At 72.9% G+C, this 230,686-nt stretch carries 164 protein-coding genes, 5 tRNA genes and 3 pseudogenes (2 of these 172 cut by a window edge); 118 read left to right on the forward strand and 54 right to left on the reverse strand.

The window, feature by feature from the left end; all coding sequences use genetic code 11:
* From SYYSPA8_RS04905 to SYYSPA8_RS04985, 17 genes are all read left to right on the forward strand, one after another.
* Window positions 1-626: the 3' portion of a thiamine pyrophosphate-binding protein gene (locus SYYSPA8_RS04905; protein ID WP_323445698.1), read on the forward strand. It extends 1,057 nt beyond the left edge of the window; only the last 626 of its 1,683 coding nucleotides appear in the window; the start codon falls outside the window, past its left edge; its stop codon occupies window positions 624-626.
* Window positions 627-846: 220 nt separating this feature from the next.
* Complete coding sequence (locus SYYSPA8_RS04910; RefSeq protein WP_323445699.1) at window positions 847-1,674, forward strand: helix-turn-helix domain-containing protein; 828 nt, start codon at window positions 847-849, stop codon at window positions 1,672-1,674.
* A complete protein-coding gene (locus tag SYYSPA8_RS04915; RefSeq protein WP_323445700.1) occupies window positions 1,671-1,880 on the forward strand; it encodes a DUF397 domain-containing protein in 210 nt (69 codons plus the stop codon). Before SYYSPA8_RS04910 ends, SYYSPA8_RS04915 begins: the two co-directional genes overlap by 4 nt.
* Window positions 1,877-2,074 carry a DUF397 domain-containing protein gene (locus SYYSPA8_RS04920; protein WP_323445701.1) on the forward strand — a complete coding sequence of 66 codons (198 nt, stop codon included), beginning with the start codon at window positions 1,877-1,879 and terminating at the stop codon, window positions 2,072-2,074. Before SYYSPA8_RS04915 ends, SYYSPA8_RS04920 begins: the two co-directional genes overlap by 4 nt.
* On the forward strand, window positions 2,071-2,265 hold the full coding sequence (locus SYYSPA8_RS04925; protein WP_323445702.1) for a DUF397 domain-containing protein: 195 nt from the start codon (window positions 2,071-2,073) through the stop codon (window positions 2,263-2,265). Before SYYSPA8_RS04920 ends, SYYSPA8_RS04925 begins: the two co-directional genes overlap by 4 nt.
* 212 nt (window positions 2,266-2,477) lie before the next feature.
* Window positions 2,478-2,747, forward strand: coding sequence for a hypothetical protein (locus SYYSPA8_RS04930; protein WP_323445703.1), 270 nt, complete (start codon window positions 2,478-2,480; stop codon window positions 2,745-2,747).
* Window positions 2,748-2,841: 94 nt separating this feature from the next.
* A complete protein-coding gene (gene eccD / locus SYYSPA8_RS04935) occupies window positions 2,842-4,197 on the forward strand; it encodes a type VII secretion integral membrane protein EccD (RefSeq protein ID WP_323445704.1) in 1,356 nt (451 codons plus the stop codon).
* Between the two features lie 87 nt (window positions 4,198-4,284).
* Entirely contained in the window at window positions 4,285-5,418 is a 1,134-nt protein-coding gene (locus tag SYYSPA8_RS04940) for a MinD/ParA family ATP-binding protein (RefSeq protein ID WP_323445705.1), read from the forward strand.
* 116 nt (window positions 5,419-5,534) lie between these two features.
* A complete protein-coding gene (gene eccCa, locus SYYSPA8_RS04945) occupies window positions 5,535-9,524 on the forward strand; it encodes a type VII secretion protein EccCa (RefSeq protein ID WP_323445706.1) in 3,990 nt (1,329 codons plus the stop codon).
* Window positions 9,525-9,588: 64 nt separating this feature from the next.
* Window positions 9,589-11,028 carry a DUF6177 family protein gene (locus tag SYYSPA8_RS04950; protein WP_323445707.1) on the forward strand — a complete coding sequence of 480 codons (1,440 nt, stop codon included), beginning with the start codon at window positions 9,589-9,591 and terminating at the stop codon, window positions 11,026-11,028.
* A 169-nt stretch (window positions 11,029-11,197) separates the two neighbouring features.
* On the forward strand, window positions 11,198-11,530 hold the full coding sequence (locus SYYSPA8_RS04955) for a hypothetical protein (RefSeq protein WP_323445708.1): 333 nt from the start codon (window positions 11,198-11,200) through the stop codon (window positions 11,528-11,530).
* 17 nt (window positions 11,531-11,547) lie between these two features.
* A complete protein-coding gene (locus tag SYYSPA8_RS04960; protein ID WP_323445709.1) occupies window positions 11,548-11,859 on the forward strand; it encodes a pore-forming ESAT-6 family protein in 312 nt (103 codons plus the stop codon).
* A 53-nt stretch (window positions 11,860-11,912) separates the two neighbouring features.
* Complete coding sequence (locus SYYSPA8_RS04965; RefSeq protein ID WP_323445710.1) at window positions 11,913-12,350, forward strand: DUF6507 family protein; 438 nt, start codon at window positions 11,913-11,915, stop codon at window positions 12,348-12,350.
* On the forward strand, window positions 12,347-15,022 hold the full coding sequence (locus SYYSPA8_RS04970; RefSeq protein ID WP_323445711.1) for a hypothetical protein: 2,676 nt from the start codon (window positions 12,347-12,349) through the stop codon (window positions 15,020-15,022). Before SYYSPA8_RS04965 ends, SYYSPA8_RS04970 begins: the two co-directional genes overlap by 4 nt.
* Complete coding sequence (locus SYYSPA8_RS04975; protein WP_323445712.1) at window positions 15,019-15,987, forward strand: hypothetical protein; 969 nt, start codon at window positions 15,019-15,021, stop codon at window positions 15,985-15,987. Before SYYSPA8_RS04970 ends, SYYSPA8_RS04975 begins: the two co-directional genes overlap by 4 nt.
* Before the next feature lie 194 nt (window positions 15,988-16,181).
* Window positions 16,182-17,174, forward strand: coding sequence for a serine hydrolase (locus tag SYYSPA8_RS04980; RefSeq protein WP_323445713.1), 993 nt, complete (start codon window positions 16,182-16,184; stop codon window positions 17,172-17,174).
* A 116-nt stretch (window positions 17,175-17,290) separates the two neighbouring features.
* Window positions 17,291-21,085 carry an ABC transporter ATP-binding protein gene (locus SYYSPA8_RS04985; RefSeq protein WP_323445714.1) on the forward strand — a complete coding sequence of 1,265 codons (3,795 nt, stop codon included), beginning with the start codon at window positions 17,291-17,293 and terminating at the stop codon, window positions 21,083-21,085.
* A gap of 83 nt (window positions 21,086-21,168) precedes the next feature.
* Here the strand turns inward: SYYSPA8_RS04985 and SYYSPA8_RS04990 are convergent, their stop codons facing one another.
* On the reverse strand, window positions 21,169-23,505 hold the full coding sequence (locus SYYSPA8_RS04990; protein ID WP_323445715.1) for an FG-GAP repeat domain-containing protein: 2,337 nt from the start codon (window positions 23,503-23,505) through the stop codon (window positions 21,169-21,171).
* Between the two features lie 738 nt (window positions 23,506-24,243).
* On the opposite strand from SYYSPA8_RS04990, the gene SYYSPA8_RS04995 reads away from it, so the two are divergent.
* Entirely contained in the window at window positions 24,244-24,615 is a 372-nt protein-coding gene (locus SYYSPA8_RS04995) for a hypothetical protein (RefSeq protein WP_323445716.1), read from the forward strand.
* Between the two features lie 137 nt (window positions 24,616-24,752).
* Complete coding sequence (locus SYYSPA8_RS05000; protein ID WP_323445717.1) at window positions 24,753-26,228, forward strand: S28 family serine protease; 1,476 nt, start codon at window positions 24,753-24,755, stop codon at window positions 26,226-26,228.
* Between the two features lie 164 nt (window positions 26,229-26,392).
* Here SYYSPA8_RS05000 and SYYSPA8_RS05005 read toward each other — a convergent pair whose 3' ends face one another.
* From SYYSPA8_RS05005 to SYYSPA8_RS05015, 3 genes are all read right to left on the reverse strand, one after another.
* Window positions 26,393-28,237, reverse strand: a complete 1,845-nt coding sequence (locus tag SYYSPA8_RS05005) for a glycoside hydrolase family 3 protein (RefSeq protein ID WP_323445718.1) — start codon at window positions 28,235-28,237, stop codon at window positions 26,393-26,395.
* Between the two features lie 756 nt (window positions 28,238-28,993).
* A complete protein-coding gene (locus SYYSPA8_RS05010; protein ID WP_323446306.1) occupies window positions 28,994-29,899 on the reverse strand; it encodes a sugar phosphate isomerase/epimerase family protein in 906 nt (301 codons plus the stop codon).
* Between the two features lie 210 nt (window positions 29,900-30,109).
* Window positions 30,110-31,180 carry a LacI family DNA-binding transcriptional regulator gene (locus SYYSPA8_RS05015; RefSeq protein WP_323445719.1) on the reverse strand — a complete coding sequence of 357 codons (1,071 nt, stop codon included), beginning with the start codon at window positions 31,178-31,180 and terminating at the stop codon, window positions 30,110-30,112.
* A gap of 385 nt (window positions 31,181-31,565) precedes the next feature.
* On the opposite strand from SYYSPA8_RS05015, the gene SYYSPA8_RS05020 reads away from it, so the two are divergent.
* The 7 genes from SYYSPA8_RS05020 (at window position 31,566) to SYYSPA8_RS05050 (ending at window position 40,457) form a co-directional block, all read left to right on the forward strand.
* Window positions 31,566-32,732, forward strand: coding sequence for a Gfo/Idh/MocA family protein (locus tag SYYSPA8_RS05020; RefSeq protein ID WP_323445720.1), 1,167 nt, complete (start codon window positions 31,566-31,568; stop codon window positions 32,730-32,732).
* Window positions 32,729-33,916 carry a DUF993 family protein gene (locus SYYSPA8_RS05025; RefSeq protein WP_323445721.1) on the forward strand — a complete coding sequence of 396 codons (1,188 nt, stop codon included), beginning with the start codon at window positions 32,729-32,731 and terminating at the stop codon, window positions 33,914-33,916. Before SYYSPA8_RS05020 ends, SYYSPA8_RS05025 begins: the two co-directional genes overlap by 4 nt.
* Window positions 33,913-34,755 carry a sugar phosphate isomerase/epimerase family protein gene (locus tag SYYSPA8_RS05030; protein ID WP_323445722.1) on the forward strand — a complete coding sequence of 281 codons (843 nt, stop codon included), beginning with the start codon at window positions 33,913-33,915 and terminating at the stop codon, window positions 34,753-34,755. The genes SYYSPA8_RS05025 and SYYSPA8_RS05030 overlap by 4 nt, the downstream gene beginning before the upstream one ends.
* Before the next feature lie 234 nt (window positions 34,756-34,989).
* A complete protein-coding gene (locus tag SYYSPA8_RS05035; protein WP_323445723.1) occupies window positions 34,990-35,547 on the forward strand; it encodes a SigE family RNA polymerase sigma factor in 558 nt (185 codons plus the stop codon).
* Window positions 35,544-36,362 (forward strand): hypothetical protein, encoded by an 819-nt coding sequence (locus SYYSPA8_RS05040; protein ID WP_323445724.1) that lies wholly within the window; start codon window positions 35,544-35,546, stop codon window positions 36,360-36,362. Before SYYSPA8_RS05035 ends, SYYSPA8_RS05040 begins: the two co-directional genes overlap by 4 nt.
* Window positions 36,363-36,733: 371 nt before the next feature.
* Window positions 36,734-38,941, forward strand: coding sequence for an SF1B family DNA helicase RecD2 (recD2, locus tag SYYSPA8_RS05045; RefSeq protein ID WP_323445725.1), 2,208 nt, complete (start codon window positions 36,734-36,736; stop codon window positions 38,939-38,941).
* A 226-nt stretch (window positions 38,942-39,167) separates the two neighbouring features.
* Window positions 39,168-40,457, forward strand: a complete 1,290-nt coding sequence (locus SYYSPA8_RS05050) for a citrate synthase (protein WP_323445726.1) — start codon at window positions 39,168-39,170, stop codon at window positions 40,455-40,457.
* Window positions 40,458-41,289: 832 nt separating this feature from the next.
* On the opposite strand, the gene SYYSPA8_RS05055 is transcribed toward SYYSPA8_RS05050, so the two are convergent.
* The 3 genes from SYYSPA8_RS05055 to SYYSPA8_RS05065 form a co-directional block, all read right to left on the reverse strand.
* Window positions 41,290-41,631: a heavy-metal-associated domain-containing protein gene (locus SYYSPA8_RS05055; protein ID WP_323445727.1), complete on the reverse strand. Its 342-nt coding sequence runs from the start codon at window positions 41,629-41,631 to the stop codon at window positions 41,290-41,292.
* A 231-nt stretch (window positions 41,632-41,862) separates the two neighbouring features.
* A complete protein-coding gene (locus SYYSPA8_RS05060; RefSeq protein WP_323445728.1) occupies window positions 41,863-42,060 on the reverse strand; it encodes a helix-turn-helix transcriptional regulator in 198 nt (65 codons plus the stop codon).
* 383 nt (window positions 42,061-42,443) lie between these two features.
* Window positions 42,444-43,355, reverse strand: a complete 912-nt coding sequence (locus SYYSPA8_RS05065; RefSeq protein ID WP_323445729.1) for a sugar phosphate isomerase/epimerase family protein — start codon at window positions 43,353-43,355, stop codon at window positions 42,444-42,446.
* A 307-nt stretch (window positions 43,356-43,662) separates the two neighbouring features.
* Between SYYSPA8_RS05065 and iolC the strand changes: the two genes are divergently transcribed.
* The 5 genes from iolC to SYYSPA8_RS05090 all read left to right on the forward strand — a co-directional run bounded on the left by iolC (window position 43,663) and on the right by SYYSPA8_RS05090 (window position 50,621).
* Complete coding sequence (iolC, locus tag SYYSPA8_RS05070; protein ID WP_323446307.1) at window positions 43,663-44,769, forward strand: 5-dehydro-2-deoxygluconokinase; 1,107 nt, start codon at window positions 43,663-43,665, stop codon at window positions 44,767-44,769.
* Window positions 44,766-45,650 (forward strand): Cgl0159 family (beta/alpha)8-fold protein, encoded by an 885-nt coding sequence (locus SYYSPA8_RS05075; protein WP_323445730.1) that lies wholly within the window; start codon window positions 44,766-44,768, stop codon window positions 45,648-45,650. Before iolC ends, SYYSPA8_RS05075 begins: the two co-directional genes overlap by 4 nt.
* 146 nt (window positions 45,651-45,796) lie before the next feature.
* The gene (gene iolB, locus SYYSPA8_RS05080) at window positions 45,797-46,837 is read left to right on the forward strand and encodes a 5-deoxy-glucuronate isomerase (protein WP_323445731.1); all 1,041 of its coding nucleotides are present in this window, start codon (window positions 45,797-45,799) and stop codon (window positions 46,835-46,837) included.
* Window positions 46,834-48,939, forward strand: a complete 2,106-nt coding sequence (locus SYYSPA8_RS05085; protein ID WP_323445732.1) for a 3D-(3,5/4)-trihydroxycyclohexane-1,2-dione acylhydrolase (decyclizing) — start codon at window positions 46,834-46,836, stop codon at window positions 48,937-48,939. The genes iolB and SYYSPA8_RS05085 overlap by 4 nt, the downstream gene beginning before the upstream one ends.
* Window positions 48,940-49,106: 167 nt before the next feature.
* Window positions 49,107-50,621: a CoA-acylating methylmalonate-semialdehyde dehydrogenase gene (locus tag SYYSPA8_RS05090; protein ID WP_323445733.1), complete on the forward strand. Its 1,515-nt coding sequence runs from the start codon at window positions 49,107-49,109 to the stop codon at window positions 50,619-50,621.
* A 64-nt stretch (window positions 50,622-50,685) separates the two neighbouring features.
* On the opposite strand, the gene SYYSPA8_RS05095 is transcribed toward SYYSPA8_RS05090, so the two are convergent.
* Together SYYSPA8_RS05095 and SYYSPA8_RS05100 are read right to left on the reverse strand one after the other, a co-directional pair.
* The gene (locus SYYSPA8_RS05095) at window positions 50,686-50,898 is read right to left on the reverse strand and encodes a DUF4287 domain-containing protein (protein ID WP_323445734.1); all 213 of its coding nucleotides are present in this window, start codon (window positions 50,896-50,898) and stop codon (window positions 50,686-50,688) included.
* 200 nt (window positions 50,899-51,098) lie between these two features.
* Entirely contained in the window at window positions 51,099-52,301 is a 1,203-nt protein-coding gene (locus SYYSPA8_RS05100; protein ID WP_407705899.1) for a S8 family peptidase, read from the reverse strand.
* Window positions 52,302-52,965: 664 nt separating this feature from the next.
* On the opposite strand from SYYSPA8_RS05100, the gene SYYSPA8_RS05105 reads away from it, so the two are divergent.
* Both SYYSPA8_RS05105 and SYYSPA8_RS05110 read left to right on the forward strand, forming a co-directional pair.
* Window positions 52,966-55,695 carry a CocE/NonD family hydrolase gene (locus SYYSPA8_RS05105; protein WP_323445736.1) on the forward strand — a complete coding sequence of 910 codons (2,730 nt, stop codon included), beginning with the start codon at window positions 52,966-52,968 and terminating at the stop codon, window positions 55,693-55,695.
* The gene (locus tag SYYSPA8_RS05110; RefSeq protein ID WP_323445737.1) at window positions 55,692-56,552 is read left to right on the forward strand and encodes an ABC transporter permease; all 861 of its coding nucleotides are present in this window, start codon (window positions 55,692-55,694) and stop codon (window positions 56,550-56,552) included. The genes SYYSPA8_RS05105 and SYYSPA8_RS05110 overlap by 4 nt, the downstream gene beginning before the upstream one ends.
* Window positions 56,553-57,153: 601 nt before the next feature.
* Here SYYSPA8_RS05110 and SYYSPA8_RS05115 read toward each other — a convergent pair.
* Entirely contained in the window at window positions 57,154-58,074 is a 921-nt protein-coding gene (locus SYYSPA8_RS05115; protein WP_323445738.1) for an AurF N-oxygenase family protein, read from the reverse strand.
* 196 nt (window positions 58,075-58,270) lie between these two features.
* Between SYYSPA8_RS05115 and SYYSPA8_RS05120 the strand changes: the two genes are divergently transcribed.
* The 8 genes from SYYSPA8_RS05120 to SYYSPA8_RS05155 all read left to right on the forward strand — a co-directional run bounded on the left by SYYSPA8_RS05120 (window position 58,271) and on the right by SYYSPA8_RS05155 (window position 68,983).
* Window positions 58,271-60,121, forward strand: coding sequence for an acyl-CoA dehydrogenase family protein (locus tag SYYSPA8_RS05120; RefSeq protein WP_323445739.1), 1,851 nt, complete (start codon window positions 58,271-58,273; stop codon window positions 60,119-60,121).
* A 143-nt stretch (window positions 60,122-60,264) separates the two neighbouring features.
* A complete protein-coding gene (locus SYYSPA8_RS05125) occupies window positions 60,265-61,323 on the forward strand; it encodes an NAD(P)-dependent alcohol dehydrogenase (RefSeq protein WP_323445740.1) in 1,059 nt (352 codons plus the stop codon).
* Between the two features lie 156 nt (window positions 61,324-61,479).
* Entirely contained in the window at window positions 61,480-62,322 is an 843-nt protein-coding gene (locus SYYSPA8_RS05130) for a nucleotidyltransferase domain-containing protein (protein WP_323445741.1), read from the forward strand.
* Between the two features lie 167 nt (window positions 62,323-62,489).
* Window positions 62,490-62,849 carry a hypothetical protein gene (locus SYYSPA8_RS05135; protein WP_407705900.1) on the forward strand — a complete coding sequence of 120 codons (360 nt, stop codon included), beginning with the start codon at window positions 62,490-62,492 and terminating at the stop codon, window positions 62,847-62,849.
* 220 nt (window positions 62,850-63,069) lie between these two features.
* Window positions 63,070-65,916, forward strand: a complete 2,847-nt coding sequence (locus tag SYYSPA8_RS05140) for a TIR domain-containing protein (RefSeq protein WP_323445742.1) — start codon at window positions 63,070-63,072, stop codon at window positions 65,914-65,916.
* Window positions 65,913-67,205, forward strand: coding sequence for a hypothetical protein (locus SYYSPA8_RS05145; protein ID WP_323445743.1), 1,293 nt, complete (start codon window positions 65,913-65,915; stop codon window positions 67,203-67,205). Before SYYSPA8_RS05140 ends, SYYSPA8_RS05145 begins: the two co-directional genes overlap by 4 nt.
* Before the next feature lie 178 nt (window positions 67,206-67,383).
* Window positions 67,384-68,190: an NshR/TsnR family 23S rRNA methyltransferase gene (gene nshR / locus SYYSPA8_RS05150; RefSeq protein ID WP_323445744.1), complete on the forward strand. Its 807-nt coding sequence runs from the start codon at window positions 67,384-67,386 to the stop codon at window positions 68,188-68,190.
* Window positions 68,191-68,236: 46 nt separating this feature from the next.
* The gene (locus SYYSPA8_RS05155) at window positions 68,237-68,983 is read left to right on the forward strand and encodes a phosphotransferase family protein (protein WP_323445745.1); all 747 of its coding nucleotides are present in this window, start codon (window positions 68,237-68,239) and stop codon (window positions 68,981-68,983) included.
* A 97-nt stretch (window positions 68,984-69,080) separates the two neighbouring features.
* Here the strand turns inward: SYYSPA8_RS05155 and SYYSPA8_RS05160 are convergent, their stop codons facing one another.
* Window positions 69,081-70,295, reverse strand: a complete 1,215-nt coding sequence (locus SYYSPA8_RS05160) for a right-handed parallel beta-helix repeat-containing protein (RefSeq protein ID WP_323445746.1) — start codon at window positions 70,293-70,295, stop codon at window positions 69,081-69,083.
* Between the two features lie 502 nt (window positions 70,296-70,797).
* Window positions 70,798-70,870 (reverse strand) — tRNA-Arg (locus SYYSPA8_RS05165).
* A gap of 308 nt (window positions 70,871-71,178) precedes the next feature.
* Between SYYSPA8_RS05165 and SYYSPA8_RS05170 the strand changes: the two genes are divergently transcribed.
* The 8 genes from SYYSPA8_RS05170 to solA all read left to right on the forward strand — a co-directional run bounded on the left by SYYSPA8_RS05170 (window position 71,179) and on the right by solA (window position 82,100).
* On the forward strand, window positions 71,179-72,792 hold the full coding sequence (locus SYYSPA8_RS05170) for a dynamin family protein (RefSeq protein WP_323446308.1): 1,614 nt from the start codon (window positions 71,179-71,181) through the stop codon (window positions 72,790-72,792).
* The gene (locus SYYSPA8_RS05175; protein WP_323445747.1) at window positions 72,789-74,678 is read left to right on the forward strand and encodes a YfjP family GTPase; all 1,890 of its coding nucleotides are present in this window, start codon (window positions 72,789-72,791) and stop codon (window positions 74,676-74,678) included. Before SYYSPA8_RS05170 ends, SYYSPA8_RS05175 begins: the two co-directional genes overlap by 4 nt.
* 220 nt (window positions 74,679-74,898) lie before the next feature.
* Window positions 74,899-75,633 carry a single-stranded DNA-binding protein gene (locus SYYSPA8_RS05180; RefSeq protein ID WP_407705901.1) on the forward strand — a complete coding sequence of 245 codons (735 nt, stop codon included), beginning with the start codon at window positions 74,899-74,901 and terminating at the stop codon, window positions 75,631-75,633.
* A 444-nt stretch (window positions 75,634-76,077) separates the two neighbouring features.
* On the forward strand, window positions 76,078-77,877 hold the full coding sequence (locus SYYSPA8_RS05185; protein ID WP_323445748.1) for a thioester domain-containing protein: 1,800 nt from the start codon (window positions 76,078-76,080) through the stop codon (window positions 77,875-77,877).
* Window positions 77,878-78,001: 124 nt separating this feature from the next.
* On the forward strand, window positions 78,002-79,666 hold the full coding sequence (ettA, locus tag SYYSPA8_RS05190) for an energy-dependent translational throttle protein EttA (protein ID WP_323445749.1): 1,665 nt from the start codon (window positions 78,002-78,004) through the stop codon (window positions 79,664-79,666).
* Between the two features lie 20 nt (window positions 79,667-79,686).
* Window positions 79,687-80,136: an acyl-CoA thioesterase gene (locus SYYSPA8_RS05195; protein WP_323445750.1), complete on the forward strand. Its 450-nt coding sequence runs from the start codon at window positions 79,687-79,689 to the stop codon at window positions 80,134-80,136.
* Window positions 80,133-80,837 (forward strand): hypothetical protein, encoded by a 705-nt coding sequence (locus SYYSPA8_RS05200; protein WP_323445751.1) that lies wholly within the window; start codon window positions 80,133-80,135, stop codon window positions 80,835-80,837. Before SYYSPA8_RS05195 ends, SYYSPA8_RS05200 begins: the two co-directional genes overlap by 4 nt.
* Window positions 80,838-80,945: 108 nt before the next feature.
* Window positions 80,946-82,100: an N-methyl-L-tryptophan oxidase gene (gene solA, locus SYYSPA8_RS05205; RefSeq protein ID WP_323445752.1), complete on the forward strand. Its 1,155-nt coding sequence runs from the start codon at window positions 80,946-80,948 to the stop codon at window positions 82,098-82,100.
* 16 nt (window positions 82,101-82,116) lie between these two features.
* Here the strand turns inward: solA and SYYSPA8_RS05210 are convergent, their stop codons facing one another.
* Window positions 82,117-82,521 (reverse strand): globin, encoded by a 405-nt coding sequence (locus SYYSPA8_RS05210; RefSeq protein ID WP_323445753.1) that lies wholly within the window; start codon window positions 82,519-82,521, stop codon window positions 82,117-82,119.
* A gap of 154 nt (window positions 82,522-82,675) precedes the next feature.
* On the opposite strand from SYYSPA8_RS05210, the gene SYYSPA8_RS05215 reads away from it, so the two are divergent.
* Window positions 82,676-83,701: a methyltransferase domain-containing protein gene (locus SYYSPA8_RS05215; protein ID WP_323445754.1), complete on the forward strand. Its 1,026-nt coding sequence runs from the start codon at window positions 82,676-82,678 to the stop codon at window positions 83,699-83,701.
* An 80-nt stretch (window positions 83,702-83,781) separates the two neighbouring features.
* Here SYYSPA8_RS05215 and SYYSPA8_RS05220 read toward each other — a convergent pair whose 3' ends face one another.
* From SYYSPA8_RS05220 to SYYSPA8_RS05280, 13 genes are all read right to left on the reverse strand, one after another.
* The gene (locus tag SYYSPA8_RS05220) at window positions 83,782-85,251 is read right to left on the reverse strand and encodes an FHA domain-containing protein (RefSeq protein WP_323445755.1); all 1,470 of its coding nucleotides are present in this window, start codon (window positions 85,249-85,251) and stop codon (window positions 83,782-83,784) included.
* 106 nt (window positions 85,252-85,357) lie between these two features.
* The gene (locus SYYSPA8_RS05225; protein WP_323445756.1) at window positions 85,358-86,701 is read right to left on the reverse strand and encodes a vWA domain-containing protein; all 1,344 of its coding nucleotides are present in this window, start codon (window positions 86,699-86,701) and stop codon (window positions 85,358-85,360) included.
* A gap of 249 nt (window positions 86,702-86,950) precedes the next feature.
* On the reverse strand, window positions 86,951-88,306 hold the full coding sequence (locus SYYSPA8_RS05230; RefSeq protein ID WP_323445757.1) for a PP2C family protein-serine/threonine phosphatase: 1,356 nt from the start codon (window positions 88,304-88,306) through the stop codon (window positions 86,951-86,953).
* A 786-nt stretch (window positions 88,307-89,092) separates the two neighbouring features.
* A complete protein-coding gene (locus SYYSPA8_RS05235) occupies window positions 89,093-91,801 on the reverse strand; it encodes a serine/threonine-protein kinase (protein WP_323445758.1) in 2,709 nt (902 codons plus the stop codon).
* Complete coding sequence (locus SYYSPA8_RS05240; protein WP_323445759.1) at window positions 91,798-93,129, reverse strand: hypothetical protein; 1,332 nt, start codon at window positions 93,127-93,129, stop codon at window positions 91,798-91,800. Before SYYSPA8_RS05240 ends, SYYSPA8_RS05235 begins: the two co-directional genes overlap by 4 nt.
* 3 nt (window positions 93,130-93,132) lie before the next feature.
* On the reverse strand, window positions 93,133-94,209 hold the full coding sequence (locus SYYSPA8_RS05245) for a glutamate ABC transporter substrate-binding protein (RefSeq protein ID WP_407705902.1): 1,077 nt from the start codon (window positions 94,207-94,209) through the stop codon (window positions 93,133-93,135).
* Window positions 94,210-94,277: 68 nt separating this feature from the next.
* A complete protein-coding gene (locus tag SYYSPA8_RS05250; RefSeq protein WP_323446311.1) occupies window positions 94,278-95,543 on the reverse strand; it encodes a hypothetical protein in 1,266 nt (421 codons plus the stop codon).
* Window positions 95,544-96,272: 729 nt separating this feature from the next.
* Window positions 96,273-97,259 (reverse strand): N-acetylglucosamine kinase, encoded by a 987-nt coding sequence (locus SYYSPA8_RS05255; protein WP_323445760.1) that lies wholly within the window; start codon window positions 97,257-97,259, stop codon window positions 96,273-96,275.
* Entirely contained in the window at window positions 97,250-98,515 is a 1,266-nt protein-coding gene (locus tag SYYSPA8_RS05260) for a 6-phospho-beta-glucosidase (protein ID WP_323445761.1), read from the reverse strand. Before SYYSPA8_RS05260 ends, SYYSPA8_RS05255 begins: the two co-directional genes overlap by 10 nt.
* A gap of 10 nt (window positions 98,516-98,525) precedes the next feature.
* On the reverse strand, window positions 98,526-99,449 hold the full coding sequence (locus SYYSPA8_RS05265) for a carbohydrate ABC transporter permease (protein ID WP_323445762.1): 924 nt from the start codon (window positions 99,447-99,449) through the stop codon (window positions 98,526-98,528).
* A 4-nt stretch (window positions 99,450-99,453) separates the two neighbouring features.
* Window positions 99,454-100,395 carry a carbohydrate ABC transporter permease gene (locus SYYSPA8_RS05270; RefSeq protein ID WP_323445763.1) on the reverse strand — a complete coding sequence of 314 codons (942 nt, stop codon included), beginning with the start codon at window positions 100,393-100,395 and terminating at the stop codon, window positions 99,454-99,456.
* A 13-nt stretch (window positions 100,396-100,408) separates the two neighbouring features.
* A complete protein-coding gene (locus tag SYYSPA8_RS05275) occupies window positions 100,409-101,746 on the reverse strand; it encodes an ABC transporter substrate-binding protein (protein ID WP_323445764.1) in 1,338 nt (445 codons plus the stop codon).
* A 209-nt stretch (window positions 101,747-101,955) separates the two neighbouring features.
* Window positions 101,956-103,191: an ROK family transcriptional regulator gene (locus tag SYYSPA8_RS05280; RefSeq protein ID WP_323445765.1), complete on the reverse strand. Its 1,236-nt coding sequence runs from the start codon at window positions 103,189-103,191 to the stop codon at window positions 101,956-101,958.
* Window positions 103,192-103,494: 303 nt separating this feature from the next.
* On the opposite strand from SYYSPA8_RS05280, the gene SYYSPA8_RS05285 reads away from it, so the two are divergent.
* Window positions 103,495-104,088: a Uma2 family endonuclease gene (locus SYYSPA8_RS05285; RefSeq protein ID WP_323446312.1), complete on the forward strand. Its 594-nt coding sequence runs from the start codon at window positions 103,495-103,497 to the stop codon at window positions 104,086-104,088.
* A gap of 20 nt (window positions 104,089-104,108) precedes the next feature.
* On the opposite strand, the gene SYYSPA8_RS05290 is transcribed toward SYYSPA8_RS05285, so the two are convergent.
* Window positions 104,109-105,206: a mechanosensitive ion channel family protein gene (locus SYYSPA8_RS05290; RefSeq protein ID WP_407705903.1), complete on the reverse strand. Its 1,098-nt coding sequence runs from the start codon at window positions 105,204-105,206 to the stop codon at window positions 104,109-104,111.
* A gap of 266 nt (window positions 105,207-105,472) precedes the next feature.
* Here SYYSPA8_RS05290 and SYYSPA8_RS05295 point away from each other — a divergent pair, with 266 nt between their 5' ends.
* Window positions 105,473-106,009, forward strand: coding sequence for an HNH endonuclease (locus SYYSPA8_RS05295; protein WP_323445766.1), 537 nt, complete (start codon window positions 105,473-105,475; stop codon window positions 106,007-106,009).
* On the opposite strand, the pseudogene SYYSPA8_RS38310 reads toward SYYSPA8_RS05295, so the two are convergent.
* Window positions 105,912-106,199: pseudogene (locus SYYSPA8_RS38310) on the reverse strand (hypothetical protein); the annotation flags it as partial. The gene SYYSPA8_RS05295 and the pseudogene SYYSPA8_RS38310 sit on opposite strands and share 98 nt — an antisense overlap.
* A gap of 174 nt (window positions 106,200-106,373) precedes the next feature.
* Between SYYSPA8_RS38310 and SYYSPA8_RS05300 the strand changes: the two are divergent.
* The 3 genes from SYYSPA8_RS05300 (at window position 106,374) to SYYSPA8_RS05310 (ending at window position 109,159) form a co-directional block, all read left to right on the forward strand.
* Complete coding sequence (locus SYYSPA8_RS05300; protein WP_323445767.1) at window positions 106,374-106,688, forward strand: hypothetical protein; 315 nt, start codon at window positions 106,374-106,376, stop codon at window positions 106,686-106,688.
* Between the two features lie 90 nt (window positions 106,689-106,778).
* A complete protein-coding gene (malQ, locus tag SYYSPA8_RS05305) occupies window positions 106,779-108,827 on the forward strand; it encodes a 4-alpha-glucanotransferase (protein WP_323445768.1) in 2,049 nt (682 codons plus the stop codon).
* Between the two features lie 95 nt (window positions 108,828-108,922).
* Window positions 108,923-109,159, forward strand: coding sequence for a hypothetical protein (locus tag SYYSPA8_RS05310; protein ID WP_323445769.1), 237 nt, complete (start codon window positions 108,923-108,925; stop codon window positions 109,157-109,159).
* 130 nt (window positions 109,160-109,289) lie between these two features.
* On the opposite strand, the gene SYYSPA8_RS05315 is transcribed toward SYYSPA8_RS05310, so the two are convergent.
* Complete coding sequence (locus tag SYYSPA8_RS05315) at window positions 109,290-109,766, reverse strand: MarR family winged helix-turn-helix transcriptional regulator (RefSeq protein WP_323446314.1); 477 nt, start codon at window positions 109,764-109,766, stop codon at window positions 109,290-109,292.
* A gap of 204 nt (window positions 109,767-109,970) precedes the next feature.
* On the opposite strand from SYYSPA8_RS05315, the gene SYYSPA8_RS05320 reads away from it, so the two are divergent.
* The gene (locus SYYSPA8_RS05320) at window positions 109,971-110,888 is read left to right on the forward strand and encodes an EamA family transporter (RefSeq protein ID WP_323445770.1); all 918 of its coding nucleotides are present in this window, start codon (window positions 109,971-109,973) and stop codon (window positions 110,886-110,888) included.
* Between the two features lie 38 nt (window positions 110,889-110,926).
* Here the strand turns inward: SYYSPA8_RS05320 and SYYSPA8_RS05325 are convergent, their stop codons facing one another.
* The 8 genes from SYYSPA8_RS05325 to pepN (SYYSPA8_RS05360) all read right to left on the reverse strand — a co-directional run bounded on the left by SYYSPA8_RS05325 (window position 110,927) and on the right by pepN (SYYSPA8_RS05360) (window position 125,256).
* On the reverse strand, window positions 110,927-111,535 hold the full coding sequence (locus tag SYYSPA8_RS05325; RefSeq protein WP_323445771.1) for a GTP-binding protein: 609 nt from the start codon (window positions 111,533-111,535) through the stop codon (window positions 110,927-110,929).
* Complete coding sequence (locus SYYSPA8_RS05330) at window positions 111,516-111,872, reverse strand: DUF742 domain-containing protein (protein ID WP_323445772.1); 357 nt, start codon at window positions 111,870-111,872, stop codon at window positions 111,516-111,518. The genes SYYSPA8_RS05325 and SYYSPA8_RS05330 overlap by 20 nt, the downstream gene beginning before the upstream one ends.
* The gene (locus SYYSPA8_RS05335) at window positions 111,869-112,285 is read right to left on the reverse strand and encodes a roadblock/LC7 domain-containing protein (protein WP_323445773.1); all 417 of its coding nucleotides are present in this window, start codon (window positions 112,283-112,285) and stop codon (window positions 111,869-111,871) included. The genes SYYSPA8_RS05330 and SYYSPA8_RS05335 overlap by 4 nt, the downstream gene beginning before the upstream one ends.
* Window positions 112,282-113,751: a sensor histidine kinase gene (locus SYYSPA8_RS05340; RefSeq protein ID WP_323446315.1), complete on the reverse strand. Its 1,470-nt coding sequence runs from the start codon at window positions 113,749-113,751 to the stop codon at window positions 112,282-112,284. Before SYYSPA8_RS05340 ends, SYYSPA8_RS05335 begins: the two co-directional genes overlap by 4 nt.
* Window positions 113,752-114,279: 528 nt before the next feature.
* Window positions 114,280-116,856: an aminopeptidase N gene (gene pepN / locus SYYSPA8_RS05345; RefSeq protein ID WP_323445774.1), complete on the reverse strand. Its 2,577-nt coding sequence runs from the start codon at window positions 116,854-116,856 to the stop codon at window positions 114,280-114,282.
* 258 nt (window positions 116,857-117,114) lie between these two features.
* Window positions 117,115-118,149, reverse strand: coding sequence for an aspartate-semialdehyde dehydrogenase (locus tag SYYSPA8_RS05350; protein WP_323445775.1), 1,035 nt, complete (start codon window positions 118,147-118,149; stop codon window positions 117,115-117,117).
* Window positions 118,150-118,352: 203 nt separating this feature from the next.
* Complete coding sequence (locus SYYSPA8_RS05355) at window positions 118,353-121,664, reverse strand: S8 family serine peptidase (protein ID WP_323445776.1); 3,312 nt, start codon at window positions 121,662-121,664, stop codon at window positions 118,353-118,355.
* A 1,021-nt stretch (window positions 121,665-122,685) separates the two neighbouring features.
* Window positions 122,686-125,256, reverse strand: coding sequence for an aminopeptidase N (gene pepN / locus SYYSPA8_RS05360; RefSeq protein ID WP_323445777.1), 2,571 nt, complete (start codon window positions 125,254-125,256; stop codon window positions 122,686-122,688).
* A 194-nt stretch (window positions 125,257-125,450) separates the two neighbouring features.
* Between pepN (SYYSPA8_RS05360) and SYYSPA8_RS05365 the strand changes: the two genes are divergently transcribed.
* Complete coding sequence (locus SYYSPA8_RS05365; protein WP_323445778.1) at window positions 125,451-126,098, forward strand: mycothiol-dependent nitroreductase Rv2466c family protein; 648 nt, start codon at window positions 125,451-125,453, stop codon at window positions 126,096-126,098.
* A gap of 159 nt (window positions 126,099-126,257) precedes the next feature.
* On the opposite strand, the gene SYYSPA8_RS05370 is transcribed toward SYYSPA8_RS05365, so the two are convergent.
* The 3 genes from SYYSPA8_RS05370 to SYYSPA8_RS05380 form a co-directional block, all read right to left on the reverse strand.
* Entirely contained in the window at window positions 126,258-126,893 is a 636-nt protein-coding gene (locus tag SYYSPA8_RS05370; RefSeq protein ID WP_323445779.1) for a superoxide dismutase, read from the reverse strand.
* Between the two features lie 198 nt (window positions 126,894-127,091).
* Window positions 127,092-128,522 carry an FGGY-family carbohydrate kinase gene (locus SYYSPA8_RS05375; protein ID WP_323445780.1) on the reverse strand — a complete coding sequence of 477 codons (1,431 nt, stop codon included), beginning with the start codon at window positions 128,520-128,522 and terminating at the stop codon, window positions 127,092-127,094.
* Between the two features lie 96 nt (window positions 128,523-128,618).
* Window positions 128,619-129,632 (reverse strand): NAD(P)-dependent oxidoreductase, encoded by a 1,014-nt coding sequence (locus SYYSPA8_RS05380; protein ID WP_323445781.1) that lies wholly within the window; start codon window positions 129,630-129,632, stop codon window positions 128,619-128,621.
* Between the two features lie 387 nt (window positions 129,633-130,019).
* Between SYYSPA8_RS05380 and SYYSPA8_RS05385 the strand changes: the two genes are divergently transcribed.
* Both SYYSPA8_RS05385 and SYYSPA8_RS05390 read left to right on the forward strand, forming a co-directional pair.
* Entirely contained in the window at window positions 130,020-131,387 is a 1,368-nt protein-coding gene (locus SYYSPA8_RS05385) for an FGGY-family carbohydrate kinase (protein WP_323445782.1), read from the forward strand.
* A complete protein-coding gene (locus tag SYYSPA8_RS05390) occupies window positions 131,384-132,037 on the forward strand; it encodes a histidine phosphatase family protein (protein ID WP_323445783.1) in 654 nt (217 codons plus the stop codon). The genes SYYSPA8_RS05385 and SYYSPA8_RS05390 overlap by 4 nt, the downstream gene beginning before the upstream one ends.
* A gap of 109 nt (window positions 132,038-132,146) precedes the next feature.
* Here SYYSPA8_RS05390 and SYYSPA8_RS05395 read toward each other — a convergent pair whose 3' ends face one another.
* The gene (locus SYYSPA8_RS05395; RefSeq protein ID WP_323445784.1) at window positions 132,147-133,580 is read right to left on the reverse strand and encodes an amino acid permease; all 1,434 of its coding nucleotides are present in this window, start codon (window positions 133,578-133,580) and stop codon (window positions 132,147-132,149) included.
* A gap of 408 nt (window positions 133,581-133,988) precedes the next feature.
* On the opposite strand from SYYSPA8_RS05395, the gene SYYSPA8_RS05400 reads away from it, so the two are divergent.
* Entirely contained in the window at window positions 133,989-134,573 is a 585-nt protein-coding gene (locus tag SYYSPA8_RS05400; RefSeq protein WP_323445785.1) for a biotin transporter BioY, read from the forward strand.
* A 128-nt stretch (window positions 134,574-134,701) separates the two neighbouring features.
* Here the strand turns inward: SYYSPA8_RS05400 and SYYSPA8_RS05405 are convergent, their stop codons facing one another.
* Window positions 134,702-136,153, reverse strand: a complete 1,452-nt coding sequence (locus SYYSPA8_RS05405) for an amino acid permease (protein WP_323445786.1) — start codon at window positions 136,151-136,153, stop codon at window positions 134,702-134,704.
* Between the two features lie 126 nt (window positions 136,154-136,279).
* Here SYYSPA8_RS05405 and SYYSPA8_RS05410 point away from each other — a divergent pair, with 126 nt between their 5' ends.
* Together SYYSPA8_RS05410 and SYYSPA8_RS05415 are read left to right on the forward strand one after the other, a co-directional pair.
* A complete protein-coding gene (locus SYYSPA8_RS05410; RefSeq protein WP_323445787.1) occupies window positions 136,280-136,765 on the forward strand; it encodes a ribose-5-phosphate isomerase in 486 nt (161 codons plus the stop codon).
* Between the two features lie 100 nt (window positions 136,766-136,865).
* The gene (locus SYYSPA8_RS05415; RefSeq protein WP_323445788.1) at window positions 136,866-137,675 is read left to right on the forward strand and encodes an Fpg/Nei family DNA glycosylase; all 810 of its coding nucleotides are present in this window, start codon (window positions 136,866-136,868) and stop codon (window positions 137,673-137,675) included.
* A 159-nt stretch (window positions 137,676-137,834) separates the two neighbouring features.
* On the opposite strand, the gene SYYSPA8_RS05420 is transcribed toward SYYSPA8_RS05415, so the two are convergent.
* Window positions 137,835-139,067: a GNAT family N-acetyltransferase gene (locus SYYSPA8_RS05420; RefSeq protein WP_323445789.1), complete on the reverse strand. Its 1,233-nt coding sequence runs from the start codon at window positions 139,065-139,067 to the stop codon at window positions 137,835-137,837.
* Between the two features lie 75 nt (window positions 139,068-139,142).
* Window positions 139,143-140,429 (reverse strand): GNAT family N-acetyltransferase, encoded by a 1,287-nt coding sequence (locus SYYSPA8_RS05425; protein ID WP_323445790.1) that lies wholly within the window; start codon window positions 140,427-140,429, stop codon window positions 139,143-139,145.
* Between the two features lie 108 nt (window positions 140,430-140,537).
* On the opposite strand from SYYSPA8_RS05425, the gene SYYSPA8_RS05430 reads away from it, so the two are divergent.
* Window positions 140,538-141,680, forward strand: coding sequence for a PP2C family protein-serine/threonine phosphatase (locus SYYSPA8_RS05430; RefSeq protein WP_323445791.1), 1,143 nt, complete (start codon window positions 140,538-140,540; stop codon window positions 141,678-141,680).
* A gap of 370 nt (window positions 141,681-142,050) precedes the next feature.
* Here SYYSPA8_RS05430 and SYYSPA8_RS05435 read toward each other — a convergent pair whose 3' ends face one another.
* Together SYYSPA8_RS05435 and SYYSPA8_RS05440 are read right to left on the reverse strand one after the other, a co-directional pair.
* Window positions 142,051-144,510: an FtsX-like permease family protein gene (locus SYYSPA8_RS05435; protein WP_323445792.1), complete on the reverse strand. Its 2,460-nt coding sequence runs from the start codon at window positions 144,508-144,510 to the stop codon at window positions 142,051-142,053.
* Entirely contained in the window at window positions 144,510-145,316 is an 807-nt protein-coding gene (locus tag SYYSPA8_RS05440; protein ID WP_323445793.1) for an ABC transporter ATP-binding protein, read from the reverse strand. Before SYYSPA8_RS05440 ends, SYYSPA8_RS05435 begins: the two co-directional genes overlap by 1 nt.
* A 365-nt stretch (window positions 145,317-145,681) precedes the next feature.
* Between SYYSPA8_RS05440 and SYYSPA8_RS05445 the strand changes: the two genes are divergently transcribed.
* The 4 genes from SYYSPA8_RS05445 to SYYSPA8_RS05460 all read left to right on the forward strand — a co-directional run bounded on the left by SYYSPA8_RS05445 (window position 145,682) and on the right by SYYSPA8_RS05460 (window position 148,480).
* On the forward strand, window positions 145,682-146,842 hold the full coding sequence (locus SYYSPA8_RS05445; protein ID WP_323446316.1) for a cation:proton antiporter: 1,161 nt from the start codon (window positions 145,682-145,684) through the stop codon (window positions 146,840-146,842).
* A 72-nt stretch (window positions 146,843-146,914) separates the two neighbouring features.
* The gene (locus SYYSPA8_RS05450; RefSeq protein ID WP_323445794.1) at window positions 146,915-147,409 is read left to right on the forward strand and encodes a GNAT family N-acetyltransferase; all 495 of its coding nucleotides are present in this window, start codon (window positions 146,915-146,917) and stop codon (window positions 147,407-147,409) included.
* A 174-nt stretch (window positions 147,410-147,583) separates the two neighbouring features.
* Complete coding sequence (locus tag SYYSPA8_RS05455) at window positions 147,584-147,955, forward strand: peptidase inhibitor family I36 protein (RefSeq protein WP_323445795.1); 372 nt, start codon at window positions 147,584-147,586, stop codon at window positions 147,953-147,955.
* A gap of 81 nt (window positions 147,956-148,036) precedes the next feature.
* Window positions 148,037-148,480, forward strand: a complete 444-nt coding sequence (locus SYYSPA8_RS05460; RefSeq protein ID WP_323445796.1) for an HD domain-containing protein — start codon at window positions 148,037-148,039, stop codon at window positions 148,478-148,480.
* Here SYYSPA8_RS05460 and SYYSPA8_RS05465 read toward each other — a convergent pair.
* Complete coding sequence (locus tag SYYSPA8_RS05465; protein WP_323445797.1) at window positions 148,437-149,657, reverse strand: acyltransferase family protein; 1,221 nt, start codon at window positions 149,655-149,657, stop codon at window positions 148,437-148,439. The genes SYYSPA8_RS05460 and SYYSPA8_RS05465 overlap by 44 nt on opposite strands.
* Window positions 149,658-150,142: 485 nt before the next feature.
* Here SYYSPA8_RS05465 and SYYSPA8_RS05470 point away from each other — a divergent pair, with 485 nt between their 5' ends.
* Window positions 150,143-150,337 (forward strand): hypothetical protein, encoded by a 195-nt coding sequence (locus tag SYYSPA8_RS05470; protein WP_323445798.1) that lies wholly within the window; start codon window positions 150,143-150,145, stop codon window positions 150,335-150,337.
* A 184-nt stretch (window positions 150,338-150,521) separates the two neighbouring features.
* Here the strand turns inward: SYYSPA8_RS05470 and SYYSPA8_RS05475 are convergent.
* A tRNA-Gly gene (locus SYYSPA8_RS05475) sits at window positions 150,522-150,595 on the reverse strand.
* Between the two features lie 223 nt (window positions 150,596-150,818).
* Here SYYSPA8_RS05475 and SYYSPA8_RS05480 point away from each other — a divergent pair.
* The 5 genes from SYYSPA8_RS05480 (at window position 150,819) to clpX (ending at window position 155,674) form a co-directional block, all read left to right on the forward strand.
* Window positions 150,819-150,895, forward strand: a tRNA-Pro gene (locus SYYSPA8_RS05480).
* Between the two features lie 202 nt (window positions 150,896-151,097).
* Entirely contained in the window at window positions 151,098-152,501 is a 1,404-nt protein-coding gene (tig, locus tag SYYSPA8_RS05485) for a trigger factor (RefSeq protein WP_323445799.1), read from the forward strand.
* Window positions 152,502-152,889: 388 nt separating this feature from the next.
* Window positions 152,890-153,492, forward strand: coding sequence for an ATP-dependent Clp protease proteolytic subunit (locus tag SYYSPA8_RS05490; protein WP_323446317.1), 603 nt, complete (start codon window positions 152,890-152,892; stop codon window positions 153,490-153,492).
* A 93-nt stretch (window positions 153,493-153,585) separates the two neighbouring features.
* Window positions 153,586-154,245, forward strand: a complete 660-nt coding sequence (locus SYYSPA8_RS05495) for an ATP-dependent Clp protease proteolytic subunit (RefSeq protein WP_323445800.1) — start codon at window positions 153,586-153,588, stop codon at window positions 154,243-154,245.
* 145 nt (window positions 154,246-154,390) lie between these two features.
* Complete coding sequence (gene clpX / locus SYYSPA8_RS05500; RefSeq protein ID WP_323445801.1) at window positions 154,391-155,674, forward strand: ATP-dependent Clp protease ATP-binding subunit ClpX; 1,284 nt, start codon at window positions 154,391-154,393, stop codon at window positions 155,672-155,674.
* Between the two features lie 84 nt (window positions 155,675-155,758).
* On the opposite strand, the gene SYYSPA8_RS05505 is transcribed toward clpX, so the two are convergent.
* Window positions 155,759-156,949: a topoisomerase II gene (locus SYYSPA8_RS05505; RefSeq protein ID WP_407705906.1), complete on the reverse strand. Its 1,191-nt coding sequence runs from the start codon at window positions 156,947-156,949 to the stop codon at window positions 155,759-155,761.
* A gap of 136 nt (window positions 156,950-157,085) precedes the next feature.
* Here SYYSPA8_RS05505 and SYYSPA8_RS05515 point away from each other — a divergent pair, with 136 nt between their 5' ends.
* The 20 genes and pseudogenes from SYYSPA8_RS05515 to SYYSPA8_RS05610 all read left to right on the forward strand — a co-directional run bounded on the left by SYYSPA8_RS05515 (window position 157,086) and on the right by SYYSPA8_RS05610 (window position 192,388).
* Window positions 157,086-159,707: a valine--tRNA ligase gene (locus SYYSPA8_RS05515; RefSeq protein ID WP_323445804.1), complete on the forward strand. Its 2,622-nt coding sequence runs from the start codon at window positions 157,086-157,088 to the stop codon at window positions 159,705-159,707.
* A 103-nt stretch (window positions 159,708-159,810) separates the two neighbouring features.
* The gene (locus tag SYYSPA8_RS05520; RefSeq protein ID WP_323445805.1) at window positions 159,811-160,998 is read left to right on the forward strand and encodes a sensor histidine kinase; all 1,188 of its coding nucleotides are present in this window, start codon (window positions 159,811-159,813) and stop codon (window positions 160,996-160,998) included.
* Window positions 160,999-161,078: 80 nt separating this feature from the next.
* Window positions 161,079-162,575 (forward strand): bifunctional tetrahydrofolate synthase/dihydrofolate synthase, encoded by a 1,497-nt coding sequence (gene folC / locus SYYSPA8_RS05525; RefSeq protein WP_323445806.1) that lies wholly within the window; start codon window positions 161,079-161,081, stop codon window positions 162,573-162,575.
* A gap of 8 nt (window positions 162,576-162,583) precedes the next feature.
* Window positions 162,584-162,946: a DUF4233 domain-containing protein gene (locus SYYSPA8_RS05530; RefSeq protein WP_323445807.1), complete on the forward strand. Its 363-nt coding sequence runs from the start codon at window positions 162,584-162,586 to the stop codon at window positions 162,944-162,946.
* A gap of 57 nt (window positions 162,947-163,003) precedes the next feature.
* Entirely contained in the window at window positions 163,004-163,417 is a 414-nt protein-coding gene (ndk, locus tag SYYSPA8_RS05535) for a nucleoside-diphosphate kinase (protein ID WP_323445808.1), read from the forward strand.
* Window positions 163,418-163,667: 250 nt separating this feature from the next.
* The gene (locus SYYSPA8_RS05540) at window positions 163,668-164,687 is read left to right on the forward strand and encodes a rod shape-determining protein (protein ID WP_323445809.1); all 1,020 of its coding nucleotides are present in this window, start codon (window positions 163,668-163,670) and stop codon (window positions 164,685-164,687) included.
* 176 nt (window positions 164,688-164,863) lie between these two features.
* A complete protein-coding gene (gene mreC, locus SYYSPA8_RS05545; RefSeq protein WP_323445810.1) occupies window positions 164,864-165,985 on the forward strand; it encodes a rod shape-determining protein MreC in 1,122 nt (373 codons plus the stop codon).
* Window positions 165,986-165,998: 13 nt separating this feature from the next.
* Entirely contained in the window at window positions 165,999-166,658 is a 660-nt protein-coding gene (gene mreD, locus SYYSPA8_RS05550; protein WP_323445811.1) for a rod shape-determining protein MreD, read from the forward strand.
* Window positions 166,655-168,904 carry a penicillin-binding protein 2 gene (gene mrdA / locus SYYSPA8_RS05555; RefSeq protein WP_323445812.1) on the forward strand — a complete coding sequence of 750 codons (2,250 nt, stop codon included), beginning with the start codon at window positions 166,655-166,657 and terminating at the stop codon, window positions 168,902-168,904. Before mreD ends, mrdA begins: the two co-directional genes overlap by 4 nt.
* A gap of 3 nt (window positions 168,905-168,907) precedes the next feature.
* Window positions 168,908-170,116, forward strand: a complete 1,209-nt coding sequence (rodA, locus tag SYYSPA8_RS05560) for a rod shape-determining protein RodA (RefSeq protein ID WP_323445813.1) — start codon at window positions 168,908-168,910, stop codon at window positions 170,114-170,116.
* Between the two features lie 401 nt (window positions 170,117-170,517).
* Window positions 170,518-173,847, forward strand: a complete 3,330-nt coding sequence (locus tag SYYSPA8_RS05565; RefSeq protein ID WP_323445814.1) for a S8 family peptidase — start codon at window positions 170,518-170,520, stop codon at window positions 173,845-173,847.
* Between the two features lie 246 nt (window positions 173,848-174,093).
* Window positions 174,094-175,626, forward strand: coding sequence for a CYTH and CHAD domain-containing protein (locus SYYSPA8_RS05570; protein WP_323445815.1), 1,533 nt, complete (start codon window positions 174,094-174,096; stop codon window positions 175,624-175,626).
* A 96-nt stretch (window positions 175,627-175,722) separates the two neighbouring features.
* Window positions 175,723-177,675: a TIGR03960 family B12-binding radical SAM protein gene (locus SYYSPA8_RS05575; protein WP_323445816.1), complete on the forward strand. Its 1,953-nt coding sequence runs from the start codon at window positions 175,723-175,725 to the stop codon at window positions 177,673-177,675.
* Window positions 177,676-178,060: 385 nt separating this feature from the next.
* Window positions 178,061-178,816 carry a TIGR03936 family radical SAM-associated protein gene (locus tag SYYSPA8_RS05580; protein ID WP_323445817.1) on the forward strand — a complete coding sequence of 252 codons (756 nt, stop codon included), beginning with the start codon at window positions 178,061-178,063 and terminating at the stop codon, window positions 178,814-178,816.
* Between the two features lie 281 nt (window positions 178,817-179,097).
* Window positions 179,098-183,183, forward strand: a complete 4,086-nt coding sequence (locus SYYSPA8_RS05585; protein WP_323445818.1) for an Rne/Rng family ribonuclease — start codon at window positions 179,098-179,100, stop codon at window positions 183,181-183,183.
* A 1,013-nt stretch (window positions 183,184-184,196) separates the two neighbouring features.
* Window positions 184,197-185,336 (forward strand): annotated as a pseudogene (locus SYYSPA8_RS05590) (DegT/DnrJ/EryC1/StrS family aminotransferase); the annotation flags it as partial.
* 221 nt (window positions 185,337-185,557) lie between these two features.
* On the forward strand, window positions 185,558-186,526 hold the full coding sequence (locus tag SYYSPA8_RS05595; protein WP_323446318.1) for a Gfo/Idh/MocA family protein: 969 nt from the start codon (window positions 185,558-185,560) through the stop codon (window positions 186,524-186,526).
* A gap of 62 nt (window positions 186,527-186,588) precedes the next feature.
* Window positions 186,589-188,328, forward strand: a complete 1,740-nt coding sequence (locus SYYSPA8_RS05600; RefSeq protein ID WP_407705934.1) for a glycosyltransferase family 2 protein — start codon at window positions 186,589-186,591, stop codon at window positions 188,326-188,328.
* Between the two features lie 3 nt (window positions 188,329-188,331).
* Entirely contained in the window at window positions 188,332-189,615 is a 1,284-nt protein-coding gene (locus SYYSPA8_RS05605; protein ID WP_323445819.1) for a nucleotide sugar dehydrogenase, read from the forward strand.
* A 55-nt stretch (window positions 189,616-189,670) separates the two neighbouring features.
* A complete protein-coding gene (locus SYYSPA8_RS05610; protein ID WP_323445820.1) occupies window positions 189,671-192,388 on the forward strand; it encodes a glycosyltransferase in 2,718 nt (905 codons plus the stop codon).
* Here the strand turns inward: SYYSPA8_RS05610 and wecB are convergent.
* Window positions 192,385-193,485 (reverse strand): non-hydrolyzing UDP-N-acetylglucosamine 2-epimerase, encoded by a 1,101-nt coding sequence (gene wecB, locus SYYSPA8_RS05615; protein WP_323445821.1) that lies wholly within the window; start codon window positions 193,483-193,485, stop codon window positions 192,385-192,387. The genes SYYSPA8_RS05610 and wecB overlap by 4 nt on opposite strands.
* Before the next feature lie 249 nt (window positions 193,486-193,734).
* On the opposite strand from wecB, the gene SYYSPA8_RS05620 reads away from it, so the two are divergent.
* Complete coding sequence (locus SYYSPA8_RS05620; RefSeq protein ID WP_323445822.1) at window positions 193,735-195,351, forward strand: glycosyltransferase family 4 protein; 1,617 nt, start codon at window positions 193,735-193,737, stop codon at window positions 195,349-195,351.
* Window positions 195,352-195,370: 19 nt separating this feature from the next.
* Here the strand turns inward: SYYSPA8_RS05620 and SYYSPA8_RS05625 are convergent, their stop codons facing one another.
* Window positions 195,371-195,970: an acyltransferase gene (locus SYYSPA8_RS05625; RefSeq protein WP_323445823.1), complete on the reverse strand. Its 600-nt coding sequence runs from the start codon at window positions 195,968-195,970 to the stop codon at window positions 195,371-195,373.
* A 304-nt stretch (window positions 195,971-196,274) separates the two neighbouring features.
* Here SYYSPA8_RS05625 and rplU point away from each other — a divergent pair, with 304 nt between their 5' ends.
* The 11 genes from rplU (at window position 196,275) to SYYSPA8_RS05680 (ending at window position 210,985) form a co-directional block, all read left to right on the forward strand.
* The gene (gene rplU, locus SYYSPA8_RS05630; protein ID WP_323445824.1) at window positions 196,275-196,595 is read left to right on the forward strand and encodes a 50S ribosomal protein L21; all 321 of its coding nucleotides are present in this window, start codon (window positions 196,275-196,277) and stop codon (window positions 196,593-196,595) included.
* A gap of 14 nt (window positions 196,596-196,609) precedes the next feature.
* Window positions 196,610-196,867: a 50S ribosomal protein L27 gene (gene rpmA, locus SYYSPA8_RS05635; RefSeq protein WP_003957557.1), complete on the forward strand. Its 258-nt coding sequence runs from the start codon at window positions 196,610-196,612 to the stop codon at window positions 196,865-196,867.
* A gap of 267 nt (window positions 196,868-197,134) precedes the next feature.
* Window positions 197,135-198,574 (forward strand): GTPase ObgE, encoded by a 1,440-nt coding sequence (obgE, locus tag SYYSPA8_RS05640; RefSeq protein WP_323445825.1) that lies wholly within the window; start codon window positions 197,135-197,137, stop codon window positions 198,572-198,574.
* Window positions 198,575-198,740: 166 nt separating this feature from the next.
* Complete coding sequence (locus SYYSPA8_RS05645) at window positions 198,741-200,816, forward strand: glycosyltransferase family 4 protein (protein ID WP_323445826.1); 2,076 nt, start codon at window positions 198,741-198,743, stop codon at window positions 200,814-200,816.
* A 235-nt stretch (window positions 200,817-201,051) separates the two neighbouring features.
* Window positions 201,052-202,551, forward strand: a complete 1,500-nt coding sequence (locus SYYSPA8_RS05650) for a bifunctional cytidylyltransferase/SDR family oxidoreductase (RefSeq protein ID WP_323445827.1) — start codon at window positions 201,052-201,054, stop codon at window positions 202,549-202,551.
* 206 nt (window positions 202,552-202,757) lie between these two features.
* On the forward strand, window positions 202,758-204,896 hold the full coding sequence (locus SYYSPA8_RS05655) for a hypothetical protein (RefSeq protein ID WP_323445828.1): 2,139 nt from the start codon (window positions 202,758-202,760) through the stop codon (window positions 204,894-204,896).
* Window positions 204,897-205,122: 226 nt separating this feature from the next.
* Window positions 205,123-206,250 (forward strand): glutamate 5-kinase, encoded by a 1,128-nt coding sequence (proB, locus tag SYYSPA8_RS05660; protein ID WP_323445829.1) that lies wholly within the window; start codon window positions 205,123-205,125, stop codon window positions 206,248-206,250.
* Window positions 206,251-206,656: 406 nt separating this feature from the next.
* Window positions 206,657-207,139, forward strand: coding sequence for a hypothetical protein (locus SYYSPA8_RS05665; RefSeq protein ID WP_407705935.1), 483 nt, complete (start codon window positions 206,657-206,659; stop codon window positions 207,137-207,139).
* A 558-nt stretch (window positions 207,140-207,697) separates the two neighbouring features.
* Window positions 207,698-208,990, forward strand: a complete 1,293-nt coding sequence (locus tag SYYSPA8_RS05670; RefSeq protein ID WP_323445830.1) for a glutamate-5-semialdehyde dehydrogenase — start codon at window positions 207,698-207,700, stop codon at window positions 208,988-208,990.
* A gap of 67 nt (window positions 208,991-209,057) precedes the next feature.
* Window positions 209,058-209,648 (forward strand): SCO2584 family spore wall biosynthesis protein, encoded by a 591-nt coding sequence (locus tag SYYSPA8_RS05675; protein ID WP_323445831.1) that lies wholly within the window; start codon window positions 209,058-209,060, stop codon window positions 209,646-209,648.
* 83 nt (window positions 209,649-209,731) lie between these two features.
* On the forward strand, window positions 209,732-210,985 hold the full coding sequence (locus tag SYYSPA8_RS05680; protein ID WP_323445832.1) for an SCO2583 family membrane protein: 1,254 nt from the start codon (window positions 209,732-209,734) through the stop codon (window positions 210,983-210,985).
* A gap of 107 nt (window positions 210,986-211,092) precedes the next feature.
* Here the strand turns inward: SYYSPA8_RS05680 and SYYSPA8_RS05685 are convergent, their stop codons facing one another.
* The gene (locus tag SYYSPA8_RS05685; RefSeq protein ID WP_323445833.1) at window positions 211,093-212,184 is read right to left on the reverse strand and encodes a M48 family metallopeptidase; all 1,092 of its coding nucleotides are present in this window, start codon (window positions 212,182-212,184) and stop codon (window positions 211,093-211,095) included.
* Between the two features lie 432 nt (window positions 212,185-212,616).
* Between SYYSPA8_RS05685 and SYYSPA8_RS05690 the strand changes: the two genes are divergently transcribed.
* The 8 genes from SYYSPA8_RS05690 to SYYSPA8_RS05725 all read left to right on the forward strand — a co-directional run bounded on the left by SYYSPA8_RS05690 (window position 212,617) and on the right by SYYSPA8_RS05725 (window position 217,478).
* The gene (locus SYYSPA8_RS05690; protein WP_323445834.1) at window positions 212,617-212,775 is read left to right on the forward strand and encodes a hypothetical protein; all 159 of its coding nucleotides are present in this window, start codon (window positions 212,617-212,619) and stop codon (window positions 212,773-212,775) included.
* Between the two features lie 49 nt (window positions 212,776-212,824).
* Window positions 212,825-213,448 (forward strand): nicotinate-nucleotide adenylyltransferase, encoded by a 624-nt coding sequence (gene nadD, locus SYYSPA8_RS05695; protein WP_323445835.1) that lies wholly within the window; start codon window positions 212,825-212,827, stop codon window positions 213,446-213,448.
* Window positions 213,449-213,467: 19 nt separating this feature from the next.
* Entirely contained in the window at window positions 213,468-215,189 is a 1,722-nt protein-coding gene (locus SYYSPA8_RS05700; protein WP_323445836.1) for an LCP family protein, read from the forward strand.
* A gap of 162 nt (window positions 215,190-215,351) precedes the next feature.
* Complete coding sequence (rsfS, locus tag SYYSPA8_RS05705; RefSeq protein WP_323445837.1) at window positions 215,352-215,786, forward strand: ribosome silencing factor; 435 nt, start codon at window positions 215,352-215,354, stop codon at window positions 215,784-215,786.
* Window positions 215,783-216,439 (forward strand): histidine phosphatase family protein, encoded by a 657-nt coding sequence (locus tag SYYSPA8_RS05710; RefSeq protein ID WP_323446321.1) that lies wholly within the window; start codon window positions 215,783-215,785, stop codon window positions 216,437-216,439. The genes rsfS and SYYSPA8_RS05710 overlap by 4 nt, the downstream gene beginning before the upstream one ends.
* 156 nt (window positions 216,440-216,595) lie before the next feature.
* Window positions 216,596-216,668 (forward strand) — tRNA-Ala (locus SYYSPA8_RS05715).
* Window positions 216,669-216,937: 269 nt separating this feature from the next.
* Window positions 216,938-217,171, forward strand: a complete 234-nt coding sequence (locus SYYSPA8_RS05720; protein WP_040916346.1) for a hypothetical protein — start codon at window positions 216,938-216,940, stop codon at window positions 217,169-217,171.
* A 234-nt stretch (window positions 217,172-217,405) separates the two neighbouring features.
* Window positions 217,406-217,478: transfer RNA gene (locus tag SYYSPA8_RS05725), tRNA-Ala, on the forward strand.
* 109 nt (window positions 217,479-217,587) lie between these two features.
* Here the strand turns inward: SYYSPA8_RS05725 and SYYSPA8_RS05730 are convergent.
* Together SYYSPA8_RS05730 and SYYSPA8_RS05735 are read right to left on the reverse strand one after the other, a co-directional pair.
* The gene (locus SYYSPA8_RS05730; RefSeq protein WP_323445838.1) at window positions 217,588-219,186 is read right to left on the reverse strand and encodes a ferredoxin; all 1,599 of its coding nucleotides are present in this window, start codon (window positions 219,184-219,186) and stop codon (window positions 217,588-217,590) included.
* Window positions 219,183-220,550 (reverse strand): hypothetical protein, encoded by a 1,368-nt coding sequence (locus tag SYYSPA8_RS05735; RefSeq protein ID WP_323445839.1) that lies wholly within the window; start codon window positions 220,548-220,550, stop codon window positions 219,183-219,185. The genes SYYSPA8_RS05730 and SYYSPA8_RS05735 overlap by 4 nt, the downstream gene beginning before the upstream one ends.
* Before the next feature lie 598 nt (window positions 220,551-221,148).
* Between SYYSPA8_RS05735 and leuS the strand changes: the two genes are divergently transcribed.
* The 5 genes and pseudogenes from leuS to SYYSPA8_RS05760 form a co-directional block, all read left to right on the forward strand.
* The gene (gene leuS, locus SYYSPA8_RS05740; RefSeq protein ID WP_323445840.1) at window positions 221,149-224,019 is read left to right on the forward strand and encodes a leucine--tRNA ligase; all 2,871 of its coding nucleotides are present in this window, start codon (window positions 221,149-221,151) and stop codon (window positions 224,017-224,019) included.
* Window positions 224,020-224,280: 261 nt separating this feature from the next.
* Window positions 224,281-225,036, forward strand: coding sequence for a hypothetical protein (locus SYYSPA8_RS05745; protein ID WP_323445841.1), 756 nt, complete (start codon window positions 224,281-224,283; stop codon window positions 225,034-225,036).
* A gap of 208 nt (window positions 225,037-225,244) precedes the next feature.
* Window positions 225,245-226,090 (forward strand): DegV family protein, encoded by an 846-nt coding sequence (locus SYYSPA8_RS05750; protein ID WP_323445842.1) that lies wholly within the window; start codon window positions 225,245-225,247, stop codon window positions 226,088-226,090.
* A gap of 676 nt (window positions 226,091-226,766) precedes the next feature.
* Window positions 226,767-227,393 (forward strand): ComEA family DNA-binding protein, encoded by a 627-nt coding sequence (locus tag SYYSPA8_RS05755; protein WP_323446322.1) that lies wholly within the window; start codon window positions 226,767-226,769, stop codon window positions 227,391-227,393.
* 1,016 nt (window positions 227,394-228,409) lie between these two features.
* Window positions 228,410-230,686 (forward strand): annotated as a pseudogene (locus SYYSPA8_RS05760) (ComEC/Rec2 family competence protein); its annotated part runs 60 nt beyond the window's last position; the annotation flags it as partial.

Genomic DNA, 230,686 nt, shown 5'->3' on the forward strand with positions numbered 1-230,686 from the left:
CGGAGCGCCGCGACCCCCAGGCGCCGAAGCGGGTACGGGCCGTACTCGACCGGGTCCGCGAACGGATCGACGGACAGGGGCACGGGCTTGAGCAAGGGCTGCTCGCCGCCGTCCGGGAGGCCCTGCCCGACGACGCGCCCCACTTCTGGGACATGACGATCCTCGCCTACTGGGCCTGGTCCGCCTTCGACGCCCGCCGCCCCAACACCATGCACTCCGCCCAGGGCGCCGGCGGCCTCGGCTACGCCTTCCCCGCCGCCCTCGGCGCCGCCGCCGCCGACCCGGACCGCCCGGTCCTGGCCGTCTCCGGCGACGGCGGAGCGATGTACTCCATCGCGGAGCTGGCCACCGCCCGGCAGTACGGCCTCCCCGTCACCTGGCTGATCGTGGACGACGGCGGATACGGGATCCTCCGCGAGTACATGACGGACGCCTTCGGCGAGGCCACGGGCACCGAACTGGCCCGCCCGGACTTCGTCGCCCTGGCGGAGTCCTTCGGCGTCCCCGCCGTGCGCACGTCGCCCCAGACCCTGGCCGCCGACCTGGCGAAGGCGCTGGCCGCGCCCGGCCCGTCGGTGGTGGTCCTCCCGGCGCTGCTGCGGATGTTCGCGCCGACACACCTGTAGCGGCGTACGTACGCGAGGACCGGGCCCGCACCCCGGGTCCGGTCCGGCTCGTGGATTTGTCCTCATGGCCGACTGTCGTATCCTCTGCGTGCCGCTTTCGTTTCCCTGCGTGACCAGATGAGCACAAGGAGCCCCGGGCTCGTGGTGCGCGAGGCGCCGCCCTCAAGTCCACGTGTTCCGGCCGGCCTTGTGCTCCCACGCGAGAGGGAGGTCGGAGACGGTGAGCGAAGAGAAGGCACCCGACGGCTTGAGTCCGCTTGAATCCTTCGGATTCGACGTCAGGGGGTTGCGCCGGGAACGGCGGTTGACCCTGAAGGGGTTGGGCCGGGCGACGGGTTACTCCGAGAGCTATGTCAGCAAGGTCGAGACGGGACAGACCCCGGCGAGCATCAAGTTCGCGATCGGGTGCGACCGGGTGTTCGGTACGGGGGGACTGCTGGCCCGGCAGCTCCAGCAGGCGCTGGACGGCGAGCACCCGACGTGGTTCATGCCGTACATCCAGCTGGAGCGGCGGGCGAGCAGGATTCTTGACTACTCGACGCTGTTCCCACAGGGGTTGTTCCAGACGGAGGAGTACGCCCACGCCGTGCTCCGCGCGCGGATGCCACGGGCGACGGCGGCCGAGGTCGCCGCGAAAGTCGCGGCGCGGATGCAGCGCCACGAGATCCTGGAACGGGAGGCCCCCACACCACCGCTGGTGTGGACGGTGCTCCATGAATCCTGTCTGCGGACCGTCGTCGGGGGACGCCAGGTAATGGCCCGCCAGCTGGCTCATCTGACGCAGCTGGCAGAGCTGCCTCACTTCACGCTCCAGCTCTTCGAAGCGGGCAGCGGAGCCCCGGCCACGGGAAACGCCTTCGCCCTGCTGTTCTTCAACAAAGGGCTTCCGGTTCTCCAGATCGAAGGGCCGCACGGTGGCAGGCCACTTGAGGCTCCGAAGGTGGTTTCCGCCGCGACGGATGCCTACGATCGACTGAGGGCAGACGCCTTGGGCCCCGATGCGTCGGTGGCCCGCATCCACGAGATCGCCAAGGAGTACGCGCCATGAGCGGATATCAGAACCGTGGCTGGGTCAAGTCCTCCCACTCTGGCCCCGAGGGTGGGAGCTGCGTGGAGTGGGCCCCCGGGTATGCGGCAGAACACGGCACGGTCCCTGTGCGGGACAGCAAGTTTTCCAGTGGCCCGGTGCTGATGCTCACGCCCGGGGCTTTCGAGGGGCTCGTCACCCTCGCCCGTGGGGAGTGCACGTCATGACGGAGGGGTGGGTCAAGTCGTCCCACTCCGGCCCCGAGGGCGGAGAGTGCCTGGAATGGGCGCCGGGCCGTGTGGCCGCCCAAGGTGTGGTCCCCGTCCGGGACAGCAAGTGCCCCGGCGGCCCGATCCTGCTGCTCGCCCCGGGTGCCTTCGTTGGTCTCGTGGCGCTCGCCCGTGGGGAGGGCGCGTCGTGACCGGCGGCTGGGTCAAGTCGTCGTACAGCGGCCCCGAGGGCGGGGACTGTGTCGAGTGGGCCCCTGGGCACGTGGCGGAGCGCGGCGTGGTCCCCGTCCGGGACAGCAAATGCCCCGGCGGCCCCGTGCTGATGCTCACCCCCGGTGCCTTCGCGGGCCTGGTCGCTCTCGCCCGTACGGCGAAGAACTAGGCACCCGGCGTCGAAAGGTCCCGCCCGGTATCCACCGGGCGGGACCTGCCCGTACACGAGGCCGTACCCGTCCCCGCCCCGGCCGTCCCGCAGGCAGGCTGCGCCGCCGCCCCCGGGCTGCGTAAGGTGCTGCGTAAGGTACTGACCGGAACACAGACGCGCCCTGTGTCCGATTGTGTGCGGGGGCAAAGCGGGGGAGGCGGCGGCAACGCATGGCACGGGACTACGACAGCCAACTGCTGGAGTCGGTGGCGGTACGCCGCCGGCGGCTGCGCGACGCCCTGCTGTTCGGCCCGCAGCGCGTCCGCCGCACCGCCGACGAGCGGCTCGGGAAGCTCTTCGCGGGCATCGCCATCGCCGCCGTCCTCTGCGCGGGCTGCGTCGGCTGGTCCTTCATCCAGCACACCCTGGACAAGCAGAAGGCCGAGAAGCAGAAGCAGGAACAGCGCTTCCAGCAGACCGTGCCGACTCCGAAGTCATGACCCGAGCCATGACCCGAGCCCTGACCCGAGCCCTGAGCCAGAGCCACGACCCGAGCCGGAGGGCCGACGAAACCGCGATGATAGGTTCCCGCACGTGGTAGCCGCAGCACCGACTTCCCGGACGCAACTGAGCAGGGTCACCCTGGTCGGCGAGCACCGCCGGGCCGACATCGTCCTGCCCGCCGACACACCGATCGGCCGGCTGCTCCCGGACATCCTCCAACTTCTGGACGACCGGGCCGCCGCCCGGCCGCTGACCCGTCAGCTGACCACATCCGACGGCTCGGTGCTGCCCCAGGACAGCACCCTCGCCTCCGCCGGGGTCGCCGACGGGGCGGTGCTCCGGCTGGTACGGACCCACTCCGCGCCGCCCGCGCCCGTCGTCCACGACGTCACCGACCTCGTCGCCGACGATCTCGATCTGCGGTCCTGGCGCTGGCGGCCCGCCGCCCGCCGCACCAGCGCCGGGGTCGCCACCGTCGGGTTCGCGGTCGCCGCCGCGCTGCTGGCCCGCCGCGAGTTCGCGCTCGACGCCCTCGCCGGGCTGCTCGGCGTCCTCACCCTGCTGCTGATGGCGGGTGGCGCGGTCGCCGCCCGGGTCGGCGCCGGCAACCGGGGGCTGGCCACCGCGCTGCTGCTGGCCTCCGGCGGCCTCGGGGTGCTGACCGCGTGGACCGCCGCCGACGCCCACGACTGGTCCGGCCCGGTACGGCTCGCCGCCGTCGCGGGCGCGCTGGTGCTGACGCTGCTGCTGCTCGGTCTCTTCTCCCCGCTGGGCCGGGGCGGACTGCTGGGCGCCGGGGCCGTCGCCGCGCTGACCGCCGTATGGGAGGTGGTGGCCGCCGTCCAGGACGATCCCGCGCGGCTCGGCACGGTGCTGGCGCTGTTCTCCGTCGTCCTGCTCGGACTGCTGCCCCGGTTCGCGCTGATGGCCTCCGGGCTCACCGCCCTGGACGACCGCCGCTCCGGCGGCACCTCCGTCAGCAGGCACCAGGTCGCCAACGCGCTCGCCGCGACCCACCGGGGCCTCGCGCTCGCCACCGTCGTCACGGCGGTGTCGGCGGCGGCCGGCGGCTGGCTGCTCACCCGGGCCGAGGACCCCACCGTGTGGACGACGACCCTGCCGGTCGTGGTGACCGTGGTGCTGCTGTCCAGGGCACGGGCCTTCCCCCTGGTCGCGGAGGTGGTCGCGCTGTTCGCGGCCGCGTCCGTGCTCCTCGTACGACTGGTGGTGGTCTGGCTGGACCGCACCGGCGGCGCCGGCCCCCTCGTGGTGCTCGCCGTGGCGGCGCTCCTGCCGCTGGTCGCCCTGGCGGTGGAGCCGCCGGAACATGTACGGGTGCGGCTGGGGCGGATGGCCGACCTGGTCGAGTCCATCGGCATGGTCTGCCTGTTCCCGCTCGCGGTGGGCGTGTTCGGGGTGTACGGGCAGCTGCTCGACAAATTCTGAGCGACGACGTGACTGACATGACAACGACAATGTGACGGGCATGACGGGCATGAGGGCATGACGGCAGGGGACAGGGGAAGGGCGGACATGCCACACGGCGAGAACTGGCAGGGCGATGTGCTGCGGCAGCTCAGGAACGAGCCGCCGCCCCCGCCTCCGCCCGCGCCCGCCGACGGCCCGCAGGGCCCGGACCGGCCCGCGCCCCCGGCCGTTCCCCCGCAGACGGCCCCGGCAGCCCCGGCGCCCCCGCCGGCTCCGGCGGCACAGGGCTACGGCTACGGCTCCGGCGGCTCGCGCGGCGTACCCGACTCCCTCCCCGTGGTCGACGGCGGCCTCGCCGGAGTCGGCCGCAAACCCCGCCACGGCGAGAGCGCCGCCGCCCGTGCCGGCCGGGCCGTGCGCCGTACCGTCTCCTCGTCCGCAGCCCGCGAGGTCGCCGACTCCACCCGCGTCGCCGAAACGCTTCAGCAGCCCGTCACCACCGGCCGCCAGATAGCCGTCACCTCCATCAGGGGCGGCGCCGGCAAGAGCACGATCGCCGCCCTCCTCGGACTCTCCTACGCCCACTACCGCCAGGACCCCGTCCTCTTCGTGGAGGCCGACCCCGCCCTCGGCTCCCTCCCGCTGCGGCTCGGCGCCGAGACCCTCCGCTGGACCACCGGCGACCTCGCCGGCATCGTGGAACCCCAGATGTCCCTGCTCGACATCACCGGCTACCTGGTCCAGCTCCCCGACAACGCCTGGCTGCTCCCCGGCAGCCAGGGCCGGATCGGCGCCATGCTCGACCTGCGCGCCTACGAGCGGGTCATGGTGGCGCTCCGCCGCTACTTCGGCGTCACCGTCGTGGACTGCGAGACCCTGCCCGCCGAGGTCGCCCGCGTCGCCCTGACCGCCTCCCAGGCCCGCGTACTGGCCGCCCCCGCCACCCTGGAGGGCGTCGCCAGCACCCACGCCGTGCTCCAGTGGATGCAGGGCCTGCCCCCGCACGTCATCGCCGGTACGGTCGTCACCCTCACCGAACTCTCCCCGCACGGCGGGCTCGACCTGGACGAGGCCGCGAAGCTGCTGCGCGCCACCGGCGCCGGGGTGCGGCTCCTCCCCTACGACCGGCATCTCGCGGCCGGCGGCACCATCCGCACCGAACTGCTGGCCCGGCCCACCCGCCAGGCCGTCACCGAGCTGGCCGCGGACGTCCTCAGGCTCTCGCTGAACCGCCACTGAGCCGCCACTGAACCGCCCCTGACCCGCGAAGCACCGCCCAGCACCGACCTGGACCGCACCGCCCAGGACCGCGCGGCCCCGCGCCGAGGGGCCGGACCCGACGACCGGACACCACGATGAGCACCCGACTGATACACCGCCCGGCCCGGACCAGCCGGCCCCTGGCCGCGTCGACCGACCGCGTCATCGAGGCCCCGCCCAACCTGCCCGAGGGCAAGCCCGGCGGCATCGCCATGTCGCTGCTGCCCGTGGCCGGGGTGATGTCCTCGGTCGTGATGATGACCGTCGTCCGCAACAGCCAGTTCGCCGCGCTCGGCGCGCTGATCCTGCTCGTCACCGTCATCGGCTCGCTCGCCCTGGTCTTCTCCCAGCGCGGCAAGGCCCAGCGCACCCGCCGCACCCAGCGCGAGGCCTACCTCGCCTATCTGGAGGAGCTGCGGGAGGAGCTGTCCGCCGAGGAACGCGACCGGCGCGAGCGGGCCGGAGTGCTCAACCCGCCCCCATACGCCCTCTACGACATCGTCCGCGACCCGGCCCGGCTGTGGGAGCGGCGCCGCACCAACGACGACTTCCTGCGGGTCCGCGTCGGCACCGGCGAGATGCCCGTACGGGATCTGCGGATCGCCGACCCGGGCTCCACGGTGCTCACCCCGCCCGACCGCTTCATGCTGAACGAGGCGTCCGCGCTGATGGACCGGTTCCGCACCGGCACCGAACTGCCGCTCACCGTCCCCCTGGACAGGGTCGGCAACATCAGCGTCGTCGGCCCCCGCGAGGACTGCCTGCGGGTCGCCCGCGCCCTGCTGGTGCAGACCGCCGCCACCCACGCCCCCGACGACGTCGCCGTCGCCCTCGCCGCGCCCGGTGACCGGATGCCGGACTGGGAGTGGGCCAAGTGGCTGCCGCACCTCCTGGACCAGGAACAGTTCGACGGACCGGTCGCCGCCCGCCGGATCGCGCCCTCGCTGCCGCAGCTCGCCCGCGCGCTGGCGCCCGAGCTGCGCCGCAGGGCCTCGTACGCCGCGGAGGTACGGCGCGGACTCTCCGGCCGGGGCGCCCTCGGGCTGACCGCCCGGCTGCTGGTGGTCGCCGACGGCCACGGCGAGGACGCCGCCGAACTCCCCCTCCCGGACGAGGCCGTCGGGCTGCGGGAGATGGGCGTCACCGTCCTCCACCTGCTGGAGCGCCGCATACAGGAACCCGGGAAGGTCGGCGTCCGGATCACCGTCGACGGCGACCGGGTGGACATCGAAGACCTGCGGGAGGAGGAGCCGGTCGGCGCCCACGGCACCGTGGACGAGGCCGGGACCGCCTTCGCGGAGGGCCTGGCCCGGATGCTCGCCCCGCTGCGGCTGTCCGCCGAGTCCCTGGCCGACGCCCCGCTCTCCGGGCCCGTCGACTTCGCCGAACTCCTCGGCATCGGCGGCGACGGGGATGTCGCCCGGCTCGACCTCGACCGGCTCTGGGCGCCCCGCGCCGAACGCGCCTTCCTGCGCGTACCGATCGGCGTCAACGACCGCCACGAGCCGGTCCTGCTCGATCTGAAGGAGTCCTCCGAGCTGGGCATGGGCCCCCACGGCCTCTGTGTCGGCGCCACCGGCTCCGGCAAGTCGGAGCTGCTGCGCACCCTGGTCCTCGCGCTCGTCGCCACCCATCCGCCGGAGGATCTGGCCCTGGTCCTGGTCGACTACAAGGGCGGCGCCACCTTCGCCCCCTTCGCGGCCCTGCCCCACGTCGCCGGAGTGATCACCAACCTGGAGAACCAGGCGGGCCTGGTGGAACGCGTCCACGCCTCCCTCGCCGGCGAGGTCAAACGCCGCCAGCAGGTCCTCAAGGACGCCGGGAACGTCGCCGACATCGGCGACTACGCCGCCCTGCGGGCCGAGCGCCGCCCCGACCTGGAACCGCTGCCGCACCTCTTCGTCATCATCGACGAGTTCGGCGAACTCCTCACCGCCAAGCCCGACTTCATCGACCTCTTCCTCTCCATCGGCCGGATCGGCCGCTCCATCGGCGTCCACCTCCTGCTCTCCAGCCAGCGCATCGAAGGCGGCCGGCTCAAGGGCCTGGACACCTATCTCTCCTACCGGCTGGGGCTGCGGACGTTCTCCGCCGACGAATCCCGGACCGTCCTGGACACCCCCGACGCCTTCCAGCTGCCGCCGCTGCCCGGCTTCGGCTATCTCAAGGTCGACACCAGCCACTACGAACGCTTCAAGGCGGGCTACGTCTCCGGCGCCTACCGGGGCCCGGCCCGCCACGACGGCGACGACGGGGACGAGGGGCCGCTCGCCCTGGAGTACCCGGCGTTCAACACCCTCGGCGCCCCGGAGCAGGGCCCGGCCGAACCCGCCGCCCGCCGCCGCGAGACCGGCCCCACCGAACTGGGCGTCATGGTCGCCCAGCTGGAGCGGGCCCCCGTCGACCCGGTCCGGCAGATCTGGCTGCCGCCGCTGCCCGCCGCCGTCACCCTCGACACCGTCGCCGGCCCCCTGGAAGTGGGGGCGCGCGGCACCCAGCTGGCCGGCCGGCGCGGACCGCTCCAGGTGCCGCTGGGGCTGCTGGACGACCCCACCCGGCAGTGGCAGGGCCAGTGGTACCTGGACCTCACCCTCGCGGGCGGGCACGCCGCCGTCATCGGCGGGCCGCAGTCCGGGAAGACCGCCCTCCTGCGGACCCTCGTCCTCTCCCTCGCGCTCACCCACACCCCGCAGGAGGTCGGGATCTACGGGCTCGACCTGGCGGGCGGCGGCCTCCAGGCCCTCGCCGGACTGCCCCATGTCGGCGGGGTCGCGGGCCGCGCCGACCGGGAGCGGGCCGCCCGGACCGTGGAGGAGGTCCGCACCATGCTCACCCGGCGCGAGGAGCTGTTCCGCGAGCACGGCATCGACTCCGTCGACCAGCTGCGCGCCCGGCACGCCGCCGGCCGGCTGCCCGAGCTGGCGTCCGCCGAGATCGTGCTCGTGATCGACGGCTTCGGCGCGCTCCGCGACGACTTCGAGGACCTGGACGACGCCGTCGTGGACATCCTGCGGCGCGGCAGCGGCTACGGCATCCACGTGGTGGCGGCGGCGTTCCGCTGGAACGACATCCGCATCGCCACCCAGTCCAGCTTCGGCACCCGCGTCGAGCTGCGGCTCAACGACCCCTCCGAGTCCAGCGTCGAACGCCGGCTCGCCGAGACCCTGGCCGTGAACGAGCCGGGCCGGGTGCTCACCGACGGCAAGCTCTTCGCCCAGGCCGCCCTGCCCCGTACGGACGGGGTCGCGGGGACGGACGACCTGGGCGCGGTCCTGGAGCACACCGCCCGGACCGTCCGCGCCACCTGGGGCGGCGACGTGGCCCAGCCGGTACGGGTGCTGCCGCAGCTGCTGGAGCCGGAGCTGCTGCCCGGCCCGTCCGCCGAACCGCACCGGGTCCCCATCGGCCTGGACCAGTCGGCCCTGGAGCCGGTGCTGCTCGACCTGTTCGAGCACGATCAGCATCTGCTGATCCTGGGCGACAGCGAGTGCGGCAAGACCAGTCTGCTGCGGACGATCGCGAACGGCCTGATCGAGCGGTACGGGGAGGACGAGCTGGTCCTCGCCGTCATGGACCCCCGGCGCGGGCTGCGCGGCGCGGTCCCGGAGGAGTTCCTCGGCGGCTACGCGTACAACAGCAAACTGGCCGCCGGACTGTCCACCGGGATCGCCACCGAACTGGAACGCAGACTGCCCGACGACAGCGCCGCGCTGGAATCGCTGGAGCCGGGCAGCTGGGGCGGCGGGCCGCGGATCGTGGTCCTCGTGGACGACTACGACGTCCTCACCACGGCCGGACAGACCCCGCTCGCCCCCTTCCTGCCCTACCTCCCGTCCGCCGTCGACATCGGGCTGCACTTCGTGGTGACCCGGCGGGTCGCGGGCGCCTCCCGGGGGATGTACGAGCCGCTGGTGCAGGGCCTGCGGGAGTCGGGGGCGTCGGCGCTGGTGATGGCGGGGGACCGGAGCGAGGGGCAGCTGCTGCCGGGGGTGTACGCGGCGCAGCAGCCGCCGGGCCGGGGTGTGCTGGTGCGGCGGGGACGGCCGAGCCGGCTGATCCAGACGGTGCACACCCCGGTGGGCTGAGGGCCCGCCGGCCACCCTCGTTCAGAAGTTCAGAAGTGCGGAATCCCAGGAAGGACCGGTCCCCGTGACCAAGGACGTCATCGCTCTCACCCCCCGGATGCCGGATCCGGTGGTCGTGGTCGCCGGTCTGCTCGCCGGTGGCCCGGACCTGCTCCTCGGTCCCCAGGGCGAGGGCGCGGTGATCCAGCTCTGCGACGAGCAGGGCCGGCCCCTGGTGTCGGTGGAGGCCCCGCTGCTGATCCAGGTGGAGGGCGAGGCGGAACGGCTGCTGGGAACCGAGCCGCCCCGGGTGCCGTACTGGTGGACGGAGGCCCGCGCCACGACCGGGGTCCCCGAGGCCGAGCGGCTGGCGGGCACCTTCGCGGCCCGGGTCGCCGAGCTGGCCGGGGGAGTGGGCTGGCCGCGTGAGGCCACCCGCTCCCTCGCCGTGGTGGCGAGCGACGGGATCAGCGCCGCGCCCGTGCCGGCCTCCTCGGCTCCGGCGGTGGACGTGCTGACCGACAAGGTCGCCGTCGTCGTCCAGGACCGTCCGGTGGTCGCGATGACGGCCTGGCTCGCGGACGCCTACCGGGCCGCCGCCGGAGCCGGGCTCGGACTCCAGATCGTCACCCCGGCGGGGACCACGCTCTCCCCGGCGGTCCGCGAATCCCTGTCGTCGTGGCCGAACCGCTGGGTCGTCCAGGACGAGCGGGACGGCTACTACGACGGGCTGAGCGGGGCCGTGCTCCGCTGGCAGGAGGGCATGTTCGCGCCGGTCGCGGCGGCGGACGCGGCCCCGGTGGACCCGAGGATCAGTCAGGAACCGGGCGGTCCGGTGGCGGCGGCCTTCCATCCGGAGCCGGGGGACAGCGGAGAGCGCCAGCTCGCGCTGACCTTCCGGTGCGTCCACCCCGCCGATGAGCGGCTGGTGCTGGGCGGGGCGCTGGAGACGGTGTGGCAGGAGCTGACGGGCACCGCCCCGGGCGGCTGGGGCACCGCCGAACCCGCCAATCTGCCCTGGTCGCCCCGGCGGCTGACGGACCTGGCCCGGTCCCGGGCGCCGGAGCCGACCTGGTTCGTGGTGGTGGGCACCCCGCGGCGGCCGGGACTCGCCACCATCCGCGTCCTGCGCACCAAGGCCGGAGTCGAGGAGGAGACCACCCTCGCGTTCGGCTACGGCCCGGACGAGGAACCGCCGCTGGACCGGCTCTCCGGGGTGGCCGGGGCGCTGGCCGTACGGCACCGGCTCCAGTCGATGCTGGTGCAGCTGCGCCGGGCCCGGCGCGATCTCGCCGTACCGCCGTGCTTCGAAGGGCCGGGCGTGCCGGTGGCGTTCGTCCTCGGCGCGGAGGAGGTCCGGAACATCCCGGGCGATCGGGCGCGGCGCACTCCGCAGGCCACGGCCCCCGAGGAGCTGGGGCCGAAGACCCGTCCCGCGCTGTACTACCGCTTTCCCGGGGACCCGTCGGATCTGTCGGGGTGGGCCGACTTCGAGCGGCTGATGCGGCATCTGAAGCAGACGTGAGAAGCGGGGGAGGAGCACAGGAGGAGGGGGTGTGAGGATTTGTCATATCCTCGCCTCAGATGCTCGGTAATGAATTGCCCGAGTCAACCGTGGCTTGATAGGCATGACCGTACGCCACGCGAGCACGCGCGTTCGCGTGTTCGCGTCGAGGCCCTGCGGGGGGAGTCCGATGAAGTTCGACATGGGCGCACAGACGCTGTCGTCCCTGATCTCGAAGTCACAGTCGTCGAGCGGTGACCTCGGTGCCCTGATCCAGCAGCTGATCCAGGCCGCCCAGCCGCTGGAGGGCAAGTTCAACGGCGCCGGGAAGGCCGCGTTCGACTCCTTCAAGTCCCGTTCCGACGAGATCACCGCCGCGCTGAACGGCGCGCTGTCGGCGATCCTCGGCGGCCAGTCCGGGATGGAGCAGTCCTTCAGCACGGGTGTGATGGAGCAGAGCGACAACGCCCAGACGCAGATGTCGGCGGCGAACTTCGACGCGGCCCGGTTCTCCGGCCGCTGATGCAGGGGTGATGTGTGATGGCAGCGAACGCTGACCGCCGGTCGTACGACACGGGCGCGTCCTCCGAGGCGCAGGGGAACATCCAGGCGGTGATCGGCCGCCTGGAGCAGGTGATCGCCGAACGCGACGCGCAGGTCAAGGCCGCGATGAGCGACTTCACCGCGGACGGTGTGGCGGACGAGTACCACGCCAAGGAGATGCGCTGGAACAGCGCCTCCCAGGAGGTCCGCAACATCATCCAGCTGCTGAAGACCACGCTGGAGAAGAACGACGTGACCGCGCAGCAGACCCTCTCCCGGGCCAAGGCCGCGGTCGACGGCATCGGCTGAGACGGGCCCCGCGCGGGGCCGCTGGACATCACGGGGCGATACGGGGGGCGTTGATGACGAGCTGGGACATCCGGCCGCAGGGAGTGCAGGGGCAGCTGAAGGTCGTCGGCGGCCACGCCGGCGAGCTGCAGAAGGCCCTCCAGGGCCTGGTGACGACGTTGACCGGAGCGGGCAGCGCGGCGGGCACGGCGGTCCCCGGCTCGGCCGCGGGCCCCCGGCTCCACGGCCCGGTCGCCCCCGGCAACGCGCCGCTGCGGGGCGGCACCACCATGGGCCCCGTCGCCGGCGCGCTCGGCCAGTACCTGGAGAACCGCCAGAAGGACTTCAACGCCATGGCGGAGCGCATCGAGGCCTGTGTCCTGGGCGCGGTGAAGGCCACCACCGAATACGTCGAAGGCGACCTCGAAGCCGCCCGGCAGGCCCAGGACGCCGCCCGCGCGATCGACCTGGCCGCGCTGCGCCGCGAGATGCCGGGGGGTGGCGGCCGATGAGCAACGCTCCCGTCAACCCGGCGGAGATACCCGTCTTCACCGGTGATCTCGCGGCCCTGGACGGCCATGTCAGGAAGCTGTCGGGCGACGGCGCGAAGGTGGTGACGGCTGCGGGCGACGTGCACACGTCGTTCGGCGGCCTGTCCGCCTTCTACCGGGCACCCGAGGCGGAGCAGCTGTTCGCGACGACCCGGCCGGTCACCGAGACCGCCTCCGCCATCAGCTCCGACACCTGTGTGATCGCGGGCGCGCTCGGGACGTACGCGAACGAGGTACGCCCGCTGATCGCCAAGTTCGAGTCCCTGCGCGCGGACGCCGCCGCCTTCCGCGAGAAGGTCAGCGACGACGACAAGTGGCGCGAGGACGGCGACCTGATCGAGGAGAACCTCGACCGCCGCAACGAGGTCGCCGAGGTCTGGGCGCAGTTCCAGGAGGCCGAGCGGAACTGCCACAACTCGATCGTGGCACTGTTCTGCGGCAGCCGTCTCACCGTCCAGGACGGCTCCGGCGGCGCCAACCAGTACGGCTACGACGCCGAGGCGCTGAAGTCCGCGAAGTCCCTGCCGTGGGGGGACGCGGTGGAGGAGTCGGTCCCCGCGTGGCAGGTGTGGGAGCACGCCTACGACTTCGGCAAGGGCGTGATCGTCGACGGCGTCTGGGGCACCATCAAGGGCCTGGGCACCCTGGTCGGCTTCTCGGGCTGGGACGCGGCGGGCCAGGCGTGGACGGGCCTGGGGAAGCTGGCCACCGGTGTGGTGATCACGGCGATACCGGTCGCCGGGGCGGCCTTTTGGATGGCCGACGAGAAGAAGATGCCGGCCTGGCTGCGGGACTCGCGCACCGCGATGAAGGAGACCGGCAAGGCGCTGGTGGCCTGGGACCAGTGGGGTTCCAACCCCTCCCGGGCGGCGGGCGCGGTCACCTTCAACGTGGTGACGACGGTCTTCACCGGCGGCGCGGGCGGGGCCGCCGCCGGCGCGGGCAAGGCGGGCGCGGTGGGCAAGGTCCTTTCGGTGGTCGGGAAGACGGGCCGGGCGATCGACCCGACGACCTACATCTTCAAGGGCGCGGGCGCGGGCCTGTCGAAGGCCGGCGATGTGCTGACGGGCCTGAAGGGCCTGGGCAACCTGAAGATCCCCACCATCCCGGACGGCGCCTTCAGCGTCCCCGCCGGCACGGTGAGACTCCCCGACGGCACCTTCCGTTTCCCGGACAGCGCGGACCTCCCCCCGGGCGCGACCCGCACCCCGGAAGGCACGGTCCGCTTCCCGTCGGACACGGTGGTCCTCCCCCCGGGCACGGCGAAGCTCCCCTTCGAGGACGGCCCGGCGCGCTACATGGACGAGTCGGGCAACCTCTACAGGGAGGACGGCACCCTCTTCCAGCGCGGCGACGAGGCGACGAAGGAGAACCCCCCGTCCACCGCGGATCGTCCCCGGGTGGAGACCCCGTCCCCGACCCGCGAACCGGCGCTGGCGGGCGCCCCGGCCCGCACACCGGACGAGCCGGTGCGGGTGGGGTCGGACCTCACGGACCCGAGGGTGCCGGCGCTGCCGAACACGGTCGGCGACGTGGTGGAGGGGGCGCCGGGCGGGGGCGCGAACCATCTGCCGGGCGGCGGCGCGGGCAACAACCTGCCGACGGGCTCGGTATCGGACAACCTGCCGGGCGGCGCGGCGAACACTCCGCCCATGGCGTCCGTCGGCGACAACGTGCCGGGGGGCGCCGCGAACAATGTGCCCTCGAACTCGCTCGACAACACGACCCCGGGCGGCGGAGGCGGCTCGACCCCGGAGCCCTCAGGGGGCCGTGGCACGACGGACAACACACCAGGTGGCGGTGCGCCCGGAGACGGAGGCCCAGGGGGTGGCGGTCCCCACCGCGGCGATCACACTCCTGCGAGCGGCTCGTCAGGTACTTCCGCGGGCGACCATGTCCCTCCACAGACAGTTCCAGACCATGCCGGAGGAGAGCGTGGTTCCCAGGTTTGGGACCGGCCGCAGGAATCGCCCGAGCCGTTCCAGCGTGGAGGAGCTGAAGAACAGGCCCTCAGAGACCAGGTCCGGGGCACCAAGGTCAAGCCCGGCGATGTCGAAGCGATCATCCGAACCCTGTCTGATCACCCTGCGGGACGGGAAATCGCGGAAGCGATCATCTCTGGGCGCTTCCGGGAATCCGATGGATTCTCGACAGTGGTCTCGAACCTCTCCCGCCCGACCGACGTTTCTGGATCTCTGGAACAGATACGTCTGGCGAATCGTCTGCACGATCAGGGGATTACAGATATCTCGTTCGAGGTGAAGCAGGCTGGGAATGAGATCAAGCCGGGTGTCTTCACTGCTGCCAAGACGGATCTCGATGTCATGGCGCGAACGGCCGACGGAGAGGTCCACGGTTGGCAGTTCAAGGACATGACTGGCCCGGATTCGACGACTTCGGCTAACACGGTCGTGAGTAAGATCTTCAAGAGCATCAAGCAGCTTACAGACTCGTCTGCAGATGTTCAGACCTTTGTCGTGGACACCAAGGTTTCGCGGATCGAGATGCTTGAGCATCTGGGTAGACTCCAGAAGGGGTATGAAGGCATGGAAGTCCAGTTCGTGATCCGAACGCCGGATGGGATCGTCTTTGTGCCTGTGGGGGGCCGCTTCACGCCGGAGGGAACAGAGTGATTGCCAGTACGCCGGTCGGTCGCTGGACCTGGGGCGACGTCGATGAATCGGCTGACGATCTCCGACGCTGTCTGCGGGCTCTGAAGGCCTCGCATGAGGTCTTGGTGCGATATCAGTTGTCCGTCGGGATGCCGACGATGCGCCTTTCGGTCACGGAGGCCGGGAGCCCGAAAAGCATTCTCTATCGTGGAGAATTTCCCCTGGATGCAGGCGTGGACGAGATTGCTGGGGTGGCTGCCCTGGATGGCCGTCCCGGCGAGGTCGGATCCGTCAGTGCCCAGGTGGACTGCGCAGGTGTGGTCGCCGGATATGGCGAGGATGTCCCTGAGCGAGAACTCTTCTCGCTCGATGCTTCGGCCTTTGCCGATTTCACCAGTGTGGATCTGGCGACTTTCTCCGATGTGTGGATGGCGCACGACCTGAGAGGGAACCCGCAGCCTGATGTGTATGCCGCGAACGCGCCGCGGCTGGCGGGCGCTCTTCGGGGGATCGCGGTTGCGTTGGGCTGGGAGACGGACCCGGAAGACCCCACCTACTTCGCTGTTCCGACCGAGAGCGGTCTGGAGAACCATGTCGACCCCGACGGATCCGTTTCCGACACCTGGTACCGGGGTGAACTCATCCGCCGATGGGAGGAATTCCGCCATGCGCCCGGGTTCGGGCGCATTGGGTACCGGCGATCCGTCGAAGGAGAGGTCCAGTACGTCGCCGTGCGGCGTGAAGAGGGTGTCCTCGGCCATCTGTGGGCCAGCGACCAGGCGGGTGCGGCCAGCTTTGAGCCTCTCGACGTCGACGACGAAGAGACGTATCGCGCAGCCCAGGGGTGGCTTGAGCGCCTCATGGACGCGCACGGTCGCGGCCTGACGCCTTCGGAGGCTCTCCGTGAGCTGACCGGGCTCTCGGCCGCGGACCCTGTTGCGACGATCGATCTGGCCACGCTGCGCGAGAGGTCTTCCTGGGAGTGAGCCGAGCCCCGTCCCCGTACTCATCGGGGGCCGGCAAGCGTGATCCGCCCGTCCGCGCGCCCGGATGTCACCACCTCGTAACCATCCCGGATCGTTACCCCCTCCCGTACAACCATCCCCCTCCCCATTAGTCAACCGTGCGGGCGCGCCACCCAGGCGTGCCCGTACCGCTATCAGGGGACGGGGACCCACCCATGACTCACCGCACTCACCGCACTCACCGCACGCACCACCGAATAGCCGCCCGCCACACCACCCTCGCGGCCGCCGCCGTCGCCACCGCCCTGCTCGCGCCCGTCGCCGTCACGGCCACCGCCGCGCCCGCCGTCGCCGCACCCGCGCCCGCCGTCAGTTGCACCTCCACGACGCCCGGCCTCGCCGCGAAACTCAAGAAGGACATCACCGCCGCGCTCAAGAACCGCAAGGGCACCATCGCGCTCCAGGTCGACGACAAGGCCACCGGGACCGTCTGCGCCCTGCGGGCGAGCACGAAGTTCGACTCGGCCAGCGTCGTCAAGGCCACCGTGCTCGGTGTGCTGCTCCAGGACGCGCAGAAGCAGAAGCGCGCGCTCACCTCGCGCGAGAAGACCCTCGCCAAGGCCATGATCACCAAGTCGGACAACGCCTCCACCTCCACCCTGTGGAAGCAGCTCGGCATGACCAAGATCAAGCGCTTCCTCAAGGACGCCGGGATGACCCAGACCGTCCCCGGCGCCGACAACTACTGGGGGCTCACCCAGATCACCGTCCGTGACCAGCAGCTGCTGCTGGAGCGGCTCACCGTCAAGAACGCCGTGCTCACCGACGCCTCCCGGAGCTACGCCCTCCAGCTGATGAAGGAAGTCGTCCGCGACCAGCGCTGGGGCACCCCGGCCGGTGCGCCCTCCACCGTGAGCACGCATGTCAAGAACGGGTGGCTGTCGCGGAAGACGCACGGCTGGCGGGTCCACAGCACCGCCGCGTTCACCCGCAAGGGCGAGGACTACGGGATCACCGTGCTCACTCACGGCAACGCCACCATGCAGGACGGCGTGAACTCCATCCAGGCCGTCTCCCGCGCCATCCACCAGGGCCTCAACCCGAAGGCCCCCGCGCGCACCGCCTACGTGCCGCCCGCCGTGCCGCGCGAGGCCGTGCCCGCCACGCCCGAGCGGCCCGCGCGGGACGCCGTACCCGCGCAGGGCTGACGCACCGGGCCCCCGCCCCAGGATTGTTACAGCGGGATGAAATCCGCTGACCTTAGCGTTGGTGTCTTCCGGCGGAACAACACAACCGGGAGGCATACGTGGCGGCGGCCAGGTCAGTGACAGCGCAGGAAAAGGCGGGGGAGGACGGCTGGGCCCGGCGGCTCTGGGGGTACGCCTGGCGCTACCGCCGCAACGCGCTGCTCGCGCTCGGCTCCTCCCTCGGCGGCATGGGCGTCCTGGCCCTCATCCCGCTGATCACCAAGGTGATCATCGACGATGTGATCGGCGACAGCACCCGTTCCCTCACCTTCTGGACCGGCCTCCTCCTCGCGGCCGCCGTCGTCGTCTACGTCATGACGTACATCCGCCGCTACTACGGCGGCCGGCTCGCCCTCGACGTCCAGCACGACCTGCGGACCGGGATGTACGACTCCGTCACCCGCCTCGACGGGCGGCGCCAGGACGAGCTGTCCACCGGCCAGGTCGTCGGCCGCGCCACCAGCGACCTCCAGCTGATCCAGGGCCTGCTGTTCATGCTCCCGATGACCATCGGGAACGTCCTGCTCTTCCTCGTCTCCCTCGCCGTCATGGCCTGGCTCTCCCTCCCGCTCACCCTGATCGCTCTGGCCGTCGGCCCCGCCCTGTGGTGGATCGCCCGCCGCAGCCGCACCCGGCTCCACCCCGCCACCTGGTACGCGCAGAGCCAGGCCGCCGCCGTCGCCGGGGTCGTCGACGGCGCCGTGTCCGGCGTCCGTGTCGTCAAGGGCTTCGGCCAGGAGGAGCAGGAGGCGGCCAAGCTCCGCGCCGTCGGCCGCAAGCTCTTCGCCGGCCGGCTGCGCACGGTGAAGCTGAACTCCCGCTACACCCCCGCCCTCCAGGCCGTCCCCGCCCTCGGCCAGGTCGCCATGCTCGCCGTCGGCGGCTGGCTCGCCACCAGGGGCGAGATCACGCTGGGCACCTTCGTCGCCTTCTCCGCCTACCTCGCCCAGCTCGTCGGCCCGGTCCGGATGCTCGCCATGGTGCTCACCGTCGGCCAGCAGGCCCGCGCCGGCGTGGAACGCGTCCTGGAGCTGATCGACACCGAGCCCACCATCGCCGACGGCACCCGGGAGCTGCCCGCCGACGCCCCCGCGACCGTCGAGTTCGACAACGTCACCTTCGGTTACGACCCCGGGCGCCCCGTGCTCGACGGCTTCTCGCTGGAGATCCGCGAGGGCGAGACCGTCGCCGTCGTCGGCGCCTCCGGCAGCGGCAAGTCCACCGTCTCGCTGCTGCTGCCCCGCTTCTACGACGTCACATCGGGCGCCGTCCTCGTCGGCGGCCACGATGTCCGCGAGCTGACGTTCGCCTCGCTCCGCTCCGCCATCGGCCTCGTCCCCGAGGACAGCTTCCTCTTCTCCGACACCGTCGGCGCCAACATCGCCTACGGCCGCCCGGACGCCACCCGCGAGGAGATCGAGACGGCCGCCCGCGCCGCCCAGGCGGATCGTTTCATCGCCGAGCTGCCCGACGGGTACGACACCAGGGTCGGCGAACAGGGCCTCACCCTCTCCGGCGGCCAGCGCCAGCGGATCGCCCTCGCCCGCGCCATCCTCACCGACCCCCGGCTCCTCCTCCTGGACGACGCCACCTCCGCCGTCGACGCCCGCGTCGAGCACGAGATCCACGAGGCCCTGCGCTCGGTGATGGCCGGCCGCACCACCCTCCTCATCGCCCACCGCCGCTCCACCCTGGGCCTCGCCGACCGGATCGCCGTCCTCGACCACGGCCGCCTCGCCGACCTCGGCACCCACGAGGAGCTGACCGCCCGCTCCCCCCTCTACCGCAAGCTGCTCACCGACCCCGACGAGCTGGGCGGCGTCTCCCCCGGCCACACCCCGGCGGCCGGCTCCGCCGCCCTGGACGACGCGGACCGGACCGTACGCGAGGAACTGGACGCCGAGTTCGACGCCGAGAGCGGGATCACCCCCCGGCTCTGGATACGGGAGTCCGCCGCCGCCCGGCCCGCCGACCCGGGGGCCACGCCCGAACTCCTCGCCCAGGTCGCGGCCCTGCCGCCCGCCGACGGCACCCCCGACATCGACGAGGAACGCGCCACCCGGCCGGAAACAGCCCACGCAAAGGGCAGGGGCAAGGGCGAGGGGCGGGGGCTGCGGCTGCTGCTGCGCGGCTTCGGCCTGCCGCTGCTGCTCAGCCTGGCGCTCGTCACCGTCGACGCGGGCATGGGGCTGCTGCTGCCCGTACTGATCCGCCACGGCATCGACCAGGGCGTCGAGCAGGCCGCGCTGGCCGCCGTCTGGGTCGCCTCCGGACTCGCGCTGCTGACCGTCGTCGTCCAGTGGTTCGCCCAGACCGGCGAGATACGGATGACCGGCCGCACCGGCGAGCGCGTGCTCTACTCCGTACGACTGCGGATCTTCGCCCAGCTCCAGCGGCTGGGGCTCGACTACTACGAGCGCGAACTGACCGGTCGGATCATGACGCGGATGACGACCGACGTCGACGCGCTCTCCAGCTTCCTCCAGACCGGCCTGGTCACCGCGTTCGTCTCGGTGGTGACCTTCTTCGGGATCCTCGTCGCGCTCATCGTCATCGACGGCTCGCTGGCGCTGGTGGTCCTCGCGACCCTGCCGGCGCTGATCGTGGGGACGTACTACTTCCGCAAGCAGAGCGTGAAGGCGTACGAACTCGCCCGCGACCGCGTCGGAACCGTCAACTCCGACCTCCAGGAGACCGTCGCCGGACTGCGGATCGTGCAGGCGTTCCGCCGGGAGGCGGCGGGCCGGGAGCACTACCGGGCCGGCAGCGACAGCTACCGCCAGGCCCGCGTCCGCGGCCAGTGGCTGATATCGGTCTACTTCCCCTTCGTCCAGCTGCTCTCCTCCGTGGCCGCCGTCTCCGTGCTGATCGTCGGCTCCCAGCGGATCGAGGCCGGCACCCTCACCACCGGCGCCCTGGTCGCCTACCTCCTCTACATCGAGCTGTTCTTCGCCCCCGTCCAGCAGCTCTCGCAGGTCTTCGACGGCTACCAGCAGGCCGCCGTCTCCGTCCGCCGGATCCAGGAGCTGCTGGCGGAGGAGACCTCCACGGCCGCCGCCGAGCGGCCCGCCGAGGTGCCCGCGCTCAAGGGCGAGATCGTCTTCGAGGACGTGGACTTCGCGTACGGGGACGAGGAGGAGGCGCTGTCCGGCATCCGGCTGCGGATACCCGCCGGGCAGACCGTCGCCTTCGTCGGGGAGACCGGCGCGGGCAAGTCGACGCTGGTCAAGCTGGTGGCCCGGTTCTACGACCCGACGCGCGGCCGGGTCACCGCCGACGGCTCCGACCTGCGCGGTCTGGATCTGACCGCCTACCGGCACCGGCTCGGTGTGGTGCCGCAGGAGGCGTATCTGTTCCCGGGGACGATACGGGACGCCATCGCGTACGGGCGTCCCGGCGCGAGCGACGCCGAGGTGGAGGCGGCGGCCCGCGCGGTCGGCGCCCACGACATGATCGCCACCCTCGACGGCGGCTATCTGCACGAGGTCACCGAGCGCGGGCGCAACCTCTCCGCCGGCCAGCGGCAGCTGGTCGCCCTGGCCCGCGCGGAGCTGGTCGACCCGGACATCCTGCTCCTCGACGAGGCGACGGCCGCGCTCGATCTGGCCACCGAGGCACAGGTCAATCAGGCCACGGAGCGGCTGAGCGGACGCCGCACCACGCTGGTCGTGGCACACCGGCTGACGACGGCCGCCCGCGCCGACCGCGTGGTCGTGATGGCGGACGGCCGGGTCGCCGAGGACGGCACCCACGCGGAACTCCTGGCCCGGGACGGCCGGTACGCCACCCTCTGGCGCACCTTCACGGGTGAGCAGGGGCCCGGGGACGGCGACACCGGGGAACGGGGCGAGCCCGCCGTCGTCGCCCGCTGACAGCCCGCCGGGCCGGGTGCTCCCCGCCGGGCCGGGCGCTTCCCGCCGGGCCGGGTGCTCCCCGGCCCGGCGGACCCCCGCCGTCAGGAGACCTCGCGGTAGCTCTCCGGCAGCTGGTTCAGCACCGGGGTGCTCTTTCGGGCCTTGAACGGGGCCGACGCGGTGCCCGTCCCCTCGTAGAACCAGCCCGCCGAGCCCGCTCCGCCCGCCGGGGCCGGGCCGAAGCCGTACAGATCGGCCCGGCCGTCCCGGTTGCCGTCGCCGATGCCGACGATGTGGGTGAAGACGTTCCAGCCACCGCCGACGCGGACCCGTGGCGCGAAAGTGCCCGTACCGATGCCCTGGTGCAGCCAGAGCACCCCGGACCGGTCCCGGGTCAGCAGATCGGCGGCCGTGTCGCCGTTGAGATCGCCCGCCGAGACGAGCCGGTCGTACGGCTGCGCACCGCTGATCACCTTCGTCCGGGGGGTGAAGGGCGCGGTCAGGTTGCCGGTGCCCCGGTAGAGCCACACCTCGCCGGCCTTGTCGAGCGCCACCAGGTCCCGCTTGCCGTCACCTGTCAGATCCCGGCCGCCAGCGAGCTGGTCGAAGATGTTCCAGCCACCGCCGACGCGGACACGCGGCCCGAAACTGCCGGGCTCACGGGTGCCCGGGTGGAGCCAGAGCACCCCGGAGGTGTCCCGGGTCAGCAGCTCCGGCTCCCAGCGCCCGCTGTTGAGGTCACCGGCGGGCACCACCCGGTCGTACCCCTTCCAGTAGCCGTTGACGCGCTGGCGCCCCCGTCCCTCGAAAGTGGACTTCCGAGGGTCGTGGTAGGTGTCCTCGTACCAGAGCCCGCCGCTCCTGTCGTGGGCCAGGAGGTCCGGGGAGCCGTTGGCGACGAAGTAGCTGCGCGGGTCGTCGCGGTAGCCGATGCCGAAGGAGCCCCGCGTCGTCAGGGGGGCGCCGATCCCGTTGTCGGGGCGGATGGTGATGCTCCAGTCGGTGGTCCCGGCGGGGGGCGCGAACTCCCGGCCGTCCGCGTCCCGCAGCAGGCCGGGCCAGGTGTAGTTGAGCCGCCCGGGGCCCGCGCTGTCCCCGCGCTGCGGGTCGAGCTCCACCGTCCAGTCCCCGTGCGGGAGGCCGCTGAAGCGCGAGCCGCGGATCGTGAGCGTCGCGTTCACGTTGGTCCGGGTGACGAGCCACTCCAGGGGCACCCGGCCGTTGTTGCGGTCCAGGGCCGGATTGGGGTTGATGGACTGGTCGTAGGACTGCACCTCGGTGGGCTCGCCGGTGGCCCGCCGCAGCTGGGCCACGGGATCGCCGGCGCCGCGCGTCCCGAGGACCGTGTAGACGCCCTCGCCGCCGAAGTCCTGGCCGGGGACCCGGCCGCCCATCACCAGGAGCGCGTCGTCGATCCCGGGCACCAGGGTGGTGGCGTGGTCCAGCAGCTTCCAGGTCTGTCCGCCGGCGATGGAGCGGGCCGTGAGCGCGAGATGGGGATCATCCGCCGAACCCTGGTCCAGCGGCGTGCTGTTGGCGTACACCACCTGATCCCCGGCCAGGCCGAGGAGGGGCTCGGGGATCCCGGTCAGCGCGTGCCGCTGCGGCGGGGACGCGGAGCCGCGTTCGGCGATGACGAGCGTCATCGCGTCCGGCGAGGCCCCGGGCTCCATCCAGGCGACATGGGTGCCGGAGACCGCCGCCGCCCGCTGCCCCTGCGGGGAGGCGACGGGGAAGGTGTCAGTGAGGGTGTCGGTGTCCCGGTTGATCACCGCGAGATGCCATCGCACGCTCCCGGCGGGCCCGGTGGAGTACTGGAGCAGCACATTCCCGTCGGTCGCGGAGACCAGGCGGAACGATTCGGCGTCGGCGGGCAGCCCGGTGACCGGGCGGTCCGAGACCGTACCGCCGGAGGGCTGGAGCAGCCGGACCACCGTCCCCTGACGGGCGATCACGGTCTCCGTCGCCACCCCGATGTAGTCGTAGCCGCGCCCGGGGGCGGCGAGGTCGATCTCGACCGTGGGGGAGTCCGGGGCCGGGTTCCGCAGCCGGACCACACTGCCCTGGACCGACACCACCGAGTCGGAGAGCAGGGCGGGCGCGTACGCCGGATCGATCGGCACCGGCGCCCCCGCGGAGGAGTCCTCGTGCCAGTGGTGCCGGCCCTGGGCGTCGACGGTGGTGTAGCCGCTCGCCCCGGCGCTCACCACCTCGGAGCCGGGCCCGAACGAGGCCGCCGCCCGCGCGGCGCCCTTCCCGCCCTTCTCGGCCGTCGCGGCCTTCTCGGCCGTTGCGGTGGGCCGGGGCTCCGGGGCCGCGCCCGCCGGTACGGCCAGCGGCCCGGCGGTCAGCGCGAGTCCGGCGGCGATCGCCGGGGTGAGCGCTCTGCGGGACGCGATCCCGGTGCGTCGCCTGGCGCCCTGCTGCTGTGACGGCATCAAATCCGGTTCCCCCTCGGATACGGCCGGACCACGCGGGCAGGCGCGCGGCCGGCGGTGTCGGGCAGAGGGCACCAGGACCCCCCGGGTCCGTGCGTTCCGGGCCCCCCGAGCCCGTTTCGGGCGGAGCCTAACACCGGCCCCGGTTATCACGTTTTCCCATTTCCGCCTGCGTGTCGGCGACGGACGGGCGGCAGGTCGGCGGCAGGTCGGCGGCAGCTCGGAGGGGGATCGGCGGCAGGGAGGCGGCGGATTCGGGCCACCGATGGCGTGGTGTGCCGTTCCAGGCGGCTTCCCGGGGACGACAACCAATCGCCGCGCAGGAGCGTCGTAGCTCGTACGCGAGTACGGATCCGTCCCCCGGCCCGTGCGGTGGATGGGGGGACGGGGGGACGGAATCACGCGAGCGGTACGCGAGGGGGCGGACCGGGAGCGGGCGGACCGACGGTGAGGGGAGCGACGGTGAAGGGAGCGGCAGTGGCAGTCGGCGACAGAGGTCCGGGCACGGTGCGGCGCACGGCGGAGGGCCCGGGGCAGGCCCGCGCGGCCGACCGGAACGGCACACCAGGGCCGGGCGGCGCCCACCCACCGGCTTCCCACCCGCCGGCTTCCCGCCCGCCGGCTTTCGACCGTCCGGCTTTCCGTCCACCGGCTGCCCACGCACCGGCTTTCGGCCCACCCGCTTCCCACCCACCCGTTGCGCGGCGGCCTGTCCCCCGCTCGTCGACTTTCCGCCCGGTGGCTTGTTTGCTCGCCCTCCTGCTGGCGGTCACCGGGCTCACCGCCTTCGACGTGTCCACGGCCCGCCCCGCCGGGGCCGCATCGGCGGGCTGCCCCGGCCGCCCGGACAGGGTGTACCCGTTCGCCACGGGCGAGCTGCGCGTCCATCGGAGCGCCCGGCACGTCTGCGCCGTCACCGTGGCGAAGAAACCGGGGAAGCGACGGTTCATGTCGGTCTCGCTCCAGCCGCGCGGCGGCCGCCCCAAGGTGGACGCCGGCCGCTACACGAGGCTGGCGGGACCGGTGACGGTGTACGCCCACAACCGCTGTGTCCGGGCGACGGGGAAGGTCGGACGCTCGGGTCGGTCGTCTGGCTGGATCTTGTGTTGACTGGCTTGAACGCATAGGTCCCTTCTGTCACCGCGCCGTCCCCGGACTCCGTGGCATTTGCAGCTAAACAGGTCTGGCGGGTCGTGCGCCGCCGGGCTAGGTTCGCCGCGACCCACGTAAGAATCAGGGGAGGGTTCATGCGCAAGGCGCTCACAGGAGTGCTCTCGCTCGCGATGCTCATCGGCACCGTGACCGCGACGACCGGAACAGCCGTCGCGGTCACCGGGGAGCGGGGCGGGCTGTCGGCCGAACAGTCCCAGCAGTCCCAGCAGTCCCAGCAGGACATCAAGGACCGGATCCTCGCGATACCGGGGATGAGCCTGATCGAGGAGAAGCCGTACACGGGGTATCGGTACTTCATCCTCAACTACGAGCAGCCGGTGGACCACCGCAAGCCGTGGAAGGGCACGTTCAAGCAGCGCATCTCGCTGCTGCACAAGGACACCGACCGGCCCACGGTCTTCCAGACGAGCGGCTACGGACTGCGCACCACGCCGTCGCGGAGCGAGCCCACCCAGATCATCGACGGCAACCAGATATCCATGGAGTATCGCTTCTTCACGCCGTCGCGGCCCGAGCCGGCCGACTGGTCCAAGCTCACCATCTGGCAGGCCGCCAGCGACCAGCACCGCATCTTCACCGCGCTGAAGAAGATCTACGGTAAGAAGTGGCTCTCCACCGGCGGCTCCAAGGGCGGCATGACGGCCACCTACTACGAGCGCTTCTACCCGCGTGACATGGACGGCGTGGTCGCCTACGTCGCCCCGAACGACGTGGTGAACAACGAGGACAAGGCGTACGACAGGTTCTTCGAGCAGGTCGGTACGGAGGAGTGCCGCACCAAGCTCCACAACGTCCAGCGCGAGGCCCTGATCCGCCGGGGACCGATGCAGGACCTGTACCGGGCGTACGCGGAGAAGAACAAGCTCACCTTCGACACCATCGGGTCGCTGGACCGGGCGTACGAGGGCGTGGTGCTCGACTTCACCTTCGGCTTCTGGCAGTACAAGCTGGCCGCCGACTGCGCGAAGATCCCGGTCGCCAAGGACATCACCGACCAGCAGCTGTTCGACGTGGTCGAGGAGATCGCCGGCTTCAGGTCGTACACCGACCAGGGCCTTGAGCCGTACACGCCGTACTACTACCAGGCGGGTACGGAGCTGGGCGCCCCGGACCTCAAGCTGCCGCACCTCAAGGGGCTGAGCCGGTACGGGTACCAGGCGCCCCGGAACTTCGTGCCGCGTGACATCCCGATGCGGTTCAAGCCCTACGCGATGGCCGACGTCGACCGGTGGGTGCGCCACAACGCCACCCGGATGATGTTCGTCAACGGGGCCAACGACCCGTGGGCCGCCGAGCCCTTCCGGCTGGGCAAGAGCGCCCGCGACAGCTACGTCTACACCCAGCCGGGCGGCAACCACGGCGCCCGTGTCGCGCTGCTGCCGGAGGCCGAGAAGGCGGCGGCGACCGCCGCGATCCAGCGCTGGGCCGGTGTCGAGCCGGTCGCGGTCCGCAAGAACGAGTCGGTGGCGAAGCCGCTGGCCCGCTTCGACGCGAAGCTGGACAAGGTCACCGCGCGGGACCTGAAGCTGGAGCGCGGCCTGCGCGGCTGACCGCCCTCCCCGCCCCACCGCCGACCGCCCGGCCGCTCGCTCCGTGAGTGGCCGGGCACTCGCGCGGGGCACCCCCGACGGGCCGGCGGGCCCGGTGGACCCGTACGGCCACCGGACCCGCCGGTTCCTTCTGTTTCGTCCCGTCCCTGTGGGTCCGTTCCCCGTCAGTCGTCGTACGAGAGGCCGTGGCCCACCGGGAAGAGCACCCGGCCGGGATCGTCGGCCCGCTGCACGGGTACGGGCAGCTCACCGCCCGGCTCCGCGCGCCCGGCGAGCACCCGGGCGAGGGCCCGCATCTCGACGTCGGCCCAGCAGTACAGGGCGAGCGAGGCCCGTACCCCGGCGAGCCGGGCGATGTCGTACGGGTTGCGCACGGCGGCCTGGATCACCGGCACCCCCGTCGCCACCAGCCTCTCGACCAGGGTCCGCTGGGTGCTGGTGGCGTCGACGTTGTAGGTGAGCACGACGACCGCGTCCTTGCCGGAGGCCGCCGCCACCGCCGCGTCGATCGCGGACGCGTCCGGCGCGAGCCCGGTGGGCAGCGCCGTCGCCGTGAAGCCGAGCCCGTTCAGCGCCTCCGTCAGCACCGGGACCGACCTGCGCGAGTTGTTGGCGGGGAACGCCTGGTTCGCGCCGGTGACCAGCAGATTCCGCTGCCGTCGGCGGCTCAGGGGCAGCAGCTCGCCCCGGTTGACGAGCAGGGTCGCCGTGTTCTCCGCGATCCGGTCGGCGGCGGCCCGGTGGCGCGGGGACCCGACCGTGCGGTCGACGCCCGAGGCGGAGACGTAGGGCTGCCGCAGCAGCCCCAGCCGGTCCTTGAGCCGCAGCAGCCGCAGAATCGATTCGTCGAGCCGGGCCTCGGTGATCTCGCCGTCCAGCACCGCCTGGTGGACCGCGTTCCACGCGAGCGGCAGATTGTTCGGGTAGAGGAGCTGGTCCACGCCCGCCTTGAGGGCGAGCACCGGCACGCGCTCCTCCCCGTACTTGGTCAGCACCCCCCGCATATTGAGGGCGTCGGTCACGATGAGGCCGTCGTAGCCGAGTTCCTTGCGCAGCACGCCGTCGATGATGGGACGGGAGAGGGTCGCGGGGTCGCCGGACGGGTCCAGGGCGGGCACCTGGAGGTGCGCCGTCATGATGGAGTCGATGCCCGCGGCGATCGCGGCCCGGAACGGCGGGGCGTCCAGCCGGTTCCATTCCTCCCGGCTGTGGTTGATCACCGGCAGGCCGTAGTGGCTGTCCACGGAGGTGTCGCCGTGGCCGGGGAAGTGCTTGGCGCAGGCGGCGACGCCGGCCCCCTCGTACCCCCGGGCCTGGGCGGCGACGAGCCGGGCCGCCGCCTGCGGATCGGCGCCGAAGGAACGGACGTTGATGACGGGGTTGGCCGGGTTCACGTTGACGTCGGCGACCGGGGCGTAGTTCTTCCGGATGCCCAGCGCGGCCAGTTCGGTGCCGGCGATCCGCCCGGCGGTCCGGGCGTCGCGCAGCGAGCCGCCGGCGCCCAGGGCCATCGCGCCCGGCAGCTGGGTGGCGGGGGCACCGATGCGGACGATCGCGCCGTGCTCCTGGTCGATGGAGATCAGCAGCGGGAGGCCGGAGGAGTCCTCGACCGCCGCGCGCTGGAGTCCGTTGGAGAGGGCGGCGATCTGCTGCGGCCGCGCGAGATTGCCCGACCAGAGGAAGTAGATGACACCGCCGAGGTGCCAGCGGGCGACGGCCTCGGCCCCGGTGCGGACGCCCAGGAGGCTGAGGTTGACCTCGGCCGCCTCCGGGCTCGGGTCGGTGGCGGAGTGCCCCGCGACCCAGGTGCAGAAGAGCTGGCCGACCTTCTGTTCCAGGGTCATTCCGGCGATCAGCCGGTGGAGCCGGCGGTCACGGGCGTCGAGGGTTTCGACGGGGCCGTTGCGCCCGGCGGCGCTGGACGGGGTGGTGGTCAGGGTGGCGTAGGCGGCGGCGGTCGCGGTCGAAGCGGCGATGAGGGTACGTCTGGAAAGGCTCCGATTGTGCATGTTTCCCCTTACCGGCCTTGTGCGATACGAAAGTTGAAGGAAACTTCCAGAGACAAACGGATAGTCGGAAAATAACTAACAGGTCAATGGTCCGGCAAGGAAAAACGCACACGGGGGAGGAAAGGTCACTGATACGGATGGGGCGCGTCCGCATTAGAGGGGTGCAGGAGTGCGGGAGTGGTCACGGACGGTGAGATCCAGGGAGGGGGCTGGAGGGGTCCGGGAGGCGTCCGGGGAGGGGGCCGGGGAGGCGTCCGGGGGTCCGGAAAGGGCCCGGGAAGGCTTCGGGAAGGCGCCTGCCACCGGCGCTGTCGGGAGGCAACGCGCCGATGGCAGGCGATGGGCCCGCCGACCCGCGGGCGGTTGGAGAGGGGTGCCGTGACGGGCTGCACCGAACAGCCCGGGACGGCGCCGCACCGCGGACCCACCCGGCGGAACCGGCTGGTTAGACGGCCGGCCCGCGGTGTGGGTTCCGCGTCTTCGGTGATTGCTGGTCAGCCGTGCGTGATGACATGCGTGACGGCATGCGTGACGGCGTGCGCGATGGCGGGCGTGGGGGGAATTGGGATTTCCCTATTCCGTTTTTAGCCGTCGCGAAATACAGAGCGATGCAGTCCGGAATGCGGTGACCGCCAGTCGTTGAACGGACGCGGATGCCGCATTTCCGGTCACTGCCGGACGTCCCGATCCTGCTCCTCGGCGGTCTTCGCCGGTCTTCGGCGGTCTTCGGTGGCCTTCGACGGGCGCGTCGTGGCCTCAGGCCGGCCCGTGCGCCCGGGCCGCGAGCAGGGTCTCCAGGTGCACGCGGCCCGGGACGAGCAGTTCGGGCAGCTCAGCCGCGCCCGGGTACCACCGCTTCTCGTACTCCCAGCTCAGCCAGGTGCCCGGGGCGAGCGGCGCCAGACAGTCGGCGAGCGGGACGGCCCCCGCCCCCAGCCGGAGCGGAGTCAGGTCATCCGGTCCGGCGACATCCTTGACCTGGACATGGCCCAGGAAGGGGGCCAGCGCCGCATGGGTGGCGGCGGGTCCCTCGCCGGCCAGCCAGGGGTGCAGGACATCCCAGAGCGCGCCGGCCGCCCGGTGCCCGACCGGGCCCAGGACGCGGGAGACGGCCGCCCCGGTCGGGTGGGAGTCATGGGTCTCCAGGAGCATCCGGACACCCGCTCCCGACGCGGTGCCGGCGGCCCGGCCGAGCCTGCGGGCGGCGCGGGCGTCGGCGGCGTCCGCCAGGACCGGGCCGTCGGCCGGTACCGCGCCGGACTCCTGCTCCTGATCCTGGTCCCCGGTGGCCCCGGTGGCCCCGTCCGCCGTCCCGTCCACGGCTGCCGTGGCCGGTTCCCGCTCCCCGCCAGGGAAGACCCGTACCGAGGGCGCCCCCAGATCCCGGGCCAGCCAGATCAGTTCACCCAGCTCCTGGAGCACCTGTGTGTCGTCCCCGGGCGCGGCGACCCGGGGATAGCCGCAGACGGCCAGGATCTCCACCCCGGCCCGCTCGAACTCGCGCGCCACCGCCTGCCGGTCGGCAGGGCCGAGGCCGGTGTGCACCGGCTCGTCGGGGGCGGCCCGCAGCTCCACCCCCTGGTAGCCGCAGTCGGCGGCGAGGGCGGCCACCTCGGCCATCGGCATGCCCGGTACGCCGAGCGTCGAGAACGCGAACTTCATCATGGACCGCGCCTTCCCCGGCCCGCCCGTACCCATTCCCGCCGGTCCGGCCACCGCCGGTGACGGCCGACCGCCCGGACCGACCGCCCGGACCGAACGCCCGGAACCGGCCACCCCGTACCGGCCATCCGTACCCATCCGTGTCGGTGACCCGGTGACCCGGTGACCCGGCGGGGAGTGCGGCAGTACGGCGGTGCGGCGGTACGTGCGTCAGTCGTGCGGCGCGGCCGTCGAGGCCCGGGCCAGCAGCGTGGCCCCCATGGTGGCGAGCCCGCCCGGGGGCACCGCCTCCCGCCCCATCGCGATCCGCCCCGCCCGCGCGCCCGCCTCCGCCAGCGGCAGCCGTACGGTGGTCAGCGCCGGACCCACGTCCACGGCGAACGGAAGGTCGTCGAAGCCCGCGACGGAGATGTCCCCGGGTATCCGCAGCCCCAGTTCGCGCAGGGCCGCGCAGGCGCCCAGCGCCACCGTGTCGTTCGCCGCGACCACCGCCGTCAGACCGGGGTCCCGCCGCAGCAGTTCCAGCGTCGCCTCATGGCCGGAGCGACGGGTGTACGGGCCGTGGCGGGTGAGCCGGTCCTGGTCCTCGGTGATGCCGGCCGCCCGGAGCGCCGCCCGGTGCCCCTCCAGCCGGTGCCGGGTGGTCGTGCGCTCCGGCGGCCCGGCGACATAACCGATCCGGCGGTGGCCGAGCGCCAGCAGATGTTCCGTCAGCCGCCGGCCGCCGCCCCGGTTGTCGAAGGTGATCGCGGCCTCGATCGGCGCCCCCGGGCCCCCGGCCGGCAGCGGCGGCCGGCCGCACAGCACCACCGTGGTGCCCGCCTGTGCGAGCCGGGTCAGCTTGGCCGTCATCGCCGCGATGTGCGCCGGGTCCTCCAGCGCGCCCCCGGTGATCACCACCGCCGCCGCGCGCTGCCGCTGCAACAGCGTGAGATAGGTCAGTTCGCGCTCCGGCGACCCGCCGGTGTTGCAGACGACGGCCAGTTTCGCGCCACCGGCCCGTCCCGAGCCCTCCGGCCGGCCGATCTCCGACTGCGCGGCCCCGGCCATGATGCCGAAGAAGGGGTCGGCGATGTCGTTGACGAGGATGCCGACGAGGTCGGACGTGGCGGCGGCGAGCGCGCTGGCCGGCCCGTTCAGGACATAGTCCATTTCGGCCACGGCCCGCAGCACTCGTTCGCGTGTCGCGGCGGCGACAGGGTAGTTGCCGTTCAGCACCCGCGAGACGGTGGCCGGGGACACCCGGGCGCGGGCCGCGACATCCGCGAGGGTGACTGTCATCGCTTCCTCCGGGGAGATGGCGCCGGGGCTCTTGTCCGCGCCGCTGTCGGCAGGCTAGCGTTCTACCCCGTAGAAAGCGCTTGCTATCGCTCCTTCCCGGTAACACAGTCATAAAGACCGTCACCACGAGCGACCGCCCGCCCCGGCGCCGGACCCGTCCCACCGGGCATCCGCCGCGCCCCGGGAACCGCACCTCCGCCGCGCCGTCCGCCCGTTCCCCGTGGCCGCCGTCCCCGTACCCCCTCACCCCCTCGCCTTTCACCCCCCTCACCCCCTCGCCTTCCGCCGCTCCCGCCTCCCGTGCGGGCAAGGCACCCCCGACGCGTACCCACCCGTGTCCGGACCCCGGGCCACCCCGGGCGCCGGAGCACCAGAAAGGCACGCCATGACACGCAGAACCGTGCGGATCGCCATGAACGGCGTCACCGGCCGCATGGGTTACCGCCAGCACCTCGTACGCTCCCTGCTCGCCCTGCGCGAGGAGGGCGGTCTCGACCTCGGCGACGGCGACACGCTGTGGCCGGAACCGGTCCTCGTCGGCCGCCGGCCCGCCGCGCTGCGCGCCATCGCCGAACGCCACGGCCTCACGCACTGGACCACCGATCTCGACGGCCTGCTCGCCGCCCGGGGCGACGACGCCGTCGAGATCTACTTCGACGCCCAGACCACCACGGCCCGGGCCGCCGCCGTCCGCCGCGCCATCGCCGCCGGGAAACACGTCTACACCGAGAAACCGACCGCCGGGGACCTGGCGGACGCCCTGGACCTGGCCCGCCGCGCCGACGCCGCCGGCATACGGCACGGCGTGGTGCAGGACAAGCTCTTCCTCCCCGGGCTGCGCAAGCTGAAGCGGCTGCTCGACGGGGACTTCTTCGGCCGGATCCTGTCCGTGCGGGGCGAGTTCGGGTACTGGGTCTTCGAGGGCGACTGGCAGCGCGCCCAGCGCCCGTCCTGGAACTACCGGGCCGCCGACGGCGGCGGCATCACTGTCGACATGTTCCCCCACTGGGACTATCTCCTCCGTGAGCTGTTCGGCGGCGTCACCAGCGTGTACGCGCAGACCGCCAGCCATGTGCCGCGCCGCTGGGACGAGCGGGGCGAGCCGTACGACGCCACCGCCGACGACGCCGTCTACGCCGTCTTCCAGCTCCCCGGGGGCGCGGTGGCGCAGATCAACTCGTCCTGGACGGTCCGCGTGATGCGGGACGAACTGGTCGAGTTCCAGGTCGACGGCGTGCAGGGCTCCGCCGTCGCCGGGCTGCGCCGCTGCCGTGCGCAGCACCGTGCCGTCACACCCCGGCCGGTGTGGAATCCCGACCTCTGTGCCACCGAGCCGTTCCGCGAGCAGTGGCAGGAGGTCCCCGACAACGACGACGACATCGACGCCAACGGCTTCAAGGCGCAGTGGGAGCTGTTCCTGCGCCATGTCGCCCTCGGCGAGCCCTACCGCTGGGACCTGCTGGCGGGCGCGCGCGGGGTGCAACTCGCCGAGTTGGGGCTGCGGTCCGCCCGCGAGGGCCGCCGGGTCGAGGTGCCGGAGCTGACGCTGTGACCATCCGGCTCCCGGGCGCCGACGGGACCCTCCGCGACCACACCCCGTGCGCCGAACCGCTGCTGCCGGCCCCGGGGCCGGCCCCCTCCTCCCGTACCCTCTTCGCCGCCGTGCACGTCGTCGCGGACCCCCTCGCGGAGCCGGGCGACCCCCGCGACCCCGCCGCCCGGGCCGTTCTGGACTGGGACGCCACCCTCGCCGTCCGCCACCGGCTCTGGGCGCACGGTCTCGCGGTCGCGGAGGCCATGGACACCGCGCAGCGCGGCACGGGCCTGGACTGGGGCACCGCCGCCGAGCTGATCCGGCGTTCCGCCGCCGAGGCGCGCGCGGTCGGCGGCGCCCTGGTCTGCGGGGTGGGCACGGACCAGCTGCCGGAGCGCCCGGTGAACCGGGGCACCGGGGCGCTCGCCGCCGTCCGCCGTGCCTACGCCGCACAGCTCGAACTGGCCGAGGCGGCCGGTGCCCGGCCGGTTCTGATGGCGTCCCGCGCGCTGGCCGCCGCCGCCCGGGGCCCGGACGACTATCTCGACGTCTACGGCGGGCTGCTGCGGCAGTCGGCGGGGCCGGTGGTGCTGCACTGGCTGGGGCCGATGTTCGATCCGGCGCTCGACGGGTATTGGGGCAGCGCGGATCTCGACCGGGCCACCGCGACCCTTCTCGACCTGGTCGCCGCCCACCCCGGCCGGGTCGACGGCGTCAAGGTCTCCCTCCTGGACGCGGAGCGCGAGAGGGACCTGCGGCGGCGGCTGCCCGCCGGTGTGCGGTGCTACACCGGCGACGACTTCCACTACCCGGAGCTGATCGCCGGGGACGAACACGGTTTCAGCCATGCCCTGCTGGGCATTTTGGATCCTCTCGGACCCCTGGTCGCCGACGCCGCGCGCGCCGCTCTCGACCGGGGGGACCCGGCGGGGTTCCGGGCCCGGCTGGAACCGACCGTACCGCTCGCCCGGCATCTGTTCGGCCCGCCGACCCGCCACTACAAGACGGGCCTGGTCCTGCTCGCCTGGCTGGCCGGTCACCAGCGGCACTTCGCGATGGTCGGCGGGCTCCACTCCGCCCGCTCCCTGCCCCACCTCGCCCGCGCCTACGAACTCGCCGACGGGCTGGGGCTGTTCCCCGACCCCGCGCTGGCCGAGTCCCGGATGCGGACCCTGCTCACCCTGTACGGAGTCGGCGCATGATCACACCCGCTGAAGGACTGGAACGGCTCAGCGTCAATCAGATGACCGTGCGCGGGCTGTCGCTGCCCGAGCTGGCCGACGGCTGTGCGCGGCTGGGGATCCCCGGTGTGGGGCTGTGGCGCGAACCGGTGCGCGCGTACGGGGTGAAGGCGACCGCCGCGCTGCTGCGGCGGACGGGTCTCACCGTCACCAGCCTCTGCCGGGGCGGTTTCCTCACCGCCCGGGACGCGGCCGGGCGGGCGCGGGCGCTCGACGACAACCGTGCCGCCATCGACGAGGCCGCCGAGCTGGGCACCGACACCCTGGTCCTGGTCTGCGGCGGGCTGCCGCCGGGCGACCGGGACCTCGCCGGGGCGCGGCAGCGGATCGCCGACGCGCTCGGCGTGCTCGTCCCGTACGCGGTCGAGCGGGGGGTGCGGCCCGCCGTCGAGCCCCTGCATCCGATGTACGCGGCCGACCGCTGCGTGGTCTCCACCCTCGGCCAGGCGCTCGCGCTCGCGGAGGCGTTCCCGGCGGGCCGGGTGGGGGTGGTGGTCGACACGTACCACGTCTGGTGGGACGACACGGCGCCCGCCGCGCTCGCCCGTGCGGGGGCGGCGGGGCGGCTCGCCGCTTTCCAGCTGGCCGACTGGGTCACTCCGCTGCCGGAGGGTGTGCTCGTGGGGCGGGGGCAGCTCGGTGACGGGTCGGTCGATCTGCGCCGCTGGCGGGAGCGGATGGACGCGGCGGGGTACGGCGGGCCGGTGGAGGTGGAGCTGTTCAACGGGAGGCTGTGGGCCAGGGACGGGGCCCAGGTGCTGGCCGAGACCGCCGCCCGGTACCGGCAGCACGTGCTCTGACCCGGGTGCCCGGGCACACCGGAGACCCTGCCCGAAACACCGTCCGAAACGCCGTCCGAAACCCGTCCGAAACCGCGCCCGAAACCGCGTCAAAAAAAATTTACCGGCCGTGACATAGGAACCGGGGCTCCGCACCGTCTGAGGTGTGTACGGGTTCACGCCGGTGTGGCGCACCGCCGCCCCGGCGCACGGCACGTTCGAAGGACATCGGCCCCCGAGGGGGAGGACCGGACAGTGGAGATGAGCGCGGAGGCGGAGTTCCGGGCATTCATGGCCAGCCGGTGGCCACGGATGTTACGGACCGCCCGGCTGCTGACGGGGAACCATCACGACGCGGAGGACCTGGTGCAGTCGGCTCTGGTCAAGGCCTATGTGAAGTGGGAGCGGGTGCGGCGGGCCGACGAGCCCGACGCGTACGTCTGGCGGATCATGATCAATGCCAACACGGACCGGGTGCGGCTGCTGCGCGTCCGGGAGTGGCTCACCACCCGGGTCCCGGAATGCCCTGTTCCGGACCGTGCCGACGACATCGCCGAGCGCGGGGCGCTGACGGAGGCGCTGAGCCGGCTGCCCGCCCGGCAGCGGGCCGTGATCGTGCTGCGGTACCTGGAGGACCGCAGCGAGTCCGAGGTGGCCGACATCCTCGGCACCCATGTCGGCACCGTCCGCAGCCATGCCGCCCGTGCCCTGTACCGGCTCCGGGAACAGCCCGGGGTCCTCGCGGAGTGGGCGGGCCTTCCCGACGCGGCCCGCACGGGGGTCGGGCCGCGCCCCGAGGAGGCCCGCTCATGACCGCTCAACAGGACGCCGGGGGTCCCCGGCACGGCGGTACCGGAAACCTCAACGGCACCGTCGTGAGCCGGGCCAGGCTCGCCCCGGATCTGGAGGACGCCCTGCGGGCCGCGCTGCTCCGCGAGGCGAGCGCCCTGCCCACCGGTCCGCCGCCCGTGCACCAGGTGATCGCGCGCGGCCGGCGCATCCGTGACCGCCGGTGGTTTCGGAGGCGGTCGTTCCTGGTGGTGGCGGCGGTGACGTGCGTGGCGCTGGGGGTGTGGGCGCGGCCGGTTCCGGAGCAGGTGGGGACGGGGGCGTCCCCGATGACGGCCAGTCCCGGCGCCGACGCCCTCGACACCTGGGAGCTGTCCCCGGAGGTCACGGAGCGGATGGGGGTGGAGCCGCACGTGGCGGTGCCGATCGGCCGGGGCGCCACGGTCACCCTGGCCGCCGGGGACGCCCCGCGGTACACCCTCGACGAGGGCTCCGGTGAACAGCTGAGCTGTGCCCGGTGCGTGGCGGCGAACTCCCTGGACTTCGGTGTGGCGTCGCCGTCGGGGCTCCTCAGCGGCGCCTTCCGGCTGGCGCGCCAGCCCGACCGGGTCGTGGTGCGGTTCCAGGGGGAGGAGCGGCGGGTGGGGGTCGTCCGGCTGAAGGGCACCTATCCGGGGTGGGGTTTCATCCATCTCTTCCTCGAACTGCCGCCGGTCGCCGCCCGGGTCGAGGTCGTGGCGTACGGGAAGAGCGGCCGGGTCCTCGCCAGCCTGGCGGGTACGGCCGGCGCGGCGGGCATGGAGCGCGCGGTGGGCCGGGACCTGCGCCAGCGGGTGTAGGCACGCAGGCCATCACCGGAACGAGTGAATGTGCGCGGGAACGTGTGCGGGAACGCGTCCAGGGGTGGAGGCACGCATGGACGCACGCATGGACGGACGCGCGCATGGAGGAACGGGTGTACGGGCGGGGGCCGGCACCCGGCGGGCAACCATCGCGTACGCGGTGGAGTCCCTACAGACGGCGGGGATCCCGGGGGAAACGGTTCGGGGGGATCGGAGAGACCCGCAGGGGGAGAGAGGGGCCCGGACAGCTGGTCCGGGTCGCCTCGATCCTCCCCTCCCGACGGCCCGCGAGACCGTGTTGACCTGCGAGGCAGCAGAGTTGTCCACAGGCCGCGCGGGATGTCCGAGCGCGGGGGTAGCGTCGGGGCATGTCCAATCTGGCAGTGCTCGAAGGCGTCCTGGAGCGCATCACCTACGCCAATGAGGAGAACGGCTGGACGGTGGCCCGCGTCGACACCGGCCGGGGCTCCGGAGATCTCCTCACGGTCGTCGGTTCGCTGCTCGGTGCCCAGGTCGGGGAGTCCCTGCGGATGGAGGGCCGCTGGGGCTCCCACGCGCAGTACGGCAAGCAGTTCACCGTGGAGAACTACACGACGGTGCTCCCCGCCACCGTGCAGGGCATCCGCCGCTATCTGGGCTCGGGCCTGATCAAGGGCATCGGGCCGCGGATCGCCGAGCGGATCGTGGACCACTTCGGCGCGGACACCCTGGACGTCATCGAGCGGGAGCCCAAGCGGCTGGTCGAGGTGCCCGGCCTCGGCCCCAAGCGGACCCGGCTGATCGGGGCGGCCTGGGAGGAGCAGAAGGCCATCAAGGAGGTCATGGTCTTCCTCCAGGGCGTCGGCGTCTCCACCTCGATCGCGGTGCGCATCTACAAGAAGTACGCGGACGCCTCGATCTCCGTGGTGCGGAATCAGCCCTACCGGCTGGCGGCCGACGTCTGGGGCATCGGCTTCCTCACCGCCGACCGGATCGCGCAGGCGGTCGGCATCCCGCACGACAGCCCGGAGCGGGTCAAGGCGGGCCTCCAGTACGCCCTGTCGCAATCCACCGACCAGGGCCACTGCTTCCTGCCGGAGGAGCGTCTGATCGCGGACGCCGTGAAGCTGCTCCAGGTCGACACCGGCCTGGTCATCGACTGCCTCGGCGAGCTGGCGGCGGACGAGGAGGGGGTGGTCAGGGAGCAGGTCCCCGCGCCCGACGGCGGCGATCCCCTGACGGCGGTCTATCTGGTGCCCTTCCACCGGGCCGAGCTGTCGCTCTCGGCCCAGGTGCTGCGGCTGCTGCGGGCCGGCGAGGACCGGATGCCGGCCTTCCAGGACGTCGACTGGGACCGGGCGCTGGAGTGGCTGGCCCGGCGCACCGGGGCCGAGCTGGCCCCGGAGCAGCAGGCCGCCGTGCGGCTCGCCCTCACCAGCAGGGTGGCGGTGCTCACCGGCGGACCGGGGTGCGGCAAGTCCTTCACCGTCCGCTCGGTGGTCGAGCTGGCCCGCGCCAAGAAGGCGAAGGTGGTGCTCGCGGCGCCCACCGGGCGGGCGGCCAAGCGGCTGGCGGAGCTGACCGGGGCCGAGGCGTCCACGGTCCACCGGCTGCTGGAGCTGAAGCCGGGCGGCGACGCAGCCTTCGACCGCGACCGCCCGCTCGACGCCGACCTGGTGGTGGTGGACGAGGCGTCGATGCTCGATCTGCTGCTCGCCAACAAGCTGGTCAAGGCGGTTGCCCCCGGGGCCCATCTGGTGCTCGTGGGCGATGTGGACCAGCTGCCGAGCGTGGGCGCCGGCGAGGTGCTGCGGGATCTGCTGGCGGGGGACGGACCGGTGCCCCGGGTGCGGCTCACGCGGATCTTCCGGCAGGCCCAGCAGTCGGGGGTGGTCACCAACGCCCACCGGATCAACTCCGGCGTGCCGCCGCTGACCACGGGCCTGACCGACTTCTTCCTCTTCGCCGAGGAGGAGACGGAGGACGCCGGGCGGCTCACCGTCGACGTGGCGGCGCGAAGGATCCCGGCCAAGTTCGGGCTCGACCCCCGGCGGGATGTTCAGGTTCTGGCCCCTATGCACCGGGGTCCCGCAGGCGCCGGTGTCCTCAATGGCCTGCTTCAGCAGGCGATTACCCCCGCCCGCCCCGATGTGGCCGAGAAGCGCTTCGGCGGACGGATTTTCCGGGTCGGCGACAAAGTCACCCAGATCCGTAACAACTACGAGAAGGGGGCCAATGGCGTCTTCAACGGCACGGTCGGCGTGGTCACCTCGCTCCAGGTGGAGGAGCAGCGGCTGACGGTGCGCACCGACGAGGACGAGGAGGTGCCGTACGACTTCGACGAACTGGACGAACTGGCCCACGCCTACGCCGTCACCATCCACCGTTCCCAGGGCAGCGAGTATCCGGCCGTGGTGATCCCCGTCACCACCGGGGCCTGGATGATGCTCCAGCGCAATCTGCTCTACACGGCCGTGACCCGGGCCAGGAAGCTGGTGGTCCTGGTGGGCTCCCGGAAGGCGATAGGGCAGGCGGTACGGACGGTTTCCGCAGGCAGACGCTTCACGGGGCTCGACCACCGGCTGTCGCGCGGCTGACGGCGGCGCTGCGCCGGGCGGGGGAAGCCCCCGGGTGCCGGGGTGGGAAATGCCACCCCGACTTCCGGAATCAGGGCGAACGGGGCAGGATGAGCAGGTTGGCGGCACTCAGTGCCGCCAAAGGGCCCAACGGTCGACCCCGAGTGCACTCTGCTGGGCCAAATGGGGGATGGTAGAGACAGTCAGGGCACCTCGAAGAAGAGGCACTACGTCGGTGAGGGATGACGTGAGCGACAACTCTGTAGTACTGCGGTACGCGGACGGTGAATACACCTACCCGGTGGTCGAGAGCACCGTCGGTGACAAGGGCTTCGACATCGGGAAGCTCCGGGCGCAGACCGGGCTGGTGACCCTGGACAGCGGCTACGGCAATACGGCCGCGTACAAATCCGCGATCACCTACCTCGACGGCGAGCAGGGGATCCTGCGCTACCGCGGCTACCCGATCGAGCAGCTGGCCGAGCACTCCAGCTTCATCGAGGTGGCCTACCTCCTCATCAACGGCGAGCTGCCGACGGTGGACGAGCTGGCGGCGTTCAAGGGCGAGATCACCCAGCACACGCTGCTGCACGAGGACGTCAAGCGGTTCTTCGACGGCTTCCCGCGCGACGCCCACCCGATGGCCATGCTCTCCTCGGTCGTCAGCGCGCTGTCGACCTTCTACCAGGACAGCCACAACCCGTTCGACGAGAAGCAGCGCCACCTCTCCACGATCCGGCTGCTGGCCAAGCTGCCGACGATCGCGGCGTACGCCTACAAGAAGTCGATCGGCCACCCCTTCGTCTACCCGCGCAACGACCTGGGTTACGTGGAGAACTTCCTGCGGATGACGTTCTCCGTCCCCGCGCAGGAGTACGAGCCGGACCCGGTCGTCGTGGCCGCGCTGGACAAGCTGCTGATCCTGCACGCGGACCACGAGCAGAACTGTTCGACGTCCACGGTCCGCCTGGTCGGCTCCTCCCAGGCCAACATGTTCGCCTCGATCTCCGCCGGCATCTCCGCGCTGTGGGGCCCGCTGCACGGCGGCGCCAACCAGTCGGTGCTGGAGATGCTGGAGGGCATCCAGGCCAGCGGTGGCGACGTCGACACCTTCATCCGCAAGGTGAAGAACAAGGAGGACGGCGTCCGGCTGATGGGCTTCGGCCACCGCGTCTACAAGAACTTCGACCCCCGGGCGAAGATCATCAAGGCGGCGGCGCACGATGTCCTCTCGGCCCTCGGCAAGTCCGACGAGCTGCTGGACATCGCCCTGAAGCTGGAGGAGCACGCGCTCTCCGACGACTACTTCGTCGAGCGCAAGCTCTACCCGAACGTCGACTTCTACACCGGTCTCATCTACCGGGCCATGGGCTTCCCGACCGAGATGTTCACCGTGCTCTTCGCGCTCGGCCGGCTGCCCGGCTGGATCGCCCAGTGGCACGAGATGATCAAGGAGCCGGGTTCCCGCATCGGCCGTCCCCGCCAGATCTACACCGGCGTGGTCGAGCGCGACTTCGTCCCGGTCGAGGGCCGCTGAGCCGCACCGCGCACTGAAGGGCCGTCCGTACGCCGCTGTGGCGGCCGGGCGGCCCTTCGGCCTTCCCGGGAGGCCGGGTGGCCCCGTTCCGCGCCTCCTGGGGGCCCTGCGGCCCCGCAGCGGACGAAAGCGCCCCGCCGCCGATCCCCCCACGGGTCGACGAACGGGGCGCTTCCCATATCCCCGGAGCGGATTCCCCCCACGGGATCCGGCCGGGCGTCTGGGCGCGGACACTTCCGCGCGCGGTCTGCCGGGGTACGTACGCACGGGAGGGCCGCTCAAAGCTCCCCGGGCACGTGCCCCGGCCAACGCTTGCCTTCTGGGATGTCCCCCAAGACGTCCCACGAACGTCCCCCAAGACGTTCTCGGCATCGCCCACATAGACTCACGAAGAGCCTCGATGGTTACCCCCAAATATCTGTGATCTAGGTCTCTTTGTGAAGGTCTTGTGCGTCACATGTAGTCGACCAAGGCGTCACAAATCTGTCTCATCCGGTTCGCAAAGATGGGCGAATTGACAGCCGGATGTTTCGTAAACACGGCTCTGACCAGCGCAAACGCATCAGTGGCCGGAAGTTCGCCGGATCGGCCGGATCGGCGCAAAAGAATTCTGCCGCCGGGTCCGAAGGCCGCCCGGGAGCCGTCCGGGCCGCCCCGAATCGCCCGGGAAGTGCCCTGGGGGCGAGGGCGCGGCGGGCGGGGGCGAGTGCCGGGGCCGGGTGCCGGAATCGTCCAATGGCGGCCGGAATTGTTCCGGAAAGCCTGCCGGGCCGTACCGGGCCAGTCGGTGCTGGCGCGGTACGGCCCGGCGGCCGGTGGACCGGGGGAAGGGTCAGGCGACCTGGCCCACCAGCTCGTACCCCGCCTCGTCCACGGCGTCGCGCACGGCGGCCTCGTCCAGCGGGGCCGCCGAGACGACGGTCACCCGGCCGGTCGCGGCGACGGCGGTCACGGAGGAGACGCCGTCGAGGGCGGAGACCTCGGCCGAGATCGCGCCCTCGCAGTGGCCGCAGGTCATCCCGGAGACCTCGTAGACAGTGGTGACGCCCTCGGCCGCCTCCGGGGCCGAGCCCGTGCCGCAGGCGTGGCCGCCGCAGCAGCCGCCGCCGGAGGAGTCGGCGGGGGAGTCCGTGGCGGCGGCCTCGGTGATCTCGATCTCGGTCTTCGCGGACATGTCGGTCTCCTCGTGGGGTGGTCGGGCGCACGCGGGGCGGCGCACGATGACGGTCGTCCGGGTCCCCGGTCTCCCGGGCCCCCTCCGATGCTCACCCTACAATACCCCTAGGGGGTATGGCGAGTCCCTGGGGTGGGTCATGGGGCGAGTCTCCGCTCCGCCCGGGATGTGCGAACGCGCGGCCCCGCACCCGGATCGGGGTACGGGAGCCGCGCGTCCGCGCGGACCGGTTCAGGCCCTCCTGCCCCGCCTGCCGGGCCGGTTGGCCACCCAGTGGTGAATGGTCTCCGCGTACCAGAACGGCCGGCCGCCCTCCACCAGATCGGGCGGCGGGAGCAGACCGTGCTTGCGGTAGGTCCGGACGGTGTCGGGCTGCACCCGGATGTGGGCGGCGATGTCCTTGTACGACCAGAGCATGTGGTTCGTCATCGGTGTTGCACCCTCCCTGCGCGCGCGACAGTGGCGGCCGGGGGACCGTCGAGCGCCTGGCGCGCGAACGCTGACGATCACAGAGCCTGCGCCCGGAAGGCGCCCCGCGTGGAGGGGGATGACAAGGATGTCGAACGTCTGTGACGGAAGACCTGCGCAATGAAGACACGTGTGATGAGCGGGCGACAATTCACTCGGACGGCGGTTGCCTCCGGACGCCGGCCCGCACGCCGTCCCGGACGCCGGCCCGGATGCCAGCCCGCACATCGCCCCGGACGCCGCCCGTGCATCGCCCCGGACGCCGCCCGTGCATCGCCCCGGACGCCGCCCGGGCGTCGCCCGGGCGTCGCCCCGCCGCGCGCCCCGTGTCCCCGTGCCGTCCGTCAGGCGCCGCAGGAGCGCAGGAAGCGCCGGGTCCGCCGGGCGATCGGCAGGGGCCGGTCCGGCGGGCAGGGGTACATGTCCTGTTCCACGATGGCGAAGAGATCCACGTCCAGGGCGCGCGCCGCCGCGAGCACCGGCTCCAGGGCGGGCACCCCGTTCGGCGGCTCGCACATCACCCCGCGCGCGACGGCGGGCCCGAAGGGCAGGTCCTCGGCGACGACCCCGGCCAGGATCTCCGGATCCACCTGCTTGAGATGGAGATAGCCGATCCGCTCGCCGTACGTCTCGATCAGCCGGACGCTGTCGCCGCCGCAGTAGGCGTAGTGACCGGTGTCCAGACAGAGTTGGACCGCGTCGGGGTCGGTGGCGTCCAGGAAGCGGCTGACGTTCTCCTCGGTGTCGATGTGCGTGTCCGCGTGCGGATGGACGACGATCCGCAGCCCGTACCGCTCCCGCACCTCGCGCCCCAGCCGCTCGGTCTGGGTGGCCAGATCCCGCCACTGCCGGGCCGTCAGGGTGCCGCTCTCCAGCACCTGTCCGGTCTTGTCGTCCCGCCAGAAGGACGGGATCACCACCAGGTGCTCCGCCCCCATCGCCCGGGTCAGCGCCGCGATGTCCGCGACATGGGCCCATGTCCTGTCCCAGACGGCGGGCCCGTGGTGCAGGCCGGTGAAGACCGTGCCGGCCGAGACCCTCAGCCCCCGCCGGGCGGTCTCGTCCGCCAGTCGCGCCGGGTCGGTGGGGAGATAGCCGTACGGGCCCAGCTCGATCCACGCGTAACCGGCCTCCGCGACCTCGTCGAGGAAGCGTTCCCAGGGGACCTGGAGCGGGTCGTCGGGGAACCACACCCCCCAGGAGTCGGGGGCCGAACCGACCCGGATGCGCGACGGGGAGGGGACGGAGGACGTCATGGGGGAGAGCTTTCCGGCCATCTCCGAGGGGTGTCAAGATAAGGTCCGAATGTCAGGACAAAATGTTGACAGCGCTCCGTTCCGAGGACTAGACCTGGAGGGACCGGGTGGCGCAGGGGCCGGGCGGAGCATCGAAGGGGCGCAGATGACACAGGCGTACGACCCGCAGCCGTACGACGCGCCCGCGCACGGCCGGCAGGACACGCCCGCGCCCGACGCCCGTGACCCGCACGGCCCGCACGGCCCGCATGACCCGCATGACCCGCATGACCCGCATGACCCGCACGATGCTTACGACGTGATCGCGATGGGCCGGATCGGCGTCGACCTCTATCCGCTGCGCACCGGCGTCCCGCTCGCCCGGGTCGACGTCTTCGGGAAGTTCCTGGGCGGCTCGGCCGCCAATGTCGCCGTCGCCGCCGCCCGGCTCGGCCGCCGCACGGCCCTCGTCACCCGCACCGGCGCCGACGCCTTCGGCGACTATCTCCACGAGGCCCTGCGCGACTTCGGGGTCGACGACCGCTGGGTCAGCCCGGTGCCCGCGTACCCGACCCCCGTCACCTTCTGCGAGATCTTCCCCCCGGACGACTTCCCGCTCTGGTTCTACCGCCGGCCCAAGGCCCCCGACCTGGAGATCCACCGGGACGAGCTGGACCTCGCGGCGATCCGCGCCGCCCGGATCCTCTGGATCACCGGCACCGGGCTCTGCGCCGAACCGAGCAGGGACGCCACGCTGGCCGCCCTCGCCCACCGCGACCGCGCCGGGACGACCGTCTTCGACCTCGACTGGCGGCCGATGTTCTGGGACGACCCCGAGGCCGCCCGCCCGCACTACCGCCGGGCGCTCGCCCACGCCACCGTCGCCGTCGGCAACGTCGCCGAGTGCGAGATCGCCACCGGGGAGAGCGAACCGGAGGCTGCGGCCCGCGCGTTGCTCGCCGCCGGGGTCGAACTCGCCGTGGTCAAGAAGGGCCCCGACGGCGTTCTCGCCCTGCACCGCGACGGCACCCGGGCCGACGTGCCGCCCGTCCCCGTCGACGTGGTCAACGGCCTCGGCGCCGGGGACGCGTTCGGCGGCGCCCTCTGCCACGGGCTGCTCGCCGGCTGGGACCCGGAGCGGATCGTGCGGTACGCCAACGCGGCCGGCGCGATCGTCGCCGCCCGGCTGGCCTGTTCCAGCGCGATGCCCTACCCGGACGAGGTCGAACAGGTCCTCGCGGGCGGGCCCGTACCCCCGTCCCCCACTCCGCCGCCGGAGGTGGTCCCCGGCACCGGCACTCCGCTCGGGAGAGGCACCCCGCCCGGGGCCGGCGCCTCCTCCGGGACCGGCACCCGGCCTGGGACCGCCACCCCGCCGTCCGCCACGGCCGTCCGGCCCGGGGCCCCGGCCGCCGTCCCCGGGGAGCCGTCGTGACCCGCGTGGACATCAGCGAACTGGTCGGCATCCGCACCCGCCACCCCGAGGCCGTCGCCGAGGCCGCAGCCCGCCGCCGCAGGCGCCCCGCGCTCATCGGCGCGAGCGGTCGGCTGATGATCGTCGCCGCCGATCACCCGGCCCGGGGCGCCCTCGCCGTCGGCGACCGCAGGCTCGCTATGGCCAACCGCCTCGACCTGCTGGAACGGCTCTGCCTCGCCCTCTCGCGCCCCGGCGTCGACGGAGTGCTCGCCACCGCCGACATCCTGGACGACCTGCTGCTCCTGGGCGCACTGGACGACCGGATCGTCGTCGGGTCGATGAACCGGGGCGGCCTCGCGGGCGCCTCCTTCGAACTGGACGACCGCTTCACCGGACACCGCCCCCAGGACCTCGCCCGCCTCGGCTTCGACGCCGGCAAGCTGCTGCTGCGGATCGACTACGCGGACCAGGGCTCCGTGGAGACCCTGCACTCGACCGCCCGCGCCGTGGACGAGATGGCGGAGCGCCGGCTGCCCGTCTTCGTCGAACCGTTCATCTGCCACCGCGTCGACGGGCAACTGCGCACCGACCTGAGCGCCGAGGCCGTCACCCGGTCCATCGCCATCGCCTCCGGGCTCGCCGGGACTTCCGCATACACCTGGCTGAAAGTACCCGTCACCGAGAACCCCGCCGACATGGCGGCCGTGATGGAGACGTCCACGCTGCCCGCCGTCATCCTCGGCGGGGAGATCGGCGACGACCAGGACGGGGCGTACGAGAAGTGGCGCGGCGCGCTGCGGCTGCCGACCGTCCAGGGGCTCGTCGTGGGCCGGTCGCTGCTCTATCCGGCCGACGGGGACGTGGCGGGGGCGGTCGACACGGCGGTGGGGCTGCTCTGACCCGTACGCACCCCCGCGCGGGGTACGGACACGGCGGATGCGGCGGACGGGACGGACGCGAGGGACACGGCGGGTCGGCTGGGCCGGGTGGGTCAGCCGGACCGGAGGGAACAGCAGGAGACAGGGACAAGGGGTAGAGAGCAGGCATGAGCCACCAGCACACGCGCGGACCGGCGGACGGCGGCGACCGGTACCTCCCCGCGGGCAGCGCCGCCGACGGCCCCTACGCGCTCCGCGTCGACCCGGAGCGGGCTGGCTGGATCCATTCGTCCCTGCGTGTCCTGGAACTGGCCCCCGGCGCCTCGCACACCCTGGACACCGGCGAGAGCGAGTGGATCGTGCTGCCCCTGAGTGGTGGTTGCACCGTCCGGGTGGACGACACTGTGTTCCAACTCCTGGGCAGGGAGAGCGTCTTCAGCGGAGTGACCGACTTCGCCTATCTGCCGCGCACCGCCCAGGCCCAGATCACCTCCGGCGCGGGAGGCCGCTTCGCCCTGGCAGGAGCGAAGTGCGGGCGACGACTCCCCGCCCGCTACGGCCCCGCGCCGGAGGTACCGGTCGAGCTGCGCGGCTCGGGCGCCTGCTCCCGGCAGGTCAACAACTTCGCCGCCGCCGACACCTTCGACTGCGACCGGCTGATCGCCGTCGAGGTGCTCACGCCCGGCGGCAACTGGTCCTCGTACCCGCCGCACAAGCACGACGAGCACCGGCCCGGCAGCGAATCGGTCCTGGAGGAGATCTACTACTTCGAGGTCGAGGGGGACGGCGTCGGCTACCAGCGGGTCTCCCCGTCCCGGGACGGCGGCACCGACGTCCTCGCCGAAGTGCGCGGCGGGGACACCGTGCTCATCCCCGACGGCTGGCACGGCCCGTCGATCGCCGCGCCCGGGCGCACCCTGTACTACCTCAATGTGATGGCGGGTCCTGGGGAGCACCGCGAGTGGCTGATCAGCGACCATCCGGATCACGCCTGGATCCGGGGGACCTGGCCGGATCAGGCCGTCGACCCGCGGCTGCCGCTCTACCTCCCACCGGAGCCGGGTGCTGGCAGCTCCGGTTCCGGCAGCCCCGGGTCCGGGAACACCGCTGCCGGGAACACGGCTTCCGACGCCGCCGGCCGGGGCACCGGGTCCGGCCCGGACGTCCGCCACCGGGAAGAGCCCACGACGACGGAGAAGGGCCGATGACGACCGAGTCCACCCCGACGACCGGATCCGTGACGGCGACCACGCCCCCGGCGACCACCGCGCCCCCGACGGCAACCGCGCCCCCGACCGCGACCGGGTCTCCGACCGCGACCGGGGGGTCTCCGCGCCCCGGCGCCGCCCGGCGTCTCACCGTCGCCCAGGCCCTGATCGCCTTCCTCAGCCGCCAGTACACCGAGCGCGACGGCCGCCGCCACCGTCTGATCAGTGCCACCTGGGGCATTTTCGGCCATGGCAATGTCGCCGGCCTCGGCCAGGCGCTGCTGGAGTCCGGCACCGGACCGGACGCGGACATGCCGTACCTCCAGGGCCGCAACGAACAGGCCATGGTGCACGCCGCCGTCGGCTACGCCCGCCAGTCCCGCCGGCTCTCCGCCCACGCCGTCACCACCTCCATCGGCCCCGGCGCCACCAACCTGGTCACCGGCGCCGCCCTCGCGACGATCAACCGGCTCCCGGTGCTGCTGCTCCCCGGCGACGTCTTCGCCACCCGCCCCGCCGACCCGGTGCTCCAGCAGCTCGAAGTCCCCTGGGCTGGCGATGTGTCCGTCAACGACACCCTGCGGCCCGTCTCCCGCTACTTCGACCGGATCACCCGGCCCGAGGCGCTGATCCCGGCCGCGCTCCAGGCCGCGCGGACCCTCGCCGACCCCGCCGACACCGGTGCCGTCACCCTCGCCCTGCCGCAGGACGTCCAGGCGGAGGCGTACGACTGGCCGGAGGAGTTCTTCGCCGAGCGGATCTGGCGGGTGGCCAGGCCCCGGCCCGACGCCGACGCGCTGGCGGCCGCCCGGCGGGCCCTCGCGGCCGCCCGCAGGCCGCTGCTCGTCGCGGGCGGCGGCGTCCACTACAGCGAGGCCGAGGACGCGCTGCGCGCCTTCGCCGACGCGAGCGGCATCCCGGTGGCCTCCACCCAGGCCGGGAAGGGCTCGCTCCCGTACGACCACCCCTGCGACGTCGGCGGCGTCGGCCACACCGGCACCGCGACCGCCGACGAACTCGCCCGCGGCGCGGATCTGGTGATCGGTGTCGGCACCCGCTGGTCCGACTTCACCACCGCGTCCGCCACCCTCTTCCAGAACCCGGACGTCCGCTTCCTCAACATCAACATCACCGGCTTCGACGCGCACAAGATGGCCGGGCTCTCCGTCACCGGCGACGCCCGCGCCGTCCTGGAGGAGCTGACCGCGCCCACGGCCGCCCCCGCCTCCGACCCCGCCTCCGACTCCTCCGCCGGCCCCGCTGCCGCCGATCCCGGCCCTGCTGCCGCTGCCGCCGCCGGGCCGGTCGCCGTGGCCCCCGCGTACACCGCCGCCTACCGGGCCGCCAAGGACGCCTGGGAACGCCGGGTGTCCGCCGCGTACGAGGCGCCCGACCCCGCTGCCCGGCCCACCCAGAGCCAGCTGCTGGGCGCCCTGGACGCCCTCGTCACCGGCGACGACGTGGTGATCAACGCGGCCGGTTCGCTCCCCGGCGACCTGCACAAGCTGTGGCGGGCCCGCTCGGCGGACCAGTACCACGTCGAGTACGGCTACTCCTGCATGGGTTACGAGATCCCCGCCGCCATCGGCGTCGCCCTCGCCGCGCCCGGCCGGCCCGTCTGGGCGCTCGTCGGCGACGGCACCTATCTGATGAACCCCACCGAGATCGTCACCGCCGTCCAGGAGAACGTCCCCATCAAGGTGGTGATCGTGCAGAACCACGGCTACGCGTCCATCGGCGGCCTCTCCGAGGCGGTCGGCGGCGAGCGGTTCGGCACCGCCTACCGGTATCGCGCCCCGGACGGCACCTACACCGGCGCCCCGCTGCCGGTGGACCTCGCGGCCAACGCCGCCGCGCTCGGGCTGCGGGTCCTGCGCGCCACCACCGTGGGCGAGCTGCGCGAGGCCCTGGCGCAGGCGCGCGTGTCCGAGGTCCCCACAGGTGTCTACGTGGAGACCGCGACGCCCGACACTGTGTCGGGCCCGCCCCCGGCCCAGGCGTGGTGGGATGTTCCCGTGGCGGCGACCGCGACCCGGCCGGCGGCGGTCGGTGCCCGGGAGGAGTACGAACGCCGGCTCACGGCCCGCCGCCGTCACCTCTGAAACAGCCGCCCCGCCGCCGTCACCTCTGAAACAGCCGCCCCGCTCTGGAATAGCCGCCCCGCCGTCGTCACCTCTGAAGCAGCCGTCCCGGCCCGGCACCTCTGAATCAGCCGTCCCCGGACCGACACCGGCCGTCCGCCCCGGCACCCCCGAAGGAGCCTTTCGTCATGACCAAGACCGTCACCAGGACCGTCAACCACTGGATCGGTGGCAGGACCGTCGAGGGCGGGTCCGGGAACTGGGGCCCGGTCACCGACCCGGCGACCGGCGCGGTCACCACCCGTGTCGCGCTGGCCTCGGCTGACGAGGTCGCGGCGGCCGTCGCGGCGGCGAAGGAGGCGTACGCCGACTGGGGCACGTCCTCGCTCGCCCGGCGCACCGCGATCCTCTTCCGCTACCGCGCGCTGCTCGACGCCCGCCGGGACGACCTGGCGGCCCTCATCACCGCCGAGCATGGCAAGGTCCACTCGGACGCGCTGGGCGAGGTCGCCCGGGGGCTGGAGATCGTGGAACTGGCCTGCGGGATCACCACCCAGCTCAAGGGCGAGCTGTCCACGCAGGTCGCGAGCCGGGTCGACGTCGCGGCGATCCGCCAGCCGCTGGGGGTCGTCGCGGGCATCACCCCGTTCAACTTCCCCGCGATGGTGCCGATGTGGATGTTCCCGCTGGCCATCGCCTGCGGCAACACCTTCGTCCTCAAGCCCAGCGAGAAGGACCCGTCGGCGGCGAACTTCCTGGCGGAGCTGGCGGCGGAGGCCGGGCTGCCGGACGGGGTCCTCAACGTCGTCCACGGCGACAAGGTCGCGGTCGACGCGCTGCTCACCCACCCGGACGTCGCCGCCGTCTCCTTCGTGGGCTCCACCCCGATCGCCCGCTACATCCACGCCACCGCCTCCGCCCACGGCAAGCGGGTCCAGGCGCTGGGCGGGGCGAAGAACCACATGCTGGTCCTGCCCGACGCCGATCTCGACGCGGCGGCGGACGCGGCCGTCTCGGCGGCGTACGGATCGGCCGGCGAGCGGTGCATGGCGATCTCGGCGGTGGTGGCCGTCGGCGCCATCGGCGACGCGCTGGTGGAGAAGATCCGGGAGCGCGCCGAGAAGATCAGGATCGGTCCGGGCGACGACCCGGCCTCCGAGATGGGGCCGCTGATCACCCGCGCCCACCGGGACAAGGTGGCCTCGTACGTCAGCGGCGCCGCGGCCCAGGGCGCCGAGGTGGTGCTCGACGGCACCGGCCTCACCGTCGACGGGTACGAGGACGGCCACTGGATCGGCATCTCGCTGCTGGACCGGGTCGCCACCGACTCCGACGCCTACCGGGACGAGATCTTCGGGCCGGTGCTGTGCGTGCTGCGCGCGGAGAACTACGAGGAGGGCCTGGCGCTGATCAACGGCTCGCCCTTCGGCAACGGCACGGCGATCTTCACCCGGGACGGCGGCGCGGCCCGGCGCTTCCAGCTGGAGGTCCAGGCGGGGATGGTCGGCGTGAACGTGCCGATCCCGGTCCCGGTCGGCTACCACTCCTTCGGTGGCTGGAAGGACTCGCTCTTCGGCGACCACCACATCTACGGGAACGACGGGGTCCACTTCTACACCCGGGGCAAGGTCGTCACCACCCGCTGGCCCGACCCGTCGGAGCCGCACAGCGGGGTCGACCTGGGCTTCCCCCGTAACCACTGACCGAGGGACCGCGCGGTCCGGGAGCGGGGCCCGGCACCGAGGTGCCGGGCCCTTCCCGGTGCGGCTACGCGCCCTTGTCCTCGGCGAGGGTGTGCGCGACCAGCGCGTTGGCGTGGCCGTGGCCGAGACCGTGCTCGGTCTTCAGCCAGCCGACCAGTTCCATGTGCCGGGTGAGCGGGGAGGAACGGATCAGTTCCTTCCACTCCGCCACCGGCCGCCCGTATTTCGCCTCGATGGCGGGAAAGTAGCTCGCCGGGCCCTTGGCCTGTTCCGTCATGACGGATGTCCCCTCGTACGGCGCCGGTGGCGCTGGTGGTACTCGTCTGCGTACGGGGATTCTCACCGCGACCATGATCACGAGGCAAGGGCGGCGGAGCGCGCCGAGGGCGGTGGCGGACCCCGGGGGCGGCGGCGCACGGCGAAGCGCCCCCGGGCGCGGTGGCACCGCCACACCCGGGGGCACGCTGGGGGAACGACCTAGAAGAGCGAGTAGAGCAGCTTGTTCGGCGAGCCGGTGCCCGGGTTGATGACCTTGTTGTTGGTCGCGTTGTTCACGATGGCGTCCCGGACCTGGGCGGGTGTCACGCCCGGGTTGGCCGCCAGATGGAGCGCGGCGACACCGGCCACGTGCGGGGCCGCCATGGACGTGCCGGAGATGGTGTTGGTGGCGGTGTCGTTCGTGGACCACGCCGACGTGACGGACACGCCCGGCGCGAAGATGTCCAGGCAGGTACCGAAGTTGGAGAAGGAGGCCCGGCGGTCGGTGCGGTCCGTGGCGCCGACGGTGATCGCGTTCGGGACCCGGGCGGGGGACACGGTGCAGGCGTTCACGGGCTGCCCGAAGATGTTGCCGTTGCCCGCGGCGATCGCGTAGCTGACACCGGAGGCGATGGAGTTCGTCACCGCGTTGTCGAGGGTGGTGTTGGCGCCGCCGCCCAGGCTCATATTGGCCACGGCCGGTTTGCGCGCGTTGGCGGTCACCCAGTCGACGCCCGCGATGACACCCGCGTTGGTCCCGGAGCCCTGGCAGTTGAGCACGCGGACGGCGATCAGATTGACGGCCTTGGCCACGCCCCAGGTGGTGCCGCCGACGGTGCCGGCGACATGCGTGCCGTGGCCGTGGCAGTCCTGACCGTTCTGGCCGCCGCCGACGGTGTCGGTGCCGACACTGGCCCGGCCGCCGAAGTCGCTGTGGCTGGTGCGGATGCCGGTGTCGATGATGTAGGCGTTCACACCGGCCGCGGTGGTGTTGTACGTGTACGTGGTCGACAGCGGCAGGTCCCGCTGGTCGATCCGGTCGATGCCCCAGGTCGCGTTGGCCTGGGTCGCGTTGAGCCGGACCTTCGCGTCCTGCTCCACATAGGCGACCCGGGGGTCGGCGGCCAGTTCGGCGGCGCGGGCGGCGGACATCTTCGCGGCGAAGCCCTTGACCGCGCTGCGGTAGGTGTACTTCGGGGTGACCCCCAGGTCGGCGGCGCGGGTGGAGCCGCTCCTCAGGACCACGATCCAGCTGTCGGGCACGGCGGTCGACGCGGGGGCCAGCCGCAGATCCCCGGCGGCCGGCTCCGGCGCCGTCGCGGCCTGCGCGGCGGGGGAGAGCGCGAACTGGAGACCTGCGGTGAGGGCGACCACGGGCAGCAGCGCGCCCAGGCGTCGGGCGGTTCTTCTCATCTCGTGCACCTGACCTCTCGTTGACCGGATCACGGGCGAGTGCGGGTGTGCGGATGCGCTGAGGTGCGGATGGGGCGGTGGGGCGGTGACGCGGGGGTGCGCGTCAGCCGGCGTACCGGACCGCTGACGTATCGCGGGCGTACCGGCGTACTGGACCACCGGCGTACTGGACCACCGACGTAACGGACCACCGGCATTCCGGACCGTCGGCGTACCGGCGTACCGGCGTACCGGCGTACCGGCGTACCGGTGTACCGGCACACGGATCCGGGTGTGCGGGGTGTGCCGGAGTGCGTGGGTTCCCGGGCACGCCGGGGTGCGGGGTGCCGGTGTGACCGGGCGCGACGAACACTGTCCCCTGACATGTCTCATGACACAAGACTCGGGCTCCGGACTTCGCGGTCCCGGGGTCGCCTTGACCGATTCCCGGCCCCGGGGGCGGGGCCGGTGCCGCTCGGGTACGGACGTTTCCGGCCACCCGGACCCGGGATCCGCCTCCCCGCCTCCCCCCCCATACGGCCGGGCCCGGTCCGATTCCGCGCCGCCGTACCCTGCCGTACCCCACGCGAGTCCGTCCGGGTTCATACAAGATCGTCCTGGTGCGTCCGGCCCCGGAGCAGGCCCGCACCCGTGGCGGCCGGGCCCCACAGCCGGGCCGCTTAAGGTGGCCATCATGCAGATCCGAATCCCCCGGCCCCGCCGCCGGGGCCGATGGCTCGCGGGCGCCGCCGCCCTCGCCGTCCTCGCCGGAGCGGGCACCTGGACCGCTGTCGCCGACGACGACGCCCCCGCGGTGCACCGCGAGGACCGGGTGCACCGGATGCCGGGCGCGGGCATCGACACCTCGTACTTCACCGCCGGGGACGCGGACCGCCGCCGCCCCGCCGTCCTGCTCGGGCACGGCTTCGGCGGCAGCAAGGACGACGTCCGCGCCCAGGCCGAGCAGCTGGCCCGGGACGGCTACGCCGTACTGACCTGGTCCGCCCGGGGCTTCGGCGCCTCCACCGGCCGGATCGGGCTCAACGACCCCGCGCACGAGGTGAAGGACGTCACCCGGCTGATCGACTGGCTGGCGAAGCGCCCCGAGGTACGGCTGGATTCCGCCGGCGACCCCCGGGTCGGCATGGCCGGCGCCTCCTACGGCGGGGCCGTCGCCCTGCTCGCCGCCGGCCACGACCGGCGGGTCGACGCCATCGCGCCCTCGATGACGTACTGGAACCTCGCGGACGCCCTCTTCCCCGAAGGCGTCTTCAAGAAGCTCTGGGCGGGCATCTTCTTCACCTCCGGGTCCGCCGGACCGGCCGGCCCCCGCGCCGCCGCCGACCCGGCGGAGCGGCCCCCCGCGACCGCCGGCACCCCCGCCGCGACCCCCTCCGACAGCGCGGGATGCGGCCGGTTCACCGCCGAGCTGTGCGCCATGTACGAACGCGTCGCCGTGGCCGGAAAGCCCGACGCCACCGCCCGTACCCTGCTGGAGGCGCGCAGCCCCGTCGCCGTCGGCGCCCGGATCGACGTACCCGCCCTCATCGTCCAGGGCCAGTCCGACTCGCTCTTCCCGCTCTCCCACGCCGACGCCATGGCCCAGCGGATCAAGGCCAACGGCGCCCCCGTCGCCGTCGACTGGATCTCCGGCGGCCACGACGGCGGCGACACCGAGGACGCGCGGATCGAGGGCCGCGTCACCGCCTGGTTCGACCGCCACCTCAAGGGCGACGAGAGCGCCGGCACCGGGCCCGCCTTCCGCGTCAGCCGCACCGGAGGCGTCGACTCCAGCGACGGCCGCGCGGTGCTGCGCGGCGCGCACGGCGACACGTACCCGGGTCTGCACCACGGGGCCGTGCGGGTGCCGCTCACCGCCGGTGAGCAGAGCTTCTCCAACCCGGCCGGCGCGAACCCGCCCGCGATCTCCTCCGTCCCCGGCGTCAGCGGCGCCCTGGGACAGTTCTCCTCCTTCGGGGTCGGCATCGCGACCGACTTCCCCGGGCAGCACGCCCGTTTCGACTCCCGGCCGTTCGACCGCACCCTGCGGATCACCGGCTCGCCGAGGGTCCGGGTCAAGGTCGCGTCCTCCACCGGCGAGGCCGTGCTCTTCGGCAAGGTGTACGACGTGGGCCCCGACGGCCGCTCGCGGGTGCTGCCCGCCCAGCTCGTCGCCCCCGTCCGGATCACCGGCATCCGGGAGGCCCGCGAGGTGACCCTGACGCTGCCCGCGATCGACCACCGGGTCGACGCCGGACACCGGCTGCGGCTGGTGTTCTCCGCGACGGATCTCGGCCACGCCTCCCCGGCGGCCCCCGCCCGCTACACCGTCGGCCTGGCCGGCGCGGGCGAACTCGCCGTGCCCACGGCCGCCGCCGTGCGCACCCAGGACTCGGGCATGCCCTGGTGGACGTGGGCCCTGCCGGTCGGCGGCGTGGCCGTCTCGGGCGCCCTCCTCCTCATCGGCCGCCGCCGGGCCGCCGCCCCCGCGCCCGACCCCGAGCGCGCCGACGTCCCTCTGGAGATCACCGGCCTGACCAAGCGGTACGCGAAGGCCGGCGACCGCTACGCCGTCCGGGACCTCTCCTTCCGGGTGGAGAAGGGGCAGGTCCTCGGGCTGCTCGGCCCCAACGGCGCGGGCAAGACGACCACCCTGCGGATGCTCATGGGCCTGATCCGGCCCGACGATGGCGAGATCCGGGTCTTCGGCCACGCGATCCGGCCGGGCGCGCCCGTCCTCTCCCGTGTCGGCGCCTTCGTCGAGGGGGCCGGTTTCCTGCCCCACCTGTCCGGCCGGCAGAACCTGGAACTGTACTGGCAGGCCACCGGGCGGCCCGCCGAGGACGCCCATGTCGAGGAGGCCCTGGAGATAGCCGGCCTCGGCGAGGCCCTGGCCCGCGCGGTGCGCACGTACTCCCAGGGCATGCGGCAGCGGCTCGCGATCGCGCAGGCCATGCTCGGCCTGCCCGACCTGCTGATCCTGGACGAGCCGACCAACGGACTCGACCCGCCGCAGATCCGGGAGATGCGGGACGTGATGATCCGGTACGCGGCGGACGGCCGCACCGTGATCGTCTCCAGCCACCTCCTCTCCGAGGTGGAACAGTCCTGCACCCATCTGGTCGTCATGGACCGGGGCCGGCTGGTCCAGGCCGGGCCGGTCGCCGAGATCACCGGCGAGAGCGACACCGTGCTGGTCACCCTCTCCGCCCCGGTCTCGGAACCGCTGGCCGACAAGATCTCCGCCCTCCCCGGGGTCGCGTCGGCCCTGCGGACCGACGACGGGCTCCTCGTCCGGCTCGACGGGGCCACCACGACCGCGCTCATCGGCGAACTCGTCCGGCTGGACGTGCCGCTGACCGGCGTCGGCCCGCACCGCCGGCTCGAAGACGCCTTCCTCACCCTGATCGGAGGTCCCGCGTGAGCACCCTGACCGAATCCGCCCCCGGCTACCGCGCCCGGCGCACCCTGCCGCTGCGCGTGGAGGCGGTACGGCAGCTGGGGCGGCGGCGGACGATGGTGATGGCCGCGATCCTGGCGGCGCTGCCGCTGGTGCTCATCGCGGCCTTCGCGATCGGCGGCGGCCCGGACGGGAACGGTCCCGACGACCGGATCACCCTGATGGACACCGCCACCGCCTCCGGCGTCAACTTCGCCGCCACCTGCCTCTTCGTCTCGGCGGGCTTTCTGCTGGTGGTGCCGGTGGCCCTGTTCCACGGGGACACCGTCGCCTCCGAGGCCAACTGGTCCTCGCTGCGCTATCTGCTGGCGGCGCCGGTGCCGCGCCACCGCCTGCTCTGGTCCAAGCTGGTCGTGGCGCTGGGCTTCAGCGCGGCGGCGATGGTGATGCTGCCGCTGGTCGCGCTGGCGGCCGGTACGGTCGCGTACGGCTGGGGGCCGCTGGAGCTGCCCACCGGGGGCTCCCTCTCCGCCGCCACCACCCTGCCCAGGCTGGCCCTGGCCGTGCTCTACATCTTCGTCTCCCAGCTGACCACGGCGGGCCTCGCCTTCTGGCTCTCCACGCGGACCGACGCCCCGCTGGGCGCGGTCGGCGGGGCGGTCGGGCTGACGATCGTGGGCAATGTGCTGGACGCGGTGACCGCCCTCGGGGACTGGCGCGAGGTGCTGCCCACGCACTGGCAGTTCGACTGGATCGACGCGCTCCAGCCCCGGCCGGAGTGGAGCGGCATGGTGCAGGGGTCGGCCGTGTCCGTCACGTACGCGGTGATCCTCTTCGCGCTGGCGTTCCGCCATTTCTCCCGCAAGGACATCGTGTCCTGAGCCGGCGGAGCCGGCACCCTGGCAGGGCGTGAACGGGGCGGGAACGGGGCGCGGACGGGGCACGGATGGGGCACGGATGGGCGCGGACGGGGCGTGGACTTCGGTCCGCGCCCCGTTCTCTCTTCAGTCCTGTGCCGGCTTGTCCTGTGCCACGGTCTTCGAAAGCTCTCCGTGCCGCCGCGCAGACGCCAAGTGGCCACCGTTCACGGTCCGTTGAGGGGCCTTCACCGTACCCGTCCGGCGGACATGGGAATCCTCTCCTCTTCGGGCCGCGCGTCCCTCCCGGCCTCCGGTGCCGCAGTTTCTGCGGCGGCTCCGCCCTCCGGCGGAGCTTTCTCCGGGCGGGTGGGCCGACCGCGCGGGACCGGCCATCGACGACGGGGGGCGTGTGTGGTCCGGCGGCCCCACCCACTAGCCTGATACCGCCGGTACGAACGCCCTGCGGGCGGTCCGCCCGGCTCCGCCTTACCCGGCGGCCAGAAACGGCCGGGCGACCCGGAATGCGGCCGGGTCGCCCGGCCTTCCGCCACCTCATGAGCGCGCGGAACCAGGGGCACGACGGGCCTCATGGGCGTTGCGGGCGTCATGGGCATGGGGCGGTTCAGAGCAGCCCGGCCGCGCGCCAGAGCCGGCGCCCACGCTCGTCGAAGGCCCCCACGTCCTCCAGGAAACAGGACAGCCGGGCGGCGCCCGCCCGCAGCACCTCGCGCCGGTGCTCACTGGCGCGGGCCTGCTTCACCGCCGCCCGCCGGTCGAGACCGCAGTCCGGGTAGACGTCCGGGTTCACGAAGCAGCGGACGAAGACCCGCCCCAGCTCCCCGGTGACGGCGCGGGTCAGCCGCAGCTCCAGCCGGCCCGCCTCCTCCATCTGACGGCGCAGCTCCTCACGGGCGTACCGCACATGCCGGGCCTCCTCCACCACATGGATCCGGGTGACGCCGCGCACCAGCGGCTGCACGCGGGAGTCGGGGAAGGTCAGCCGCTGCATCCAGTCGATGACCTCCTCGCACAGCAGCGTGAAGACCAGCGAACTCGCCATATTGGAGCAGGATTTGAAGACGCGGGTGAGATTCTGGACGAAGGGTGACACCGGGTACACGGGAGTTCCCGACTTCTCCAGGAAGCGGGAGAACATCATGGAGTGGCGGCACTCGTCGGCGATCTCGGTCAGTGCGAAACGGACATGATTACTGGTGACGGGCTTGTCGTAGATATGCCGCAAGAGCAACTGCATCACCACGATCTCGAACCAGATACCGATGGAGGCGAGCGAGGCGCTTTCCACGCGGGCGAGCCGGTGGCGCAGCTCCTCGTCCATGGCCCACCACATGGGTGTGTCGTAGAGCGAGATCAGCTCCGGCGGCCAGAACCATTTCCCTTCTTCGAAGGGTGCGTCCCAGTCGAGGTCCCGGTCCGGGTCGAAGCTGTGCCGAACGCTCGCTTCCAGAAGGCGCTGTGCCACCTTTTCACGGTCTCTCAGGATGAGATTTCCGGCCAATTTCTCCGGTGATTTCACGGTCACGGTGATCCCCTGGATATGTCATATCATCCGATGTAATGGCGAACGAGACGAAACCGATCGCCATCCGGCAACGGTCTTTATAGCGCCCATGGAAGACCGTTTCGCCCGCTATCTCCGTTACCCGGGCACTCCTGCGGACCTGACGGGTGATCATCACTCAAATGAGGGACAGTGGCGGCGATTACCTTGCGGACGCATGATCGTTGAGAACGCCGTGTTCACCCATGCCGACACCCCCGCCTGTGCCCGTGCCGACATCCCCGCCGACGACGCCGGTTCGGCGCCGCCCGCCCGACGTGAACTGACCGCCGCCCTGTTCAAGGACGGCTCCGCCGATTCCCACCGCAAGTGGCGGAAAACTATCTCGACAGAGCCCTTCCGATTCCGCCCCGAGCTGTGCACCGAGGAGCGCTGGGAGTTGTCCTATGCCCGGTTGCGCGCCTTCAATGAGGAAATCGAATCACCCGAAGAGCTGGCCCGGGATCCCCGCGGACTCGCCGCGATGCATGAATGGGCGGCAGTGGTTGACGGTGCGCTCGCGACCGTGGCCGGTATCCACTACAACCTCTTCCTCGGCAGCCTGGTGGACGACGATTCCACGGACCGCGACCTCGCGCCCTTTCATGCGCTCGCACGTACAGGAACGTTCCTCTGCACAGAACGCGGGCACGGAAATGACGCCGCCGCCCTGGAGACCACGGCCACCTATGACCCCCAGTCCCAGGAATTCGTGCTCCACACCCCCCACGAGCGCGCGCAGAAGTACATGCCCAACACCAGCCCGGCGGGCGGCCCCAAGTCGGCCGTCGTCGCCGCCCGGCTCCTGGTGGACGGGGCCGACCACGGCGTCTTCCTCTTCCTCACCCCGCTCACCGACGCGGACGGCACCCTGCCGGGCGTCACCGTCGAGCCCCTGCCCGACCGCGTCGGCAGCCCCGTCGACCACTGCGTCACCTCCTTCGACCGGGTGCGGCTGCCGCGCACCGCCCTGGTCCAGGGCCCGCACGGGCGGCTGCTCCCCGACGGGACCCTCCGCACCGACCTGGGCAGCCAGCGCAAACGTTTCCTGCACGCCATCGCCCGGGTGACCACCGGCAAGCTCTGTATGAGCGCGAGCACCCTCGGCGGCAGCCGCGCAGCCCTGGCCATCGCCGTCCGGTACGCCCACACCCGCCGCATCTCCGGCCCGTCGGCCGGCAGCCGCGTCCAGCTCGCGGCCCACCGCAGCCACGGCGGACGGCTGCTGAAGTCCCTGGCCACCGCGTACGCGATGACCTTCCTGCACCGCAGGGTCATGGACCTCTGGATCCACCACGAGCCCGCCGAACGCGACCGCACCGAACGGCTGGTCGCCGTCGTCAAGGGCTGGATCACCTGGCACGCCCGCGCACTCACCATCGAGGCCAGGGAACGGTGCGGCGCGCGGGCCCTCTTCCCGGTGAACGGTCTCGCCGAGTACCCCGCGAACGCCGACGGCGCCATCACCGCCGAAGGGGACAACCTCGCCGTCTGGTGCAAGGCAGGGGCCGAGATGATCTTCGGCCATACGCCCGCCGAACCGACCGTCCGGCGCACCCCGGTCCCCCAGGGCACCTCGGCCCTGGGGGACCCGGTCTTCCTGCGCGACCTGCTCGCCGTCGCCGAGGGCCGCTGGCACCACCGGGCCCGGCTGAACCTCAGATCGGGCCCCTCCGGGGACTCCCTCGGCCGCTGGAACAACGCCTCCAGCGCCGCTCTCGAACTCGTCGACACCCACGCCACCCTGCTCGCCGCGGACGCCTTCATCGCCGCCACCGAGGGCGTGCGCCACCCCGCCACCCGCGCCGTGCTGCGCGACCTGTGCGTCCTGTTCCTGCTGGACGCCATCGCCCCGCGCACCGGCGAGTTGCTCGCGGACGGTCACCTCACCGCCGTACAGGTACGCGCGTTTCCCGATACCGTCGACCGGCTGACGGCCCAACTCGCCCCGCACCTGGGGGTGATCGCCGACGCCTTCGACGTACCCGAGGAACACCTGGGCGATCTGCCGATGCTGACGGCTCCCTGAGCCGCCCGCCCGGCGGCGGCCAGGACCGACCGTCCACCGGACCCGCGAGGAGCCCACGGAAGCGCAGGAGTCCGGCCGCCGGACCCCACCGAGCCACCGGCCCCCCGGGACCCGCTGGTCCAGGAGCCCACAGGAGGAGACGCATGAGAGCCGTTCAGTACCGAACCCCGGGCAAGGGCCCCGAACTGGTCACGCTCCCCGACCCCGTACCCGGTCCCGGCGAGGTGCTGCTGAAGGTCACCGCGGCGGGTATCTGCCACTCCGACCTCACCCTGATGGCGGCCGAACCGGGAAGCCTGTCGTTCGGGCTGCCCGTCACCCTCGGCCACGAGGCCACCGGCGTGGTCGCGGCCCTGGGCCCGGGTGCGGGCGGCGGGGACGGCGGCGGCGAGGGCTGGCCGGCCGTCGGGGACACAGTCGCCGTGTACGGCGCCTGGGGCTGCGGCGGCTGCCGGGCCTGCGCCGCGGGCCGGGAGAACTACTGCCCGTACGCCCCCGGCCAGGGCATCCACCCGCCCGGCCTGGGCGCGGCGGGCGCACTCGCCGACTACCTGCTGGTACCCCACGCCCGCCACCTGGTCTCCCTCGGCGGCCTCGACCCCGTACGGGCCGCCCCGCTGACGGACGCGGCACTCACCCCGTACCACGCCATCCACGCCAGCCGGCACAAACTGCTGCCCGGCAGCACGGCCGTCGTCATCGGCGTCGGCGGCCTCGGCCACCTCGCGATCCAGATCCTGCGCGCGCTGACCCCGGCCCGGATCGTCGCCCTCGACCTCACGGGGGAACGCCTCGCCCTGGGCCGCCACGCGGGCGCCCACCACACCGTCACCGCCGACGGCGACGCCCGCGCGGCCCTGGACGAACTGACCGGGGGACTCGGCGCCGACGTGGTGTACGACCTGGTCGCGTCCCCCGACACGACGGCCCTCGCCGCCGCCGTCACCGCCGCCGACGGACACATCGCCCTGCTGGGCATCGGCACGGGAAGCGTGCCGGTCGCCTTCGGGGCCACCCGGCCCGGGGTGAGCGTCACCGCGCCGTACTGGGGCACCCGGCAGGACCTGCTGGACGTGCTCGCCCTGGCCAGGGAGGGCCGGATCAGCACGCTCACGGAGAACTTCACCCTGGACCAGGCGCCGCTGGCGTACCAGCGGCTGAGGGACGGGACGATCCTGGGCCGGGCGGTCGTGGTCCCCTGAGCGGAAACCGCTGGCGGCGGGGGAGAAGGGCTGTCTACGGTGGGGGTGTGGGAGTTTCCTGAGCCAGAGGGCTGTACGCAGAGCCGCCCGGCGGATGCCGCCGGGTGATGCCGTTGTGCCGTCACCCTCCGACTCGTCCCACGCGGGAGCCACGCCATGCCCCATTCCCCTTCCCCCTCTCCTTCCTCGACCAGCTCCTCCTCCCCACTCCTGGACAGGAGGATCGAGCGGCTGCGGGCCGAGGCGGAGGCCGAACCCCGGCTGACGGGTGTGCTGTTGTACGGCTCGTGGACGGTGGGCGAGGCGGACGCCCACTCCGACATCGAGGCGTACCTGTACGTCCGGGACGACGCGGCGGACACCTTCGACGGCGCCGGCTTCCTCGCCCGGATCGCCCCGCTGGAGCTGGCGTACACCAATCTGTACGGCGTTCTCGCGGTCGTCTTCGACGACCTGATGCGGGGGGAGTTCCACATCGCCCCCGCGGGCCCGGGCATCGCGGAGATCGCCGACTGGCACGGCGCGGTCCACCTCCCCCGCCCCGACCGCGCCGTCCTCCTCGACCGCACCGGCGCCCTCACCCGCGCGGCCCACCGCCTCACCGACTGCCCACCCCCGGACCCGGCCCCCACCGCCCAGCGCCTCACCGACGAACTCGCCAACTGGACCCTGATGTTCGCCGAAGTCCAGTCCCGCGGCGAGACCGCCCGCGCCCACGCCCTCCTCCACACGGTCGTCGCCCCCCACCAGCTCCAACTGCTGCGCCTGCTGCGCGGCAGCACGGCCCACTGGCTGACCCCGAGCCGCGCCCTGGAATCCGACCTGCCCCCGGCGGACGCGGCCCGCTACACGACGACGTCCCGCGCCCACGGACCCGAACTCCGCGCCGCGGGGCGTGCCTCCTGGCGCTGGAGCCGCGAACTGTCGGCGGAGGCCGCGGCCCGCTGGGGTATCCGGGTGCCGTCCGCGCTGTACGACGGTATCGACCGCCTTCTGTAGGCCATCGGGCCCGGCCGGTCGGCCGTCACCGGAGTGGCCGGCGTCGCCCCGTTCCTGGCCCAGTTCGAGCAGATGCGCCAGCTCGGACAGCAGGCTGCTCCCGGTCTGCTGCTTCCGCGAGGACTGCGGCGGGCCCGCAGATCGGAACCACCCATCTGCCCGACCCGGTGTCCATCGTGACCGGCTGGTGCCTGCACGACCTCGGGCGTCCCGGGGCGGCGGCCCAGGTTCTCGACCGGGAGTGTCAGCGCATCGCGCCGCATGCCCTTCGTACCCGTACCCGGTACGGCATGCGCAGGGCACTGGCCCACGCGGCGGCGGGTGAGATCGAGCACGCCTGCGTGATCGCGGGAGAACTGCTCGACGTCATGACGACGGTTCCCTCCGCGACGGTGACCGTCGATATCCGCAGACTCGCCAGGGAACTGACCCGCTTCCGCGCCAGCCGAGCGGTGAAGAAGCTGCAACCCGCCCTGGCGCGGGCGCTCAACGACTCCCGTGTCCGGGCGGACGGCTCGAACCGCTGAGCCCGCCCATCCGTCCGCCCCTCGCGGACGTCCTTTAGCCGCACCCGGCGCCTTCACTCCCACCGCCGCGCGGAGCCACGAGGCCGTGGAACGAGGAGCCGTACAGCCGGGTCCGTTCGACGGGTCCATCCGGCCTGCCTGTCCTGTGTGCTCGCTTCGCCCTGGCGTCGCGACCTTTCCCTACCCTCCCATGCCTCTTTCTGCCCGAAAGGAATCGAATATGCCCGATATCTTCGTCAACTACCGCACAGGGGATGCGGAGGCCGAGGCCACCATGATCGACCGTGAACTCTCCCGGCGCTTCGGCAGCGAACGTGTCTTCCGTGCCGGCAAGTCCATCCCCGCGGGCAGGCCCTTCCCGCAGCAACTCATCACCGCGGTACGCCGAAGCAGTGTCCTGCTCGCCGTCATCGGGGCACGCTGGACCGAGGCCCGGACGGCCGGCGGCGGGCGGGCGCTCGACGACCCCGGGGACTGGACCCGCCGGGAGATCCTGGAGGCGATGGAGAGCGGGGCGCTGGTCATCCCCGTACTCGTGGGAGGCGTTGGCCGGCTCGATCCCTCGACGCTGCCGCAGGTGCTCGCGGCGCTGGCCGACCACCAGTACCGGCGACTGGACATCCGTGACCCCGACCCCGGTCTGACCCGGCTCGCCGACGACCTCGCCGAGCTGGTGCCCGCGCTGGACGATGTCGACACCGACCGACGTTCCGACCGACGCGCGGGCCATGAGCGGCAGCCGGAGGGCGACCGCGACGAAACCCCGGGGCAGCGGCGCGACAGCCGTATCCAGAGCCGTATTCAGGCCCGTGACATCCAGCAGCGCCAGCGCGGCGGTATCGGCAATGTCGGTGGCGACTTCTCCGGCACCTTCGTCAGCGAGCCGCAGGGACCGGTGAACACCGGTCCGGGCGCCCAGCACAACACGGGCGACCAGTACAACGCTCCTCGGTTCTCCGGTGACAACAGGGGCGTCAACTACACGGCCGGAGACAACTCCGGAACGGTCGAGCAGCGCTTCGACGGCGCCTTCGAGCGGGAGCGCGAGCCTGAGCCCCGAGCGCCGGCACAGGGACGAGGGCCGGTGACGGACACCGACGGTGTACGGGTGACCGGTGCGCGGGGCCCCGTCAACACGGGACCCGGGCCTCAGTTCAACGGCGGCAACTTCGGTCTGTACGTGGAGGGCCTGTCCGGCCTGTTCTCCCCGAGGGGCGCGGACCACCGGCGTGTGGTCCGCGAGCACCGTATCCGGCTCTCCCACCGGTTCGTCCCACCGCGCGAATTCGGCCGGGCCACCGCGCGTCTCACGGCCCCGGGCACGGCGGTGCTGCTCGACGGCGCTCCCGGCATCGGGCGCCGTGCCGCGGCGACCGTACTGCTGCACCGCCTTCAGGGGACGGACGGCGGCCGGTTCGTCGAACTCTCCGTGGAACCGGGCGAAGGCCCGGTGGACGCGTCCCCGGGGGACCGGTTCTTCCTCGATCTGTCCCAGGCGTCCGAGGACGACTACCCCGGAGCCCAGCGGATCCTGGCCGGATACCTCTCGAAGACGGAGGAGGGCGGCGCGCGCCTGGCGGCCGTTCTCCCCGCCGGACTCGATCACCTGCTCGATCCGGAACTGGTGCCTCTGGTGGTCCGCCTGGAGCGCCCGAGCGGCATCGCCGTACTCCGCCGCTACCTCTGCATGGACCAGGTGGCCTTCACGCCCGAGCAGTTGAACGGGCCGGTGGCACGGCAACTGCTCGACGAGGCACCGATGCGGGAGCTGGCAGCCCTCGCGGGGTTCGTGCGGCAGGCCAGGGACCGGCGGCCCGGCGGCAGCTTCGACGACTGGCTCCAGCAGGCGGTGGACGCGGTCACCAACCGCACCGGTGAGGTCGCCCAGAAGGTCGCGAGCCGGCAGACGGCGGAGGAGCGAGCGCTGCTGCTCGCGGCGGCCATGCTCAGCGGCGCCTCCTCGGACGCTGTCTTCCACGCGGCCCGACTGCTGCTGAAGTCCCTGGGACACCCCGAGGACGAGACACCGCTGCTCGGCCGCGCCGACCTCGGCGCGCGGCTTCAGTCGCTGGGCATCGTCCGTGACCACGAAGGCCGGGTGGGGTTCGACAAGCTCGCCTACGACGCCGCGGTCCGCACCCACTTCTGGGTCAACTTCCCCGACCTCCGCGACGGTCTGCGGGACTGGGCCGGGCGGTGCGCCCCGCTGCGCGACATGACGGGCGACGACCGGATGAACCTGGTCAGCCGGTTCGGAGAGCAGGCCCTCGCGGCCGGGTACCCGGATCATCTGCTCGACCTCGCGACGCGGTGGACGGATCCGAAGTGTCCCCGTCCGCTGCACACGGAGGCTGCGGCCGCCTTGCAGTTCGGACTCGTGCACGAGCGGTACGGAGGGAGATTCCGCTCCCGGATCTACGACTGGGCACGGCTCAGGGAGGACCAGCTGTCGCCGGATCTCGCCCACACACTGGCCGGAGTCTGTCTCCACACCATGGCGGCGACCCACCCCGACCAGGCACTGGTCCGGCTCCACCACCTCGCCGTCCGCCGGGGCGGGCAGGAGACAGTGGCGGCCCGCACGGCCCTGCTGGAGCTCGGCCGGAGAAACCGCCGGATGTACCGGAGGCTGATCGACCGCCTCCTCTCCCGGCGGCCGGACCGCAGGGAGACGAACCTGGCGCTGCTCCTCGCCCTGCTCGACCCGGTGGGCGCACCCGCCCCGCGGGGGCTGCTGCCGCAGCGGGCATGGGCCGCCGTCATGGCGGAGCGCCCACCCGCCGAGTGGACGCCGACCGCACTGAGCTGGCTCACCGCCGCGTGCGAGAACGAAAGCTGGGGCGATGCCCCGGACATCCTGTCGGCCGCCGCCGAAGGCCGCACCGACGTACTCAACCGGTTGTACGTGATCACTTGCGGCTGGGCCCGGGACTCCTCGGTCACGATGCCGCGCCGTACGGCCAGGGACGCGGTCGCCATCCGGCTGCGGCAGCGCATCGATCGAGCGCAGGGGGCCGTTCCGGCCGGCAGAAGGCATGGCACACCGTACCGAGGAGACGACCTGTGAACCTGAAGAGCAAAGACCTGTTGATCCTGCTCGTCTGCGGCCTGTTCCCTGCCGCTCTCGCGTGGCCCCTGCGCTGGCCCGCACCACTGTGGGGCCTGGTGACGCTGACCGTTCTGGCCGGGGTGCTCCTGATGCTGGTGGTACGGAAGAGCGCGGGCGCCGCCTCTGCCGACGCCCCCGGCACGGGCTTCGCGAACGGGGAGCCCGAGCCGCCCGCGGTACCCCCGTACCAGGAGGCGCGCATGCGGAACGTACCGCTGCCCAGCGGTTCCGAGGGCTACGACTTCCTCTTCTCCGCGACCGTGTGGTGGCGTCCGATGGATGTCGCGTACAGCTCCGTCGACGGCAACCTCCAGAGTGTGGCCGCCGCCGCTGTTCTCAGCCGGGCTCGGGCCGTCACGCTGCGGGAGCACCCCGAGCGAGTGGACTTCACCCGGTATCTCCTCGATGGTGCGCTGGGTGTGCCCCAGCGGGACGACACCGCCCTGGTCAGCGTGATGGCCGCGGATATCGGTCTGACTCTCGCCCCCGAGGACCGGAGCCGTCTGGACCGGGCCGGCGAGATCCGCAAGGCGGAGGAGGCATGGGAGCGGGAGCGGCAGTACGAGCGGAACAAGCGGGCGTATCTCGGCAGCGAGGTACTGAACAGCACCGGCAGTGCCGTGGTCTGGTGGCTGGCCCGGCATGACAACGAGATCGAGAAGGCGGTGGACATGATCGGACCGCTCGCGCAGATCTCCGCCGCCGCGAACGACACCGAGGTGCCCGAACTGTTCCGGCATCTGGTGCCCAGGGCCACGGTGACCCAGGAGGACGGAGGCGATTCGCAGCCCTTCACAGGAGGGACGGACGGCTCCGCCTCGCGGGACCCTCTCCGGGACCCCATCTCCGAGGTGCTGGACGAACTCGATCTTGAGGAGGGCTCCGACGAGCGGGCCGTCTTCCTGGACCGTGTGGCCCGGTCCATGGCTGCGGCGGGTCGCCCGGACGCGGCGGCCCGGGTGTATCCGCAGGACACCGCTCCTCAGCCGGCTGCTGAGGAAGGGACTCCGGGGACCGAGGACGACGGGAGCGACGGAGGCCCCGCGGCCGATCCGCCCGACAGCACGACCGCGGCCCCGCCGGCGGCTCCAGCCGAACCGTCGCCGGAGTCCGCGTCCGGAGCCGGGCCGAACGGCCAGGGAAGGCCGCCCTTCTCCTTCTGGGACGCGCCGTCCCCCGCCCCGGACGAACGGAACGGGTATCCGTCCCCTCCGGACACCGACCCAGGGTCGGCCCTCGACGCCTGACCCACCTGACCCACCTGACCCACCTGTGTCGCTGTACCGCTGTACCGCTGTGCGTCGAGCACTCCGTCGGTGGGCCACCCACGCGGGTGGCCCACCGACGCGCGTCCGCGAACCGGACGCCCCCGGCCGGACACCGCCTCGATCATTCGTCGCCTATCCGAACCGCTAGGATCACCCCATGGCCGAGTCGAATACCATCGCGAGCATTTCCGACCCCGCGATTCGCAGAATTATCGATGTGACCAAGCCTTCGCGGGCGAATATCAAGACCGCGTTGATCGAGGACATCGAGCCCATCACCCAGTGCATCAGGGCGGGCGTGGAGTTCATCGAGGTCTATGCGAGCGACAGCGAACCGTTCGACCCCGAACTCCAGGCCCTGTGCGCGGAGAAGAACGTCCCCACGCGCCTGGTCGAATCGTCGATCGTCAATCAGCTGTTCAAGGGCGAGCGGAAGGCGAAGACATTCGGTCTCGCCCGGGTGCCCCGCCCGGCCCGGTTCAGCGATATCGCGGCCCGTGACGGTGATGTCGTCGTTCTCGACGGCGTGAAGATCGTCGGCAATATCGGAGCGATCGTCCGCACCTCGCTCGCGCTCGGGGCCTCGGGAATCGTCCTGGTCGACAGCGATCTCACCAGCATCGCCGACCGCCGGCTGCTGCGCGCCAGCCGGGGCTATGTCTTCTCGCTGCCCGTCGTCCTCGCCGGGCGCGAGGAGGCGATCTCCTTTGTCCGGGACAATGACATGTCGCTCATGGTGCTGGAGGCCGACGGCCGGCTGAAGGTGAAGGATCTCGGTGGGGAGAGCACCCGGCTGGCCCTGCTGTTCGGCAGTGAGACGGGCGGCCCTTCGCAGGCATTCAAGGACGCCGCGACGGCCACGGTCTCGATTCCGATGATCAGCTCGACCGAATCCCTCAATGTCTCGGTTTCGGTCGGCATCGCCCTGCACGAGCGTATCGACCGTAACTTCCCTGCCTCCTGATAAAACCCGGCGACGTCGGCGATCATCCCCGGGACACTGGTCGCCCATGGATGAAGTGAAAGTCGTCGTCGCCCATTCCGAGCGCGCGACCCTGCGCGTCGGCGATGTGTTCCTGAAGGTGGACGCCGATCAGGCGCGCATCGACGCCGAGGTCGAGGCGATGTCCCTGGCGCCGGTCCCCACCCCGGAAGTCCTGTGGCGCAAGCCGCCCGTGCTCGCGATCGCCGCACTCCCGGGGACGGCGCTCGGGCGCCTCGGCGGGCCGTCGACCGGGTCGCCGGCGGCGTGGGCCGCGGCGGGCGCGGCCATCCGGAAGCTGCACGACGCGCCGCTGCCGCCCCGGCCCGGCAGGGCGGGCCGGAGCGGCGGCGCGCTGGCGGCGGAACTCGACGCCGAGTGCGCGTTGCTCGTGGCGAACGGCGTCCTCCCCGCCGACCTGGTCACCCGCAACCGGCAGGTCGCCGAGGCCGCGCTCCGGCCGTGGACTCCGGCGTTCACGCACGGCGACCTCCAGATCGCGCACGTCTTCGTCGACGGGGACGAGGCCACCGGCATCATCGACTGGTCCGAGGCGGGCCGGGGCGACGCCCTGTACGACCTCGCCACCTTCACCCTCGGACACGAGGAGCACCTCGGCGAGGTCCTCGCCGGCTATGGCGCCGACGTCGACCTCGATGTGATCCACGCGTGGTGGTCGTTGCGCAGCCTGCTGGCGGTTCGCTGGCTGATCGAGCACGGCTTCGACCCGTCCGCGCCGGGCTGCGAGGTCGACGTGCTGAGATCCCGGATGTGAACACGGCCGCTGTTCGCTCCGTGACGCGTGTCTGCCGGGCGCCGGCGGCTCCGCGCGGCACGGGCGGCTCCTCTCCGGCGCGTTCGGTCACAAGATCTCAGGGGGTGCAGACGACCCGCATGCACTGACCGCTTTGACCGTTGCCGCCGGCCCGGTTGCCCCCGCCGTCGGCGTTGCCCGGGTCGACGGAAATGCCCCAGCTCTTATTGGAACGGGCGGTGTTGCCCTGGACGGTGTGAGCGGCCTTGGAGACGAAGATGCCGTCGCCCTGGTTGGCGTTGGTGGTGTTGCGGACGAGCTGGTTGCCGGCCCCGGGGGCGGCGTCCCCGACCACGTGGATGCCCCGCGAGCCGTTCTGGTTGGCCTGGTTGTCCTGCACGTTGTTGTTGAGGGAGAGCCCCAGACTGATCCCGTCCCCGGTGGTGTTGTTCGCGATGTTGGACTGGATCAGGTTGTTGTTGGAGCCGCTCAGCTCGATGCCGCCGGTGTTCCGGCTGACGTCGTTGCCGGTGATCGTGCTGCCGTGGGACGACTGGAGGACGATCCCGCTGTCGCCGCTGCCCTGGAGCGTGTTGGAGAGCAGACGGTTCCCGGTGGAATCGGCGACGATCAGTCCGGCGTCCGCGCTCTGCGTGGACGCGTTGCCCTGGACGAGGTTGTTGTTCGAGCCGAGCCGCAGGGTGATCGCGCCGTCGCTGCTGTTGCCGACGGTGTTGGTCAGCAGGGTGTTGCCGCTGGCGCCCTCCAGGGCCAGGCCGACGCCTCCGCTGCCGGTGATCCGGTTCCCTTCGAGGCGGTTGCCGGCGGATTGCTGAACGAAAATGCCGCCGCCTTGATTACTGGTGATCGTGTTGTCGGTGATCACATTGCCGCCCGATCCGCCGGTGATCGTGATCCCCCGGTGCGCCTGCCGGTCGATGATGTTGTTGCGTAAACGGTTGTTGCTGTGGGCGCTGTTGAGTTCGATGCCGGAGAATTCGTTGTTCTGAACGGTGAGTTTTTCTACGATATTGCCCGATGTGCTGGTGTTGAGTCGTACGCCGTAGTCGAATTGCTGTACGCGGGCGGGAGTGCTGCCGCTGTTGGTGATGGTGGCGTTCCCGAACCCGTTGTTGCGGATCCCCACGCCCAGACCGACGCCGTCGACGGTGTGCCCGTTGAGATCGATGGTGATGCCGCCGCTGCCGACGACCAGACCGTCACCGGGACAGTTGGTCAGATCCGCATGGAGAACGACACTGGTCGTGACCGTCTGGCCGCAGGTGAGGTGCGCGGCGTGCGCCGCCGGTACGGGCGTCAGCGCACTGAACAAGGCGGCTGCTCCCGCCGTTGCGAACAATCGTGAGGAAAGCGCCCTGGGAAAGCGGATCATGTCGAGACTCCTTCTGCCATGGAGTTGCTCACCGGAGTTGCTCACCGGAGTTGCTCACCGGACTCGCGGGCCGGGCGTGCGCCCTTGAGGGTTGCCACGGGACGGATGGCCCCGTCTGTCGCACAGGGTCAAGCGAAAACCCTCCGAAGGCTATGAAGCGGCAAAGAATGACCTAAGGCGAGGCAAGGTTGACTGAATCACTGATGCGGCCGTGACCGCTGAGCATGAATCGGATCCCCGGCGCTCCGGGCATGGGCGCGGAGAGGGATCTTCGGGGCTCTGGTGCTGCCCGCCTTCGTGGCTCCGGCGGGGTCCCCTTGCCGGGGGCGCCGATCACGGACCCGCTGGGCAGGGCTCCGGCCTTCAGGCGCTTGGCCCGGCGCCGTGCCGACGATGCCCTCACGGGCCGTCGGAGCGTGTTTCCCCAGGTTGAGGAGGAGAGCGCCCCCGGCAGGACTCGAACCTGCGGCCAAGCGCTTAGAAGGCGCCTGCTCTATCCACTGAGCTACGGGGGCCGATGGCGGCCATGGTGCCCGGAGCCCGTGGGTCCGTGGCCTTGCCGGGGTCAAGGATAGGGCTCCGAGCGCCTTGCCCCGGTTGCTTCACCTCCGTGGCACGATGTGGAGGTTCAGTGAAGCGAACCGATAATCGCAGGCAGGTGCGATTCCCGCAGCGCTTTTCGCGTCTCCGGTGCCGGGTGTTGTGCAGTCGTTATGCCTGCGCCCCACTCGTCCCCTCTGTCCCGAGTGTCTGACCGGCGCGCAGGGGGACCCATACGCTTCAAAAAGCCGACGAAATTGGGCATTCTTCGCATGTGGTGACCTTGGATGCACGGCCTCAGCTGATCGACGCACTAACCGCCCTGCGCGACCGTGTCGCCGCCGTGCGTCTGCCCCTGTCGCTGCCGGGCACGCCCCGGGCCCGGCAGACGCGGGTGGAACTGCTCGCGCAGCTGGACGACTATCTGCTGCCCCGGCTGCGCGACCCCGGGGCTCCGCTGCTCGCCGTCGTCGGCGGGTCCACCGGGGCGGGGAAGTCCACGCTGGTGAATTCGCTGGTGGGACGACGGGTCAGCGAGGCGGGGGTGCTGCGGCCGACCACGCGGGTGCCCGTGCTCGTCTGCCACCCCGACGACGTGCACTGGTTCGAGGGGATGCGGGTCCTGCCCCATCTCACCCGGGTCTGGCTGCCCCGCCAGGACGACGAACCGGAACCCGGCGGTGGCGGCGGGCCCGGGGAAAACACCCCCGAAGGGGGTAATCGGCTACGGATCGAGAGGGCGTCCTCCCTCCCGCGCGGGCTCGCGCTGCTCGACGCCCCCGACATCGACTCGCTGGTGGTGGAGAACCGGCTGCTCGCCGCGGAGCTGATCTGCGCCGCCGACGTCTGGGTGATGGTGACCACGGCGTCCCGGTACGCCGACGCCGTCCCCTGGCATCTGCTGCGGACCGCGAAGGAGTACGACGCGACCCTCGTCATCGTTCTCGACCGGGTGCCCCACCAGGTGATCGCGGACGTCTCCCGGCAGTACGCGGCGCTCCTGACCAAGGCGGGGCTGGGGGAGGTGCCCCGGTTCACGATTCCCGAGCTGCCCGAGTCGGCGGGCGGCGGCACGGGGCTGCTGCCCACCACCGCCGTCGCGCCGCTGTCCGACTGGCTCGCCCACCGGGTGCGGGACCCCGCCGCCCGGCAGCAGGCGCTCGGGCGTACGGCCACCGGGGTGATCGACTCGCTCCGGGCCCGGATGCCCGAGCTGGCCTCCGCCGTCGCCGGGCAGTACGCGGCCACCGTCCGGCTGATGGGCGTGGTGGAGGACGCGTACGAGGCCGAGCACGCGCGGCTCACCCGGCAGCTGGCCGCCGGGGCGGTGCTCGCCGGGGACGCCCGGACGCGCTGGCGCGGCTTCCCCCGCGACAGCTCCGCCGGGGAGGTGCTGGACTCGCTCGCGGGCAGCCTGTGCGCGCTGGTGCAGTGCGCCGTCGCCGCCGCCGACGAGCAGGTGTACGACGCCTGGCGGCGGGAACCGGGGGCCGCCGCCCTCGCCGTGGCCGGGCGGCTCGACCCCGAGGCACCCGAACGGATCGGTATCGCCGTCCGCCGCTGGCGCCGTGAACTGGAGGAACTCGCGGAGGACGAGGTCCGCGGCCCCGAGCTGAGCGCCGCCCCCGACCCCGAGACGGCGGCGGCCCTGGTCGCCGCCGTGCTGCTGGGCGGCCGGCGGGCCCGGGGCGCCGGCGAGCGGCTGGCCGAACGGATCGGGGCACAGGGCGCGCTGCGGCTGCGCGACCGGGGCGGCGAGCTGACCAGCGGCTGCATCGAAGGCGTACTCGGCGGCGAACGCGACCGCCGGCTCGCCCCCCTCGACGCCCTGGATGTCTCCCCGGAGCCGCAGGCCGAGCTGATCGCCGCGCTGTCCGTACTCCAGAAAGTGAGATGAGCGCCATGGCCGCCGGCACCGGGAGCACCGGAAATACGGACGGGCGACGAGGGAGTACGGCGGGCGACAACGGGGTAAGGAGGGCCGGCGCCGTCCGCTGGGACGACGGTCTGATCGCCCGCCGCGCGCGCGGCGGCGAGGAACGGCCCGTCCGCCGGGCGCAGCCCCCCGGTGAACCCGGTGCACCGGGGGAACCGGAGCTGGTGTTCACCGGCGAGGAACCGGTCTCCTTCGGCGACACCTACGCCGGCCCCCTCCGCACCCGCCTCGACGCCCTGCGCGAACTCGTCGGACTCTCCCGCACCCGGCTGGAGAGCGACACCCTCACCGAGGCCCGCCGGGTGCTCGACGAGGCGTCCGCACGTCAGCGGCTCTCCGCCCGCCACACCGTCGTGGCCATCGCCGGAGCGACCGGAAGCGGCAAATCCACCCTCTTCAACGCCCTCGCGCAGGTGCCGCTCTCCGAGACCGGACTGCGCCGGCCCACCACGTCCGCGCCCATCGCGTGCAGTTGGTCGGAGGGGGAGGCCGGACTCCTCGACCGGCTCGCCATCCCGCCACGGCTGCGCCGCCGGCCGCTCGCCGGCGGCGAGGACGCGCTCTCCGGGCTGGTCCTGGTGGATCTGCCCGACCACGACTCCGCGCTGGTGCGCCACCGCGAACAGGTCGACCGGGTGCTCGGTCTGGTGGACGCGGTGATCTGGGTCGTCGATCCGGAGAAGTACGCCGACGCGGCCCTGCACGAGCGGTATCTGCGGCCGCTGGCGGGCCACGCGGAGGTCACGTTCGTCGTGCTCAACCAGGTCGACCGGCTGTCCGGTGAGGCCGCCGACCAGGTTCTGGACGATCTGCGCAGGCTCCTGGACGACGACGGCATGGCGCTCGGGGAGCACGGCGAACCGGGGGCGGCCGTGCTCGCGCTGTCGGCGCTCACCGGGGAGGGGGTCGGCGAGCTGCGGGAGGTGCTGGGGCACTTCGTCCGGGGGCGGACCGCCGCCGCGCGCAGGCTGGCCGCCGATGTCGACGCGGCGGCGGAAGGACTGCGTCCGGAGTACGTCTCCCAGGGCCGCACCGGGCTGGACGAACGGTCCCGGGAGGACTTCGCCGCCCGCCTCGCCGAGGCCGTCGGCGCGGGCGCTGCGGGCGAGGCGGCCGAACGCGAGTGGCGCAGACACGCCATTCGGGCCTGCGGGACGCCGTGGCTGCGGCTGTGGCGCTGGTACGAACGGGTACGGACGCCGGGCGGCGGGGACGCGACGACCACCGCACCGGCGGAGGAGGAGCCGACCGCGCGGCAGCGGGTGGAGCAGGCGGTGCGCACGGTCGCGGACGAGGCGGCGGCCGGGCTGCCCCCGGCCTGGGCGCAGGCGGTCCGCGAGGCGGCCGCGCGGGGCGCGGAGGGGCTGCCGGAGGCGCTGGACGAGCTGGCCGCCCGGGAGGCGGCCACGACGGGCAAACGGCCGCTGCGGCCCGCCTGGTGGCCGGCGGCGGTGCTGGCGCAGATGTCCATGACCCTCCTCCAGGTGTACGGGGGGCTCTGGCTGGCCGGGCAGATCATCGGGGTCCTCCCGCCGGGCCTGCTGGTGCCGGTGCTGCTGATGACGGCCGGGATCGTGGGCGGTCCGCTGGTGGAGTGGGCGTGCATGGCGGCGGTACGCGGGCCCGCGCGGCGGTACGGGCAGGACGCGCGGCGGCGGCTGCGGGAGGCGGCCGCCGGATGCGGCCGGGCCCGGGTGCTCGATCCGGTCGCCGGGGAGCTGATGCGGTACCGGGAGGTACGGGAGCGCTACGCCACGGTCGCGGGGCGCGGGGTGACCACGACGCTCGTGGGGCGGGCGGGACGGCGGCGGCCGGGGGCGGCCGGGTCCCGGCCGAGGCGGCGGTGAGGCCCGTGGTGAGGCTCTGGTGAGGCCTTGGTGAGGCCCTGGTGGGGGAAGGCGGCTGGAGCCCTGACGGGTCCCTCTGCCGTGACGGATCCCCCTGGGGGGTGACGGAGTTGTGCACAGTCCGGCGGCTGTCCACAGGGCCCGGCGGACATGCCCGGCCCGTTCCAGCATGGAGACCGGTCGGCACCGTGCCGGCCGGAGCGGACGGGAGGCGACTGCCGTGCACAGCGACCCCATGGTGACCCTGGTGGGCAATGCCGCCACGCAGGTGGAGTTCCGGGAGACGGCGACGGGCGGTATGGCGAGATTCCGGCTGGCGGTGACACCGCGCCGCTGGGATCGGCGGCGCGAGACCTGGACGGATGGAAACACCAGCTTTTACACGGTCTTCGCCTGGCGGAATCTCGCCAGGAATCTGGCCGGTTCCGTGGCGGTGGGGGAGCCGCTCCTGGTGCACGGGCGGTTGAGGGTGCGGGAGGGGGACGGCGAGGGACAGCGCGAGGGCGGCGAGGCGGATCAGTCCTGGGTGCGGCGGAGGACTTCCGTGGAGGTCGAGGCGGTGTCCGTGGGCCATGACCTGACCCGGGGGACGGCGGCGTTCCGCAGGGCGCCCAAGTCCGGGCCGCAGTCGGTGGACCAGCTGCCCGGCCGCCCGGTCGACCACCCGCCGGGCCACGCGGCCGACCACCCGCCGGACACCGTGGCGGACCGCGCCCAGGGCCCGTCCGTCGAGGCCGGGGCCTGGCCGCCGAGGGCGGGAGGGCTCCCCGGCGCGGAGCCCGAGGCGCCGGTGAAGTCCCTGGCCGCAGCGGTGGACTTCAGGGCGGGCGGTCCGCTGGAGCCGATGGCGGAGTCGGGTGCGGTGCCGGGTCCGGGAGCGGCCGGGGGAGCCTTTCCGGGACACGCGGCGGAGGGGTCGGACGGGGGATCCCGCGCGGTGGAGCCGCCCTTCTGACGGGGGTGCCGGCCGCCCGCCCACGGCTCCCCCGGGAGGGCCGTGGAGATGTGTCGACCGGGGGAGTGGGGCCGCGATGTCCCGGTCGTGGGCGATAACGATTCTGATTCGGAATGGTTGTCCGACGGTAGGACGGCCGGTTGGGGCTCATGGGCGTCTCTAGGATTCCCCAGTATTCACGGGTCACTTGAGTCCGCCGGTGCGGCACATATCCCCTGCGTCACACATGAACGCGCGGTATCCGCAAGTGCACTCCGTGCATGCCCGCACGCGTCCGCTGCGAATACCACCCCGCCTGGAGGGAATTCAGTGTCTGCGAACTTCTCCGCGCCGGCCGGGCACGGGTGCCGCGGTACCGCGTGGCGTCGTGCCGGATGGCTTGGCTCCGGATGGCGTGGCGCCGGGACGGGCCGGGGGTCCGCCGGTGGTGCCGCTCGTGGTGGCGTGCGTCCTTTGACGGCCGTGGCGCTGACGGCGGGTCTGCTCCTGGCGGGCGTGCTGCCGGCCGCGGCCGACCCCGTGGCGGCCTCCGGTGACGGCGTCCGCAGGCCGGGCGGGGCGACGGCCACCCTCGACGGGCTGAAGACCTTCGACGGGGCCGTCCTGCGGACCAAGGGCCGCAGCCACTCCCTCCCCGCCGGTCTCTTCGAGATGACCGTCGACGGCGGCGGCCGGCTCAAGACCTACGGCATCGACCTCCACAACCCCGCCCGGGAGCAGGCGAAGTACCAGGAGACCCCCGGGCGGCAGACCTCGCTCGCCTCCCATCGCAACGCCGGGAAGATCCGCTGGATCCTCCGGCACTCCTTCCCGCAGATCGACGACCTCGCCCGGCTCGCGAAGGAGGCGGGCACCGGGCCGCTCACCCAGCGGACGGCGGCGGCCGGTACCCAGGTCGCCATCTGGCGGTACTCGGACGGCGCGGACGTGCAGGCGCTCGACCCCGCCGCCGAGAAGCTGGCCGACTGGCTGGAGCGGCGGGCCCGGCAGGTCGGCGAGCCGGGGGTGTCGCTCGGCCTGGAGCCCGCCGTGATCTCGGGGAAGCCCGGCCGGCGGATCGGACCGGTGACCGTGCGCACCGACGCGGAGCGGGTCTCCGTGGCCCCGGCGCCGGGCGCCGCCGCCGGCGGGGTGAAGGTCACCGACGCCGCCGGGAAGCCCGTCGGGACCGTGACCGACGGGGCCAAGGTGTACGTCCACATACCCGAGGGCGCCCCGGACGGCACCGCCGCCCTGGTCGCCCAGACCGCCACCCCGGTCCCGGTGGGACGGGCGTTCACCTCCGCCGCCGGGAGTCAGGCCCAGATCCTCGCGCACTCCAGCGAGTCCACCGTGTCCGCGCAGACCAAGGTGGTCTGGGCGGCCGAGGGTGTGGTTCCGGCGCTGTCCGCGCGGCACAACTGCGTCACGCGCGGGGTCGACGTCACCGCCGCCAACCCCGGGGACGCCCCGTTCACCGTCGAGGTCGGCGGAGCCGCGTACACGGTCGCGGCACGGGGCAGCAGGACGGTCACGGTCCCGGTCACGGAGGACCAGCCGTACGACGTGGTGGTCACCGGCCGGGCCGGGAGCGCCGAGGGCCCGGCACGCACCCCCGCCCCGGCGGGCGACGGCTCCACCGCACCCCGGGACGCCCGGGACTCCGGCGGTGCGGCGGACTCCGGCGATGACCGGGGCAAGCGCGCCGACGGAGCCACAGCCACCGCCCCCGCCACCGGCGGCACCCGGGACCGGGTGAAGGCTCACGCCGGCGACGGCACCGGCGACACCCGGAGCACAGGACGGGCGGCCCGCAGCACCTCCGGAGGCAGGGACAGCGGCGGCCCCGGGGACGCCGACGGCACACAGAGCGCCGCCGACGACTCCGACAGCCCCGTCGCTGCCGACGGCACCCCCGACGGCACCTCTGACGGCACCCCCGACCCGGCCTCGGGCGGTGGCGACAGCGTGGAGGACTTCCGGAAGAGCTTCCGGGGTGTCCTGGACTGCCGTACCGCCGGGGTCGCGGCTCCGGCGCCCGTGGCGTCGGCGTCCGGGATGTCGCAGACGCCCGTGTCCCGCAGCGCCCCGCTGCCGGCCGGTGACACCGGGGAGGAGGCGGTGGCCGGGGTCTCCGACGGCGATCTGGCCGCCACCGGCGGCTCCGGTATCACTCCGCTGATAGCCGGCGGGGCGGCCGTGCTGATCGTGGTCGGCGGTGTCGTCCTCTTCGTCCTGCGGCGGAGGAACCCGGCAGGGGAGTGACCGGGCGGCGGCGCACGGTGACCGGACGGGTCCGGTGCGTCCTGACCGGTTTCCGTCGGGGGATGGACGTACGGCAAGATGGGGTGTATCTCTGCCCACCCACTTAGCTGCCGGACGGTTTCTCTTGGCTGAGTACATCTACACGATGCGCAAGACGCGCAAGGCGCACGGCGACAAGGTCATCCTCGATGACGTGACGCTGAGCTTCCTGCCCGGCGCGAAGATCGGTGTGGTCGGCCCGAACGGCGCCGGTAAGTCCACCGTTCTGAAGATCATGGCCGGTCTGGAGCAGCCGTCCAACGGCGATGCCTTCCTGTCGCCGGGGTACACGGTCGGCATCCTGCTCCAGGAGCCGCCGCTCGACGAGTCCAAGACGGTGCTGGAGAACGTCCAGGACGGCGTGGCCGGGATCAAGGGCAAGCTGGACCGGTTCAACGAGATCGCCGAGCAGATGGCGACGGACTACTCCGACGCGCTCCTGGAGGAGATGGGCAAGCTCCAGGAGGAGCTGGACCACGCCAACGCCTGGGACCTCGACGCCCAGCTGGAGCAGGCCATGGACGCGCTGGGCTGCCCCCCCGGGGACTGGCCCGTCACCAACCTCTCCGGTGGTGAGAAGCGCCGGGTCGCCCTCTGCAAGCTGCTGCTGGAGGCCCCCGACCTGCTCCTCCTCGACGAGCCCACCAACCACCTGGACGCCGAGTCCGTCCAGTGGCTGGAGTCGCACCTCGCCAAGTACCCCGGCACCGTCGTCGCCATCACCCACGACCGGTACTTCCTCGACAACGTCGCCGGCTGGATCCTGGAGCTGGACCGCGGCCGGGCCATCGGCTACGAGGGCAACTACTCCACCTACCTGGAGTCCAAGCAGGCCCGTCTGAAGGTCGAGGGCCAGAAGGACGCCAAGCGCGCCAAGCGGCTCAAGGAAGAGCTGGAGTGGGTCCGCTCCAACGCCAAGGGGCGGCAGGCCAAGTCGAAGGCGCGACTGGCCCGCTACGAGGAGATGGCGGCCGAGGCCGACAAGATGCGGAAGCTGGACTTCGAGGAGATCCAGATCCCGCCGGGCCCGCGGCTGGGCAGCATCGTGGTCGAGGTCGAGAACCTCTCCAAGGGCTTCGGCGACAAGCTGCTCATCGACGACCTCAGCTTCACCCTGCCGCGCAATGGCATCGTCGGTGTCATCGGCCCCAACGGCGCCGGCAAGACCACGCTGTTCAAGATGATCCAGGGGCTTGAGCAGCCCGACGCCGGATCCATCAAGGTCGGGGAGACCGTCAAGATCTCCTACGTCGACCAGAGCCGCGCCAACATCGACCCGAAGAAGTCGCTGTGGGCCGTCGTCTCCGACGAGCTGGACTACATCAACGTCGGCCAGGTCGAGATGCCGTCCCGCGCGTATGTCTCCGCGTTCGGCTTCAAGGGCCCGGACCAGCAGAAGCCCGCGGGCGTGCTCTCCGGCGGTGAGCGCAACCGGCTGAACCTGGCGCTCACCCTCAAGCAGGGCGGCAACCTCCTCCTGCTCGACGAGCCCACCAACGACCTCGACGTCGAGACGCTCTCCTCGCTGGAGAACGCCCTGCTGGAGTTCCCCGGCGCCGCGGTGGTCGTCTCCCACGACCGCTGGTTCCTGGACCGGGTCGCCACCCACATCCTCGCCTACGAGGGCGACTCCAAGTGGTTCTGGTTCGAGGGCAACTTCGAGGCGTACGAGAAGAACAAGATCGAGCGGCTCGGCCCGGACGCGGCCCGTCCGCACCGCGCCACCTACAAGAAGCTCACCCGGGGCTGATGAGGGGCGGAGAGTCACCCATGGCCCGGCACATCTACCACTGTCCGCTCCGCTGGTCGGACATGGACGCCTTCGGGCACGTCAACAACGTGGTCTTCCTGCGGTATCTGGAAGAGGCCCGGATCGACTTCATGTTCCGGCTGCGGCCCGCCGACGGCTCCCCGTCGTTCTCGGGCGGCTCCGTCGTGGCCCGCCACGAGATCGACTATCTGCGGCCGCTGGTCCACCGGCACGAGCCGGTGGTCGTCGAGTCCTGGGTGACCCGGATCCGGTCGGCCTCCCTCACCATCGCCTACGAGGTGAAGGAGGCCGAGGGCTCCGACCTGGTGTATGTGCGGGCCTCGACCGTCGTCGTGCCCTACGACCTGGCGGCCGGGCGGCCCCGGCGGATCACCCCGGAGGAGAAGGCCCACCTCCAGCGGTATCTGCCCGAGCAGCCCACCGTGGACGAGGACGCGCTCGTCGGATGAGCGTGCCCGTGCAGCAAGTGCACTGCGCCGACGCGAGGGAGGCGGAGGATCTCTCCGCTTTCCTCGCCCGGCTGCTCCACTACGACCGGGCCGCCGTGGTCCGGCTCCAGGCCGGCGGCCCCGACGGGCCGCTGCCTCGGCTCGCCGTCTTCGGCCGCCCGCCCTCCTTCGAGGTGCTGGCGATCCGGACCGCGCGCCTGGGCCGGCCGGTCCGGCTCGACGCCACCGTCTCCGCGGGGGAACTCCTCGACGGGATCGGCGGACCCGACGGGATCGGCGCCGCGGAGTTCACCGTCCCCGGGCCGGTCACCGGACCGCCGTGGGCCGGGGTGCTGCCGCCCCGGGGCGGCTGGCGCGACCTCCCGGGCCTGCCCGACGCCGACCGGATGCGGGCGGAGGTCGGGGCGGCCGTCGCCGAGTTCCGCGCCCGCGACGAGCAACTTCCCGAGGAGCGGCGGACCCGCGCCGAGCGGGACCGTATCGGCCGGGAGATCTGGTCCAGGGGCCTCGGGGACACCCCGCTGCCCCTGCGGGCCGTGCACGCCGCCCAGTCGCTGGGCTTCCTGCGGCCCGGGGTCCCGGCGGCCCTGCTCGCCAGCGGGCCCTGGCTGCGGCTGCGCACCCCGTTCGGCTCCATCGCCCTGCGCGAGACCGGCCTCGGCGCGCTGAGCGTCACCCCGACCCGGCCGCACCGGCACTGACATCGCCCCGGGTCCCGTCCCAACGTGCCGTGGAACGCGGCACGTTGGGCATGATGGGCCTGTGGATCCGCGGTGATCCGGACGAGTCGAGCGGTGAGGGGAGCGGCCGTGCCCGCCCATGACGTGATCGTGCTCGGACTCGGCGGCATGGGCAGCGCCGCCGCCGCCCATCTCGCCGCCCGGGGCGCCCGGGTGCTCGGCCTGGAGAAATTCGGCCCCGTACACCCCCATGGTTCCAGCCATGGCGGCTCCCGGATCACCCGCCAGTCCTACTTCGAGGACCCCGCCTACGTACCGCTGCTGCTGCGCGCCTACGAACTGTACGAGCGGCTGGAACGGGACACCGGCCGCCGGATCGCCCTGTACTGCGGCGGGGTCATGGCCGGCCCGCCCGACTCCCGCACCGTGGCCGGAGCGCTGCGCTCCGCCGAGCGGTGGGGCCTGCCGTACGAGCTGCTGGACGCCCGCGAACTGCGCCGCCGATTCCCCACCCTCACCCCCGCCGACGGCGAGGTCGGCCTCTACGAGGCCCGCGCCGGGCTGCTCCGCCCCGAGCGGACCGTCGCCGCCCATCTCCAGCTCGCCACCCGGCACGGCGCGGACCTGCGCTTCGAGGAGCCGGTGATCCGCTGGGAGCCGTACCGGGACGGCGTACGGGTCCACACCCCCGACGACACCTACACCGCCGGTCACCTGGTCGTCTGCCCCGGCGCCTGGGCGCCCCGGCTGCTCGCCGACATCGGCGTACCGGTCCGGATCGAGCGGCAGATCATGTACTGGTTCCAGCCACGCGGCGGCACTGGCTCGTACGCGCCGGACCGGCACCCCGTCTACATCTGGGAGGACGCCGCCGGGAGCCAGATCTACGGCTTCCCCGCCATCGACGGCCCCGGCGGCGGCGCCAAGGTCGCCTTCTTCCGGGAGCACGGCGCCCCCTGCACCCCGGAGACGATCGACCGCACGGTCCACGACCACGAGGTACGGGCCATGGCCGCGCGGCTCGACAGCTGTCTGCCGACCCTCCCCGGGGCTCTGATCAAGGCCGTCACCTGCATGTACTCGACCACACCCGACGAGCACTTCGTGATCGCCCGGCACCCCGCCCACCCCGGGCACGCCACCGTGGCGTGCGGATTCTCGGGGCACGGATTCAAGTTCGTCACCGTGGTGGGGGAGATCCTGGCCGATCTCGCCCTGGACGGCACCACCCGCCACCCGGTCGCCCTCTTCGACCCCGCCCGGTTCGCGAGCCCGCCCGCCTGAGCCCGTGCGGGGTGGGTCAGCCCGGGGTGTTCACCATCGAGGCGGCGGCGTAGACCAGGTAGTCCCACAGCTGACGCTCGTGGTCGGGGGAGAGTTCCAGCTCGTCGACGGCGTCGCGCATGTGCCGCAGCCAGGCGTCGTGCGCCGCCCGGTCGACCTGGAAGGGGGCGTGCCGCATCCGCAGCCGGGGATGGCCGCGTTCCTCGCTGTAGGTGCGGGGGCCGCCCCAGTACTGGATCAGGAAGAGCGCGAACCGCTCCTCGGCGGGGCCCAGGTCCTCCTCCGGGTACATGGCCCGCAGCTCCGGATCCCCCGCGACTCCCTGGTAAAAGCGGTGCACCAGACGGCGGAACGTCTCCTCCCCGCCCACCTGCTCGTAGAAGGTCTGCTCCTCAAGGCTGCCGCGCCGGATCTCATTCACCTGTCCATGGTCTCAGACGGGAAGGACGAGGACCTGGGCCCTAGGACCCCCCTGCCCCGGCCACCCGTCCTCGGGGTGGCCGGAGACGGCCCGGGGATGGCCGGGGATGGCCGGGGTGCTCGCCTCCGGGCCCGCCGCGCAGGAGAGTGGAGGCATGGGTACGCACCTGGAGCGGTACGCCGAGCCCGCCACCGAGGCGCGCGGGGCCATGGTGCGGCTGATAGCGGCGTCCGGCGCGCTCACGGACCCCTCCTGGCGGCTCGCCTTCGAGGAGGTGCCCCGGCATCTGTTCGTCCCGTACTACTTCGTCCCGCACGGCGCCCGCTACGAACGGCTCTGGTGCGAGGACCCCGACCCCGTGCGGCGCGAGCGCTGGCTGCGGGGCGCGTACTACGACGGGCCGCTGGCCACCCGGGTCCGCGACGGTGAGCTGATCTCCTCCAGCAGCCAGCCCTCGCTGATGGCCCTGATGCTCAGGGAACTCCAGGTGCGGTACGGGGACACCGTGCTGGAGATCGGCACCGGCAGCGGGTACAACGCGGCCCTGCTCTGCCACCGGCTCGGCGACGACCGGGTCACCACCGTCGACATGGAGCCCGAGATCACCGACTCGGCGCGGGCGCATCTGGCCGCGGCGGGCTTCCGGCCCACCGTGGTCACCGGGGACGGTGCGCGCGGCTGCCCGGCGCGGGCGCCCTTCGACCGGATCATCGCGACGTGCACCCTGCCGTCGATCCCGTTCGCATGGCTGCCGCAGTGTCGGCCGGGCGCGCTGATCCTCGCCCCGCTCTCCACCGGGCTGATCCTGCTGCGGGTGCGCGAGGGGCCCGGCGGCCCGGGGGCGGAGGGGCGCTTCCTGCCGACCCCGGCCTACTTCGTGCCGCTGCGGGGCGGGGCGGCCGTACCGGAGCCGCGCCGGGGGCCGCTGCCCCGCCGCGCCCTGGAGAACGACCTCTTCCGCTTCCTGCTGGCCCTGACCTCGGACGGGCTCGATCCGCAGGAGGCGCTGTCGCTCTGGCGACGGGAGCGCCGCCCGCGCCGGGACCGTTTCGGGGTCACCGTGCGGGGGCGCCGCCAGTGGGCCTGGCTGGACGATCCCGAGGGGCCCTACGTATGGCCCCTCGGGGTCCAGGACGACCCGGAGGAGGACGGTATCCGGACACCACCGGCCGGTTTCTGACCCCGGCCGGCTCCTGGTTCAGGCCGACTCCTGCTTCCGCCAGGTTCACGGCCCCGGCCGGCTCCGGTCCCCCTCGGTGCTCAGTCCCGGTGGACGGTGATCGTCGTCCAGGCGCCGACGTGCACCCGGTCGCCGTCGCTCAGCGGCACCGGCACATAGGGCTGGATCGGTTCCTCGCCACCGTTGATCGTGGTGCCGTTGGTGGAGTTCTGGTCGACGACCGCCCAGCCGCCGTCGGGCTGCTGCACCAGCACGGCGTGCTTGTGCGAGACGCCCGGGTCCTCCGGCGGCACCGACAGGTCGATGTCGGGCGCCTCGCCCGTGGACTGCCGGCGGCGGCCGATGGTCACCTGGCTGCCGGTGAGCTGGAGGTGCTGCTCAGGGGCGTACGCGGGCAGATTGAGCCCACTCGCGTCGGGGCCGCTGCGCTGCATCATCGCCAGGAAGTACTCGCGGTCCGGGCCGATCACGGCCGTCCAGGAGCCCGGGGACTGGTACGACGGCGGCGACTGGTGCTGGCCGGGCGCGGAACCGTGGTCCCGGTGCCCGTCCGCCGCCGGGCCGTCGCCCTGCCCCGGACCCTGCGGGAACGGTGACGAGGACTGCGAGGGCGGCGGCAGCATCCAGTCGTCCTCGGCGGGCTGCCGCTGCGGCGGCGCGGCCGGGCCCTGGCCCGGACCCGGCTGGAACGCCGACGGCATGCCGCCCTGCGGACCGGGCGGGGGCGGCGGGCCCTGCGATCCGGGGTGGCCCGGATGTCCGTGCCGGTCGTGCTGTCCCGGCTGCCCGGGGCCCGCGGGGAACGGCGAGGTCGGTCCCGGCGGCGGGAAGCCACTGCCGCCCGGGCCGATGCCGCCACCCGGGCTGCCACCGGGGCCGCCACCGGGGCCCGCGCCCGGACCCGACCGGTGTCCTGGACCGGCGCCGTGTCCCGGCCCGTGTCCAGGTCCGTGTCCAGGTCCGTGTCCCGGGCCGTCGCCGAGCACCTCGGCGGGCCGGTTGAGCTGCGAGGGACGGGAGCCGTGGTAGCCGAACGGATCGGCGCCACCGGGGCCGTTGGGGTCACCGGGACCAGCGTGAGTAGTGAGTCCACCGGGGCCGCCGGGGCCGCCCGGACCGGTGCCGGGACCACCGGGACCGCCGAAGCCACCCTGGTGCCCGCCCGGACCGCCGGGCCCACCCGGGACGACCGGCGGGGGCCCCGGCTGCCGCCCGGAGTAGCCCGGCGGCGGGGTCAGCACCGGAGCCGGCGGCTGCGGAGCCGGCGCGATGGGCGTGTACGAGGTGGCCTTCCGCGTCAGGAAGTTGTAGCGGCACTCCTCGCAGAACGGCGCCATCGCCTCCCTCGGCGTACGGCACTGGGGACACAGCTCCGCCTGCGCGGTGGCGTGCGGATCGCCCCCGGGGGCCCCGTACCCGTAGCCGGGCGGCGGGGGCGGCGGCGGCGGCGGTACGGCACCGGTCGGAGCGCCGGGACCGGCCATGCGGTGGCCACAGACCTCGCACCAGTCGTCGGCTCCCGACTGGTGTCCGTTCGGGCAGGTCGGCATGGAGGCGCTTCCCCCTCTCCTCGTCCGGCCAAAGGGCCGTTTCTGTCTCTCGTCGTCGCGCGTACGGCACTGCTCACACGGCCCGGGAACCGGGAAACCGGCGGGACTACCTCTTCACGCGCACCGTCTTCGTGGAGCGGGTTTCGAGGGTCATCTCGTCGGCCTCGGCGACCTTGGCCTTCAGTCGCACAGTACCTGTCGCCGCGTCCACCACGTCCACCACCTTCGAAAGGAGTTTCGCAGTGTCCGCGTTCCCGGAGGCCGCCGCGAGCTGCACCGCACGGCCGAGACGGGCCGTCGCCCCGTCGAAGTCCCCCAGCTTGCGGGCGTCAAGACCGAGCTGGATCGCCTGGGCCAGCTCGGCCTGCCCGGTGTAGTGCGCCACCTGCGGATCGAGCGTGGTCGACGCCGCCAGGTCGTCCGTCCAGACCGCCCGGACCAGCCCCTGCGACAGCACCGCCTCCGGGGTCCCGCCGTCCGGCGCCGGGATGATCAGCGACGCGCGGGCGGCCAGCATCTCCTGCCCGATGCCGGCCTCCGGCACCCGTACACACACGTGGTAGTCCCGCGACTCGTCACCCCACGAACCGGTCGGATAGTCACCGGCCCGGGGGCCCGCTTCGGTGCGCCGGGCCGTCAGGTCCTCGACCGTCGGGGCCACCTGCTTCACGAACTGGATCTCCACGCCCACCGGGGTCCACAGCCGCAGCGCCACATCCGCGACGCCCTTGCCCATCACCTTCTCCATCATCCCGGTGAAGTCGGCGGCGAGCTGGGCCGGATCGGCGACGATGTCGGCGGTCCCGAGCAGCGCCGAGGCGATCTGGGTGACCTCCTTGACCTCCCAGTCGGTGCCGACCCCGCGGGCGTCGCACGTGAACCGTCCCGCGACCGAGGCGAGGGCGGCGCGCAGCGCGTCGGGGCTCTCGTGCTCGTTGCGCCCGTCGGTGAGGAGGATGCCGTGGCGGATGTCGCCGTGCGCGGTGGCGAGCAGCCGGTCGGCGAGACCGAGCCAGGTACCGATCGCGGTCCCGCCGGAGGCGGTGAGCCGGCGCAGCGAGTCCTTCGCCTGGGCCCGGGTGGTGGCGTCGGCGGTGGCGAGCCGCCCGCCGCCCGGGTAGACCTCGGTGGCCCGGTGGGTGCCGGCCGTCACCGCGAACTCGACGCCGTCGCGCAGGGTGTCGATCGCGGCGGCGGTCGCCTCCCGGGCGTTGTGCATCTTGGCCGCCGGGTAGTCCATGGAACCGGAACAGTCCACCATGATCACCACGGCGGCGCCGGGAGCGGTACCCGGCGCGGACCCCGGGACCGGGGTCCGGCCGCTGGTGCCGCCGCCGGTGGAGGTGACGGTGACGATCGCGTTCACCTCGCGTCCGCCCTCGGGGAGGTACTCGTTCTGGTACACCTCGACGGAGAACCGCGGCACCTGCGACTTGGCGAAATTGGCCATCTGATGGACTCCTTGCGGCCTTGAGGGCTCCACGCGGGATGGCCCGGACACCGGAGCGGGCGCACGCCCTCGCGGGTCGTGGTCCCCCCGGGCCCGGCCCGGGGGCCGGTACCTGGTGCCGGGGGCCCGCCCCGTCGCGGGCCCCCGTCCTGCTTGTCCTGCGCTCTGAACTTTCCGACGTCCCGGCTTCTCGGCTTCTCGACGTTCCGGCTTCCCGACGGCTTGCCGTCAGGTCCGGTGGTGCCGCCCCTACGGGCGGCCGTCTGCTCCCTCCGGGGGAGGCGCCACCGGGAACGGCAGCACCGCCACGGTGATGTTGTCGTGGCCGCCGCCGTCGAGGGCGTGCCCCACCAGCAGCCGCGCGCTGTGCAGCGGACGCGCGGCGGCGTCCGGCGGGACGGCCCGCGCCATCTCGGTGACGTCCTCGGCGTAGTTCCACAGCCCGTCCGTGCAGACGACGACGGCCCCCGGATGGTCCGGGACGAACGAGGCCGTGTGCGGCTCCAGGTCGTACGCGTCGGCGCCGAGCCACCCCGTGATGGCGTGGGCCCGCTCGTCCGCGTACGCCTCGGCCTTGCCCATCAGGCCCGCCGCCACCATCTGGGCGGCCCAGGAGTCGTCCTCGGTGAGCCGCGCGGTGCGCTGGGAGCGGTCGTCGGGGACCCAGTAGACCCGGCTGTCACCGACCCAGCCGACGACCAGCAGCCCGCCGGCCCGGACGGCGGCGGCGATGGTGCACGCGGGCGCGTTCAACTGCTGCCCCGCTTCCTGCGGCTCGCCTCCCGGCGGGTCCGGGGCGAGGGCGTCGACGGCGGCCGCCGCCGCGACGACGGCCTCCCGCATCGCCCGCTCGGGGTGGGTCCCGCGCGGCAGCGCGGCCAGCAGCACCGCGTTGGCCGCTTCGGCGGCGGCCTGGGACGCCTCGTCGGGGCGGGTCGCCGAGGAGACGCCGTCGCAGACGACGGCGATCACGGCGGGGGAGCCGTCCGGGAGGGCGGTCGCGGACACCGCGAAGGCGTCCTCGTTGCGGTGGTGCCGCAGGCCCCGGTCGCTGACCGCCGCCACCGAACCCAGCTCCAGCTCCTGGTGGTCGCGCTCGCGCGGCTTGGCGTGCCCGCAGTTCTCGCAGTAGCCGTCGGCGCCCACCCGCCCGGCCCGGCAGGCCGCGCACACGCCCCCGCCCGCCGGGGGCACCGGCGGCGCGAGCGGGAAGTCCCCGCCGGAGCCGCCGTGCCCGGCACTCCCCGGGGAACCGGCCGCCGGTGTGCCGCCGGACCCCCCGGACGGGTAAGCCGGTTGGCCGCCGGTCCGGTGTCCCGGGTCCGGTGCCGGTACTCCGCCGCCCGTGGATCCGGCCGCGGCGGTCGGTACGGGGGTGGGTACGGGGGTGGGCGCCGCGCCGGGCACCGGGGCCGCGGATCCGTGGCCCGGGTACGCCGCTCCGTGACCGGGGCCGCCGCCGCCGTATCCCCCACCGGGCACGGACACGGGTGCCGTGGCCGGGGCGCCCGGATACGCGGACCCGTGACCGTGCGGGTCCGCCCCCGGGTGGCCGGACCCGTACCCCGGCCCGGAGGGTGCGCCACCGGGCACGGCCGACGGCATGCCGCCGGCCGCGCCCCTGGGGTACGGGGTCTGGTGCGTCCCGGGTGCGGGCGGGATTCCGGGGGCCGCCGGGTGCGGGGCCCCGCCGCCGGGGGGTGTCGGTACGACGCCGAACTCCCGCCCTGCTTCTGGGGCCGGGCCGCCGCCTGCGGTCGGGGGCGTGCCGCCTGCCGCACCCGGGGGGTACGGAGCCGGACGCGTGCCGGGCGTGCCGTACGCCGGGGTGTCGGGGGCTGCCGCCGGGTGCGGGGTCCAGCCCTCCGGGGACGTCGGTACGGCGTTGAACTCCCGCCCCGCTTCGGGGAACGGGCCGCCGCCCGCGGCCGGGGGCGTGCCGTCGGCCGAGCCCCTGGGGTACGGGGTCTGGTGCGTCCCGGGCGCGGGCGGGCTGCCCGGGACCCCCGGATGAGGGGCCCCGCCGTCCGGGGACGTCGGTACGGTGCCGAATCCCTGCTCCGGGCCGGGGGTTGCCCCCCGGTGGAGCGCGCCGGGAGCGCCCGGGGTCCCGTCGGCGCCCGCCGCGCCCGATGACCCGTACGGGTACGCCGGTCCCGGCGGGAAGGGGCCGTGATCACCCGTCACCGGGTGGGGGCCCGGGGCCCAGGGGCCGGACCCGGGGGCCGGTGGCGGTGGCGGGCCGATCACGAGCGTCGGGCGGTCGGAGCGGGACCGGGGCGACAACTCCTGTCCGCAGGCGCCGCAGTAGCGGTCCTGCTGCTCCAGCGGCTCCCTGCAAGCGGGGCACATCGGGCCGGCGCCGGGCCGGTGCATCTGCGGCGACATCAATCACACCCACGTCCGGGGGCGGTAGCGGTTGGCGCGCTCCACCAGGTCGATCCGCTCCTCGCCCCGCTGGGCGAGCCGGGCGAGTGCCCGGAAGGAGCGTTCCAGTCCGAAGCGCAGGCCGCGTTCGTCCAGTGCGCTGCCGAGCAGGACGGCGGGCGCGGCGGGGGCGCCGCCGGGCCCCGACGCGCTCGACGGGTCCGGTACGGACGGCTTGGCTCCGGGACTACCGGAGAGTACCCAGTCCAGCGCCGTACCCAGTACCTCCGTCGTCAGCCGCTCGCGCCGGACCGGGTCGAGACCGAGCGCGTCGAGCGCCGTCACCTGGTCCGCCGCCGCCGTCAGTTCGGCGGTCAGCGGTTCACCGGCGGCACGCCGCCGCAGCCGGGCGCGGACGGCCGCGACCCGGGCGGCGGTGTAGTGGATCGAGACCTCCGGCACCGACTCCAGGGTGCGCACCGCGCCCTCCCGGTCGCCGGTCGCCAGCCGCACCCGGGCCAGCCCGAACGCGGCCCCCACATGGCCCGGGTCGGTCGTCCACACCAGGCCGTAGTACTCGGCCGCCTGGTCCGGCCGGCCCAGGGCCTCCGCGCACACCCCGAGCGCCAGCTTCGGCGCGGGCTCGCCGGGGAAGGCGTCGTACACCGCGTCGAACGCGTGCGCCGCCGTCTCGGGGTCACCGGTGAACAGGGCCGTCAACCCCCGGTACCAGACCGTCCGCCAGTCCTCGGCCCCGCCGCCACCCGTGCCCGCCGGGCGCTCTGGAGCCGCCGACTCCGCCAGGGCGGCCGCGGCCGCCACCGGATCGTCCGCCTCCAGCAGCGCCCGCACCTCCCGGAGCCGGGTCTCGGGGGACGGGACGGCCACCGAACGCAGGGCGGCGATCAGTTCGGCGGGGGAGGACGCCGGCAGCCCCGCCAGCAGACCCGCGTGGGGGTCGTCCGGCGCGACCCGGGGCACGGGCAGCGCCAGCGCCGCGGCCCGGGGATCCACCGGGGCGAGCAGCGGCGCGAGCACCGCGGCCGGCCCCGGGGCCCCGCCGGCCGGGGCGGCGGCGCGCGGCCCGGGAACGGGGGCCCGCCCGGCGGCCGGCGCGGCCCCGGCACGCTCCCGCCGGGACAGCGCCCGCGCGCCGAGCCGGGACACCTGGTCCTCCTGCCCCGCGAACAGCTCCGTGTCCGGGATCCGCACCTCAGGACCGAAGAGCGTCGACTGCGCCGGCCGGGGACGGCCCGTCTGGAGCGAGACCACCTCCCGCAGCACCCCGGTCAGCTGCTCCGCCATCTCCGCCGCCGAGGAGAACCGGCGGGCCGGATCCGGGTCCGTCGCCCGCACCAGCAGCCGGTAGAACGACTCGTACGTCCGGAACACGGCCACGTTCGCCGGGTCCGGCAGCGAGTCCGCGAACACCGTGGTGTAGCCCTGGAAGTCGAACGTCAGCACCGCCAGGGTGCGCGCCACCGTGTACAGGTCGGAGGCGACCGACGGGCCGGTCTCCGCGACCTCCGGGGCCTGGTACCCCACCGTGCCGTAGATCGCGGACTCGTGGTCGTCCATCCGCCGCACCGCGCCCAGGTCGATCAGCTTGAGCTGGTCGTGCTGCTGGATCGCGTTGTCCACCTTGAAGTCGCAGTACACCAGGGACCTGCTGTGCAGATGGCCGAGCGCCTCCAGCGCCTCGATGCCGTAGGCGCACGCCTGCTCCACCGGCAGCGGGTCGCGGCGGCCCGAGGCGTCCCTGCGGTCGTTCGCCAGCTCCTTGAGGGACTTGCCGCCCACGTACTCCATGACGATGTAGCCGTCGAGCGAACCCGTCCGCTGGTCGAGGTGCTCGACGAAGTTGTATATGCGGACGATGTTGGCGTGCTCGATCTCGGCGAGGAAGCGCCGCTCGGCGATCGCGGCCTCCATCGCGTCCTGGTCGCCGGTGTCCAGCAGGCCCTTGAGCACCACCCAGCGGTCCGAGACGGCGTGGTCCACCGCCAGATAGACCCAGCCGAGGCCGCCGTGGGCGAGACAGCCCGCCACCTCGTACTGCCCGTGGACGACGTCACCGGCCATCAGCTTGGGGACGAACGAGTACGGGTGCCCGCAGGAGGTGCAGAACCCCTCCGTGCGCCCCGGGTGGTCGCCACGCGCCCGCCCCACCGGGGCGCCGCAGTCGGAGCGGGAGCAGAACCGCTTCCGCTCGGGCACCTCCGGGCGGGCCATGACCGCCGCGCGCGGGTCGGGCCGGGGCACCTCGGGTACGGAGACCAGGCCGGCGCCCAGCCGGTGCCGCCCGGAACTGCCGGAGGCCGTGCCGGAGCTGCGGACCGACACCGACCTCCCGGACCGGCCCGAACGGCCGGAGGTGCCCACCGTGTCCGGGGAACGCGACCGACGCCCCGACGGCGGACGCGCGGGACGCGACGGCGGCCCGGAGACCGCCGTCGCGGGCCCGTCCGGCCCGTCCGACCCACCGGATCCCTCCGACGAGCCCGGACCACCCGCTCCCCCCGCCCCGCCGGGGCCGCCCGGCGACGACCCGGAGCCCCCCGCCCCGCCCGGCGACGACCCGGTGCCCCCCGCCGCGCCGGCGGACGGCTCCGGCCCGCCGCCCGCGACCACGGGCGCCAGCCCGCAGGTGTCGCAGTACAGCCCGCCGCCGCCCATGTCCTCGTACGAGCCCGTGCAGCCGGGCCGCTGACAGCTCTCGCCCCCGGTGGTCATCCCCCGGCACCCCCGTCCACGACGCCCGTCACCGGGCCGCCGCTCAGTACCTCCGCCACCGCCTCCTGGTAGCGCAGCACCGCCTGCCCGGCGGCCCGCAGATCGCACGGGGCACTCCACAGCATCCGGCGCGCCACGTCGTACCGCTCGATCAGCAGCGGATCCTCCGCGCACCCGTGCCGCGCCGCCTTCGCCTTGTACGCGTCGAGCCGGCCCCGCAGCTCCGCCCGGACCGCCAGCGGCGCCGTGACCGCCGTCAGCGACTCCCGCGCCCGCAGCAACTCGTCCTCCGCCTCCTGCTCCAGCGCCTCCAGGAGCGGCGAGAGCCGGTGCCACTGGGCACGCCTGCGGTAGTCCGCCGCCGCGCCCAGCCGCTCCTGGAGCGCCGTCGACGGGCCGCTGACGGCCGGCACCTCCGAGGCGGCGATCTTCGCCAGCACCTCGCCCCGGGCGGTCCGCGCCTCCGCCAGCGTGCGGTCGGCCCGGGAGAGGACATCGCGCAGCCGCAGCAGCCGCTGCTCCGCGTCCTGCCGGACCCCCAGCACCGCCTCGACCTCCCGGCGTATGTCGTCCAGGGCGCGCGCGGCACGGTCGTACCGCTGGGTGTCGGGACGGCCGCCACCGGGCGCCGAACTCCCCCGCGCGGGACGCCAGAACGCCAGCGGATCGGAGATCACCTGGGCCCGCAGCACCGTCAGCTCACCGGTGATGGACTCCAGCTCGTCACCGGCGGGGTGCTCACCGGGGCGCACCCCGGCGGCATGCGCGAGCGACCGGGTGCGCTGGAGCTCCGCCGCGAGCAGATCGATCCGCGCGGGCAGCGCCGACCAGACCGCGTCCGCCGTGACCACGACATCCAGCGAGGACGCGTACAGCTCGTTCATCCGGGCGACCAGCTCGGCGAGGGTGAACTCCTCGGTGAGCCGGGCCGGTCCGCCGCCGGCCCCCGCCGGGCCCACCGGCGCCGGGACGACGATGCTGCGCCCGCGCAGCCGCTCGGTCAGCTCCGCGAGATCCTCCCGGCCGGGCCAGCGGCGGCGGGCCCGCGCGTCCCGGACGTGCCCCAGCGCGGCGGTGTACGCGTCGAAGAGGTCCCACAGCCGGTTGATCGACGCCTCGGCGGTGCCCCACCGGTCGCCCGTGACCCCCGTCAGCTCGGCGCCCTCCAGGAGTCTGCGCCCCGCGTGGTCCTGGAGGGCGAGCAGCGAGGTCTCGATCGCCTCGTGCTCCGCGCCGAGGCGGGCCAGCGCGCGGTCCACCTCGTCCCGGTCCATCGCCGGCCCCGGGGCCCCGTCGCCGGGGCCGGGGGCCGCAGCCGCGACGCCCATCGATCACCTCTCCCGTTCGTGGTACTTGGGGGCGGGCGGCTCGGGCGTCCCCGGCAGATCCCCGGCCAGCCAGCGCCCGTACGCCTCGGTCCACCCGCCGCCGGAGCGGTACTCCTCCAGCACCCGGTTGACCCGGCGCACCAGATCGTCCTTGCCCAGCTTGGCGGCCACGCCGTAGTACTCGGTGGTGAACGGCTCGCCCTTCAGCTCGACCGCCGGGTCCTGCGCGGCCTGGCCCGCGGCGAGCGCGCTGTCGGTGACCACCGCGTCGGCCAGCCCCTCCTGGAGCCGCACCAGGCAGTCCAGCTGGTTGGGGACGGTGAGGACGTCCTCGTCGGCCGCGGTGTCGTCCCGCTCGTCCCGGAAGACGGCGCCGCGGGACTCCCGCTGGAGCGCCTCGTACGCCGTGGAACCCTCCGCCGTGCAGACCCGTCTGCCGCGCAGCGAGTCGTCGTACCCGGTGATGGGGGAGGACTTGGGGGCGAGGACCTGCTGCCCGGTGCGGAAGTACGCCGTGGAGAACGCCACCTGCTTGATCCGGTCGCAGTTGATCGTCATGGTGCGGACGACGAGGTCGACCCGCTCGTCGTCGAGCGCGGGTATGCGCTGATTGGTGGGGACGGCGCGGAAGATCACGGCGTCCTCGCTGCCCAGCAGGTCCTTGGCGATGGCGCGGGCGAGATCGATGTCGAAGCCCTTGAGATCGCCGGTCGCCGGGTCGCGATAGCCCCAGCGGTAGCTGTTCTGGTCGACGCCGACGATCAGCTTCCCCCGCTCCTTGATCGCCCGGACGGCGGGGCCCTCGGCGTCGTCGGGGCGGAGCGAACGCTCGGGCTCCGTGCATCCGTCCGCCGCGGCGAGCGTCACCGCCCGGCCCCGGGGCCCGGATCCCGCCGCGCCCGGATCCCCGCCCTGGGAGAGCGGCAGCAGCACCACGGCGGCGGCCAGCGCGCAGGCCGCCGCCACCCCGGCGAGCCCCACACCGCCCCAGCCGCGCGCGGCCGCCCACCGGGCCCGGCCGCCCGTACCCCGCGTCCTCTGTGCCCTCTGCGTTCTCTGCGCGTCCCGCACTGTCGACACCCGCGCGCCCCTTTCGCCCACGCGCACCGGTGCCGGCGCCGGGGTGTTCGTCTCCGGCTCCACGGGGGTCACCGGTACTCCGCCAGCCTGCGGTTGACCCCGAGGACGGCTCCGGCCGCGCCCAGCATCCCGAGCGCCAGGGCCCCGGCGGGCAGCAGGTCCAGACTGTCCCGCCCGGCGCGCGCGGCCCGGGTGAACTCCCGCTGCTCGTGGGCGATCGCCCGCTCCAGCGCCGCGTCGACCCCGTCGAAGGCGAGCCCGGTGGAGTCCGCCTCGCCGATGACCTTCCGCAGCGCCTTCTCGTACTGCCCGTCCCGGTCGGCCCGGATCGCCTCGGTGTGCCGGAGCTGCCAGGCGGCCATGCTCCGGGTGGCGTCCCGTACGGGGGAGCGCCCCGCGTCGTCCTCGGCGAGCCGCAGCGCCTCGGCCAGCCCGGTGTCCAGCCGGTCCATCCCGGTGGCGAACTCCGTCTCGTACTTGTCGTCCCCGTCGTCGGTGAGCACCGCTCCCCGGGCGACGAGGACGAGGTTCTCATTGGCGCGGGCCTGGAGCGAGTCTATGCGCGCCTCGCTGAGCACCCGCAGGGATCTCTGCCCCTCCTCCCGCGCCTCGTGCAGCTCGGAGCGGGCGACGGTGTGCGCGACGGTCAGCCAGAGCAGCGCGGCGGCGGTCGCCGCGGTCGCGGCGAGCAGACCGGGGTTGACCACCCGGTTGGTGCGGCGCAGCAGCCGCAGCTGGGACCAGCCGAGGGCCGCGAGGGCGGCCGCGCCCGCCGCGAGCGAGAGCGCGGGGCTGAAGCGGGCGTCCCGCTCGTCCGAGGCGAGCCGGGCGGTCTCCGCGTCGTACAGCCGCTGGGCCGCCGGCAGCAGCACCCTGGTCATCTGCTCGTTGGCGAAGCGCAGATACGCGCCGCCGAGCGGCAGGCCCTGGCGGTTGTAGGCGCGGGCGGTCTCGATCCGGCCCGTGTAGAGGGGGAGTTGCCCGTTCAGCGTGGCGATCTGACGGACGGAGGTGTCCGTGCCGGTGCCGTCCGTGTGGGTGGCGGCGGTCACCAGCAGCCGGGAGGCGCGCGCGATGTGCTCCTCGTACCGCGCGCGGACCTCGGGGGGCTCCTGGACGGCGCCCGCGAGGAAGGCGCTGGACGCGGCGGTGTCGGCGGCGGCCAGCGAGTGGTAGAGGGAGGCGGCGTCCGCGCTCAGCGGCTGGCTGCGGCTGACCACGTCGTCGGCGGCGGCCGCCCGGTCGGTGATCTCCAGCGCCGTCACCGCGCCGAAGGCGACCACCAGCGCGGCCAGGACGGCGCCGATGATCCGCAGCCGGCCCGGCTCCGTCATGGCGGCGGCGCGCAGCCGCTCCCGGGCCCCGGCGACGGCCCCGCGCGCGGGGTGCGCACGGCCCGGCGCCCCGCCGGACGGCGGCGAGGACCGCGAAGCCGATGGCGGGACGGACCGCGAAGCCGACGGCGGGACGGGCTGCGGAACGGGCGGCGGTACGGGGCCGGTGGCCCGCGCGAGGACCGCCTCCGACAGCGCCGCCGGATCGGGGCCCGGACCGGCGGCCGGACCGGGGCCCGGGGCGGCGGGCGGCCGGCCTCCCCGGGCCGGCTCGCGCGCGGACTGCCGGTGCGTGGCGGGCTCCCCCTGCTGTGGTGTCACCTGACCTCCCCCTCGGTCGCTGACGGCGGCCCGCTGCCCGGCGGGTCGGGGGAGGCCACCCAGGCCAGCAGTATGGCCAAGACGGCCGAGAATCACAGCCCGAATGCCGCGATCTTGAGTGGTGCGGCCCTCCACCACCCCGAGCGCCCCCGCCGTGATCTCCCCACTCTGAATACGCCGCAACCTCAAGATCGGTTCCCCTCCCGCCCGTCGGTGTGGACGCACCGGAAACGGACGCAGGGAGTCCAACCAGGATCAGAAGCCCCGCACCAGGAAGAACCGGGACGGGCGACAGCCGAAGAACGACGTACGGCGAAGAGCGGATGACCCGGCGGACGACAGAAAGGAGGGGCGGGGTGTCCCGGGTCCTTCCCCGGGCCACCCCGCCCCCACCACGTTCCGCCGCCGCTACCCGTAGTGCGCCCGCAGCCGCTCCCGGGCCGCCGCGTCCGCACCCGTGTGGTCGAAGCCCAGCAGCGCCGCCCCCAGCACCGGCGGCGCGGTCACCACCCGGATGTCCGCCTTCGGCGCCTTCGCCGCCAGCAGCGCGGCGATCTCCTCGTCCAGCTCCGGATGCCGGGCCGCCAGCACACTGCCGCCCAACAGCACCGGAACCTTCTCGTCCAGCAGTTCGAGGCGGCCCAGGGCGACCGTGGCCATCGCCACGACCTCCCGCGCGAGGCGCCGGACCAGATAACGGGCCACCGGATCCCCCGCCGCGCTCACCGCGAACAGCACCGGCGTCGCCTCGTGCGTCCGGCCGGCCGGTATGTGCCCCCGGTGCAGCGCCTCGATCAGCGCCGGCATCGAGTCCACCCCGTAGTGCTCCGGCAGCGCGCGCGCCAGCTCGGTGGGCTCGCCCCGGCCGTCGTCGGCCCGCGCCGCGTACCACAGGGCCTCCTCGGCCATCCCCATGCCGCCGCCCCAGTCGCCGGAGATCTTCCCGACCGCCGGGAACCGGGCCGTCCGCCCGTCCGGCAGCAGACCGGCGCAGTTGATGCCAGCGCCGCACACCACCGCCACCCCCCGGGGCTCGTCCAGACCGGCCCGCAGCAGCGCGAACGTGTCGTTGCGGACCGTGACCGTCCGCCCCCAGCCCCGGGCGCTCAGGGCGACCCTCAGCTCCTCCTCCTCCACCGGCAGATCGGCGTTGGCCAGACAGGCCGAAACATGCTCGACCGCGTCGGTGGCGGCACCGCGCTCCCGGGCCTCGGACAGCGCCCGCTCCACGGTCCCGGCGAGCAGGTCGACGGCCGCCTCTATACCCACCTTCGGCGGCTGGAACCCATGATGTCCCCGCGCCGACGCGAGCACCGAACCGTCGGGGCCGACCACGGCCACGTCGGTCTTGCTGTTGCCCGCGTCGACGGCGAGGACGGAAGCGGTCAGGCCCACGCGAGGTGCTCCCGGTTGTGCGCGACGAGCTGCTCCGTCAGGGTCTCGGCGTACTCGTACTGCCCGATCAGCGGGTGCGCCAGCAGGGCCGTGAGGACCCGGTCGCGCCCGCCGAGCAGCGCCGCGTCCAGCGCCAGGTGCTCGTACGCGGTGACGTTCGCGATCAGACCCGCGTACAGCGGATCCACCGGCCGGACGGGCAGCGGCGCCGCGCCCGACGTGCCCACCGCGGCCTGCACCTCGATGACGGCGTCGTCCGGCAGGAACGGCAGCGTCCCGCCGTTGCGGGTGTTGACCACCTGGTACGGGCTGCCACCGCCGCCCAGCAGCGCGGCGGCGAGGTCCACCGCCGCCTCCGAGTAGAACGCCCCGCCCCGCTTGGCCAGCAGCTCCGGCTTGGTGTCCAGCGCCGGATCCCCGTACATCGTGAGCAGTTCCTTCTCCATCGCGGCGACCTCGGCCGCGCGGGAGGGCTTGGTGCGCAGCTCCCGGACCACCTCGTCGTGCGCGTAGAAGTACCGCAGATAGTACGAGGGGACCACGCCGAGCCGGTCCAGCAGCGGGCGCGGCAGACTGAGGTCGGCGGCGATGGAGTCGCCGTGCTCGGCGAGCAGCCCGGGCAGCCGGTCGGCGCCGTCGGGGCCGCCGATCCGCACCCCGGTCTCCCAGGTCAGGTGGTTCAGCCCGACATGGTCGAGGTGGACCTCGGAGGGGGCGACATCCAGCAGCCGGGCGAACTTCCGCTGGAAGCCGATGGCGACGTTGCACAGACCCACGGCCTTGTGGCCGGCCTGGAGCAGCGCGCGGGTCACGATCCCCACCGGGTTGGTGAAGTCGATGATCCAGGCGTCCGGGTTGGCCCGGCGCACCCGTTCCGCGATGTCCAGGACGACGGGTACGGTCCGCAGCGCCTTGGCGAGGCCGCCCGCGCCGGTGGTCTCCTGGCCGACGCAGCCGCACTCCAGCGGCCAGGTCTCGTCCTGGAGCCGGGCGGCCTGCCCGCCGACGCGCAGTTGCAGCAGGACCGCGTCGGCGTCGGCGACACCCCGGTCCACGTCGGTGGTGGTGGTGATGGTGCCGCTGTGGCCCTGCTTGGCGAAGATCCGCCGGGCCAGCCCGCCGACCAGCTCCAGCCGGTCGGCGGCCGGGTCGACGAGGACCAGCTCGCTGATGGGGAGCGTGTCCCGCAATCGGGCGAAACCGTCGATCAACTCGGGGGTATAGGTGGATCCGCCACCCACGACTGCGAGCTTCATTTCTTTTCCTTTAGCCCTTCACTCCGGTCAGTGTGACGCCCTCGACGAACGCCTTTTGGGCGAAGAAGAAGACGAGGATCACGGGGGCCATGACCATGACGGTCGCGGCCATCGTCAGATTCCAGTCGGTGTGGTGCGCGCCCTTGAACGACTCCAGCCCATAACTCAGCGTCCACGCCGCCGGGTTCTCGGAGGTGTAGATCTGCGGGCCGAAGTAGTCGTTCCAGGCGTAGAAGAACTGGAAGAGCGCCACCGCGGCGATACCCGGTTTCGCCATCGGGAGAACCACCTTCAGCAGGGTGCGCACCTCGCCGCAGCCGTCCACCCGGGCCGAGTCGATGTACTCGTTGGGGATGGTGAGCAGGAACTGCCGCAGCAGGAAGATGGCGAAGGCGTCGCCGAAGGCCATGGGGATGATGAGCGGCCAGAGCGTGCCGGTGAGGTCGAGCTGCTTCGCCCAGAACAGATACATCGGAATGATGATCACCTGGGGTGGCAGCATCATCATCGAGATGACCAGCATCAGCGCCAGCCGCTGGCCCCGGAAGCGGAACTTGGCGAGCGCGTACGCCACCGGAATGGAGGAGACGACGGTCAGAACGGTGCCGAGTCCCGCGTAGATCAGGGTGTTCCGCCACCAGGTGAGGAAGCCCGGGGTGTCGAGCACCTTGGTGTAGTTGCTCCACTCCCACGTGGTGGGGATGAGATCGCGGGTGAGCGTCTGCTGATTGCTCATCAACGACGTCAGGACGACGAAGACGAACGGCAGGACGAAGAAGAGCGCGGCGGCGACGCCGAGCGAATGGACGGCTATCCAGTGCAGCAGCGCCTTGCGGCGGGCGGTACGGGCCGCCGGGGTGGCCGGCGGGCCGCTCTGGTCCTTGCGGTCCTTGCGGCCCCTGCGTGCGGGCTTTCGATCGATTACCTGGGCCATGTCGTCAGTCCCCTATCCGGATGAGGCCGCCGCGCCGGCGCATCAGCAGGGTGGTGAAGAGCATGGCGAGCGCGAAGAGGACCAGGGCGACGACCGCCGCGGCCCCGTAGTCGAACCGCTGGAAACCGGCGTTGAAAATGACCTGCGGCAGGGTCAGGGTGGATTTCTCGGGATATCCGGGTTCGAAGATCTGGCCGCTGCCGCCCATGTTCCCGGACGCGACCTTCGCCGCGACCAGGGGCTGGGTGTAGTACTGCATGGTGGCGATGACGCCGGTCACCACGGCGAACAGCACGATGGGCGAGATGTTCGGCAGGGTGACGAAGCGGAACTGCTGCCAGGCGGAGGCGCCGTCCAGCTGGGCCGCCTCGTACTGCTCCTTCGGCACGTCGAGCAGGGCCGCCATGAAGATGACCATCAGATCGCCCACGCCCCAGATCGCGAGCAGGGTGAGCGCCGGCTTGGACCAGTTGGGGTCGGTGAACCAGCTCGGGGGCGAGAGCCCGACGGACTCCAGCATCGTGTTGACGGGGCCCGTGCCCGGGTTGAGCAGGAAGACGAAGGAGAGCGTCGCGGCCACCGGCGGGGCGAGATAGGGCAGGTAGAACAGGGTCCGGAAGACCCCGGTGCCCGTCTTGAGCTTGGTGATCAGCAGGCCCACGCCGAGCCCGAAGGCCACCCGGCAGGTCACCATCACCAGGACCAGCCAGAGGGTGTTCCCCAGGGCGGGCCAGAACATGGGGTAGTCGTTGAAGACGTACGTCCAGTTGTCCAGCCCATTGAAGGTCGGGGGCCGGAAACCGTCGTACCGCATGAAGGAGAAATAGACCGTGGATATCAGCGGATAGGCGAAGAAGACGCTGAAGCCGATGAGCCAGGGCGAGAGGAAGGCCAGGGTCCGAAGCGCCGACCGGCGGCGCTTCGAACGCAGGGTGTGAGTCGTCATCGCGGCCGGTTCGTCACTTCAGCTTGGCGATGTCGGTGTCGATCTGCTGGGCCGCCTTCTCCAGGCCCGCTTGCAGATCCTTCAGCTTGCCCGTCTCGTAGCGGTGGCCGACCTCCTGGAGGGTGGTGTGGTAGGCGCCGCCGTCCACATTGGCCGGGCTGGTGTTCGACTTCGGGTGCTGCGCGATGTCGATGAAGGTCTGGAACTCCGGGTCGTGCTTCAGATTCGGCGACTTCAGGGCCTCGATGGTGGAGGGCACATTGCGGATGCCGTTGGAGAAGGCCACCACCGCCTCGGTGTCCGTGGTCATGTACTTCACCAGCTCCCAGGCGGCGTTCTGCTTCTTGCTGGTGGAGGCGATGCCGATGATGGTGCCGGAGAGATAGCCCTTGCCGTAGTCGGCGATCTGGTCGTCCGGCACGGGCAGCGGGGCGGTCCCGATCTCGAACGGGACCTTCGCGTCCTTGGCCATGCCCAGGCGCCATTCGCCGTCCAGCTGCATGGCGACCTGGCCGGTGTGGAAGGGGTGCTTCGCGCCCCACTCGTCACCGAAGGTGTTGCGGTACTTCTTCAGCTTCTCGTGTCCGCCGAGGGAATCGACCAGCTTCTTCTGATAAGTCATCATCCGGTTGAACGCCGGGTCCTTCGCGATGTTGGACTTGCCCTCGGCGTCGAAGTAGGTCGGCGACCACTGCGGGACGTAGTGCGAGATGGTCGTCTCGTAGCCGTGGTAATTGGGCATGAAGCCCAGCTGCTCAAAGCTGTCGCCCTTGGTCTTCGTCAGCTTCTTGGCGATCTGCTCGAACTCGGTCCACGTCTTCGGCGGGGCCTTGATGCCCGCCTTCTCGTACGCGTCCTTGTTGTAGTAGAGGCCGTAGGCGTCGCTCAGCAGCGGCAGCGAGCACTGATTGCCCTCGAACTGGGTGTAGTCGAGCAGCGGCTTGTGGAACACCTTCGCCGGGTCGACGTTCGACTTCTCCAGGAACGGGTTGAGATCGACGAAGGCGCGCGTGGCGCAGAACTTGCCGACGTTGGTGGTGGAGAAGGAGGAGACCACGTCCGGGGCCTTGGAACCGCCCGCGCGCAGGGCCTGGTTGACCTTGTCGTCGGTCATATTGCCGACGATCTTGACCTTGATGTTGGTGTGCGCGGCCTCGAAGCGCCGGATGTTCTCCTCGATGGCCTTGACCTCGCTGGGCGCCGACCAGCCGTGCCAGAAGGTGATGGTGGCCTTGGCCTTGGGGTCGTCCTGCGCCGTCTCCTCGTTCGACCCGGTGCAGGCCGAGGCGAGGAGGGAAACGGCGGCGGTGGCGGCGAGCGCCGCTGCGGTTTTCCTGGTGCGTATGGACATGGCGGTGTCTCCCTGTGGCGATGGGCTGCTGAGGGGCGGGGATGTGCCTGTCGTGCTCTCGGATGACCTGTCGGATGACGTGGATGCGCTGTACGGGAGGGAGCGGAGTCAGGGACGGGGACGAGGGCGGGGCGGTGTCGGGGGACGGGGGTGCGGGCGTGGTGCGGGTCGCTGGGCGTGGGTCGCGGGGCGGAGGGACGGGCGGGCGGTCACCCGGGGTCGCGGGGCACCGAGGTGTCGAAGACCTCGTCCCGGGTGGTGGCCAGGGCGCTCTCCAGCGCGCCCCGCAGCACCGGATGCTCGCGCACGGAGCCGATGACCAGCCGGGGCCGGGGCGCGGCCAGCTCGGCCAGCTCCGCCCGCACCCGGCCGAGCAGCGGCTCGCCCCCGGCGGCGATGGCCTCCCCGGAGAGGACCACCAGCTCCGGGTCGAGGACCGCCACGAGGGAGGCGAGACCGGTGGCCAGGCCGGTGGCGTACTCGTCCAGGAACTGCCGGTTCGGGCCGGAGTCGGCGGCGGCGGCGTCGGCGACCAGGGCGGCCGCGACCTTCGCGTAGTGGCCCTGGTCGACGCCCGCCACCCCCAGTTCGCGGGCGAGCCGGGGCAGCACCTGGGCACCGGCCAGCTCCTGGAAGCCGCCACTGTTGGCCTTGATCACCCCCCGGACCAGCGGGGTGCCGGGCACCGGCAGGAAACCGACCTCGCCGGCGCCGCCGGTGGAGCCCCGGTGCAGCCGCCCGCCGATGACGAGGGCGGCGCCGAGACCCTCCTCGTTCCACAGCAGGACGAAGTTCCCGTGACCGCGCGCCACCCCGAGCCGCTGCTCGGCGACGGCGACCAGATTGACGTCGTTCTCGTACTCCACCGGCATCGGCAGCGCGGCGGCCAGTTCGTCCAGCAGCGCGGGGGAGTGCCAGCCGGGCAGATGGGAGGCGTACCGCAGCCGGCCCGTCGACGGGTCGAAGGCACCCGGGGTGCCGATCACCAGCCGGCGCACATCGGCACTGGTGATCCCGGCGGCCCGGGCCGCCCCGTCCAGGGCCTCGCCGACCCGGCCGACGGCGCTCTCGGCCCGCCGCCCCGGGGTCGGCAGCTCGAACTCCCCGACGGTCCGCCCGGTGAGGTCGGCGACGGCGGCCCGGATCCGCAGCGGGGTGACATCCATCCCGGCGGCGAACGCGGCCCGCGCGTTCACCTCGTACAACTGCGCGTTGGGCCCCGGCCGCCCCTCCGTGGTGCCGGTCGCGACGACCAGACCGGCGGATTCGAGGCGGGCGAGCAGCTGGGAGGCGGTCGGCTTGGAGAGACCGGTGAGCGTGCCGATCGTCGTACGGGAGAGCGGCCCGTGCGCGAGCAGCAGATCGAGCGCGGCCCGGTCGTTCATGGCGCGGAGGACCCGAGGTGTACCCGGGGTCGTTCCCGGGGAGGGATTGCTTCCGGCCATGGGTGACGCACCTGCCTCTCTCGGCTCCACCGGGTCGCCGTGTGTGCCCGGGGCCGGGCGCCGGGCGACTGTTAGGAAAGTTTCCTAACCTGGAGAGGAAAGTAGTCGTATGCCCCCTTGGCGTCAATGGTCCATGCCAGCGGAGTGCGGACCGGATGCCGACGGGCCCGAATCGGCCGGGTGGGACTGCCCGTGCGGCGACTCGGAATGCCCGTCCTGTGGGATCCTGAGCACCCGGGGCCGGACCCGTGAGCGCAGGAGGAGGCGACCGTGACCGTCACCGTGAACGCCGGTCGGTCGCGGATGTCGCCCGAGGAGTTCGAGGCCGCCGCCCGGGTGCTGACCCGCGAGGGCGAAGGTGTCCGCCCGGAGTTCATCCACGGCTTGATGGGGATCAAGCCGGTGCCCGACGGTGACCACGGGCGCATCGTCCAGTGGCTCACCAGGGTCTGTCTGCGGTACCGCCCGGAGCTGTGGCTGTCGACGGGACAGGGGCTCCTGGTCGAGGCCCACCGCACGGGGCGCGCGCGTCCGGACGGCACGCTCGCGGGGGCCGAGGCGTTCGCCGGAGCCGGGGAGTGGGCCGATCCCGCCCCCGTACTCATGGTGCTGGAGATCACCTCGTACGAGACAGGCACGGACACCGGCACCGGCACCGGCACCGACACCGACACCGACCGGCGTGATCGGGTGGAGAAGCCCCGTGCCTACGCCGAGACCGACATCCCCGTCCACCTCCTGATCGACCGCGACAGCCGCGAGGTCACGGTGCACAGCAGCCCGGACGGGGTCCGGTACCGGAGTGTGCTCACGGTGCCCTTCGGCAAGGAGGTCACCCTGCCCGACCCCGTCGGCATCACCCTGGACACCGAACCCCTCAAGAGCTGGGTGCGCTGACCCCTGCCGGCTCCCGGCCGCTACTTCGTCAGGCTCGGGCCCTGCGGTATCGGGGCCGTCGCCAGGGACTGCGGGGACGTGGGGCTCGCCAGGGCCGACGGGGGTGCCACCGACGCCGACGGGTCGGTGGCCGGGGTGTCGTCGGCGGGCAGCGGGAGGCCGCCGACGATGCGGATGCCCGCCGCGTCGAAGGCCCGCTTGATCCGCCAGCGCAGCTCGCGCTCGACCGGGAGCGCCTTGCCCGGCATCGTCTTCGCCGCGACCCGGACCGTCATCGAGTCCAGCAGCACCTCGGTCAGGCCCAGCGTCTCCACCGGACCCCACAGCTGCTCGTTCCACGGCTCCGCCTTGGCCAGGTCCTTCGCGACCTCGTTGATCACCGCGCTCACCCGGTCCAGGTCCTCCGACGGGCGGACCGTCACATCGACCGTGGCGGTCGCCCAGCCCTGGCTGAGGTTGCCGATCCGCTTGATCTCGCCGTTGCGGACGTACCAGATCTCGCCGTCGTCGCCGCGCAGCTTGGTGACCCGCAGGCCCACCTCGATGACCTCGCCGGAGGCGACACCCGCGTCGACGGAGTCCCCGACGCCGTACTGGTCCTCCAGGATCATGAAGACGCCGGAGAGGAAGTCCGTCACCAGGTTCCGGGCGCCGAAACCGATGGCGACACCCGCGACACCCGCCGACGCCAGCAGCGGGGCGAGATCGATCTCGAACGCGCCCAGGATCATCAGCCCGGCGGTGCCGAGGATCAGGAAGGACGCCACCGACCGCAGGACGGAGCCGATCGCCTCCGAGCGCTGCCGCCGCCGCTCGGCGTTGACGAGCAGACCGCCCAGGGCGGTGCCCTCCACGGCCTGGGCGGAGCGGTTCATCCGCGCGATCAGCTTGGTCAGCGCCCGGCGCACCAGCATCCGCAGCACCAGCGCGACCACCAGGATCAGCGCGATCCGCAGTCCGGTGTTGAGCCAGGTGGACCAGTTCTGCTCCACCCACCCGGCGGCGTCGGTGGCCTGCTTCGCGGCGTCGTCGAAGGAGACGACACCGGGCGCGGGGGCGGTCGGGTCCTCGCCCGCCAGGAGCAGGGTGAACGGCGCGGACAGGGGGGCTTGGGTCACGGGGGATGACCTCCAGGCATTGCTTACGGCTGACCAACCACACTAACGGGGGTCCCCGATGTCCTGTTCGAGGGAGAGACGAGTCTCACCCGGGGATGAATCGGGGAGGCCGGTCGTTGTGCCGGATACCGCCTGATCGTGTGGTGGAAAACACTCCGGGACCGTTACGGCCACGTGGTGGCGCTCGGACCTGGCCTGAGGAGAGACTGAGTACAGATCGTCCCGGCGCGAGCCACGCGCCGCCGGCGTACAAGGAGGCATCCGCCGTGCCGCACGTCCTGGTTCTCAACGCGTCGTACGAGCCCCTCGGCGTCGTACCGCTCCGCCGCGCGCTCGTCCTCGTCCTGGAGAACAAGGCTCTCTGCCTGGAGGAGTCCGGCGCCTTTCTGCACAGTGCGACCCGGGTGGTCGCCGCCCCCAGCGTCGTCCGCCTGAAGAGGTTCGTCCGGGTCCCCTACCGGGGGCCCGTTCCGCTGACCCGCAAGGCCCTCTTCGCCCGCGACGGCGGGCGCTGTATGTACTGCGGGGGCGTCGCGACCAGCGTCGACCACGTCATTCCGCGCAGCCGGGGCGGCCAGCACGTCTGGGACAACGTGGTGGCGGCCTGCCGCCACTGCAACCACCTCAAGGCCGACCGGCATCTGCGGGAGCTGGGCTGGCGGCTGCGGCACCAGCCCGCGCCGCCGAGCGGGCTCGCCTGGCGGATCATCGGCACCGGGCACCGGGACCCGCGCTGGCTGCCGTATCTGCAACCGTACGGCGCGGACGACGCGCTGGCCCGGATCGACGGCATTTCGGCCTAGGTCCGGCCTCTTTTTCTTTCCGGGCCGGGGCAGCGATGGGAACGAAACCCCGATCGACCGCGTACGCCTCGACCGACCACAGCGAGTAGCCGTACCGTGTCGCCCGCTCGTCCCCCTGGATCCGGATGAACCGCACGTCCCGGCCGTCCATCCGGACCGACTCGCGGCCGCCCCGTTTGTCCGGCACGGAGAGTGTCAACGGCCCCTTGGCGATCGCTTGGGGATGTGTTCGAGGCAAACGCCGTACAGGGGGCGAAATGTGACGCGGAACACGTGGACCGGGCGGGTGGGCCTGCGGTGACGTCCCCGGGGTAGACGCGGACCGACCCCTTACCGTCAGTCTCGTCCTCAGGGAGTGTCCACGATGGCCGCGTCCGCACCGCGTTCCGTACCGCAGCCCGCCGCAACGACCCCGCGTTCCGCCGTGGCGCGCTCCGCACCGCGCCCCGGGCCCCGGCCCGCGCCGGTGTCCGGTCACCGGGCCGCGCCGCCGACACGCCCCGGACCGCCGCCGTGCCCCCTCGTCCCCGCGCCCCGGCAGCCCGCCACCACCCCGCTGACCTCCGAACCGCCGCTCTGGGCCGAGCCGATGACCAGCGAACCCCCGCTCGTCGGCCTCGCCCCGCTGACCTGTGAGCCCCCGCTCGTCCGCGACGCCCGACCCCCGGGGAGCCCCTGACCCCCCGGGCACCCCCGGGACTCGTCGACGGCGACCGGGAGCCCCGTTCACCAGCACGCCTCCGCCGCCCGGGAGGCCGAAGGGACCCGCATGGACCTGGCCAGGCTCGCCGCCCTGCACCGCGTCGCCACCTCCACCACCGTCGACGGGGAGACCGTCCCCGTCCCCGAGGCCACCCTCGTCGCCGTCCTCGGCGCCCTCGGTGTCGACGCCACCGGCCCCGACGCGATCCGGCGCTCCCTCGAAGCGGCCGAGTCCGCCGCCGCGCACCTGCTGCCGCCCGTCGTCGTCCGCTGGCTCGGCGACCCCGACCCGCCCCCGCTGGCCGGACTCCCCGACGGCACGGCCCTGCGGATCCTCCTGGAGGACGGCGGCGAGTGCGCCGACTGGCGCGCGGCGCCGCCCGGGATCCACGCGCTGGAGGCGCAGGCACCCGACGGCCGCGCCGTACGGAGCCGGCTCGTCGTCGCCCCCGACCGCGCGCCCCGGCCCGCCGGCCGCTCCCACGGCTTCCTCGTCCAGCTCTACTCCCTGCTCTCCGAACGCTCCTGGGGCATGGGAGACCTCGGCGACCTCGCCGAGCTGGCCGCCTGGGCGGGGCGGGCCACCGGCGCCGGATTCCTCCAGATCAACCCGGTGCACGCGGCCGTGCCCGCCGCCCCCGGCTCGATCACCGACCCCTCCCCCTACCGGCCCTCCTCCCGGCGCTTCCCCGACCCCGTCCACCTGCGGATCGAGGCCGTACCGGAGTACGCGCACCTCGACCCCGACGACCGCGCCCGCGCCGACCTGCTGCGCGAGCGGGCCGCCGCGCTGCGCACGGCCGTCCTGGACAAGGGCGAACCCGTCGACCGGGACGCCGTCTGGGCGCTCAAGCGCGAGGCGCTGGAACTCCTGCGCCGGGTCCCCCTCGGCCCCGGCCGCCGCGCCGACTACTGCGACTACCTCGCCCGCCGGGGCCGCGCGCTGGAGGACCACGCCACCTGGTGCGCGCTGGCCGAGGTCCACGGCCCGCACTGGCGCCGCTGGCCCGCCGAACTGCGGGACCCGCGCTCGCCCGCCGTCGCCCGTGCCCGCAGTGCCCTGATGGACCGCGTCGACTTCCACACCCGGGCCGCCTGGCTCACCGAGGGCCAGCTCACCGCAGCCGCCCACGCCGCCGGCGACGCCGGGATGGCCCTCGGCATCGTCCACGACCTCGCCGTCGGCGTGCACCCCGACGGCGCCGACACCTGGGCGGAGGGCGACCTGCACGCCCACGGCATGTCCATCGGCGCCCCGCCCGACGCCTTCAGCCCCCTCGGCCAGGACTGGGGACTGCCGCCGTGGCGCCCGGACGTCCTCGCCGCCCGGGGGTACGCCCCCTTCCGGGAGCTGCTGCGACACCTGTTCGCGGCAGCGGGAGCCGTACGCATCGACCACGTCATGGGCCTGTTCCGGCTCTGGTGGGTGCCCGAGGGCCGGCCGCCCACCGAGGGGACCTATGTCCGCTACGACGCCGATGCGCTGCTCGCCGTCCTCGTCCTGGAGGCCCACCGCACCCGTACCGTCGTCGTCGGCGAGGACCTCGGCACCGTCGAGCCGGAGGTGCGCGCCACCCTGGAGCGGCGCGGCGTCCTCGGCACCTCCGTCCTCTGGTTCGAACGGGACTGGGCGGACGGCGGCGGACCGCTGCCCCCCGGGGCCTGGCGCGAGGGGTGTCTCGCGACCGCCGCCACCCACGATCTGCCACCGACGGCCGCCCGGCTCGGCGGCGACCACGTGGAGCTGCGCGACCGCCTCGGACTGCTCGCCCGGCCGGTGCGCGACGAGCGGCTGCGGGAGGGCGCGGAGCTGCGGGAGTGGCTGCGGCTGCTCACCGGCCTGGGGCTGCTGGCGGAGGGCGCGGGGGAGGAGGAGCAGGTCAGGGCCGTCCACCGGTTTCTGCTGCGGACCCCGGCGCTGCTGGTGGGGGTCTGGCTGCCGGACGCGGTGGGGGACCGCCGCCCGCAGAACCTCCCCGGCACCTGGGACCGCTACCCCAACTGGCGGCTGCCGATCGCGGACGCCGACGGGCGGCCCCTCGGTCTGGAGGAGCTGACCGCCTCGCCCCGGCTGCACGCGCTCACGGCGGTCCTCAACGGCGGGGACGACGGCTGAACCGGCCGCGCCCGTCCCCTCGGAGGCTTCGGAGGGCACCCCCGTACGGCACCCCGGGCGAGCGGCCCGTTCAGCCGTTCGCTACGTTGGGGAGCGTGGACAAGAAGAACACTTTGCGCGCCGGCACCGTGGCGGCCGGTACGACGCTGATGATGCTGCTCCTGTCGTCGCCCGCGTTCGCTCTGACGCGTGACGACGGCGACGACCCTGGCGAGGGGCTGAGCGTGGCCGAGACGCTCGGCTGGTTCGTGGCCGCGCCCCTGGTGATCTTCCTGGTCATCACCGGTCTGGTGATGGTCCTCGACAAGTCCCGGAAGCAGGGGCAGGTCTGATCCGAGGGGCATCGCCTCCCTTCGGACGTCCGCCTCCTTCCGGCTGCCGACCTTCCGGCGCTCCGGGTGCCCGCGCACCCGGGGCGCTTTTGTCATGCCCTGACGCCGCCGCCCGTCCCGCCGGGCGCCGTCACTCGTGGGCGGAGAGCACCTTGCGCAGCAGCGCGTTCAGTTCGTCCGCCTCCGCCGGGGTGAGGGCGGAACCGAGTACGGCGGACTGGACCCGGACTCCGGCGGTCACGGCCTCGTCCACCAGGCCGAGACCGCGTTCGGTGAGCGTGATCCGCAGCCCGCGCCGGTCGTGGGGGTCCGGGTTGCGGGTGAGCAGCCCGGCCCGCTCCAGCCGGTCGAGCCGGCCGGTCATCCCGCCGGTGGTGAGCATCAGCGTCGCGGAGAGCCGGCTCGGTGAGAGGGTGTACGGATCGCCCGAGCGGCGGAGCGTGGCCAGGACGTCGAACTCGCCCCGGTTGATCCCGTACTCCCGGTACTCCTTCTCCACCCGGTCGCCCATGGCGCGCGAGATCCGGTAGATCCGGCCGTACGCCGTCATGGGCACGGTGTCGAGGTCGGGGCGTACGGCGTTCCACTGCCGGGCGATCGCGTCCACGGCGTCCTTCCCCTCCGTGCCCTCCGTGCCCTCCGTGACGGCTTCCGGGTCCTGGGCGGCCGGGTCCACCGGTGTATCAGAGCTGGTCATGGGGCCAGTATTCGGCGTCCTGGGATCGCTTGCAAGTAACTCACCCGTAAGACGCTTGGCGGTAAGTCGCTTAGCGCTAAGCTACTTATGACTCAGTGATCTGGAGGACCCGCCATGAACCGCGCGGCCGTCATCGCCCTGACCGCCCTCGCCCCCGTCTCCTGGGGCACCACCTACGCCGTCACCACCGAGCTGCTGCCCCCCGACCGCCCCCTCTTCACCGGCCTGATGCGCGCCCTGCCCGCCGGGCTGCTGCTGCTCGCCGTGGCCCGCGTCCTGCCGCGCGGCGCCTGGTGGTGGAAGGCGGGAGTCCTCGGCGCGCTCAACATCGGGGCCTTCTTCCCGCTGCTCTTCCTCGCCGCCTACCGGCTCCCCGGCGGGGTCGCCGCCGTCGTCGGCTCGGTCGGCCCGCTCCTGGTCGCGGGCCTCGCCACGGTGCTGCTGAGCGAGCGCCCCACCACCCGTACGCTGCTCAGCGCCATCGCCGCGGCGCTCGGGGTGAGTCTGGTGGTGCTGCGCGCGGGGGCGGGCTTCGACCTCGTCGGGGTGGCGGCGGGGCTCGCCTCCTCCGCCTCCATGTCGGCCGGCGTGGTGCTCACCAAGCGCTGGGGCCGCCCCGAGGGCGTCGGACCGCTCGCCCTGACGGGCTGGCAGCTGACCGCCGGCGGGCTGCTGATCGCCCCGGTCGCGTTCCTGGTGGAGGGCGCGCCGCCCGCGCTGGACGGGCGGGGCGCCGCCGGGTACCTCTATCTCGCGGTGGCCAACACGGCGATCGCGTACTGGCTCTGGTTCCGGGGCATCGAGCGGCTGACCGCGACCTCCGCCACCCTGCTCGGACCGCTGTCGCCGATCACGGCGGCCGTGCTCGGCTGGGCGGCGCTGGGCGAGGCGCTGACCCCCGTACAGCTGCTGGGCATGGCCGTGGCCTTCGGCGCGACGCTGGTGGGCCAGACGGGAGCGGCGAAGCCCGCCCCTCCCGCCCCTCCCGTCCTGCGGCAGGACCCGGCGAAGACCCCCGTACGGACCGGCTGACCGGCTGGACGGAGTGGCTGACCGGCTGGACGGAGGGGCTAGGACACCTCCGCCGGCATCGCCAGCGACTGGAGATAGCGCATCAGCGTCATCAGGACGTCCCTGCTGGATCCCCGGACCCGGGCGTCGCAGTCCACGATCGGCACCGACGCCGGCAGGTCGAGCGCGCCCCGGATCTCCTCGATCGGGTACACGGGGGCGTCCGGGAAGGTGTTGACGGCCACCACGAAGGGCACCCGGCGCTCCTCCAGCCGCCCGATGACATCGAAGCTGACCTCCAGCCGCCGGGTGTCCACCAGGACCACCGCGCCGAGCGCGCCCTCGAAGAGGCCGCGCCACAGGAACCAGAACCGCTGCTGGCCCGGGGTGCCGAAGAGGTACAGCACCAGCTCCTCGTTGATGCTGATCCGGCCGAAGTCCATGGCGACCGTGGTGGCGGTCTTCCGCTCGATGCCATGGGTGTCGTCGACGCCGACCCCGGCCTGGGTCATCGTCTCCTCGGTGGTGAGCGGCCTGATCTCGCTCACCGAGCCGACCAGGGTGGTCTTGCCCACTCCGAAGCCGCCCACGATGACGACCTTCACGGCGGCAGTGGCCGTCTCCGGCAGCACGTCCTCGCTGCGCGGCTCAGAGCTTCTGAAGTCCATCGATCACTGCCTCTATCAACGCTCGGTCGGGGAGTAGGGCGGGCTGGACCGGTGCGCGCGCCATCACCTGTTCCGCCAGCAGCAGATCGCTGAGGAGGACGGTGATCACGCTCACCGGCAGACCGATGTACGCGGAGATCTCGGCCACCGACAGGGGCCGCCGGCACAGCCGCACGATGGCCGCCTGCTCCGGCTGCATTCCGTGCCGGGGGGTCGACTTGGCCACGATCAGGGTGACCAGGTCGAGGGTGGCGGGGACCGACGCGCCGCTCCGGCCGCCGGTGATGACGTAGAGCCGCTCGGGACTGGAGTCCTCCCAGTCCCCCGCGTCGCTCACGCCGGGCGTCCGTCCTGCCGGGGCGGGCTGGACAGGTGCTCACCGATGCGCAGGACCAGGTCCCGCATCCGCTGGCCCATCAGGCCGGCATCGACGCCCTCGTCGGCGAGGACGGCGAGGAACGCGCCCGCCCCCGCGGCCATCAGATAGAAGAAGCCGCCGTTCATCTCGATGACGACCAGGTGCATCCGGCCGTCGCTGCCGGGCAGTTCGGAGGCGACGGCGCCCGCGAGGCTCTGGAGGCCGGCGCACGCGGCGGCGAGCCGGTCGGCGGTGTCGTTGTCCGTGCCGTACTGCGCGATCCGCAGCCCGTCGGCCGAGAGCACGATGACGTGTCTCGTCTGCGGTACGCCTTCCGCCAAGTCCTTGAGCATCCAGTCCATGTTGGTCTGGTTGGACTGCTGCTGAATCATGGCTGCGTACTCCCCTTGCTCGTCTGGTTTGCCTCACCGGCCAGGCCGTTCTGGAACGCCGTGAGCCACATGCCCGGCTGCACCGCGGGGGCGGTGTCCACCGGGTCCGCGGCCCGCCGGGGCGGTGCGGCGGCGGCGGGTTCCGGGGTGACGGGAGTTCTGCGGCGGCGCTGCGGCAGGCCGTTCGCGGTCCGTTCGGTGACGAAGGCGGCATCGGTGTCGGCTTCGGCTCCGCTGTCGGCGCCGCCCGTCGGCAGAGCGGCCGCCGGGGCGGGCCCCACCGCCTCCCGGGCGGCCGGCGCCGGGTCGGTCCGGGGCCCGAAGGAGGCGCCGATGCCGTGCGCCAGCCCGGTCGCCGAGGCGACGGTGGTGATCAGGTTCTGCGGTACGACGAGGACGACGCGCACGCCGCCGTAGGCCGAGGAGCGCAGCGAGACCTGGAAGCCGTACGCCTGCGAGAGCCGGCCGACCACGGCGAGGCCCAGCCGGGGCGTCTCACCCAGGTCGTTGACGTCGATGCCCTGCTGGGCCTGGCGCAGCATCCGCTCGGCCCGGGTGCGGGCCTCCTCGCTCATGCTGACGCCGCCGTCCTCGACCTCCACGGCGATGCCGGAGTTCACCTCGACGGCGGTGATGTGGACCTTGGTCTGCGGCGGCGAGTAGCGGGTGGCGTTGTCCAGCAGCTCGGCCAGCGCGTGGATCAGCGGCTCGACGGCGGTGCCGACGACGGCGACCTCGGAGACGGAGTGCAGCTCCACCCGCTGGTAGTCGGTGATCCGGGACATCGCGCCGCGCATCACGCTGTAGAGGGGGACGGCCTTGCTCCACTGGCGGCCCGGGCGCGCGCCGCCGAGGACGGCGATGGAGTCCGCGAGCCGGCCGATCAGGGCGGTGCCGTGGTCGATACGGAGCAGGTCGCCGAAGACCTCGGGGTTCTTGCCGTGCCGGTCCTCCATGTCCCGCAGCTGCTGGGCCTGCTGGTGCACGATGGCCTGGACCCGGCGGGCGATGTTCACGAAGGCGCGCTGCGCGGACTCGCGCAGGTCCTCCTCGCGGGAGACGGCGTCGAGGATCGAGCCGAGGACGATCCGGTGGTCGTCCGACGCGTTCACCGATTCGAGGATGTCCTCGGGGAACTCGCCCTTCCGCAGCCGTTCGACGACCTCCGGGAGGAGTTCGGCGATGAGCCGGTTGTTCTCCGCCTGCGCCTGGGCGAGGACGGCCTCGCGTTCGGCGAGCCGGGCGGAGAGGAGGGTGACGCGACGGCCCCGGCGCACGGTCTCGGCGCAGGAGAGGGCGATCGCGAGGACGGCGATGACGTCGACCCAGATGACGACGGTTCGCGCGGACCCGGACACCACGGCGGCCGGGATGATCGCGGCGATGGCGGTGACGACGACGGGCACGAGCCACACGAAGGAAGCCGCGGGCCGCGGATTTCCGGTCGACGTTTCCTGTCGAACCATCAGCACCCTCAAACCATCGGAACGGGAATGATCATATGACGACAGTCGGCGAGCATATCCATGACCTGATACGACAGATGACGACGGGTGACAAGTTTGGCGTGAAGTTGACGCTTGGGAGGGGTGGAGAAGCCCAGGTCCAGAGGGGAGTGGGGGTGGATGGGCGATTTTCAGCCAAGTTAGAAACGGAGTCAGCCGGAGGCGGCGCGGGAGGCCCGATGCCCAGGTGACGGGGGAGGGGACGGCCGCGCGGCGCGGCGGACCGGATGCGGCCTCCGAAAAGCCCGTGGGAACGGAATCGGCCACACCGACCACAGCCCGGGAAACACCCGCGGCCCGGAACGCACGACACGGCCCGGAACGCACGACACGGGCCCGAACGCACGACACGGCCCGGAACGCATGACACGGGGGCCGGAACGCACGACACGGGCCCGGCACCGGCGAAAACCGCCGGCACCGGGCCCGTGCTCCGGTCCTCCGCGAACCGTCACGCCCCCAGGGGCGCAAGCGGCGGGCGGAAGAGCGTCAGGAAGCCGCCGCCGCGTCCGCAGCCTGCGCCTTCAGCGCCCGCTCCACACCCGAACGGGACTCCAGGACCAGCCGCCGCAGCGCCGGAACCGGATCCGCCGACCCGAGCCAGGCGTCGGTCGCCTCCAGCGTCGCCCGCGACACCTGGAGCGACGGGTAGAGCCCGACCGCGATCTGCTGCGCCATCTCCGGGCTGCGCGAACCCCACACGTCCTTGACCGCCGCGAAGTACTTCTCCGTGTACGGCGCCAGCAGGTCCCGCTGGTCCGTCTGGACGAAACCGCCGATCACGGCCTCCAGCTTGGCGTTCGGCAGCTTGTCGTTCTCCACGGCCGCCGCCCACGCCTCCGCCTTCGCCCCGGCCGTCGGCCGGGCCGCCCGCGCGGTGTCCGCGTGCCGCTCGCCCGCCGCCGTGCGGTCGCGCTCGTACTCCGCCGCGATCCCGTCCTCGTCGAGGACGCCGGTCGCCGCCAGCCGCTCCACGAACGCCCAGCGCAGCTCGGTGTCGACGGCCAGGCCCTCGATCGTCTCCGTGCCCTCCAGGAGCGCCTGGAGCAGATCCAGCTGCTGCGGGGTGCGCGCGGTCGCCGCGAAGGCCCGCGCCCACGCCAGCTGGTGGTCGCTGCCCGGCGCGGCCGCCCGCAGATGCGCGAGGGTCGCCTCGGTCCAGCGGGTCAGCCCCGCCTCCCGCCACTGCGGGGCCGCGTACTGGTCGATCGCCAGCTTCACCTGCCGCTGGAGCGACTGCACCACCCCGATGTCGGACTCCTTGCCGATGCCCGACAGCACCAGCGACAGATAGTCGCGGGTCGCCAGCTCGCCGTCGCGGGTCATGTCCCAGGCGGAGGCCCAGCACAGGGCGCGCGGCAGCGACTCGGCGAAGTCGCCCAGACGCTCCGTGACGACCTTCAGCGACTCCTCGTCCAGCCGGACCTTCGCGTACGACAGGTCGTCGTCGTTCAGCAGGATCACGGCCGGGCGGCGGGTGCCCACCGGGACCGCCACCCGGGTCAGCTCGCCGTCCACGTCCAGCTCGAAGCGGTCGGTCCGCACCAGCCGGCCGTCCTGGGGCGACGGGTCGTAGAAGCCGATCGCGATCCGGTGCGGACGGAGCGTGGGCTCGCCCTTGGCGCCCGCCGGCAGCGCCGGGGCCTCCTGGCGCACCGCGAAGGAGGTGATGACCCCCTCCGGGGAGACCTCGATCTCCGGGCGGAGCACATTGATGCCCGCCGTCTGGAGCCACAGCCGGGACCACGTCGTCAGATCGCGGCCCGAGGTCTCCTCCAGCGCGCCGAGCAGGTCGGTGAGGACCGTGTTGCCGAAGGCGTGCGCCTTGAAGTAGCCCTGCACGCCCCGGAAGAAGGCGTCCTGCCCGACATAGGCCACCAGCTGCTTGAGGACGGAGGCGCCCTTGGCGTAGGTGATGCCGTCGAAGTTGACGAGGACGTCCTCGATGTCCCGGATCTCCGCCATGATCGGGTGCGTGGACGGCAGCTGGTCCTGCCGGTACGCCCAGGTCTTCATGGAGTTCGCGAAGGTCGTCCACGACTGCGGCCAGCGCGAGCCCGGCGCGTCGGCCTGGCAGGCGATCGACGTGTACGTGGCGAACGACTCGTTCAGCCAGAGGTCGTTCCACCACTCCATGGTGACCAGGTCGCCGAACCACATGTGCGCCAGCTCGTGCAGGATGGTCTCCGCGCGCACCTCGTACGCCGCGTCCGTCACCTTGGAACGGAAGACGTACTGGTCACGGATGGTCACCGCGCCCGCGTTCTCCATCGCGCCCGCGTTGAACTCCGGCACGAAGAGCTGGTCGTACTTGGCGAACGGGTACGCGTAGTCGAACTTCTCCTGGAACCAGTCGAAGCCCTGCCGGGTGACCTCGAAGATCGCGTCCGCGTCGAGGAACTCCGCGAGCGACGGACGGCAGTAGATGCCCAGCGGCACGGACTGCCCGTCCTTCTCGTACGAGCTGTGCACCGCGTGGTACGGACCGGCGATCAGGGCCGTGATGTACGTGGAGATCCGCGGCGTCGGCTCGAACCGCCAGATGTTGTCCTCAGGGGTCGGCGTCGGCGAATTGGAGATCACCGTCCACCCCTCGGGGGCCCGCACGGTGAACTGGAAGGTCGCCTTCAGATCCGGCTGCTCGAAGTTGGCGAAGACCCGGCGCGCGTCCGGCACCTCGAACTGCGTGTACAGATACGCCTGGTCGTCCACCGGGTCCACGAACCGGTGCAGACCCTCACCCGTATTGGTGTACGAGCAGTCCGCGACCACCGTCAGCTCGTTCGGGCCCTCGTGCAGATGGCGGAGCGCGATCCGCGAGTCGCGGAACTCGGCGGCGACATCGAGCCGCTTGCCGTTCAGCACGACCTCGTGCACCGCGGGGGCGACCAGGTCGATGAACGACTCCGCTTGCGCCTCGGCGCAGTCGAAGCGCACGGTGGTCACCGAGCGGTACAGACCGCCCTCCTGCGCGTTGCTCAGATCGAGGTCGATCTCGTACGCGTGGGTGGTGATCAGCCGCGCCCGCTGCTGAGCCTCTTCGCGGGTCAGATTCGTGCCAGGCACCCGGTCATCTCCTCGCTCATGACGTCTCTCAATGACGTGTCCGGTGACATGTCGGTCACATGTTTCGTGACGTTTTCCGACATCCTTCCACGGCGGACCGCCGGGGCGCGCGCCGGTAACGGGCCTGGCCACCGGGGGGCGCGAGGGCCCGGAACCGCGGTGTACGGCGGCTTCCCGCGGGCGCCGGACCGGGGGTGACGGACAACCCCGGCCGGAGCGGGCGTGCTCCGACCGGGGTCCCGGTGTCCGTCCGGCCGATCAGGAGCGGGCGCTCAGCTCCTCGGCGACCAGCTCCGCGATCTGCACCGCGTTCAGCGCGGCGCCCTTGCGCAGGTTGTCGTTGGAGATGAAGAGCGCGAGGCCGTGCTCGACCGTCTCGTCCACCCGGATCCGGCCCACGTAGGAGGCGTCCTTCCCGGCCGCCTGGAGCGGGGTCGGGATCTCGGACAGCTCCACACCGGGGGCGCCGGCCAGCAGCTCGTACGCCCGCTCCACGCTCACCGGGCGCTCGAACCGGGCGTTCACCTGGAGGGAGTGGCCGGTGAAGACCGGTACGCGGACACAGGTGCCGGAGACCTTCAGCTCCGGCAGCTCCAGGATCTTGCGGGACTCGTTGCGGAGCTTGCGCTCCTCGTCGGTCTCGTAGGAGCCGTCGTCCAGCAGGTTGCCCGCGAGCGGCAGCACATTGAACGCGATGGTGCGCGCGTAGACGGCGGGCTCGGGGAAGTCCACGGCCGAGCCGTCGTGGGTCAGCTCGGCGGCCCGCCCGACGGTCTGCTTCACCTGGCCGTCCAGCTCCGCCACACCGGCCACGCCGGAGCCGGAGACGGCCTGGTAGGTGGTGGCGACCAGGGCGGTCAGGCCCGCCTCGGCGGCCAGCGGCTTCAGCACCGGCATGGCGGCCATGGTGGTGCAGTTCGGGTTGGCGATGATGCCCTTGGGGCGGTCCTTGACCGCGTGCGGGTTGACCTCGGAGACGACGAGCGGCACCTCGGGGTCCATCCGCCAGGCGGAGGAGTTGTCGATCACGACGACGCCCTGGCCGGCGACCTTCTCGGCCAGCGCGCGCGAGGTGGCGCCGCCCGCCGAGAAGAGGGCGATGTCCAGGCCGGAGAAGTCGGCCGTCGCGGCGTCCTCGACGGTGATCTCGCGGCCCTCCCACGTGAGGGTGGACCCGGCGGACCGTGCCGAGGCGAACAGCCGCAGCTCCTCGACGGGGAATTTCCGCTCCGCGAGGATATTGCGCATGACTGTGCCGACCTGACCGGTCGCTCCGACGATTCCGACCCTCACGGACGTCTCCTTCGTACCTGTTCGTAATGATTTTACTGGCCTGGGTGCCGCCCCATCATGCGTATGTCCCCGGCCGGGTTGTCCAGTCCATTGTCCAAGGGGCGGAATGTGTGACCCGCCTCATGCCCGCCGGCCGGGGCCTCACCCACGGCGAAGGGGGCGCCCGCCGGACCGGCGGACGCCCCCCACTCACCTCATGGAGGCTACGGCGTGACCTTCTCGATCACGGCGCTGCCCGCGCCCGCGGTCGTGCCGCGCGCGTTCTCCAGCCGGGCCTCGCCGAAGAACTGACGTCCCTCGGGAGCCGCACCGGCGGCCACGACCTCGGCGGTGACCTGCGTCGACTCACCGTGGGCGAGCTTGACGGCCGCACTGCCCGGGACGTCGATCCGGCCCAGGGAGGGCGAGAAGTAGACATCGCGGTAGTCGTACGCGGTGCCGCCCGCGGCCACGTCGTACCCGATCACCTGGAAGGTGTAGGTACCGGCGGCCGGCCGGGTCAGGCTGACCGACTCCTCCGAGTCGCCGTCCGCGGAGGAGCCCACCCGGACACCGTTGCGGAAGACCACCAGGTCGAGGTCGGCGTTGGCGTCGGAGACATTGCCGATGGCGACGTCCAGACGCTCGACGCCCTCACCGATGACGGTCGTGGTCCGGCGGACCTCACCCATCTGGATCGTGGGACGGTCCACCTTCGCCGAGCCCAGCGAGCCGCCGGCCAGCTTGCCGTCGACGGCGGCACCGTTGTTGGTCACCGTCCACTGGACGGGGGCCGGGGTGCCGATCTTCGCCTCGGGGATGGTCTGCACGGCCGGGTCGAAGTCCGCGCCGAGCACGGTGACGTCCAGCTTGTACGGGTTGTCCAGCAGCGGCGACGTACGGCGCGACTCGACCTCGATCTCCCAGACGCCCGGCGCCGGGTTCTGGTACGAGCGCAGATCCGGACGGCAGGTGTTGGCCGGGTTGTAGTTCGGGTAGCAGTAGATCGTGGCGCTGTCCTCCATCTGGACCCCGTACGGGTGCAGGGAGATGAACCGCGTCTGGCTGTTCTGCGCCAGGCCGCCCAGCGCGACCTCCAGCGTCTTCGCGCCCTCGGGCACGGTGACGAAGTAGGAGGTGTGGCTGTTGCGCTGCACCTTGCCGGCGGCCGAGAAGGTGTAGCCCGGCTTCGCCAGCGGGGTGGAGACCACCACGGTCGACAGGATCTGCTTGTCGACGCCCTCGGTGCGCGGGTCGTCGGCCTGGAGGATGGCGCTGTGCACGCCCGCCGTCTTGGCCTTCGCCTGCACGGTGACGGTGACCGGCTGGTTCAGCGGCAGCTTCACCCGGTCGCCGTTCAGCAGCTTGAACGTGCCGTCGCCGTACTTCCAGCTCAGGTTGTGCGCCAGCGCGCCCTTCGGACCGGTGGTCCGGGTGATGGTGATGTCGTACGTCCGCGCCTTGTTGACCTTGAGGCCGCCCTCGCGGTCGTAGAGGCCGGTGCCGAAGCCGGGGGTCTTCAGCGCCTCGTCGATCGCGGTGTCCACCGGCGCCTTGACGCTGTACTCGTGGGCCTTGACGCCGTTGCGCACGGACTCCCAGGCATCCACGATGTCGATCATGCCGGCGCCCTGCTCATGGGCCTTCACACCGGGGATCTTGTTCGCGGTCGAGGTCAGCGCGGTGCGCAGCTTCGCCGGGGTCAGCTTGATCCCGCGCTGCTTCGCCGCCGACAGCAGCAGCGCGCTCGCGCCCGCCGCCTGCGGCGACGACATCGAGGTGCCCTGCATCATCGAGTAGCCCGGGGGCAGCTGGTAGCCGGACTCGGCGACCGGGCCGCCCGCCGACCAGGTCTGCGTGGTGTTGATCGCCGCACCGGGCGCGGTGAGGGTCGGCGTGAAGCCGCCGTCCTCGCGCGGGCCCCGGGAGGAGAACGGCATCATCGCGCTCTTCTTGGTGACCGCGGAGCCGTAGTTGGAGGCCCAGGTCTCCTTGGTGATCGACGCGCCGACCGAGATCGCCTTGTCGGCCACGCCCGGGTCGCCGAGGGTGTTCACACCGGGGCCGTCGTTGCCCGCGGAGATCACCAGCTGGACGCCGTAGAGGTCGATGAGACGGTTGTACATCGCCGCACGGGCGTTGTTGCCGTCGTTCAGCGCCGGCAGACCGCCGATGGAGATGTTGACGATGTCGACACCCCGGTTGATCACCAGGTCCGCGACGCCCTCGGTCAGGGCCACGTTGGTGCAGCCGCCGCTCCAGGTGCAGGCCCGCGACGAGACCAGCTTGGCGCCGGGCGCCGCGCCGTTCATCTTGCCGCCGAAGAGGCTGTTGGCGGCGGTGATACCGGCGACGTGGGTGCCGTGGGAGCCCTCGATGACACCGATGTTGACGTAGTCGGCCTTCGCGCCCGCCGCGTTCACCACGACGTCCTTGCGGACCTCCAGGACGAACGGGATCCGCTCGGCGACCGGCGTGGCCGGGTTGTCCTTGCCGAAGTAGCCGATCTGGTGGCCGTTGCGGAACGGCTTCATCAGCTTGTCGTTGCGGAAGTCGCCGTCGTTGTTCAGGTCGACCCGCGCGGTGCGCGTCTCCGCGTCGTACAGCACACCCCAGCTGTCGGTGGTGTCGCCGTCGCGGTTGAGGTCACCCGCCATGTCGCCGCCGAAGGTGGCGCTCTCCTTGAAGAGGGAGAAGCGGTTGAACGCGCCCGCGGGAGCGGTCCAGGTGCGGCCCTCGGCGGTGAACGACGAGCCGCTGACGGCCCTGTCCATCCGCAGCCAGGTGCCGTCGCCGTCGATGACCGGGTCGGTCGCGGTCACCGAGTCGACGATCTTGCGCTCGCCGGTGGTGGTCTTCTGCAACGCCGGGTGGGCGACGTCGACGCCCGAGTCCAGGATGCCGATGGTGATGCCCCGGCCGTCGGCCTTCGGGTTCTCCTTGACAAAGTCCACCGCGCCCGTCTCGAAGGACGGGTTGTACGGATTCTTCGCCGGCGTGCCCTTCCCGGGCGCCGCGTACGGCTGCGCCTGCTTGGCCGCGGTCCGCGCACCCTTGGACCGGTCGCCGCCCGGGGCCGGGTCCTCGCGCTTGACCTCGTGCTTCAGGTCGATGCCCTGCACGCTGCTGAGCTTGACGGCCGCCAGCAGGGCGGACTCCGCACGCTTCGTGGGGATCGTGGCCCGGACATAGCCGAGACGGTCGAAGGTCTTGCCGACCATCGCGCCCTCGACGGCGTCGATCTGACGGGCGACCTGCTCGGTCTCGCCGGGCTTGGTGGCGATCATGACCGTGACGGTCTTGTCGCCCTCCGCCTCGGCCTGGGCGAGCAGCTCCTCGTCGGCCGCGCCCAGCTTCTCGGAGGTCTGCGCGGCCTTGGCGCCGCCATCGGTCCACGGGTCGTCGCCGGGGGCGGCGGCGAAGGCCGGTACGGCGCCGCCGGCGACGAGCGCGGTCACCAGCGCGGCGGCGGCGGAGACGCGGGCGGCGCGTCTGCGCCCGGATATGGAGCGCGGGGAATCGAGGGTCATCAGCATCCCTGGTTGTGAAGGTACCTGTTGATGCGTGTCAGTCCGGAATTCGGTGCCGGAAGACCGCTCAGCCTTACGTACCGGACAGGGGTTTGGGGAGGGTTGGCGAAGACCTGATGTGCCCATGGCATAGATCCGCCATCGCATCCAATCCGCCACCCGGAACAAATCGGCCCACTTCGCGCTGTCCGACCCGTGTCGGTACGTGTGCGGTGCGCTCGTCCGGGGTCCCGCCCTGCCTGACCCGTGTCGGTACGGGGTCCCGCACCCTTCTTTCCCCCACCGGGGGTACGGTCCGGCTTCGCCTGCTGTGTGGGCGGGGGTGCAGGGTCGCCCCCGCAGGGGATCGGCGGAGCCCGACCCGCACAAAACTTGGTGAGTACGCTCGCCGACCCCGAGGAGGTGAGCCCGGAGGCCCCGCCAACCCGCACCACCACCCGGTCCCGGGCTGACCCGCACAAAACCGCCCCGTCAACGTTGGCCCGCACACAACCCGCCTCGCCGTCGACCCGCACAAATCCCGCCTCGCCGTCGACCCGAGCAAAAACCAGCCCCGCCGGCGATTGAGGCGCAGGGGTTCGGGGACTGGTCCCCGACGATGGCCCGCACACTGCGGGTTTTTCGCCTGTGCGGCGGGGCAGGGTGCTGGGTCCGTCCTCAATCGCCGGACAGGCTGGATTTGTTCGGGTGGTCCCGGCGCACGGTGTGGTGCGGGTTGGTGGGGGCCTCCGGGCTCACCTCCTCGGGGTCGGCGGACCGAAGGCCCACCGTCAACGCACGCCGGACTTCCCGCCGATCCCCTGCGGGGGCGACCCTGCACCCCCCACCCACGAAGCCAGCACAGGCGGACCGGTACCCCGAGCCGGGGGAAATGGGGTGCGGGACCCCGTACCGACACGGCCCGGCAGGGCGGAACCCCGGACGAGCGCCCCCCGCCCGCAGCGGCGCGGGCGGGCAGCGCAAGGGTGGCCGGGGCCCCGGGCGAGCGCATCCCGTCCGTACCGCCGCAGGCGGGCAGCGCGAGGGGTCAGGCTGAGGCGTCCAGGTGCTGGCCCCGCAGGCCCCGTGCCAGGTCGTCACGGCACTCCAGGACGATCCGCCGCAGCGCGGGCGCAGCCCCTTCGTGCCCGCCCAGCCACGCATCCGCCGCCGCCAGCGCGTCCTCCCCCTGGAGCGTGGGGAAGAGCCCGCCCACGACGTCCATCCCGATCTGGATGGAGCGCTCGTCCCACACCCGTTCGATCGCGGCGAAGTACCGCTCGGTGTACGGCGCCAGGAGTTCGCGCTGACCCTCCTGGACGAAGCCGGAGATCACCGCTCCGACGAGCGCGTTGGAGAGCGCGTCGGACTCGACGACGGACGCCCACGCCTCGTCCTTGACGGCCGCCGACGGCCGCGCCGCGAGCAGCCGGGCCTGGTGCCGCCGGCCGGCGGCGGTGTCGTCGCGGGCGAGTTCCGTGCTCACGGCGTCCTCGCCGGCGTGGCCGTGTGCCACGAGCGGCAGCAGCAGGGCCCACCGCAGCTCCTGGTCGACGTCGAGGCCGTCGATCTTCTCGGAGCCGTCGAGCAGCCCCGCGAGCAGCGACAGCTCCAGCGCGGAACCGGCCCGGGAGGCGAAGAACCGCGCCCAGGTCAGCTGGTGCTGGCTGCCGGGCTCGGCGGCCCGCAGTTCGGTGAGGGCGCCCTCGGCGAGCAGCCGTGCGCCCTCCTCGCGCCAGGCGGGGGCGGCGTAGTGGGCGAGGGCCGACGCGGCCTGGGCGTGCAGCATCTGGAGGACGCCGATGTCGCTCTCGCGGCCCGCGAACCGCAGCACGAGACCGATGAAGTCCCGCGCGGGCAGGAGGGCGTCCCGGGTGAGGTTCCACAGCGCGGACCAGGCCAGGGCCCGGGCCAGCGGGTCGGTGAGGTCGCCCAGGGAGGCGCGGAGGGTGTCCAGCGAGCCCGTGTCGAAGCGGATCTTGCAGTAGGTGAGGTCGTCGTCGTTGACGAGGACCAGCGCCGGGCAGTCCGCCCCGGCCAGCGCGTCGACCACGGTCCGCTCGCCGGTGACGTCGACCTCGGCGCGCGCGTACCGCACCAGCGCGGTGCCCTCGTGCCGGTAGAGCCCGACGGCGACCCGGTGGGGCCGGAGGGTGTCGCCGTCCTGGACGACGGCCAGTTCGGTGACCCTGCCTTCGGCGTCGCAGGTCAGGGAGGGGGTGAGGGAGTTGACCCCGGCGGTCTGGAGCCAGGAGCGGGACCAGGCGGCCATGTCCCGGCCGGAGGTCTCCTCCAGCACCGACAGCAGGTCGGCGAGGCGCGTGTTCCCGTACGCGTGCCGCTTGAAGTAGCGGCGGGCGCCCTCCAGGAAGGCGTCCTCACCGGCGTAGGCGACGAGCTGCTTGAGGACGGAGGCGCCCTTGGCGTAGGTGATGCCGTCGAAGTTGAGCTTGGCGTCCTGGAGGTCGCGGATGTCGGCGGTGACCGGGTGCGTGGACGGCAGCTGGTCGGCCCGGTACGCCCACGCCTTGCGGTTGTTGGCGAAGGTGATCCAGCCGTTGTCGAAGCGGGTCGCGCCGACCATCGCGTACGAGCCCATGAAGTCGGCGAAGGACTCCTTCAGCCACAGGTCGTCCCACCACACCATGGTGACGAGGTCGCCGAACCACATATGGGCCATCTCGTGCAGGATCACATTGGCCCGGCGCTCGTAGGACGCCTGGGTGACCCGGCCCCGGAAGACGAAGTCCTCGTGGAAGGTGACGCAGCCCGGGTTCTCCATCGCACCGATGTTGTACTCGGGGACAAAGGCCTGGTCGTACTTGCCGAAGGGGTACGGGAAGTCGAACCGGTCGTGGAAGAAGTCCAGTCCCTGCCGGGTGACGAGGAAGATGTCGTCGGCGTCGAAGTGCTTGGCGAGGCTCTTGCGGCACAGGGCGCCGAGCGGGATCTCGCGGACCGTGCCGTCCTCGTCGGTGCGCCGGTAGACGTCCGTCTCGTAGTGGTACGGGCCGGCGACGACGGCGGTGATGTACGTGGAGATCGGCAGGGTCTCGGCGAACCGCCAGACGCCGTCCTCGCCGCGCTCGCCCGCGCTGTTGTTCCAGACCTGCCAGCCCTCGGGCGCGGTCACCTCGAAGCGGAAGGGGGCCTTGAGGTCCGGCTGCTCGAAGTTGGCGAAGACCCTGCGGGCGTCGGCGGGCTCGTAGTGGGTGTAGAGGTAGACCTCGCCGTCCTCCGGGTCGACGAACCGGTGCATGCCTTCACCGGTTCGGCTGTACGCGCACTGCGCGTCCACGACCAGGACGTTCTCCTCGGCCAGGTCGGTCAGCGCGATCCGGGAGCCGTCGAAGACCTCCGCCGGGTCCAGCTCGCGGCCGTTCAGCGTCACCGCCGTGACCGAGGGCGCGATCAGATCGGCGAACGAGGTGGCGCCGGGCCGCGTCGAGCGGAAGCGGATCGTGGTCTGCGAGCGGAAGGTGCGGGGCCCGTCGCCGTCCGCCGCCTCGGGGGCGTCCCCCACGGCCGACCGCAGGTCGAGGGCGACCTCGTACCCGTCGACCGACAACAGCTCCGCCCGCAGGCGGGCCTCGTCGCGGGTCAGATTCTCTCCGGACACGGGCACTCCATCCATATCTCGTACAGCTGCGCGGTCGGTACCGCCCCAGCAGAAGCGACAAACGCCCCGATACTCCCATGGGAGTCCCGGAAAGGGCACCCACCCGGGAATCCGGGAATCGGCCCGTGACCGGTGCTGTTGTGGTGACCGACACAGCTGTCGGGCCCGGCCGTGGCCGGGTGATGAGGAGTGAGATGTCCGAGAACGGCAAGACCCCCGTTGACTTCTGGTTCGACCCGCTGTGCCCCTGGGCGTGGATGACCTCCCGCTGGGTCCTGGAGGTGGAGAAGGTCCGCGACATCGAGGTCCGCTGGCATGTGATGAGCCTCGCCGTGCTCAATGAGGACAAACTGGACGAGCTGCCGGAGGAGTACCGGGAGAAGCTCAAGGACGCCTGGGGCCCCGTCCGGGTGGTCGTGGCCGCCGCGCAGGAGCACGGCGAGGAGGTGCTGGGCTCCCTGTACACGGCGCTCGGGACCCGTATCCACAACCGGGACGAGGGCCCCACCCGGGAGGCGATCGCCGGGGCGCTCCAGGAGGTGGGCCTGCCGGCCGGGCTGATCGAGTACGCCGACCGGGACACGTACGACACCGAGCTGCGGGCCTCCCACGCGGAGGGCATCGACAAGGTCGGCCAGGAGGTGGGCACGCCCGTCATCGCGGTGCCGGGCGCCGACGGCGAGCAGATCGCGTTCTTCGGCCCGGTGGTCACGCCCGCGCCCACCGGCGAGGCGGCGGCGAAGCTGTGGGACGGCACGCTGCTGGTGGCCGCGACCCCCGGCTTCTACGAGATCAAGCGCACCCGGACGGCGGGCCCGGACTTCTCCAACCTGTCGGCCTGACCCCCCGTCCGCGCGGGTCACGGGCACAGAAAGGACCCCCGCGAGTCATGTCCTCGCGGGGGTCCTTCCCTCTGTCCGTCCGCCGTGAAGGGTGAGAAGACGATCACGAGCAGGACGACTGCGGGCCGCACGCCGCCGAAGCGGCGCGCGGCCCGTTGCTCACGGGGCGATCAGCGGCGTGCGCTCCTTCGCCTGCGCGTAGCGCTTGGCGACGTCCTGCCAGTTGACGACCTTCCACATGGCCTCGATGAAGTCCACCTTCTGGTTCTTGTACTGAAGGTAGAAGGCGTGCTCCCAGGCGTCGAAGACCAGGATCGGCACGGAGCCCTGGCCCACGTTGCCCTGGTGGTCGTAGACCTGCTCGACGATCAGCCGGCCGCTGACCGGCTCGTACGCCAGGACACCCCAGCCGGAGCCCTGGGTGGTGGCGGACGCCTTGGTCAGCTGCGCCTTGAACTTGGCGAACGAGCCGAACGACTCGGCGATGGCGCCGGCCAGCTCGCCCACGCCGTCCGTCTCCAGCGGCTCGCCGCCGCCGTCGCCGGTCATGTTGTGCCAGTAGATGCTGTGGAGGATGTGGCCGGAGAGGTGGAACGCGAGGTTCTTCTCCAGGCCGTTGATCGCCCCCCACTGGTCCTTGTCGCGGGCCTCCGCCAGCTGCTCCAGGGTGTCGTTGGCGCCCTTGACGTACGCGGCGTGGTGCTTGTCGTGGTGCAGCTCGACGATCTGCGGGTCGATGACCGGCTCAAGCTCGGTGTAGTCGTACGGCAGATCAGGAAGCGTGTAGATGGCCATGGTCCGGTCCCTCCGACTGCTTATTGCGCATCCTTCGCATGTGCACGTTAGCAGCAGGTGGGAACGGTTGGTGATCAGGCAATGGTCCTAGGCCCCCGGCCGGACCACCCCCCGCCGAAGGCCCCGGACCGGCTCCCGAGCAGCCCGCGCGGCGGGCCCCGGGAGGGTGTCCGGGACCCGCCGTGGCCAGGGATGCCGTCAGGTCGCGCGGGCCCGGTCGCGGGCCGCCGCGAGCCGCTGGAGGTGGTCGTCGTACGCCTTCGTGTAGAACTCCGCCCGCGCCGGGTCCGGTTCGACGACGGCCGTCGGCGCGGTCCACGCGGCCACGTCCAGCGCCACGCCCTGCCGGGCCGCCGACGCCAGCACCGCGCCCCGGGCCCCCACTTCGCCCTCGACGATCCGCAGCGGCCGGCCCAGCACCTCCGCGAAGAGCCGCATCCAGGCGGGGGAGCGCGTACCGCCGCCGCAGATCGCGAGCGATCCCGTCAGCCCCGCCGCCTCCAGGCAGTGCCGGGCGGCGAAGCCGATGCCCTCGCAGGTGGCCCGCACCAGATCGGCGGTGGTGGTCTCCAGCGACACCCCCGTCAGCTCGGCCCGCAGCCGGGGCTCCACGAAGGGGGCGCGTTCCCCGGAGGGCGCGAAGTAGGGGAGTACCCGCACCCCCCGGGAGCCGGGCGGGGTCGCGTCGAGGAGTCCGTCGACCTCGCTGTGGGAGACGCCCGTGGTGCGCAGCACCCAGTCGAGCGCGGCGGTGCCGACCATCGCGGGCATGGCCCGCAGCCAGTGCCCCGGCCGGTCGGTGGAGATGTGCAGCCCGGCGGGCTCCCCGGCGAGGTCGACCTCGCGGACCGAGACCAGGGACGCCAGACAGGTGCCGACGATGAGGAGCCCGTCGCCCGCCTCGGTGACCCCGGCGCCCAGCGCGCAGGCGGGCAGGTCGTAGGGGCCGCCGGTGACGGGGGTGCCCGCGAGCGGCGAGTCCGCGCCCAGGGTGCCGACCGCGATCGGGTCGCTGACCGGGGGCAGCAGCCCGCGCCGGTGGGCCAGGCCCAGTTCGCGGAGGACCTCGTCGTCGTAGGTCCGGGTCCGGGGGTCGAGGAACGGCATCGACGCGTCGGACACGTCCGTCGCCCGGATGCCCGTCAGCCGCTGGAACACCATGTCCTTGCAGTAGACGGCCGCCGCCGCCGTGTCCAGGACGGCCGGTTCGTGCTGGTCCAGCCAGGCGAGGACCGGTCCCGGGCAGCCGGGGAACATGGCGCTCCCGGACCGCCGGAAGACCCGTTCCACCACGCCCGCCGACTGCCAGGCGTCGACCAGTTCGCCCGCGCGCCCGTCCATCCAGGAGACCGCCGCCCGCACCGGCCGGCCCGACTCGTCCACCAGCCAGACCCCGTCGCCCTGGCCGGTCAGCCCGATCAGCGCGAAGGGGCCCTCGACCGCCGCCGCCAGCGCGGACAGCACCGCCGTCACCGCGCCGTACACCTCGTCCATGTCCTGTTCGGCCCGGCCGCTCTGGAGGGAGAGCGCGACCGGCCGCGACTCGACCCGCAGCACCTGCCCCCGCTCGTCGAAGGCGGCCGCCTTGACCATGGACGTCCCCGCGTCGATCCCGATGTATCTCGCCACTGTGAGCACTCCTCGCCGGATGAGAGGGGCGGCCCCGTCGTTGCTGGCCGGTCCCGCGTGGTCGTACGGGTTACGAGTCCGGGGGCTCCCGGGGCGTCAGTCCAGGGCGTGGGCCGGTTCCTCGCCGCGCGCGTACCGGCCGACCTCGGCGGCGGCGATCGCGGCCGCCTTGTGGGCCACCGCCCGGGACGCGCCGGCGATATGCGGGGTGAGCACCAGACGCGGCGTCGACAGCAGCCGCGAACCCGCCGGAATGGGCTCCTCCGCGTAGGTGTCGAGGGCCGCCGCCGACAGCTGCCCGCTGTCCAGCGCGTCACAGAGCGCGTCCGTGTCCAGCAGCCCGCCGCGCGCCGCGTTCACGACCACCGCCCCGCGCGGCAGCAGCGCCAGCTCGTGCGCCCCGATCATCCCCGCGTTCTCCGGCGTGAGCCGGGCGTGCAGCGTCAGCACCCGCGACCGGGTCAGCAGGGCCTCCAGCGACTTCGCCCGCATCCCGTGCACATCGCCGCGCACAAACGGGTCGTACACCTCCACCTCCGCGCCGAACGCGCTCAGCACCCGCGCCACCCGGCTGCCGACGGCCCCGTACCCGACCAGCCCCACCGGGGTGTCCTCCAGCTCCAGGCCGGCGTGCTCGTACGTGTAGTACGAGCCGTCCCAGTCGCCCTCCAGCGCCAGCGAGAGGTGGGCCTCCGGGATCCGCCGCAGCGCCGACAGGATCAGCCCGACGGTGAACTCGGCCGTGGACGCGGCGTTGCGGCCCGGCGCGTAACACACCCGTACGCCCCGGGCGCGCGCGGCCGCCGCGTTGACGTTGACCGGCCCGCCCCGGCAGACCGCGATCAGCCGCAGCGCCGGGGACGCGTCGAGAACCCGCTCGGTGAAGGGGGCCATCTGGGTGACGCACACCTCCACCCCGTCCAGCGCCTTGATCAGCTCGTCCTCGGCGTCACTCGCCTCGGCCACCTCGCCCACCGGCCCGAAGGGGGTGAGCGGCCACGGCAGTGTCAGCTCGGTCAGCTCCAGCGGGACACCGGGCAGCGCGCGGTGCAGCGCGGCCGAGATCAGGGAGTTGCGGACGAAATGGTCGCCGGCGGCCAGGACTTTCATAGGGTTCCTCCGCGTCGTCGTTGTCCCCGCGCGGGGCCGCGCGGCGGGCCACTCCCTCATCCGCCGCCCGGTCCCGGCCCGAGGCCTGTCACTCCTGGTGGTACGCGATCCTCCCCGGCCCGCGCGGCCCCGGACGGGCGACGCGCGGCCATGGCGCACGGCACCCCGGGGAAGGAGGAGCGCAGCGGATCGTCGTCGTGGCCGGGCCCCTGAACGAGGAGACAGGGGACATACCCGGTGTGCGCCTGCTGTCGGGCGACGGGTCCGCGCATGGCACCTGAGCTTGAGACAGGGACCCGGGAGCGTCAATCCTCCGTGCAGGGGGTTTCTCCCGGGACGGCGTGAGAACGTCTGAGAGGAACACCCGACCACCGGGAGGGAACCGCCATGTGGATGGGCATCGACCTGGGCACCCAGAGCGTGCGCGCCCTGCTCGCCGCCGCCGACGGCACCATCACCGGCGGCGGATCCGCGCCCCTCGCCGGCCGGCGGGCCGGCCCGCGCCACGAACAGTCGCCCGCCGACTGGTGGACGGCCGTCCGTACCGCCGTCCGCCAGGCCCTCGACGGCGGGGAACGGCCCCGTGCCGTCGCCGTCTGCTCCACCTCCGGCACCGTCCTCCTCGCCGACGACGACGGCCGCCCCCGCACCCCCGCCGTGATGTACGACGACGGCCGCGCACCCGGCCGGGGCCCCGGCCGCGCCCTGCTGCTCCAGCGGGAGTACGGACATGGCCGGATCCTGCACCAGGCCGACCTGATCACCGCCCGGCTCGCGGGCCGGGTCCTGCCGACCGATTCCAGCCATGCCCTCAAGACCGGATACGACCCCGAACGCGGCGCCTGGAGCGACCCGTCGGTCCCCGGACTGCCCGCCGTGGTGCGCCCCGGGACCCTCATCGGCGAGGTGGACCGGGCCGCCGCCGAGGAGACCGGCCTCCCCGCCGGCACGCCGATCGTCGCCGGGATGACCGACGGCTGCGCCGCCCAGATCGCCTCCGGCGCGCTCGCCGTCGGCTCCTGGAACTCCGTCCTCGGCACCACCCTCGTCCTCAAGGGCGTCACCACCGCCCCGCCGCGCGACCCCGACGGCGTCGTGTACAGCCATCTCTCACCGGACGGCCACTGGCTCCCCGGCGGCGCGTCCAACACCGGCGGCGGGGCGCTGACCGCCGCCTTCCCCGGCGCCGACCCCGCCGCCCTGGACGAGGGGGCCCGCGCCCACGAACCGGCGGGGGCGGTGGCCTACCCCCTCGGCGGCCGGGGCGAACGCTTCCCCTTCGCCGCGCCGGACGCCACCGCCTTCCTCCTGGGCACCCCCGCCTCCGCCGCCGACCACTGGGCCGCCCTCCTCCAGGGCGTCGCCTTCGTGGAACGCCTCTGCCTGGACCACCTCGACCTCATCGGCGCCGCCGCCGACGGGCCGCTCACCTTCACCGGCGGAGCGGTCCGCAGCGCCTACTGGACCCGGCTGCGCGCCGAGGTGCTGGGCCGGGAGGTCCGTATCCCGGCCGTCAGCGAACCCGCCCTCGGCATGGCCGTCCTCGCCGCCCTGGGCACCGGCGCCGCGCCCACGCTCGCCGAGGCGGCGGCGCGTATGGTCCGGATCCGGGAGACCGTCCGCCCCGAGGGCCACGGCCGGTTCACCGAGCCCTACCTCACCCTGGTGGACGAGTTGGAACGCCGCGCCTGGCTGCCCGCCCCGACCGCCGCCCACGCGCGGACCCGCGCCGACTCCCAGGTGTATCGATCATGACCGCCACCCTGCTGCTGGCCCGGCACGGCCAGACCGTCTGGCACGCCGAGAACCGCTACGCCGGGATCAGCGACGTCGCCCTCACCCCGGAGGGCCGCGCCCAGGCCGGCCGGCTCGCCGCGTGGGCCGTGCGCCAGGCCCCGCCGCCGGACGCGGTCTGGACGTCCACGGTCTCCCGCGCCATCGAGACCGCCGCCCCCGTCTGCGCCGCCCTCGGCCTCACCCCGCACCGCGACCACGAGCTGCGCGAGTGCGACTTCGGCACGGTGGAGGGCCGCACCCTCGCGGAGTACGCGGCCGAGTCCCCCGAGGGCGCCGCCGCCTTCACCCGCGACCCGGCCGCCCACCCCTTCCCGGGCGCGGAGGACCCCCGCGCCGCCGCCGCCCGGGGCGCCGCCGCCCTGACCCGTATCGCCGCCGCCCACGACGGCGAACGGGTCCTGGTCGTCGCCCACAACACCCTGCTCCGGCTGGTCCTGTGCGAACTCCTCGGCATCCCGCTCGCCGAGTACCGCCGCGTCTTCCCCCGCCTGCGCAACGCGGCCGTCTCCGAACTCCGCCTCACCCCCGCCCCGACCCCACCGGGCCGCCCCACCACGGCGCTGCTCTCCCTCAACCTCCCGGCGGACGCAACTCCCGCCACCGGATGATCTTGCGCATGACGGAATCCCGCCCCTGACAGGCACAGGGGGCAAGGGGTGGGGACGGTACGGCTCAGAGGCGCGCTCCCGGCGGCGGTCCTGCCGGCCCCGGCAGTCCTCAGGCGTCCTTCGCGGGCGCCGCGGCCGCGCGGCCCGCCGCCAGGCGCTGGCGGGCGTACCCCACCAGGCAGAGCGTCAGCGTCAGCGCGCCCGAGTAGTAGAGCTGGGTCCGCGTCTCCGGCTCGCGGGCCATCAGGACGAAGACCGTCACCATGGCGGCCAGCGCCACGTACGTCAGCCCGGGGTACCGCCACATCCGCACCACCAGCCGCTCGGGCGCCTCCCGCTCCGTGCGGCGGCGCAGGATCAGCTGTGAGACGGCGACGAAGAACCAGACGACCAGGATGACCGCGCCGATCATGTTCAGCAGCCACATGAAGACGTCGTCCGGCCGCCAGTAGCTGAGCAGCACACAGAGGAAGCCGAAGGCGGAGGAGACCACCACCGCCACCCAGGGCACCCCGTTGCGGGTGCGCCCCAGCACCGCCGGGCCCTGTCCCCGGGCGACCAGGGAGCGGGACATCCGGGAGGCCGAGTAGATGTTGGCGTTCATCGCGGACAGCAGGGCCACGAAGATGACCACGTTCATGATCTCGCCGGCCGCCGGGATGCCCAGATGGTCCAGGGTGGCGACGTACGGGCCCTGCTCGACGACATCGGGGTCGTTCCACGGGACCAGCGCGACGACGACGGCCATCGAGCCGATGTAGAAGATCGCGATCCGCCACATCGCGGTGCGCACCGCGCGGGCCACCCCCTGCACCGGGTGCTCGGACTCGGCGGCGGCGATCGTCACCGTCTCCAGGCCGCCGTACGCGAAGAGCGAGGCGAGCAGGCCGAAGATCAGCCCCTCGGTGCCGTTCGGGAGGAAGCCGCCCTCGCCGGTGAGATTGGTGAGACCGGGGGCGTCCGTGTCCGGCAGCACCCCGGTGATCGCGAGCAGCCCGATCCCCAGGAAGGCGACGATCGCGAGGATCTTCAGCGCGGCGAACCAGAACTCGAACTCGCCGAAGTTCTTCACGGCCGCCAGATTGGCCGTGGTGAAGACCGCCGTGAAGATCGCGACCCACATCCACTCGGGCGTCCCCGGCAGCCACCCCGACATGATCTTCGCCGCGCCGATCCCCTCCAGGCCGACCACGACGCAGAGCAGGAACCAGAAGATCCACCCGGTGGCGAAGCCGGCCCAGGGGCCGATGGCCCGCTCCGCGTGGACGGAGAAGGTGCCCGACGCCGGGTTCGCCGCCGACATCTCGCCGAGCATCCGCATCACCAGCATGACCAGCAGGCCGGAGATCGTGTACGCGATGATGATCGAGGGACCCGCCTGGGCGATGCCGGCGCCGGACCCGACGAAGAGCCCGGCGCCGATGACGCCACCGAGGGCGATCATCGACAGATGGCGCTGTTTCAGGCCGTGCGAGAGGCCCGGCGCGCCGGAGCCGCCGTCGGCGGGGAGCCCGACCGGCGGGGGCGCGGAAGTCTTGGACATGGGGTGCCCTGTTCGTCTGGCGGAGGGTGAGCGGGTGGCTCCAACTGAGCATGAGCGCTGATCCCAGGGCAACGGATGTCCATGAAACGATCACAAGCGTTACCCGAAGTACACCACCGGTAACGAAGCCAAGGCGGTCGGCGCCCCCAGCAGAGTTTGTGAGAACTCTACAGGCCTGCCGAAGGGCGATCCCGTGACGGACGTCACCTCGCCGGACGCATGATCCGCGACGTTTGTGCGATCTCCATGAACACCCCGCCCCGGCCTTTGTCCCTGGCGCGATGGTGCGCCCCCGGGCCCCGGGGCTACGGTCGCTGTGTCCTCCATGGATGTACACCGCATGCGCCTTGCTCGCCCCCGCGCCGCGGTACATCCCTGACCTGCCCCCTCGCCGCCGCGGAGTCCTCGATGAGCACTGCCACTGTCCTCTCCCGCCCGGGCGCGGTCCTCGCCGACCTGCTCCCCGCGTCCCGCACCCGCGACCTCGCCCTGGTCGCCGGCGGCGCGCTCCTCACCGGCCTCGCCGCCCAGATCGCGGTCCCCGTGCCCGGCTCCCCGGTCCCGGTCTCCGGCCAGACCTTCGCCGCGCTCCTGGTGGGCACCGCCCTCGGGGCCCGCCGCGGCTTCCTCTCCCTCGCGCTCTACGCCCTCGCCGGCATGGCGGGCATGCCGTGGTTCGCGGAGGGAACCTCCGGCTGGGGGATGCCGTCCTTCGGCTACATCCTCGGCATGCTGCTGGCCTCCACCGCCGTCGGCGCGCTGGCCCGCCGCGGGGCCGACCGCTCCGTCTGGCGGACGGCGGGCGCGATGGCGCTGGGCTCCGCGATCATCTACGCGGTCGGCGTCCCCTATCTGGCCCTCGCCACCGGGATGACGTTCTCCCAGGCCGTGGCCGCGGGCCTCACCCCGTTCCTGATCGGGGACGCGGTCAAGGCCGCGCTGGCGATGGGCCTCCTGCCCACCGCCTGGAAGCTGGCCGGCCGCAAGGGCTGACCCGCCACCGGCGACCGAGGTGACACGAGGGGGCCGCGCCCGGACGGGTGCGGCCCCCTCTCCCGTACGCACCGGAGGGCTCCGTACGCACCGGAGGTCTGCGGCGTCTCCCGCGTACGTACCGGGGGCTACCGCGTCCTCGGCGCCCGCCGCGCCCGCGCCCGTTCCCGTACCACCGCGATCGTCACCACCACGCCCGCCACCAGCAGTGACAGCAGCACCTGCTCCCGCGCGGCGTCGTCGAAGACCATATAGACGAGAACGAAGACGATCATGCCGATCGTCGCCCGGGTCAGCCAGGGGAAGAGCCACATCCGCACCACCAGCCGCTCGGGCGCCTCCCGCTCCGTGATCCCGCGCATCCGCAGCTGCGTACAGCAGATCACCAGCCAGACGAAGAGGGCGACCGCGCCGGAGGAGTTGAGGAGGAAGGCGAAGACCGTGTCCGGCCAGCGGTAGTTGAAGAAGACGGCGACGAAGCCGAAGAGCACCGACGCCAGGATCGCCGCCCGGGGCACCCCGCGCCCGTCCGTCCGGGCGAAGGCCCCCGGCGCGTCGCCCCTGCGGCCCAGCGAGAAGGCCATCCGGGACGCCGTGTAGAGCCCCGAGTTCAGACAGGAGAGCACGGCCGTCAGGACCACCACGTTCATGATCTGGCCGGCGTGCGGGATGCCGATGGATTCGAGCGCGGCCACATAGGAGCCGTCCTCGGTGATCGCGGGGTCGTTCCACGGCAGCAGGAGGAGCACCACGAGGATCGAGCCCAGATAGAAGACCGCGATCCGCCAGATCACGCTGTTGGTCGCCCGGGTCACCGCCCGCTGCGGATCCGGCGACTCGCCCGCCGCCAGCGTCACGATCTCGCTCCCCATGAAGGAGAAGACCACCATCAGCACCCCGGTGAGGATCGCGCCGTACCCCTCGGGGAAGAAGCCGCCGGTGTCGGTGAGGTGGGCGAACCCGGCCCCCGGGTTGTCGGAGCCCGGCAGCAGCCCGAAGGCGGCGAGCAGACCGATCGCGATGAAGGCGGCGATCGCCACCACCTTCACCCCGGCGAACCAGAACTCGAACTCTCCGAAAGATCCCACCGAGACCAGATTCGTCCCGGTCAGGACCACCATCACGATCAGCGCCCAGGCCCACTGCGGCACCGCCGGGATCCAGCCCTCCAGGATCACCGCGCCCGCCGTCGCCTCCACCGCGAGGACGACGACCCAGAAGAACCAGTAGAGCCAGCCGATCGAGAAACCGGCCCAGCGGCCCAGCGCCCGGTCCGCGTACTCGGAGAACGAACCCGACGCCGGATGGGCCGCCGCCATCTCGCCCAGCATCCGCATCACCAGGACGACCATCACGCCGACCAGCGCGTACGAGATCAGAATGGCGGGCCCGGCGGCCCGGATACCGGACGCGGAGCCCACGAAGAGCCCCGCGCCGATCACCCCGCCGATCGCGATCATGGAGAGATGGCGGTTCTTCAGCCCGGCCCGCAGATGATCACCGCTCGGCCCGTCCGGCTGCGGCTTGCCGGGTTCATCGGGCTGCCCGCCTTCCTTCGACAGGGTGTCCTGGGATGTCATGGGGGATTCCTTAGGTCGGGAACGGCGCTGTTCGCGAAGGAGGTTTCGAAAAGGGTCTCGGCCGGGGCCCGCGGGGGCCCGACCCCGCTGACTGATACCCGGCCGCTCCCGTGCCACACTCGGAACATGCGTGTGTACCTCGGTTCCGACCATGCCGGCTATGAACTCAAGAACCACCTCGTCGAATGGCTGACGGCCCACGGCCACGAGCCCGTCGACTGCGGTCCCCACATCTACGACGCCCAGGACGACTACCCGCCGTTCTGCCTCCGCGCGGCCGAGCGGACCGCCGCCGACCCGGAGAGCCTCGGCATCGTGATCGGCGGCTCCGGCAACGGCGAGCAGATCGCCGCCAACAAGGTCAAGGGCGTACGCGCGGCGCTGGCCTGGAGCGAGCAGACGGCGGCCCTCGGCCGTGAGCACAACAACGCCAACGTCATCGCCGTCGGCGGCCGGATGCACACCCTGGAGGAGTCCACGAAGTTCGTGGAGATCTTCCTGAACACGCCGTACTCGGGCGAGGAGCGGCACACCCGCCGCATCGAGATGCTCACCGCGTACGAGAACACCGGCGAGCTGCCCCCGATCCCGGCCCACCACCCCCAGGGCTGATCCCCCGTCCGTGTGCGGGGCCGCCCTCGCGGCCCCGCCCCGAATGCGACCCGGCCCGATCGGAGACGACCCGGCCGACCCGTTTCCTGGAGCCGCCGCCGTGCCCGAAGGGCATACGATCCACCGCCTCGCCGAGGACCACCGCGCCCGCTTCCTGGAACATCCGGTGCGGGTCAGCAGTCCCCAGGGCAAGTTCTTCGACTCCGCCGCCCTCCTCGACGGTCAGGTCATGACCGGGGCCGAGGCCCACGGCAAACACCTCTTCCTCGGCTTCGGCGCCCTCGGCTGGGTCCATGTCCACCTCGGACTCTTCGGCAAGGTGGACTTCGGTCCCACCCCCGCGCCGCCGCCCACCGCCACCGTACGGATGCGGATCACCGGCCCCGGCGCCCATGTCGATCTGCGCGGGCCCACCACCTGCGCCCTGATCACCGACGGCGAGAAGGCCGCGATCCACGACCGGCTGGGACCCGACCCGCTGCGCCCGGACGACGACCCCGAGCGCGCCCGGGAGCGGATAGCGCGCTCCCGCACCACGATCGCCGCCCTGCTGCTCGACCAGAAGATCATCGCGGGCGTGGGCAACGTCTACCGCGCCGAGGTGCTGTTCCGGCAGGGCATCGACCCGTACCGCGCGGGCCGGGACGTCACCCGTGCCGAGTGGGACGCGATCTGGGCGGATCTCGTGGAGCTGATGCGCGAGGGCGTACGGAACAACCGCATCGACACCGTCCGGCCGGCGCACCTGCCCGAGGCGATGGGCCGCCCGCCGCGCGTGGACGACCACGGCGGCGAGGTGTACGTGTACCGGCGCACGCTCCAGCCGTGCCACATCTGCGGCAGCGAGGTGCGGACGGCGGAGCTGGCGGCCCGCAACCTCTTCTGGTGCCCGGAGTGCCAGCGCCGCTGAGGCACCCGGCGATGTACGGGAACCCGCGGTGCCCGAGGTCCGGGGCGCCGTCACCGTCGGGCGGGCCGCGCGTGTCCTGCTCCGCCGGACCGGTGTCCCGGCCGGGCCCGGGGCCGCCCGCGACCTCCCGGGCGGCCCCGGCTGACGGCGGCGGGCCCGTCAGAACATGTGCGGCCCCCACGGCGCCGCGCCGCTCGTGAACGCCGCGTCCGCGTCGGCGAGGGCGCCCTCGCGCAGCTCGCGCACCCGGCCCGCCGCCGCGAGCGTGCCCAGCCGGGTCCCGCCGAGATAGGCGGCGGCCAGCTCGCGGACGGACAGCGACAGATCGGCGGCGTCCCGCGTCGGTGCGCAGGCCGCCCCTTTGGTGTCGCCGCTGAGCCGCCAGCGGCCCGTGTTCCAGGGGCAGAACGGGTCCGACACCTCCAGCACCACGTCCACGGGGGTGGCGTAGGAGCGCGCCGCCAGCGCGGCGCCCACATCCACCAGCCGCACATGGAGCGAGTCGACGACCCGGACCCGGCAGCGCCGGATGTCGGAGACCAACAGCTGCCACGGGTCGTCCACCGGGCGGTTCTCCATCTGTACGGTCGAGGTGAGGTCGATGCCCCACAGGTGCCGCAGCAGCGCCGCGTACGACGCCGGGTCGTGGGCGAACAGGTCCCGCACCTCCACCCGGCCCTGGGGCACCGAGTCGGTCCAGTCCGCGCGGGTCCGGTAGCGGACGCAGCCGGTGACCCGCCCGTCCCGTTCGGCCACGACGCTCAGCAGCTCGGAGGCGCCGGCGCGGTCCTCGACCGGGTCCACGGCGCCGAGCCGGTCCCAGTGGGGGAGCCGGGCGATCATCCCGGGCCGGGCCGGGACCTGCGCGGCGTAGACCTCCTCGAAGGCCGCGAGCGCGGCGCCGGCGTCCCGGACCCGGCGGATCCGCACCGCGTCGGTGCCCTCGGGCAGGGTCAGCCCCACCCGGTCCGTGTCGATCTCCGCCCGGATCAGATGGCTCGCGGTGTCGTAGCCGAACCGGCCGTAGATGCCGGGCTCGGACGCGTACAGCGCCGCCACCGGTTCGCCCCACGCGCGGACGTCGTCGAGCTGGCGGCGCATCATCGAGGTGAGGATGCCGCGCCGGCGGTGGGTCGAGGCGACGCCGACCATCGTGACGCCCGCCGCGCGCACGAGTCCGCCGCCGGGCACGGTGATCGAGAAGGGGAAGGAACTCGCGCTGCCCACCGGCTCCGTGCCGTCCCAGACGGCGAGGGAGCGGTCGACGTGGGTCACCTCCCGGTACAGATCCCGCTTCGCGGCGGGCATCGCACCGCCGCCGAAGGCCAGCCCCAGAGCCTCGAACCACTCGTTCCACTCGGAGGGTCGAAGCACGCGCATCTCAGTGGTCATATTCCATCCCTACCAGCACAAGGGGTGTCCTGCCGAACAGGATTTCGGCCCCTCCGGCGGTGAGGGGACGGTTCGTCAGAAGGTGTACGCAAGCCACGGGGGAGTCCCGCCGCCGAACGCGGTGGAGAGGCAGGCGAGGGCCGTGCCGCCGGAGACCTCCCGGACCAGCCCGGCCCCCGCGAGTTCCCGCAGCGGCGTCCCGCCGAGATAGGCGGCGGCCAGCTCGCGGACGGACAGCGACACATCGGCGGCATCCCGCGTCGGCGCGCACACCGCGCCCCCGCTGTCGCCGCTGAGCCGCCAGCGGCCCGTGTTCCAGGGGCAGAAGGGGTCCGTCACCTCCAGTACGGCGTCCACCGGGACCCGGTAGGTCCGGGCGGCGAGGGCGGCGCCCACGTCCACCAGCCGCAGATGCAGCCCGTCCCGGAGCCGGGGGGACAGCCGGCGCGGGTCGGCCACCAGATGGAGCAGCGGCTCGTCGGGCGGCCGGTTGAAGGCCTGCACCGTCGTTGTCAGGTCGATCCCGAGGACGAAGTGCCACAGCGCACCGACCGACGCGGGGTCCAGCGCCTCCAGTTCCCGCAGGACCACGGTGCCGGTGGGGCCCGTGTGCTGCCACTCCGGGCGGACGTGGAAGAGGGCGTGGCCGGTGACCGCGCCGTCCCGTTCGGCGAGCACGCAGCGAAGCTCCGAGCCGCCGCCGCGTTCGGTGGCCGGATCGTGCAGCGGCCAGGGCTCCCAGGCGGCGGGCCGCAGGGTGGCCCCGGGGCGCCGGGGGGCGAGCCGGTCGCGGACGGCCGCGCACGCGGGGGCCGCCGCGGCCGGGTCCGCCGGCCGCAGCCGGATCCCGGCCCCGCCGGGCGGGGCGGTGAGCCCGGCCCGCGCGGTGTCGATCTCCAGGGAGAGCTGGCGGCTCGCGATCCCGTACCCGTACCGGCCGTAGATCGCGGGCTCGGACGCGGTGAGGGCGGCGAGCGGTTCACCCCGCTCCCGGATGTCGTCGAGCTGGCGGCGCATGAGCGCGGTGAGCAGTCCGCGCCGCCGGTGGGTGGGGAGCACGCCGATCATGCTCACGGCGGCGGTGGGCACGAAACCGGCGCCCGGCTCCGTACCGCCGCCGGCCGTCCCCTCCCGCGCACCTTCCCGCGCGGTCCCCGGCACCGCCATCCGGAAGGAGTAGGAGAGGGCGGTGGCGACGCACTCCCCGCCGTCCCATATCCCGAGCGCCCGGTCGTACTCCGCCACGGCCGCCCGCAGGGCCCGCCGTTCGGGTGGCACCGGCGCCCCTCCGTACGCCAGGCGCAGGGCCTCGTACCAGGGCTCCCAGTCCTGCGGGGCGAGCGGACGCAGATCGCTTGTCATATGCCATGGCTACCAGTCGATACGTCGATACAGCGATCCCTTTTTGAACGGGGCGGCACAGGGGTCCCTCTGCACGAAAGGGCGATGGATCGATAAGGTCACACGACAATGGGTCATGGCGGAGTCGATTCGATCAAGGCACGGTGGCGGAAGGCGGTGCACCGGGCGCGCGTCGCCCTGCGCAAGTCCGCCGTCGACTACTTCCGGGGCGACGGCTCCGACACCATCGCCCTCGCCGGGCTGCTGCTGACCGTACCCGCCCTCACCTTCGGCACGATCGTCATCCCCGAGTGGATCTCACCGTCCGCGCTCGTCCTGCCCATCGTGGCGGGCGCGCTGGTGCTCCGCCCGGCCAGCCTGCTCGGCCTCTACGCCACCTGCGCCGCCGGGCTGATCGTGGAGACGGTCGCCCTCGGCCCCTACACCAGCGGCCCCGGCCGGGTCACCCCCGGCACCGTCCTCACCGTCGCCGCCTGCGGCTTCTTCGGACTCCTGATCGCCCAGTTCCGGGCCCGGGTCGGCGTGCCCTGGCGGCGCGGCGGCACCATGCTCTTCGACCTGCGCGAACGCATCCGCGTCCAGAGCGCCCTGCCCCCGCTGCCCAAGGGCTGGCACCAGGAGATGGCCCTGCGTCCCGCCGGCGGCCAGTCCTTCTCCGGCGACTTCGTGGTCGCCGCCCGCACCCACGGCGGCCGCACCCTGGAAGTCGTCCTCACGGACGTCTCCGGCAAGGGCATGGACGCCGCGTCCCGGGCGCTGCTGCTGTCGGGCGCCTTCGGCGGACTGCTCGGATCGCTGCCCCCGCACGGCTTCCTGCCCGCCGCCAACGGCTATCTGCTCCGCCAGGACTGGGACGAGGGCTTCGCGACCTCGATCCATCTCGTCCTCGACCTGGAGTCCGGGGACTACGAACTCCTCTCCGCGGGGCACCTGCCCGCCCTTCAGCTCAGCGCCGGCACCGGCCGCTGGGAGGAGAAGAGCGCCGAGGGGCCGCTGCTCGGGGTGTACGACGGCGCCCAGTTCGACCCGGTCAAGGGGGCGCTGCGCCCCGGCGATGTGCTGATGCTCTTCACCGACGGCCTGGTCGAGTCGCCCGACCGCGATATCAGCGAGGGCATGGACCGCCTCACCGGCGAGGCCGACCGCTATGTGCCCGCCGGGTTCGCCGGGGCGGCCTGGCATCTGATCGAGGCGGTCGCCAAGGACGTCAACGACGACCGGGCGCTCCTGATCATCACCCGCGACGCCTGATCCGCCGGGACCGGGACCGGGGCCTCCGCCGTGGCCGCCCCGTGCGAATGACCTGAAGCGCCGTGCCCGTACCGGACGCCCGCCTCGGCCCCGTGACCTCGGCCCCGTCCGAGTGAGCCGCGGGGAGCACCCGTACCGGACGCCCGCCTCTGCCTCTTTGCCTTGGGCCGTCGCGAGTGAGCCGCAGGGGAACACCCGCACCGGGCGACCGCCTCCGCCCTTCTTTGCCTTGCCCTCCGTGCGAGTGAGCCGAAGGGGCGCCGCGGGTGTCGAAAGGGAGAACGCGCGGAAGGTCCGAGGAACGAGGACCAGAGCACGATCGACCGTCGACACTCGCTCCAGCGCCCCGGAGGCGAACCGAGCCTGCAAATTATCTGGTCGCCGCCCGCGCCGGGAGCACCGCCGACGCCACCCCCAGGGCGATGACCGCGAGTACCAGCGACCCGTACAGCTCCGGCGGGATGTACGGGGATCCGCCGGTCATGGCCTTCACCATCGGGATGAGTGTGGCGAGCGCGATCGCCGTGCCCAGGGCGACTCCCGCCACCGTCACCAGCAGCGCTTCCCAGCGGATCATGCCCAGTACCTGGCGCCGGGTGGAGCCGACCAGCCGCAGCATGCCCAGTTCGCGGCGGCGGTCGAGGACCGTCATCACCAGGGTGTTGGCCGCGGCGACCGCCGCGAAGCCGCCGAGGATCGCCGCCATGGTGCGGTTGGCCCAGGCGTTCAGTTCGCGGTCCGGGGTGGATGCGGTCGCGAAGTCCGCGGGGTCCTGGACGGTGCCCAGTGCCGCGAGTCCGCGGGCCGCCTCCGCGTCCGCCCGGACGAGGACGGTCGCCGGGTACGGGGTCGACAGGTGCGCCCGCAGGGCGGTGGCGGGCAGGGTGACTTCGGCGAGGCCGAGGCCCCGGCTGTAGAGCGCGATCACGTCGGCGGAGGACTTCGTTCCGTCGGGGAGCCGGAAGGTGAGGCGTTCGCCGACGGTGACTCCGGCGGATTCGGCGACCGTTTCGGCGAGGGCGACCTTGCCGGGTCCGAGGCTCCGCAGTGAGCCCTCGCGGACGTCGGGGTCCTGGACCTGTTCCAGGTCGGTACTCCGGCCGTCGATGCCCTGTGCGCTGGCCCTGAGCAGGGAGGCGTCGGGGCCGCTGTGGGAGTGGAGCAGGACGGTGGCGGGGAGCACGGAGACGGCGGCCCGTACCCCGGGCAGCTTCGCCGCGCGTTCGGCCGCGTCCACCGGAAGGGTGCCGCCGGTGCCGCTGACGACGTGGTCGGCGGTGATGCCGGCGCGCTGCTGCCGTTCGGCCGCCCGGTCGGTGCTGGTGTGCAGGAAGAGCAGTACGGAGGAGAACGCCGTCGCCAGCACGATCGGGGTGATCGCGGAGGCGAGCCGGCGGGCGTTGCTGCGGGAGTTGGCGGCGGCCAGGGACGCCGCCGGGCCCGCCGCCCGCAGGGGCAGTCCGAAGAGGGCCGCGCAGGCCCGGGCGATCTGCGGGCCGAGCAGGGCCACCGCCAGCATGAAGGCCATGACCACGCCGAGTGCGGCGTTGGCGGCGTCGTCGCCGCCGGTCCGGGCCGCGATCCCGGCGAGCACGGTGCCGCCGACGACGGCCGCGATGCCGAGGGGGGTACGGATCAGGCCGAAGCCGACCCGTTCCACCGCCGCGTCGGCGAGCGCCTGTCCTGGCCGGATCCGGGACGGCTTGCGGGCGGCCATGAAGCCGGCGCCGAGTGCGGTGAGGACGACGGCGCCGATCGCGACGGCCGGCGGCAGCCAGCCGATGTGGAGTTCCACGGCGGCGGGGATGGCGCCCCGGTCCCGGAGCTGCCCGAACCACCAGGACGCCAGCGCCATCGCGGGTACGCAGCCGAGTGCGCCCGCCGCCGGGGCGATCAGCAGCGCCTCGGTCGCGATGGAGCGCCGGATCTGGCGCGGGGTCGCGCCGATCGCCCGCAGCAGCGCGAACTCGCGCCGCCGCAGCCCCACGGAGAGCGCGACCGTGCCCGCGGCGGTGAAGACGGCGACGAGGGCGGCGATGCCGCCGAAGGAGCCGCCGATGCCGATGAGGGTCTCCCGGGCCGCTGCCAGGGACCGGTCCTCGACGCCGCCCCGGCCGTCCCCGGTGTGGACCTTGGGCAGGTCGTGTCCGCTGCCGAAGACCCCGGTGAGCCGGTCGGCCACCGTCGCCGCCGCCGTGCCCGGCTCCGGCAGGACGGCGATCGCGTCGATCTTCGCCGGGTGTCCGGAGAGGGCCCGCGCGTCGGCGTCGGCGAACCAGACGGCGCCCCGCTCCCCGGCGGCGGTCCCGGAGACCCGGAACTCCCGCTTCCCGCCGGGGGTCTCCAGGGTGATCCGCTCCCCCGCACGGGTCCCGCCGGCGGCCACGACGACCTCGCCCGTGCGGGGCGCGGCCCCGGAGGCGAGCTTCGTCCCGGTGAAGGCGGTCGAGGCCCATCCGTGGCCGGTCGCCCCGCCCCGCTCCCCGCGTACGGGGAAGGCGATGTCGGGGACGGCCCTGGCGACGCCGTCCACGGCCGCCGCCTTCGCGACCAGCGACCGGTCGAGCCGGGCCCGGTCGGGCAGCTCCGTGTACGCGTCGTACCCGTCCTCGCCGTTGTCCACCCGGAGGTGGGCCCGCTGGTCGGCCGCGACGACGACGGGCGCCCCGGCGTACCGCTGCGGCGGCACAAAGGCACGCAGTCCGCTTTCCAGCATGATGCCGCAGGCGGCGACGATGGCCGCCGTGAGCAGCAGGCCGACGAAGGTCCCGGCGAAGGCCGAGGGCTTGAACCGCAGGGCCGCGCGGGCCAGTCCGTTCGTACGGAACATCACAGCGCCGCCCCCGCGAGGGTCCGGGGCGCGGTCAGCGAGCGCATCCGGTCGGCGATCCGGGCCGGGTCGGCGCCTTCGACGCGGTCGGCGATGGCGCCGTCCGCGAGGAAGAGGACCCGGTCCGCCCAGGCCGCGGCCACCGGGTCGTGGGTGACCATGACGACGGTCGCGCCGAGGGAGTCCACGGCGGACCGCAGCAGCGCCAGCACCTCGCCTGCGGTGGTGGAGTCCAGGGCGCCGGTGGGTTCGTCGGCGAAGACCACGTCCGGCCGGGTCACCAGGGCCCGCGCGAGCGCCACCCGCTGCTGCTGGCCGCCGGAGAGTTCGGCGGGTCTGCGCCCGCCCTTGTCGCCGAGGCCGACCCGGCCGAGGACGTCGGCCGCCCGCCGCCGGTCGGGCCGCTCGCCCGCGAGCCGCATCGGCAGCAGCACGTTCTCCTCGACCGTCAGCGACGGGAGCAGGTTGAACGCCTGGAAGACGAAGCCCAGCCGGGTGCGCCTCAGGACGGTCAGCTCGTTCTCCTTCAGGCCCGTCAGCTCGGTGCCGCCGAGGCGTACCGATCCGGCGGTCGGCCGGTCGAGGCCCGCCGCGCACTGGAGGAACGTCGACTTCCCGGAGCCCGACGGGCCCATGACGGCGGTGAAGCTGCCGTGCGGGAGCACCAGGTCGATCCCGCGCAGGGCGTGGACCGCGCTTCTGCCCCTGCCGTACTGACGGCGGACGCCGTGCAGTTCGACGGCGGCGGCCCCTCGTGCCGGGTCGGTACCCCCGGCGTCTCGCCTCTTGCCGCGCCGCAGCCCCATCGTGTTCCTCCGTCTTGCCAACTGTGCAGGTCAACGCCGTTGACGCTACGGATCGGAGGGTGCGGGGGGCCATGGCGCTCCCTGGCGGACCGGGGTGGGGACAACCCCACCGGCGACGCGGGGGGCAGTCCCCCCGGATCCCCTTCCCGGGCGAGTTACTTGCGCTCATCAATTATTTGCTATTCTAATTACTGACGGTTCCTTGACGGTTATTTGACGCCCTCTTGACGCTCTCATGACGCCTCGCCGCCACCCCGTGCACACCGCTCGTCGACCACCCGTCGACACCCCGGCGAGGCGTCCTCCCCCTGTCCGTGACCACAGACGAGGACGAGCCCATCGGACACGCAGACACCCTCATCGCCATGGGCGGGGCCTTCCTCGCCGCCGCCCTCCTCGCCCGCCTCGGCGGCCGCATCGGCCTGCCGACGATCCCCCTCTTCATCCTGGCCGGGATCCTGCTCGGCCCCCACACACCCGGCATCGTGCTGGTCTCCGACCCGCACGACCTGGAGATGCTCTCGGCCCTCGGCCTGGTCCTCCTCCTCTTCTACCTGGGCCTCGAATTCCACCTCGACGACCTGAAGGCGGGCGGCCGCCGGATGGCCCTGGCCGGCGGCGCCTATCTGGTGCTCAACGTCGGCGCCGGACTCGGCTTCGGCTTCGCACTCGGCTGGGGCACCTCCGAGGCGCTCGTGCTCGCCGGCGTCCTCGGCATCTCCTCGTCGGCGATCGTCACCAAGGTCCTCGTGGACCTGGGCCGCATCGGCAACCCCGAGACCAAACCCATCCTCGGCATCATCGTGGTCGAGGACATCTTCCTCGCGCTCTACCTCGCCGCGCTCCAGCCGATCCTCTCCGGCGCGGACAGCCTCTCCGCCGCCGTGATGGACGCCGGCAAGGCGTTCGGCTTCCTGCTGCTGCTCGCGCTCGCCGCCCGCTACGGCACCCGCGTGGTCAGCCGCTTCGTCGCCACCCGCGACGACGAACTCCTCGTCATCTCCTTCCTGGGCGCGGCCGTCTTCATGGCCGGGGTCTCCGAGTGGTTCGGCGTCGCCGACGCCATCGGCGCCTTCATGGTCGGCCTGATGCTCGGCAGCACCACCTCCGGGGAACGGATCCTCAAACTGGTCCACCCGCTGCGGGACGCCTTCGGCGCGATCTTCTTCTTCGCCTTCGGGCTCTCGATCGACCCGGGCACCCTGCCGAGCGTGCTGTGGCCGGTGCTCGCCGCCGTCGCCGTGACCCTCGCGATGAACGTCCTCGCCGGACTCGCCGCCGCCCGGATCTACGACTTCGGCCCGCAGCCCGCCGCCAACATCGCCACCACCCTGCTGGCCCGCGGCGAGTTCGCGCTGATCCTCGCCACGATGGCGGCGGGGGCCGGCCTGGACGCGCGGCTCTCCCCCTTCATCGCGGGGTACGTGCTGCTGCTCGCCGTCCTCGGACCGCTCTGCGCCGGGCGCTCCCAGCTGCTCGCCCGCGTACTGCCGTCCCGTCGCACCCCCCTCTCCACCGGGGTCTGAACGAGCACCCCGCCAGGAACAGCGCCCCCGCCCGGCCGCCCGGCCCGGCGGGGGCGCTGTCATGATGGCCGGATGACCGACTCGACGGCTCCCGCGATCCGCCCGGCGGACGGCTCCGACCTGCCAGGACTGCTGGAACTCGCCGCCGGGGTCGAGCACTGGTTCGGGCCGATGGTCGCCGAACCCGGCTTCCACCGCGCCGTGCGCACCCACATCGACCGGGGCACCGCCCTCGTCGCCCCGGCCGCCGGGGGAGCCCTCACCGGAGGTCTGCTCTTCGACCCCGCCGGGGCCCCGGACCGCCCCCACCACGTCGACTGGCTGGTGATCGCCGCGCCCGCGCGCGGCACCGGCGTCGGCCGGGCCCTGATGGCGGCCGCCCTGGACCGCTTCGTCCGCCCGCCCGCCACGGTCGATGTCGTCACCTTCGGGCCCGATCACCCCGGCGCCGTCAGCAGCGGGGCCCGGGTCTTCTACGAACGCCTCGGCTTCGTCCCCGGCGAGGCCGCCGCCCCCGGCCCCGAGGGCGGCTCGCGCCAGCTCTACCGGCTGCGGCTCACCGGCTGAACCGCGCCCCCGCCGCCCACGGCGGGCCGTACGCGGCAACCCCGTACTCCGCCGCCGACCCGTTCGGGTGGAACGGGGCGGCCGGTACGGATGCGGGCGGCCGGTCCGGGTAGTCCGGCTGCGGGACGGCGCACCGCCGGACCCGCCCACCCCCGCTCCGCACCGGAGGCCCCCGTGCGCCGTATCGCGCTCCTCACCGCAGCCCTCGCCCTGGCCACCCCCCTCACCACGGCCTCTCCCGCGCGGGCCGCGGGGACGGTCACCACCTTCGCCGGCTCCCACTGCCCGCCGGCCAGCCTCTGCCTCTACCGGGACTACGACTTCACCGGCGGCGGGATCGCCCTGACCGCCGACACCTACGTCGGCCGGCTCGGCGACCACGGCTTCAACGACCAGATGTCGTCCTGGTCTAACGACACCGGCCTGGTCTGCGACTGGTGGGAGCACGCCGACCGGGGCCGGCCCATCCACGACATGCGGCCCGGCTACCGCGTCAACGTGCTGCCCCGGGAGAACGACACCGCGTCCGCCGTCGAGTGCTGGTGAAGCGGGCCCCGTAGAGCATTCCGGCGGCCCGTGACGGGACCCGCCGGGCACGCGCCACGGGCCCACCGTACAGTCGGAGACATGTCACACATATGGAGCCTCGCCGAGGTCGAGGCCGTGGCCCGCCAGGCGCACTCCGGCCAGCTGGACAAGGCGGGGCGGCCCTACGCGGAGCACATCGCCGCCGTCGCCGAGGGCGTGCGGGCCCGGGGCGGCAGCGCCGAACAGATCGCCGCCGGCTGGCTGCACGACGCGGTCGAGGACGACCGCCTCTCCCGCGAGTGGCTGCGCTCGGCCCCGCTGCCGCAGTCCGTCAAGGACATGGTCCTCGCCCTCACCCGGGGCGAGGACGAGGACCTGGAGTCCTACGTGGGACGGATCCGGACGACGCCGGGCGCGAAGCTGGTCAAGGAGGCCGACCTGGCGAGCAACACCGACCCGGACCGGCTGGCCGCGCTGGACGCGCCGACCCGGGACCGGCTCATCGAGAAGTACGGGCGGACCCGGAGCCTGCTGGGTCCGTGACCCGGCCGTCCACCCCGGTGCCTGTCCCGGTGCCTGCCCCGGTGCCTGTTTCGGCGGAGCCGTCCGGGTCGCGGAAGGCCCAGCGCAGCTCGGGTTCGGTGACCGTGCGCAGCGCCTTCCGTACCGGCGGGGCGCACATCAGGGTCACCGCCGCGGCGGCCGCCAGCGTCAGCAGCACCAGGCCGTACGGCTCGGCCGTCCAGGCCTGCGCCTCGAAGAAGCCCCCGTACTCGGCGGCCTTCAGCGGCAGTCCGTGCAGCAGATAGCCGCAGATCGTGCCGAGGCCCAACGCCGTGAACCAGGTGCGGCGGCGCGGCACCCAGGCCAGGAACGCGGCCGTCAGCAGCACCCCGGAGCCGAAGAGGACCAGCGTCGCCACGAGCCCGCTCCACCAGGGCATCCCCAGCTCCTGGGCGCTCGCGTTGCGGTACACCCAGTCCAGCCGGATCCGGGGCGCCAGCCAGTAGGCGAGCCCCAGCACCCCGGCGAACAGCGGCACCGCCAGCAGCCGCGCCTCCCGGCTGCGGACGATGCGGAAGTGGTCGGGCCGCAGCACCAGGCCGAGGACGAAGAAGGGGAGGAACTGGAGCACCCGCTGAAGGTTCAGGTCCGCCCCGATGCCGGGGGTCGCCGACGCCAGGGCGGCGACACCGAGCGCGAACGCCAGCGGATGGCGCAGCTGCCGCAGCAGCGGGGTGAGCAGCCGCCAGATGAAGAGGGCGGCGAGGAACCAGGTCAGATAGAAGGGGTCCAGCAGGCTGATGGGGTGCCCCGGCTCGTCGTCCGCCCAGCGGCGGAAGAGCGAGTACACCGTCTCGAAGACCACATAGGGCACGGCGACCGTGGCCACCAGCCGTCTCAGCTGGGTGGGCCCGCCGTGCCAGCTCCGGGAGAAGTAGCCGGAGATCACGATGAACGCGGGCATGTGGAACGCGTAGATCACCAGGTACAGCGCGCGGGTGGCGCGGCTGTCGGCCATCACCGGCTCCCAGGCGTGCGCGACGGCGACGAGCACGATGGCCAGGTACTTGGCGTTGTCGAAGAAGGGATCCCGGCCCGCCCGGAGGGGACCGGCGGCCCGTGGCGAGGGGATCAGCGGAAGGTGGGCAGGGGCGGCGGCGGGCTCCCGGGCCTTCGGTCCCGGAGCCCTGCGATTTCCCAGTGGCGCGTGGAACATTCAAGGCACCCTAGCCCTGCCCCGGTGAATTCGTAAAACCCCCGGCGGGGAACGTGAAGAGAGTTCGGGGGAAAGTCGTGAGGAATCCGCAGCGGAATGCCCAGGCATGGCGAACTGTCCCCTATGCCCATATTAATCCCCCTTAAATAGGGCATATCGCTACGGGGTTTTGTTTCTGTGAATGGGCTGTGCGACCAGGTTTGAATTTCCTGTGACCGAGGAGTGATGAAACGGCGGTGCGGGGTCGGATGTCGTTGCTTTATTTCCCGGGATGCGGGGTAGAAGGGGCCGCGCCCCCGGCCCGGCGCCGGGGCCCGGCCCCGCGTCTGGCGGCCGGCGGTGGCCGGATGGCGTGATCCCGCCCCCCGACGGTCCGTCAGACGAGGAATGAGCGGGCCCTGTTGGTGGCACGATTGCTCCGGAGGCGGGGACGCGCGCGACCGCGGCTCCGGCCCGCGTGGAACCGAGCGAGAGTGTGATCAGTTGTGGCCATTTCACTGTCTGCGGTGCTGCTGTTGGGGATCATCCTCGTGGTCATGATCCGCGCCGGGCAGATCAAGGGAGGGCCGTCGGTCGTCCCGATACTGTTCGGCTTCTTCCTCGCCTCGTCCGGGCTGGCCCCGTCCATCGAGCGGGCCCTCAACTCGATAGCGCAGGCGATCAACGACATCAGCTTCTGAGCCCCCGGCCGCTCGCGGGGGACCCCCGCCGAAACCGCTCCCGGGGCCCCCGGGGGCGGTTCGCGCTGCCCGCGCCGGGCGATCGTCTGTGACGAGCCGCGGCGGAAATCACGGGGAAAAGGCCGGGAACGCCGAAAACCCGTGGGCCCGGTCGGCGTACCGACCGGGCCCACGGGTTCACACCTGGAGCGGGCGACGGGAATCGAACCCGCGTAGCTAGTTTGGAAGACTAGGGCTCTACCATTGAGCTACGCCCGCGAGGACCGCACACGCGGCGCTCCGGCGCCAGGCCGGTGACCGCGGTACGAGGAGCATCGTAGCGGGTCACGGGCGCGCGTCGCACACCCCTTCCCCGGCGTCCGGGCCGCCCAGGCCCCTTCTCCCGGCCGCTGTGGCGCCCGGAGCGGACCCCCACCCTCCGCCGACCTGGAAATACCGCCGCCGCACCGACGCCGAGCATGTACCCTACGTCTCGCACCGACGGGGTGTGGCGCAGCTTGGTAGCGCGTCCGCTTTGGGAGCGGAAGGTCGTCGGTTCGAATCCGGCCACCCCGACCAACATCACAGACGCCCCCGATGAAGATCGCATTGTGGGGCTCGTTCCGCGTGCGGCTACTATGCAAACTACGTGCCCGCGTGTCCGGCGATGCGTCCGACCGAGTGAGAAGACCGCGACGACCTCCGGGCCGATCAGCCGAGCCGCCGCCCCGTGCGGCCGGTACGGCAGAACCCAAGAATCAGCCACCAAGGAGACCGAACCGTGAAGAGCGCCGTGGAGACCCTGAACCCGACCCGGGTTCGGCTCACTGTCGAGGTGCCCTTCGAGGAGCTCAAGGACAGCCTCGACGCGGCGTACAAGAAGATCAACCAGCAGGTCACGGTCAAGGGCTTCCGTAAGGGCAAGATCCCGGCCCGGGTCATCGACCAGCGGTTCGGCCGTGGTGCGGTGCTGGAGGAGGCCGTCAACGACGCCCTCCCGAAGTTCTACACCGAGGCGATCAACGAGGCGGACATCGACCCGCTGGGCCAGCCGGAGGTCGACATCACGGAGCTGAAGGACGGCGAGACGCTGAACTTCACCGCCGAGGTCGACATCCGTCCGGCGATCGAGATCCCGGACTACTCCGGCATCGAGGTCACCGTCGACGCGCTGGAGGTCACCGACGAGGACGTCGAGAAGGCCGTGGAGGAGCTGCGCGAGCGCTTCGCCTCCACCAGCCCGGTCGAGCGTGCCGCCGCCGACGGTGACGTGATCACCGTGGACCTGGAGGCCAAGGTCGAGGGCGAGGTGCTGGCCGACGGCGTCGCCGAGGGCGTCACCTACACCATCGGCTCCGGCGAGCTGCTCGACGGCATCGACGAGGCCGTGACCGGCCTGGAGGCCGGTGGCGAGGCCACCTTCGCCTCCCAGCTCAAGGGCGGCTCGGCGGCCGGCAAGGACGCCGAGGTCACCGTGAAGGTCACCACCGTCGCGCAGCGCGAGCTGCCGGCGCTGGACGACGACTTCGCGCAGCTCGCGAGCGAGTTCGACACGCTGGAGGAGCTGAAGGCGGACAGCCGCAAGCGCCTCGCCGGCATGAAGCAGTACGACCAGGCCACCCAGGCGCAGGAGCGGGTGCTGGAGGAGCTGCTGAAGCTCGTCGACGTCCCGATGCCCGAGAAGCTGCTCGCGGACGAGATCAACACCCGCAAGCACAACCTGGAGCACCACCAGCTGGGCCAGATGGGCCTCGACCTCGCGAAGTACCTGGAGATCCAGGGCAAGACCGAGGAAGAGTTCGACGCCGAGACCAAGGACGCCGCGGTCAAGGGCATCAAGACCCAGTTCATCCTGGACGAGCTGGTCTCCCGGGAGAAGCTGAGCGTCAACCAGGAGGAGCTGACGGAGCACCTCATGCGCCGTGCCGCCTCCTCCGGCATGAGCCCCGACCAGTTCGCCAAGGCGGTCGTCGAGGGCAACCAGGTCCAGGTCCTCGTGGGCGAGGTCGCCCGCGGCAAGGCGCTGGCCCTGGTCGTGGAGTCCGCCAAGGTCACCGACAGCAACGGTGAGGTCGTGGACATGAGCGACGACGAGGACGAGGAGACGGTCGAGGCCGCCGCCGAGACCGTCGAAGCGGTCGTCGACGCCGACGCCGAGAAGGGCGAGGAGAAGGCGGGGGCCTGATCCCCGGCACCTCCCCCGCGGGCGACCCGCCGGCGGCCCCCGGGCCCCGGCGGACCCCGCACCCGGCCCAGCCGTGCGCACAGGGCCCGGACGCCACCCGCGTCCGGGCCCTGTGCCGTACCCGGCCCGGCCCCGTCCGGCCCTTCAGGGGATGCCCGGTGATCCGGCCGGAAGTCCGCCCCAACCCTCCGCCGTCCACCTTGCGCTCCCAGCGAACAGTTCGGGAACCGGGATGGCGTTGTCCGACCTGCGCGTTAGGGTCCATGGATACGAGGGCAGGGGAGTACCCGGCCCCAGCCCCGGGGAGCGACGCGCCCCGGCGGCACAGACGCTGACGACGGCCAGGCAGGCCGTCAGAGACGAGCAGGTGGACTACGTGACGATTCCGATGCCTTACGCCGCCGGAGAGCCGTCCCTCGGTGGCCTCGGCGACCAGGTCTACAGCCGGCTGCTCGGCGAGCGCATCATCTTCCTCGGTCAGCAGGTCGACGACGACATCGCCAACAAGATCACCGCGCAGATGCTGCTCCTCGCCGCGGACCCCGAGAAGGACATCTACCTCTACATCAACAGCCCCGGCGGCTCGGTGACGGCCGGCATGGCGGTCTACGACACCATGCAGTACATCCCGAACGACGTCGTCACCATCGGTATGGGCATGGCGGCCTCGATGGGCCAGTTCCTGCTCACCGGCGGCACCCCGGGCAAGCGTTTCGCGCTCCCCCACACCGACATCCTGATGCACCAGGGCTCGGCCGGACTCGGCGGCACCGCCTCCGACATCAAGATCCAGGCCGAGTACCTGCTCCGGACGAAGCAGCGCATGGCGGAGATCACCGCCCGGCACTCCGGCCAGACCGTCGAGGCGATCATCCGCGACGGCGACCGCGACCGCTGGTTCACCGCCGAGGAGGCCCGTGACTACGGCCTCATCGACGAGATCATCACGGCCGCGTCCGGCGTCCCGGGCGGTGGCGGCACCGGCGCCTGAGCCCGGCGGCCGCACCCAGACCTCCAGCCACACCAGTTCGCGGGGAGCCCGCGAAACTCCCCGCAGAACGCCGAAGGGACGAGAGAACCCACCATGAGCAACTTTTCCGCGAGCGGTCTCTACACCGGCCCGCAGCCGGACAACCGGTACGTCGTCCCGCGCTTCGTCGAGCGCACCTCGCAGGGCGTGCGCGAGTACGACCCGTACGCGAAGCTCTTCGAGGAGCGCGTGATCTTCCTCGGGGTGCAGATCGACGACGCCTCCGCCAACGACGTCATGGCGCAGCTGCTGTGCCTGGAGTCGATGGACCCGGACCGCGACATCTCGATCTACATCAACAGCCCCGGCGGCTCGTTCACCGCGCTGACGGCCATCTACGACACGATGCAGTTCGTGAAGCCCGACATCCAGACGGTCTGCATGGGCCAGGCGGCCTCCGCCGCCGCGATCCTGCTCGCCGCCGGCACCCCGGGCAAGCGGATGGCCCTGCCGAACGCGCGCGTCCTGATCCACCAGCCGTCCTCGCAGACCGGCCGGGAGCAGCTCTCCGACCTGGAGATCGCCGCCAAGGAGATCCTGCGGATGCGGGTGCAGCTGGAGGAGATGCTGGCGAAGCACTCCACCACGCCGATCGAGAAGGTCCGCGACGACATCGAGCGCGACAAGATCCTCACCGCTGAGGACGCCCTCGCGTACGGTCTCATCGACCAGATCGTCTCGACCCGCAAGAGCACGGCCGGGGCCGCTGCCTGACCGTCGCTGTGCCCTTGGCGCGGATCACGACCTTGTGAACCGCGCCAAGGGGGGCCCGAACAAGGGCCCCGGCAAGGTACCGTCGGATATGAGGCACCAGGAGTCGGCTGCACCAAGCCGCTCCCAGGCGAAGGGGAAGCACCTCGTGGCACGCATCGGTGATGGCGGCGACCTGCTCAAGTGCTCGTTCTGCGGAAAGAGCCAGAAGCAGGTGAAGAAGCTCATCGCAGGCCCGGGTGTGTACATCTGCGACGAGTGCATCGACCTCTGCAACGAGATCATCGAGGAGGAGCTGGCGGAGTCCTCCGAGGTGCGCTGGGAGGAACTGCCCAAGCCCCGCGAGATCTACGAGTTCCTCGAAGGCTATGTCGTCGGGCAGGAGCCCGCGAAGAAAGCTCTCTCCGTCGCGGTCTACAACCACTACAAGCGGGTGCAGGCGGGCGAGACCGGCGGCGCGCAGGGCCGCGACGACGCCATCGAGCTGGCGAAGTCGAACATCCTGCTGCTGGGCCCGACGGGCTCCGGCAAGACGCTGCTGGCGCAGACGCTGGCCCGCATGCTCAATGTGCCGTTCGCCATCGCCGACGCCACCGCCCTCACCGAGGCGGGCTATGTCGGCGAGGATGTCGAGAACATCCTGCTGAAGCTGATTCAGGCGGCCGACTATGACGTCAAGAAGGCCGAGACCGGGATCATCTACATCGACGAGATCGACAAGGTCGCCCGCAAGAGCGAGAATCCGTCGATCACCCGCGATGTCTCGGGCGAGGGTGTGCAGCAGGCGCTGCTGAAGATCCTGGAGGGCACCACGGCCTCCGTCCCGCCGCAGGGCGGCCGCAAACACCCCCACCAGGAGTTCATCCAGATCGACACGACGAACGTCCTGTTCATCGTGGGCGGCGCGTTCGCCGGTCTGGAGAAGATCATCGAGTCCCGGGCCGGGGCCAAGGGCATCGGCTTCGGCGCCACGATCCGCTCCAAGCGCGAGATCGAGGCCAGCGACCAGTTCCAGGAGGTCATGCCGGAGGACCTGGTGAAGTTCGGGATGATCCCCGAGTTCATCGGCCGGCTCCCCGTCATCACCTCCGTGCACAACCTGGACCGCGAGGCCCTGCTGAAGATCCTGGTCGAGCCGAGGAACGCACTGGTCAAGCAGTACCAGCGGCTGTTCGAACTCGACGGGGTCGAGCTGGACTTCGACCGCCCCGCCCTGGAGGCCATCGCCGACCAGGCGATCCTGCGCGGCACGGGCGCGCGCGGGCTGCGGGCCATCATGGAGGAAGTGCTCCAGTCCGTGATGTACGAGGTGCCGTCCCGCAAGGACGTGGCCCGGGTCGTCATCACGGCGGACGTCGTGCGCAACAACGTCAATCCGACGCTGGTGCCCCGGATCGTCAAGAACGACGGCCGGCACGAGAAGTCCGCCTGACCGCACGGCCGTACACGTAACTCCGATGTCCGACGTCCAGGGGGCGCCTCCCGCCGGGGAAGCGCCCCTTCACCGTGCACCGGGTCAGACCCTCGTCCGGCCCGTCGTGTGCAGCTTGGCGGCCAGCTCCGCCAGCCTGTCCTGGGTGAACGAGCCGTCGCCGCCGCCGAGCATCGAGGCCAGGTCGAGGCCGATCACGGCGGTCACGGTGCTGTAGTCGGCCCAGACACAGATCGGGACCTCCCACTCCTTGATGGTCCGGGTGTCGTCCTTCGGGACCATCTTGGCCTTCTGGCACTTCATCAGCGCGCCGTCCAGACCCGCCGGGGAGACCACCTGGGGCGAGCCGATCAGCTTCACCGACATCTCGTCCTGGTCCGTCGCGCCCTGCTCGGCGGCGTCGAAGTACTTCTGGATCGCCTGCTCCGGCTCGGAGACCTCGCCCCACACCCCGTTCACCATCAGCATGCGCTGCTTGAGCGGCTCGGTCTCGGAGCCCGCCCGGTACTCCGCCCGCACCTCGCGCGGGTTCTTGATGCCGACCTTCCCGGCCTCGTCCTTCTCCTTGCCGGACATCTCGCCGCCGTCGCGCAGCTCGCCCCGCTTGAACTCGTCGAGCGCCGCCGGCGGGGAGAGCTTGTACCCCTTGGTGGCGCCGGAGACCGCGCCGCTGTCGCCGTCGCCGCTGTCGCCCAGCAGCAGGAACGCGCCACCGGCGACCACGGCCAGCGCCACCACGGCGGCACCGATGATCAGGCCGGCCTTCTTCCCGCCCGTCCCGCTCTTCCCACCGGGCGGCGGGGGCGGGACCTGACCGGGATACGGGGTCTGCCCGTACGGCCCCGGCTGCTGCGGCGGGCCCCACGGGCCGGGCTGCTGCTGCGGGGGCTGCCCGTACGCTCCGGGTCCCGGCTGCGGCTGCTGGGCGTACGGATTGGGCTCGCCGCCCTGCTGCGGCGGCACCCCGGGAGGTGCCTGGCCGCCCGGGCCCGGCGGGGGCGCCTGCTGCGGATAGCCGTATCCGGGCGCCGGGTGCTGGGGGTAGCCGTAAGCGGGCTGCGGGGCCTGCTGCGGCTGCTCGTACGGCCCCTGCTGCGGCTGCTGTCCGTACGGCCCAGGCTGGCCGTGCTGTCCGTGCTGTCCGTGCTGTCCGTGCTGCCCCTGCTGGCTGGGCTGTCCGTAGGGACCCGGCTGGCCATAGGGGCCGGGCTGCCCGTACGGTCCCGGCTGCTGCGGCTGTCCGCCGCCGTACGGCCCCGGCTGCTCATGGCTCATTCTGGGTTCCCCTCCGGATGACTCGTGTCGTGCGCACATCCTCACCCAGCCGCGAGCCGCCGGAAGCGGCCGGGGTCACACCGTTACCGAACTTTCCCGTTTCAGTACGGCGCTGTGACACCGATAAACTGGGCCCGTGACCGAGAACACTCAGCAGCAGCCAGCCAGCACCCCCGAACTGCCGACCCAGTACGCGCCGGCCGAGGTAGAGGGGAAGCTGTACGAGCGCTGGGTAGAGCGGGGCTGGTTCACGGCGGACGCGAAGAGCGAGAAGCCGCCGTACACCATCGTCATTCCCCCGCCGAACGTCACCGGAGCGCTGCACCTGGGACACGCCTTCCAGGTCACCCTGATGGACGCGCTCACCCGGCGGAAGCGGATGCAGGGCTTCGAGACGCTCTGGCTCCCCGGTATGGACCACGCCGGCATCGCCACCCAGAACAAGGTCGAGCAGCAGCTCGCCGAGGAGGGCAAGTCCCGCCACGACCTGGGCCGTGCGGAGTTCACCGAGCGGGTGTGGCAGTGGAAGGACGAGTACGGCGGCCGGATCCTCGGCCAGCTCCGCCGGCTCGGCGCCGGCCTGGACTGGAGCCGTGAGCGCTTCACCATGGACGAGGGGCTGTCCCGCGCCGTCCAGACCATCTTCAAGAACCTCTACGACGACGGCCTGATCTACCGCGCCGAGCGCATCATCAACTGGTGCCCGCGCTGTCTCACCGCGATCTCCGACATCGAGGTCGAGTACCAGGACGACAACGGCGAGCTGGTCTCCATCCGGTACGGCGAGGGCGACGAGACCCTCGTCGTCGCGACCACCCGGGTCGAGACGATGCTCGGCGACACCGCCGTCGCCGTCCACCCCGACGACCCGCGCTACGCGCACCTCGTCGGCAAGCGGATCAAGCTGCCGCTGACCGACCGGACGATCCCCGTCGTCGCGGACACCCATGTCGACCCCGAGTTCGGCACCGGCGCGGTCAAGGTGACCCCCGCGCACGACCCGAACGACTTCGCCATCGGCCAGCGCCACGGCCTGGAGTCCCTCACGGTCATGGACGAGCGGGCGGTCATCACCGTCCCCGGCCCCTTCCAGGGCCTGGACCGCTTCGAGGCCCGTTCCGCGATCGTCCAGGCGCTGCGCGAGCAGGGCCGGATCGTCGCCGAGAAGCGCCCCTACGTCCACTCCGTCGGCCACTGCTCCCGCTGCCACACCACGATCGAGCCCCGGCTCTCGCTCCAGTGGTGGGTCAAGGTCGGCCCGCTGGCGCAGGCCGCCGGTGACGCGGTGCGCGACGGCAGGGTCGAGATCCACCCCGCCGACCTGTCGAAGCGCTACTTCGACTGGGTCGACAACATGCACGACTGGTGCATCTCGCGCCAGCTGTGGTGGGGCCACCGCATCCCCGTCTGGTACGGGCCGAACGGCGAGGTCGTCTGCGTCGGCCCCGACGAGCAGCCGCCCGCCGGCGAGGGCTGGACCCAGGACGAGGACGTCCTCGACACCTGGTTCTCCTCCGGCCTGTGGCCGTTCTCCACCCTCGGCTGGCCGGAGCGGACCCCGGACCTGGAGAAGTTCTACTCCACCGACGTCCTGGTCACCGGCCACGACATCATCTTCTTCTGGGTCGCCCGGATGATGATGTTCGGCCTCTACGCCATGGACGGCGAGCCGCCGTTCCGCACCGTCGCCCTCACCGGTCTCGTCCGCGACGAGAACGGCAAGAAGATGTCCAAGTCCAACCCGAACTCGGTGGACCCGCTGGACTGGATGGACGCGTACGGCTCCGACGCCGTCCGCTTCACCCTGGCGCGCGGCGCCAACCCCGGCGCGGACGTGCCGATCGGCGAGGACTGGGTGCAGGCGTCCCGCAACTTCGCCAACAAGATCTGGAACGCCACCCGGTTCGCCCTGATGAACGGCGCCACCGTGGAGGGCGGGCTGCCGGCCGCCGAGCGGATGTCGGCGGCGGACCGCTGGATCCTGTCCCGGCTGAACAAGACCGTGGCCGAGGTCGACGCCTTCTACGACGACTTCCAGTTCGCGAAGGCGTCCGACGCCCTCTACCACTTCGCCTGGGACGAGGTCTTTGACTGGTACGTCGAGCTGTCCAAGACGACGTACTTCGCCGGCGGCGAGCAGGCCAAGGTCTCCGCGCGCGTCCTCGGCGAGGTCCTGGACGTGACGCTGCGGCTGCTGCACCCGGTGGTCCCCTTCGTCACCGAGACCCTGTGGACCACCCTCACCGGCCGGGAGACCCTCGTCACCGCCGAGTGGCCCGCCGACAGCGGCTTCCGCGACGAGGCCGCCGAGCGCGAGATCGAGCTGGTCCAGCGGGTCGTCACCGAGGTCCGCCGCTTCCGCAGCGACCAGGGGCTCCAGCCGGGCCAGAAGGTCCCGGCCCGCCTCGGCCTCGACGGCACGGCGCTCGCCCCGCACGAGGGCGCCATCCGCCAGCTGCTGCGGCTCCAGCCGGAGGGCGAGGGCTTCAGCGCCACCGCCACCCTGCCGGTGGCCGGGGCGACGGTCGCGCTCGACCTCTCCGGCACCATCGATGTCGCCGCCGAGCGCAAGCGGCTCGCGAAGGACCTCGCGGCGGCCGAGAAGGAGCGCCAGCAGGCCACGGCCAAGCTGGGGAACGAGGCGTTCCTCGCCAAGGCGCCGGAGCCCGTCGTCGCCAAGATCCGCACCCGGCTCGCGCAGGCCGACGAGGAGATCGCCCGCATCACGACGCAGCTCTCCCGCCTGCCCGAGGCGTGACGGGCCGGTGAGTCCGACCGAAGGCCCCGGCGTCCGCGCCGGGGCCTTCGGTCCGTCCCGCCCCCCTGTCGGCCCCCCGGCAAGGGCCCTGGATGATGGGGGCATGCAGGTCACGACCGCGTCGTACGCGCGGCACCGCCTCATCGCGGTGAGCCGCAGATACGCGCAGCGATGGACCACGTCCCCGCGTGCGGTCGATGTGATCACCGCGCTCGGCTGCCTCGCCCTGATGGTGCTCGACGTCCCCGGCCTCGCCGACGGCGACAACCGCCTCACCGGTCTCACCGCCACCCTGGTCCTCGCCGCCGGGGCCGCCTCCCTGCTGGTGCGCCGCCGCGCCCCCTGGGTGCCCTACCTCGTCGGCCTGCTGCTGCTCGCCTGGCTCCATGAGCTGACCCTGGTCCAGTTCGCGCTGTACTCCCTGGGCCGGTTCCGGGGCCGCCGCGCCGGGGTGCTCTCCACCCTCGGCTATGTGGCCGTCGCGTTCACCCTCTTCAACCTGCCGGGCTGGCCCGAGCACCACGCCGAGTCGCTCGCCGACTTCCTCTCCCTCGTCGTTCCCATCGGCGTCCTGGCCTCCGGCGTCGGGGTTGCCGCCTACCGGCAGGACCTCGTCCGCGAACTGGAGGCCCGCCGCGCGGAGACCGCCGCGCTCCAGGCCGTCCGGGACGAGCGGATCTCGGTGGCGCGGGACGTGCACGACCTGGTGGGCCGGGAGCTGACGGTGCTCGCGGTCCGCGCCGAGGTGCTGTCCGTACGGGCCCGGGGCACCCCGCAGGAGAAGAACTTCGAGGAGCTGGCCGACACCGCCCGCCGGGCCCATCTGATGCTCAACGACACCATCGTGCACCGTGCCGACGAACGCACCGCGACCCCCGGCCTGGAGGGGCTGCCCGCGCTCGCCGAGGAGAGCGGGCGGATGGGCAGCCCGGTCACCCTGCGGGTCGCGGCGGACGCCACCCGGCTCTCCCCGCTCCGTCAGACCGCCGTCTACCGGGTCGTCCAGGAGTGCCTGACCAACGCCGCCAAGCACGCCCCCGGTGAGCCGGTGACCGTCAGCATCGGCCTGGAGGGCTCCCGGCTGCGGATCGTCGCCCGCAACGCGCTGCCCCGGTCGGCGCCGCCGACGGAGCCCGTCTCCAGCGGCACCGGGACCTTCTCCATGCGGGAGCGGGTCCGCTCGCTGGGCGGCACGCTCACCGCGCGCGCCGATTCGGGGGCGTACGAGGTGGTGGCCCTGCTGCCGGCCGGCTGGCTGCGCCCGGAACCCGGCCGCTGGTGGGAGGGGTGAGAGCGGGGGAGTATGCGTCGCCGCGCCCGGGCGGGTGAGCCCGGGGCGGCTGCCGAGGGCCTGGAGCCTAGACTGGTCCCGTGAGTGAGCATCCCGCGGAGCCCGACCCGTTCGATGAGATCGTCGAAGCGGAGACCGACCGAGACCCCGATCTGGCGGTGATCGAGGCCGGGAGCCGCACCCTGCGCGCCCGTACCGGTCCCCAGGCCGACGCGGTCCCCTCCCGCCCCGCCGACCCCGAGGTCGACAAGGCGCTGCGCGCGGTCGAGGCGGACCTCGCCTCCCGCTGGGGCGAGACCAAGCTGGACCCCTCGGTGGCCCGGATCGCGGCGCTGATGGACGTCCTGGGCGAGCCCCAGCACGCGTACCCGTCCATCCACATCACCGGCACCAACGGCAAGACGTCCACGGCCCGCATGATCGAGGCCCTGCTCTCCGCGTTCGAGCTGCGCACCGGCCGCTACACCTCCCCGCACGTGCAGTCGGTCACCGAGCGGATCAGCCTGGACGGCGCCCCGATCGACGCCGAGCGGTTCATCGCCACGTACGAGGACATCAAGCCGTACGTGGAGATGGTCGACGCCTCGCACGACTACCGGCTCTCGTTCTTCGAGGTCCTCACCGGCATGGCGTACGCGGCCTTCGCGGACGCGCCGGTCGATGTCGCCGTGGTCGAGGTCGGCATGGGCGGCACCTGGGACGCGACCAACGTCATCGACGGCTCGGTGGCGGTGGTCACCCCCATCGCCCTGGACCACACCGACCGGCTGGGCTCCACGCCTGCCGAGATCGCGGTGGAGAAGTCCGGGATCATCAAGCAGGACGCGACCGTGATCCTGGCGCAGCAGCCGGTGGACGCGGCGCAGGTGATGCTGAAGAAGGCGGTCGAGGTCGACGCCACCGTGGCCCGGGAGGGCATGGAGTTCGGCATCGTCTCGCGGGAGGTCGCCGTCGGCGGCCAGCTGCTGACCCTGCGCGGGCTCGGCGGCGAGTACGAGAACGTCTTCCTGCCGCTGTACGGGGCCCACCAGGCGCACAACGCGGTCGTGGCGCTCGCCGCGGTCGAGGCGTTCTTCGGCATCGGTTCCCAGCACGCCCGCACGCTGGACGTGGAGGTGGTCCGTTCGGCGTTCGCGGCGGTCTCGTCGCCGGGCCGGCTGGAGATCGTCCGCCGCAGTCCCACGGTGGTGCTGGACGCCGCCCACAACCCGGCGGGCGCGCGGGCCACCGCGGAGGCGGTCGCCGAGGCGTTCGGGTTCTCCCGGCTGATCGGGGTCGTCGGCGCGAGCGGCGACAAGGACGTCCGGGGGTTCCTGGAGGCCTTCGAGCCGATCTTCGCGGAGATCGTCGTCACGCAGAACTCCAGCCATCGCGCGCTGGACGTGGACGCGCTGGCCGCCGTCGCCGTCGAGGTCTTCGGCGACGAGCGGGTGGTGGTCGAGCCCCGGCTGGACGAGGCCCTGGAGGCGGCGATCACGCTGGCGGAGGAAGAGGCCGAGTTCGCGGGCGCCGGGGTGCTGGTGACCGGTTCGGTGATCACGGTCGGCGAGGCCCGGCTGCTGCTGGGGAAGGGCTGAGGAACAGCATGCGTACGCTCTGCGCGTCCACTTTGATCGGTGAGTTCTTCGTGATCGGCTTCGCCGGTCTGGTGGCGATGAAGGACCCGGACCTGACGATGGGCACGGTCTGGACGGTCTGCGGCATCGCGATGGTGATGTCGGTGCTGCTCTGCGGGATGATCGAGCGGCCCGGCGGGGTCCAGCTGGGCTGGGCGCTCCAGATCGGTCTGGTCCTCAGCGGCTTCGTGGTCCCGGTGATGTTCTTCCTGGGTGCCTGCTTCGCCGGTCTGTGGTGGGCCTCCGTCCACTACGGCGGCAAGATCGACGAGGCCAAGGCCCGCTGGGCGGAGCGGCAGGCGGAGCCGGACGGGGCCCGGGCCCAGGGCTGAACGGGGGACCTGTAGCCTCGGCTGCACCGCACCCGTAAGTCTGCAAGGAGCTGCCACATGACCCAGCGCACCCTCGTTCTGCTCAAGCCCGACGCCGTGCGGCGCGGGCTGATCGGCGAGATCATCGGCCGGATCGAGGCCAAGGCCGGCTGGACCATCGCCGCGCTGGAGCTGCGGACCCTGGATCTGGCGACCCTGGAGCAGCACTACGGCGAGCACCGGGGCAAGCCCTTCTACGAGCCGCTGATGGGCTTCATGTCGTCCGGTCCGGTGGTGGCGCTGGTGGTCGACGGCGAGCGGGTCATCGAGGGCGTACGGCAGCTGGCGGGTCCCACGGATCCGATCGCCGCGGCCCCCGGTTCCATCCGCGGTGACTTCGGCACCATTGTCCGGGAGAACCTGATCCACGCGTCGGACTCGGAGGAGTCCGCCATTCGGGAACTGAAGATTTTCTTTCCGGGACTCTCCTGACCTGGCATCAGCCAAACAGCGCTCTTGACCTGGGGCGACCGAAGGAATTCGGTCGCCCTTCGGCATATGCGAACGCAATGCGGGAACGGATCGGCACAACGCTTCGTCACCTATACAGAGGTGGACCACCGCGCCGCTCCCCCGGATGCGGCATTACGATGGAAGCCTCACGCCACACACCCACACCGCCCTCCTGAAAAGCCGTCAACGCTCGATTCGGGAAGGCCAGACGCATCCTCATGGGGACAACATGTCGTTCATCGGCCGTGATATGGCTGTCGACCTCGGGACCGCCAACACGCTGGTGTACGTCAGAGGTCGTGGCATCGTTCTCAACGAACCGTCCGTCGTCGCCATCAACACCAACACGGGCGGGATTCTCGCCGTGGGCGCCGAGGCGAAGAAGATGATCGGCCGGACCCCGGGCAACATCGTGGCCGTCCGGCCGCTGAAGGACGGCGTCATCGCCGACTTCGAGATCACCGAGCGGATGCTCCGCTACTTCATTCTCAAGATCCACAAGCGGCGTTATCTCGCCCGCCCCCGGGTCGTGGTCTGTGTGCCCTCGGGCATCACGGGAGTGGAGCGCCGCGCCGTCATCGAGGCGTCGACCCAGGCCGGCGCCCGCCAGGTGCACATCATCGAGGAGCCCATGGCGGCGGCGATCGGCTCCGGCCTCCCCGTCCACGAGGCCACCGGCAACATGGTGGTCGACATCGGCGGCGGCACCACCGAGGTCGCCGTCATCTCGCTCGGCGGAATCGTCACCGCGCAGTCCATCCGGGTGGCCGGCGACGAACTGGACAACGCCATCATCCAGCACATCAAGAAGGAGTACTCGCTGCTCCTCGGCGAGCGGACCGCCGAACAAATCAAGATCACCATCGGGTCCGCGTACGACCTCGACCAGGACGAGCACACCGAGATCCGCGGCCGGGACCTGGTCTCCGGCCTGCCCAAGACCGTGGTCATCTCGGCCGCGGAGGTCCGCAAGGCCATCGAGGAGCCGGTCAACTCGATCGTCGACGCGGTCAAGACCACCCTGGACAAGTGCCCGCCGGAGCTGTCCGGCGATGTGATGGACCGGGGCATCGTCCTCACCGGCGGCGGCGCGCTGCTGCGCGGTCTGGACGAGCGGCTGCGCCGGGAGACCGGGATGCCGATCCATATCGCGGAGGACCCGCTGGACTCCGTGGCCCTCGGCTCCGGCAAGTGCGTGGAGGAGTTCGAGGCGCTCCAGCAGGTGCTGGACGCCCAGCCGCGCCGGTAGCGGAGCCGGCGGCCGCGGCTGCCGTCGGGACAGGACGGGGGGCACGATCGTCCCCCTGGGGCCCTTCGGGTCCCGGGGGGAGCCCCTGTATGGGTGCCTGCCGGTCCGTACAGCTGATCGTTGATATACAGATCTCCATTCCGACCATTCCTACGAGGAAGGCACGGCCGCCGCACGTGAGGGACACACGAGAGAGCCGTCTGCTCCTGGTGCTGCTGATCGCCATCGCGTTCGCACTGATCACGGTGGACATCCGGGGTGGCGAGGACTCACCGCTCGACGGCGCCCGGCAGGCGGCCGCCACCGTCTTCGGGCCGGTGGAGAAGGGGGTCGCCACCGCCGTCGACCCGGTCGGCAACGCCATCGCGGCCGTCCGTGACTCCGGCGAGCGCCATGACCGGGTCACCGTCCTGGAGCGGGAGAACGCCGAACTCAGAGCGCGGCTCGGCAGCGACGACCGCAACCGCAGCCGCGCCCGCGAGCTGGACAGGATCCTCCGTACCGCCGGAGCCGGCCAGTACGGCATCAAGGGCGCCCAGGTCATCGCCATAGGAGCGGCCCAGGGCTTCTCCTGGACCGTCACCCTCGACATCGGCTCCCAGGACGGCGTCGAGCGCGACATGACCGTCCTCAACGGGGACGGCCTGGTCGGCCGGATCACCACCGTCGGCCCCCACACCTCGACCGTGCTGCTCGCCATCGACCCCGACTTCGCCGTCGGCACCCGGCTGGAGAAGAGCGACGAGCTGGGCTTCGCCAACGGGCAGGGCGCCCGCCCGCTCTCCGTCCAGCTCTTCAACGGCAAGCACAAGGTGAAGAAGGGCGACCGGCTGGTCACCTTCGGCTCCCACGGGAACAGGCCCTTCGTGCCGGGCGTCCCGATCGGCGAGGTCGTCCGCGTCGACCCCTCCGGCGGCGGCCTGACCCGCACCATCCATGTCGAGCCGTACGCGGGCTTCAGCAAGCTGGACATCGTCGGCGTGGTGGTGCAGGCGCCGCGTACCGACCCCCGGGACACCGTCCTGCCGCCGAAGCCGCGCAAGCCGCAGCCCGTGCCGACGGTCACCGTGACCGTCACTCCGGGCGCCACCCTCCAGGACGGTACGGAGGTCCAGGGCGGCACCGGCGCCGACGCGCGGGACGGCACCGGCACCGGCGTGGACGCGCAGGGCGGCCGGGACGCCCTCGACTCCCCGGCCCCGGGGCTCACCCCGGGCCCCGTTCGCTCCCCGGCCGCCGCCGCTTCCCCGGGCACCGGCACCGGCGGCGACGACGACCAGAAGAACCAGCGGCAGTAGGGGCTGATCCGTCATGCGTTTCAATCGGGTGCTTCTGACCACCACCCTCGTCGTGGTCGCCCTCGTCGTCCAGGTCTCCGTCCTCGCCCGGCTCCAGCTCCCGGGCGCCACGCCCGACCTGGTGCTCCTCACCGTGGTCGCGCTCGCCCTCGTCCACGGCCATGTCTCCGGCGCCCTGACCGGCTTCGGCGCGGGCCTCGTCGCCGACCTCGCGCCCCCCGCCGACCACGCCGTCGGCCGGTACGCGCTGGTCCTGTGCGTCATCGGCTATCTCGCCGGCCTCGCCCGCCCGGAGAACGGACGGATCAAGTCCGCCACCGTTCCCATGCTCGTGGTCGTCGGCGCCGCCATCGGCTCCACCCTGCTGTACGCGGGGGTCGGCAACCTCGTCGGCGACACCGCCGCCGGCGGCATCGCGGGGCTGCTCTTCACCGCCGCCGTCTACGACCTGCTGCTCGCGCCGTTCACCGTCCCGCTGATCATGGCGGTGGCCCGGCGTGCCGAGAACGACCCGCTCGCCGACGCGCAGAACGCCACCGGTGATGTCTCCTCGGGCTGGCTCGCCTCCGGCACCGGCCTGCGCATCGGCAGCCAGCGCGGGGGCCTGCGGATGAAGGCCGCCCGCAACCGGGTCGCCCGCGCCGGACGCCTGAGGGGGGCCAAGCGCCTGTGAGCAACATCCCGGAGACCGGCCGGACCCCCCGGGTCCAGATCCGGCTCGTCGTCATCCAGGTCCTCGTCTTCTCCCTCCTCCTCACCCTCGGCGGACGCCTCTGGTACCTCCAGATCCGCAACGGCGACGACTACGTCGACCAGGCCAAGAACAACGGCGTCCAGCGGGTTGTGCAGCCCGCCGTGCGCGGCTCCATCCTCGACGCGCGGGGCGTGGCCCTCGCCGACAACGAGACCCGGCTCGTCGTCTCCGCCTCCCGCACCGAGCTGATGCGGATGAAGGACGACGGCAAGGCGGTCCTGACCCGGCTCGCGGAGGTCCTCGGCCTGACGCCGAAGGAGGTCCAGGACAAGGTCCGGCTCTGCGACTCCAAGACCCCCAAGCCGTGCTGGAACGGTTCCCCGTACCAGCCGATCCCGGTCACCGACGACGCCACCACCCAGCAGGCCCTCCAGATCCGCGAGCGCGCCGAGGACTTCCCCGGCATCACCGCCGAACCCACCGCCGTACGCCGCTACAACGCCCCCGGCAAGGCGAGGACCGCGCAGGTCCTCGGCTATCTCTCGCCCGTCACCGACGAGGAGATCGAGAAGGCCAAGGAGTCCGACTCGCCCTTCCTCCGCTCCGACCAGGTCGGCCGCTCGGGCCTGGAGCGCACCTACGACAAGGCGCTGCGCGGCAAGGCCGGGGTGACCTCCTACGAGGTGGACAACCTCGGCCGCGTCATCGGCGAGGCCGCCCGGGACCGGGGCCGGCCCGGCGCCAACCTCGTCACCTCCATCGACGCCCGCGTCCAGGCCGTCGCCGAGTACGAGCTGAACGGCGCGATGAAGGCCGCCCGCAAGGAGCTGGACAAGAACAACACCGGGGTCAACTACAAGGCCGACGCCGGTGCCGTGGTCGTCATGGAGAACAACACCGGCCGGATCATCTCCATGGCCTCGCAGCCCACGTACGACCCCAACGCCTGGGTCGGCGGCATCTCCGGCAAGGACTACGAGCGGCTCACCGACAAGAAGTCGAACTACCCCCTCATCAACCGCGCCATCCAGGGCGGCGCGGCCCCCGGCTCGATCTTCAAGGTGGTCTCCTCGACCGCCGCCGTCAACGCGGGCTACCCCTTCGACGGCACCTACCCCTGCCCCTCCTCGCTCAGCTTCGGCGGCCGGGAGTTCAAGAACTTCGAATCCCGCGGGTACGGCTCGATCTCCCTCGGCCGCGCCCTCGAAGTCTCCTGCGACACCGTCTACTACGGCCTCGCCCACCGGGAGTGGATCAAGGACGGCGGCATCGAGCCGAAGAAGAAGCCCGGCGACTGGTTCTACCGGACCGCCCACCAGTTCGGCCTGGGCGCCCCCACCGGGATCGACCTGCCCAACGAGATCCCCGGCCGCGTCCCCGACCGCCAGTGGAAGCAGAGCTACTGGGAGCAGCTGAAGGACAGCTGGTGCCGCGAGGGCAAGAAGGGCGGCAGCTACGTCGAGCAGATCGCGTACGAGAACTGCCTCGAAGGCAACAAGATAAGAGCCGGTGACGCCGTCAACTACTCCATCGGGCAGGGCGACATCATCGTCACCCCGATCCAGATGGCCACCGTCTACGCCGCCATCGCCAACGGGGGCACCCTCTACAACCCCACCGTCGGCAAGGCCGTCATCAGCGCCGACGGCAAGAGCGTCGACGAGATCGAGCCCACCGCGCACGGCCGGCTGCCCATGGACAAGGACACGGCGAAGAAGATGAACAAGGCCCTCGCCGGGGTCGCCACCGTCGGCTCCGCCGCCTGGCGGTTCGGCGGCTGGCCGCACGACCGGATCCCGATGCACGCCAAGACCGGCACCGCCGAGGTCTACGGGAAGCAGACCACGTCGTGGTTCGCCTCGTACACCCGCGACTACACGATCGTCATGACCATCTCCCAGGGCGGCACCGGCTCGGGCGCCTCCGGACCGGCCGTCCGCAAGATCTACGAGGCGATGTACGGGCTGGACGAGAAGGGCAACCAGGACCTGCGGCAGGCGCTGCTGCCCCAGCCGCAGAAGGCGCTGCCGAAGATCGAGTCCGACGGGTCGATCGACGCCCCCGAGGTCCGGCCCTACCGCCCGCGCAAGCCCGTCGACCCGAACGCGCCGCAGCGGACGGGCGCCTCCCCGCCGCCGGCGACCTCGACACCCCCCGCCGGGCAGCGGCCCGGCACCGGCCGCGGGAACCAGCTGGCCGGACCGCCCCCGGCGGAGAGGGACTGACCCATGGCCACCACCAGCACCAGTGGCTTCTCCGTCTCCGGATACGGCCCCCCGCGCGGCGGACTGTGGTCCCGGCTCCGCTCCCGGGACTCCGTGGTCCGCCGGCTCGACTGGCCCCTGATGCTGAGCGCGCTCGCGCTCTCCGGCATCGGCGCCCTGCTCGTCTGGTCCGCCACCCGCGGCCGTACCGACCTGACCGGCGGCGACCCGTACAACTTCCTGCTGCGCCATCTGCTCAACACCGGCATCGGCGTGGCGCTCATGGTCGCGACCGTCTGGCTCGGCCACCGCACCCTGCGCGGCGCCGTCCCGGTGCTCTACGGCATCTCGGTCCTGCTGATCCTGCTGGTGCTCACCCCGATAGGGGCCACCATCAACGGCGCGCACGCCTGGATCGTGATCGGCGGCGGCTTCTCCATCCAGCCCTCCGAATTCGTCAAGATCACCATCATTCTGGGGATGGCGATGCTGCTGGCGGCCCGGGTCGACGCGGGCGATCTGGCCCACCCGGGCCACGGCACCGTCGCCAAGTCGCTCGGGCTCGCCGTGGTGCCGATGGTGATCGTCATGATGATGCCGGACCTCGGCTCGGTGATGGTCATGGTCGTCATCGTGCTCGGGGTGCTGATGGCCTCGGGAGCGCCCAACCGCTGGATCCTCGGGCTGATCGGCGGCGGGATCGTGGGCGCGGTCCTCGTCGCGGCGCTGGGGCTGCTGGACCAGTACCAGATCAACCGGTTCGCGGCCTTCGCCAATCCGGCGCTCGACCCGACCGGCGCCGGCTACAACACCAACCAGGCCCGGATCGCCATCGGCTCCGGCGGGCTGCTGGGCACCGGGCTCTTCAAGGGCTCCCAGACCACCGGGCAGTTCGTGCCCGAGCAGCAGACCGACTTCGTCTTCACGGTCGCGGGCGAGGAGCTGGGCTTCGTCGGCGGCGCGGCCATCCTGGTGCTGCTCGGGGTGGTCCTGTGGCGGGCCTGCCGGATCGCCCGGGAGACCACCGAGCTGTACGGGACGATCGTGGCCGCCGGGATCATCGCCTGGTTCGCCTTCCAGTCCTTCGAGAACATCGGGATGACGCTCGGCATCATGCCGGTGGCGGGGCTGCCGCTGCCCTTCGTCTCCTACGGGGGCTCGTCGATGTTCGCGGTCTGGGTGGCGATCGGGCTGCTCCAGTCGATCCGGGTGCAGCGGCCGATATCGGCATAGGGCCCTGCGTCCGGGTCAGGCCAGGCTGTTGGATCGGGCCGGGTTTCCGCGTCGGGCCGGGCCTTTGGATCGGGCCGGCGGGGACGCGGGCCCGGTACCGCAGTGATGCCCGGGGACAAGGACCGGTTTCCCGCCGCCCCGATCGGGACGGTGAGCGGGAGGCCACGGTTCGCTTCCCTGGGCATCCGTGCTGACCACGGCCGTCACGGAGCCCGCCGCCCGGGTCCGCGGAGATCCTTTCCGGCCAATCACCCCCGGTGATACAACTGTTCGGGTCCCCTGGTGCTCTTATCTCCCAAGGAGCGCACTGCGGGGGGACGCTCCCGACGTTCCGTCGACCGACCCCCGCTGAGCAGGGGGAAGCCAGCTTGTTCGCCAGAAACCGTCAGAACCTCGGCGCCGTGGCACTCACCTCGGCCGTCGCGGCCGCGGCGCTCGTCGCCGGACTGACCACCAGCACCTCCTTCGCCGACACCCCGGGGCCCGCCGCCACGACCGACGGCCTGCTCTCGGACGCCGGGACGAAGGCCAGGAGTGCCACCGGGCTCCGCTGGGTCACGCTGATCACGGGCGACCGCGTGGGGATCGACGCCCGCGGCAAGGCCGTCACGATCGACCGCGCCAAGGGCCGTGAGGGGATACCCGTACGCGCCGTCACCGAGAAGGGCCGCACCTTCGTCCTCCCGTACGACGCCGAGCAGCTCGTCGCCGAGGGCACGGTGGACCGCCGGCTCTTCGACGTCACCGGGCTGAGCACGGCGGAGAGCCGCCGCGCCTACCGCAAGGGCCTCAAGGTCATCGTCGCCTACGAGGGCGGCTCAGGACCGGCCGCCCGCAAGGGCGTCCGCGACGGCGACGTCGAGGTGTCGCGCACCCTGCCGTCCCTCAACGCCGACGCGGTGACCGTCTCCGAGCGCGGCGCGAGCGCGCTCTGGGACGCCCTCACCCGTACCACCGGCGCCCGGACCGCCGCCGTCGCCGGCGTCGGCCACATCTGGCTGGACGCGGTCCGCAGCGCGAACCTGGACAAGAGCGTCGCCCAGATCGGCGCCCCGAAGGTCTGGGAGTCCGGCTACGACGGCAAGGGCGTCACCATCGCCGTCCTGGACACCGGTGTCGACGCCACCCACGCGGATCTGAAGAACCAGGTGAGCGGGGCGAAGAACTTCACCCGGTCCCCCGACGCCAAGGACCGCTTCGGCCACGGCACCCACGTCGCCGCGATCGCCGCCGGCACCGGCGCCCGCTCGGGCGGCCTGTACAAGGGCGTCGCCCCCGGCGCCAAGGTGCTCAACGGCAAGGTCCTCGACGACAGCGGCTCCGGCATGGACTCCGGGATCATCGCCGGCATGGACTGGGCCGTCGCCCAGGGCGCCGACGTCATCAACATGAGCCTCGGCGGCTGGGACACCCCGGAGATCGACCCGCTGGAGGCCCACGTCAACAAGTTGTCCAAGGAGAAGGGCGTCCTCTTCGCCATCTCCGCCGGCAACGACGGCCCCCTGCCCGAGTCCATCGGCTCCCCCGGCAGCGCGGACGCCGCCCTCACCGTCGGCGCGGTGGACGACGCGGACCGGATCGCCGACTTCTCCAGCATCGGCCCGCGCAGCGGCGACGGCGGCATCAAGCCCGACGTCACCGCCCCCGGCGTGGACATCACCGCCGCCTCCGCCCCCGGCAGCGTCATCGCCAGGGCGGAGGGCGAGAAGCCCGCCGGGTATGTGACCATATCCGGCACCTCGATGGCCGCCCCGCACGCCGCCGGCGCCGCCGCCCTGCTCAAGCAGCGCCACCCCGGGTGGTCGGGACAGCAGCTCAAGGCCGCGCTCACCGCCTCCGCCAAGGACGGCGGGTTCACCGCCTTCCAGCAGGGCTCGGGCCGGATCGCCGTCGACAAGGCCGTCCAGCAGACCGTGGTCGCCGAGGAGAACACGGTCTCCTTCGGCCTCCAGCAGTGGCCGCACACCGACGACCGGCCCGTCACCAAGGAACTCACCTACCGCAACCTCGGCGACCAGCCCGTCACCCTGGACCTGACGGCCACGGCCGCCGACCCGCAGGGCCGCCCCGCCCCGGCCGGCTTCTTCACCCTCGGCGCCACCCAGGTCACCGTCCCCGCCGGGGGCACCGCCTCCGTCCCGCTGACGGCCGACACCCGGCTCGGCGGCACCAACGACGGCTCCTACACGGCCACCGTCGTCGCGGCCGGCGGCGGCCAGAGCGTCCGCAGCACCGCGTCCGTCAACCGCGAGATCGAGTCGTACGACCTGACCGTCAAGTACGTCGGCCGCGACGGCAAGCCGGGGAAGAACTTCTCCACCACCCTCTACCCGCTCACCGACGGCGCCCGGGACGCCGGCGCCCGGGGAACCGGAAGCAGCACCTTCCGCCTGCCCAAGGGCGACTACGTCCTGGAGGCACGGCACGTCGTCAACCCCCGGGACACCACCAAGGGCTTCGACCGGCTGGTCCAGCCCCGGCTGGCGCTGACGAAGAACACCACCGTCACCGTCGACGCCCGGACCACCAAGCCGGTGAAGGTCACCGTGCCGAACGCCAAGGCGAAGGCCACCGGGGCCGAGGCCGGATACATGGTCGAGACCGCCGACGGCGGGCTGGGGGTCGGCCACTTCCTCTCCTCGTTCACCAACTTCCGCACCGCGCAGATCGGCCCCAAGCAGCCCACCGGCGTCACGCTGGAGGAGACCTGGCTCTCCCACTGGACCGCCGACCGCGTGAACGAGTACGTCACCGCCGCCGGCGGCCCGGTCAAGCAGCTTTCCGCGGGCTACACCAAGGCGTTCAAGGCCGCCGACTTCGCCAAGGTGTCGGCGGGCGTGGGCGCCTCCGTCAAGGGCAAGCAGGGCGCCACCCTCGCGATGAGCAACCTCACCTGGAGCGGCATCCAGTCCGCGAAGCCGGCCGCGCTGCCCCTCACCCGGACGCTGCACCTCGCCTCGACGGACAAGGCCAACTCGTGGAGCGTCGGCGCCGCCCAGTTCGACAAGAAGGGTGACCCGGAGGCCGAGTACGGCACCCCCGACCGGAACTACCGCCCGGGGAAGACGTACCGCGAGACCTTCAACACCGCCGTCCACTCGCCCTTCATGGACGAGGACAGCGGCATCGTCCGCGAGGGCAACCAGATCTGGGCCCTGGTGCCGCTCTTCGCCGACGGCAGGGGCAACCTCGGCGGATCCGTCTACACCTCGGCGAAGACCACGCTCCACCAGGGCAAGACCAAGATCGGTGAGACCGACGACCCGCTGATCGGCATGGAGCCCTTCACCGTCGGCGCCGCCGACGCCGAGTACACCCTCGCCACCTCCGTGCGGCGCAGCGCCGCCGTGTCCACCGTCGCGACCCGCATCGACGGCTCCTGGACCTTCCGGTCCAAGAAGCCCGCGGTCGCCGACGACTTCACCCAGGTGCCGCTCTCCACCGTGCGCTTCGGCGCCCAGGTGGCGCTCGACAGCACCGCGCCCGCCGGGCGCACGGTGACCTTCCCGGTGACCGTCCAGGGCCCGGCGGCCGGCAAGGGGCTGAAGTCCCTCGCCGTCTCCGTCTCCTACGACGGCGGGAAGACCTGGAAGAAGGCGACCGTGACCAAGGGGAAGATCACGGTCAAGAACCCGGCGAAGGGCAAGGCGATCTCCCTGCGCGGCCAGGTCGCCGACAAGAAGGGCGGCAAGGCCACGGTGACCGTCCACAACGCCTACTTCGGCAAGTAGTCACCCACCGCGCCCGCGGCGCCCGCCGCGGCACCGGACCCCGCGTCCGGTGATCCGGAATCCGGGCCCCTCCGCCACCACGGCGGAGGGGCCCTCTCCGTTCGGTACGGAAGTACTCTGTCCGGTTTCGCGGCCTCCGCCGGGTGCGCTCCGCGCCGCACCCGGTGGCCTGTGCCGGCGCCCGGATCCGGCCCCGGACCTGCCACGGGACTGCCCTGAGCGCGCCGAGCGGACTAGATTCGGTGCATGGCGGACACGAAGCGCGAGATCGAGCGGAAATACGAAGCCACCCCCGACACCCGGCTGCCGGACCTGTCCCGGATCACCCCGGTCGCGGCCGTCACCGACCACGGCACGACCGAACTGGACGCCGTCTACTACGACACCCCGGACCTGCGGCTCGCCGCCGCCTCCCTCACCCTGCGGCGCAGAACCGGCGGCGACGACGCCGGCTGGCACCTCAAACTCCCCGTCGCCCCCGGCATCCGGGACGAGATCCGCGCCCCGCTCTCCGCCACGGTGCCCAGGGCCCTGGCCGCCCTCGCCCGTGCCCACACCCGGGGCGCCGCCCTGGTCCCCGTGGTCCGGCTCCGCTCCACCCGCCGGATCCACCTGCTCACCGACGCCGACGGGACACCGCTCGCCGAGCTGAGCCGCGACGCCGTCCACGCCGAACGGCTCCTCCTGCCCGACGACGGCACCACCGCCCCCACCGCCGCATGGGACGAGATCGAGGCCGAGCTGGCCGACGGCGCCGATCCCGCGCTGCTCGACCGGATCGACAAGAAGCTGCGGAAGGCCGGGCTGCGGGCCGGCGACTTCCCCTCGAAACTCGCCCGCGCCCTGGCCGCGACCGGGCTCGCCGTCCCCACCCCCGAGGAGCCGGCCCCGCCGGCCGACGCCGGCGGCCACATCCTCGCCTACCTGCGCGAGCAGCGGGACGCCCTGCTCGCCCACGACCCGGGCGTACGCCGTGACCTGCCCGACTCCGTCCACCAGATGCGGGTCGCCACCCGCCGGCTGCGCAGCGCGTTCCGCTCGTACCGCAGGATCCTGGACCGGGCCGTGACCGACCCCGTCGGCGAGGAGCTGAAGTGGCTCGCGGCCGAGCTGGGCGTCGCCCGCGACCAGGAGGTCCTGACCGCGCGGCTGCGCGGACGGATCGACGCGCTGCCCCGCGCCCTCGTCCTCGGCCCGGTCCGGGGCCGGCTGCGGATCTGGACCGGCTCCCGGGGCTCCGGCGCCCGGCGCAAGGCCCTCGTCACCCTCGACAGCCGCCGCTACCTCGCCCTCCTCGACACCCTCGACGCGCTCCTCGCCGACCCCCCGCTGCTGAGGGCGGCGGCCCGCCCCGCCGCCACCGAGTTCCCCAGGGCGATGCTGAAGGACCACGGCCGGCTCGCCGAGCGGGTCACGGCCGCTCTGGAACGGGACCCCGGCCCCGATCGCGATCTGCTGCTGCACGACGCCCGCAAGGCCGCCAAGCGGGCCCGGTACGCCGGGGAGGCCGCGACCCCGGCCCTCGGCGGCCCCGCGAAACGATTCGCCAAACGGATGAAGGCCGTCCAGACCGTCCTCGGCGACCACCAGGACAGCGTCGTCGCCCGCGACGCCCTGCGGACCATCGGCGTCCAGGCCCACCAGGCCGGGGAGTCCGCCTTCACCTGGGGACTCCTGTACGGCCAGGAACAGCGCTCGGCGGCCGACCGGGAGAGCGAACTGCCCGGCGTCTGGGAACAGGCCGGCACCGACGAGGTCAGGGCCCTCCTGACGGGCTGAACCGGGCCCCGGGACCGGCTCCGACCGGTGCGGGGGCGTCTCCCTGGCGGGTTACGCTAGAGAGTCGCCCCCCTGCCCGCCCACGAAAGTCCCGTGATGTCTGCCGCTGAGACTGCTGAGACTGCTGCCGATTCGGTCTTCCCCCAGCTGGAGGCGCTGCTCCCGCATGTGCAGAAGCCCATCCAGTACGTCGGTGGTGAGCTGAACTCCACCGTCAAGCCCTGGGCCGAGTGCGATGTCCGGTGGGCGCTGATGTACCCGGACGCCTACGAGGTCGGGCTGCCCAACCAGGGCGTCATGATCCTCTACGAGGTGCTGAACGAGCAGGAGGGCGTCCTCGCCGAGCGCACCTACAGCGTCTGGCCGGACCTCGAAGAGCTGATGCGCGAGCACCGGGTGCCGCAGTTCACCGTCGACTCCCACCGCCCCGTCGGCGCCTTCGACGTCTTCGGCCTCAGCTTCTCCACCGAGCTGGGCTACACCAACATGCTGACCGCGCTCGAACTGGCGGGCATCCCGCTCGAAGCCCGGGACCGCACGGTGGACCACCCGATCGTGCTCGCGGGCGGCCATGCCGCGTTCAACCCGGAGCCGATCGCCGACTTCATCGACTGCGCCGTCATCGGCGACGGCGAACAGGCCGTCCTCGACATCACGCGCATCGTCCGCGAATGGAAGGCCGAGGGCCGCCCCGGCGGCCGCGAGGAGGTCCTGCTGCGGCTCGCGAAGACCGGCGGCGTCTACGTCCCCGGCTTCTACGACGTGGAGTACCTCCCCGACGGCCGCATCGGCCGCGTCGTGCCCAACCGCTCCGGTGTCCCGTGGCGCGTGTCCAAGCACACCGTCATGGACCTGGACGAGTGGCCCTACCCCAAGCAGCCGCTGGTCCCGCTCGCGGAGACCGTCCATGAGCGGATGTCCGTCGAGATCTTCCGGGGCTGCACCCGCGGCTGCCGTTTCTGCCAGGCCGGCATGATCACGCGTCCCGTACGGGAGCGAAGCATCACCGGCATCGGCGAGATGGTCGACAAGGGACTCAAGGCCACCGGCTTCGAGGAGGTCGGACTGCTCTCGCTGTCCAGCGCCGACCACTCCGAGATCGGCGAGATCGCCAAGGGGCTCGCGGACCGGTACACCGAGGACAAGATCGGCCTGTCGCTCCCCTCCACCCGCGTGGACGCCTTCAACGTCGACCTCGCCAATGAGCTGACGCGCAACGGCCGCCGCTCCGGTCTCACGTTCGCCCCCGAGGGCGGCTCCGAGCGGATGCGCAAGGTCATCAACAAGATGGTGTCGGAGGAGGACCTGATCCGCACCGTCGCCACCGCCTACGGCAACGGCTGGCGGCAGGTGAAGCTGTACTTCATGTGCGGTCTGCCCACCGAGACCGATGACGACGTGCTCCAGATCGGCGACATGGCGGTCAACGTCATCGCCAAGGGCCGCGAGGTCTCCGGCTCCAACGACATCCGCTGCACGGTCTCCATCGGCGGCTTCGTCCCCAAGCCGCACACCCCCTTCCAGTGGGCCCCGCAGCTGAGCGCCGAGGACACCGACGCCCGGCTCACCAAGCTCCGCGACAAGATCCGCGGCGACAAGAAGTACGGCCGCTCCATCGGCTTCCGCTACCACGACGGCAAGCCGGGCATCGTCGAGGGCCTGCTCTCGCGCGGCGACCGCCGGGTCGGCGCCGTCATCCGCGCCGTCTACGAGGACGGCGGCCGCTTCGACGGCTGGCGCGAGCACTTCTCGTACGACCGCTGGATGGCCTGCGCGGAGAAGACGCTCCCCGAGTACGGGGTGGACGTCGACTGGTACACCACCCGGGAGCGCACCTACGAGGAGGTCCTGCCCTGGGACCACCTGGACTCCGGCCTGGACAAGGACTGGCTCTGGGAGGACTGGCAGGACGCGCTGGACGAGACCGAGGTCGAGGACTGCCGCTGGACGCCGTGCTTCGACTGCGGTGTCTGTCCTCAGCTCGGCCTGGACATCCAGATCGGGCCGACGGGCAAGAAGCTGCTGCCACTGAGCGTGGTCAACAAGTAGCCGACGGCGAAGAGGGCCCGGCGCGGGGGAGACCCGGCGCCGGGCCCTTCGTCATGCCCGGCGCCCGCGCGGGACGGCGGGGGCCGCGGGAGGGATGGTGCGCGGGATGCGGGGGGTACGCGGGGGAGGGGGCCGGTGGGCCGGGGAAGCGGTGGGGGGCGGTCCGGGGGAACCGATGGCGGCCGCTGCGCGTACTCTGGGTGGTACACAACGACTGTCCCCGGCGCGACGGCCGGGCCCGAGATCCCTCCCTAGCCAGGGGCGAGCCGGGCGGGCCCGCACGGGGCACCCGCATTCCGAGGGCGGCGCTCCCCGCGCCGTCCCGCACCGAGGAGAAGAACCACTGGGCAAGCGACAGCCCGAAGGCCCGCCGCCCGCACCCGCGGTGCAGCGCATTCGTCTGCGTTACACCAAGCGCGGCCGCCTCCGGTTCACCAGCCACCGTGACTTCCAGCGCGCCTTCGAGCGGGCGCTGAGGCGTGCCGAGGTGCCCATGGCGTACTCGGCGGGCTTCACCCCGCACCCGAAGGTGTCGTACGCCAATGCCGCACCCACCGGCACGGGCAGCGAGGCCGAGTATCTGGAGATCGCCCTGGTCGAGCGGCGGGACCCCGCCGTTCTGCGGGACCTGCTCAACGAGTCGCTGCCGTCCGGGCTCGATGTCACGGACGCCGTCGAGGCGCGGACCTCCGGTCTCGCCGACCGGCTCACCGCTTCCGAGTGGGAGCTGCGGCTCGACCGGGTGACGGAGGAGGAAGCGGGGAAGGCCGTCGCGGCGTTCCTCGCGGCCGAGACCGTCGAGGTCCAGCGCCGTACCAAGAACGGGATGCGGAGCTTCGACGCACGCGGTGCCGTGGTGGACCTCGAAGTGGTCCGTCCACAGCCTGATAGGCCGGTGGACGGCCCCTGTGCGATACTGCGCCTGGTTGTTCGGCACGTAACGCCTGCCGTGCGACCCGACGACGTCCTGTCCGGTCTCCGCGCTGTGGCCGACCTGGCGCCGCCGGTCCCCGCAGCGGTGACCAGGCTGGCGCAGGGGCTCTTCGACGAGGAGTCCGGCACGGTGACCGATCCGCTCGCGCTCGACCGCGAGGCGATTCCGGCCGCACTGCATACGGCCGCCGGTACCGCCTCCCCCTAGCCACGCCAGGGGGTCCCGGTGGGAGTGCGAATGTCCGGTCCCGCCGCGCTTACAGGCAGTCGTTGCCGCGCAGCCCTGGTACTCGGGAGCCACCTGGGTCGGGCCGCGCATGACCACAGGAGACTTTCGCCAGGCCGTACGCAGTTCGCGTACGGAACCGGCGAGCCAGACACAGCAGCTCCCGTGCGGCGCCCGCGCCCCGGGTGGCGTGCCGCGTGATGCGCGGCAGGCCGCCCGGACCGAGGCGCGGCGCCCGGGAGCGTGACGGGAGAACCGCCCGCATGCACGAGTCCAACGAACCTGGCACCGCCGGGGACGACAACAACATCACCGCCGACAGCTCGCCCAGCGACACGCTGCCGCCGCGCCGTCGACGCCGGGCCGCCTCACGCCCGGCGGGTCCGCCCGGCGGAGCCGCCGAGGTCGCTGAGGCCGCCGCGGTGGCCGAGCCGGCCGAGGCCGAGGAGGCTCCGGCGCCGCGTCCGCGTCGCCGTGCGACGCGGAAGGCGACGACGGCTCCGGCCGCCGCTGTCGAGGTCGTCGAGACCGCTGAGGCTCCCGCTGTGGAGGAGGCGCCCGCGCCGCGTGCCCGTCGTCGGGCGACGCGTGCCGCGACGGCTCCGGTCGCCGAGGTGCCCGCCGTCGAGCCGGCCGAGGTCGCCGAGGCCGAGGAGGCTCCGGCCCCCCGTACCCGCCGCCGTGCGACGCGGAAGGCGACGACGGCTCCGGCCGCCGCTGTCGAGGCCGCTGAGGTCGCCGAGGCGCCTGAGGCTCCTGTCGTGGAGGAGGCGCCCGCGCCGCGTGCCCGTCGCCGGGCGACGCGTGCCGCGACCGCTCCGGCCGCCGAGGCGCCCGCCACCGAGACCCCCGCCGCCGAGCCGGAGGCCGCGCCCGCCGCCGCCCCGGCCCGTACCCGCCGCCGGGCCACCCGCCCGGCCAGCACGCCGTCCGCCGAGGCCGCCGAGGCCGCTGAGGCTCCCGCCGTGGAGGAGGCGCCCGCGCCGCGTGCCCGTCGCCGGGCGACGCGTGCCGCGACCGCTCCGGCCGCCGAGGTGCCCGCCGCCGAGCCGGCCGAGGTCGCCGAGGTCGAGGAGGCCCCGGCCCCCCGTACCCGCCGCCGTGCGACCCGCGCCGTGAGCGCGCCCGCCGCCGAGCCCGTTGCCGCGCCCGCCGCCGAGCCCGTCGCGGTGCCGGAGCCGGTCGCGACCCCCGAGGCCGAGGCCGTGGAGGAGGCGTCCGCGCCCCGCAAGCGCCGTCGCGCCACGCGTGCCGCCAGCACCCCCGCAGCCGATGCTCCGGCCGCCGCCGTGGAGGCCGTCGAGGCACCCGAGCCGGCCGAGTCCGCCGCTGTGGAGGAGGCGTCCGCGCCGCGTGCCCGTCGCCGGGCCACGCGCGCCGCCGAGGCCCCCGCCGAGTCCGCTCCCCGGGGCCGCGGCCGGCGCCGGGTGGTCTCGCCCGAGTTCATCGCGACCGCCGAGGCCACGCCCGCCCGCCGGGCCGCGCGCCCCGCCGTCGCCGTCTTCCAGGCGCCGGTGTTCACCGAGCCGATGTTCCAGACCCCGGAGACGGCGGCCGCCGCTGCCGCCGCCGCGGCCCTCGAAGCCGAGGAGGAGCCGGAGCCGGAGGAGGAGCAGGCCCAGGAGCAGGAGCCCGTACGCGAGCCCGTCCAGGCCGCCGAACCCGCCGGGCGCCGTCGCCGCCGCCGCCGGGGCGAGCCCGCCGAGGCCCCCGCGCCCGTGGCGCAGGAGCCCGTACCCGCCGTCGAGGAGGCTCCCGAGCCCGCCGACGTGGACGCGGAGGCCGCCGCCGAGGAGCTGGACGAGCAGGACGAGCACGACGAGTACGGGGACCGCCCGTCCCGCCGTCGCCGCCGGGGCGGCCGTCGCCGTCGCCGGGGCGAGCCCGCCGAGGCCGCCGACGATGTCGAGGACACCGAAGCGGACGAGGCGGAGCAGGACGCCGCCGACGAGGCCGACGACGAGGCCGACGAGGCCGACGGCGCCGGGGCCGGCAGCTCCAGCAGCCGTCGCCGCCGTCGCCGCCGCCGTCGCAGCGGTGAGCCGCTGACCGACGAGGCCGCCGTCGCCGGCGACCCCGAGCGCACGGTCGTGAAGGTCCGCGAGCCGCGCCCCGCCCGCGGCCGTGGCGAGGAGTCCGAGGACGGTGTGCAGTCCATCAAGGGCTCCACCCGTCTGGAGGCGAAGAAGCAGCGCCGTCGCGAGGGCCGTGAGCAGGGCCGCCGCCGGGTGCCGATCATCACCGAGGCGGAGTTCCTGGCCCGCCGCGAGGCCGTCGAGCGCGTGATGGTCGTCCGCCAGAGCGGCGAGCGCACCCAGATCGGCGTCCTTGAGGACAACGTGCTGGTCGAGCACTACGTCAACAAGGAGCAGGCCACTTCCTACGTCGGCAACGTCTACCTGGGCAAGGTCCAGAACGTCCTGCCGTCCATGGAGGCCGCTTTTGTCGACATCGGCAAGGGCCGCAACGCCGTCCTCTACGCCGGCGAGGTCAACTTCGAGGCGCTGGGCATGGCCAACGGGCCGCGCCGCATCGAGGCCGCGCTCAAGTCCGGCCAGTCCGTCCTCGTCCAGGTCACCAAGGACCCGATCGGCCACAAGGGCGCCCGGCTGACCAGCCAGGTCTCCCTGCCCGGCCGCTATCTCGTCTATGTGCCCGAGGGCTCGATGACCGGGATCAGCCGCAAGCTGCCCGACACCGAGCGCGCCCGGCTGAAGACCATCCTCAAGAAGATCGTTCCCGAGGACGCCGGTGTCATCGTCCGGACCGCCGCCGAGGGCGCGAGCGAGGACGAGCTGCGCCGTGACGTCGAGCGGCTCCAGGCGCAGTGGGCCGACATCCAGAAGAAGGCGAAGAGCGGCAGCGCTCCGACCCTGCTCTACGGTGAGCCGGACATGACCGTCCGGGTCGTGCGCGACATCTTCAACGAGGACTTCTCCAAGGTCATCGTCAGCGGTGACGAGGCGTGGGACACGATCCACGGCTATGTCGCGCACGTCGCCCCGGACCTGGCCGACCGGCTCCAGCGGTGGACCAGCGAGGTGGACGTCTTCGCGACGTACCGCATCGACGAGCAGCTGATGAAGGCGCTGGACCGCAAGGTGTGGCTGCCCTCCGGCGGTTCGCTGGTCATCGACAAGACCGAGGCCATGATCGTGGTCGACGTCAACACCGGGAAGTTCACCGGCCAGGGCGGCAACCTGGAGGAGACCGTCACCAGGAACAACCTGGAGGCGGCCGAGGAGATCGTGCGCCAGCTGCGGCTGCGCGACCTCGGCGGGATCGTCGTCGTCGACTTCATCGACATGGTCCTGGAGTCCAACCGCGACCTGGTGATGCGGCGTCTGCTGGAGTGCCTGGGCCGGGACCGGACCAAGCACCAGGTCGCCGAGGTCACCTCGCTGGGCCTGGTCCAGATGACCCGCAAGCGGGTGGGCCAGGGGCTGCTGGAGTCCTTCTCCGAGACCTGTGTCCACTGCAACGGGCGCGGTGTGATCGTGCACATGGAGCAGCCGTCCGCCGGTGGCGGCGGTGGCGGTGGCAAGCGCGCCCGCAAGCGCGGTCGCGGCGGTGCCGAGCAGACGCACGAGCACGACCACGACCACGGGCAGGACCACGGGCAGGAGACGGCCGTGGCGGAGACGGCGGCGGAGGTCGCGGCCGAGGTGGCCGAGCCCACCGCGCTGCCGGAGCCCGCGTTCGTCCCCGACGAGGAGCTGTACAGCAGCGCCGCCGAGGCGGAGGCGGCCGCGCTGCGCGGCCGTGGCCGCCGCCGGGCCACCCGCAGGGCGTCGGCTCCGGCCGGCACGCCCAGGGCGGCCGCCCCGGAGGTCGTGATCGAGGCCAAGGCCGCCGCCCCGGTGGCCGAGCCCGAGCCTGTCGCGGCGGAGCCGAAGGCGGCCGAGGCCCCCGAGCCCGTCGCGGAGGTGACGCCGGAGGCCGCGCCCCCGCGTCCCCGCCGCCGGGTGACCCGCAAGGTCAGCGCCCCGGCCGGGGCTCCGGCCGGCGCGGGCGAGGCCACGGTCGTCGTGGTCGCCGCCCCGGTGGCCGAGCCCGAGCCGGTGTCCGTGTCCCAGGCCGGTTCCAAGGCCGGTTCCGAGACCGGTTCCGAAACCGGTTCCGACTCCACGGCCGACGAGGCCACGGAGACGGCTCCGGCGAAGAAGACGGCCCGCAAGACGGCGAAGAAGGCCACGGCGAAGAAGGCCGCCACCAAGAAGACGGCGGCCAAGAAGACCGCCGCGAAGAAGACGACCGCCAAGAAGGCGACGGCGAAGACCACGGCGAAGAAGACCGCCGCGGCCGAGAAGCAGTCGCCCGCGTCGGTCACCGCGTCCACCGAGAGCTGACCTCCCGGCACGGCGTCCGCGTCCGCCCCTGTCCCGTTTCTCCGGGGCGGGGGCGGACCCGTTTCCGCGGTCGCCCGGCGGGGGCCGGCTCCGGAGCCGTCCCCGGAGCCCGCCGGCACGGGCCCGCCCATGGCCGTGTACGGGCGGCCGCAGCCCCGAGGCGGTGGAGGCGGTCCGCGTACGCCCCTGGGTGCGGCGCTTCGGAGGTGCGGGCCGGTCGTCCCGAGGGCTGCACTCCGGCGGCGCGGGCCCGGGTGCGTCCGGTGCCGGGCGTCGGCGCGGCCGCCGCGTCCCCGTGACACGGGCTGGGCAGACACTCCCCGGGCCAGGTGGTCGTGCCGCCGCCGCTGCCCCGGGCGGTCGTCTCTCGCGTACGCCCGTGGGCGCTGTGTCCCGGTCGGTGCGGGCTCGGCACGTTGTGCCGCCGGGGACCCGGGGGCGGTCCGGCCACCGCGTCCCCGTGGCCGTGGCGATGCGTACGCCTGGTGCGGCTGCCGGGGTGTTGCCTTCCGTGGACGGCCGTGGGCGTTGTGCTTCCGTGGCGCTCCCCGGGCCGGGGTAGCTGTTGCGCCGGTGCGGGTGCCCCGCGCGGTCGTCTTCCGCGTACGCCCGAGGGCGCCGTGGTCCCGGCCGTGCGGGCTGGGCGGCACACGAGCCCCGGGGGCGATACGGCTGCCGGCCGGGTGCACAGCCGGTCGTGCGTCGGTCGCCCTCTCCGCGCGGGGCGCGGGCCGGTCGTCCGCGCGGGAGTGGCCCGGCGTGCGGGGACGGGCATCACCGGTACGTGGTTCGCGGCATCGCGCGGCCGACAGCGTCCCCGCCCGGCCCCGGAGCCATCTCCGGCCCCGGTCCCGGCCCCCGTGCCCGTACCGCCGAACGGGCCGGGTGACCCCGCGTCGCGGGGTTGACGGAGGGTTTGTGTTGCGCCGATCGAAGGTGTCACCGGCAGGGTGAGACCCCCCGGCCGCGATCCTCCCGCACGATGGCCCTGCCGTGTCCAAGGAGGGCGTCCCATGGCGACCAGCAGTCGGCACCGGCGGCACCCGCACATCCCCGCCGCCCGCCCCGTCATCGACGAGGAGGAGATCGAGGCCGCCGTGCGGGTGCTGCGCAGCGGACAGGTCGTGCAGGGGCCCGAGGTCGCCGCCTTCGAGGAGGGGTTCTCCGCGCTGGTCGGCGGCCGGCACTGCGTCGCCGTCAACTCCGGGACCTCCGCGCTCCACCTGCTGCTGCTGGCGCTCGGCATCGGCCCCGGCGACGAGGTCGTCGTCCCCTCGTTCTCGTTCGCCGCGACCGCGAACGTGGTCCGGCTGGTCGGCGCCGACGTGGTCTTCGCCGACATCGACCCGCGCACGTACTGTCTCGACCCGGACGCCGTCGCCGCCGCCCTCACCCCGCGTACCGCCGCCGTCGTCCCGGTCCATCTCTACGGGCACCCGGCCGCGATGGACCGGATCATGCCCCTTGCCCGCCGCCACGGCCTCGCCGTCGTCGAGGACGCCTGCCAGGCGCACGCCGCCGCGCTGCACACGACCCCGGTGGGGGCGTTCGGCGACGGCGGCACCTTCAGCTTCTACCCGTCAAAGAACATGCACTGCCTCGAAGGCGGCATGGTCACTACGGGCGACGCCGCTCTCGCCCGTACCCTGCGGCTGCTGCGGAACCAGGGCATGGAGCAGCGGTACGCCAACGAGATCATCGGGGTGAACACCCGGCTCACCGACGTCGCCGCCGCCATCGGCCGGGTGCAGCTCGGCAAGCTCCCCGGCTGGACCGAGCGGCGGGCCGGTGCCGCCGCGTACCTCCGCGAGCACATCACCACGGACCGGGTGGTCCTGCCGTCGGCCGCCCCGGGCGCCCGGCACAGCTGGCACCAGTACACGATCCGGGTGCCCGCCGACCGGGTCCCCGGCGGCCGGGACGCGGCCGTCGCCCGACTCGCCGCCGCCGGGGTCGGCAGCGCCGTCCACTACCCGACCCCGATCCACCGGCTGAAGCCCTTCTGGGAGCCCGACCAGCGGGTCGGCCGCTCCTGGGACCTGCCCGCGACCGAACGCGCCGCCGCCGAGGTGCTCTCGCTGCCCGTGCACCCCTGCCTCACCCGGGAGGACCTGGCCCGGATCGCCGCCGCCGTCAACGACCTGGCCGAGGACCCGCGCGACGACGTGGACCCGCACGACCACGTGGACCCGCACGACCACGTGGACCCGCGCGACGACGTGGACCCGCACGACCACGTGGACCCGCGCGACGACGTGGAAGAGAGCACCGCCGGCGACGGTCCGGCGGCCCGGCCGTGACCGCGCACCCGCCCCCACTCCCGCTCCCGCCCTCGCCACCACCCCTCCGGGTCGGCCTCACCGGACTCGGCGCGATGGGCCGCCACCACGCCCGGGTCCTCGCCGCGCTCGACGGCGTCGAACTCGTCGGGGTGGTCGACCCGGTGGGCGACCGCGCCGGCTGCGTCCCGGGCGTCCCCGTGCTGCGCGATCTGCCCGCCCTGATCGCTCTGGGCCTCGACTACGCCGTCGTCGCCTGCCCCACCGCGCTCCATGTCGACGTGGGCCTGGAGCTGGCCGGGGCCGGGGTCTGCGCGCTGATCGAGAAGCCGGTCGCGGACACCGTCGAGGGCGCCCGCCGGCTCGCCGACGCCTTCGGCTCCCGTGGCCTGGTCGCCGGCGTGGGCCACATCGAACGGTGCAATCCGGCGCTGCGCTCCCTGCGCCACCGCCTGGAGCAGGGCGAACTCGGCGACGTCTACCAGGTCGTCACCCGCCGCCAGGGCCCCTTCCCGCACCGGATCGCCGACGTGGGCGTGGTCAAGGACCTCGCCACCCACGACATCGACCTCACCGGGTGGGTCACCGGCCAGTCGTACACCTCGATCTCCGCCCGTACGGTCTGCAAGTCGGGCCGTCCGCACGAGGACATGGTGGCGGCGGTCGGCCGGCTCACCGACGGGACGATGGTCAGCCACCTGGTGAACTGGCTGAGCCCGCTGAAGGAGCGGTTCATCTCGGTCACGGGGGAGAAGGGCTGCTTCACCGCCGACACCCTCACCGCCGACCTCACCTTCTACGCGAACGCGGCGCAGGCCACCGAGTGGGAGGCGCTGCGGGCGTTCCGGGGGGTGTCGGAGGGCGACATCATCCGGTACGCGATCCCCAAGCGGGAACCGCTCCAGGTGGAGCACGAGCTGTTCCGGGACGCGGTGCTCGGGCTCTCCGCCGACATCTGCACGCTGCGGCAGGGGCTGCGGACGGTCGAGGTGGCCGTCGCCGTGCTGGAGTCGGCCGCCGCCGGGACGACGGTGGACCTGGCCGAGCCGGTCGCGGTGCGGTAGACGGGACCGCGACCGTGACCGACCCCGACCTCGACCCCGACCTCGACCCCGTGCCCGACTCCGTGCCCGACCCCGACCCCGTGCCTGGTACGCGTACCCGTACCGGCGCCCCGGACGTCCCCGACGTCACCGTCGTCCTCGCCGTCTACAACACCATGCCCTATCTGACGGAGTGCCTGGAATCGGTCGTCGGCCAGACCATCGGCCGGGCATCGCTCCAGGTCGTCGCCGTGGACGACGGCTCCACCGACGGCGGCGCGGCCGAGCTGGATCGTTTCGCCGAGCGCTACCCGGACACCGTCACCGTCGTCCACCAGCCCAACTCCGGCGGGCCCGCCGCTCCCAGCAACCGGGGCCTCGCCCTCGCCACCGGCCGTTACGTCCACTTCGTCGGCGCCGACGACCGGCTCGGCCCCGAGGCCCTGGCCCGGCTGGTCGCCTTCGCCGACGAACACGGCTCCGACGTCGTCATCGGCAGGATGACCGGCGTCGGCGGCCGCTATGTCCACCAGGCCCTCTTCCGCCGCAGCGCCACCGACATCGGTTTCAGTGATTCCGCGCTGCCGTTCACCCTCTCCAACGCCAAGCTCTTCCGCCGGGAGCTGCTGGAACGGCACCGGCTGCGCTTCCCCGAGGACCTGCCCGTCGGCAGCGACCAGCCGTTCACCATCGCCGCCTGTGTGCATGCCCGCCGGATCTCCGTGCTCGCCGACTATCCGTACTACTACGCCGTCAAGCGCGGCGACAGCGGCAACATCACCTACACCGCCGGCGACCCGGAGAAGCTGCGCTGCACCGCGCGGATCATGCACGACGCCGCCGCGCTCATCGGCCCCGGACCCGACCGCGACAGCCTCTTCGCCCGCCACTTCGGCTGGGAGCTGGCCAAGCTCCTCCGGCACGGTTTCGCCGCGCTCGACCCCGCCGTCCGGGGGCTCCTCTGCGCCGGGATCGCCGCCCTCGCGGACGCGTACCTCACCGAACCGCTGCGCGACGCCCTCCCGGTGGCCCACCGCACCCGGATCGCCCTCGCCCAGCGCGGCGCCCTCGGCCTGCTGCTGCGGGCCATCGAGGACGAGGAGCGCCACGGGCCCGTCTTCGCCGTCGACGGCGACCGGGCGTTCCTGGACTGCCCCGGCTTCCGGGACCCCGCGTCGGGCCTGCCCGACCGGGTCTTCGAACTCCTCGGCGAGGTCCCCACCACCCGGCTCGCCGCCGGCACCCGGCTGCTCCACGTCGACTGGGACCAGGACGGCGACGATCTCGCCCTCGCCGTCGCCGTCCGGGTGCCCCTGACCGGCGACACCCGGGGCACCGTGGTCCGGCTGCTGCCCGGCGCCCTGCCGAGGAGCGCCGACGGGCCCGGCGGCCGGCGCCTGCCCGCCGGCGCCGTCGTGCGGCCCGCGCCCGGGGACGTCCGGTACGAGCCGGCCCCCGGCGGCCGGGGCACGGTCGTCCACGCCCGGATCCCCGTCGCCGCGCGGACCGCCTCCCTCGCCGTGCGGGTCCATCTCCGGCTCGCCGGGCGGGTGTACGAGATCCCGGTCCGGGTGCGCGGCACCCCGCTGCCGGTCGCCCGCCGCTGGCGGCTCACCGACTCCTACCGGGCGGCCGTCCGGATCAACGGCAAGGGGCGGCTGACCGTCGTCACCGGCCCGATGTTCCCGCCGCCGCGCCCGTCGCCGCTGGCCCGGGTACGGCGGCGGATCGCCCGCGCGCTCCCCTTCCGTAACCGTCCCCGTTCCCGTACCCGTATCCGCAACCGTCCCCGTCCCCGCACGCACTCGCACCCGAAGGGCTGACCGATGGACATCTGCGTGGTGGCGCTCGGCAAGATCGGTCTGCCGTTCGCCGTCCAGTGCGCCGTCAAGGGCCACCGCGTCACCGGCGCCGACACCGACGAGCGGGTCGTCGACCTGGTCAACGCGGGCACCGAACCCTTCCCCGGCGAAAGAGGACTGGATCGGCTCCTCAAGGACGCCGTCGGCTCCGGGCTGCTCACCGCCACCACCGACACCGCCGAGGCTGTCGCCGGCGCCGACGCCGTCGTGGTCGTCGTCCCCCTCGTCACCGACGCGGCCGGGGTGCCCGACTTCCGCGCCCTCGACTCCGCGACCCGGTCCGTGGGCCGGGGGCTGCGGCCCGGCACTCTCGTCTCGTACGAGACCACCCTCCCCGTCGGCACCACGCGTACCCGGATCGGGCCGCTGCTCCAGCAGGAGTCCGCACTCGTCCCCGGCACCGGCTTCTGGCTGGTCCACTCGCCCGAGCGGGTCCTCTCCGGGCAGGTCCTCGCCGATCTGCGCCGCTACCCCAAACTCGTCGGCGGCGTCTGCCCGGAGTCGGCCCGGCGCGGGGCCGACTTCTACGGACGGGTGCTGGACTTCGACCCCCGGCCCGAGCTGCCGCGCCCCAACGGGGTCTGGGACCTCGGCAGCGCCGAAGCCGCCGAGCTGGCCAAACTCGCCGAGACCAGCTATCGCGACGTCAACATCGCCCTCGCCAACCAGTTCGCCCGGTTCGCCGGCCGGCACGGCATCGACATCGAGCCGGTCATCGACGCCTGCAACTCCCAGCCGTACAGCCGCATCCACCGGCCCGGGATCGCCGTCGGCGGGCACTGCATCCCCGTCTACCCCCGGATGTACCTGTGGAACGACCCCGGCGCCACCGTGGTCCGCGCCGCGCGCGAAGCCAACGCCGCGATGCCCGCGTACGCCGTCGACCTGCTCGCCGACGCCTACGGGGAGCTGGCCGGGGCCCCGGTCCTGGTCCTGGGCGCCGCCTACCGGGGCGGGGTGAAGGAGACCGCGTTCTCCGGCGTCTTCCCCACCGTCGCCGCGCTCGCCGCGCGCGGCGCCGTCCCCTATGTCACCGACCCGCTGTACACGGACGGCGAACTCGCGGACCGGGGCCTGACCCCCCACCGGGGCGAAGCGGTCACCGCCGCCGTCCTCCACACCGACCACACCGAGTACCGGGCGCTGTCCGCCGCCGACCTGCCGGGCGTACGGGTCCTCGTCGACGGCCGCCGCACCACCGACCCCGGCCTGTGGCGGGGCGTCCGAAGGATCGTCATCGGCGGCTGAGCCCCGTCCGCCGGTACCGCCCCCGCCCCCGCCCACGCGCGACGGAAGGACGAGCATGACCTCCGCGAACCCCGCGAACCCCGCGAACCCCGCGACCTCCGCGACCTCCGCGAACCCTGCGACCTCAGCGAACCCCGCCCCCCGCCCCACCCTCGCCGTCGTCGTCGCCAACGGCATCACCGGGGACTCCCGCGTGCAGAAGACCGCACTCGCCGCCGCCCACGCCGGCTGGGACGTCACCCTCATCGGCCGGGCCGCCGGGAAGAAACCCGAACACTCCTGGCTCGGACCCGTCCGCGTCGTCCGCCTGCCCGTCGGCAACCGGATGGAACGCCTGGTCAACGCCCGCCGAAACCGGGGCGGCGCCCGCGCCCGCATCACCCAGTGGGGCATCCGCGACCGCACCGCCCTCGACCAGATCCGCGACGCCCACCGCGTCTGGGTCCGCGAGGCCACCACCCGCATCGGCCACCTCACCGGTTCCCCGCTCGCCCCGCCGCTGCGGATCTGGGTCCGCGCCCGGCGCGCCGCCCACCGGCTCCGGATCCGCGCCTACCGCTGGGAGCAGCGCCGCAAGACCGTCCGCGCCAGCGGCGACTGGCGCCGCGACCACCCCGCGCTCCTCGATCTCGACCTCGCGTTCGGCCCCTGGATCGAGGACCTGGCCCCCGACGTCGTCCACGCCAACGACATCACCACCCTGCACACCGCCGCCCGCTCCGCCGCCCGGCTGCGGGCCCGGGGCCACCGCTGCGCCTGGCTGTACGACGCCCACGAGTACGTCGCCGGGATCGCCTGGGCCAGGCCCGCGCTGCGCAGCGCGTTCACCGCCGTGGAACGCGAGTACATCCACCGCGCCGACGCCGTCGTGACCGTCTCCGCCGACCTGGCCCGGCTGCTCCGGCGCGACCACAGGCTGGGCGCCCTGCCCGCCGTCGTCCGCAACGCGCCCGTCCGGGCGGCCGTCGGACAGTGGGCCGGGCAGGCCTGCGTCCGTACGGCCTGCGGCCTCGGCCCCGGTGTCCCGCTGCTCGTGTACGCGGGCTGGATCGCCCCGGACCGGGGGCTCGGCACCGCCGTCGACGCCCTGCCGGAGCTGCCGGACCACCATCTGGCGCTGGTCGCGGGACGGCCCGGGGCCGCGCTCACCGCGCTCTGCCGGCAGGCCGAACGGCTCGGGGTGCGCCACCGCCTCCATGTCCTGCCCTATGTCCCCCCGCACCAGGTCGCCGACTATCTCTCCGGCGCCGATCTCGGTCTCATCCCCTTCCACCGGCTGCCCAACACGGAGAACTCGCTGCCCACCAAGGCGGGCGAGTATCTGCACGCCGGACTGCCGATCGTCACCAGCGACATCCGGGCCACCCGCGACTTCGTCCTCGAACACGGCGTCGGCGAGGTCTTCACCGCCGAGGACCCCGCCTCCTTCGCGGCCGCCGTCCGCCGGGCCGGGGCCGGCCGGGACGCCCTGCGGGCGCACATCACCGACGACCTCCTCACCGAACTGTCCTGGGAACACGAGGCCGACACCCTGCTCGGGCTGTACACCGCCATCTCCGGGCGGGTCCCCGCCGCCCCGCCGGCCGACCCCCGCTGGGACGTGGGGGAGCTGACGGCCGCGACCCCGCACCCCCGGCGGCCGGGAGCCGGGGGCGCGGTCCCGGCCGCCGGGACCGCGCCCGGCACCACCACCCCGCCCGAGCACCCCGAACGCGACTGGCGCCCCCTCGGCCCCACCCGCATCCGCCTCGGCCTCGCCCCCGCCAACTACGCCGGCCAGCTCGCCGCCTTCGCCACCGCCGTCACCCACCACCGCGCCGACGTCTCCGCCGAGGTCGTCAAGCACCGCACCGCGCCCGCGAAACACGACTACCCCGCCGACGTCTACGTGGACGGCGCGGCCCTCAGGAACCTCGACGTCCAGCTCGAACTCGTCCAGCGGACCGTACGCCGCTACACCCACCTCCTCGCCGACGCCTTCCGGCCCGTCTTCGGCCCCCTCAACGGCGTCAGCGTCGAAGGCGACCTCGCCGCCCTCGCCCACGCCGGGATCAGGGTGGCGCTCCTCGCCCACGGCAGCGAGGTCCGCGACCCGGCCCGGCACCGGGCCCGCGTCCCCCACTCCCTCTTCCGGGACGCCCCCGACGGCTACGAGAAGTCCCTGACCACCCAGTCCGTACGCAACCGCCGGATCGCCGCCGAGGCCGGTCTGCCGGTCTTCGTCACCACCCCCGACCTGCTGCTGGACCTCCCGACGGCCCGCTGGGCGCCGCTGGTCGTGGACATGGCGGCCTGGGCGTCGGACCGGCCCGTCATGGCACGCGCCCGGCCGCTCGTCCTGCACGCCCCGTCCGCGCGCTGGGCCAAGGGCACCGACCGGGTGCTGCCCCTCCTCGAAGACCTCCACGACCGCCGGATCATCGACTTCCGGCTGCTGGAAGGAGTGCCCAGGGCCGCCGTCGCCGGCCTGGTGAAGGAGGCGGACCTGGTGATCGACCAGTTCGGGACCGGTACATACGGCACTTTCGCCTGCGAGGGCATGGCGGCGGGCCGGCCCGTGATCGCGCACGTGGACGAGGCGTCCGTCGCCGCCTGCGGTATCCGGCCACCGATCGTCGACGCCACCCCCACCACACTGGGCGCCGTACTGGAACGCCTCCTGGACGACCGCGACCAGGCCGCCCGCATCGGCGCCGAGTGCGCCGCCTTCGCCCGTACCCACCACGACGGGACCGCGACCGTTGCCGCACTCGCCGCCTTCCTGGCGTCCTAGCTGGCCAGAGCCGGTACGGCGGCCTCCAGCAGCCGCACCACCCGGTGCGCAGCCCGGCCGTCGCCGTACGGGGCCGGGCGCGGACCCGGGGGCGCCGGCCTGGCCGCCAGCCGGCCCCAGCGCTCCACCGGGATCCCGTGCGGATCGGGGACCAGCAGATTCCAGCCACCCTCCAGCGTCTCCACCCACTCCGTCTCCGGACGGATCGTCGTGCACACCCGCCCCAGCAGGAACGCCTCCTTCTGGAGCCCGCCCGAGTCGGTCACCACCCCCGCCGACGCCAGGACCGCGCCGACGAGATCCGCGTACGGCAGCGGCGCGCCCACCCGGACCGAGCCGCGCGCCAGGTCGATCCCGTACTCCCCGGCGCGCGCCGTCAGCCGGGGATGGGCCGGCAGCGCCACTGGCAGCGGCAGCGCGGCCAGCGCCCCGATCAGCGCGTCGAGCCGGGCCGGGTCGTCGGTGTTGTCCGGGCGGTGCAGCGTGGCCAGCAGGAACGGCCCCTCGGGCGGCACCCCGGCGGGCAGCGCGGGCGGCGGGTGCTCCCCGGCGAGCACCGCGTCCCGGATCCGCAGACAGATGTCCGCCATCACATCCCCCGCCAGGCGGGTGCGCGCGCCCAGCCCCTCGGCCGCGAGCAGTCGCACCGCCTCCCGGGTGGGGGCCAGCAGCAGATCGGCGCAGTGGTCGGTGAGCACCCGGTTGTGCTCCTCCGGCATCCGCCGGTTGAAGGAGCGCAGCCCCGCCTCCAGATGGGCGACGGGCAGCCGCAGCTTCACCGCCGCCAGCGCGCCCGCGAGGGTGGAGTTGGTGTCCCCGTAGACGAGCACCCAGTCGGGCCGCTGCTCCGCGAGTACGGGGTCCAGCGCGGCGAGCGCGGCGCCCGTCTGTGCTCCGTGGCTGCCGGAGCCGATCCCGAGATGGACGTCCGGGGCGGGGATGGCCAGACCGGAGAAGAAGACGTCGGAGAGGGCCGCGTCGTAGTGCTGCCCGGTGTGGACGATCACATGCCGGTGGCCGGTGTCCGCGAAGGCCGCCGCGACCGGGGCCAGCTTGACCAGCTGCGGGCGGGCACCGACGACGCTCAGGACCTTCATCCGGCTCTCCCCGCCGAGTCGGGGCGCAGCCGCTCGGGGCTCCGCCGGGGGACCACCTGTGAATCCACGCGTGGCGAATCTATCCGAAAACGGGTCGGAAAGGGACGATGGGCCTCCGGCCGGCGACGGCAGGCACCGCGAACAACAGGCACCGCGAACAACAGGCATCGCGAACGGAAGCAGCGGAACAACGGAAGCAGCGGGAACGACGACCACGGCAGCGCAGCGCGAGCGGCAGGAGGCGCACGGATGAAGCCCGGGACACCAACGACCGACCCGACCGCCCCACCCGCCCCACCGGAGACCGGCGGCCCACCGGCCCGCCCCACGCGCGGACGGGTGGTGATGCTCGTCGACAACGGCGTCAAGGCCGACTCCCGCGTCCAGAAGGCCGCCCGCTCCGCCGCCCGCGCCGGCTGGGACGTCATCCTCTTCGGCGTGTCACCGACCACCCGCATCCAGACCTTCCGGCTCGGCGGCGCCCAGGTCCGCCTCGTCCCCAAACCCGCCCACCTGGAGCCCCGCCGCCACGAGCTGCGCCATCCGATGCTGCGCCGCCCCCTCGCGTACCGCTCCCAGCAGCTCGCCCGCTACCGGGTGCAGTCCGTGAAGGCCTGGCGCTCCGACCTGGCCTTCCGCCGGGCCGCCGCGCGGGCCGCCCGCGCCGGGCACCCCGGCGGGGCCGCCGGCGGCTCCGCGCTGCGGCTGCTGCTGCCCCGGCTGCTCGCCCGCGCGCTGAACTCCTGGGTCCGGCTGCGCGCCCGGGAGACCGCGAAGCTCCAGAAGGTACGGGGGCCGCTCACCGCCCCCGTCGACCGCGCCACCACCGCCCTGTGGTCCCTGCTGCTCGGCAAGCGCGCCTGGCGTCGGCTCATGCCCAACCTCTGGGACTACGAACTGGCCTTCGCCGCCCACATCGACGCCTTCGAACCCGACCTGATCCACGCCCACGACTTCCGGATGCTGGGCGTCGGGGCGCGCGCGGCGGTCCGGGGCCGGGCCCGGGGCCGCACGGTCCGGCTGGTCTGGGACGCGCACGAGTTCGTCCCCGGGCTGCCCCCGGTGCACGGCCGCTGGCTCCCCGGCCACATCGCCTGGGAACGGGAGCACGCGGGCTTCGCCGACGCGGTCGTCACCGTGTCCCCGCCGCTCGCCCACCGGCTCCAGCGCGGGCACCGGCTGCCCGAGCCGCCCGCCGTCGTCCTCAACGCCCCCGTCATGGCACCCGCCGCCGACGAGATCGCGGACGCGCCGCCCCTGCCGGACCTGCGCGCACTGTGCGGGATTGGCAAGGACACCCCGCTGCTGGTGTACGCGGGCGGGATCAGCGCCGTACGCGGGGTCGACACCGTGATCGACGCCCTGCCCGCGCTGCCGGGCGTCCATCTCGCGCTGGTCTCCGTCACCCCCCGGAAGATGAAGGCCGTGAACGGCACCCGCAAGGCCGCCGTCGCCGCCGGGGTCGCCGACCGGGTGCACCTCCTGCCCTACGTACCGCACTGGCAGGTCCCCGCGTTCCTCGCCACGGCGGACGCGGCGGTCAGCCCGCTGCGCCACCTCGCCAACCACGAGCTGGCGCTGAGCAACAAGTTCTTCGAGTACTCGCAGGCCGGGCTGCCGCTGCTGGTGAGCGACATCCGCACGATGGCCGAGACGGTGCGGGAGACCGGCCAGGGCGAGATCTTCCGGGCGGGGGACCCGGAGGACTTCGTCCGGGCGGCGAAGGAGGTACTGGCCGACCCCGGGCGGTACCGGAAGGCGTACGGGCGGCCGGGGCTGCTCGACGGCTGGACCTGGGAGGCACAGGCCGAGGTGCTGGACGCGCTCTACACCCGGCTGCTCCCGGACCGCCCGCCGCCCGGGTGAGACACCCCGTCCCTTTCAGTCAGTCCGCTTCTTCCAGTCCGTCGCCCGCCGCCCGGTAGCGCGCGCCCGTCTCCGGGCACCGCCACACCCCCGGTTCGTCCGGCCGGGCCACCAGCCGGGCGCCCGCCCGGCCGACCCAGCCGATGCGGCGGGCGGGCACCCCCGCGACCAGCGCGAAGTCGGGCACGTCCCGGGTGACCACCGCCCCCGCCGCCACCATCGCCCAGCGGCCGATCCGCAGCGGCGCCACACAGACCGCGCGCGCCCCCACGGAGGCGCCCTGCGAGATCCGTACGCCCACCGGCTCCCAGTCGCCGGCGCCCTTGCGCCGCCCGGAGGGGTCCACCGCGCGCGGGCGGCGGTCGTTGGTCAGCACGGCGGCGGGGCCGACGAAGACCCCGTCCCCCAGCTCGGCGGGCTCGTACACGAGGGCGTGGTTCTGCACCTTGCAGTTGTCGCCCAGCCGTACGCCCGCCCCGACATAGGCGCCCCGGCCGATCACGCAGCCGCCGCCGAGCCGGGCCCCCTCCCTGATCTGCGCCAGCTCCCAGACGGTGCTGCCGGGGCCGATCTCGGCGGTCGGGTCCACCTGCGCGGTGGCCCGTACGCTGTAATCCACCGGGTGCTCCACCGGGGCCGCCTCCCGTCACCGCTTCTGCCGTGCGGTCGTGGCGACCGTACGGAACGACAGGTCACCGCTCCGTGACGCCGTGCCGCGAGCATAGGCCCGGTTTGACCCTCCGGAGAGCCCCCCGTACCCTGGACCCTCGGTGTGTCTCCCTGCACACCCTCCCCTGAGCACCCTCCTCCCGCCGGGCTCCGCCGGGCCGGGAGAGGCCGTTCGTCCTTCCGGATCGTCGCGGGCCCCGGCCCGTGCGGACGGCTGGCATCAGGGGCCCGTTCCGAGCGAAAGAGAGTTCCGCGTGTACGCCATCGTGCGCAGCGGTGGTCGCCAGCACAAGGTTGCTGTCGGCGACATCGTCGAGGTTGACAAGATTTCCACCGCCAAGGTCGGCGACACGGTAGAGCTCTCTACCCTGCTCCTGGTCGACGGCGACGCCGTGACCAGCGACCCGTGGGTGCTGGCCGGAATCAAGGTCACGGCCGAGGTCGTGGACCACCACAAGGGCGCGAAGATCGACATCCTGCGCTACAAGAACAAGACCGGCTACCGCCGCCGCCAGGGTCACCGCCAGCAGTACACGGCGATCAAGGTCACCGGCATCCCCACCGCCGCGAAGTAAGGGACTGAGGAGACATGGCACACAAGAAGGGCGCATCGTCCACCCGGAACGGTCGCGATTCCAATGCTCAGCGGCTCGGCGTGAAGCGCTTCGGCGGTCAGGTCGTCAACGCCGGTGAGATCCTGGTCCGCCAGCGCGGCACCCACTTCCACCCGGGCACGGGCGTCGGCCGCGGCGGCGACGACACCCTGTTCGCGCTGAACGCCGGTGCGGTCGAGTTCGGCCGTCACCGTGGCCGCAAGGTCGTGAACATCGTTCCGGTCGCCGAGTAGTCACGTCGTTCCCGCGCCGCCCCCGGGTGGCGCTCGGACCTCGTACCTCGGTCACCGTCGAGCGTGATCCACGCGGGCGGTTTCCACACCGGAGGACGAGATCACGGCGGAGCGGTTCCCCTTGAGGGAATTTTCCGGCGTGTCCCGTTGGTTTCTGCGGAGGCGGACCACACTTCCCCCAGGGGTTTTCCCCGGGGAAGCGGGTCCGCCTTCGCTGTGTTAGAGCTAGAGCGTTTCACCAGTTTTCCCCAGCACTGGAGGCACCCCATGACCACCTTCGTGGACCGCGTCGAACTGCATGTCGCCGCGGGTAACGGAGGTCACGGCTGTGCCTCCGTCCACCGGGAGAAGTTCAAGCCGCTCGGCGGCCCCGACGGCGGCAACGGCGGCCGCGGCGGCGATGTGATCCTCGTCGTCGACCAGTCGGTGACCACCCTTCTCGACTACCACCACAGCCCCCACCGCAAGGCCACCAACGGCCAGCCCGGCGAGGGCGGCAACCGCTCCGGCAAGGACGGCCAGGACCTGGTCCTGCCGGTGCCGGACGGGACCGTCGTCCTCGACAGGCACGGTGAGGTCCTCGCCGACCTCGTCGGCCACGGCACCACCTTCGTCGCGGGCCAGGGCGGCCGGGGCGGCCTCGGCAACGCGGCCCTGTCCTCCGCCCGCCGCAAGGCGCCCGGTTTCGCGCTGCTCGGCGTGCCCGGCGAGGCCCGGGACGTGGTCCTGGAGCTGAAGACCGTCGCGGACGTGGCCCTCGTCGGCTACCCCAGCGCCGGCAAGTCGTCCCTGATCTCCGTGCTCAGCGCGGCCAAGCCGAAGATCGCCGACTACCCCTTCACCACCCTGGTGCCCAACCTCGGTGTCGTGACGGCCGGCTCCACCGTCTACACCATGGCCGACGTCCCCGGTCTGATCCCCGGCGCCAGCCAGGGCAAGGGCCTCGGCCTGGAGTTCCTGCGCCATGTCGAGCGCTGCTCGGTGCTGGTGCACGTACTGGACACGGCGACGCTGGAGTCCGAGCGCGACCCGCTCTCCGACCTCGACGCGATCGAGGCCGAGCTGAAGCAGTACGGCGGCCTGGAGGACCGGCCCCGGATCGTCGTCCTCAACAAGGTCGACATCCCCGACGGCCAGGACCTCGCCGAGCTGATCCGCCCCGACCTCCAGGCGCGCGGCTACCGGATCTTCGAGGTGTCGGCCGTGGCCCGTACCGGTCTGAAGGAGCTGTCCTTCGCGCTGGCCGGGATCGTCGCCGAGGCCCGTGCGGCCAAGCCGGTCCAGGAGGCCACCCGGATCGTCATCCGGCCCAAGGCCGTGGACGACGCCGGCTTCACCGTCCGGCAGGAGGCCGACGGCCTCTTCCGCGTCCGCGGCGAGAAGCCGGAGCGCTGGGTGCGCCAGACCGACTTCAACAACGACGAGGCCGTGGGCTATCTCGCCGACCGCCTCAACCGCCTCGGTGTCGAGGACCAGCTGATGAAGGCGGGCGCCCGCGCGGGCGACGGCGTCGCCATCGGCCCCGAGGACAACGCCGTGGTCTTCGACTGGGAGCCGTCCATGAACGCCGGCGCCGAGATGCTCGGCCGCCGGGGCGAGGACCACCGGATGGAAGCCCCCAGGCCCGCGGCCCAGCGCCGCCGGGACCGCGACGCGGAACGCGACGACGCCCAGCAGGCGTACGACGAGTTCGATCCCTTCAAGTGACCGACCGCATCGGCGCGGGGGCCGCCTCACCGGAGGCGTACACCCCGCGCCGATGCGTTTTTCGTCTCACCTTTCCAGTCGCATTTCCGTACAACCCCAAGCCCCCGTCACCCGTCGTATCTCACGGGACACGCAGGACAGGTCCCGGCAGACGAGCGGAGCATCGGTGAAGATTTCCTTTCTCATCCATACGATCCACGGGATCGGCGGCACGATCCGCACCACGCTGAATCTGGCGGAGGAGCTGGTCGACCGGCATGAGATCGAGATCGTGTCCATCTTCCGGCACCGGTTCGACACCGCCTTCGACATAGACCCGCGCATCACGCTGGTGGACCTCTTCAACAACAACCGGAAGTCCCCGGGGTGCGAGCTGGAGGACCCGCGCCACAAGGAACCCGCCGAGGCATTCCCCCGGAACGAGGCGCGGTACAAGGAGTACAGCAGGCTCATCGACGAGCGGGTGCGCGACCACTACGCCGACTCCGACGCGGACGTGGTCATCGGCACCCGCCCCGGCCTGGTCGCGTACGTGGCGCAGTTCGCCCCCGGCGGCGCGGTGGTCATCGGTCAGGAACACATGACCCACAACCACCACAAGAAGGCGCTGCGCGAGGAGATGCGGCCGTTCCTCGCCGATCTCGACGCCTTTGTGACGGTCTCCGAGGGCGACGCCGAGGTCTGGCGCCGGAATGTGTCGCTGCCGGACACCCGGATCCTGTCCATCCCCAACAGCGTCCCCCAGCCGGCCGTCGCCCCCGCCGATCTCGACGGCAATCTGGTGGTCGCCGCCGGACGGCTCTCCCGGGAAAAGCAGTACGAGATCCTGATCAAGGCATTCGCCAAAGTCGTCGCCAAGCATCCCGACTGGCACTTGCGCATTTGCGGCTGGGGCGGCGAAAAGGACAATCTCCGCCGGCACATCCTCAAATACAAACTGGCCAACAACGTCCAGCTGATGGGGCCGAGATCGCCCATCGACCCCGAGTGGGTCAAGGGCTCGATCGCGGTGTCCACCTCCCGTCACGAGTCCTTCGGAATGACCCTGGTGGAGGCCATGCGCAACGGCCTGCCTGTCGTCAGCACCGACTGCGACTACGGCCCGCGCGAGATCATCACCGCCGGCGAGGACGGGCTCGTCGTCCCCGTCGGCAAGGCCGACGCCGTCGCCCGCGCCCTCCTCACCCTCATCGAGGACGAGCAGCTGCGCCGGAGCATGGGCAAGGCGGCCATCGAGAACTCCCGCCGCTTCGACCCCGCCGCGATCGCCGACCGCTATCTCGACCTCTTCGCCGAACTCGGCGTCGAGGCCCCCGTCCGGCCCGCCCCGCGCACGGAGAGCGCCCCCGCCCCGGCCGCCGGCGGTGCCGCGGGCGAGTTCGCGCCGGTCGCCGACTGCGTCGCCGAGGCCGACGGCTCCCTGACCGTGTCGCTGCTCGACGCCGAGGCCATGTTCCTCGCCTACCCCGGACTGCGGCTGATCTGCTCCCGTACCCGCGCCGACGGCACCGCCGACGAACGCGTCTACCCCTTCACCCGGGCCGGCACCGCCGTCATCCCCGCCGGGGACGAGTTCGCCGAGGGCCGCTGGACCTGCCACGCCGAGCACCCCGCCGGCTCGCTGCGCGCCCCGCTGGGCTGCCGCTCCGTCGACCAGCGCGGCTCCCTGCGGGTCCAGGACCGTATGACCCTCGGGACCGGGGTGCGCCATCTGGTGCCCTACCGGCAGACGCCCCACCACCGGCTGGAGCTGCGCTCCTGGGTACGGCAGGTGCATGTCGAGGCCGGCCGGATCCGCCGGTCCGGGCCGAACATGATCCTCGAAGGCCGGGTCGTCGGCCCCGTGGACCCGGCCGGCGAGCCCGCCCTGATCATGCGCCGCCGGGGCGACGCCGCCGACGAGGTCGTCCTGCCCGGCACCCGCGAGGGCACCCGCGGCTTCCAGGTCGTCGTCCCCGGCGACACCCTGGCCCGCCGCCAGCTCACCGAGAAGGACCTGTGGGACATCTGGCTCCGCTTCACCCCCGGCCACGAGCCGGTACGGGTGGGCAGACTCCTTGACGACGTGGTCCAGAAGGGTGATGTCTTCGTCTACCCCGACGCCCTCACCCACAAGCCCCGGCCGATGCTGCTGGCCCGCCGCGCCCTGCGCCGGATCCAGCGCCGTGAGCAGCGACTCGTGAAGATCTCGCTGATCTATGGAGGAGGGAACGAGCTGCTGGTGCGGGTGACCGACCGCTGAGACGGACCCGGGGGCGGCCGGCGGCGCCCCGCCCCCGGGCACCGGGACCACCCAAACCCGGCCAGAATGTGGTTTCCGTCACGCATGCGGCCCGTACCGTCGGAGTCAACCTCCCAGCTCCCACCGTGAACAGCCGGTGGCGGGCGGGGGCGGGGCGGTCCCTGTCCACCTTGCGAGACGGTCACACAGAGTGCGACCATCGCACGGTCTCACTCGTCTGAAGGTAGGTCGTTCTGTGTCTGTGCACGAAGCCAAGCCCCGTACCACGGCTGTCGTCCTGGCCGGGGGTACCGGTCAGCGAGTGGGTCTCTCGATCCCGAAGCAGCTGCTGAAGATCGCCGGCAAGGCCGTCATCGAGCACACGCTGAGCATCTTCCAGCAGACCGACGCCATCGACGATGTGATCGTGCTGATGGCGCCCGGCTATGTGCCCGACGTGGAGAAGATCGTCGCCAAGGCCGGTCTGACCAAGGTCGTCAAGGTCATCGAGGGCGGCAGCACCCGCAACGAGACCACCGAGCGCGCCATCGCCGCCCTCGGCGAGGGCCTGGCCGAGGGCGAGGACCGCAATGTCCTCTTCCACGACGCCGTCCGCCCGCTGCTGTCACAGCGCGTGATCGAGGACTGTGTCGACGCCCTCGGCCGCTACCAGGCCGTCGACGTCGCCATCCCGTCCGCGGACACGATCATCGTCACCCGCACCCACGGCGAGGACGGCGAGTTCATCACCGACGTCCCCGACCGCTCCCGGCTGCGCCGCGGCCAGACCCCGCAGGCGTTCAAGCTCTCCACCATCCGCCGGGCGTACGAGGTCGCCGCGGGCGACCCGAACTTCCAGGCCACCGACGACTGCTCGGTCGTCCTCAAGTACCTGCCGGACGTCCCGATCCACGTCGTCGCCGGCGACGAGTACAACATGAAGGTGACCCAGCCGGTCGACGTCTTCATCGCGGACAAGCTCTTCCAGCTGGCGTCCACCGCCGCCCCCGCCCAGGCCGACGAGGCCGCCTACCGCGAGCTGCTCCAGGGCCGCACCCTCGTCGTCTTCGGCGGCTCCTACGGGATCGGCGCCGACATCGCCGCCCTCGCCGAGCAGTACGGCGCCAAGGTCTACGCGCTGGGCCGCTCCACCACCGGCACCCACGTCGAGAACCCGGAGCACGTGGACGACGCCCTCTCCAAGGCGTATTCCGAGACCGGCCGGATCGACTACGTCATCAACACGGCGGGCGTGCTCCGCATCGGCAAGCTGGCCGAGACGGACAACAACACCATCCAGGAAGCGCTGAACGTCAACTACCTGGCGCCCGTCCACATCGCCCGCGCCTCCTACAAGTACCTGGCGGAGACCAAGGGGCAGCTGCTGCTCTACACGTCCTCCAGCTACACGCGCGGCCGCGCCGAGTACAGCCTCTACTCCTCCACCAAGGCCGCCATGGTCAATCTGACCCAGGCGCTGTCGGACGAGTGGGCCGGCGACGGTATCCGGGTGAACTGCGTCAACCCCGAGCGGACGGCCACGCCGATGCGGACCAAGGCCTTCGGCGCCGAGCCGGCGGGCACCCTGCTCTCCTCGGAGGCCGTGGCCCGCACCTCGCTGGACGTCCTCCTCTCCGAGCTGACCGGACATGTGATCGACGTACGCCAGCAGGACCCGACCCGGGGCGCCAGCGAGGCGTCCGGCTTTGAGCAGGCACTCGCCGCCGTCCTGGCGCGTGGCGAAGATATGCAATAATTCGCTGTTAAAGCGATGAATGCTGTCACAGCAGTTTTCGGGCCTTCGCGAATGCCCCGACGAACACCTTTACCGGGGCAGTCGGGGGACGCGGGGGCCCGGTTGTGTGCTGTGCGACGGTCCTGACTCCACCTTCGGGTCGTGAAGTCCCGGATTCGCAATTCTCGCAAAAGGACCACATCGGCACCCTTTGGAGCAGGTTCTTCGTGATTTCCACAGCCATTCGACTGGCGCGCGTCGGCAGCCTGTCCGAGCTGACCGCCGCGGCTCTCATCGGACTCGGTTATCCCTGCGTCATGATCGCCGCGCTGCTGCCGAACGTCTGGCTGTTCGCGGCATTCGCGACCGTCACCTACGCGGCCGACTGGTATCTGCACCGCAAGGGCAGCTATCTGATCAACCGGCTCGCCAAGGTCCGGGTCGGCCTCACCATCCGCTTCCTGCTCCGCCAGGTGCTGCTGGTCCTGCTGCTGGCGCGCGAGGGCCTCGCCGAGAGCCCCCTCTTCTACACCGCCGTCGCCGGCTTCCTCGTCTTCTACGCCCTCCAGGCCCCGCACGGCGCGCTCACCACGCTGATCCGGCTCCGCCGCGCGATGCCCGTGGTCACCCGGAACGTCGACCTCCAGCTGGACATCCCGGACGCCGCCCCGCTGTTCCTGCGCCGCCGGGCCGCCGAGAAGATGCTCCACCTGGACATCCCCGCCATGCTCGGCGTGCTCCTCGCCGCCGCGCTGGGCGAGAACGTCCTCGGGTACGCGGGTATCGGCCTGAGCGTCGCCTTCGGCCTGCTCTACATCGCCGCCCTCGCCCCCTATCTGCGCCGCGGCAAGCGGGTGCCCGCCGCCCCCGTCGTCCTCGAAGCGGTCAGCGAGTGGCTGCGCCAGTACCAGCCCACCGTCGTGCTCTACTTCTCCGGCTCCAGCGAATCCGCCTACCAGGGCAACATGTGGCTGGAGACCATGGAGAACATCGAGGGCCGCCCGCTGATCATCATGCGCGAGCGCGGCCTGGTCGGAAAGCTCCACCCGACCACCGTCCCGGTGATCTGCGTCCCCGGCGCCACCCACCTGATGAACATGGACCTCTCCAGCGTCCGTGTCGCCCTCTACCCGGCCAACGTCGGCAAGAACATCCACCTGCTGCGCGTCCCGACCATCCAGCACGTCTTCATCGGCCACGGCGACAGCGACAAGCTCGCCAGCGTCAACCCGTACAGCAAGGTGTACGACGAGGTCTGGACCGCCGGGCGGGCCGGGCGCGACCGCTACGCGCTGGCCGACGTCGGTGTCCGCGACGACGACATCGTCGAGGTCGGACGGCCCCAGCTGGCGCCGATCAAGCCCTGGACCGGCACCCCGAAGAATCCGATCCCGACCGTCCTGTACGCCCCCACCTGGGAGGGCTGGGACACCAACCCGGGCAACACCTCGATACTGCTCGCCGGCGAGAACATCGTGCGCAGGCTCCTGGCCGCCGAGAACCCGGTCCGGGTCATCTTCAAGCCGCACCCGTTCACCGGCATCCGCGACAAGCAGGCCAAGATCGTCTCCGCGACCATCACCACGATGATCCGCGAGGCCAACGCCGCCCGCGCCGCCGACCCGAGCTGGGCCGCCCAGGCCGTCGCCGCCAAGCAGGACCAGGAGACGGCCAGGGCCGCGATGGTCCGGATCGAGGCCGAGCTGGCCGAGCTGGCGATCACCGGCAAGTCCGGGCGCGACGGCGCCGAGCTGTCCCGCGACTCCCTCGCCGACCCTCAGCGCCTGGCCCGGATCAAGGACCTGCGCGCCGAGTGGAACGAGGCGTACTGGGGCTCCGCCGGCTGGTGGGAGCACCTGGTCGTGACGGGCCCCGAGCCCAAGATCTACGACTGCTTCAACGAGTCCGACGCCATGGTCTCCGACATCTCCAGCGTCGTGTCCGACTTCATGGCCAGCGGCAAGCCGTACGCGCTCACCGACTCCGCCGAGCTGGGCGCCGAGGAGTTCCAGCGGCAGAACACCGCCGCCCGCGCCGCCGTGATCCTCACCAACAGCGCGGCCGAGCTGGACGAGCTGCTCGCGGCCGTCGCCTCCCCGGAGCGCGACACCCTCGCACAGGACCGGCAGGAGCTGAAGGAGTACCTCCTCGGCCCCGACAACCCGCCGTCCATGGACCGCTTCAACGACGCCGTCCGCGCGCTCGCGGCGGAGTCCGAGTCCCGCAACCTCGGTGTCGAGGAGCGGCTCAACGAGCAGGCGCAGGCGCAGGCGGAGCCCGGCATCGGCTCCTCGTCCCTCGGCTCCGGGGTGCCGGCGGACGCGGGCGCGGGCGCCGGCGACGCGCAGGCGCCGCTGTCCCGCTGACGTGTGCGCCGGGGGCCCGTACGGAACACTCCGTACGGGCCCCCGGCTGTTTGACGGCCCCCGGTTACGGCCCCGGCCGTTTCGGTTCCGGTGTCCGGCCGGGTCTTCGGGTGCCCGGGGGCGCCGGGGGGCGTGGGACGGGGCGCGTACGGGGGAGTGCCCGGGTCGCTGTCCAGCCGCTGAAATGCCCCGGCGGCCCGGTGCCCGACTGGCATAGATTCCTCCTGTGACAGAGGCAAGACAGCAGGTGAACCAGGCCCGCAGAATCGTCGTCAAGGTCGGCTCGTCCTCCCTGACCACGGCGTCCGGCGGGCTCGACGCCGACCGCGTGGACGCCCTCGTGGACGTGCTGGCGACCGTACGCAGCGGCGGCGAGAAGGAGATCGTGCTGGTCTCCTCCGGCGCCATCGCGGCGGGGCTCGCGCCACTCGGCCTCGCCCGCCGCCCCAAGGACCTCGCCCGCCAGCAGGCCGCCGCCAGCGTCGGCCAGGGACTCCTGGTCGCCCGCTACACGGCCTCCTTCGCCCGGTACGGCGTACGCGTCGGACAGGTCCTGCTCACCAGCGACGACACCAGCCGCCGCGCCCACTACCGCAACGCGTACCGCACCCTGGACCAGCTGCTCGCCATGGGTGCCGTGCCGGTCGTCAACGAGAACGACACCGTCGCCACCGACGAGATCCGCTTCGGCGACAACGACCGGCTCGCCGCCCTCGTCGCCCATCTCGTCCGGGCGGATCTGCTGGTGCTGCTCTCCGACATCGACGGCCTGTACGACGGGGACCCGGCGCGGCCCGGCAGCTCCAGGATCGAGCAGGTGCGCGGGCCGGCCGACATCGCCCATGTCGAGATCGGCAGCGCGGGCCGGGCGGGCGTGGGCACCGGCGGCATGGTCACCAAGGTGGAGGCCGCCCGGATCGCGGCCGCCGCCGGCGTCCCCGTCGTCCTCACCTCCGCCGTCCACGCGGCCGACGCCCTCGCGGGCCGGCCCACCGGCACCTTCTTCCACCGCACCGGGCGGCGCTCGGCCGACCGGCTGCTGTGGCTGGCGCACGCGTCCACCCCGCAGGGCGCGCTGATCCTGGACGACGGGGCCGTCGACGCCGTCGTCCACCGCCGGATGTCGCTGCTGCCCGCCGGGATCGCCGCCGTCGAGGGCGAGTTCAGCGCCGGGGACCCGGTGGAGCTGCGCGACGGCGCGGGCGCCGCCGTCGCCCGTGGCCTGGTCAACTTCGACGCCAGGGAGATGCCCCGGCTCCTCGGCCGCTCCACCCGCGACCTCGCCCAGGAACTCGGCCCCGAGTACGAGCGGGAAGTCGTACACAGGGACGATCTGGTCGTCCTCCACCCCTGAAACGGCTGAAAGTCCCGCCAACCAACAGGGACCTTTACCAAAAGCACCCCATGTTCGGTCCGGGGCTGGTCAACTTTGTTGCGGGGGGAAGACGGGGTACAGCACGACCGACCATGCAAACAGGAGGCCGCCGGTGAGACGAGCGCGCCCAGGGGACGTGCCCCGAGGGAACGGGGTCGTCCCGCACATCCGCAGGACAGCGGGGGAGACCACCCGCAGGGCGGCGGGGGAGACCTTCAGGACAGCGGGCGAGACGGCCCGCAGAACGGCGGGCGAAGCGGTCCGCAGGGCAGCCGGCGAGGAGCGGGCACTGACGGCCGTCGACGCCGGCGCCGACTTCGACGGGGACCCGGCCGAGCCCAGGGGCCCGGCGGTCCCGGGGCCGGTCGGCCTCGGCACGTCCGGGCTGCGCGGAACGGGATTCCGCACGGCCGGACAGGGGACGGGCCGGGGCGGCACGGCGGACGGACCGCGCGCCGCGCCCCGCCCGGATACCGGCCCCCGGGACGTCACCGATGTCACCGAGGCCATCGGCGACAACCGGACACCGTCGAAGCTGTGGCACATCACCCTCAGCGTCTCCGGCGCCGAGGCTCCGCTGACGGAGGTCCGGCGCGGTCTCGAACAGCTCGCGCACGATCATCCCTTTCTGCTGACCAGCCGCTACGCCAACGATCACGCCGAGATCCGCTACTGGGAGGAGGCACAGGACCTGCACGACGCGGCCGCCGTCGCCCTGCGGCTGTGGGGCGAGCACCGCTCGACCGCCAAACTGCCGCCGTGGAAGATCGTGGGCCTGGAGGTCATCGACCGGCAGACCTACCACCAGCGGATCGCGGAGGGCTACGGCCCACCACCGGCGACCCCGGTGGGCGTCCACCCCTTCTGAACCCTCCACCCGGCACCCTCCACCCTCCACCCGGCCCCGTCCACCGGACGGGGCCGGGGAGCGTGTACCGGCCGTGGGGCCGCTCCTCCGGTCGGGAGAGGCCCGGGCCTCTGCTCCCTCCGCGCGGTCTGAGTACGGGGTTCCGTGCCACGGGACAGGGGGTGCGGGCGGGGGCCGGTCCCGGGCCCTTGGACAGAGGGCCGGAGAACGCCACCCACGGCTCCCACGGGCCTGGTGGATCCCGGGGATCGTGCGGGTCCCGTGAGTCCTGAGTCCTGTGGGGCCGGAGGGTTTCCGTGCCACCTCGGCTCGGAGGGAACCGTCCACCGGTCACCGTCCACCGGCGGGCATCCACGCGGGCTGCGAGGAAGCCTCACCCGGGCTCCGCGCGGACTCCGCCGGGCGAGCCCGGCGTCGGGGCGCACGAACCCCCGGCCGGGCCCGGCGGAACGGGTCCGGGCGGGCGGTCCACAGGCCGGCCGGGCCCGCCGTCTCGCACTGCGGGACGGCAGGCGAACGGCGCAGGACGGCCCCGCCCGGCGCACTACCCTGCGGGGTATGACCACGAGCACGCCTCCCTCGCCGCACGACACCACCTCCCCGGTCGTCCGGGCCGCCCAGCGGGCCCGCACCGCCGCCGCCGACATCGCGCCACTGCCGCGCTCGGCGAAGGACGCGGCGCTGCTGGCCATCGCGGACGCTCTGGAGGCCCGCACGGCCGAGGTCGTCGCCGCCAACGCCGAGGACACCGCCCGCGCCCGGGAGGCCGGGACCAGCGAGTCGATCATCGACCGGCTCACGCTCACCCCCGAGCGGGTCCGCGCCATCGCCGCCGACGTCCGCGATGTGGCCGCCCTCCCCGACCCGGTGGGCGAGGTCGTCCGGGGCTCCACCCTCCCCAACGGCATCGACCTGCGGCAGATCCGCGTCCCCCTCGGCGTGGTCGGCATCATCTACGAGGCCCGCCCCAACGTCACCGTCGACGCCGCCGCCCTCTGCCTCAAGTCCGGCAACGCCGTCCTGCTGCGCGGCTCGTCCTCCGCGTACTCCTCGAACACCGCCCTGGTGGCCGTCCTGCGGGACGCCGTCGCCGGTGCCGGGCTGCCCGCCGACGCGATCCAGCTGGTGCCCGGCGAGTCCCGCGACTCCGTGCAGGAGCTGATGCGCGCCCGCGGCCTCGTCGACGTCCTGATCCCGCGCGGCGGCGCCGGACTGATCCGTACCGTGGTCGAACAGTCCACCGTCCCCGTCATCGAGACCGGCACCGGCAACTGCCACGTCTACGTGGACGCCGTCGCCGACCTGGACATGGCCGTCGACATCCTGGTCAACTCCAAGGCCCAGCGCCCCAGCGTCTGCAACGCCGCCGAGACCCTCCTCGTCCACCGGGACATCGCGGACGCCTTCCTGCCCCGGGCCCTCGACGCCCTGGCCGACGCCGGGGTCACCGTCCACGCCGACGAGCGGGTCCGCGAGCGTGCCGAAGGGACCCGGGCCACCGTCGTGGCGGCCGTCCCCGAGGACTGGGAGACGGAGTACCTCTCCTACGACATCGCCGCCGCCGTCGTCGACTCGCTCGACGACGCCGTCGCCCACATCCGGCGCTGGTCCTCGGGTCACACCGAGGCCATCGTCACCACCTCCCAGGCCGCCGCCCGCCGCTTCACCCAACTGGTGGACTCCACGACGGTCGCCGTGAACGCCTCCACCCGCTTCACCGACGGCGGCCAGTTCGGCTTCGGCGCCGAGATCGGCATCTCCACCCAGAAGCTGCACGCCCGGGGGCCGATGGGGCTCCCGGAACTGACGTCGACGAAGTACATCGTCACCGGGGACGGCCACACCCGCTGACCTCCTCCCGCGGGGAGACTTCCCCCTCGCACTGCCCAAACCCCCCGGCCGGGTCTACTCTGAATCCGTGCCGGACGACGTGGGGGGCAGGCCGTTCCCGGACGGCTGGGAGCCCGACGACGACCGCGGAGGCGCGGACGAGGACTTCGCCCCCGTGGTGTTCGACGAGGACTTCGTACGGGCCGCCGAGGTCCACGAGCCGACGGCGGTGGAGCGCCTGCTCGCCGCCGCCCAGGCCCGCGCCGAGGCGGAGGCGGCCCGCGCCGCCGGAGCCGTCCCCGGCGCCCACGACGACGATCCGGGAGGCGGCCGCGGCCGCCTCCGCGACGGCGACCACGGCGACGCCGACGACCTGTGGGACCTGGACCCGTACGGCCCCGACGGCGGAGCCCTGCGCCCCTACCGGGGCAGCGCCCGCTGGCACCGTCCCGTCGCCTGGGTGCTGGCCCTGGTGATGGGCATCGGGATGGTCGCCCTCGCCTTCACCGCCGTCTACCGGGGAGCCTCCGGCGGCCGTCAGGAACCGGCGCCGTCCCCGGCGACGACCGGCGTCGACACCACCGCGCCCCCCGGCACCGCGGCCGGCCTCCCGGTCACCCCATCGGCCGAGCCCGCCCGCTCCGCTCCCCGGATCCCCGCGGACCCGAGCGCCCCCTGATCACCACCCGACCGCCCCCTTCTTGCCTCCCGCGCCCTGAGCCACCACGTTTACCGGAGCCTCCTGGGACCAACCCTCAAGGTATGGCTGGTCGCAGAGACCCACCCGAGGGGACACCCGACGGTCTCCCCGACGGCGGTGAGGACGAGTACCGGTCCGTCGTCTTCGACGAATCGTTTGTACGGGCGGCACGACTCCAGGAGTACTCCGCCCTGGAACGGCTGGACGGACACACCCGCGCCGTCCGCAGCCTCCCCTCTCGCACCCCCCGGTCCGGCTCCCTGCCGACCGTGTTCATCATCGGCATGCTCTCCCTGCTGATCGCCCTGGTCTTCGGAACCGCCATCTACCTCGGTGTCCGCCCGTCCTTCCAGGCCAAGCAGGCCACGCGGCCCGCCCCGCTGCGTATCACCGTGATCCCCCTCGCTCCCCAGGGACCCGTCCCCGGGGGTGCTCCCGCCGACCTCTTCGCCCGCAGCCCCGCCGCGCACTTCCGCACCGGCGCAGCCGGCATCGTCCTGCCCGGTGTCCGGCGCACCGAACACTTCTCCACCGATCAGGTGGTCGCCGCCCTCACCACCGTCAAGGACTATCTGGTGGAGTCCTCGCTCAACCCCGAGGTGCTCACCGGCTCCGCCGTCCGGCCCGTGCGACTGCTCCTCGACCCCGACCAGCACCAGCAGTTCGACCGGAGCATGGCCACCCCGGCACCCGACGGCCGCCACGCGGCCACCGGCTGGCTCGTCCGCTACGACCCCGCCCGGGTCGCCCTGGCCGACCCCGCCGTACGGGTACGCGGCACCCTCACCGTCACCGAAGCGGCCTCCGGCACCCTGGAGATCACCTCCGACCACACCTTCGTCTACGCCCTCCGCCCCGCCACCGGCCGCCCCGGCGGTACCAGCCGGGACGACGACAGCGACCAGGAGGACGCCCACAGGCGGGACGACCCCGCCGCACCGGCCGCCGGAACCGGCCCGTACACCTCCGCCTTCGGCGCGACGGGCACGCCCCGCAGGACCACCGGGCCGCTCGGAGCCCCTGCCGACGCCTCGCTCTTCACGGTCCGGCGCGAACTGCACTTCCGCTTCGACCGGGAGGACCTGGACCGCCACCGGGCGGAACTGGTCGCCGGCCGGGTCCAGGCCGGGCCGCACAGCTGCGCCACGGACGCCTCCGGCGCGCTGCGCCCCCTGCTGGCCGGCCAGCAGGCCACCACGGGCCTCCCGGCCGCCACCGACCCCTACGCCCCGGACGGCCATCCCGCGGCGCTCTGCGGCTCCCTGGACCCCGCGGCCCAGCCGACCCCCCAGGACCCCGGCCCCGCCCACTCCTGACCACAGCCCTGACCACGGCCGGCCCTGACCACGGCCGGCCCTGGCTCCGGCCCCGACCTCGGCACCGGGCCTCCGCAGGGCCGCCCGGTCCGCCGGTGCCTGCTGTCCTAGCTCTCGCCCCCGCCCTTGCCCTCACCGTCCTTCGAGCCGTCCCTGGGCGCGTCCTTCGCTCCGCCGCCGGCGCCCGTGAACTTGTCGCGCAGCCGCCCGCCCAGGTCGCCCGCGCCGCCGGCTATGTCACCGACCAGCTTCATCAGCGGATCCTTGCTGGTGCGCACGGTGTCCTTGTAGTGCGCCGCGGACTCCCGGATGGAGTCGGTGACCGAGGTGTCCCCGTCCTCCGAGCGCCGGGGGTAGTGGCCGTCCATGATCCGCTGGTAGTCGCGGCTCTCCGCCCACTTCTTCAGCTCCGCCGCCCGGACCGTGGTGAACGGGTGCGAGCGCGGCAGCACATTGAGGATCTTCAGCACGGAGTCCCGCAGGTCGCCGCCCTTCTCGTACTCCTCGGCCTGCCGCAGGAACGCGTCGATGTTCATCTCGTGGAGGTGGTTGCCGCCGGCTATCTTCATCAGCCCGCGCATCGACGCCTGGAGATCCTGGCCCACCAGCAGGCCCGCCCGGTCCGCGGACAGCTCCGACTTGCGGAACCACTCCCGCAGCGCGGTGACGATCGCCATGATCGCCACATTGCCCAGCGGGATCCAGGCCACCTTGAGCGCCAGATTGGTCAGGAACAGCAGGATCGTGCGGTAGACGGAGTGACCCGACAGCGCGTGGCCCACCTCGTGGCCCACGACCGCCCGCATCTCCTCCTCGTCCAGCAACTCCACCAGACCGGTCGTCACCACGATGATCGGCTCGTCCAGGCCGATGCACATGGCGTTGGGACGCGGATCCTGCGTGACGTACATCGCCGGGACCTTCTCCAGGTCCAGGATGGAGCAGGCGTCCCTCAGCATCGAGTTGAGGTGGGCGAACTGCTCATCGCCCACCCGGACCGAGTCCGAGAGGAAGAGAAGCCGCAGGCTGCGCTCGGGCAACAGCCCGCTCAGCGCCTTGAAGACCGTGTCGAACCCGGTGAGCTTGCGGAGCGCGACCAGCGCGGAGCGGTCCGCGGGGTGTTCGTACGCCCGCGAGGAGATGCCCGGGAAGCGCTTGCGCTGCCGGCTCGGCACATTCGTGTGGCTGCTTTCGGACATTCGTGCCCCCTGTGCACCCGTTGGTGCGTCGTGCGTGTGCTGTCTCGGCCGTACGGTGCCCTGTGCTCCGTACGCATGGATGTGGCGTGTCCACCATCCGCCGCCCGCCCGTGCGCCCCCGCCCGCGCCCGCCTGCTCGCGTACGCGGGTGGGGCGGACATGACGGACCGGTGGTGCCGGTGTGTGCGATCGATCCGTGCTCGCCCCCCTGACAGATCTCAGCGTAGGTGGTGGACTCCACGGGTGCCGGAGCCTGTGGATAACTCCGGAAGGACGGCTCTCCACGGCCCCGCCCGCCCGCGCGGCGACGCCGGAACGACGCCCCGACCCCCACAACGCCTGAGTCGGCGTGAGCGTGCCCGAGGGTCCCGCATACGATGTGGGCGAAGTCTCCCCGCTTTGTTTCCCCGATTGGATAAGGGCCCGCCGAAGATGAGCCTCAACAGCACCTCCGTCAATCTGGTCACTCTCGCCGAGGGCGACAAGGCGCTCAACCACCCCAGCCTGGACCCCCTGCTCGTCGGTGGCGGTGCGCTGCTCGCGCTGCTCCTGCTGCTGTGGATCACGGTGAGCTTCAACCGCGACCGCTGAGCGGACGGCCGGGACGGACCGCGCGACCGTGCCAGTAGGCTCTGCACGCATGGGAGAGCAGGAAGTGCCGAAGGGGCCCGGTTCCGGCCGTCGGCGACTCGGAGTGATGGGCGGGACCTTCGACCCGATCCACCATGGACATCTGGTGGCCGCCAGTGAGGTGGCCGCCCTCTTCCACCTGGACGAGGTGATGTTCGTCCCGACCGGGCAGCCGTGGCAGAAGACCCACAAGGCCGTGTCCCCCGCCGAGGACCGCTATCTGATGACGGTCATCGCCACGGCGTCCAACCCGCAGTTCTCGGTCAGCCGCATCGACGTCGACCGCCCGGGCCCGACGTACACGATCGACACGCTGCGGGACCTGCGCGCCCTCAACCAGGACGCGGACCTGTTCTTCATCACCGGGGCGGACGCCCTCTCGCAGATCCTCGGCTGGCGCGACGCGACGGAACTGTTCTCGCTGGCCCACTTCATCGGGGTGACCCGGCCCGGTCACGACCTCACCGACGACGGACTGCCCGAGGGCAAGGTCTCCCTGGTGGAGGTCCCCGCGCTGGCGATCTCGTCCACCGACTGCCGCTCGCGGGTAGCCAAGGGCGACCCCGTCTGGTATCTCGTGCCCGACGGTGTGGTGCGCTACATCGACAAGCGCCAGTTGTACCGCGGCGAGTGAGCCGCGGAGAGGGGCACCGGTGAACGACCAGCAGAATCCGTACGATCCGTACTACCCGCAGCCGCGGCTCCTCGGCTACGACGCGTACGGACAGCCGGTCTACGAGCAGCCCCCGCAGTACGACCCGTACGCCGGGCAGTCCCACCTCGGCGACCCGCCTCAGCTGTACCAGGGGCAGTCCCCGCAGCAACAGCCGTACGTGCCCCAGCAGTACGAAGGTCAGCGGTACCAGGGAGAACAGCAGTACCCCGGGCCGTACCAGGACCAGGGGCCCGCCGGGTACGACGGCGGGGGCCACGACCCCTACGCGCCGTCCGCGCCGCAGGCCGCGCCCTACGATCCGTATGCCGGGCAGCCCCGGGAGGCGGGCGGGGGAGACGCCCACGGCGCCGGCACCGTGCCCGCCCCCGCCGACACCTCCCAGTCGTGGCAGGTGCCGCAGCAGCCCACCCCTGACCGGCCGGCACCGGAACGGCCCGAGACGGACCGTGAGTACCGCACCGAGCAGTTCTCCTTCATCGAGGAGCCGGACGACGCGTCCGAGGACGTCATCGACTGGCTGAAGTTCACCGAGAGCCGTTCCGAGCGGCGCGAGGAGGCCCGCCGCCGGGGCCGCAACCGCGTCATCGCCCTCGTCGTCGTCCTCGTCGTCCTGCTCGCGGGCGGCGCCGGCTACCTCTGGTTCACCGACGGACTGCCCGGCGGCTCCTCCGGGGAGAAGGGCGGTACGGCGTCCGGCGGACCGCAGAAGCGCGACGTGATCGTGGTGCATCTGCACAACACCAAGAAGAAGGGCACCTCGACGGCGCTCCTCGTGGACAACTCCACCACCCGTCAGGGCACCACCGTGCTGCTGCCCAACTCCCTCGCCGTCGCCCACGACGACGGCACCGGCACCACCCTCGGCAAGTCCGTGGACGAGGACGGATCCGAAGGGACCCGGGAGGCCGTCGGCGCCCTCCTCGGCGCGCGGATCACCGGCACCTGGCGGCTCGACACCCCCTTCCTGGAGAACCTGGTCGAACTGGTCGGATCCGTCGACGTGACCACCGACGCCGCCGTCCCCGCGCCCAAGGGCGGCGACCCGCTCGTCAAGAAGGGCGAGAACCAGACACTCAACGGCCGGGCCGCCGTCGCCTACGCCACCCACCGCGGCCCCGGCGAGACCGAGGCCGCACAGCTCCAGCGCTTCGGCCAGGTCATGCGGGCGGTGCTGCGGAAACTGCCGAGCGACGCGCGATCGGCCACCGTCACCGTCGAGACCCTGGGACAGATCCTCGACCCCTCGCTCACCGAGAGTGCCCTCGGGGCGTCGCTCGCCACGCTCTCCGAGTACGCCAAGGGCGGCGACTACCGCACCGAACTGCTCCCCGTGCGGGAGGACGGCACCCTCAGCGAGCAGGCGGCCGACGACGTCGTCAAGAACATCCTCGGCGGCTCCGTCACCACCAGTGACAAGGGTGACGCCGTCCGGGTGGCCATCCGCAACGCCACCGGCCGGGCATCGGTCTCGGAGAACGCACGGGTTCTGCTGGTCAACGGCGGATACGCGGTCGTCGACAGCGGCAGGGCCGACCCCGCCACCACCTCCTCCGTCACCTACGGTGACGAGGCCCGGAAGGCGGAGGCCGAGGAGGTCGCCAAGACCCTGGGCCTGCCCGGGACCGCCGTGAAGAAGGCCGCCCCCGCGCCCAACGCCGAGATCGGCGTGGTGCTGGGCCAGGACTTCCCGACCGGCTGACCCCGGACAATCGGCGGGAGGCCGACCCGTACACCCCGCTGACCAGCAGAGACAGCCAGTGGATCAGCGGGGGAGCGCGCCGGGGCACGGAACGGCGGAGAGGGCTGTCGGTGGCACGTGAGACCCTGGTGGAGACATCGGACCGCCGACGAAAGCCTGCTTGTGACCGCTACGGACCGCTCCATCGAGCTCGTCAACGCCGCCGCCCAGGCGGCCGCCGACCGACTCGCGCACGACATCATCGCGTACGACGTCAGCGACGTGCTGTCGATCACCGACGCCTTCCTGCTCGCCTCCGCGCCCAACGACCGCCAGGTCAAGTCCATCGTCGACGAGATCGAAGAGCGGCTCAGCAAGGAACTCGGCGCCAAGCCGGTCCGCCGGGAGGGCGACCGCGACGCCCGCTGGATCCTCCTCGACTACGTCGACATCGTGATCCACGTCCAGCACAGCGAGGAGCGCGTCTTCTACGCCCTGGAGCGGCTCTGGAAGGACTGCCCCGAGCTGCCGCTGCCCGAGGACGCGCAGAAGACCCGGGGCAAGGCGAAGGAGCACGCCGAACTGACCGGCAACACCCCGGACGGTGAGTTGAGCTGAACGAGGACGCGTACAAGCGCACCGGCCGCCGCATCGTCCTGTGGCGGCACGGGCAGACCGCCTGGAACCTGGAGCGCCGCTTCCAGGGCACCACGGACATCCCGCTGACCGAGACGGGCATCGCCCAGGCCCGGCGGGCGGCGCGGCTGCTGGCGTTCCTGAAGCCGGACGCGATCGTCGCCTCCGACCTCAAGCGCGCCGCCGCCACGGCCACCGAGCTGGCCGAGCTGACCGGTCTCCCCGTCACCCATGACGAGGGGCTGCGCGAGTCCTGGGCCGGTGTCTGGCAGGGGCTGACCCACCAGGAGATCATCGAGCGGTACAACGAGCAGTACACGGCCTGGAAGCGCGGCGAGCCCGTGCGCCGGGGCGGCGGTGAGCTGGAGGCCGAGGTCGCGGACCGGGCCGCGCCCGTGGTGCTGCGCCACGCCGAGCGGCTGCCGGAGAACGGCACGCTGGTGGTGGTCAGCCACGGCGGCACCATCCGGACCACCATCGGACGGCTGCTCGGCCTGGAGTCCCAGCACTGGGAGAGCCTGGGCGGGCTCTCGAACTGCTGCTGGTCGGTGCTGGGGGAGGGCGCGCGCGGCTGGCGGCTCCTGGAGCACAACGCGGGCACCCTGCCCGAGCCGGTCCTCGGCGACGACGACTGACCCGTCCGGGTGGCCGGGGCCGTACCGGGGTGCTCCCCGGGCCGCTGCCCCGGCCCCCGACGGCCCGGCCGGGGCCCCGCGGCCCCGGATTTCACTTTCCGGCAGGTCGCAGGCTAAAGTTCTTCTTGTTCGCAGCGCGGAGCGCGAAGAACACAAGGGGCTATAGCTCAGTTGGTAGAGCGCTTGCATGGCATGCAAGAGGTCAGGAGTTCAATTCTCCTTAGCTCCACAGAACACATCACCCGGATCCCGTCCTCGAAAGAGGGCGGGGTTTCGTGTTTAAAGGGTCGATCTCGTGTCAATGCCGCTGACCCGGAGCGTCTGCCGTGGCAGAATCGGACGGCCGGACCGGACCGCCGGCCAGAACGGGAGGAGGGCGCGATGACAGTCCTCCTGAGCTGCCCGTCCTGCGGCTCGGTGCATGTCGCCCAGGTCCTCGGCGACAATGGCGGGGTTTCTTACGTGTGCACGTCCTGCGGTCACAGCTGGAGCTGAGTGATGGGGGCACACAGGCGTAAGTGCGACTGGTGCGGCAGCGGTACGCCCATCGTCCGTGACATGGATCCGATCAACCCCGAGTACCAGTACTGGTGCGAGGAGTGCGCGCGGGCGCTGATCATAAAAGGCGACCCGATCGAGACGTACCGGGAGCTGGAGGGTGAGCCGATCTACGGCCGCCTCCTGGACGAGCACTGCACCCTCAAACGCTTCTACTCCTTCGCCACCGCCTGAGCCGGCGGGTCCGGCGCCCAGGGCGACGGTGGGCGGGTCCCGGGCTGGGCCACCGACCCCTCGGCCCCCCTCGCAGATGGCTGCATTCCGGACATCTCGCGGGTGTGGGGCAGGCCCTCAGGAGTGGCTCCACCGCAGGTCCGGAAACGGATTTGGTGAAGCACGGGGGGCAGGGTTAATGTTGTCCACGTCGCCGCAACGGAGAGAACAGCCGGGGCGGAGGACATCTCGCAAGGGGCTATAGCTCAGTTGGTAGAGCGCTTGCATGGCATGCAAGAGGTCAGGAGTTCAATTCTCCTTAGCTCCACAGGAAGAAGGCGGCGGTTCACCCGATCAGGTGAACCGCCGCCTTCGTCTGTCCGGGAGGCAGACGGGCCGGTAGACGGCTGGCGGGCGTGGGCCGTCCTGCCGGGCCGTCAGCCCCGCCCGCTGCCCAGCGCCCGGCGGCTGAAGACCGGCAGCTCGGCCCGGCGCGGCCGGGGGACGCCGTCCTGCGCCCCCGCTGTCCGCTCGATCCGCATCGCCAGCGCGGGACACCTCCGTACCGCCCGCTGCGCCTTGCCCTGTAAATGGGTCGGCACCACCGCGTCGGCCACCGAGGGAAAGCCGTCGGGGTTGATCCGGATCAGCTCCGGGACGACGTCCGCGCAGAGCCCGTGGCCCTGGCAGAGCGTCCAGTCGATGAGGATCTTCTCCCCGCTCGGGATCGACTCCTGTGCCTCCTGGTAGCCGGGCAGCGGCAACGGCAGCACCCCGGTCGTCTCCCGTCCGCAGCTCCCGTGCAGCACATGGGCGGCCAGGTCGTCCGTGAACGCGGAGAGGGTGGACGCGAAGAAGCGCGCCGAACCGTCGGGGTGCTTGCAGGCGCCCCTGCCCCGTACGGCGCGGGTGACCTCGCGCAGGGCCTCCAGCGCCGCCGGGCCGCCGCCGTTGATCACATCGGCCAGGCCGCCCGCCGCGGCCGGCAGGCCCAGGCGGCACGGCCCGCACTGCCCGGCGGTCTCCGCCGCGAGCCAGTCGGCCACCCGCAGCGCCTCGCCCAGGGGACAGGTCTCCGGTCCGATCGGCAGGATCGCGCCCGCGCCGAGCGCGCCACCGACGGCGGCCAGCGACTCGCGGGAAACCATCGAATCGTGGGCACCGGACGCGTCGATCCAGTTGCCGTGGTAGCCGCCGGTGAGCACGCCCTGGGGTACCGGCGGGGCGCCGGCGAGTTCGAGGACGTACCGCAGCGGGACCCCGGTCGGAACCTCCAGCACCATCGGACGGGCCACCGCGCCGGAGAGCGTCAGAAGGACGGTGCCCGGCTCGGCGGCCGTCCCGGTGTTGCGGTAGCGGCGCGGCCCGATCCGGGCGGCAACGGCCAGCTGCGCAAACGTTTCCGCATTGGAGAGGAGTGTCGGTGCTCCGCCCACGCCCGACTCCGCCGCCCGCTCCCTGCGGCCCGGTGGCAGCGCCGGACCGCCGTTGATCGCGCGGATCACCGACGACGCCTCGCCGGAGACCATCCGTTCGGGGGTGCGGACCACCCGGGCGCGCAGCGGCTGCCCGCGGCGGTCGGACAGGCCTCGCTCGGCGAGCGCCGCCCGTATCGAGATCTCGGTGGAGTTCCGGGTCACCGCGATCACCAGGGTGCGCGCGCCGAGGGCCTCCGCCGCGAGCAGCGCGCCGTCCAGGATCAGCTGCGGTGCCCGGTTGAGCAGCACGGTGTCCTTGCGGCAGGCGGGTTCCCCCTCGCTGCCGTTGACCACGACGACGGGCCGCACCCCGCGCCGGACGGCGGCCTTGGCCACGGCGCGCAGCTTCTGCCCGAAGGGGAATCCGGCTCCGCCCCGGCCGCGCAGGGATATCTCCTCGGCGATGGCGGCGAGCCGTTCGCCGGTGCAGGGGGCGAGCGGCCCGTGGACCTTGAGGTGCATCGCGAGGTCGAGCCGTTCGACCAGGTCGAACCCCTGGGTGAGCTGGGGGAGGCCGACGACGCGGACCTCGGGGACGTCGGGGAGGGGGAGGTTCACTGTCGTTCTCCTGCGGTCGTGTCCCAGGGCTCTTGGGCCGGGGGCGGGAAGAGCGGCCCGGGAGCCGTCCGGTCGCCAAAGGGGACGGGGCCGTCCGTGGTGGCGGACGGTGCCCGGTACGGGGGCTGTGGCGACGGCGCCGGCCGCACCTGCGTGCCGGGGACGGTTTGCCGCTCGGCAGCTGCTTCCCGGTCCGCCCTCCGCTCCGTCGTTTCCCGGTCCGTCCTCCGCCGTACGGCCGGAATGTCCCCGGCCACCGGAATGCGTTCGGTCGGCGCCTCACCCGGCGGAACGGCCGGCGACGGCGCACCGGCGCGGGATACCGCCCGGTATGCCGCCCACATGCCTGTCCCCCCGGGCGCGGACGACCGGCCCGCCGTGGCGTGCGACGGTGGCGGAGCCTCGTAGAGCCGGGGTGCCGGTGCGGAGAGCCGGGGCTGCTCCCGCGCTGTCTCCAGTGGGGCGGAAGGAGGCGGTCCGGCGCCTGGCCGGGGCCACGGGGGAGCGCCACCGAGCCGGTCGATCCACAGCGGGTCCGCAGACCGTGACGGATCCGCCAGAGTGGCCGGATCCGTCGCACCGCCCGCCCGCGCCGACTCCGCCGCGCCGGGCAGCAGGGAGACCACCGAGTCGCGGACGGCGGCGTTCCCGGTCCGTAATCCGCCACCCTGTCCGAAGGCTGCGGTGACGCGGTCCGCGATGCGCCTCCGTACCGGCCGGGGCAGCAGCCGCAGCGACAGGGCGGCGGACACCCCCAGCAGCGCCAGGCAGTACAGCGTGACCACCCAGGTGTCCGCCGGGCGCCCCGCGAACAGGCCGTGCATCAGCGCGAAGCACCACGCCGGGTACGCGAGCATGTGCAGCGCCCGCCAGCGCCCGGCGGCCCTGCTGTGGCCCGCCAGAGCACTGCGCAGCGCGCCCGTGGCCCCCGCCACGACCATGAGGAGCCCGGCCAGCGACCCGAAGCCGATCAGCCCGGCGGTGCCGGTGGTCCCGAGGCCGAACGGAATCAGCGCCCCGACCGCGCCGACGTGCCCCAGGGAGACCTTCACGGTCGCGTGGAGCAGCAGAAGGCCCAGGGCGGCCGTCGCCGTGACCCGGTGGACCGCCTGTGCGAGCAGCCGCTGCCGTGGGCTGAGCAGCAGCCGGTCACCGGCGACGAGCCCCCAGGCGACGGACGCCGTCAGCGAGACCAGGGAGAGGACCCCGGTGGTGAAGTCGAGCGCGGCGCGGAGGCCGTCGCCGCCGCCCACGGCGACCAGCGGGGCGATCACGCAGCCCGCCACGGTGAGGCCGCCCTGCACGGGGCGGCTCAGTCCGCCGGCGGGCGCGGCGGGTGTCCGGCTCTTTCGGTGGGGGTTCATCGGCGACTCCGAGGGTGCGGGAAATGCGGTCCCGGTCGACGCATGCTAGGTCCGCGCATACCGACCGGTACGGCGTTTGCGTCTTTAGGTCGCGGGAGCGCGGTAAAGCGCCGTACGGGATGCCCCGGATGCAGGCGATATGCGGGGCGTGCGGGGGGAGTTGGTGGCGTACGACACAGGGGTGGGCTTCTGCTCCGCTGTCCTCGGCCGGGGTGTGCGGGGGTGTGCGGGGGTGTGCCGGGGGCGGTGCGGCGTGCGCGGGGGGTGCGTGGCGGAAGCCCCGGGTCCGTTCCGGGTGTCCGCCGACAGCGCCGAAGGGCCCGACCGGCCGTCCGCAGCCGCCGCCGGCGGGCGGTTTTCGTGCGCCCCGGTGCAGCGCCGCCCGCAGGCCGGTCCCGCGCGGCGGAAAGTCGCCCTGCGGTACCCTGACGCCATGCGTGCCGTACGCCTTCTGCTTAGCGAGCCGCGCTGATCAGTCCCGGCGGATGAAAGGTCCGGCCGGAATCAGCGCGGCGTCCCCTCCTGTGTGAGGGGTCCTTTTGTTTGTGGGCCATGCCGCTGACCGCTGGCAGAGACGATCGATGGAGCCTTAAGGATCATGAGCGAGACGAATTCCGCTGCTTCCGCTGCCGAGGTGGCCGCGCCCCACCGCTACACGGCCGCGCTGGCCGCCGAGATCGAGGCACGCTGGCAGGACTTCTGGGACGCCGACGGCACCTACGAGGCGCCGAACCCGAGCGGCGATCTCGCCGGGGACCCGGCCGTGGTCGCCCGCCCCAAGAAGTTCATCATGGACATGTTCCCGTATCCCTCGGGCGCCGGCCTGCACGTCGGCCACCCCCTGGGCTACATCGCCACCGACGTCTACGCCCGTCACCAGCGCATGACCGGCCACAACGTGCTGCACACGCTGGGCTTTGACGCCTTCGGCCTGCCCGCCGAGCAGCACGCCGTCGCCACCGGAGTGCACCCCCGGGTGTCCACCGAGGACGCCATGGCGAACATGAAGCGCCAGCTCCGCCGTCTGGGCCTGGGCCACGACCAGCGCCGCTCGATCGCCACGATCGACCCCGCGTACTACAAGTGGACCCAGTGGATCTTCCTCCAGATCTTCAACTCCTGGTACGACGACACGGCGGGCCGGGCGCGGCCGGTCACGGAGCTGGTGGCGCAGTTCGAGAGCGGTGAACGGGCCGTTCCGGGCGTCGGCGGACGTGCGTGGAGCGAGCTGGACGCGGCCGAGCGCGCCGAGGTGCTGGGCGGCTACCGCCTGGCGTACGCGTCGGACGCGCCCGTCAACTGGTGCCCCGGCCTGGGCACGGTGCTCGCCAACGAGGAGGTCACCGCCGACGGCCGCTCCGAGCGCGGCAACTTCCCGGTCTTCAAGGCCAAACTGCGCCAGTGGAACATGCGGATCACCGCCTACGCCGACCGGCTGCTGGCCGACCTGGACGCCCTGGACTGGCCCGAGGCCATCAAGCTCCAGCAGCGCAACTGGATCGGCCGCTCCGAGGGCGCGCGCGTCGACTTCACCGTCGACGGCCGCGAGGACGCCCGGATCACGGTCTTCACCACCCGCCCCGACACCCTGTTCGGCGCGACGTACATGGTCCTGGCGCCCGAGCACGGCCTGATCGACTCGATTCTGCCCGCCGAGTGGCCCCAGGGCGTGCGCGAGGCGTGGACCGGCGGTGCCGCGACCCCGGCCGAGGCGGTCGCCGCGTACCGCAAGCAGGCCCAGACCAAGAGCGACGTCGAGCGTCAGACCGAGCACAAGAACAAGACGGGCGTCTTCACCGGCGCGTACGCCGTCAACCCGGTCACGGGCACCCGGATCCCCGTCTTCGTCGCCGACTACGTCCTGATGGGCTACGGCACCGGCGCGATCATGGCCGTACCCGGCCAGGACGAGCGCGACTGGGAGTTCGCCGAGGCGTTCGAGCTGCCGATCATCCGCACCGTCCAGCCGCCGGCGGGCTGGGAGGGCGAGGCCTTCACCGGCCAGGGCCCCGCCATCAACTCCGCCAACGACGAGATCTCCCTGGACGGCCTGGCCGTCACCGAGGCCAAGTCCCGGATCATCGAGTGGCTGACCGCGCGCGGCATCGGCGAGGGCACGATCAACTACCGCCTGCGCGACTGGCTGTTCAGCCGGCAGCGGTACTGGGGCGAGCCGTTCCCGATCGTCTACGACGAGGACGGCGTCGCACACGCCCTGCCGGAGTCGATGCTGCCGCTGGAGCTGCCGGAGGTCGACGACTACTCCCCGCGCACCTTCGACCCGGACGACGCGGACAGCCGCCCCGAGACCCCGCTCTCCCGCAACGACGAGTGGGTCCACGTCACCCTCGACCTGGGCGACGGCCCCCGCGCGTACCGCCGCGAGACCAACACCATGCCCAACTGGGCCGGATCCTGCTGGTACGAGCTGCGCTACCTGGACCCGCACAACAGCGAGCAGCTGGTCGACCCGGGCGTCGAGCAGTACTGGATGGGCCCCCGCGAGGGCATGCCGCACGGCGGTGTCGACCTGTACGTGGGCGGCGCCGAGCACGCCGTACTGCACCTGCTGTACGCCCGTTTCTGGTCCAAGGTGCTCTTCGACCTCGGGCACATCTCCTCCCCGGAGCCGTTCCACAAGCTCTTCAACCAGGGCATGATCCAGGCGTACGTCTACCGGGACGAGCGCGGCTTCCCGGTGCCCGCCACCGAGGTGGAGGAGCGCGAGGACGGCACGTTCGTGTACGCGGGCGAGCCGGTCAAGCGCGAGCTGGGCAAGATGGGCAAGTCCCTGAAGAACGCCGTCACCCCGGACGAGATCGCCGCCGAGTACGGTGCGGACACGCTGCGCCTGTACGAGATGGCGATGGGCCCCCTGGACGTCTCCCGGCCGTGGGACACGCGCGCCGTCGTCGGCCAGTACCGGCTGCTCCAGCGCCTGTGGCGGAACATTGTCGACGAGTCGACCGGTGAGGTCACCGTCGTTGACGGCGAGCCCGACGAGGCCACGCTGCGCGCCCTGCACAAGGCGATCGACGGCGTCGGCACGGATCTGGCGGCGCTGCGCTTCAACACGGCGATCGCCAAGATCACCGAGCTGAACAACCACCTGACCAAGGCGGGCGGGCCGCTGGCCCGGAGCGTGGCCGAGGCGCTAGTGCTGCTGATCGCCCCGCTGGCCCCGCACGTCGCCGAGGAGCTGTGGCGCCGGCTGGGCCGCACGGGCTCCGTGGTGCACCAGGACTTCCCGGTCGCCGACCCGGCGTATGTCGTGGACGAGTCCGTCACCTGCGTGGTGCAGGTCAAGGGCAAGATCAAGGCACGCCTTGAGGTCGCTCCGTCGATCTCGGAGAAGGAGCTGGAGGAGCTGGCGCTGGCCGATCCGGGGGTCGTCGCGGCCTTGGGCGGAGCGGGCATCCGCAAGGTGATCGTGCGCGCGCCGAAGCTGGTCAACATCGTTCCGGCATAGCGGTTTCACGCCACTGCGCCGCCCGCGCTGTCGGGCGGCGCAGTGGCGGTCCGTCCGGCACGGTGACGGGTGCTTCGGGGGTTCTCCGGAGGCCGCCATCCGGTGCGCCGACGGGCACCCGGAGCGCCCTCAGGGTCTCCCCTACGGGCAGGTTGGGGGTTCCGATGGAACCCTCGGCCTGCCTGCTCCGTTTACCGTGGAGGGAAACGCACTGTCGGTGAACTCCGTCCGGCCAGTGCAGCCGACGCCGAAGGGGCGCCAATGGAAGCCGTGATCTCGATACTGGCGCTGCTGTTCATCGCCATGGTCGTGCTGGGTGTGTACGCGACGTCCAAGGCGGTCAAGGCGGCCAAGCGGGGTGTGGAGCGCACCGTCACGCAGGCGCGGCGCACCGTCGAGGACACCACGCTGCGGGCCAAGAGCTATGGGCAGGGCGGCGCGGCGGCCGAGCTGGCCCAGCTGCGGCTGAAGCTGCGGACCTCGATGCGGGCCACGCAGGACGCGCTCCAGGCGGGCGCCGAGCAGGACGCCTCGCTCTCCGAGTCCCTCGTGCTCTTCGAGCGGTTGAGCGCGCACGGACACGAGCTGGACGACGAGCTGAAGCGTCTGGAGCGGGAGCCCGACCGGGCCTCCGTCTCCTCCCGGCTGCCCGTGCTGCGGGAGCGCATCGAGCGGATCACGCACTCGGCGGAGTCCCTGCGCTGGGCGGCGCGGGACCGGGCCCGCCGGTTCGCCGACGACGAGCTGGACCTGCTCAGCGAGCAGATCGACATGGAGGCGGGCGCGCTGCGGCACTGGGCGGACCCGGAGAGCGACCCGGACCTGGTGGGGGGCGCCCCGGCCGAGGCCGCGCGCCCCGGGCAGGAGCGGACCGCCGATCCGGCGGCCGGCGGCGCGGACCGGGAGACTCCCGCGCCGGGCGGGGCGGAGACCCCGGCCATCACCGCACGGGATCCGCAGCAGCGGATGAAGTACTCCTGGGAGAAGAAGACCACCCGCCCGGAGACCACGAACTGACCGGAGAGCACGAACCGGACGGACTGACCGGCCTGTGGGGGCCGGGTCAGCCGTGTACGGGCGGGTCGTGGGCGGACCGGTGGCATGGCGGCCGCCCGGGGGAGCGGGGCGCGGCACGGTGACGGACATCGTCGGTGGGCCGCAGGGGCAGGGATCGGGACGGGGAGCGGACTGCCGCCCGGAGCCCGGGACCGGTAACCTCCCGCTCATGTCCCGCCATGTCGCGATCGTCACCGATTCCACGGCCTATCTGCCGCAACCGGCGATGGACCGCCACGGCATCGAGGCGGTGCCCCTGACCGTCGTCCTCGGTGACGAGGCACTGGAGGACGGTACGGAGGTGTCGGCCCGCTCGCTGGCGCAGGCGCTCCAGCGGCGGCGGCCGGTGACGACCTCCCGGCCGAGCCCCGAGACCTTCGCCGCTGTGTACCGGGCGCGCGCCGAGGAGGGAGCCACCGGGATCGTCTCGCTGCATCTGTCGGCGGAGATCTCCGGCACCTACGACGCCGCCGTGCTGGCCGCCAAGGACGCCCCCGTTCCGGTGCGCGTCGTCGACACCGGGATGGTCGCGATGGCCCTCGGCTTCTGTGCCCTGGCGGCGGCCGAGACCGTCGAATCCGGCGGGAGCCTGGACGAGGCGGTCGCGGCCGCCGAGAAGCGCGCCGCCAACACCTCCGCCTACTTCTATGTGGACACCCTGGAGCATCTGCGGCGCGGTGGCCGGATCGGGGCCGCGCGGGCGCTGCTCGGATCGGCGCTCGCCGTCAAGCCGCTGCTGCAACTGGACAACGGCCGGATCGAATTGCTGGAGAAGGTCCGTACCGCTTCCAAGGCGATCGCCCGGCTGGAGGAAATCGCCGTCGAACGGGCCGGCACGAGCGCGGTGGACATTGCCGTGCACCATCTCGCAGCGGCCGAACGGGCGGAGGCCCTGGCCGAGCGGTTGCGCGAGCGGGTTCCCGGCCTGGTCGACCTGCATGTCAGCGAAGTGGGCGCGGTGATCGGGGCGCACACGGGGCCCGGGCTCCTCGGGGCCGTGATCTCGCCGCGCTGACCGGGAGGCCCTGCTCTTCCCCCGGGCCGCGTCGGCCCGGGCTGGGGAGCCGGGCCGCTCGGGGCGCCACCGGGTGCAATCCGGGGAGGAACGCGGTGCCGGGGCGCACGGCCCGGCCCGGCGGGAGTCCGAGGTCGTGCCACGGGCCGGAACGCGCCGGAACGGGCTGTGGGAACTCCTCGCGCCGACACGGTTTTCACCCGCACGAGTGACCGGGTTATCCACAACGGGGCAGTTGTCCACGGAAATCAGCTCGGCTCAGCGGGTTCGGGTGGATGTGCCTACCGTCCTGTCCATGGCTCTTCGATCACGTTCCGCGACCAGCGGGCCGGGCCGTGCCCCGGCCTCCGACAGCCGCGTCCGCACCCGGTACGGGGCGGGCACGGGACCCGGCAGGGTCCGCTTACCGGCCCGGCCGTCGCCGCGCGTACGCGGGAGACACCGGCCGGTCGCTCCGGCCGCCAGGACGGTCCGATATCCCGCCGGCCACCCCGCCGGCGCGGCACCACGGCAATCCGCCGATCACGCCGTGCGACACGCGGCGGCCGTCTCCCGGGACAGGGAGGGGAGCCCGGCACTCCACCCGGGCATGCCCCCGGGCGCGGATCCGGGACCGCCTCCGCAGGAGGGCGCCGGGCGCCGATGGGTCTCCCTCGGGGAGCGGGCGGCCTTGTGGGTGCGCATCCGCTGCGGGCTCGCGCCCAGGACGCTCGCCGCCCTGGCCGTCGTCCTGGCGGTCGCCGTGGCCCTCGCCGCCCACCACTTCCTGGCCGGCCGGCCCGAGGCGGTGCGCGCCCCGGAGACCGTGCGCCACGACCCGGCGGGCCCCGGGCCCCGGCCGGTGCCACCCCCGGCAGGGAAGGCCGGGGGCCGGGTCGTCATCGACATCAGCGGCAAGGTGCGAAAGCCGGGGGTGCGGCGGCTGCCCACGGGCTCCCGGGTCGCCGACGCCCTGGCCGCAGCCGGGGGCGCGGTCCGGGGCGCCGATCTGACCGGCCTCAACCGGGCCCGGGTCCTGACCGACGGCGAGCACATCGTGGTGGGTGTCAGCGCGCCCCCGCAGCCGCCCGGCGGTGCGCCGGCCGGGGTGCAGGGCGAGATCCGGCCGCCGGGACAGCTGAGCCTCAGCACGGCCACGGCGGACCAGCTCGACGCCCTGCCCGGGGTCGGCCCGGTCCTCGCGCGGCACATCATCGACCACCGCACCCGGCTCGGCGGATTCCGCTCCGTCGACCAGCTCCGCGATGTGCGGGGGATCGGCGACCGCCGGTTCGCGGACCTCCGGCAGCTGGTCCGTCCATGACGGCGGCACACCCCGGCGTGCGCCCGGAGAAGCCGCACGGCTCCTCCGCGCACTCTCCGGAGCCGGTGGATCCCCACGAGGAAGGCCCACCCGATCTGCGGCTGGTGCCCCCGGCCCTGGCCGCGTGGCTCGCATCCGCCCTCGCCGTGACCGCCCCGGGCCAGTGGACGACAGGCGCCGCCGCGCTCTGCGCCGCCCTGGCGCTCCTCCTTCTCCTGGCCGCCCCGGCGGCGAGGGTGGTACGCCACCGCCGGGCGCCGTGCGAGGTGGTGACACTTCGTCACCAGGGGTCGGCGCGCGAGCCCGACGGCGTGCCGGCCGCCACCGGGGTACGGGGGAGTGCCCGAAGGTCTCCACCGGGGGCCACCAGGCCGGGCGGGCCCGAAGGGGCCGGTCGGTACCCCGAGTCGCGAGGGCCGGCCGGGCGCGACCGCCCGGATGAGCGGAGAGGGGCGGGAGGACGGGTCCGGTCCGATGGGTCCGGTGAGATCGACAGGAACCACGGGAACCACGGGAACCACGGGAATCATGAGACGGCCGAACCGGATGGGCGGGAGGAGTCCGGCAGGCCGGGAGGGGCGAGCGAGCCCGACGGGCGGCCGCACCTGTGCGGCGGGGCGGACAGGGTAGCTGCGCCCGGTGTGCTCGATGAGGCTGATGGACCCCATGGGCTGGGCGGCGCGGACAGGCGGATCGGTCTCGACGGACAGGACCGACGGAGCGGACGGAGCGGATGGAACGGGTGGAACGCGCGGGACCGGTCAGGTGCAGCGGATGGTTCGGCGAGGCAGAAAGGGCCGTGGGCGCCGAGGGCGCCGCAGGCATCGCAGCCGCGGGCATCGAAGCCGCAGGGGCGGAGGACACCCGGCGGACGGGAAGGGGGCCGGGCTGATGGGCCGGCCGGGGAGGACCGGACCGGTGGGCCGGAAAGGGCGGAGCAGGCCGACAGGCCGGAAGGGACGGACCGGGCCGGCGGCCGGGGAGAGGGGCGACGGGAGGGATCGCGGACACGGGCTGTGGGACGGGCGGGCCCCGGCCAGACCGTGGCGCTCGCGGCCGTGCTGCTCTGCGCCGCTGCCGGAGCCGTCACCGGCGGCCTGTACGGAGACGACCTGCGCCGGGGGCCGGTGCCCCCGCTCGCCGAGCGGTACGCACACGCCACCCTGGAACTGACGATCACCTCCGATGTCCGGCTCACCACCCCGGGGATGACCGGGGACCGGTCGGCCCCGGGCATCCTCCTCTTCGACGCCGAGGCGACGCGGGTCGCGACGGCGGACGGCACGGCCACCCGGATCCGGACCCCGATACGGGTCGTGGTCCGGCCGGAGACACCCCGGACCTCGCCGGAGCGGTGGCAGCGGCTGCTGCCCTCGACCCGGCTCCGGCTGACGGGCCGGCTCGCCCCGCCCGCGCACGGCGGCGACCGGTACGCCGCCGAGCTGAGGGTGCGGGACGGCGCCCCCGAGATCACCGGGCTGCCGACCACCGTGCAGCGCGCCGCGGGAAAGCTGCGCGCGGGCCTGCGCGACGCGTCGGAAGGACTCGCACCGGACGCCCGCGCACTGCTCCCCGGGCTGGTCGTCGGCGACACCTCCCGGATCACCCCGGAGCTGCGGGAAGCCTTCCAGGCCACGGACCTCACCCATGTGCTCGCCGTCTCCGGGAGCAACCTCTCGATCGTGCTGATCCTGCTGATCGGGCCACCGGGCCGAGCAGGGCGGGCGGAGCGGGGCGGCCTCGCACCCCGGCTGGGCATCAGCCTGCGGGGCACCGCCCTCCTCGGCGGTGCCCTGACCCTGGCCTTCGTGATCGTGTGCAGGCCCGAGCCCAGCGTGCTGAGGGCGGCGGCCTGCGGCGCGATCACCCTCCTCGCCATCGGCACCGGACGGCGCAGATCGCTGCTGCCCGCGCTGGCCGCCGCCGTCCTGCTGCTGGTCCTCTTCCAGCCCGGCCTCTCCCGGAGCCCCGGCTTCCTGCTCTCCGTGCTGGCCACCGGTGCGCTGCTCACCGTCGCTCCCGGCTGGAGCGCCGCCATGCGGCGCCGGGGTGTGCCCCCGAGGCTCGCCGAGGTCCTGGCGGCCGCCGGGGCCGCGCAGCTGGTGTGCGCGCCCGTCGTCGCGGTCCTCGTGGGCCGGGTCAGCCTGGTGGCGGTCCCGTGCAATCTGATCGCCGAGCTGGCGATCGCCCCCGCGACCGTCCTCGGCTTCGCCGCGCTCGCCGCCGCCCCGGTGGCGATGCCCTTGGCGGAGCTGCTGGCCTGGGCGGCGGGGTGGCCCGCCGGCTGGGTCGCCGCGGTGGCCCGTTCCGGGGCCTCCTTGCCCGGCGCCCAGCTCGACTGGCCCGACGGCGGGTCCGGCGGGCTGCTCCTCGCCGCCGTGTCCGTGCCGCTGCTCCTCGCGTTGCGGGTGCTGGTCCGCCACCCCTGGACGGCGGCGGGCTGCGCGCTGCTGCTCCTGCTCGTCGTGGTCCGCCCGGCCCCGCTGACCCGGGTCGTCACCGGCTGGCCGCCGCCCGGCTGGGCGTTCGCCATGTGCGACGTCGGGCAGGGGGACGCCGCCGTGCTGGCAGCCGGGGACGGCACGGGCAGGGCCGTCGTGGTGGACGCCGGGCCCGACCCGGAGCCCGTGGACCGCTGTCTGCGGGAGCTGGGGGTCACCCGCATCCCGCTGGTCGTCCTGACCCATTTCCACGCGGACCACATCCGGGGCCTGCCCGGGGTGCTCCGGGGCCGGCAGGTGGGCGCCGTGCAGACGACGACGCTGGACGAGCCGCCCGAGCAGAGTGCGTTCGTCCGCAGAACGGTCGCGCGGGCGGGAGTGCCCCTGGTCCGGGCCGTGCCGGGCGAGCGCCGCAGGCTGGGGCGGCTCGACTGGCGGATCCTCTGGCCCGCCGCGCGGCCCGCCGCACCGCCCGGGGGACCGGCCGGAGGTCCGGCAGCCGGCCCGGCTCCCGGTGAGGTTCCCGCCCCGGTGGGCGGATACGGCGGGGAGCCGCCGGTCGAGCCCAACGACGCCAGCGTGACCCTGCTCGTACGCGTCGGCGGCGGCCCCACCCTGCTGCTGCCGGGAGATCTCGAACCACCCGCACAGCGCGGGCTGCTGCTGGCCCACCCGGCACTGCCCCGGGTGGATGTGCTGAAGGTCGCCCACCACGGCTCAGCGCATCAGCATCCCGGGCTGCCGCAGGCCGTGCGCCCCCGGATGGCCCTGATCTCCTCCGGCCGGGACAACCTCTACGGGCACCCCGCCCCGGCGACCGAGGCGGCGCTGAGGGCCGGGGGAGCGCTGGTG

It is taken from the genome of Streptomyces yaizuensis (assembly GCF_034961445.1).
In the GTDB taxonomy this organism is placed as follows: Bacteria; Actinomycetota; Actinomycetes; order Streptomycetales; family Streptomycetaceae; genus Streptomyces; species Streptomyces yaizuensis.

Coding starts and splice junctions, on each gene's coding strand:
- SYYSPA8_RS04915 (WP_323445700.1), top strand. CDS start 1,671: ATGAGCGGATATCAGAACCGTGGCTGGGTCAAGTCCTCCCACTCTGGC.
- SYYSPA8_RS04920 (WP_323445701.1), top strand. CDS start 1,877: ATGACGGAGGGGTGGGTCAAGTCGTCCCACTCCGGCCCCGAGGGCGGA.
- SYYSPA8_RS04930 (WP_323445703.1), top strand. CDS start 2,478: ATGGCACGGGACTACGACAGCCAACTGCTGGAGTCGGTGGCGGTACGC.
- SYYSPA8_RS04940 (WP_323445705.1), top strand. CDS start 4,285: ATGCCACACGGCGAGAACTGGCAGGGCGATGTGCTGCGGCAGCTCAGG.
- eccCa (WP_323445706.1), top strand. CDS start 5,535: ATGAGCACCCGACTGATACACCGCCCGGCCCGGACCAGCCGGCCCCTG.
- SYYSPA8_RS04955 (WP_323445708.1), top strand. CDS start 11,198: ATGAAGTTCGACATGGGCGCACAGACGCTGTCGTCCCTGATCTCGAAG.
- SYYSPA8_RS04960 (WP_323445709.1), top strand. CDS start 11,548: ATGGCAGCGAACGCTGACCGCCGGTCGTACGACACGGGCGCGTCCTCC.
- SYYSPA8_RS04965 (WP_323445710.1), top strand. CDS start 11,913: ATGACGAGCTGGGACATCCGGCCGCAGGGAGTGCAGGGGCAGCTGAAG.
- SYYSPA8_RS04970 (WP_323445711.1), top strand. CDS start 12,347: ATGAGCAACGCTCCCGTCAACCCGGCGGAGATACCCGTCTTCACCGGT.
- SYYSPA8_RS04980 (WP_323445713.1), top strand. CDS start 16,182: ATGACTCACCGCACTCACCGCACTCACCGCACGCACCACCGAATAGCC.
- SYYSPA8_RS04990 (WP_323445715.1), bottom strand. CDS start 23,505: ATGCCGTCACAGCAGCAGGGCGCCAGGCGACGCACCGGGATCGCGTCC.
- SYYSPA8_RS05000 (WP_323445717.1), top strand. CDS start 24,753: ATGCGCAAGGCGCTCACAGGAGTGCTCTCGCTCGCGATGCTCATCGGC.
- SYYSPA8_RS05005 (WP_323445718.1), bottom strand. CDS start 28,237: ATGCACAATCGGAGCCTTTCCAGACGTACCCTCATCGCCGCTTCGACC.
- SYYSPA8_RS05010 (WP_323446306.1), bottom strand. CDS start 29,899: ATGAAGTTCGCGTTCTCGACGCTCGGCGTACCGGGCATGCCGATGGCC.
- SYYSPA8_RS05015 (WP_323445719.1), bottom strand. CDS start 31,180: ATGACAGTCACCCTCGCGGATGTCGCGGCCCGCGCCCGGGTGTCCCCG.
- SYYSPA8_RS05020 (WP_323445720.1), top strand. CDS start 31,566: ATGACACGCAGAACCGTGCGGATCGCCATGAACGGCGTCACCGGCCGC.
- SYYSPA8_RS05030 (WP_323445722.1), top strand. CDS start 33,913: ATGATCACACCCGCTGAAGGACTGGAACGGCTCAGCGTCAATCAGATG.
- SYYSPA8_RS05040 (WP_323445724.1), top strand. CDS start 35,544: ATGACCGCTCAACAGGACGCCGGGGGTCCCCGGCACGGCGGTACCGGA.
- recD2 (WP_323445725.1), top strand. CDS start 36,734: ATGTCCAATCTGGCAGTGCTCGAAGGCGTCCTGGAGCGCATCACCTAC.
- SYYSPA8_RS05055 (WP_323445727.1), bottom strand. CDS start 41,631: ATGTCCGCGAAGACCGAGATCGAGATCACCGAGGCCGCCGCCACGGAC.
- SYYSPA8_RS05060 (WP_323445728.1), bottom strand. CDS start 42,060: ATGACGAACCACATGCTCTGGTCGTACAAGGACATCGCCGCCCACATC.
- SYYSPA8_RS05065 (WP_323445729.1), bottom strand. CDS start 43,355: ATGACGTCCTCCGTCCCCTCCCCGTCGCGCATCCGGGTCGGTTCGGCC.
- iolC (WP_323446307.1), top strand. CDS start 43,663: ATGGGCCGGATCGGCGTCGACCTCTATCCGCTGCGCACCGGCGTCCCG.
- iolB (WP_323445731.1), top strand. CDS start 45,797: ATGAGCCACCAGCACACGCGCGGACCGGCGGACGGCGGCGACCGGTAC.
- SYYSPA8_RS05085 (WP_323445732.1), top strand. CDS start 46,834: ATGACGACCGAGTCCACCCCGACGACCGGATCCGTGACGGCGACCACG.
- SYYSPA8_RS05090 (WP_323445733.1), top strand. CDS start 49,107: ATGACCAAGACCGTCACCAGGACCGTCAACCACTGGATCGGTGGCAGG.
- SYYSPA8_RS05095 (WP_323445734.1), bottom strand. CDS start 50,898: ATGACGGAACAGGCCAAGGGCCCGGCGAGCTACTTTCCCGCCATCGAG.
- SYYSPA8_RS05105 (WP_323445736.1), top strand. CDS start 52,966: ATGCAGATCCGAATCCCCCGGCCCCGCCGCCGGGGCCGATGGCTCGCG.
- SYYSPA8_RS05120 (WP_323445739.1), top strand. CDS start 58,271: ATGATCGTTGAGAACGCCGTGTTCACCCATGCCGACACCCCCGCCTGT.
- SYYSPA8_RS05125 (WP_323445740.1), top strand. CDS start 60,265: ATGAGAGCCGTTCAGTACCGAACCCCGGGCAAGGGCCCCGAACTGGTC.
- SYYSPA8_RS05130 (WP_323445741.1), top strand. CDS start 61,480: ATGCCCCATTCCCCTTCCCCCTCTCCTTCCTCGACCAGCTCCTCCTCC.
- SYYSPA8_RS05140 (WP_323445742.1), top strand. CDS start 63,070: ATGCCCGATATCTTCGTCAACTACCGCACAGGGGATGCGGAGGCCGAG.
- nshR (WP_323445744.1), top strand. CDS start 67,384: ATGGCCGAGTCGAATACCATCGCGAGCATTTCCGACCCCGCGATTCGC.
- SYYSPA8_RS05155 (WP_323445745.1), top strand. CDS start 68,237: ATGGATGAAGTGAAAGTCGTCGTCGCCCATTCCGAGCGCGCGACCCTG.
- SYYSPA8_RS05175 (WP_323445747.1), top strand. CDS start 72,789: ATGAGCGCCATGGCCGCCGGCACCGGGAGCACCGGAAATACGGACGGG.
- SYYSPA8_RS05195 (WP_323445750.1), top strand. CDS start 79,687: ATGGCCCGGCACATCTACCACTGTCCGCTCCGCTGGTCGGACATGGAC.
- SYYSPA8_RS05200 (WP_323445751.1), top strand. CDS start 80,133: ATGAGCGTGCCCGTGCAGCAAGTGCACTGCGCCGACGCGAGGGAGGCG.
- SYYSPA8_RS05215 (WP_323445754.1), top strand. CDS start 82,676: ATGGGTACGCACCTGGAGCGGTACGCCGAGCCCGCCACCGAGGCGCGC.
- SYYSPA8_RS05220 (WP_323445755.1), bottom strand. CDS start 85,251: ATGCCGACCTGCCCGAACGGACACCAGTCGGGAGCCGACGACTGGTGC.
- SYYSPA8_RS05225 (WP_323445756.1), bottom strand. CDS start 86,701: ATGGCCAATTTCGCCAAGTCGCAGGTGCCGCGGTTCTCCGTCGAGGTG.
- SYYSPA8_RS05230 (WP_323445757.1), bottom strand. CDS start 88,306: ATGCCGTCGGCCGTGCCCGGTGGCGCACCCTCCGGGCCGGGGTACGGG.
- SYYSPA8_RS05235 (WP_323445758.1), bottom strand. CDS start 91,801: ATGACCACCGGGGGCGAGAGCTGTCAGCGGCCCGGCTGCACGGGCTCG.
- SYYSPA8_RS05240 (WP_323445759.1), bottom strand. CDS start 93,129: ATGGGCGTCGCGGCTGCGGCCCCCGGCCCCGGCGACGGGGCCCCGGGG.
- SYYSPA8_RS05250 (WP_323446311.1), bottom strand. CDS start 95,543: ATGACGGAGCCGGGCCGGCTGCGGATCATCGGCGCCGTCCTGGCCGCG.
- SYYSPA8_RS05260 (WP_323445761.1), bottom strand. CDS start 98,515: ATGAAGCTCGCAGTCGTGGGTGGCGGATCCACCTATACCCCCGAGTTG.
- SYYSPA8_RS05265 (WP_323445762.1), bottom strand. CDS start 99,449: ATGGCCCAGGTAATCGATCGAAAGCCCGCACGCAGGGGCCGCAAGGAC.
- SYYSPA8_RS05270 (WP_323445763.1), bottom strand. CDS start 100,395: ATGACGACTCACACCCTGCGTTCGAAGCGCCGCCGGTCGGCGCTTCGG.
- SYYSPA8_RS05275 (WP_323445764.1), bottom strand. CDS start 101,746: ATGTCCATACGCACCAGGAAAACCGCAGCGGCGCTCGCCGCCACCGCC.
- SYYSPA8_RS05280 (WP_323445765.1), bottom strand. CDS start 103,191: ATGGCCGGAAGCAATCCCTCCCCGGGAACGACCCCGGGTACACCTCGG.
- SYYSPA8_RS05285 (WP_323446312.1), top strand. CDS start 103,495: ATGTCGCCCGAGGAGTTCGAGGCCGCCGCCCGGGTGCTGACCCGCGAG.
- SYYSPA8_RS05300 (WP_323445767.1), top strand. CDS start 106,374: ATGGCCGCGTCCGCACCGCGTTCCGTACCGCAGCCCGCCGCAACGACC.
- malQ (WP_323445768.1), top strand. CDS start 106,779: ATGGACCTGGCCAGGCTCGCCGCCCTGCACCGCGTCGCCACCTCCACC.
- SYYSPA8_RS05320 (WP_323445770.1), top strand. CDS start 109,971: ATGAACCGCGCGGCCGTCATCGCCCTGACCGCCCTCGCCCCCGTCTCC.
- SYYSPA8_RS05325 (WP_323445771.1), bottom strand. CDS start 111,535: ATGGACTTCAGAAGCTCTGAGCCGCGCAGCGAGGACGTGCTGCCGGAG.
- SYYSPA8_RS05335 (WP_323445773.1), bottom strand. CDS start 112,285: ATGATTCAGCAGCAGTCCAACCAGACCAACATGGACTGGATGCTCAAG.
- SYYSPA8_RS05340 (WP_323446315.1), bottom strand. CDS start 113,751: ATGGTTCGACAGGAAACGTCGACCGGAAATCCGCGGCCCGCGGCTTCC.
- SYYSPA8_RS05355 (WP_323445776.1), bottom strand. CDS start 121,664: ATGCTGATGACCCTCGATTCCCCGCGCTCCATATCCGGGCGCAGACGC.
- SYYSPA8_RS05365 (WP_323445778.1), top strand. CDS start 125,451: ATGTCCGAGAACGGCAAGACCCCCGTTGACTTCTGGTTCGACCCGCTG.
- SYYSPA8_RS05370 (WP_323445779.1), bottom strand. CDS start 126,893: ATGGCCATCTACACGCTTCCTGATCTGCCGTACGACTACACCGAGCTT.
- SYYSPA8_RS05380 (WP_323445781.1), bottom strand. CDS start 129,632: ATGAAAGTCCTGGCCGCCGGCGACCATTTCGTCCGCAACTCCCTGATC.
- SYYSPA8_RS05385 (WP_323445782.1), top strand. CDS start 130,020: ATGTGGATGGGCATCGACCTGGGCACCCAGAGCGTGCGCGCCCTGCTC.
- SYYSPA8_RS05390 (WP_323445783.1), top strand. CDS start 131,384: ATGACCGCCACCCTGCTGCTGGCCCGGCACGGCCAGACCGTCTGGCAC.
- SYYSPA8_RS05395 (WP_323445784.1), bottom strand. CDS start 133,580: ATGTCCAAGACTTCCGCGCCCCCGCCGGTCGGGCTCCCCGCCGACGGC.
- SYYSPA8_RS05400 (WP_323445785.1), top strand. CDS start 133,989: ATGAGCACTGCCACTGTCCTCTCCCGCCCGGGCGCGGTCCTCGCCGAC.
- SYYSPA8_RS05405 (WP_323445786.1), bottom strand. CDS start 136,153: ATGACATCCCAGGACACCCTGTCGAAGGAAGGCGGGCAGCCCGATGAA.
- SYYSPA8_RS05410 (WP_323445787.1), top strand. CDS start 136,280: ATGCGTGTGTACCTCGGTTCCGACCATGCCGGCTATGAACTCAAGAAC.
- SYYSPA8_RS05420 (WP_323445789.1), bottom strand. CDS start 139,067: ATGACCACTGAGATGCGCGTGCTTCGACCCTCCGAGTGGAACGAGTGG.
- SYYSPA8_RS05425 (WP_323445790.1), bottom strand. CDS start 140,429: ATGACAAGCGATCTGCGTCCGCTCGCCCCGCAGGACTGGGAGCCCTGG.
- SYYSPA8_RS05430 (WP_323445791.1), top strand. CDS start 140,538: ATGGGTCATGGCGGAGTCGATTCGATCAAGGCACGGTGGCGGAAGGCG.
- SYYSPA8_RS05435 (WP_323445792.1), bottom strand. CDS start 144,510: ATGTTCCGTACGAACGGACTGGCCCGCGCGGCCCTGCGGTTCAAGCCC.
- SYYSPA8_RS05440 (WP_323445793.1), bottom strand. CDS start 145,316: ATGGGGCTGCGGCGCGGCAAGAGGCGAGACGCCGGGGGTACCGACCCG.
- SYYSPA8_RS05445 (WP_323446316.1), top strand. CDS start 145,682: ATGGGCGGGGCCTTCCTCGCCGCCGCCCTCCTCGCCCGCCTCGGCGGC.
- SYYSPA8_RS05450 (WP_323445794.1), top strand. CDS start 146,915: ATGACCGACTCGACGGCTCCCGCGATCCGCCCGGCGGACGGCTCCGAC.
- SYYSPA8_RS05460 (WP_323445796.1), top strand. CDS start 148,037: ATGTCACACATATGGAGCCTCGCCGAGGTCGAGGCCGTGGCCCGCCAG.
- SYYSPA8_RS05465 (WP_323445797.1), bottom strand. CDS start 149,657: ATGTTCCACGCGCCACTGGGAAATCGCAGGGCTCCGGGACCGAAGGCC.
- SYYSPA8_RS05490 (WP_323446317.1), top strand. CDS start 152,890: ATGCCTTACGCCGCCGGAGAGCCGTCCCTCGGTGGCCTCGGCGACCAG.
- SYYSPA8_RS05495 (WP_323445800.1), top strand. CDS start 153,586: ATGAGCAACTTTTCCGCGAGCGGTCTCTACACCGGCCCGCAGCCGGAC.
- SYYSPA8_RS05505 (WP_407705906.1), bottom strand. CDS start 156,949: ATGAGCCATGAGCAGCCGGGGCCGTACGGCGGCGGACAGCCGCAGCAG.
- SYYSPA8_RS05520 (WP_323445805.1), top strand. CDS start 159,811: ATGCAGGTCACGACCGCGTCGTACGCGCGGCACCGCCTCATCGCGGTG.
- SYYSPA8_RS05530 (WP_323445807.1), top strand. CDS start 162,584: ATGCGTACGCTCTGCGCGTCCACTTTGATCGGTGAGTTCTTCGTGATC.
- ndk (WP_323445808.1), top strand. CDS start 163,004: ATGACCCAGCGCACCCTCGTTCTGCTCAAGCCCGACGCCGTGCGGCGC.
- SYYSPA8_RS05540 (WP_323445809.1), top strand. CDS start 163,668: ATGTCGTTCATCGGCCGTGATATGGCTGTCGACCTCGGGACCGCCAAC.
- mreD (WP_323445811.1), top strand. CDS start 165,999: ATGCGTTTCAATCGGGTGCTTCTGACCACCACCCTCGTCGTGGTCGCC.
- rodA (WP_323445813.1), top strand. CDS start 168,908: ATGGCCACCACCAGCACCAGTGGCTTCTCCGTCTCCGGATACGGCCCC.
- SYYSPA8_RS05570 (WP_323445815.1), top strand. CDS start 174,094: ATGGCGGACACGAAGCGCGAGATCGAGCGGAAATACGAAGCCACCCCC.
- SYYSPA8_RS05575 (WP_323445816.1), top strand. CDS start 175,723: ATGTCTGCCGCTGAGACTGCTGAGACTGCTGCCGATTCGGTCTTCCCC.
- SYYSPA8_RS05585 (WP_323445818.1), top strand. CDS start 179,098: ATGCACGAGTCCAACGAACCTGGCACCGCCGGGGACGACAACAACATC.
- SYYSPA8_RS05595 (WP_323446318.1), top strand. CDS start 185,558: ATGGGCCGCCACCACGCCCGGGTCCTCGCCGCGCTCGACGGCGTCGAA.
- SYYSPA8_RS05605 (WP_323445819.1), top strand. CDS start 188,332: ATGGACATCTGCGTGGTGGCGCTCGGCAAGATCGGTCTGCCGTTCGCC.
- SYYSPA8_RS05610 (WP_323445820.1), top strand. CDS start 189,671: ATGACCTCCGCGAACCCCGCGAACCCCGCGAACCCCGCGACCTCCGCG.
- wecB (WP_323445821.1), bottom strand. CDS start 193,485: ATGAAGGTCCTGAGCGTCGTCGGTGCCCGCCCGCAGCTGGTCAAGCTG.
- SYYSPA8_RS05620 (WP_323445822.1), top strand. CDS start 193,735: ATGAAGCCCGGGACACCAACGACCGACCCGACCGCCCCACCCGCCCCA.
- rpmA (WP_003957557.1), top strand. CDS start 196,610: ATGGCACACAAGAAGGGCGCATCGTCCACCCGGAACGGTCGCGATTCC.
- obgE (WP_323445825.1), top strand. CDS start 197,135: ATGACCACCTTCGTGGACCGCGTCGAACTGCATGTCGCCGCGGGTAAC.
- SYYSPA8_RS05670 (WP_323445830.1), top strand. CDS start 207,698: ATGACCACGAGCACGCCTCCCTCGCCGCACGACACCACCTCCCCGGTC.
- SYYSPA8_RS05680 (WP_323445832.1), top strand. CDS start 209,732: ATGGCTGGTCGCAGAGACCCACCCGAGGGGACACCCGACGGTCTCCCC.
- SYYSPA8_RS05685 (WP_323445833.1), bottom strand. CDS start 212,184: ATGTCCGAAAGCAGCCACACGAATGTGCCGAGCCGGCAGCGCAAGCGC.
- SYYSPA8_RS05690 (WP_323445834.1), top strand. CDS start 212,617: ATGAGCCTCAACAGCACCTCCGTCAATCTGGTCACTCTCGCCGAGGGC.
- nadD (WP_323445835.1), top strand. CDS start 212,825: ATGGGAGAGCAGGAAGTGCCGAAGGGGCCCGGTTCCGGCCGTCGGCGA.
- SYYSPA8_RS05720 (WP_040916346.1), top strand. CDS start 216,938: ATGGGGGCACACAGGCGTAAGTGCGACTGGTGCGGCAGCGGTACGCCC.
- SYYSPA8_RS05735 (WP_323445839.1), bottom strand. CDS start 220,550: ATGAACCCCCACCGAAAGAGCCGGACACCCGCCGCGCCCGCCGGCGGA.
- leuS (WP_323445840.1), top strand. CDS start 221,149: ATGAGCGAGACGAATTCCGCTGCTTCCGCTGCCGAGGTGGCCGCGCCC.
- SYYSPA8_RS05745 (WP_323445841.1), top strand. CDS start 224,281: ATGGAAGCCGTGATCTCGATACTGGCGCTGCTGTTCATCGCCATGGTC.
- SYYSPA8_RS05750 (WP_323445842.1), top strand. CDS start 225,245: ATGTCCCGCCATGTCGCGATCGTCACCGATTCCACGGCCTATCTGCCG.